This is a genomic window from Phaeobacter sp. NW0010-22, from assembly GCF_040365955.1.
Lineage (GTDB): Bacteria > Pseudomonadota > Alphaproteobacteria > Rhodobacterales > Rhodobacteraceae > OMPR01.
Genome location: NZ_BAABWT010000007.1, coordinates 1 through 230,686, shown reverse-complemented (window position 1 = coordinate 230,686; position 230,686 = coordinate 1). Strand labels below are relative to the sequence as shown.

The 230,686-nt window shown below is 55.4% G+C and carries 200 protein-coding genes, 3 tRNA genes and 1 riboswitch (1 of these 204 cut by a window edge); of the genes, 88 read left to right on the top strand and 115 right to left on the bottom strand.

What is annotated here, in order from left to right; translation table 11 throughout:
• Both ABWV33_RS16405 and ABWV33_RS16400 read right to left on the bottom strand, forming a co-directional pair.
• A protein-coding gene (locus ABWV33_RS16405; RefSeq protein ID WP_353332272.1) for a competence/damage-inducible protein A crosses the window boundary here: on the bottom strand, positions 1 to 606 show its 5' portion. It extends 117 nt beyond the left edge of the window; the window shows 606 of its 723 coding nt (coding positions 1-606); its start codon is at positions 604 to 606; the stop codon falls past the left edge of the window.
• Between the two features lie 72 nt (positions 607 to 678).
• Positions 679 to 1,218, bottom strand: a complete 540-nt coding sequence (locus ABWV33_RS16400) for a TetR/AcrR family transcriptional regulator (protein ID WP_353332270.1) — start codon at positions 1,216 to 1,218, stop codon at positions 679 to 681.
• A gap of 95 nt (positions 1,219 to 1,313) precedes the next feature.
• Here ABWV33_RS16400 and ABWV33_RS16395 point away from each other — a divergent pair, with 95 nt between their 5' ends.
• The 3 genes from ABWV33_RS16395 (at position 1,314) to map (ending at position 3,699) form a co-directional block, all read left to right on the top strand.
• Positions 1,314 to 2,069, top strand: coding sequence for an SDR family NAD(P)-dependent oxidoreductase (locus ABWV33_RS16395; protein ID WP_353332268.1), 756 nt, complete (start codon positions 1,314 to 1,316; stop codon positions 2,067 to 2,069).
• Positions 2,070 to 2,109: 40 nt separating this feature from the next.
• Positions 2,110 to 2,802, top strand: a complete 693-nt coding sequence (gene sfsA, locus ABWV33_RS16390; protein ID WP_113823689.1) for a DNA/RNA nuclease SfsA — start codon at positions 2,110 to 2,112, stop codon at positions 2,800 to 2,802.
• A gap of 81 nt (positions 2,803 to 2,883) precedes the next feature.
• Positions 2,884 to 3,699: a type I methionyl aminopeptidase gene (gene map / locus ABWV33_RS16385; RefSeq protein ID WP_435302690.1), complete on the top strand. Its 816-nt coding sequence runs from the start codon at positions 2,884 to 2,886 to the stop codon at positions 3,697 to 3,699.
• Positions 3,700 to 3,713: 14 nt separating this feature from the next.
• Here the strand turns inward: map and ABWV33_RS16380 are convergent, their stop codons facing one another.
• From ABWV33_RS16380 to ABWV33_RS16370, 3 genes are all read right to left on the bottom strand, one after another.
• Entirely contained in the window at positions 3,714 to 4,349 is a 636-nt protein-coding gene (locus tag ABWV33_RS16380) for an HAD family hydrolase (RefSeq protein ID WP_353332265.1), read from the bottom strand.
• A gap of 89 nt (positions 4,350 to 4,438) precedes the next feature.
• Positions 4,439 to 4,999, bottom strand: a complete 561-nt coding sequence (gene rsmD, locus ABWV33_RS16375) for a 16S rRNA (guanine(966)-N(2))-methyltransferase RsmD (RefSeq protein WP_353332263.1) — start codon at positions 4,997 to 4,999, stop codon at positions 4,439 to 4,441.
• A complete protein-coding gene (locus ABWV33_RS16370; RefSeq protein WP_353332261.1) occupies positions 4,996 to 6,207 on the bottom strand; it encodes an NAD(P)/FAD-dependent oxidoreductase in 1,212 nt (403 codons plus the stop codon). Before ABWV33_RS16370 ends, rsmD begins: the two co-directional genes overlap by 4 nt.
• Before the next feature lie 98 nt (positions 6,208 to 6,305).
• Here ABWV33_RS16370 and ABWV33_RS16365 point away from each other — a divergent pair, with 98 nt between their 5' ends.
• Entirely contained in the window at positions 6,306 to 6,791 is a 486-nt protein-coding gene (locus ABWV33_RS16365) for a peroxiredoxin (protein ID WP_113823684.1), read from the top strand.
• Positions 6,792 to 6,947: 156 nt separating this feature from the next.
• Here the strand turns inward: ABWV33_RS16365 and ABWV33_RS16360 are convergent, their stop codons facing one another.
• From ABWV33_RS16360 to ABWV33_RS16335, 6 genes are all read right to left on the bottom strand, one after another.
• The gene (locus ABWV33_RS16360; protein ID WP_113823683.1) at positions 6,948 to 7,241 is read right to left on the bottom strand and encodes a 4a-hydroxytetrahydrobiopterin dehydratase; all 294 of its coding nucleotides are present in this window, start codon (positions 7,239 to 7,241) and stop codon (positions 6,948 to 6,950) included.
• Positions 7,238 to 8,425, bottom strand: a complete 1,188-nt coding sequence (locus ABWV33_RS16355) for a GNAT family N-acetyltransferase (protein WP_353332259.1) — start codon at positions 8,423 to 8,425, stop codon at positions 7,238 to 7,240. Before ABWV33_RS16355 ends, ABWV33_RS16360 begins: the two co-directional genes overlap by 4 nt.
• A 47-nt stretch (positions 8,426 to 8,472) precedes the next feature.
• Positions 8,473 to 9,243, bottom strand: coding sequence for a glycerophosphodiester phosphodiesterase family protein (locus ABWV33_RS16350; protein ID WP_121996378.1), 771 nt, complete (start codon positions 9,241 to 9,243; stop codon positions 8,473 to 8,475).
• Positions 9,240 to 9,701 carry a RidA family protein gene (locus tag ABWV33_RS16345; protein WP_164618837.1) on the bottom strand — a complete coding sequence of 154 codons (462 nt, stop codon included), beginning with the start codon at positions 9,699 to 9,701 and terminating at the stop codon, positions 9,240 to 9,242. Before ABWV33_RS16345 ends, ABWV33_RS16350 begins: the two co-directional genes overlap by 4 nt.
• Positions 9,702 to 9,772: 71 nt before the next feature.
• Positions 9,773 to 11,074 (bottom strand): HlyD family type I secretion periplasmic adaptor subunit, encoded by a 1,302-nt coding sequence (locus tag ABWV33_RS16340; RefSeq protein WP_121996376.1) that lies wholly within the window; start codon positions 11,072 to 11,074, stop codon positions 9,773 to 9,775.
• On the bottom strand, positions 11,071 to 12,804 hold the full coding sequence (locus ABWV33_RS16335) for a type I secretion system permease/ATPase (protein ID WP_113823678.1): 1,734 nt from the start codon (positions 12,802 to 12,804) through the stop codon (positions 11,071 to 11,073). The genes ABWV33_RS16340 and ABWV33_RS16335 overlap by 4 nt, the downstream gene beginning before the upstream one ends.
• A 188-nt stretch (positions 12,805 to 12,992) precedes the next feature.
• Here ABWV33_RS16335 and ABWV33_RS16330 point away from each other — a divergent pair, with 188 nt between their 5' ends.
• Together ABWV33_RS16330 and ABWV33_RS16325 are read left to right on the top strand one after the other, a co-directional pair.
• The gene (locus tag ABWV33_RS16330) at positions 12,993 to 13,775 is read left to right on the top strand and encodes an MlaA family lipoprotein (protein ID WP_113823677.1); all 783 of its coding nucleotides are present in this window, start codon (positions 12,993 to 12,995) and stop codon (positions 13,773 to 13,775) included.
• Positions 13,765 to 14,373, top strand: a complete 609-nt coding sequence (locus ABWV33_RS16325; RefSeq protein ID WP_164618831.1) for an MlaC/ttg2D family ABC transporter substrate-binding protein — start codon at positions 13,765 to 13,767, stop codon at positions 14,371 to 14,373. Before ABWV33_RS16330 ends, ABWV33_RS16325 begins: the two co-directional genes overlap by 11 nt.
• Positions 14,374 to 14,424: 51 nt before the next feature.
• Here ABWV33_RS16325 and ABWV33_RS16320 read toward each other — a convergent pair whose 3' ends face one another.
• Positions 14,425 to 16,623 carry a transglycosylase domain-containing protein gene (locus ABWV33_RS16320; RefSeq protein WP_353332255.1) on the bottom strand — a complete coding sequence of 733 codons (2,199 nt, stop codon included), beginning with the start codon at positions 16,621 to 16,623 and terminating at the stop codon, positions 14,425 to 14,427.
• 258 nt (positions 16,624 to 16,881) lie between these two features.
• On the opposite strand from ABWV33_RS16320, the gene ABWV33_RS16315 reads away from it, so the two are divergent.
• The 3 genes from ABWV33_RS16315 to ABWV33_RS16305 all read left to right on the top strand — a co-directional run bounded on the left by ABWV33_RS16315 (position 16,882) and on the right by ABWV33_RS16305 (position 20,205).
• On the top strand, positions 16,882 to 17,220 hold the full coding sequence (locus ABWV33_RS16315; RefSeq protein WP_113823675.1) for a P-II family nitrogen regulator: 339 nt from the start codon (positions 16,882 to 16,884) through the stop codon (positions 17,218 to 17,220).
• A 14-nt stretch (positions 17,221 to 17,234) separates the two neighbouring features.
• Positions 17,235 to 18,566, top strand: coding sequence for an ammonium transporter AmtB (locus ABWV33_RS16310; protein ID WP_121996372.1), 1,332 nt, complete (start codon positions 17,235 to 17,237; stop codon positions 18,564 to 18,566).
• A gap of 529 nt (positions 18,567 to 19,095) precedes the next feature.
• Entirely contained in the window at positions 19,096 to 20,205 is a 1,110-nt protein-coding gene (locus tag ABWV33_RS16305; RefSeq protein WP_353332253.1) for a Hint domain-containing protein, read from the top strand.
• Positions 20,206 to 20,319: 114 nt separating this feature from the next.
• Here the strand turns inward: ABWV33_RS16305 and ABWV33_RS16300 are convergent, their stop codons facing one another.
• The 5 genes from ABWV33_RS16300 to smpB form a co-directional block, all read right to left on the bottom strand.
• Positions 20,320 to 21,504, bottom strand: a complete 1,185-nt coding sequence (locus ABWV33_RS16300; protein WP_353332251.1) for an amino acid aminotransferase — start codon at positions 21,502 to 21,504, stop codon at positions 20,320 to 20,322.
• The gene (gene sseA, locus ABWV33_RS16295; RefSeq protein WP_113823672.1) at positions 21,504 to 22,358 is read right to left on the bottom strand and encodes a 3-mercaptopyruvate sulfurtransferase; all 855 of its coding nucleotides are present in this window, start codon (positions 22,356 to 22,358) and stop codon (positions 21,504 to 21,506) included. Before sseA ends, ABWV33_RS16300 begins: the two co-directional genes overlap by 1 nt.
• 146 nt (positions 22,359 to 22,504) lie before the next feature.
• The gene (locus tag ABWV33_RS16290) at positions 22,505 to 23,296 is read right to left on the bottom strand and encodes a hypothetical protein (RefSeq protein WP_353332249.1); all 792 of its coding nucleotides are present in this window, start codon (positions 23,294 to 23,296) and stop codon (positions 22,505 to 22,507) included.
• A complete protein-coding gene (locus ABWV33_RS16285; protein ID WP_353332247.1) occupies positions 23,293 to 24,069 on the bottom strand; it encodes a hypothetical protein in 777 nt (258 codons plus the stop codon). The genes ABWV33_RS16290 and ABWV33_RS16285 overlap by 4 nt, the downstream gene beginning before the upstream one ends.
• A gap of 112 nt (positions 24,070 to 24,181) precedes the next feature.
• The gene (gene smpB / locus ABWV33_RS16280; RefSeq protein WP_113823669.1) at positions 24,182 to 24,658 is read right to left on the bottom strand and encodes an SsrA-binding protein SmpB; all 477 of its coding nucleotides are present in this window, start codon (positions 24,656 to 24,658) and stop codon (positions 24,182 to 24,184) included.
• 111 nt (positions 24,659 to 24,769) lie between these two features.
• Positions 24,770 to 24,972, top strand: a riboswitch (cobalamin riboswitch).
• Between the two features lie 71 nt (positions 24,973 to 25,043).
• Between smpB and ABWV33_RS16275 the strand changes: the two genes are divergently transcribed.
• Positions 25,044 to 25,721 carry an energy-coupling factor ABC transporter permease gene (locus tag ABWV33_RS16275; RefSeq protein ID WP_353332245.1) on the top strand — a complete coding sequence of 226 codons (678 nt, stop codon included), beginning with the start codon at positions 25,044 to 25,046 and terminating at the stop codon, positions 25,719 to 25,721.
• 19 nt (positions 25,722 to 25,740) lie between these two features.
• On the opposite strand, the gene ABWV33_RS16270 is transcribed toward ABWV33_RS16275, so the two are convergent.
• Complete coding sequence (locus tag ABWV33_RS16270; RefSeq protein ID WP_113823667.1) at positions 25,741 to 26,001, bottom strand: CBU_0592 family membrane protein; 261 nt, start codon at positions 25,999 to 26,001, stop codon at positions 25,741 to 25,743.
• A 40-nt stretch (positions 26,002 to 26,041) separates the two neighbouring features.
• The gene (locus ABWV33_RS16265) at positions 26,042 to 26,971 is read right to left on the bottom strand and encodes a LysR family transcriptional regulator (RefSeq protein WP_113823666.1); all 930 of its coding nucleotides are present in this window, start codon (positions 26,969 to 26,971) and stop codon (positions 26,042 to 26,044) included.
• 85 nt (positions 26,972 to 27,056) lie between these two features.
• On the opposite strand from ABWV33_RS16265, the gene ABWV33_RS16260 reads away from it, so the two are divergent.
• Complete coding sequence (locus ABWV33_RS16260; protein ID WP_353332243.1) at positions 27,057 to 27,695, top strand: class I SAM-dependent methyltransferase; 639 nt, start codon at positions 27,057 to 27,059, stop codon at positions 27,693 to 27,695.
• A 27-nt stretch (positions 27,696 to 27,722) separates the two neighbouring features.
• Here the strand turns inward: ABWV33_RS16260 and ABWV33_RS16255 are convergent, their stop codons facing one another.
• Positions 27,723 to 28,484: a lysophospholipid acyltransferase family protein gene (locus ABWV33_RS16255; protein ID WP_353332241.1), complete on the bottom strand. Its 762-nt coding sequence runs from the start codon at positions 28,482 to 28,484 to the stop codon at positions 27,723 to 27,725.
• 91 nt (positions 28,485 to 28,575) lie between these two features.
• A complete protein-coding gene (locus ABWV33_RS16250) occupies positions 28,576 to 29,391 on the bottom strand; it encodes a sulfotransferase family protein (protein ID WP_113823663.1) in 816 nt (271 codons plus the stop codon).
• 145 nt (positions 29,392 to 29,536) lie between these two features.
• Here ABWV33_RS16250 and ABWV33_RS16245 point away from each other — a divergent pair, with 145 nt between their 5' ends.
• The gene (locus ABWV33_RS16245) at positions 29,537 to 31,114 is read left to right on the top strand and encodes a DUF5928 domain-containing protein (protein WP_353332239.1); all 1,578 of its coding nucleotides are present in this window, start codon (positions 29,537 to 29,539) and stop codon (positions 31,112 to 31,114) included.
• A gap of 35 nt (positions 31,115 to 31,149) precedes the next feature.
• Here ABWV33_RS16245 and ABWV33_RS16240 read toward each other — a convergent pair whose 3' ends face one another.
• From ABWV33_RS16240 to ABWV33_RS16190, 11 genes are all read right to left on the bottom strand, one after another.
• A complete protein-coding gene (locus tag ABWV33_RS16240; RefSeq protein ID WP_353332237.1) occupies positions 31,150 to 31,662 on the bottom strand; it encodes a hypothetical protein in 513 nt (170 codons plus the stop codon).
• Between the two features lie 174 nt (positions 31,663 to 31,836).
• Positions 31,837 to 32,478, bottom strand: coding sequence for a DUF1523 family protein (locus ABWV33_RS16235; protein WP_113823660.1), 642 nt, complete (start codon positions 32,476 to 32,478; stop codon positions 31,837 to 31,839).
• A gap of 11 nt (positions 32,479 to 32,489) precedes the next feature.
• Entirely contained in the window at positions 32,490 to 32,756 is a 267-nt protein-coding gene (locus tag ABWV33_RS16230; protein WP_113823659.1) for a hypothetical protein, read from the bottom strand.
• On the bottom strand, positions 32,757 to 34,100 hold the full coding sequence (locus ABWV33_RS16225) for a DUF6638 family protein (protein ID WP_353332235.1): 1,344 nt from the start codon (positions 34,098 to 34,100) through the stop codon (positions 32,757 to 32,759). It lies immediately after the preceding gene.
• A gap of 117 nt (positions 34,101 to 34,217) precedes the next feature.
• Complete coding sequence (locus tag ABWV33_RS16220; RefSeq protein ID WP_353332233.1) at positions 34,218 to 35,075, bottom strand: phage holin family protein; 858 nt, start codon at positions 35,073 to 35,075, stop codon at positions 34,218 to 34,220.
• A 215-nt stretch (positions 35,076 to 35,290) separates the two neighbouring features.
• Positions 35,291 to 35,632, bottom strand: coding sequence for a hypothetical protein (locus ABWV33_RS16215; protein WP_353332231.1), 342 nt, complete (start codon positions 35,630 to 35,632; stop codon positions 35,291 to 35,293).
• A 115-nt stretch (positions 35,633 to 35,747) separates the two neighbouring features.
• Positions 35,748 to 37,691, bottom strand: a complete 1,944-nt coding sequence (locus ABWV33_RS16210; RefSeq protein WP_353332229.1) for an AAA family ATPase — start codon at positions 37,689 to 37,691, stop codon at positions 35,748 to 35,750.
• A gap of 53 nt (positions 37,692 to 37,744) precedes the next feature.
• The gene (locus tag ABWV33_RS16205; RefSeq protein ID WP_353332227.1) at positions 37,745 to 38,863 is read right to left on the bottom strand and encodes a hypothetical protein; all 1,119 of its coding nucleotides are present in this window, start codon (positions 38,861 to 38,863) and stop codon (positions 37,745 to 37,747) included.
• On the bottom strand, positions 38,856 to 39,038 hold the full coding sequence (locus tag ABWV33_RS16200) for a hypothetical protein (RefSeq protein ID WP_353332226.1): 183 nt from the start codon (positions 39,036 to 39,038) through the stop codon (positions 38,856 to 38,858). Before ABWV33_RS16200 ends, ABWV33_RS16205 begins: the two co-directional genes overlap by 8 nt.
• A gap of 12 nt (positions 39,039 to 39,050) precedes the next feature.
• Positions 39,051 to 39,215, bottom strand: a complete 165-nt coding sequence (locus ABWV33_RS16195; protein ID WP_353332224.1) for a hypothetical protein — start codon at positions 39,213 to 39,215, stop codon at positions 39,051 to 39,053.
• A gap of 246 nt (positions 39,216 to 39,461) precedes the next feature.
• Entirely contained in the window at positions 39,462 to 40,541 is a 1,080-nt protein-coding gene (locus ABWV33_RS16190) for a coiled-coil domain-containing protein (RefSeq protein WP_353332222.1), read from the bottom strand.
• Between the two features lie 350 nt (positions 40,542 to 40,891).
• On the opposite strand from ABWV33_RS16190, the gene ABWV33_RS16185 reads away from it, so the two are divergent.
• Both ABWV33_RS16185 and ABWV33_RS16180 read left to right on the top strand, forming a co-directional pair.
• Complete coding sequence (locus ABWV33_RS16185) at positions 40,892 to 41,098, top strand: cold-shock protein (protein WP_113823652.1); 207 nt, start codon at positions 40,892 to 40,894, stop codon at positions 41,096 to 41,098.
• Positions 41,099 to 41,353: 255 nt separating this feature from the next.
• Positions 41,354 to 43,156 (top strand): BCCT family transporter, encoded by a 1,803-nt coding sequence (locus tag ABWV33_RS16180; RefSeq protein WP_121996354.1) that lies wholly within the window; start codon positions 41,354 to 41,356, stop codon positions 43,154 to 43,156.
• A 275-nt stretch (positions 43,157 to 43,431) separates the two neighbouring features.
• On the opposite strand, the gene ABWV33_RS16175 is transcribed toward ABWV33_RS16180, so the two are convergent.
• Entirely contained in the window at positions 43,432 to 44,649 is a 1,218-nt protein-coding gene (locus ABWV33_RS16175; protein ID WP_353332220.1) for an aminopeptidase P family protein, read from the bottom strand.
• Between the two features lie 273 nt (positions 44,650 to 44,922).
• On the opposite strand from ABWV33_RS16175, the gene ABWV33_RS16170 reads away from it, so the two are divergent.
• Entirely contained in the window at positions 44,923 to 46,398 is a 1,476-nt protein-coding gene (locus ABWV33_RS16170; RefSeq protein ID WP_353332218.1) for an NAD-dependent succinate-semialdehyde dehydrogenase, read from the top strand.
• A 1-nt stretch (position 46,399) separates the two neighbouring features.
• On the opposite strand, the gene ABWV33_RS16165 is transcribed toward ABWV33_RS16170, so the two are convergent.
• From ABWV33_RS16165 to ABWV33_RS16135, 7 genes are all read right to left on the bottom strand, one after another.
• A complete protein-coding gene (locus ABWV33_RS16165; RefSeq protein ID WP_353332216.1) occupies positions 46,400 to 46,804 on the bottom strand; it encodes a globin domain-containing protein in 405 nt (134 codons plus the stop codon).
• A gap of 240 nt (positions 46,805 to 47,044) precedes the next feature.
• Complete coding sequence (locus ABWV33_RS16160) at positions 47,045 to 47,512, bottom strand: Hsp20 family protein (RefSeq protein ID WP_113823649.1); 468 nt, start codon at positions 47,510 to 47,512, stop codon at positions 47,045 to 47,047.
• Between the two features lie 127 nt (positions 47,513 to 47,639).
• Positions 47,640 to 48,446, bottom strand: coding sequence for a trypsin-like serine peptidase (locus tag ABWV33_RS16155; RefSeq protein ID WP_353332214.1), 807 nt, complete (start codon positions 48,444 to 48,446; stop codon positions 47,640 to 47,642).
• Positions 48,443 to 49,255 carry a trypsin-like serine peptidase gene (locus ABWV33_RS16150; protein WP_258547074.1) on the bottom strand — a complete coding sequence of 271 codons (813 nt, stop codon included), beginning with the start codon at positions 49,253 to 49,255 and terminating at the stop codon, positions 48,443 to 48,445. Before ABWV33_RS16150 ends, ABWV33_RS16155 begins: the two co-directional genes overlap by 4 nt.
• Before the next feature lie 679 nt (positions 49,256 to 49,934).
• Entirely contained in the window at positions 49,935 to 51,257 is a 1,323-nt protein-coding gene (glcF, locus tag ABWV33_RS16145) for a glycolate oxidase subunit GlcF (RefSeq protein WP_353332212.1), read from the bottom strand.
• 3 nt (positions 51,258 to 51,260) lie between these two features.
• Complete coding sequence (locus ABWV33_RS16140; protein ID WP_353332210.1) at positions 51,261 to 52,361, bottom strand: FAD-binding protein; 1,101 nt, start codon at positions 52,359 to 52,361, stop codon at positions 51,261 to 51,263.
• Between the two features lie 20 nt (positions 52,362 to 52,381).
• On the bottom strand, positions 52,382 to 53,830 hold the full coding sequence (locus ABWV33_RS16135; RefSeq protein WP_353332208.1) for an FAD-linked oxidase C-terminal domain-containing protein: 1,449 nt from the start codon (positions 53,828 to 53,830) through the stop codon (positions 52,382 to 52,384).
• A gap of 80 nt (positions 53,831 to 53,910) precedes the next feature.
• Between ABWV33_RS16135 and ABWV33_RS16130 the strand changes: the two genes are divergently transcribed.
• Entirely contained in the window at positions 53,911 to 54,621 is a 711-nt protein-coding gene (locus ABWV33_RS16130; RefSeq protein WP_113823644.1) for a DUF599 domain-containing protein, read from the top strand.
• 36 nt (positions 54,622 to 54,657) lie between these two features.
• On the top strand, positions 54,658 to 55,005 hold the full coding sequence (locus tag ABWV33_RS16125) for a hypothetical protein (protein ID WP_353332206.1): 348 nt from the start codon (positions 54,658 to 54,660) through the stop codon (positions 55,003 to 55,005).
• A 99-nt stretch (positions 55,006 to 55,104) separates the two neighbouring features.
• On the opposite strand, the gene ABWV33_RS16120 is transcribed toward ABWV33_RS16125, so the two are convergent.
• The 3 genes from ABWV33_RS16120 to rsfS are packed head-to-tail and all read right to left on the bottom strand — an operon-like array spanning position 55,105 to position 56,468.
• Positions 55,105 to 55,590 (bottom strand): flavodoxin family protein, encoded by a 486-nt coding sequence (locus tag ABWV33_RS16120; protein ID WP_353332204.1) that lies wholly within the window; start codon positions 55,588 to 55,590, stop codon positions 55,105 to 55,107.
• Between the two features lies 1 nt (position 55,591).
• Positions 55,592 to 56,062 carry a 23S rRNA (pseudouridine(1915)-N(3))-methyltransferase RlmH gene (gene rlmH / locus ABWV33_RS16115; RefSeq protein WP_113823642.1) on the bottom strand — a complete coding sequence of 157 codons (471 nt, stop codon included), beginning with the start codon at positions 56,060 to 56,062 and terminating at the stop codon, positions 55,592 to 55,594.
• Positions 56,063 to 56,105: 43 nt separating this feature from the next.
• The gene (gene rsfS / locus ABWV33_RS16110; protein ID WP_113823769.1) at positions 56,106 to 56,468 is read right to left on the bottom strand and encodes a ribosome silencing factor; all 363 of its coding nucleotides are present in this window, start codon (positions 56,466 to 56,468) and stop codon (positions 56,106 to 56,108) included.
• Between the two features lie 378 nt (positions 56,469 to 56,846).
• On the opposite strand from rsfS, the gene leuC reads away from it, so the two are divergent.
• The 5 genes from leuC to ABWV33_RS16085 all read left to right on the top strand — a co-directional run bounded on the left by leuC (position 56,847) and on the right by ABWV33_RS16085 (position 61,822).
• Entirely contained in the window at positions 56,847 to 58,253 is a 1,407-nt protein-coding gene (gene leuC / locus ABWV33_RS16105) for a 3-isopropylmalate dehydratase large subunit (RefSeq protein ID WP_113823640.1), read from the top strand.
• A gap of 38 nt (positions 58,254 to 58,291) precedes the next feature.
• Positions 58,292 to 58,828: an HdeD family acid-resistance protein gene (locus ABWV33_RS16100; RefSeq protein WP_113823639.1), complete on the top strand. Its 537-nt coding sequence runs from the start codon at positions 58,292 to 58,294 to the stop codon at positions 58,826 to 58,828.
• A gap of 151 nt (positions 58,829 to 58,979) precedes the next feature.
• Positions 58,980 to 59,585: a 3-isopropylmalate dehydratase small subunit gene (gene leuD, locus ABWV33_RS16095; RefSeq protein WP_113823638.1), complete on the top strand. Its 606-nt coding sequence runs from the start codon at positions 58,980 to 58,982 to the stop codon at positions 59,583 to 59,585.
• Positions 59,586 to 59,918: 333 nt separating this feature from the next.
• Positions 59,919 to 60,752, top strand: a complete 834-nt coding sequence (locus ABWV33_RS16090) for a hypothetical protein (RefSeq protein WP_113823637.1) — start codon at positions 59,919 to 59,921, stop codon at positions 60,750 to 60,752.
• Positions 60,749 to 61,822 carry an endonuclease/exonuclease/phosphatase family protein gene (locus ABWV33_RS16085; protein ID WP_353332201.1) on the top strand — a complete coding sequence of 358 codons (1,074 nt, stop codon included), beginning with the start codon at positions 60,749 to 60,751 and terminating at the stop codon, positions 61,820 to 61,822. The genes ABWV33_RS16090 and ABWV33_RS16085 overlap by 4 nt, the downstream gene beginning before the upstream one ends.
• Here ABWV33_RS16085 and ABWV33_RS16080 read toward each other — a convergent pair.
• On the bottom strand, positions 61,772 to 62,680 hold the full coding sequence (locus ABWV33_RS16080; RefSeq protein WP_353332199.1) for a Rossmann-fold NAD(P)-binding domain-containing protein: 909 nt from the start codon (positions 62,678 to 62,680) through the stop codon (positions 61,772 to 61,774). The genes ABWV33_RS16085 and ABWV33_RS16080 overlap by 51 nt on opposite strands.
• A 91-nt stretch (positions 62,681 to 62,771) precedes the next feature.
• Between ABWV33_RS16080 and ABWV33_RS16075 the strand changes: the two genes are divergently transcribed.
• Positions 62,772 to 63,668: a LysR family transcriptional regulator gene (locus ABWV33_RS16075; protein ID WP_353332197.1), complete on the top strand. Its 897-nt coding sequence runs from the start codon at positions 62,772 to 62,774 to the stop codon at positions 63,666 to 63,668.
• On the opposite strand, the gene ABWV33_RS16070 is transcribed toward ABWV33_RS16075, so the two are convergent.
• Positions 63,665 to 64,198 (bottom strand): redoxin domain-containing protein, encoded by a 534-nt coding sequence (locus tag ABWV33_RS16070; RefSeq protein ID WP_113823633.1) that lies wholly within the window; start codon positions 64,196 to 64,198, stop codon positions 63,665 to 63,667. The two genes, ABWV33_RS16075 and ABWV33_RS16070, sit on opposite strands and share 4 nt — an antisense overlap.
• Before the next feature lie 93 nt (positions 64,199 to 64,291).
• Between ABWV33_RS16070 and leuB the strand changes: the two genes are divergently transcribed.
• On the top strand, positions 64,292 to 65,395 hold the full coding sequence (gene leuB, locus ABWV33_RS16065) for a 3-isopropylmalate dehydrogenase (protein ID WP_121996341.1): 1,104 nt from the start codon (positions 64,292 to 64,294) through the stop codon (positions 65,393 to 65,395).
• 4 nt (positions 65,396 to 65,399) lie between these two features.
• Here the strand turns inward: leuB and ABWV33_RS16060 are convergent, their stop codons facing one another.
• Positions 65,400 to 66,983, bottom strand: coding sequence for a Na/Pi cotransporter family protein (locus tag ABWV33_RS16060; protein WP_353332194.1), 1,584 nt, complete (start codon positions 66,981 to 66,983; stop codon positions 65,400 to 65,402).
• A gap of 122 nt (positions 66,984 to 67,105) precedes the next feature.
• Between ABWV33_RS16060 and ABWV33_RS16055 the strand changes: the two genes are divergently transcribed.
• A tRNA-Pro gene (locus ABWV33_RS16055) sits at positions 67,106 to 67,182 on the top strand.
• Positions 67,183 to 67,413: 231 nt separating this feature from the next.
• Here ABWV33_RS16055 and ABWV33_RS16050 read toward each other — a convergent pair.
• A tRNA-Val gene (locus ABWV33_RS16050) sits at positions 67,414 to 67,489 on the bottom strand.
• A 222-nt stretch (positions 67,490 to 67,711) separates the two neighbouring features.
• On the opposite strand from ABWV33_RS16050, the gene ABWV33_RS16045 reads away from it, so the two are divergent.
• The 4 genes from ABWV33_RS16045 (at position 67,712) to ABWV33_RS16030 (ending at position 71,208) form a co-directional block, all read left to right on the top strand.
• Entirely contained in the window at positions 67,712 to 68,719 is a 1,008-nt protein-coding gene (locus tag ABWV33_RS16045) for a GlxA family transcriptional regulator (protein ID WP_251134352.1), read from the top strand.
• Positions 68,720 to 68,824: 105 nt separating this feature from the next.
• Positions 68,825 to 69,424 carry a helix-turn-helix domain-containing protein gene (locus tag ABWV33_RS16040; protein WP_162930553.1) on the top strand — a complete coding sequence of 200 codons (600 nt, stop codon included), beginning with the start codon at positions 68,825 to 68,827 and terminating at the stop codon, positions 69,422 to 69,424.
• 130 nt (positions 69,425 to 69,554) lie between these two features.
• Positions 69,555 to 70,613, top strand: a complete 1,059-nt coding sequence (locus ABWV33_RS16035; protein WP_353332191.1) for an aromatic ring-hydroxylating dioxygenase subunit alpha — start codon at positions 69,555 to 69,557, stop codon at positions 70,611 to 70,613.
• A 13-nt stretch (positions 70,614 to 70,626) separates the two neighbouring features.
• Positions 70,627 to 71,208, top strand: coding sequence for a carboxymuconolactone decarboxylase family protein (locus ABWV33_RS16030; RefSeq protein ID WP_353332189.1), 582 nt, complete (start codon positions 70,627 to 70,629; stop codon positions 71,206 to 71,208).
• Positions 71,209 to 71,365: 157 nt separating this feature from the next.
• Here ABWV33_RS16030 and ABWV33_RS16025 read toward each other — a convergent pair whose 3' ends face one another.
• Complete coding sequence (locus tag ABWV33_RS16025; RefSeq protein WP_353332187.1) at positions 71,366 to 72,511, bottom strand: zinc ABC transporter substrate-binding protein; 1,146 nt, start codon at positions 72,509 to 72,511, stop codon at positions 71,366 to 71,368.
• A 105-nt stretch (positions 72,512 to 72,616) separates the two neighbouring features.
• Here ABWV33_RS16025 and ABWV33_RS16020 point away from each other — a divergent pair, with 105 nt between their 5' ends.
• Genes ABWV33_RS16020 through ABWV33_RS16010 form a run of 3 tightly spaced genes read left to right on the top strand, consistent with a single transcriptional unit; the run spans position 72,617 to position 74,633 of the window.
• Positions 72,617 to 73,099 (top strand): Fur family transcriptional regulator, encoded by a 483-nt coding sequence (locus ABWV33_RS16020; protein WP_113823627.1) that lies wholly within the window; start codon positions 72,617 to 72,619, stop codon positions 73,097 to 73,099.
• On the top strand, positions 73,096 to 73,827 hold the full coding sequence (gene znuC / locus ABWV33_RS16015; RefSeq protein ID WP_113823626.1) for a zinc ABC transporter ATP-binding protein ZnuC: 732 nt from the start codon (positions 73,096 to 73,098) through the stop codon (positions 73,825 to 73,827). The genes ABWV33_RS16020 and znuC overlap by 4 nt, the downstream gene beginning before the upstream one ends.
• Positions 73,824 to 74,633, top strand: coding sequence for an iron chelate uptake ABC transporter family permease subunit (locus tag ABWV33_RS16010; protein ID WP_113823625.1), 810 nt, complete (start codon positions 73,824 to 73,826; stop codon positions 74,631 to 74,633). Before znuC ends, ABWV33_RS16010 begins: the two co-directional genes overlap by 4 nt.
• Positions 74,634 to 74,675: 42 nt before the next feature.
• Here the strand turns inward: ABWV33_RS16010 and ABWV33_RS16005 are convergent, their stop codons facing one another.
• Positions 74,676 to 75,056, bottom strand: coding sequence for a DUF983 domain-containing protein (locus tag ABWV33_RS16005; protein WP_113823624.1), 381 nt, complete (start codon positions 75,054 to 75,056; stop codon positions 74,676 to 74,678).
• 135 nt (positions 75,057 to 75,191) lie between these two features.
• Between ABWV33_RS16005 and ABWV33_RS16000 the strand changes: the two genes are divergently transcribed.
• On the top strand, positions 75,192 to 76,565 hold the full coding sequence (locus tag ABWV33_RS16000; protein WP_353332184.1) for an aminotransferase-like domain-containing protein: 1,374 nt from the start codon (positions 75,192 to 75,194) through the stop codon (positions 76,563 to 76,565).
• Positions 76,566 to 76,589: 24 nt separating this feature from the next.
• On the opposite strand, the gene ABWV33_RS15995 is transcribed toward ABWV33_RS16000, so the two are convergent.
• Positions 76,590 to 76,766, bottom strand: coding sequence for a zinc-finger domain-containing protein (locus ABWV33_RS15995; protein ID WP_113823622.1), 177 nt, complete (start codon positions 76,764 to 76,766; stop codon positions 76,590 to 76,592).
• 87 nt (positions 76,767 to 76,853) lie between these two features.
• Here ABWV33_RS15995 and ABWV33_RS15990 point away from each other — a divergent pair, with 87 nt between their 5' ends.
• Both ABWV33_RS15990 and polA read left to right on the top strand, forming a co-directional pair.
• Entirely contained in the window at positions 76,854 to 77,786 is a 933-nt protein-coding gene (locus tag ABWV33_RS15990; protein WP_113823621.1) for an ABC transporter ATP-binding protein, read from the top strand.
• A gap of 220 nt (positions 77,787 to 78,006) precedes the next feature.
• Entirely contained in the window at positions 78,007 to 80,811 is a 2,805-nt protein-coding gene (polA, locus tag ABWV33_RS15985; protein WP_353332181.1) for a DNA polymerase I, read from the top strand.
• 22 nt (positions 80,812 to 80,833) lie between these two features.
• Here the strand turns inward: polA and ABWV33_RS15980 are convergent, their stop codons facing one another.
• Positions 80,834 to 81,055, bottom strand: coding sequence for a DUF2798 domain-containing protein (locus tag ABWV33_RS15980; RefSeq protein ID WP_113823619.1), 222 nt, complete (start codon positions 81,053 to 81,055; stop codon positions 80,834 to 80,836).
• Positions 81,056 to 81,127: 72 nt separating this feature from the next.
• Positions 81,128 to 81,880, bottom strand: a complete 753-nt coding sequence (locus ABWV33_RS15975) for a hydroxypyruvate isomerase family protein (protein ID WP_353332179.1) — start codon at positions 81,878 to 81,880, stop codon at positions 81,128 to 81,130.
• A 173-nt stretch (positions 81,881 to 82,053) separates the two neighbouring features.
• Between ABWV33_RS15975 and ABWV33_RS15970 the strand changes: the two genes are divergently transcribed.
• On the top strand, positions 82,054 to 83,019 hold the full coding sequence (locus ABWV33_RS15970; protein WP_251134354.1) for a DMT family transporter: 966 nt from the start codon (positions 82,054 to 82,056) through the stop codon (positions 83,017 to 83,019).
• Here the strand turns inward: ABWV33_RS15970 and ABWV33_RS15965 are convergent.
• On the bottom strand, positions 82,988 to 83,569 hold the full coding sequence (locus tag ABWV33_RS15965) for a DUF1285 domain-containing protein (RefSeq protein WP_353332177.1): 582 nt from the start codon (positions 83,567 to 83,569) through the stop codon (positions 82,988 to 82,990). The genes ABWV33_RS15970 and ABWV33_RS15965 overlap by 32 nt on opposite strands.
• Before the next feature lie 65 nt (positions 83,570 to 83,634).
• Between ABWV33_RS15965 and ABWV33_RS15960 the strand changes: the two genes are divergently transcribed.
• The 4 genes from ABWV33_RS15960 to ABWV33_RS15945 are packed head-to-tail and all read left to right on the top strand — an operon-like array spanning position 83,635 to position 90,303.
• Positions 83,635 to 84,642 (top strand): AAA family ATPase, encoded by a 1,008-nt coding sequence (locus ABWV33_RS15960; RefSeq protein ID WP_353332175.1) that lies wholly within the window; start codon positions 83,635 to 83,637, stop codon positions 84,640 to 84,642.
• A complete protein-coding gene (locus ABWV33_RS15955) occupies positions 84,639 to 85,514 on the top strand; it encodes a DUF58 domain-containing protein (RefSeq protein ID WP_113823616.1) in 876 nt (291 codons plus the stop codon). Before ABWV33_RS15960 ends, ABWV33_RS15955 begins: the two co-directional genes overlap by 4 nt.
• The gene (locus ABWV33_RS15950; RefSeq protein ID WP_353332173.1) at positions 85,511 to 88,264 is read left to right on the top strand and encodes a DUF4159 domain-containing protein; all 2,754 of its coding nucleotides are present in this window, start codon (positions 85,511 to 85,513) and stop codon (positions 88,262 to 88,264) included. The genes ABWV33_RS15955 and ABWV33_RS15950 overlap by 4 nt, the downstream gene beginning before the upstream one ends.
• A complete protein-coding gene (locus ABWV33_RS15945) occupies positions 88,261 to 90,303 on the top strand; it encodes a DUF7408 domain-containing protein (protein ID WP_353332171.1) in 2,043 nt (680 codons plus the stop codon). Before ABWV33_RS15950 ends, ABWV33_RS15945 begins: the two co-directional genes overlap by 4 nt.
• Before the next feature lie 33 nt (positions 90,304 to 90,336).
• On the opposite strand, the gene ABWV33_RS15940 is transcribed toward ABWV33_RS15945, so the two are convergent.
• From ABWV33_RS15940 to ABWV33_RS15930, 3 genes are read right to left on the bottom strand one after another with little or no spacing between them, the layout of a single operon-like run.
• Positions 90,337 to 91,179: a 2-keto-4-pentenoate hydratase gene (locus ABWV33_RS15940; protein ID WP_353332169.1), complete on the bottom strand. Its 843-nt coding sequence runs from the start codon at positions 91,177 to 91,179 to the stop codon at positions 90,337 to 90,339.
• Positions 91,180 to 91,195: 16 nt separating this feature from the next.
• Positions 91,196 to 93,229 (bottom strand): penicillin-binding protein 1C, encoded by a 2,034-nt coding sequence (gene pbpC / locus ABWV33_RS15935; protein ID WP_502930917.1) that lies wholly within the window; start codon positions 93,227 to 93,229, stop codon positions 91,196 to 91,198.
• Positions 93,230 to 93,236: 7 nt separating this feature from the next.
• Positions 93,237 to 98,660, bottom strand: coding sequence for an alpha-2-macroglobulin family protein (locus ABWV33_RS15930; RefSeq protein WP_353332167.1), 5,424 nt, complete (start codon positions 98,658 to 98,660; stop codon positions 93,237 to 93,239).
• A gap of 137 nt (positions 98,661 to 98,797) precedes the next feature.
• Between ABWV33_RS15930 and ABWV33_RS15925 the strand changes: the two genes are divergently transcribed.
• Entirely contained in the window at positions 98,798 to 101,047 is a 2,250-nt protein-coding gene (locus tag ABWV33_RS15925) for a response regulator (RefSeq protein ID WP_353332165.1), read from the top strand.
• 19 nt (positions 101,048 to 101,066) lie between these two features.
• On the opposite strand, the gene yaaA is transcribed toward ABWV33_RS15925, so the two are convergent.
• The 3 genes from yaaA to ABWV33_RS15910 all read right to left on the bottom strand — a co-directional run bounded on the left by yaaA (position 101,067) and on the right by ABWV33_RS15910 (position 104,340).
• The gene (gene yaaA / locus ABWV33_RS15920; RefSeq protein WP_353332163.1) at positions 101,067 to 101,840 is read right to left on the bottom strand and encodes a peroxide stress protein YaaA; all 774 of its coding nucleotides are present in this window, start codon (positions 101,838 to 101,840) and stop codon (positions 101,067 to 101,069) included.
• Positions 101,841 to 101,872: 32 nt separating this feature from the next.
• Positions 101,873 to 103,912 carry a DNA helicase RecQ gene (recQ, locus tag ABWV33_RS15915; RefSeq protein ID WP_353332161.1) on the bottom strand — a complete coding sequence of 680 codons (2,040 nt, stop codon included), beginning with the start codon at positions 103,910 to 103,912 and terminating at the stop codon, positions 101,873 to 101,875.
• A 140-nt stretch (positions 103,913 to 104,052) separates the two neighbouring features.
• Positions 104,053 to 104,340: a YggT family protein gene (locus ABWV33_RS15910; protein ID WP_113823608.1), complete on the bottom strand. Its 288-nt coding sequence runs from the start codon at positions 104,338 to 104,340 to the stop codon at positions 104,053 to 104,055.
• Positions 104,341 to 104,470: 130 nt separating this feature from the next.
• On the opposite strand from ABWV33_RS15910, the gene ABWV33_RS15905 reads away from it, so the two are divergent.
• From ABWV33_RS15905 to ABWV33_RS15855, 11 genes are all read left to right on the top strand, one after another.
• Positions 104,471 to 105,019 carry an acyl-CoA thioesterase gene (locus ABWV33_RS15905; protein WP_113823607.1) on the top strand — a complete coding sequence of 183 codons (549 nt, stop codon included), beginning with the start codon at positions 104,471 to 104,473 and terminating at the stop codon, positions 105,017 to 105,019.
• A gap of 46 nt (positions 105,020 to 105,065) precedes the next feature.
• Positions 105,066 to 106,433 (top strand): MFS transporter, encoded by a 1,368-nt coding sequence (locus tag ABWV33_RS15900; protein WP_164618741.1) that lies wholly within the window; start codon positions 105,066 to 105,068, stop codon positions 106,431 to 106,433.
• 35 nt (positions 106,434 to 106,468) lie between these two features.
• Positions 106,469 to 107,305 (top strand): penicillin-insensitive murein endopeptidase, encoded by an 837-nt coding sequence (mepA, locus tag ABWV33_RS15895; protein WP_404932688.1) that lies wholly within the window; start codon positions 106,469 to 106,471, stop codon positions 107,303 to 107,305.
• Entirely contained in the window at positions 107,278 to 108,162 is an 885-nt protein-coding gene (locus ABWV33_RS15890; RefSeq protein WP_353332158.1) for an esterase-like activity of phytase family protein, read from the top strand. Before mepA ends, ABWV33_RS15890 begins: the two co-directional genes overlap by 28 nt.
• A gap of 94 nt (positions 108,163 to 108,256) precedes the next feature.
• Complete coding sequence (locus ABWV33_RS15885) at positions 108,257 to 108,886, top strand: queuosine precursor transporter (protein ID WP_353332156.1); 630 nt, start codon at positions 108,257 to 108,259, stop codon at positions 108,884 to 108,886.
• A 267-nt stretch (positions 108,887 to 109,153) separates the two neighbouring features.
• Positions 109,154 to 109,573, top strand: coding sequence for an alternative ribosome rescue aminoacyl-tRNA hydrolase ArfB (gene arfB / locus ABWV33_RS15880; RefSeq protein WP_113823602.1), 420 nt, complete (start codon positions 109,154 to 109,156; stop codon positions 109,571 to 109,573).
• A 65-nt stretch (positions 109,574 to 109,638) separates the two neighbouring features.
• A complete protein-coding gene (locus ABWV33_RS15875) occupies positions 109,639 to 110,385 on the top strand; it encodes an SDR family oxidoreductase (protein WP_121996318.1) in 747 nt (248 codons plus the stop codon).
• Positions 110,386 to 110,410: 25 nt separating this feature from the next.
• Entirely contained in the window at positions 110,411 to 111,430 is a 1,020-nt protein-coding gene (locus ABWV33_RS15870; protein WP_353332154.1) for a P1 family peptidase, read from the top strand.
• A 111-nt stretch (positions 111,431 to 111,541) separates the two neighbouring features.
• Positions 111,542 to 111,997, top strand: coding sequence for a c-type cytochrome (locus ABWV33_RS15865; RefSeq protein WP_113823599.1), 456 nt, complete (start codon positions 111,542 to 111,544; stop codon positions 111,995 to 111,997).
• A gap of 207 nt (positions 111,998 to 112,204) precedes the next feature.
• A complete protein-coding gene (locus ABWV33_RS15860) occupies positions 112,205 to 112,747 on the top strand; it encodes an isopentenyl-diphosphate Delta-isomerase (protein WP_113823598.1) in 543 nt (180 codons plus the stop codon).
• Positions 112,748 to 112,802: 55 nt separating this feature from the next.
• Complete coding sequence (locus ABWV33_RS15855; protein WP_353332151.1) at positions 112,803 to 114,059, top strand: flavin-dependent oxidoreductase; 1,257 nt, start codon at positions 112,803 to 112,805, stop codon at positions 114,057 to 114,059.
• Here the strand turns inward: ABWV33_RS15855 and glpK are convergent.
• The 3 genes from glpK to panB all read right to left on the bottom strand — a co-directional run bounded on the left by glpK (position 114,056) and on the right by panB (position 117,289).
• Entirely contained in the window at positions 114,056 to 115,534 is a 1,479-nt protein-coding gene (gene glpK, locus ABWV33_RS15850; RefSeq protein WP_353332149.1) for a glycerol kinase GlpK, read from the bottom strand. The genes ABWV33_RS15855 and glpK overlap by 4 nt on opposite strands.
• Before the next feature lie 67 nt (positions 115,535 to 115,601).
• Positions 115,602 to 116,453: a pantoate--beta-alanine ligase gene (panC, locus tag ABWV33_RS15845; RefSeq protein ID WP_353332147.1), complete on the bottom strand. Its 852-nt coding sequence runs from the start codon at positions 116,451 to 116,453 to the stop codon at positions 115,602 to 115,604.
• On the bottom strand, positions 116,453 to 117,289 hold the full coding sequence (gene panB, locus ABWV33_RS15840) for a 3-methyl-2-oxobutanoate hydroxymethyltransferase (RefSeq protein ID WP_353332145.1): 837 nt from the start codon (positions 117,287 to 117,289) through the stop codon (positions 116,453 to 116,455). The genes panC and panB overlap by 1 nt, the downstream gene beginning before the upstream one ends.
• Positions 117,290 to 117,462: 173 nt before the next feature.
• On the opposite strand from panB, the gene ABWV33_RS15835 reads away from it, so the two are divergent.
• The 7 genes from ABWV33_RS15835 (at position 117,463) to ABWV33_RS15805 (ending at position 125,877) form a co-directional block, all read left to right on the top strand.
• Positions 117,463 to 118,950: an ABC transporter substrate-binding protein gene (locus ABWV33_RS15835; protein ID WP_353332143.1), complete on the top strand. Its 1,488-nt coding sequence runs from the start codon at positions 117,463 to 117,465 to the stop codon at positions 118,948 to 118,950.
• Between the two features lie 63 nt (positions 118,951 to 119,013).
• Positions 119,014 to 120,093 (top strand): ligand-gated ion channel, encoded by a 1,080-nt coding sequence (locus ABWV33_RS15830; protein ID WP_113823592.1) that lies wholly within the window; start codon positions 119,014 to 119,016, stop codon positions 120,091 to 120,093.
• A gap of 42 nt (positions 120,094 to 120,135) precedes the next feature.
• Positions 120,136 to 121,083: an ABC transporter permease gene (locus ABWV33_RS15825; protein WP_353332141.1), complete on the top strand. Its 948-nt coding sequence runs from the start codon at positions 120,136 to 120,138 to the stop codon at positions 121,081 to 121,083.
• Positions 121,080 to 121,895: an ABC transporter permease gene (locus ABWV33_RS15820; RefSeq protein WP_353332139.1), complete on the top strand. Its 816-nt coding sequence runs from the start codon at positions 121,080 to 121,082 to the stop codon at positions 121,893 to 121,895. The genes ABWV33_RS15825 and ABWV33_RS15820 overlap by 4 nt, the downstream gene beginning before the upstream one ends.
• Positions 121,892 to 123,499 carry an ABC transporter ATP-binding protein gene (locus ABWV33_RS15815; RefSeq protein ID WP_353332137.1) on the top strand — a complete coding sequence of 536 codons (1,608 nt, stop codon included), beginning with the start codon at positions 121,892 to 121,894 and terminating at the stop codon, positions 123,497 to 123,499. The genes ABWV33_RS15820 and ABWV33_RS15815 overlap by 4 nt, the downstream gene beginning before the upstream one ends.
• The gene (locus ABWV33_RS15810; protein ID WP_353332135.1) at positions 123,499 to 124,950 is read left to right on the top strand and encodes an aldehyde dehydrogenase family protein; all 1,452 of its coding nucleotides are present in this window, start codon (positions 123,499 to 123,501) and stop codon (positions 124,948 to 124,950) included. The genes ABWV33_RS15815 and ABWV33_RS15810 overlap by 1 nt, the downstream gene beginning before the upstream one ends.
• A gap of 3 nt (positions 124,951 to 124,953) precedes the next feature.
• A complete protein-coding gene (locus ABWV33_RS15805) occupies positions 124,954 to 125,877 on the top strand; it encodes a DMT family transporter (protein WP_353332133.1) in 924 nt (307 codons plus the stop codon).
• Here ABWV33_RS15805 and pncB read toward each other — a convergent pair whose 3' ends face one another.
• The 3 genes from pncB to pncA all read right to left on the bottom strand — a co-directional run bounded on the left by pncB (position 125,878) and on the right by pncA (position 130,119).
• A complete protein-coding gene (gene pncB / locus ABWV33_RS15800) occupies positions 125,878 to 127,167 on the bottom strand; it encodes a nicotinate phosphoribosyltransferase (RefSeq protein ID WP_113823586.1) in 1,290 nt (429 codons plus the stop codon).
• Between the two features lie 58 nt (positions 127,168 to 127,225).
• On the bottom strand, positions 127,226 to 129,331 hold the full coding sequence (locus ABWV33_RS15795) for an ATP-binding protein (protein ID WP_353332131.1): 2,106 nt from the start codon (positions 129,329 to 129,331) through the stop codon (positions 127,226 to 127,228).
• A 194-nt stretch (positions 129,332 to 129,525) separates the two neighbouring features.
• Complete coding sequence (pncA, locus tag ABWV33_RS15790) at positions 129,526 to 130,119, bottom strand: bifunctional nicotinamidase/pyrazinamidase (protein WP_353332129.1); 594 nt, start codon at positions 130,117 to 130,119, stop codon at positions 129,526 to 129,528.
• Positions 130,120 to 130,216: 97 nt separating this feature from the next.
• On the opposite strand from pncA, the gene trhO reads away from it, so the two are divergent.
• Complete coding sequence (gene trhO / locus ABWV33_RS15785) at positions 130,217 to 131,122, top strand: oxygen-dependent tRNA uridine(34) hydroxylase TrhO (RefSeq protein ID WP_353332127.1); 906 nt, start codon at positions 130,217 to 130,219, stop codon at positions 131,120 to 131,122.
• A gap of 90 nt (positions 131,123 to 131,212) precedes the next feature.
• Here trhO and ABWV33_RS15780 read toward each other — a convergent pair whose 3' ends face one another.
• The 7 genes from ABWV33_RS15780 to ABWV33_RS15750 all read right to left on the bottom strand — a co-directional run bounded on the left by ABWV33_RS15780 (position 131,213) and on the right by ABWV33_RS15750 (position 138,062).
• Positions 131,213 to 132,298 (bottom strand): DUF1513 domain-containing protein, encoded by a 1,086-nt coding sequence (locus tag ABWV33_RS15780; protein ID WP_353332125.1) that lies wholly within the window; start codon positions 132,296 to 132,298, stop codon positions 131,213 to 131,215.
• 2 nt (positions 132,299 to 132,300) lie between these two features.
• Positions 132,301 to 133,302 carry an imelysin family protein gene (locus ABWV33_RS15775; RefSeq protein WP_353332123.1) on the bottom strand — a complete coding sequence of 334 codons (1,002 nt, stop codon included), beginning with the start codon at positions 133,300 to 133,302 and terminating at the stop codon, positions 132,301 to 132,303.
• On the bottom strand, positions 133,303 to 134,841 hold the full coding sequence (locus ABWV33_RS15770; protein WP_353332121.1) for a di-heme oxidoreductase family protein: 1,539 nt from the start codon (positions 134,839 to 134,841) through the stop codon (positions 133,303 to 133,305). It abuts the gene before it with no gap.
• On the bottom strand, positions 134,801 to 135,286 hold the full coding sequence (bfr, locus tag ABWV33_RS15765; RefSeq protein WP_113823580.1) for a bacterioferritin: 486 nt from the start codon (positions 135,284 to 135,286) through the stop codon (positions 134,801 to 134,803). Before bfr ends, ABWV33_RS15770 begins: the two co-directional genes overlap by 41 nt.
• Positions 135,234 to 135,527 (bottom strand): (2Fe-2S)-binding protein, encoded by a 294-nt coding sequence (locus ABWV33_RS15760; RefSeq protein ID WP_113823579.1) that lies wholly within the window; start codon positions 135,525 to 135,527, stop codon positions 135,234 to 135,236. Before ABWV33_RS15760 ends, bfr begins: the two co-directional genes overlap by 53 nt.
• Before the next feature lie 195 nt (positions 135,528 to 135,722).
• Complete coding sequence (locus tag ABWV33_RS15755) at positions 135,723 to 136,733, bottom strand: porin (protein ID WP_113823578.1); 1,011 nt, start codon at positions 136,731 to 136,733, stop codon at positions 135,723 to 135,725.
• A 66-nt stretch (positions 136,734 to 136,799) separates the two neighbouring features.
• Positions 136,800 to 138,062, bottom strand: a complete 1,263-nt coding sequence (locus ABWV33_RS15750) for an imelysin family protein (RefSeq protein ID WP_121996299.1) — start codon at positions 138,060 to 138,062, stop codon at positions 136,800 to 136,802.
• Between the two features lie 288 nt (positions 138,063 to 138,350).
• Between ABWV33_RS15750 and ABWV33_RS15745 the strand changes: the two genes are divergently transcribed.
• Entirely contained in the window at positions 138,351 to 139,772 is a 1,422-nt protein-coding gene (locus ABWV33_RS15745; protein WP_353332117.1) for a mannose-1-phosphate guanylyltransferase/mannose-6-phosphate isomerase, read from the top strand.
• Positions 139,773 to 140,154: 382 nt separating this feature from the next.
• Here ABWV33_RS15745 and ABWV33_RS15740 read toward each other — a convergent pair whose 3' ends face one another.
• Positions 140,155 to 140,604, bottom strand: coding sequence for a c-type cytochrome (locus ABWV33_RS15740; protein ID WP_162930551.1), 450 nt, complete (start codon positions 140,602 to 140,604; stop codon positions 140,155 to 140,157).
• 203 nt (positions 140,605 to 140,807) lie between these two features.
• Between ABWV33_RS15740 and ABWV33_RS15735 the strand changes: the two genes are divergently transcribed.
• On the top strand, positions 140,808 to 141,977 hold the full coding sequence (locus ABWV33_RS15735; protein ID WP_353332115.1) for a cation:proton antiporter: 1,170 nt from the start codon (positions 140,808 to 140,810) through the stop codon (positions 141,975 to 141,977).
• A 64-nt stretch (positions 141,978 to 142,041) separates the two neighbouring features.
• On the opposite strand, the gene fliP is transcribed toward ABWV33_RS15735, so the two are convergent.
• The 4 genes from fliP to fliF are packed head-to-tail and all read right to left on the bottom strand — an operon-like array spanning position 142,042 to position 145,265.
• Positions 142,042 to 142,782 carry a flagellar type III secretion system pore protein FliP gene (fliP, locus tag ABWV33_RS15730; protein ID WP_353332113.1) on the bottom strand — a complete coding sequence of 247 codons (741 nt, stop codon included), beginning with the start codon at positions 142,780 to 142,782 and terminating at the stop codon, positions 142,042 to 142,044.
• The gene (locus tag ABWV33_RS15725) at positions 142,779 to 143,066 is read right to left on the bottom strand and encodes a FliM/FliN family flagellar motor switch protein (protein WP_121996294.1); all 288 of its coding nucleotides are present in this window, start codon (positions 143,064 to 143,066) and stop codon (positions 142,779 to 142,781) included. The genes fliP and ABWV33_RS15725 overlap by 4 nt, the downstream gene beginning before the upstream one ends.
• Complete coding sequence (locus tag ABWV33_RS15720) at positions 143,059 to 143,658, bottom strand: FliH/SctL family protein (RefSeq protein ID WP_113823571.1); 600 nt, start codon at positions 143,656 to 143,658, stop codon at positions 143,059 to 143,061. The genes ABWV33_RS15725 and ABWV33_RS15720 overlap by 8 nt, the downstream gene beginning before the upstream one ends.
• Positions 143,658 to 145,265: a flagellar basal-body MS-ring/collar protein FliF gene (gene fliF / locus ABWV33_RS15715; protein WP_353332110.1), complete on the bottom strand. Its 1,608-nt coding sequence runs from the start codon at positions 145,263 to 145,265 to the stop codon at positions 143,658 to 143,660. The genes ABWV33_RS15720 and fliF overlap by 1 nt, the downstream gene beginning before the upstream one ends.
• A 120-nt stretch (positions 145,266 to 145,385) precedes the next feature.
• On the opposite strand from fliF, the gene ABWV33_RS15710 reads away from it, so the two are divergent.
• The 10 genes from ABWV33_RS15710 (at position 145,386) to ABWV33_RS15665 (ending at position 155,201) form a co-directional block, all read left to right on the top strand.
• On the top strand, positions 145,386 to 145,898 hold the full coding sequence (locus tag ABWV33_RS15710; protein WP_113823569.1) for a flagellar basal body-associated FliL family protein: 513 nt from the start codon (positions 145,386 to 145,388) through the stop codon (positions 145,896 to 145,898).
• A 9-nt stretch (positions 145,899 to 145,907) separates the two neighbouring features.
• Entirely contained in the window at positions 145,908 to 146,336 is a 429-nt protein-coding gene (locus ABWV33_RS15705) for a hypothetical protein (RefSeq protein WP_113823568.1), read from the top strand.
• On the top strand, positions 146,336 to 146,941 hold the full coding sequence (locus ABWV33_RS15700) for a MotE family protein (protein WP_353332108.1): 606 nt from the start codon (positions 146,336 to 146,338) through the stop codon (positions 146,939 to 146,941). The genes ABWV33_RS15705 and ABWV33_RS15700 overlap by 1 nt, the downstream gene beginning before the upstream one ends.
• Before the next feature lie 23 nt (positions 146,942 to 146,964).
• Complete coding sequence (gene motA / locus ABWV33_RS15695) at positions 146,965 to 147,834, top strand: flagellar motor stator protein MotA (RefSeq protein WP_113823566.1); 870 nt, start codon at positions 146,965 to 146,967, stop codon at positions 147,832 to 147,834.
• Positions 147,831 to 150,011, top strand: coding sequence for a hypothetical protein (locus ABWV33_RS15690; protein WP_353332106.1), 2,181 nt, complete (start codon positions 147,831 to 147,833; stop codon positions 150,009 to 150,011). Before motA ends, ABWV33_RS15690 begins: the two co-directional genes overlap by 4 nt.
• A 96-nt stretch (positions 150,012 to 150,107) precedes the next feature.
• Entirely contained in the window at positions 150,108 to 150,848 is a 741-nt protein-coding gene (locus tag ABWV33_RS15685) for a transglycosylase SLT domain-containing protein (protein WP_353332104.1), read from the top strand.
• Positions 150,849 to 150,854: 6 nt separating this feature from the next.
• Positions 150,855 to 152,945 (top strand): flagellar biosynthesis protein FlhA, encoded by a 2,091-nt coding sequence (gene flhA / locus ABWV33_RS15680; RefSeq protein ID WP_353332102.1) that lies wholly within the window; start codon positions 150,855 to 150,857, stop codon positions 152,943 to 152,945.
• The gene (locus tag ABWV33_RS15675) at positions 152,942 to 153,715 is read left to right on the top strand and encodes a flagellar biosynthetic protein FliR (RefSeq protein ID WP_353332100.1); all 774 of its coding nucleotides are present in this window, start codon (positions 152,942 to 152,944) and stop codon (positions 153,713 to 153,715) included. Before flhA ends, ABWV33_RS15675 begins: the two co-directional genes overlap by 4 nt.
• A complete protein-coding gene (gene flhB / locus ABWV33_RS15670) occupies positions 153,712 to 154,794 on the top strand; it encodes a flagellar type III secretion system protein FlhB (RefSeq protein ID WP_113823561.1) in 1,083 nt (360 codons plus the stop codon). The genes ABWV33_RS15675 and flhB overlap by 4 nt, the downstream gene beginning before the upstream one ends.
• Positions 154,791 to 155,201, top strand: a complete 411-nt coding sequence (locus ABWV33_RS15665) for a hypothetical protein (RefSeq protein WP_353332098.1) — start codon at positions 154,791 to 154,793, stop codon at positions 155,199 to 155,201. The genes flhB and ABWV33_RS15665 overlap by 4 nt, the downstream gene beginning before the upstream one ends.
• Before the next feature lie 55 nt (positions 155,202 to 155,256).
• On the opposite strand, the gene ABWV33_RS15660 is transcribed toward ABWV33_RS15665, so the two are convergent.
• The 9 genes from ABWV33_RS15660 to ABWV33_RS15620 are packed head-to-tail and all read right to left on the bottom strand — an operon-like array spanning position 155,257 to position 159,818.
• Entirely contained in the window at positions 155,257 to 155,763 is a 507-nt protein-coding gene (locus ABWV33_RS15660; RefSeq protein ID WP_353332096.1) for a flagellar basal body-associated FliL family protein, read from the bottom strand.
• Between the two features lie 10 nt (positions 155,764 to 155,773).
• Complete coding sequence (gene flgH, locus ABWV33_RS15655) at positions 155,774 to 156,508, bottom strand: flagellar basal body L-ring protein FlgH (RefSeq protein ID WP_113823558.1); 735 nt, start codon at positions 156,506 to 156,508, stop codon at positions 155,774 to 155,776.
• Complete coding sequence (gene flgA / locus ABWV33_RS15650) at positions 156,508 to 156,924, bottom strand: flagellar basal body P-ring formation chaperone FlgA (RefSeq protein WP_353332093.1); 417 nt, start codon at positions 156,922 to 156,924, stop codon at positions 156,508 to 156,510. The genes flgH and flgA overlap by 1 nt, the downstream gene beginning before the upstream one ends.
• Complete coding sequence (gene flgG / locus ABWV33_RS15645) at positions 156,924 to 157,709, bottom strand: flagellar basal-body rod protein FlgG (RefSeq protein ID WP_113823556.1); 786 nt, start codon at positions 157,707 to 157,709, stop codon at positions 156,924 to 156,926. The genes flgA and flgG overlap by 1 nt, the downstream gene beginning before the upstream one ends.
• Positions 157,710 to 157,733: 24 nt before the next feature.
• On the bottom strand, positions 157,734 to 158,447 hold the full coding sequence (locus ABWV33_RS15640) for a flagellar hook-basal body complex protein (protein ID WP_353332091.1): 714 nt from the start codon (positions 158,445 to 158,447) through the stop codon (positions 157,734 to 157,736).
• A complete protein-coding gene (locus tag ABWV33_RS15635; protein WP_113823554.1) occupies positions 158,447 to 158,719 on the bottom strand; it encodes a flagellar biosynthetic protein FliQ in 273 nt (90 codons plus the stop codon). Before ABWV33_RS15635 ends, ABWV33_RS15640 begins: the two co-directional genes overlap by 1 nt.
• A gap of 3 nt (positions 158,720 to 158,722) precedes the next feature.
• On the bottom strand, positions 158,723 to 159,013 hold the full coding sequence (gene fliE / locus ABWV33_RS15630) for a flagellar hook-basal body complex protein FliE (RefSeq protein WP_113823553.1): 291 nt from the start codon (positions 159,011 to 159,013) through the stop codon (positions 158,723 to 158,725).
• Positions 159,014 to 159,024: 11 nt separating this feature from the next.
• A complete protein-coding gene (gene flgC / locus ABWV33_RS15625) occupies positions 159,025 to 159,417 on the bottom strand; it encodes a flagellar basal body rod protein FlgC (RefSeq protein ID WP_113823552.1) in 393 nt (130 codons plus the stop codon).
• Positions 159,418 to 159,428: 11 nt separating this feature from the next.
• On the bottom strand, positions 159,429 to 159,818 hold the full coding sequence (locus ABWV33_RS15620; protein WP_113823762.1) for a FlgB family protein: 390 nt from the start codon (positions 159,816 to 159,818) through the stop codon (positions 159,429 to 159,431).
• Positions 159,819 to 159,904: 86 nt separating this feature from the next.
• Between ABWV33_RS15620 and ABWV33_RS15615 the strand changes: the two genes are divergently transcribed.
• A complete protein-coding gene (locus ABWV33_RS15615) occupies positions 159,905 to 161,239 on the top strand; it encodes a FliI/YscN family ATPase (RefSeq protein ID WP_353332088.1) in 1,335 nt (444 codons plus the stop codon).
• A 63-nt stretch (positions 161,240 to 161,302) separates the two neighbouring features.
• Here ABWV33_RS15615 and gltB read toward each other — a convergent pair whose 3' ends face one another.
• The 5 genes from gltB to ABWV33_RS15590 are packed head-to-tail and all read right to left on the bottom strand — an operon-like array spanning position 161,303 to position 168,979.
• Positions 161,303 to 165,835: a glutamate synthase large subunit gene (gene gltB, locus ABWV33_RS15610; protein ID WP_353332086.1), complete on the bottom strand. Its 4,533-nt coding sequence runs from the start codon at positions 165,833 to 165,835 to the stop codon at positions 161,303 to 161,305.
• Positions 165,832 to 166,293 (bottom strand): GFA family protein, encoded by a 462-nt coding sequence (locus ABWV33_RS15605; protein ID WP_353332084.1) that lies wholly within the window; start codon positions 166,291 to 166,293, stop codon positions 165,832 to 165,834. The genes gltB and ABWV33_RS15605 overlap by 4 nt, the downstream gene beginning before the upstream one ends.
• Positions 166,290 to 166,727, bottom strand: coding sequence for a GFA family protein (locus ABWV33_RS15600; protein ID WP_353332082.1), 438 nt, complete (start codon positions 166,725 to 166,727; stop codon positions 166,290 to 166,292). Before ABWV33_RS15600 ends, ABWV33_RS15605 begins: the two co-directional genes overlap by 4 nt.
• 11 nt (positions 166,728 to 166,738) lie before the next feature.
• Positions 166,739 to 167,524, bottom strand: a complete 786-nt coding sequence (locus ABWV33_RS15595; protein ID WP_353332080.1) for a hypothetical protein — start codon at positions 167,522 to 167,524, stop codon at positions 166,739 to 166,741.
• Positions 167,525 to 167,545: 21 nt separating this feature from the next.
• Complete coding sequence (locus ABWV33_RS15590; RefSeq protein ID WP_353332078.1) at positions 167,546 to 168,979, bottom strand: NAD(P)-dependent oxidoreductase; 1,434 nt, start codon at positions 168,977 to 168,979, stop codon at positions 167,546 to 167,548.
• A 228-nt stretch (positions 168,980 to 169,207) separates the two neighbouring features.
• Between ABWV33_RS15590 and ABWV33_RS15585 the strand changes: the two genes are divergently transcribed.
• The gene (locus ABWV33_RS15585) at positions 169,208 to 170,011 is read left to right on the top strand and encodes an undecaprenyl-diphosphate phosphatase (protein ID WP_121996277.1); all 804 of its coding nucleotides are present in this window, start codon (positions 169,208 to 169,210) and stop codon (positions 170,009 to 170,011) included.
• A gap of 18 nt (positions 170,012 to 170,029) precedes the next feature.
• On the opposite strand, the gene ABWV33_RS15580 is transcribed toward ABWV33_RS15585, so the two are convergent.
• The gene (locus ABWV33_RS15580; protein ID WP_353332076.1) at positions 170,030 to 171,013 is read right to left on the bottom strand and encodes a complex I NDUFA9 subunit family protein; all 984 of its coding nucleotides are present in this window, start codon (positions 171,011 to 171,013) and stop codon (positions 170,030 to 170,032) included.
• Between the two features lie 221 nt (positions 171,014 to 171,234).
• On the opposite strand from ABWV33_RS15580, the gene ABWV33_RS15575 reads away from it, so the two are divergent.
• Positions 171,235 to 171,320: transfer RNA gene (locus tag ABWV33_RS15575), tRNA-Leu, on the top strand.
• A gap of 525 nt (positions 171,321 to 171,845) precedes the next feature.
• On the opposite strand, the gene ABWV33_RS15570 is transcribed toward ABWV33_RS15575, so the two are convergent.
• On the bottom strand, positions 171,846 to 175,322 hold the full coding sequence (locus tag ABWV33_RS15570; protein WP_353332074.1) for a calcium-binding protein: 3,477 nt from the start codon (positions 175,320 to 175,322) through the stop codon (positions 171,846 to 171,848).
• A 1,221-nt stretch (positions 175,323 to 176,543) separates the two neighbouring features.
• On the opposite strand from ABWV33_RS15570, the gene ABWV33_RS15565 reads away from it, so the two are divergent.
• Positions 176,544 to 178,232 carry a bacterial transcriptional activator domain-containing protein gene (locus ABWV33_RS15565; protein WP_353332072.1) on the top strand — a complete coding sequence of 563 codons (1,689 nt, stop codon included), beginning with the start codon at positions 176,544 to 176,546 and terminating at the stop codon, positions 178,230 to 178,232.
• On the opposite strand, the gene ABWV33_RS15560 is transcribed toward ABWV33_RS15565, so the two are convergent.
• From ABWV33_RS15560 to ABWV33_RS15550, 3 genes are read right to left on the bottom strand one after another with little or no spacing between them, the layout of a single operon-like run.
• Entirely contained in the window at positions 178,182 to 178,916 is a 735-nt protein-coding gene (locus tag ABWV33_RS15560) for a hypothetical protein (protein ID WP_164622608.1), read from the bottom strand. The two genes, ABWV33_RS15565 and ABWV33_RS15560, sit on opposite strands and share 51 nt — an antisense overlap.
• Positions 178,917 to 178,930: 14 nt before the next feature.
• Complete coding sequence (locus ABWV33_RS15555; RefSeq protein WP_353332070.1) at positions 178,931 to 180,316, bottom strand: peroxidase family protein; 1,386 nt, start codon at positions 180,314 to 180,316, stop codon at positions 178,931 to 178,933.
• A gap of 18 nt (positions 180,317 to 180,334) precedes the next feature.
• Positions 180,335 to 181,243 (bottom strand): YcaO-like family protein, encoded by a 909-nt coding sequence (locus ABWV33_RS15550; protein ID WP_353332068.1) that lies wholly within the window; start codon positions 181,241 to 181,243, stop codon positions 180,335 to 180,337.
• 209 nt (positions 181,244 to 181,452) lie between these two features.
• Here ABWV33_RS15550 and ABWV33_RS15545 point away from each other — a divergent pair, with 209 nt between their 5' ends.
• Together ABWV33_RS15545 and ABWV33_RS15540 are read left to right on the top strand one after the other, a co-directional pair.
• Positions 181,453 to 183,954 (top strand): N-acetylmuramoyl-L-alanine amidase, encoded by a 2,502-nt coding sequence (locus ABWV33_RS15545; protein WP_353332066.1) that lies wholly within the window; start codon positions 181,453 to 181,455, stop codon positions 183,952 to 183,954.
• Between the two features lie 64 nt (positions 183,955 to 184,018).
• Entirely contained in the window at positions 184,019 to 186,697 is a 2,679-nt protein-coding gene (locus ABWV33_RS15540) for a trypsin-like peptidase domain-containing protein (RefSeq protein WP_353332064.1), read from the top strand.
• Between the two features lie 834 nt (positions 186,698 to 187,531).
• On the opposite strand, the gene ABWV33_RS15535 is transcribed toward ABWV33_RS15540, so the two are convergent.
• From ABWV33_RS15535 to ABWV33_RS15515, 5 genes are all read right to left on the bottom strand, one after another.
• The gene (locus ABWV33_RS15535) at positions 187,532 to 188,632 is read right to left on the bottom strand and encodes a flagellar basal body P-ring protein FlgI (RefSeq protein ID WP_113823538.1); all 1,101 of its coding nucleotides are present in this window, start codon (positions 188,630 to 188,632) and stop codon (positions 187,532 to 187,534) included.
• Complete coding sequence (locus ABWV33_RS15530) at positions 188,629 to 189,636, bottom strand: flagellin (RefSeq protein ID WP_353332062.1); 1,008 nt, start codon at positions 189,634 to 189,636, stop codon at positions 188,629 to 188,631. The genes ABWV33_RS15535 and ABWV33_RS15530 overlap by 4 nt, the downstream gene beginning before the upstream one ends.
• A 2-nt stretch (positions 189,637 to 189,638) precedes the next feature.
• Positions 189,639 to 191,090, bottom strand: coding sequence for a flagellar hook-associated protein FlgK (gene flgK, locus ABWV33_RS15525; protein ID WP_353332060.1), 1,452 nt, complete (start codon positions 191,088 to 191,090; stop codon positions 189,639 to 189,641).
• 42 nt (positions 191,091 to 191,132) lie between these two features.
• A complete protein-coding gene (locus ABWV33_RS15520; RefSeq protein ID WP_353332058.1) occupies positions 191,133 to 192,434 on the bottom strand; it encodes a flagellar hook protein FlgE in 1,302 nt (433 codons plus the stop codon).
• A gap of 99 nt (positions 192,435 to 192,533) precedes the next feature.
• A complete protein-coding gene (locus ABWV33_RS15515; RefSeq protein ID WP_353332056.1) occupies positions 192,534 to 193,373 on the bottom strand; it encodes a flagellar motor protein MotB in 840 nt (279 codons plus the stop codon).
• A 615-nt stretch (positions 193,374 to 193,988) separates the two neighbouring features.
• On the opposite strand from ABWV33_RS15515, the gene ABWV33_RS15510 reads away from it, so the two are divergent.
• The 4 genes from ABWV33_RS15510 to ABWV33_RS15495 are packed head-to-tail and all read left to right on the top strand — an operon-like array spanning position 193,989 to position 199,535.
• Complete coding sequence (locus ABWV33_RS15510) at positions 193,989 to 196,091, top strand: hydantoinase/oxoprolinase family protein (protein ID WP_353332054.1); 2,103 nt, start codon at positions 193,989 to 193,991, stop codon at positions 196,089 to 196,091.
• On the top strand, positions 196,088 to 197,737 hold the full coding sequence (locus ABWV33_RS15505) for a hydantoinase B/oxoprolinase family protein (RefSeq protein WP_251134595.1): 1,650 nt from the start codon (positions 196,088 to 196,090) through the stop codon (positions 197,735 to 197,737). The genes ABWV33_RS15510 and ABWV33_RS15505 overlap by 4 nt, the downstream gene beginning before the upstream one ends.
• Complete coding sequence (locus ABWV33_RS15500; protein WP_353332052.1) at positions 197,734 to 198,801, top strand: pyridoxal phosphate-dependent aminotransferase; 1,068 nt, start codon at positions 197,734 to 197,736, stop codon at positions 198,799 to 198,801. Before ABWV33_RS15505 ends, ABWV33_RS15500 begins: the two co-directional genes overlap by 4 nt.
• Positions 198,798 to 199,535, top strand: coding sequence for a maleate cis-trans isomerase family protein (locus ABWV33_RS15495; protein WP_353332050.1), 738 nt, complete (start codon positions 198,798 to 198,800; stop codon positions 199,533 to 199,535). Before ABWV33_RS15500 ends, ABWV33_RS15495 begins: the two co-directional genes overlap by 4 nt.
• Positions 199,536 to 199,591: 56 nt before the next feature.
• Here the strand turns inward: ABWV33_RS15495 and ABWV33_RS15490 are convergent, their stop codons facing one another.
• A complete protein-coding gene (locus ABWV33_RS15490) occupies positions 199,592 to 201,130 on the bottom strand; it encodes a trimethylamine methyltransferase family protein (protein ID WP_353332048.1) in 1,539 nt (512 codons plus the stop codon).
• 6 nt (positions 201,131 to 201,136) lie between these two features.
• Positions 201,137 to 202,489 (bottom strand): MmgE/PrpD family protein, encoded by a 1,353-nt coding sequence (locus ABWV33_RS15485; protein WP_353332046.1) that lies wholly within the window; start codon positions 202,487 to 202,489, stop codon positions 201,137 to 201,139.
• 196 nt (positions 202,490 to 202,685) lie between these two features.
• Here ABWV33_RS15485 and ABWV33_RS15480 point away from each other — a divergent pair, with 196 nt between their 5' ends.
• Positions 202,686 to 203,573 (top strand): LysR substrate-binding domain-containing protein, encoded by an 888-nt coding sequence (locus tag ABWV33_RS15480; RefSeq protein ID WP_113823527.1) that lies wholly within the window; start codon positions 202,686 to 202,688, stop codon positions 203,571 to 203,573.
• A 2-nt stretch (positions 203,574 to 203,575) separates the two neighbouring features.
• Here the strand turns inward: ABWV33_RS15480 and ABWV33_RS15475 are convergent, their stop codons facing one another.
• The 10 genes from ABWV33_RS15475 to ABWV33_RS15430 all read right to left on the bottom strand — a co-directional run bounded on the left by ABWV33_RS15475 (position 203,576) and on the right by ABWV33_RS15430 (position 217,633).
• On the bottom strand, positions 203,576 to 205,993 hold the full coding sequence (locus ABWV33_RS15475) for a GcvT family protein (RefSeq protein ID WP_353332044.1): 2,418 nt from the start codon (positions 205,991 to 205,993) through the stop codon (positions 203,576 to 203,578).
• Between the two features lie 140 nt (positions 205,994 to 206,133).
• Positions 206,134 to 207,384 (bottom strand): aminotransferase class V-fold PLP-dependent enzyme, encoded by a 1,251-nt coding sequence (locus ABWV33_RS15470; RefSeq protein ID WP_353332042.1) that lies wholly within the window; start codon positions 207,382 to 207,384, stop codon positions 206,134 to 206,136.
• 1,498 nt (positions 207,385 to 208,882) lie between these two features.
• Positions 208,883 to 209,509 (bottom strand): ankyrin repeat domain-containing protein, encoded by a 627-nt coding sequence (locus tag ABWV33_RS15465; RefSeq protein ID WP_353332040.1) that lies wholly within the window; start codon positions 209,507 to 209,509, stop codon positions 208,883 to 208,885.
• Positions 209,510 to 209,691: 182 nt separating this feature from the next.
• Positions 209,692 to 210,123, bottom strand: coding sequence for a hypothetical protein (locus ABWV33_RS15460; RefSeq protein ID WP_353332038.1), 432 nt, complete (start codon positions 210,121 to 210,123; stop codon positions 209,692 to 209,694).
• A gap of 347 nt (positions 210,124 to 210,470) precedes the next feature.
• Positions 210,471 to 211,586: a M24 family metallopeptidase gene (locus ABWV33_RS15455; protein ID WP_353332036.1), complete on the bottom strand. Its 1,116-nt coding sequence runs from the start codon at positions 211,584 to 211,586 to the stop codon at positions 210,471 to 210,473.
• A gap of 35 nt (positions 211,587 to 211,621) precedes the next feature.
• Positions 211,622 to 212,224 (bottom strand): helix-turn-helix domain-containing protein, encoded by a 603-nt coding sequence (locus tag ABWV33_RS15450; RefSeq protein ID WP_353332034.1) that lies wholly within the window; start codon positions 212,222 to 212,224, stop codon positions 211,622 to 211,624.
• Positions 212,225 to 212,296: 72 nt separating this feature from the next.
• Complete coding sequence (locus ABWV33_RS15445; protein ID WP_353332032.1) at positions 212,297 to 213,988, bottom strand: dipeptide ABC transporter ATP-binding protein; 1,692 nt, start codon at positions 213,986 to 213,988, stop codon at positions 212,297 to 212,299.
• Positions 213,985 to 214,947, bottom strand: coding sequence for an ABC transporter permease (locus ABWV33_RS15440; RefSeq protein ID WP_174217176.1), 963 nt, complete (start codon positions 214,945 to 214,947; stop codon positions 213,985 to 213,987). Before ABWV33_RS15440 ends, ABWV33_RS15445 begins: the two co-directional genes overlap by 4 nt.
• Positions 214,944 to 215,915, bottom strand: a complete 972-nt coding sequence (locus tag ABWV33_RS15435; RefSeq protein WP_113823518.1) for an ABC transporter permease — start codon at positions 215,913 to 215,915, stop codon at positions 214,944 to 214,946. The genes ABWV33_RS15440 and ABWV33_RS15435 overlap by 4 nt, the downstream gene beginning before the upstream one ends.
• A 137-nt stretch (positions 215,916 to 216,052) precedes the next feature.
• Entirely contained in the window at positions 216,053 to 217,633 is a 1,581-nt protein-coding gene (locus tag ABWV33_RS15430) for an ABC transporter substrate-binding protein (RefSeq protein WP_353332030.1), read from the bottom strand.
• Positions 217,634 to 217,990: 357 nt separating this feature from the next.
• Here ABWV33_RS15430 and ABWV33_RS15425 point away from each other — a divergent pair, with 357 nt between their 5' ends.
• A complete protein-coding gene (locus ABWV33_RS15425; RefSeq protein ID WP_353332028.1) occupies positions 217,991 to 218,155 on the top strand; it encodes a hypothetical protein in 165 nt (54 codons plus the stop codon).
• Between the two features lie 558 nt (positions 218,156 to 218,713).
• On the opposite strand, the gene ABWV33_RS15420 is transcribed toward ABWV33_RS15425, so the two are convergent.
• Entirely contained in the window at positions 218,714 to 220,195 is a 1,482-nt protein-coding gene (locus ABWV33_RS15420) for a putative sodium/potassium/calcium exchanger (protein ID WP_353332026.1), read from the bottom strand.
• A gap of 969 nt (positions 220,196 to 221,164) precedes the next feature.
• Between ABWV33_RS15420 and ABWV33_RS15415 the strand changes: the two genes are divergently transcribed.
• From ABWV33_RS15415 to ABWV33_RS15400, 4 genes are all read left to right on the top strand, one after another.
• Positions 221,165 to 226,339 (top strand): cadherin-like domain-containing protein, encoded by a 5,175-nt coding sequence (locus ABWV33_RS15415; protein WP_353332024.1) that lies wholly within the window; start codon positions 221,165 to 221,167, stop codon positions 226,337 to 226,339.
• A 162-nt stretch (positions 226,340 to 226,501) separates the two neighbouring features.
• The gene (locus ABWV33_RS15410) at positions 226,502 to 226,837 is read left to right on the top strand and encodes a hypothetical protein (protein ID WP_353332022.1); all 336 of its coding nucleotides are present in this window, start codon (positions 226,502 to 226,504) and stop codon (positions 226,835 to 226,837) included.
• Positions 226,838 to 227,411: 574 nt separating this feature from the next.
• Positions 227,412 to 227,690 carry a helix-turn-helix domain-containing protein gene (locus ABWV33_RS15405; RefSeq protein ID WP_353332020.1) on the top strand — a complete coding sequence of 93 codons (279 nt, stop codon included), beginning with the start codon at positions 227,412 to 227,414 and terminating at the stop codon, positions 227,688 to 227,690.
• A 333-nt stretch (positions 227,691 to 228,023) separates the two neighbouring features.
• A complete protein-coding gene (locus ABWV33_RS15400; protein ID WP_353332018.1) occupies positions 228,024 to 228,341 on the top strand; it encodes a hypothetical protein in 318 nt (105 codons plus the stop codon).
• Positions 228,342 to 229,242: 901 nt separating this feature from the next.
• Here the strand turns inward: ABWV33_RS15400 and ABWV33_RS15395 are convergent.
• Entirely contained in the window at positions 229,243 to 229,377 is a 135-nt protein-coding gene (locus ABWV33_RS15395) for a hypothetical protein (RefSeq protein ID WP_353332016.1), read from the bottom strand.
• Positions 229,378 to 230,686 lie beyond the last annotated feature (1,309 nt).

The following is a 230,686-nucleotide window of genomic DNA, read 5'->3' as shown; positions in this document are numbered from 1 at the left end:
AATCGATAGATCTTCAAAAGCCTGCGCCGCTGCTGTCAGCGTTTCGGCAATCTCACCCTCGCCACGGTTAACGCGCAGGGTCTGTGACAATAAAGGCGCACCGCCCGTCAAGGTTGGCAGGACACTTGCCACCATAGCCTGAAAGATGTTCGGCACCCCGGCCATGACATGCACGTTCTCGATTGTGAAACCCGGCGCCGTCGATACAGGATTGTCAATCAAAGAAGCCCCATCCGGGATTCGTGCCATACGCAAACGAGCCTCATTCAGCTCGAGCCCAGTTTTGTCATAATGAGCTTGCAACAACGCCCGCGCATCCGCCCGAACATCTATGTGCACTCCAAAGGCACGCGCGATACAATCTGCCGTGATGTCATCATGGGTCGGGCCAATGCCCCCACTGGTAAAGACCTGATCATGCGCCTTGGCTAACGCCTGCACCGCAGTCACAATCGCAACTGGATCGTCGCTAACCACCCGGACTTCTTTCAGATCAATGCCTTGCTTGGTCAGCTCGCCTGCCAAAAAGTACATATTGGCGTCACGTGTCCTCCCAGACAGGATCTCATCCCCGATCACAAGCATCGCAGCAGTTGGGTTCGACATATCCTGTCTCCTTTTTGGCAGCAGAGCGTGCAAGATATCCTTCCCCGTCGGCCCTGCAAGCCCAGAACGGGATCAAATCCCCGCTTGATCCGTGATCTGATCGAACAAGTCCATGTCCTGCAGAGTGCGTGCAAGGATCATTGCCCCTTCAAGGCGTGCAATCAGCGCCCCCGCGCCAGCCCGCGCTTGCCCTGCTGTTTGGCCCTGTAATACGTGAATTTCCGTGACCCAAACCATATTTCGTTCAAAAAAGGCACGCGTTTTCAGTGCGACAGGTTCCGGCAAATGGCTGATTTCAGCCCCGAACATCCCACACAAACACATCAAACCATCCTCTAGCAGCGCGGCCCGGTATGCGGCGACATAGCGCGCCAACAACTGTTCAGGAGGCGCGCTATCAGGGGCGCCTAGAGCTGTAAGAAAGCGATCTGTGTACCGTTCAGCAATCGCGGCCCCCAAGGTTTCCTTGTTAGGGAAGTGATAATGTACACTGGCGGCCTTGATGCCAATTTCTGCGGCTATTTCGCGAAAGCTAAACGAATTGTAGCCTCCATTTCGGGCCATGCGTTCAGCAATATCGAGGATCTGCGTAACTGTGTCTGACTGAGCCATAGATCCCCCTTTTTTCTACCTACCTATAGATAGGGGTTGAAGCAAAGGCGTCAATTCCCAATATATCTACCTACCGATAGATAGGGAGTAACTTCATGACCACACAAACCACACTCATCATAGGGGGCACCAGCGGTATGGGTCTTGCCACCGCACGTTTAATCGCCGCCAAAGGCGAGCACCTGACACTTGTTGGGTCATCTTCGGAAAAGTTATCAGCTGCCAAAACTGAACTGGGCGATGCGGTTGAGACGCTTCAGGTCAATCTGCGGGATGCGACAGAAACAAACGCCTTCCTCGAAACACTCCACTCAACCCCGGGCCATATCTCCCGATTGGTGAACGCAGCGGGTACCTTTGCGCCCAAACCTTTCCTTGAGCATGACGGCGCGGACTATGACAGCTACATGGATCTGAACCGCGCGATCTTTTTCGCCACTCAAGCCGTTGCGCAAAATATGGTGAAATACGGCGGTGGGGCGATCGTCAATATCGGCTCTATGTGGGCGAAACAGGCTATCAAGGCGACCCCATCATCCGCATATTCAATGGCTAAGGCGGGACTACACTCTTTAACACAACATCTCGCGATGGAACTTGCCGCGCATAATATCCGCGTTAACGCCGTATCTCCTGCTGTTGTTGTCACGCCAATCTATGGCGCATTCATTGCCCCAACCGAAATTGAACAGACTCTGACAGCAGGCTTTGATGCCTTTCACCCAATCGGGCGCGTCGGGCAGGCTGATGACGTAGCCCATACAGTGGTCCATCTGTTGTCAGATCAAACATCCTGGGTCACGGGTGCGGTCTGGGATGTCGATGGCGGGGTGATGGCCGGGGTTGTCTAACCTCTTTTCCAATGGGCGGGGGTGCGATAGGCAGGAAAGTATGCAGTTTCCCACCCCTCTCATCCCCGCTCGCCTGATCCGCCGTTACAAACGCTTTCTGGCAGATTGCACATTAGAAGATGGCCGCGAAGTGACAGCTCATTGCGCCAACCCCGGCTCGATGATGGGGCTGGCGGAACCGGGTATGAAAATCTGGCTGGAACCAAATGATGACCCAAAGAAAAAGCTGAAATTCGGGTGGCGCCTGGTGGATCATGAAAACGGCCATTTCACGGGGGTGGATACCTCGGTTCCCAACAGAGCCCTGCGCGCTTCACTTGAAGCTGGCGAAATCCCCCAGCTCGCAGCTTATAAAACCGTCCGCCCCGAGGTCAAATACGGTGAAAAGAGCCGGATTGATTTCCTGCTCAGCGAACCCGGCCTGCCGGATGCCTATGTCGAAGTCAAAAGCGTCACCCTGTCGCGCCAAACCGGTCTGGCCGAATTCCCAGACAGCGTCACAGCCCGAGGCACCAAACATCTGGGGGAACTTGCGAACATGGTAGATCAAGGCCACCGCGCCATCATGCTCTACCTCGTGCAGCGCACCGATTGCACCCGCTTCGGATTGGCTGACGATATCGATCCTGCCTATGCCGCTGCATATCAAGCTGCCAACGCGAGGGGTGTTGAACGGCTAATCTATGACACCTTGATCACCCCAAACGGCGTCGCAGTGGGGAAATCTCTGTAAAGGTCAGCTGTCGTCCCCCCTCTAGCTCTTTCTGCACAAGCAGCGTAAAGAGAGCTAAGCGCTGAAACGATGGAGACTCCGTTGAAGAAAGACCTACGCGGCCGTGTCACAAAGGACGGCATCCGTATTTACGAACCGTCCGATTTTGCCGGCATGAAAGTCGCGGGCACCCTTGCTGCGCGTATTCTTGATGACATCGGGGCGCATGTGTTCCCCGGCCAAGCCACAAGCGAGATCGACAAGATCATCACGCAAATGGTTGAAGATGCAAACGCAACCTCGGCAACGATCGGCTACAAAGGCTACCAGCACGCCAGCTGTATCTCAGTCAATCACGTGGTCTGCCACGGCATTCCCGGTGATAAAAAGCTCAAGGATGGCGACATCCTGAACATTGATGTCACGGTGATCGTTGATGGTTGGTTTGGCGACACAAGCCGTATGTTTGTGGCCGGGAAACTACCCCGCAAGGCGGAACGGCTTATTCAAATCACCCATGATTCGCTGATGAAGGGGATCGAGATGGTCAAACCGGGCAACACGTTCGGTGACATTGGCCACGCGATACAGTCCTTTGTCGAAGCCCACCGCATGAGCGTCGTGCGCGATTTCTGTGGGCACGGTCTGGGACAGGTTTTCCACGCGCCGCCAAACGTGCTGCACTATGGCCGCCCCGGTACTGGCGCAGTTCTTGAAGAAGGCATGTTCTTTACCATCGAACCGATGGTGAATCTGGGCCGCCCGGAAACCAAGACTTTGGCCGATGACTGGACCGCCGTCACACGCGACAAATCCCTGTCAGCACAGTTTGAACACTCCGTCGGTGTGACCGCCACCGGGGTTGAGATCTTTACTCTCTCACCCGCTGGCACCTTCCACCCGACCTACACAAGCTAATCAGACGGTCCCGGTTATTGCGCCAGCAAAGCCGGGACATCGGCCATATCGTGAAACACTTCGGCCCCAAGCGCGCGTAAATTAGCCCCATCCGAATGTTCCGCATATCCCAAACAACGCATCTCGGCCCGGATCGCAGCGGTTACGCCGCTGGGACTGTCTTCGATAACGACCGGGTTTGACGCCCCGAACTGTTTAGCTGCAGCCAAGAACAAATCCGGCTCTGGTTTTCCAACACCAAAGGAATGCGCCGAAAACATGCACCCCTGAAACCGATCCCAAAGCCCGTTCTGGCCAAGCGTGATCAGCATCTTATCTTCGCTACCGTTTGACGCCACACAGCAGGAAATGCCCTGTTCGTCTAGATATCCCAATAGGGTCGAAATACCAGCCACCAGCGGCACCCCGGCGCGCAAGCCTGCATAGGTTTCGGCATAGATCTCATCGATCCAGTTTTCTGGGAGATCCGCCCCCATGCTTTGCGCCTTTTGCATCACGCCCCGCATTGTCCCGCCGACAAAATGTGCCATGCATTCAGACAGAGTCAGCGACACGCCGTAGCCCGCCAAATTGCCCGCCAAAACTTGGTTCGACACCACTTCGCTGTCGACCAATACGCCGTCACAATCGAAAATTACTAAATCATGCATCAATGCCATCCTTACAGGTCTGTCCCCTGTCTAAGTCGCCTTGCAAAATCTGCCAAACTACCACTCGGCGCATTCCTGCCAGACGTGTTTCAGTTCGAAACATCCCGCCACATCAACGCGATATGCGTGTCACTGTATCTGCGCGTGTCTTGCAACGAGAACCCATCCGGCGCGGCCATCGGCTGGCTTTCTTCCCAGACGATCAGCGCATCATCTGCGATCCACCCACCTTCGACCGCCAGTGCCAACGCCTTTTGGCCCATGCTTTTGCCATACGGCGGGTCCAAAAACACCAGATCATAAGGTGCGGCTGGATTGGGCCCCAAACGCGTGGCATCGCGCCGTGCCAACTCTGTCCGTTCTTTGCTTCGTGTTATGTCGATATTCTTGCGGATCAACCCCTGCGCCACGCGCCCGTCATCCACAAAGGTCACGTGTTCGGCCCCACGCGACAGAGCCTCTAGCCCCAGCGCTCCGGTGCCTGCAAATAGGTCCAGCACACGCGCCCCGGGTATGGCCCCCGTGTGGGTCAGCACATTAAACAAGCTTTCGCGCACACGATCAGTGGTGGGGCGCAAATGTGCGCCCACATCCCCTTTTCCAACCGAGGCCAACGCACGGCCCCGGAAATCTCCGGCTATGATCCTCACGCTGTCAAAAGCGGTTTCAGGTCAGCTTCGGAATCGGCCACAATAGCGCGATCAGCGGTCTTACCCGCATCAATCAAGCGCTTGCCGATCATATAGGCGCGCGGATCATTCATCGCATCCACCGCCAAAAGCTGATCGCCTTTGTAATACCAGAAAGAATTTGTCAGCCCCTCGCCCTTGCGGGTGACAACGTTATCGAACCCTGTGTTCAGACCCGCAATTTGCAGTTTCACATCATACTGATCCGACCAGAACCAAGGTGTCGCAACATAATCCTTGTCCGCACCCATGATATTTTGGGCCACGATTTCGGCCTGATCGATCGCGTTGGGTACGCTTTCCAGACGAATACGGCCGCCTTTGTACGGGAATGACGCACAATCCCCCGCCGCCCAAATCACAGCGTCCGAGGTCCGGCCGTGCGCGTCGGTCTTGATACCATTTTCCAAAGTCACCCCAGCCATTTCGGCCAACTCAACCGAAGGTGCAATGCCAACCCCAACAACCGCGAAATCAATCTCAATCTCACTTCCATCGGTCAATACGGCCCCGGTCACTTTGCCGTCTGTGCCGACCAGGTGATCCAGGCCAACGCCTTCGCGAATGTCCGCACCATGACTGGTGTGCAAATCCCGGAAATAGTCGCTGGTTTCAGTCGCCGCGACACGTTGCAGAATACGATCGGCCATCTCAACCAAAGTCACTTGAACGCCGCGTTTGGCACAGACCGCCGCTGCCTCTAGCCCGATGTACCCGCCGCCAATAATCAAGGCTCGCGCGCCGTCTTTGAACTCTGGCGACATTGCATCCGCATCCGCCAGATCCCGGACCAAAAACACGTTCTTCAAATCGCCACCGATCTTGGCAGGCAACCGGCGTGGGTCTGATCCGGTGGTCAGCGCCAGATGATCATAGGAAATCACCTCATCGCCGACCGTGACCGTCTTGGCTACGGCATCAATCGCAGTCACCCGCTGGCCTAGCTTCACGGTGATGTTCTGATCCTCATAGAAACTGGCTGGGCGCAGAAACAGTCGCTCCAACTCCATATCACCCAACAGATATGCCTTGCTGAGCGGCGGACGCTGATACGGCAGAACCGGCTCGGCTCCGATCAGGGTAATCTCACCGTCAAATCCATCCTTGCGCAATTTTGCGACCAAAGAGGATCCGGCCTGACCTGCTCCAATTACAACAACATGGCTCATGGGTATTCTGCCTCACAGGAATTTTTGTGGTCTCTGGGTTCTGCTCAGCTATATGCGGCATGAAACGAAACCGCAAAAAAAACGTGAGGATATTTCGGATGATTTCGATTGGTGAGCACCTGCCTGAGGCGACTTTGACCCAAATGGGACCCAATGGCCCTGAACAGGTGTCAATTTCAGATAAAACCGCTGGCCGCAAAGTTGTGATCTTTGCTGTTCCCGGCGCTTTCACGCCGACCTGCCATTCGGCCCACGTTCCCAGCTTCATTCGCACCAAGGACCAGTTCACTGAAAAAGGCGTCCAAGAGATCATCTGCCTGTCGGTCAATGACCCCTTTGTCATGGCAGAATGGGGCAAGGTCACAGGTGCCTCTGAGGCAGGATTATCCATGATAGCAGACGCCGAATGCACATTTACCGATGCAATCGGCATGCGCTTTGATGCGCCCCCTGCGGGGCTGATCGCCCGCTCGCTGCGCTACGCAATGTTGGTCGAAGATGGTAAGGTTGTGGCCTTGAACATGGAGACACAGCCCGGCACGTGTGAGCTGACTGCAGGCGAAGGATTGCTCGACGTCATCTGATTTGGGGGGGCTGCAATGCCACAGATCTAACCCAAGACACAGGGTGAACCCTGCCCTGCTCAACCGCTTCTGCGCGGTTGGGCAACATTTTCCCTAAACACCGGTTAGGATGGCTGGTTTCGGCCCTTTGGAGGTCATTTCAGGCGAATCAGAACGCTAAACCATGGCTTCCATCTTGCGGGCTAACTTAGCATCCAGCGCACTCAACCCATCCACTTCGTGCGTGGTCAACACCACGGTGACCGTTTTGTAGACGTTCGACCATTCCGGGTGGTGGTTCCATTTCTCGGCCCAGATCGCCACGCGGGTCATCCAACCAAAAGCGTCAACAAAATTCTCAAAGACAAAGGTCTTGGTAATCGCATCGCGACCTTCGATCATCTGCCAGCCACATTTGAACAGCGGGTCCAGCAAAGGGCCCCGGGTTTCGTCGGATAATCTTTCCGTCATTGCTGTTCCTCCACTTGGGCCCGCTTGAACGGACCATAGTCCGTTAATAGTTCTATCTCCTGATCGACCGCCTCACGCTCGGCCTGCAAATACCTGTCGATGGCATCGGCAAACCCCGAGTCCCCGACCCAATGCAAACTGTGCGTCTGGGTCGGCAGATAGCCCCGGGCCAATTTATGCTCGCCCTGCGCGCCAGCTTCGACTCGCTGTAAACCCTCTGCGATCGCCAGATCAATTGCCCGATAGTAGCACAATTCGAAATGCAGGTACGGATGATGCTCAATACAGCCCCAATATCGGCCAAACAGGGTTTCGCGACCAACAAAGTTCAACGCTCCTGCCACATAATGCCCATCTCGTTCAGCCAGCATCATCACCATGTCGTCAGCCATGACTTCGTGTGCGATGTCAAAAAACGCTCGCGTCAGATAGGGTGACCCCCATTTTCGTGCGCCTGTATCCTGATAAAACGTCCAAAAGGCATCCCAATGCTCTGGCTTCAGGGTGTCCCCGCTAAAGCTCTCGACTGTGCCACCAAAGGCGTTGGCCTGCGCCCGTTCCTTGCGGATATTCTTGCGCTTGCGGGACGACAAAGCCCCCAAAAATCCATCAAAATCCGCATAGCCATCGTTCAGCCAATGAAATTGTTGCGTCGTCCGGGGCATCAACCCCATCTGTGTACCAATATTGGCCTCTTCTTCGGTGCAGAAAGTGATGTGCAGCGAAGACACCTGATTGTCCGCCGCCAGCTGCACCGCCCCTTGGACCAGCGCGGATTGGCCGATGCCTTCGTACCCTGGCCGGACCAGAAACCGCCGCCCCGTCGCAGGCGTAAAAGGCACCGCAACCTGCAATTTAGGATAATAGCGCCCCCCGGCTCGCTCATAGGCATGCGCCCAGTTATGGTCGAAAATATATTCGCCCTGGCTGTTTGACTTGGCATACATCGGCGCAATCCCGATCAGCATCCCGTCCAGATAGGCGGTCAGATACTGCGGTTGCCATCCGGTGCCACGTCCCACTGATCCACTTTGTTCAAGAGCCAGCAGAAAGCGGTGGGTTGTAAACGGGTCAAGCGGACGGCCACCATCTGCAGCCTCAGGGCAGGCACAGGCGTCCCATTCTTTGGCGGCAATCTGTGCCAAAGACCCGATAACCTGAATTTCGATCTGTGCCTGATCCATACTAACCCCATGCCTTCATCGATTATGTGTGGTGCAACACAACACGATCAAGCAGGATGTGCGGCCAGATACTGTTCAAACGTCACGTTTGCGGCAACTTTCCGCGCCTTTGCCTCTGCTTTGGGCGAACAGACCGTCCAACACAGAATCGCAGCCCCTTGGGCTTTGAGCTCGGCAACCCTCGGACGCTCAAGATCTGGCGCTTCGTGGCTGATGAAACTGCACCCCGCGCGTTCATAATCCGGGATTTCGCGCAGGTGATCACACGTGGCCGCCGACAAGGGCCATTCGGCCGGGTCATAGGCGCTGGTCACCAGACCGCGCGCGATATTCGGAGCCAACTCGGCCATCAAAGCGGTGCTGTTTGGATTGAACGACATCACAGCAACGGCGCCAGAATACCCAACCAAGGCCGCAGCGGTTGCCCGCTCCAAAGGGCCGACATTGGGGCCCATGGCCCCGTCTTGATCCTTGAGTTCAATCAACAAGGGCACTTGGCCCGCGACCAGCTCCAAGATTTCGGGCAATGTCGGAATACCTTCGCCGTCCCCCCCCGCCAGCGCCACAGCTTGCGCCTGTTCCGACGCCAGACCTCGGATCGGTCCAGCCTGCCCGGTGAGCCGTTTCATATCATAATCATGGAACACCATGGCCTGATCATCACGAGTCAACTGCAGGTCAATCTCGATACCGTAGCCGGCAGCGATCGCCGCGCGAATAGCCGCGCGGCTATTCTCAGGCCGCCCTCGTTTGACGTCATGCAGAGCGCGATGCGCCAGCGGCGCACCCAAAAAGACCGAGGGCAGCTGAGCTATCATTTGATCTGAAAAATCCCGTCGATTTCAACAGCAACACCCAGCGGCAACGACGGCGCGCTGACTGCAAACCGTGCGTGGCTGCCGATCTCATTCCCCAGTGCTTCGACCAAGAAATCAGAAGCGCCATTGATCACCTGAGGCTGGGCAGTGAAATCAGCGGTCGAATTTACAAACCCGCCCAGTTTCACAACCTTGACCAAACGCTCCAGATCGCCACCACAAGCTGCTTTGACCTGCGACAACAAATTGATGGCACAAACCTTGGCGGCAGCCGCGCCCGCATCCACATCCATATCGTCGCCAACCGTGCCAGTGATCAAACCACTGTCGTCTTTTGAGATCTGTCCAGAGACATAGACCAGATCGCCCACCTGCACATACGGCACATAGTTGGCAGCAGGTGCAGGGCCATCCGGCAATGTCACACCAAGGCTTTCCAGTTTTGCTTCGATACTCATGGCTCCCGCCCTCCCAAAATCGAATTCAGGCGGACGCTAACCGGGAATGCCAAGCACGAAAAGGCAAAACCTCATCCCTCGCGAAACGCTTTGGTGAAATAGTCAGCCAGCGGTTTCAGCAAATACGACAAAGGCGAACGATCCGCGGTGCGGATATAGGCCTCGACTGGCATGCCCGGGATCAAAACAGCACCCTCGGGCAATTTGCTTTGCTCATTTTCATTCAACTCGATCTCAGCCCGATAGTACGAAATACGACTGGCTTCATCCTCGAAGGCATCAGGGGACACCAATTTTACTGTTCCCTCCAGTTCAGGCGTTTCGCGCTGATCAAAGGCTGAAAACCGCAAAGTCACGGTCTGACCAACAAACAGCTTATCGATGTGAATGGTTTCAATCCGTGCTGCGATGACCAACGGGCGGTCTTGCGGTACCAGATACAAAACAGGATCCGCCGGGCGAATAACAGAGCGGGGCGTGTGCACGCTCATCCCGTAAACAATCCCTGAAACCGGGGCGGTGATATCCAGCCGGTCCATTTGTTGCTTCAAGGATCGGCGCTGTTCGGTCAATTCCAATTCTCGGAACTGGAGATCACGCAGAGTTGTGATTGCTTCTTCGCGCCGCCCAGTGTCCAACTTGAGCATCTCAATATCGAGCTCAGTTATTCGCCCTTCGGCGGAGGCCTCGCTGGCGACAAGCTCACCCAAGGTGCCCTCGAGATTAGCAACAGTGCGCAAAAGACTCAGCACGGTGCCTGCCTGCGCCAACCCTTTATCCAACAGCGTTTTTTGGTTGGTTAACTCTTCATGGATCAGCGATAATTGCGTGTCGAGTGAGACTTGCTGCGCCCGAATGCCCTCGATCTGGCTCTGGATTTGGCCACGGCGCTTTTCCAATTGCTCGATCTCACGCGCAGTGGTGTCGCGGCGCGCAAAAAACAATCGCTGCTGACCCTCAATCAGATCGACCACTTCCGGGCGCTCCAAAGCAGCATCCAAAAGCACCCGACTAAATTGGATCTTGTCACTTCCATCACGCTCGGCCTCTAAACGTCCACGTCGCGCAAGGAATTCAAACAGCTGCCCTTCAACAATCAACAACTGAGAGCTCAGCATATTGTCATCTAACTGGATCAGAGGCGCGCCAACTTTAACGCTATCCCCCTCTTCGACTAGGATTTCAGAAACAATCCCCCCATCTAGATGCTGGACAACCTGACGATTGCGATCAACTTCGATCCGACCACTGGCGATAATCGCACCTGCAATTTGCGATTTTACAGCCCAGACCCCAAACCCGCCAACCAGCACAGCCAAACCAAACACCCCAAGCAGGATCGGACGTCGCGCGGACCATTTGTTCTGGCTCATTGCACACCCCCTTGGTTTGTAGAATTCTGAATCGTTTTGTGGTTGGTAACCATCTCGCGGAGCACCTCGTCTTTAGGGCCAAATGCAACACGCGAACCAGAATCCAGCACCAACAACATATCACATTCCTGAATCGCCGCGGGTCGGTGCGCCATGATTAGCACTGATTTTCCATTGGCTTTGAGAGTCTTGATTGCTTGGTTCAAAGCCGTTGACCCTTGGTTATCAAGATTGGAATTGGGTTCATCCAGGATCACAATCACCGGATCATCGAACAGTGCCCGCGCAAGACCAACACGTTGCATCTGACCACCAGATAAGCGTCCGCCACCTGCCGACAAACGAGTATCATATCCATCCGGCAAGCTGACGATCATGTCATGCGCAGCGGCCATCTTTGCTGCCGCAATCACCTTCTCGGGATCTGGGTCCGCACCAAGTCGCGCAATGTTTTCAGCCAACGTCCCCTCAAACAGCTGGACTCGCTGTGGCAGATACCCAATGTGTTTGCCCAAATCATCGGGACCATATTGTTCAATCGAAGCCCCATCCAATCGAATGGTTCCTCCCGCAGGTCGCCAAACCCCGGTCAAAGCCCGCGCAAGGGTCGACTTGCCAGAACCCGACGGCCCAATAACACCCAAAGCCTGACCTGGTTTGACTTCAAAGTTCAACGTTTTCAATTGCGCACGTGTATCCCCGGGCGGGACAACCGTCAGTGCCTGAACCGACAACTTGGCTGCAGGTTTTGGCAAAGCGATCCGTTGTTTTTCAGGTGGCATATTGCCCAATAACTCGGACAGGCTTGTCCACCCTTTCGAAGCACGTTGCGCAACTTGCCATTGGTTAATGAGCATCTCGACAGGAGCCAACGCCCGCCCCATCAAGATGGACGCAGCGATCATCGCTCCGGGCGTGACCTCATTTTGCAACACCAAATACGCACCGAGGCCCAACATGGCAGACTGCAAAAACAACCGCAGCGTTTTGGTAAGCGAGGTAAACGATCCGCTGACATCTGTTGCTGCAATCGTTTCATTCAACGATTCATCGCGGGCAACTTTCCACCGATCGAAGGCGGCGCTTCGCATTCCCATCGCCTGAATCATTTCGGCCTCGACCCGCAATTCCTGTGATGTAATGGCCGCACGGTTTGTCGCCATTGACGCCTTCATGGCCGGAGACTTGGAAAAGAACTGATTCAACAGGGCGATACAGATCAATACAGCACCACCACCGATCGCCAACATTCCCAACCAGGGATGGAACAACGTAATTCCAAACAAGAATATCGGCGTCCACGGAAGGTCAAAAACTGCCGTCAGAACCGGCGAGGAAATAAATCTTTGAATAGACTCCAGATCAGCCAATCCAGTTTGCGCCGAGGGAACCGGCTCGACGGCCGACTGGCGAATCATCGCGTCAAAAACACGTTGATCCATTGCAGACTGAAATCGCGCTCCGGCGCGCGCCATAATTCTACCACGGGTGTGATCCAGCACTCCCATGACACCGTAAAGAAACACAACCAAAAGCGACAAGGCCACCAAGGTTTCTTCAGACCGGCTCCCAAGCACTCGGTCATAAACCTGCAGCATGTAAAGCGGGCCCGTCAGCATCAACAGGTTGGCGAAAGCACTAAAAATTCCAACAAACCAATATAAATGGCGACTTTCACGCCTTGCAGCTCTTAACTCTTCAATGCCATTTTTATCAGTAACAGATCTCATTAAATTGAATTCCACCTTTTGCTATGTGCACCTGCTTAAGGTAAGCAGGTGCAAAGATAAAAGACTGCTGTCTCTAGGCCATGAATTTTTGGTTCCTGTGTCTGTCGTGCACAAGTGATCCACGTGGTTTCATGTTCTAATAGGGTCTGATAGTCAGGCAGCACCTCGTAACTCGGATTTGAAACTGAATGAAAATTCCCTTTGGACCACTTGGCCGCGCAGTTGCGTTGTTCGTTACCATGGGTTTGACGGCTTGCGCGCAACAATCCCCTGAACAAAAGGCCAGCGGCGAGATCTTTGATCCCTACGAAAAAACGAACCGATCCATCCATTCTCTGAATCGAGGCATCGACAAAGCGTTCTTTCGCCCCGCAGCCAAGGGGTATGTGAAAATCATCCCTGACCCCATGGTGACAAGTTTCAATTCCTTTGCGGAAAACCTGTCGTTGCCGGGGCAAACCGTCAACTATCTGCTGCAGGGCAACCTGCGTGAATCCGGGGTTGCCCTGGGCCGGTTCGTGATCAATTCCACTGTTGGATTCGCGGGTCTGGCTGATCCTGCCACCGATTTTGAACTCCCCCCTGTGGACACAAATTTCGGCGAAACCCTGCATGTCTGGGGCGTCGGCGAAGGGGCCTATATTGAACTGCCCCTCTATGGTCCTTCAAACTCCCGGGATGCTGTTGGTGTCGTCGCGGATTTCTTCACCAGTCCTCTCAAATTTGCACCGACCAACCCTGTCGACAACATCGGATTTTATGCTGACGTTGTCCGCCGCATGGGCAATCGTGGTCGATATTCCGATACAGTCGATTCTATTTTGTACGGCAGCGCAGACAGTTACGCCCAAGCGCGCTTGATATACCTCCAGAATCGACGCTTTGAACTGGCAGGCGATGACGAGGATGCCTATCTAGAACTTTACTCGGACCCCTATTCAGACCCGTATGAGGACCCTTATGCCGAATAATGCCTTTTCCCGCCGGGCTTTTATAAGCACGTCACTTGTTGCCGTCTCGACGATTGCCCTGCCGCTCCCGGCATTTGCTCTGTCTGAAAGCAGCGCCAAATCGTTGATTGAATCGGTTGTGACAGACATCAACAAAGTCATCGATTCTGGGAAATCAGAAAACGCCATGCTGCGTGACTTTGAAAAGGTCTTTGTGCGTTATGCGGACGTGCCAATTATGGCCCGCTATGCCCTAGGTGTTGATGCCCGAAGCGCCAGCAAATCAGAGCTCAAAAGCTTCACCAAAGCCTTTCAAGGCTACATTTCACGTAAATACGGCCGCCGGTTCCGCGAATTCATTGGGGGCCAAGTGACCGTCAAAAAAGCGCGCAAGATCAAAGCGGGTTACGAGGTTAAGAGCTCTGTAAAACTCCAAGGCCAAGCGCCGTTCAACGTGACCTTTCTGGTGTCGGGCAAATCTGGCAAAGACAAATTCTACAACATGTATATCGAAGGTGTGAACCTGCTGTTGACCGAACGCACTGAAATCGGCGCGATGCTGGATCGCCGCAAGGGCGACATCAACAAGCTAACCAAGGATCTGTCCAAGGCTGGATAACCCTTCAGTCACCTTAGAAACAAAATCAAAGGCCCCTGTTCAGGGGCCTTTTTAGTTCCCGCCAAATATATCCTTTAGCAATTTGTCGACTGCCTGCCCAAGGTTCTTTTTCTCTTTCTTCGGTTTGGGCTGAGGCTCTGGCGTGCGGGTTGCAGGCTTGGGTGCGCGCATCGGCAGCGGGCTTGGCGTCAAACCTTCGTGCACCCGGATCATGGTCTCATGCCAGATTTCAGCGGGCAAGCCGCCCCCGGTTACCCCTTTAAGCGGGGTATTGTCATCATACCCCATCCAAACCCCGGCGACATAGTCTGCACTAAACCCGATAAACCAAGCATCCCGCGCAGCCTGCGTTGTTCCAGTTTTGCCAGCGATCTGCCAGCCCGGCAACGCCGCCCGGCGCCCTGACCCGTCAGACACAACCTTTTCCATCATCCAGATCAATTGCTGGGCCGCTTCGGCTTGAATGACACGTTCACCGATGCCGCCGCCTGCATCCATCAAAGACGCATCATCGCCCATCAACTTGAGCTCAACCAACCCATAGGGTGTCACCGAAGATCCCCCATTCAGGATACCCGCATAGGCCCCGGTCATTTCGATCAAAGTGCTTTCAGAAGCGCCCAACGCCAAAGCGGGTCCAAGGGCCAGATCACTATCGATGCCAAAATCACTGGCCACCCGGCGCACCAAATCCCGGCCTACAGATTCCGACACCTTCACCGCAGGCACATTCAACGAATCCTTGAGCGCCCGCACCAGCGTCACCTGCCCATAGTATTTGTTGGTGTAATTCTTCGGGCACCACTCACCCGATCCCGGAATGTTCTGACAATACGGCGCATCCATCACCGTATCCAAAGGAGAGTACCCCAGTTCCAAAGCCGTGGCGTAGACAAACGGCTTGAACGCTGATCCAGTTTGACGCATCGCCTGCGTGGCCCGGTTAAAGGCGCCTGTGACCCGCGTTTGACGCCCCCCAACCATGGCCCGCACAGCTCCATCCGCTGACATCACCACAATCGCTGCTTGCGCCTTGGACCCTGTGCGTACCTTTTCCTGAAATACAAACTGCATCGCCTCTTCAGCCGATGTTTGCAGGCGCTGATCCAACGTGGTGCGGATAATCACATCTTCGGTGGTGTTGCGGGTAAAGAATTCAGGCCCGCTCGACATGACCCAATCGGCAAAGTACCCCCCCGCGCGCGCTGCTGCCGCAGCAGACAGTTTGGCCGGATTGTTCCGCGCGCCTTGCGCCTCAGAAGCGGACAGATACCCCTGGTCCTCCATCAAGCCCACGATCACCCGCGCCCGATCTTGCGAGCGTTTCAGGTTGTTGGTCGGCGCATATCGCGTAGGCGCAACCAAAAGACCCGCCAGCATCGCGGCCTCAGCAGGTCCAACCTCGGCGGCCGATTTTCCAAAGTATCGCTGACTGGCCGCTTCAAAGCCGCGCGCGCCCGCGCCCAGAAACGCCCGATTGAAATAGATCGTGAGAATGTCGTCCTTGGAGTATTTGACCTCCATTGCCATCGAATAAATGGCTTCTTTAACTTTGCGCCACAATGAACCTTGGCGACAGTCATCCTCATACGCTTTCTCAGACTCCCAAGCCTCCGGGTCGAATGGCACACCCAGACACAGCAGCTTGGCCGTTTGTTGAGTAATCGTTGAGCCACCATGACCCGATAGCGGGCCACGCCCTTCACTCAAGTTGATGCGCACAGCGCTGGCCACACCGCGCGGACTGATGCCAAAATGGCTGTAAAACCGTCTGTCTTCGGTCGCGACAACAGCATTCTTTAGATAGGGGGACACAGTATCTGTGGTCACAACGCCGCCGAACTGATCCCCGCGCCAGGCAAAAACCTGCCCCTCGCGATCCAACAACGTCACCGACCCGCGCGCGCGCCCATCCAACAAGGCACTCAATTCTGGCAACGTAGAATAAACCAGCCCAACCGCCAGCGCGATCAACAATCCAACGATCAAGCTCAAACGCCAGGTAAAGCCCCAAACCAATCCCCAGATCCACGAAAAGAACCGCCGGATCAGGCCCGACAGACCCCCACCAGTTTTCCGTGGTTTTTTGCTGGCTGGTTTGCGCGTTCCCTTACGCGCGCTCTTTTTGACCGGTGCTTTTTTGGCGGGCGCCTTGGTCGATTTCGGGCTCGCAGCTGATTTTCTACGCCCACCAGAAGGGTAGCGTTTTTCCGCCACCAATGGTGGCTTTCGTCGTTTAGACTCACTCATGCTCAGCCCTGCCCGGTCTTTGCTTTTGCTCCACACTAACGTGATCCTCGACGGGTGTTGAGGTGTTAATGCTGCCCATTTCCCCTTTCTTTTACGCTCAAAAAATACGCAATCTACAATTTTTGTGCAAAAATTGTGCGAATTTTTCACTTTTGAACCATTCTTCCCGTAAGCAACCGTTTCCATGGGGCGGAAGACCGGTCTGAATTGCTGCAACTGCAAACGTCATTGTTGCATACGCAGCACGAAGGGGACCCTATGAAACTCATCATTGCGACCATCAAACCATTCAAGCTGGAGGAAGTCCGCGAAGCCCTGACCGACGCAGGCATCCGTGGCATGATGGTGACAGAAATCAAGGGCTTTGGCTCACAATCGGGCCATACCGAAATCTATCGCGGCGCTGAATACGCGGTGAACTTTGTCCCGAAAATCAAACTTGAGATCGTCGTGCCCGCATCCATGACCGATCAGATCGTCGAAACAATCTCGTCCACGGCCAAGACCGGCAAGATTGGCGACGGCAAAATCTTTGTCCTCGACGTCGATCAGGCCGTCCGCGTGCGGACCGGCGAAACCAACGACGACGCGCTTTGAAGGAAACCGAACCTATGACTTTGATGAAAACCCTTACCCCCGCCGCGCTGCTGATCGCGCTGCCCTCGCTGGGCTGGGCCCAAGACACCGCCGTTGATCCCAACGAGGTCGCCCTGCACACCAAATACATCCTGACCTCGCTGCTGTTCCTGATGGGCGGGTTCCTTGTGTTCTGGATGGCCGCCGGTTTCGCCATGCTCGAAGCAGGCCTCGTGCGGTCCAAAAACGTAACCATGCAGCTGACCAAGAACATGGCGCTCTTTTCGCTGGCTGCCGTGATGTACTGGCTGGTTGGTTTTAACCTGATGTACCCCGGTGATGGCTGGACCGTGACCGGCTTTATCGGTGCGTTCTCACCCACCGTTCTGGAAGCGGTTGGGCTGGAAGCCACGGAAACCGATCTCAGCTATGCCTCGGTTGGCTCTGACTTCTTCTTTCAGTTGATGTTCTGCGCCACCACAGCGTCAATCGTGTCCGGCACCATGGCCGAGCGCGTCAAACTGTGGCCCTTCCTGCTGTTTGTTGTTGTCCTGACAGGCTTTATCTATCCGATCGAAGCATCCTGGCAGTGGGGCGGTGGCTGGCTCAGCGAGCTTGGCTTTAGCGATTTCGCAGGCTCGACCCTTGTCCACGCAGCTGGTGGTTTCGCAGCCCTTGCAGGTGCCATGGTTCTTGGCCCACGTATCGGCAAGTACAAGAAAGACGGCCGCGTTGTTCCCATTCCCGGTTCTAATCTGGCACTTGCAACATTAGGCACATTTATCCTGTGGCTGGGTTGGTTCGGCTTTAACGGCGCCTCGCAGCTGGCAATGGGTACCATCGGTGACGTCGCTGACATCAGCCGCATCTTTGCCAACACCAACATGGCCGCTGCGGCCGGTGCGATCGCCGCGCTGGTCCTGACCCAAGTGATGTTTGGCAAGGCCGACCTGACGATGGTTCTGAACGGCGCGCTGGCTGGTCTGGTGTCCATCACCGCTGAACCGCTTGCACCATCCTTGTTCCAAGCGCTGCTCATTGGTGCTGTTGGTGGCGTGATCGTCGTCTTCGCCGTACCGTTCCTGGACCGGATCAAGATCGACGACGTGGTCGGTGCCATCCCGGTTCACCTGATTGCAGGTCTGTGGGGAACGCTGGTCGTGGTCTGGAGCAATTCCGACGCCTCACTCAGCGCTCAGCTCATCGGTTTCTTCTCGATCGGTCTGTTTGTCTTTGTTGTCAGCTATGTGTTCTTTACCATCATCAAAGCAACTATCGGCCTGCGGGTTAGCGAAGAAGAAGAGATCAACGGTCTCGACATGGCAGAACTGGGCATGGAAGCATACCCTGAGTTCTCTAAGGGCTAACAAACGCACAAAATCCAAACAAAGGCCCGGGCATGTGTCCGGGCCTTTTTACGTCTAAGACCCGGCCTAAAGAATGACGCGGTGCAGCAGATTCGACAGGCCAAAGTCAGGGGTAACAGGGCGTACGCAGGGATAACCGCCGCAGTGCGGCACGTTTCACCCCGCCCGCCCGTCTGAGTCGTTCCCCCGGTTTGGGGAATTTGACTGCTCTTTCGTACGATCCCCCTATGCCGAAACCACTAATTTGGCATCGAGATTTTTCTGTTTGGGGAGTTTCTACGTCTTTTTGTACGATTGCCCCAAATCACGAAGGACGGTGGTTAACGCGTCTGAAATTTAAGCACATTTTGCGAAATATTTTGATGACTTCAGCGTCCCAAAAGTTCCATTCTTTCGCCGCATTCGAAATCTAAATGTTTCTCAAGAGTCGCAGTGCTGGTTTGTTGAATGAGTAAAATGTGCTTTGAGCGCACCGTTCTTTTGGCAGACCGCAGAGATGATGCGCTTTTAGCTACAGGAACGATTTGAAATGCCCGCTTTTAGTATAATCAACGGTAATTCGACGACCTTTACCGATACGACTCCCGGCGGCGGGTTGGTCATTGATTTCGTCGCACTCGACAACAGTGTCAGTGTGACAATCAATGGCGTGGATCTCTTTATTGGTGGCCCTTCGGGAGCCCCGAATGAGCTCCAGTTTCAGGTAAGCGGCACCTCAGGTCAGACAGTTCGATTTGCTGACGGAGACGAATATGAAAGCGACACACCTGCGATCTGGCAACTCGGAAATACCGGATCTGCGCCGGTATTTCGACTGGAAATAGAACCAGACGGTACGATCGCAATGTTTGGCGTGAAAGCCAACAATGGGCCGCTCGAACCGCTAGAGGTTTTTAACGGATTGACGGTCAACACAGCAGCGATTGACGCCGCTTGGAATGACAGCGGTGACAATACGATTGTCATTGATCAGCAAGTCACCGGACCGACAAATGCCAGTGGGGAATTTGTTGACGTTGTCTGTTTTTCATCAGGAACCCTGATTGAGACGTTGCAGGGTCCCATGCGTGTTGAGACCCTGACGACGAGAGATCAGGTTCTGACTTATGACGGTAGCTATGAACCCATTCGTTGGATTGGCTCGCGCCGATTGAGTTCTGCCCAGCTTGAGGCCAATCCAAAACTCAAGCCAATTCAAATACGCGCCGACGCATTGGGTACAGGATTCCCAATGCAGGATTTGAGCGTGTCGCCGCAGCACCGTGTTCTTGTGTCATCACGCATTGCCATGCGGATGTTTGGGTCCAGAGACGTGTTGATCCCTGCACGCAAACTGCTTCCGTTGAGTGGCGTTGATATCGTTGAGAACACGGCAGGTGGCGTAGAATATTGGCATATTCTGTTTGATGATCACCAAGTCATCTGGTCCAACGGAACCCCTTCAGAAAGCCTGTTTACAGGGCCCGAAGCGCTGAAGGCGGTATCGCCCGGCGGGCGTGAAGAGATACAAAAGTTGTTTCCGCAGGTCTGCAAACCGGATTTCAAGCCAAATGCGGCCCGTCACATACCCGAAAAGGGGAAGCGGGTGAGAAAGCTGGTGCAGCGTCATCAGGCGAATAACATACCTTTGTATTGTTAAACCTCCGTCCCCCTGCGTGAATGCAGCCGCCAATTGGCGAAGAGTGCCCACAAAAAAGCCGCCTGTTTCGGGAACAGGCGGCTTTTTCTATTCTAGGAATTTGGGTCTGTTGGATCAGATCCCGGAGTCGATGATCGCTTTGGCCAGAATAGGCACGGATTTTGCGTTCAGACCGGCGATGTTCATCCGGCTGTCGCCAACCATGTAAATCCCGTGATCCGCGCGCAGTTTTTCGACCATCTCGGGCGTGGTGCCCAGACGCGAGAACATGCCCCGGTGTTGTGCAAGGAAACCGAACCGGTCAGAGCCGGACAGGCGCTGCAGTTCGTCCGCCAGTTGCTGGCGCAGGGCCAGCATCGACAGGCGGGTTTCTTCCAGCTCAGCTTTCCAATCCGCGCAGAGTTCGGGATTGTTCAGAATGGTGGTCACAACGCGCGCGCCATGGTCTGGCGGGAACGAGTAGTTCTGGCGGTTCAGGAACGACAGGGTCGCCTGATTCAGCGCTGTCTGGCTGGCATCATTGCTGACGGCCATCAACAGGCCGGTGCGTTCACGGTAGACACCAAAGTTCTTGGAGCAGGACGCTGCGATCAGGCATTCCTTGACAGAGGAGGCCACCAATCGGGTCGCCTGTGCGTCTTCGTCGAGACCATCGCCAAAGCCCTGATAGGCAATGTCGATCATCGCCACGAGGTTCTTTTCGTTGATCAGGTCAATGACCGCCTGCCACTGAACGAGGTTCAGGTTGGCGCCGGTTGGGTTGTGGCAGCAGCCGTGCAACAGCACAACGTCGCCTGCGTTGGCTTGGCCCAGATCCGTCATCATGCCGTCGAAATCAACGCCACGGGTTTCGCTGTCGAAATAGCGATAGGGGGCCACTTCGATGCCCAGATAGTTCAGGATCGAAATGTGATTGGGCCATGTGGGGTTGGACACGAACACGCGCGCTTCGGGGCTGGCCATCTGGATCAGTTCAAACGCCTGACGACACGCGCCGGTGCCACCGGGGGTCGCGGCCGCGCCAACGTTTTCACGCGCAACGGCATCGCCAAGGATCAGTTTGATCATCGCGTCCGAATAGGCCGGATCGCCGGTCAGGCTGACGTAGGCTTTGGATTCCTGTTCTTCCCACACGATCTTTTCGGCGGCTTTCACAGCGCGCATGACGGGCGTCACGCCATCGGCGTTTTTGTAAACGCCCACACCCAGATCGATTTTCGTGTCGCGCGGGTCTTCGCGATACGCTTGCACAAGAGCCAGAATCTTGTCTGCTGGCTGCGCCTTGAGGTTCTCGAACATCAGTTCTCTCCAGTTGCGACGGGCAGGGTTGGGAATGCACCCCATTCAGCCCAGGAGCCGTCATAAAGCGAGTAGTCGGACTTGCCCAAACGATGCAGGGCAAGGGATAGAATCGCGGCGGTCACGCCGGACCCGCAGGATGTGATGGCGGGCTTTTTCAGATCGACACCGGCAGCTTCAAAGATCGCGCGGGTATCATCGACGGATTTCATCGTGCCGTTGCTGTTGAGCAGGTTGCCAAACGGAACGTTCTTTGATCCCGGAATGTGGCCCGAGCGCAGCCCCTCGCGGGGTTCGGCGGCTTTGCCCTGAAAACGGTCGGCGGCGCGGGCATCAATGATCTCATGATCGCCCAGTTTGGCGGCGGCTGAGACCTGTGTCACATCGCGCACCAGATGGTTTTGTACCCGCACTGTCATGTGACGATCCCGAATCACGGGCGGCAGATCTTCGATCTCGCGCCCTTCGGCCTGCCATTTAGGCAAGCCGCCATCCAACACGGCGATGTTTTCCTGTCCCATCAGCTTGAACAGCCACCAGACGCGCGCGGCGGACATCAGCCCAGCGCCGTCATAGACAACAACCTGATGCCCGTCCCCGACGCCCATAGCGCGCAGACGTGACATGAATTTCTCAACCGGGGGAACCATATGCGGCAAATCAGAGCGATGATCGCTGATGTCGTCGATGTCAAAAAAGCGCGCCCCGGGAATGTGCGCGGCGTCATATTCCGCCTTTGCATTCCGGTTCTGTGCCGGCAAATACCACGACCCATCCAAAATCCGCAAATCCGGATCCTTGAGATGAGCGGCCAGCCAGTCGGTGGACACAAGAGTTTTCGGATCGTCCAGCATGAGAGCCCCTCCTATCGCACACTTTGTCCCTACAACCGCGCGGGTGTAGGTTCAAGTTTAGATGCCCCGCCGAGGTCGGTATTCAAAAGATCAAATCAAATCCAGCACGCAATCCGCCGCAATCGGGGGATTTCAGCCCCGAAACGTCACATACGGCGGGGGATCACCCCTTTGGCCTGTAGCGCGTTCAACACATCCAGAATCGTTGCCGCGGACACGTCCACCGAGCCCTTCAATTGCGCCCCAACGCCGCCATCGCCCATTTCACGCGTCCCGCCTGTGAAGTTCTGCGGCGTGAGCGAGGCCAGCTCGGGCGGCAGGGTCAGGCAAATGGGGTGCTGTTCGAGAAAGGCATCACTGGTTTCAATGAACAAATCCTGTGCCTTGGTCATGAATTCGCGTTGATCCGCGACGCCATCCGCCGGATCCTTCAGCGCCAGAGCCAAGTCTTCGACACCGAAATACAGGCACTGCCCCCGCACATTCAACGAGGCCGCTGCCGTCAGGCTGATGACTTCGGAAAACACTTGTTCACCGCGATCAATTGGGCGCAGCTTGTCCCGATCACAGGCATAAAATTCCGCATGGAACTGCCCCTCGACCGACAGGCTGTCACCCTTGGCTGAGACCAGAAGCTTGGGATTTGACAATCTGGCATTGCAGGTGTCGATAAACGGCTCTTGCGGAAAGGCGCTGCGCGCACCCTGTTGCAGCTGCCGCAGGTCCAGCACCACATCAAAGCCAAGCCGGGATGGGGTTTCGTCGGACAGATCCAGATCCACGGTATAAGGCAGTTGGGTATCCTGCACCTGAATCGTTTCTGTCAGGCGATAGCTGACCTGATCAGCCTGTGCGGCTGTTCCCAAAAGGCCAACAGTCATGAGGCCACAGATCACATTCCGGCCCAAACAGCGGGGCCACATCATAGCAAACATCATTGCGTCCCTTCCTGTTTTTTTGCCTGCGCCAGCAACAGCAGATCCACCAATGTGGTCGCGCTGACATCGACCGACCCGTTCAGGTACGCCCCGATACCGCCTTTGCCGATCTCATGCGTGCCACCAGATCGGAAATCAGGCTCTAACATGGCCAATTCGGGTGGCAGTTCAGGGCAGATTGGATGCTTTGCCAGCACCTCGGCGCTTTTCTCTAGGATCAGCGTCTGCGCCTTTTCGGTCAGGTTCAACACATCCGCCACCCCGCCCAGAAACCCGGTCGGGTCCAGCGTCACGTCGACGAGTTTCAGAACAAGACACTGGCCTTTGACTTCGGCACTCGCCTTGGCTTGGAAATTGACGTTTTGCCCCAACAGCAAGGCCCCCCGATAATGGGTCTTGGGATCATCATCGTCGCACAAGAAGAACTTGGCCTGAAACTGTCCGCTGACTGCGACGGCTTTTCCCTCGGCATGGGCTTCGGCAATCGCGACGGCATATTTCGCCTTGCAGGTTTCCTGTAAAACGCCGGAAAACAACCCCGGCACATTGGCCTGCACATGGCGCATGTCCAACACGGCCGCGATCCCCATCCGGGTCTTGCCCGCCTCGCGCAGGCGAATGTGCAACGCATAGGGTATCTGCGCGCCTTTGGCGGCCACTGTACGGGATATCGAAAGGTTAAAGTCGTCCGCATATGCGGTGCTGGCCATCCCCATCACAACAACGGGAAGCACCCGCATCCTGAAGAGCAAAGCAATAATAAATCTGGTCAATTTCCGGGTCAGAATGAAATCAGGCAAAAGCGACCTCGCACAAGAATACGAGTGTGAGCCTAGCAGCGATGGCCTGTACAAGTCATCCCGAAAGGACCAAGCACAGATTTTATCAGCTGTGGTCTTTCATCAGGCGTGATTTCTGGCGCGACCAATCGCGTTTGGCTTCGCTGGCGCGTTTGTCGTGGTTCTGCTTACCCTTGGCGATGCCGATTTTGATCTTGGCCATGCCCTTGTGGTTAAAATACATAACCAGCGGCACCAAGGTCATGCCTTTACGCTGTGTTGCGTTCCACAGATCAGACATCTGTTTGCGCGACACCAACAGTTTGCGCCGGCGCCGTTCTTCGTGTTTGAACACTTTGGCCTGCGCATAGGGCGCGATGTAAGAGTTCACCAACCACAGCTCTCCATCTTCGACGGTGGCATAGCTTTCGGCGATGTTTGTGCCGCCCACGCGCATGGATTTGACCTCGGACCCTTCCAGAATGATTCCGCATTCCAGATCGTCGTTGATCGCATAATCGTAACGCGCACGCCGGTTTTCGGCGATTACCTTGTAATTGGGGTCTGATTTTGTCTGAGCCATAATACCGGCAGACTTAGGCCCCCCTGCGCCCCTGCGCAAGTCGCACCTGCGGCATTTGTATAATCCCGTGTCTTGGATGCTTGACAGAAACGCGCGCACGGGCGACCCCTGCGCCACGGTTTCTGATGGGGTTCGTGCCCCTGACGAATGAAAAAGGGAATCCGGTACGGCCTCGCAAGCCAATTCCGGAGCTGCCCCCGCAACTGTAAGCGGTGTGTCTGCCCAAATTACCACTGACCGAGGACGCCGGTTGGGAAGGTTGGGCCAGACAGGACACCGCAAGCCAGGAGACCTGCCGTATTCACGGGCTTTGCCCATCCTAATCCCCCCGGGTGATCCGGGGCCAAACCAATGCCGTCGGGTGTGACGGTAAGGAGTACAGACTATGCATATCGAACCTGGCGTCGTGACCGGCGCAAAACTGTTGCTCAGCTATGGAACGGCTGCGGGCGCGGGCCTGATGGGCCTGAAAATGACCGCCGACAGCATTCGCGACAGCAGTGCCGTATCCTTGATCGCGCGCAGCGTGCTGACCACCGGATTGGTGTTTACCTTTTTCGAAATCCTGCCGCATTTTCCGGTGGGCGTATCCGAGGTGCATTTCATCCTCGCCTCGACCCTGTTTCTGCTGTTCGGGGCTGCGCCTACCGCGATCGGGTTGGTGGCGGGTCTGTTCATTCAGAGCTTTTTTCTGGCGCCGTTTGACCTGCCGCAGTTTGGCATGAACATGACCACCCTTTTGGTGCCGCTGTTTGCGATGCAGATGCTGGCGAAAAACATCATCGCCCCCAACACCGCCTATGTGGATTTGAAATACACGCAGGCGCTGGCGCTTTCGACGGCGTATCAGGGCGGCGTTGTTGCGTGGGTCGCGTTCTGGGCGTTTTACGGTCAGGGCTTTGGTGCCGAGAACCTTGCCGCTGTGACCGGTTTTGGCGCGGCTTACATGCTGGTTATTCTGATCGAACCACTGGCGGATCTGGCCGTGTTGGCCGGGGCAAAATCCTTGCGTGACATGACCCGTTTTGGATTGTTCACACCGCGTCTACACAGCGCGGAGTAAACCAAATCAGCGTGCCGCGTTATGTTGCACGGCGCGCCTTTAGGGCCTGTATGATCCCGATCAGGCTGATGATGACCCAGAACCCCTCCATCAACACCGAGGGCAGGTTAAAATTGTGGCTGAGCGAATAGAGCAGCAACAGCGCGCCAAGCAGATTGACCACCGGAAACATCAGATCCTCGGAATTCAATATCCGGATCTGCGTTGCAAAATAGGCAAACGCGATAAACAGCGTCCCCACAGTTCCGACCAGATCTGGCCAGCTTAGCGATTGAAACATGTCCGTCCCTCTTTCGCGCGTCTCGTTTTCTGCGCGACATCTAGCGTGGGGGTGCGCCCTTCACAACGCCAGAGGAGGCGACATCCTGCGCTAGAAAATCCGCCAGCAAATCAAACACCAAGCGGATGCGCCGTGCGGTATGCAATTCGCGATGGGTGGTCAGCCAAACGGGGAAACTGACCGGTTGCAGGTCTGACACAACCTGCTCTACCGCCGTGCTGCGGCGGGCCACTTGGTCGGCCATCAGCGACAGGCCCAGCCCCTGTTCCACCATCGCCCAAGCCGCCACCCCCGAGGCCGAGCCCATGCGGAAATTTTCGGGCTGCAACGCCACCCCCTGATCGGCGAAGAACTCCACCATGCGGGGCACCTGCCCGAATGACACAAAGTCATGGGTTTTCAGGTCCTCGACTGAGGTCGGGCGCCCGCGCCGGTTCAAATAACTCGGCGCCCCGTACAGCCCCGCCGTCGCCTCGGCCACCAGCCGGGCAATCAAATCCGGTTGTTCCGGGCGCACGTGGCGAATGGCGATATCCGCCTCGCGTTGTTGCAAATCCCGGACATCATCGGCAGACACCAGATCCACCACCAGCTTTGGCGCGATCTCACGCAGGCGCAACAAGACTGGCGGCAAGACAAAGGCGCAATAGACCTCGGACGCGGTGATGCGCACTGTCCCCTCGATCGCTTGTGACTGACCGCTTGCGACCAAAGACACCCGCATTGCCGCATCCCGCATGGCGCGCGCATGATCCAGCAGCTCAGCCCCCGGCTGTGTCAAGATCAAGGCCCGGCCCGTGCGTTCGAACAGGGTCACGCCCAGCTCTTCCTCTAACGCGGTCACTTGGCGGCCCAAGGTAGGTTGCGTTTGCCCCAACACCCGCGCGGCGGCTGACAGCGACCCTTCTTCGGCCGTGGCCAGAAAGGCGCGGATATGGGACCAATCAAATGAGATGCTCTGCCAATTCATGCATTTGTGTATAGCAACCGTGCAGATTTCAGCAATTCATCATTGATCTTCGCATAGATAAAACCAGCGCAAAGGAGATTTGAACATGACAGAGCCGACAGCATTCTGGGACAGCATCGCGGAAAAATACGCCAAGCGTCCGATCACGGATCTGGAGGCCTATCACTATTCTCTGGATCGGACCCGGTCTTACCTCGCCCCAACCGATCACGTGCTTGAGCTGGGCTGCGGCACCGGCTCAACCGCGCTTTTACTAGCCGACAGTGTGGCCCGCTATACCGCCAGCGATCTGTCGCCCAAAATGATTGAAATCGGCCAAACCAAGGCCAAAACCCAAGGAACAGACAATGTGGAGTTCATTGCGACGGATGTATCTGATGCGCAGCATGCGGGCACGGTTTATGATACAGTGCTGGCCCTGAACCTGCTGCATCTGCTGCAGGATCTGCCCACGCGCCTGTCTGAAATCCACGCCATGATCAAACCCGGTGGTCTGTTGATTTCGAAAACCGTCTGCCTGCCCACCAAAGGCTTGCCGCTGAAGTATCGGCTGATGAAGGGCATCCTGCCTCTGGCGCAGATGTTGGGCAAAGCCCCCTATGTGAACTTTATGACCACAACCAAGTTGGAACAAATCATTACCGCGGCTGGGTTTGAGATCCTTGAAACAGGCAACTATCCGGTGATGTTGCCGGGCCGCTATGTGGTCGCGCGCAAGATTTAGGACAAAGCGCGCTGTGCGGTGTTGGGGTTAACGGCGGTCAAAAACCGCGATCATCTCTTGTCTGAGGCGTGCAACATCTTCGTCCACGGTCGCGGTTAGATCGCACTCAAAGGGCGGCAACACCTCGATCCGGACGGTGCCACTGTGGGGAAAGAACTTGCCGCGCGGCAGCAACCTGTCTGAGTCCAAAATGACAATCGGGCGGATGCTGCGGCCGGTTTCCCGCGCCACTAACACTGCCCCGGCTTTGAATTCGCCAAGTGTTTCGGTGTTTGTCCGGGTGCCTTCGGCGAACAGAACCACAGACCGGCGCTCTGGCATATCGCGCACTGCCTGCGTCAGTGTTTCCAACGCCACCTTGCCGTTGCTGCGGTCGATTTCCACCAAGCCAGCGCCCGTGAACCCGGTGCGCAGCAACGCGGCATCGCACAGCTCTTTCTTGGCGGCGAAGGTGAACCATTTTTTGTCCGGCACGACATCCATCAACGTGAACCCGTCCAGATGGCTGAGGTGATTGATCACGATCAGGCTGCCGGTGTCATCGCCCAACGCGCGTTTATGCGCCTCGGACATTTCGACCCGAATGCTGAGCAACCACAACAAGCGCGAACAGGCCCGTTTGACCAATCGCCAATACCAGCCCCGAAACCCGGCGCGGCGCACGCACAGCAACGGGACAAAGGCAATGAACAGGAAATTGAGCGGCCCAAGGACCAGCAGCACGCCACGTTTGGCTAGGTGAGCGATCTTCAAAGCCCCCGCGCCCTGCGGATTGGATTGATCTGCCATGGCATGCGTTGCTTTCCCCCGTCGGGATAGTCAGGCGATAAAGAGCACGCAATCCGTAAGCCGCGTGTTCAGGTCGGATTCAGCACCTAGACTAGCCCAGCTTGGCGTGCACCTCATCCAGGTCAATTTCAGCGATCGGCATCTTATTTCCGGGGTTCTCAAAATCGTATTTGAACAACTGGAAATCGCGTTTGAAGATCTCGTACACCAGATGCATCGACAAATCGTCAAAATAATCTTCGACCGGGTGTGCCCGTTTTGGGCCGTGACCTTCTGATTCGTTGAACCGGGGGATTTTTTTCAAATCGACCGCATGCGGGGTCTCAATGCTGTTCAACACCCTTTGCATGCCCTCATTAAAGCTTTCGGTCCAGACGATTTCGTCATACCGGCCACCATTGGCGATAAAGGTCGACACATGGCCCGAGACCGCAGACCAGTGAATGTCCGGGTCCATCGGGCGGCGCCAGCGAATGGTATCGCGCGCAAACAACAGAAACCGGCGGAAGCTTTGGATCTGGTCAAACTCTTGTTTGCCATCATCACCGCCAACTTCGATCCCGTATTTGTAGATCAGGGTTGGCACCAGATTGCCGCGATACCGCCGCCCGTTGCGCTGAATGCCGCAAATTTTGTCGAAAAACGAGCTGAGGATGCGCGTGTAGGGATTGCGAACGCAGGTGAACGCATAAGATCTGTGCGCCAGCACGTTGCGCGTGATCGGCCCCTGACTGTCGTCCCGCGCCCATTTGTGCATTCCGTCCTTGGCGTCGTGAATATCGCCGTCGAAAAATTCACCATGGTCGGAATAATACATGATCTGACCAATGGTCGAGCAGGCGCACTTGGGCACCACGCGATAGACCACACTTTCGCTTTCCGTCATCCAGACGCCGGGAAAACCCATCTGCCTTGCCTCCTATCCCTGTTTCGCCGTACCGTGGCCACAGGTGTGCTTACCTTAAAAAAGCAAATAAATGCTGTTTATTCAATCGGTCTTCACCTTTATCAACGTAAACAAAGAACACAAATAGGGATTGATCGTTTCCAATATGGCAAAAATTGCCTACATCCTGCTGTGCCACAAAGATCCGGATGCAATTATCATGCAGGCCGAGCGGCTGACTGTGGCCGGCGATTACATGGCGATCCACTTTGATGCCCGCGCCAAGCCTGAGCATTTCAAGAAGATCAAAGACGCCCTGAGCGACAATCCCAATGTGACCTTTGCCCGCAAACGGATCAAATGCGGCTGGGGGACATGGTCGCTGGTTCAGGCGTCGCTATATGCGGTGCAGGCAGCGGTCGAAAACTTTCCGCGGGCCACGCATTTCTATATGCTGTCGGGCGATTGCATGGCGATCAAAACCGCCGAATACGCCCACAAGTTCCTGGACGAAAATGACAAGGATTTCATCGAAAGCTTTGATTATTTCGAAAGCGACTGGATCAAGACCGGCTGGAAAGAAGAGCGGCTGGTCTATCGGCACTTTTTCAACGAACGCACCCAGAAAAAGCGGTTCTACGCCGCCTATAACCTGCAGCAACGGCTGGGCCTGAAACGCGACATTCCGCATGACATCCAAGTCATGATTGGCAGTCAATGGTGGTGCCTGCGCCGGCGCACCGTGGAATGGATTCTGGATTTCACCCGCCAACGGCGCGACGTCATGCGGTTTTTCCGCACCACCTGGATTCCGGATGAAACCTTTTTCCAGACCCTTGTGCGCCACCTCATCCCCGAAGACGAGATCGAGGCCCGTACCCTCACGTTTCTGATGTTTTCCGATTACGGCATGCCGGTCACCTTCCACAATGACCACTATGATCTGTTGCTGGCTCAGGATTTTCTGTTCGCCCGCAAGATCAGTCCCGAGGCCAAAGAGCTCAAGGCCCGTCTGGGTCGGCTTTATGCGGCCCATGATGTTGGGTTCCAGATCTCAAACGAAGGCACCAGCCTGTACAAGTTCCTGACAGGCCGTGGCCGGATGGGCCGGCGGTTCAGCATGCGGTTCTGGGAAACCGAAAGTTCGCTGGGGCGCGAGCGCGAATTGTTGATCGTCGTGTGTAAGAAATGGCACGTTGCCAAACGCCTGCTGGAGCAAATCCGTCACGTCGCAAATGTTCCGACAATTAATTATCTGTTCAACGAAGAAAGCACCCCCCTGCCCGATCTTGGCGGGATCCAAACCTCGCTGGAAAAACGCACCCGACATCGGCGCGCCCTGATGCGGATGCTGTTTGAATACTACAACACTGACCGGTTGGTGATCTGCATGGATTCCTCCAATCTGGATCTGATGAATGACTTCTATTCGGATCGTTCGGTCAGCCGGCTGTTGGAAATCGATTGCCACTTCAGCGATGAATACCTGACAGGACACGCCCATCGCGTCGGACTGGCCGGGGAGCGCACGCCGAAAGCCACGCTAGAGCGGTTGCTGCCCACGATCCGCAATGACATGAACCATGAATCGGATTTGATTAGGGACGCGGGATTCAGCCGGTATCAACGTATTCGCGAAACCGCCACCGCCGAAGAAAACGCCCCAAAGCTGGCCGAATTCCTGTCGATCAGCTGGGATCAGGGCCTGCGGCTTGCCCAGACGGATCACCTCTTTTCAGACTAAGACCCGAGGGTGGTTTCGCCCCCGGGTCACAGGGCCTATTTGAACGTCGCAACACCGCTATAGCTGGCGATCAGCGGCTGTTCGTAGGGGAATTTGATGACAAACGTGTCGGTCTGAATGTTCTGACCTTTGTATGTCTCAAGTTTGTAGTCTTCGGTCACGCGCCCTGTGACAGTCACCGAGTCGCCGGTTTTCTTGGCGTCCAGAATTTCAAAATCCCGGCCCAGCTCTTCGTAGCCTTTGAAGTATTCGAGATACTCTTCGGGGATTTCCATATCGGCGTATTCTTTGACTTCTTGGGCGGTGAAGTTGAACACGTCATCCGGGATGCCATAGCCGTATTGGGTGGTGTAGACTGCGGTTGCGGCGGGCATGAACATATTGATCATCGGCGGGTAATTTTCCGCGATCAGGTTGGTGTAGAAACTCTCGACCAAACCTTTGGCATCCGAAACCTCATCCGCCGCAGCGGAGTGTGCCGCAACCAACATGGCAAAACCAACACCTGCCGCCGTAGCTTTTCCACCCAGACCTTTAAAGAGGGCCATCATAATTCTCCTGAATCATTATCTGTCTAAAATGACAAATAATAACCCCTCAACGCCGCAACAAGGTGCACAAAACGGATTTCTCAAAAGGATCGGCAGACTAACGCCAACGGCCGCCCAGTTTCCAAGGCGGCCGCGTAATTTCGAATGTGTTTCAATGTATTCCGGTTGGCGTTACTTGCGCCATGTATCCAGCCACCGGCGGAACCGACCGCGTTTTTCATCAATGGCATCGCCCGCCGCATATAGGCTGTCTTCAACGCTTTCGACCATCGGATCAATCCGGGCCTCGCGGAAGCGACGCCAGCGCACATAGATCGCCCACGCCAGCGCCCCGAACACCACCAGGAAGAGGATATTGAACCACGGAATGATCCGCACGTCCGGGCTGTCTACCTGCCAGATCTTCACCGCATTTGGAAAGATCGAGATGAATTCATTGCGCCAGCCATAGTGCCGCATCGCCACCCATTTGGGGGCCTCGGCCGAGGATTTCATATCCGCGGCTTCGGCCTGTAGATTGGACGAGTTCAGCTTGAAATACGGCGGCCAGCTCCAGCCTGTGTCTTCGTTGCGATAGACCATGACGTTGCCATTGGCCAACCGCGTCTGAATGAAAAACACATCCCGGTTGGGCGTGGTTGCATCGCTGCCCACGTCTTGCGCGGCCCAAAACAGGCTGTTCTCACCCGGATCAATCCGCTTTTCATAGGTGTCGGTGACGCGGACGATATCATGATGCGGCAGCGTATAGTGCAGCGCCGCTACAATCGTCCCCCAAAACAGAATGATGAACGCCCATTTGATGTAAGCCATAGTTCAGGCCCTCACATGAAATTCGAAAAATATACAAGGAACGCAATCAGCGCCAAAGGCACCACATACACCCCCAAGATCAACTTGCGCCGGAACGAGGCATCGTATTTCTTTAGCCCCCGCGCAACAAAGGCCTCGCGATCGCCGGTCACACCTTTTTTGTCCCAATACGCCTCTAACTTGTTGCGGCGCACGCGGCGGGAATACAGCGACACCCCAATATAGATCACCGTCAAGACCACCAACAAGGGGACAAGCAAGCGCAGCATTACAAACATTTACGGCCTCCTTACAGCGCCCCATGGGCCAACACGGGCGATCAAATCTTCGGTTGGTGCGGACACCTCGCCCTGCATGTCCGGTTCATGGCCAAACAGCGCCTCGCGCGCACCTTCTTTATCCACCTGATACTCCCGTGCAAGGAAATCAGCAACATAGGCCTTTTTCGCCTCGGGCCAGCCCGCATAGGTGCGATAGAACAGTTCTTTGTGGCAAATGAACAGCTGACGCACATCCAAGGGGCACAGTTCCGCCAACAACATATTGACCAGATCGCGGTGTTCCGTGTCCGCCGCGCGCAGGGTGTAGAAATACGCCGGATGGTCGGAACTGATCCGCGGCCACCGCCCGCCCGAGCGCGCCCAGCTCTGGACTTGGGCCAGCGCGTGATATTCGTCGGGCAGTTGTTCCACATGGCGGCGCGCCAGTCGGCGCATGTCGCTGCGGTCCAGTTTGCTGAGATCGATGCCCGCGTTGGCCGCCGTGTCGATGGTGATGAAATCCATCTTTTGTTGCAGGATCTGGGCGGCATCCACGCCGCGCGCTTTGACAATCGGTTCAACCAGATCGTTATAGTCAAAGAATTTGGCAATTCTGTTGCGCTGGCTCAGGTCAAACACGTATTTGATCGGCAGGTCTTCGTCGGGTTTTTCACCGCTTGCGATGACCGCCGGATGTTCCAGATCGGGGAACAGATACAGCCCGCCATAATGCGCGGTCCAGAATGCACCCTGTTCAAACAGGGTTTGGCTCAGATGCACCGGGTTGCGGGTCACATCACCGGTTTGTTTCGCCGCGCCGATCATATCCGCGATCAGCACGTCATCGAACCACGCGTCGTCTTCGGTCTTGAAGCGGTCGACCATATTGCCCAGCTGTGTGGCGGTTTTCAGGGTGCCGCCAACGGTGTCGGCCTCGACCTCGACCTTTTTGAGATCAAAAAGGCGCCGGGGCGAGGTCACTTTGAAGACCGAATTGACCAGCTCTCCGGCGACCGCATCCGTTGCGGTCAGAGCAAACAGCTGGCTTTCATTGTCTTCGATAAACTGGCGCAGGATGTCCCGCGAGGTGGAGAATTTTACATTGAGCAGCGGCGCGCGTTTCTGTTCAGTCGTCAGCAGAATGAACTGCCGGTTGACCCCATTGGGGTTGAGATAGAGCGGATCGCCCAGTTCATCCCCCACCTCGGGGGAATAGCCCGAGATATCGACGTGAAAGTCGGTCAGCGCGGTGGTCTTACCGCTGAGGTGCCGGAGCGCGCGGTTATAGCGTTCGATCAGGGCGGGGCTGGAGATGTGGACGAGGTTGCCGAACATCAGGCCCTTTTCAATCAGTCTCTTCACGACATCTCCTTTCTTGTAAAACGGTAGCGACGCGTCCGGCCCGAGGGAGGGTGCGGAACGCGCCCGCCCTGTGGGGCGGGTCGGACGCGTCGCGGCTGCGCCGCGGAAATGGATGGCTCATACCTCACCACTTTCAACCCAAATATCCATCTCTAACAACTCCCTCAAATTGTCTCTGAGTTGATCCAGACCCATAGAGTCAAATCGCATTTTTTGACCGGGACTTAGCTGCTCGTAAGGCCTCATAACTTCATGAACAAAACTCAGACATTGCAAGTATGCGTCTCTTATGTCGGACTTTGAGATATCTGTTTTCTTGTGAAAATATTCCTTCAAACCCCTCAGACAAACGAGAGACCCAGAAACCCCTTGTTTGACAGCATCATCAGCACTTGTGGCTTTTCTGATTTCAAAAACAGGGAGGCCAATAATCATACCTGATGAATTAAGGTTCCTAGGTCTCCAGCGTGAGCCCCATCTTTCTTCATTCTGCATCAGTTCCGACAGGAGACCCAGCATTTGATCAAACTGATCTTTTGCACGCATTTCGAGTCTGTCTGCTTGCTCAATCTCAAAAATCACGGCCTGCTTCTCTAATATCGAAACTTGTTTTTGGTGCGCCTCTCTTGTGAGCTTCAGCTCCTCTCTAGTGGCTTTCAACTCCTTATGCTGCGCCGCCAATTCCTTACTTTGCAGCCAAACTGTCACGATGATCCAAAGAAAGGCCAAAACACCTGCAATCCCGGCAAAGGTGTCCCCAATTTCATTCGCAGGTGACAGAGCAAACGATACGATCCGTAATTCCCAACCGTCCTCATTGGTATACTGTGGCCCAATCGCCAAAATGAGCACCACAAGCAAAAACACCTTTGTCAACGCCTGGCCAACTTTCATTGGCTGTTTGCTTTTGACACCACTCTTGATCGTGTTTGCTTGGTTTTTCACCCAATCAAGTTTCTTTTCCCAGTCAATCATAGGTAAACCTTCCAATCACCACCCAAGCCCCCTCCCCATGGGGGGGAGGGAGGGGGCTGCGCGGCAGGGCCGCGCTGGTTTGAGATAGCGGGGGATGAGTGTTCAATATCCCGATGGGCGCAAAGAGGTGTTTCATCGCTTTGACCTGCCAATCGCTTTGCCAAGCAATAAGGCCATCAACCAAAGAAATAGCACCCCAGCGAAGATAGCACTCATCATAACTCATCCCTTTGCCGCCCTAGCAACAACCCCATGGTCACTGCCGGAGCAAGAAAAACAGACATGCAGATTGCCTGAAATTTGATGTAGCCCATAAATTGCTCTGGTGACGACTCACCATCCAGCGTGTCAGCAAGATCTGCGAACATCACCGCCAAAATTATGCTGACAAACAACACTAAACTGCCTGTTCCCGCCACATATTTCAGAAAAGTGGGGAGCCAATGCTTACCACGTCTTTTGGCAGCATGAGCTGCACGTTCGGCCCTGAAACCAATTGGGAAAGCCAGCCCGATACCGAGAAAGAGTGGGAGGGCTAGAGCTATCAATCCAATCATGCCAATTCACTCCCATTCGGTTCCCACCCGCTGCCCCAAGCCCCCTCCCCTTGGGGGGAAGGGAGGGGGCTGCGCGGCAGGGCCGCGCTGGTTTGGGGTAGCGGATGTTGTGCGCTCAACCTTTGCCCTCCAGATACCGTTTCTTCGCGGCTTCCTGCCGACCGAAATCGCGGACCAGTGCGTCGATGGCGACCTCGTCGGATTTGTCGGCATAGCGGAATTCGCTGTCGGCGTAGCGGTTGATTTCCTGCACCACCATATCCACCGTGATCGGCACCCGCAGGTCGGCGATCATCGCATGTTTGGTGTCGTAGTCCTGAAACAGGAACAGGTCGGGGTTTTCCATCCATTCGTCCGGCAGCTCAAAATCCATCGCGCGGACTTTGACCGCGTCGGTGATGTTCTTGATGGCGCGGCCGGTAAAGCGTTCATCCGCCTGTTGGATCGCCTTGAGGTAGGTGCCCAGTTTGGCAATTGTATTCAGCGCGCCGATCTGGCCCTCGACCTGCTCATAGACTTGCAGCAATCCGTCTTCGTGTGGGCGGGCGTGACCCTCGAAACTGGCGGCGACGGCGCGTTTGATTTCCTGCGCGGCAAAGGCGGTGTGATCGCCCAGCGGAATGTCGTGGTTCTTGCCCATCAGCAGGTTCAGGATGTCGATGTAGTCCTCGCGGGTTTGGGGACCATCGACCAGAAACCGTGCCCCGGCGCGTTGGCGCAGGGCGTCATCGACGTTTTCAGGATAGTTCGAGAACATGCCAAAGGTGCAGTTGCCGCGCACAACGGTGTTGGCGCCTGCAAAGCTCTCCATCAAGACAGCGGTGATTTCTAGTTGCCCGGCACTGGACTGACGATCGCCGCGTTTGCCCGCCAGTTGGTCGATGTCATCGATGGTGCCAAATCCAATGACCGAGGGGTCCAGAATGGTGTTGATGAATGCCTTGGCGTTTTGGCCCGATTTGCCCTGATAGCTGTCGATGTTGTCGGTGCTGAGGTTCTGATAGCGGAACGGATAGCCCGCGTTCAGGCAATAGTCGTTCAGCAGCCCGGCCATCATCTGGATCAGCGTCGTCTTGCCGGTGCCCGGTTTGCCATCGCCCATAAAGGTAAAGATGAAGCCGCCCAGATCGGCAAAGGGGTTCAAACGGCGATCAAAGTCATAGGCCATCAGCATCTTGGCCAGTTTCATCGCCTGATATTTGGCGATGTGGTTGCCGACGACCTCGTTCGGTTTCTTGAACGTCATCGTCAGGGTGGTGGATTTCGCTTTTGAGGCGGGTTCAAACCCGCGCAGGGTCAGGTCATCTGCCTCCACATGCCATGCGGACCCGGCAAAACCTGCCAGTTGTGGCGCGCCCTGTACCCGTTGGGCGGCCTTTTCCATCAACTGCTCGGCAAAGCCGCTGGCCGTTGCGATCAGATGCGCATCATCGGGGGCTTTGGTGGCCAGAACCTGATCCAATTCCCACAGGGCCCCGTGCAGGGCAAGTTGGCCATTGTCGGTCAGCAATTCATCAACCTCACCGACCTCGACTGTGACCTCGGACAGGTGCGAAGACAGGAGATAGGCCAGCGCATTGCCCAAGGTGTGGGCGGTAATCAGCGCCTCGCCGGTCAACAGGTCAGAGAATTCGGACTTGCGTGCAGGGGGCAGGTCGCCCGCCAGATTGGCGCGTTTCAGATCGCCCAGCGCGGTTTGATCGGCGTAGATCTCGCCCATCGCGAGGGCAATCGCCACGGCCCGGCGCAGGGCATGCTGCACCGTCGCCTGCAGCGGAGAAGTCAAGGCATCGCCATCATCCGCCGCCTCGATCCGGTCGATCAGATGCACCCCATCGGTGCGCGCCGTGCGCCGTGTTACCAACCCCGGTGTGGTCGAACGAAACCGCCGCCGCGTGCCAACGCCCGGGCTGCGTTCAGCCGGAGCGTTTGTGGAGGACGCAACCGCCGTCGCAATCCGGGGGGCATGTTCGAACCCTTCGAGCAACACGGTTGCGGCCGGGTAATGTTTGAGAATGTCCGCTTCGGGCAATTCCATCTGGTCAGAATTCAAGCTCATGTCACGCAACCTCTTTTAACAATCTTCAAATACGGCAATTCCGGGCGCGGCAGTCAGTACCGCAAAACCTGCCCGGTGGCGCTGACCACAAATTTGCGCACGTCGCCAAACCCCGGTGGATTCTGTTCCGCAAGCACCTGAAACGGGCGCTGTGGCAGGATGATGGAGCGCTGCATCCGGGTGGTGCCCGTCTCGGCGCCCTGCCCGCCAAAGGGATCTAGGGCAAAGACCTCGCGCTCAACGGTCGAAAACCAACCGGCACGCTCTTCGATCACCTGTTCGCTTTCCAGCTCTTCGGTGGTCCAGGCCAGCGCCCAATCTTGGCCCTCGGGCGCCTCGGCCTCGGCCAGAACCCGGCGCAGGGGGCCGGATTGTTCGGTATAGGCGGACGAGTACATCGGCCCCACGTGGATGCGCTTCAGCGACTTGGGGTGCAGATCGTCAAAGTCCTGATCGAAGCCCTTGGCAATCGTCAGCAGCTTTAGCCCCGCCATCGATTGCGCCATCAGATGGGCCTGCACCTCAGGCCAGCGGCGCTGATCCTTGGGCAGGGTTGTTTTGCCGCTGTCCTCAAGCTCCATCAGGTAAATGACCGGCAGGTTGATCTGACTGTCATAGACGGCCCAGTGCAGCATAAACCGCCGCCGGTCGCCATCATTTCCGATCCAGAGACATTCCGGGTCATTGCGCGCCCAGAACAACTCGCCTTTGAGCAGTTCCTCGTAATACTGCCGCTGGGACAGGGCGAATTGCAGCTTGGTCGGCACCTGTTGTTGACCGATGATGGTGCGGACCATGTCATCCTTGAGCTCGGCTTCGGACGGCATGTTGGCCAGATGCCGCTGCGCCTGTTGTGCGTCATTGGCCATGGTCAACAATTCAGCCGCCACCGGAAACCCGCTGTCGCGCTTGTCCATGTTGAGCGAGCCAAAGAACCTACCCGTGTCGCGCCCGACCAGCAGGTACTTCATGCTGAGCGCGCGGAATGTATAGAGCAGCCCCGAGAGATAGCGCGAGATGATCTTGACCTCTTCTTTAGAGACCGCGCCATCAGCTTCCATATTCGCGGCGACGCGCAACAGATGTACGGTGATCCCCTCAAACTTGCGGAAATACCGCCGCGAGGCAAAGGTGTCGGTCAGCCCAACGTGGTCATTGGCGGGGTCAGTCATGCGTATCCTTTATTTCTGCTTGCAGGCGATTCATCACGCCAACCGTTATTCCGGCCACACCCCCAGCAACAGCTGTGTGCACCCAGAATGCGACGTCAAAAGCCCATCGCACCAAAAGCCCCGTCAAAACACCGAGCACAATGGCAACCGCATAGGATTTCAAAGTCGTCTTCATGATTGGCTCACCTCACGCCCATCTACGGGTCAAAGCACCCATCGTGATAAAACCCACGACCACAGCTGCGGCTGTTTGAACAACGATGCCCCGGTCAAAGGCCCGATTTACCAACACACTGACCAAAGCGCCGACACCAACGCCGACGCCGATCGCCAAGTTCTTTTTCGTATTCAAACTCTGCCCCCTTCATACGGGTGACTACCTCTTGTCTCCGCACTCATTCCTTTAACCTCATACGGCTTACCAGCTTAACTGCGCCCACAATTGAGGTAATAAAAACCATTGATCCGACGCCCCATATCGCAGGGGAAGGCCAGAGCTTGGCCCAAACTAAGAGAAGCACACCAGCAAAACCCAACTGAGCCAACCAAACGGTCCACGAAGAAGGCGTGTTCGACCAAAAAGACCGATCTAGCACCCTTATCCCCCGTACAAGTTCTTGTCGTGCTTCTCGACGATCGAAGCGAACCGGCGCGCGAACCGCTCATCGGCTTTGGCTTTCTTCTCTAACACGTCGCGGGCGAACACCATGTGGTCCTCGTGGGCATCCAGCATGTCGGCCATTTTCTGGTTGGTTGCGGTGCCGATGGCGGCCATGGCGGTTTGCGCCTCTTGGTCGGTTTTGACGCCGATTTCGTTGATGCGGTGCGCGACGTCCTGCTGTTGGGCCGTTTTCAGCGAGCTGGTCAGCGCATCATAGAGCACGACCCGCTGCGCCGTGTCTGTTTGCAGCTTGTTGATCAGCACCATCTGTGTCGCCGCTTGGTTCTGCAGGGAATCGACCCAGGTCTTGCCCTTTTCGATATAGCGTTCCAGCGTCTGGCTTTTGGCCAGCTTGACCTGCTCGTCCTGCACCAGAGCATTATAGCTCTTGTTCATTTCGGCCAGTTCGGTTTCCAGCTTGGTGCGCGCCGCCGCATCCTGTTCCACCGCGATTTTGTTTTCCAAGGCGATGATCGCCGGGTCCATGCCCAGAATGTCAGCGCGGACGTTTTCCAGCTCTTGCACCGTGAATTCCCGGTCATCCAGCGTCGAGGTCAGATTTACCTCGACCTTTTCGCGCTGCTCTTCCAACACCGCCAACTGCCCTTCGAGCAGCTGAACGATCACGTCCGACTTGGCGATCAGGTCTTGCAGCTTGTCATCAATGTTCGCAGACCGGATGCGTTCCTGACGCATGGAATCCGACTTGGCCCCGGCAAAAATGCCGACAAAACTTTCCCACCCGGTTTTCGAACGCATCTCGTCGAAATCTTTGGAAAACGCGCTGGTCACATCATCCAAGCCCATAATCAGCTCGGCAATATTAGCGTTCATCACGTCCGTATGGGCATGCACATCCTCTAGCGTGGCATTTTCGATATCAATGTCAGCTTCGCCCGCATCAATTTTGGACCGCGCGCTTTCAATTCGCCCGGTCAGACCCTCAATCTTGGCCTGACTTTCTTTTACCTTCTGCTGCGTTTCCCGAATGATTGCATCAAATTCTGAGTCAGACACGGCTCAAATCCCCTTTTGTTACTGTAATACTCACTAGTTAGGTAATGTAACGACGATTTACATCCCCCCAACACACTCTTTCCGCGAAAGTTTTGCAAACCTGCCTCAGAAAGAAAACCTATATCTTTGACGACACAGAGATGTGGCAGGCGTGCACGTAGATCCGCTTATAAAGGACTTTTTTCAATTTGCCCCTTGAACGAATCTCTTTCCCGTTCCATATCAAGTCCGCTTACGTTATTCCTATTCGACCACTGTCTCCCGTTTACCGGCACTCAGTCTTTCGATCCAGGCCGACTATGCAGGGCTACCGCACTCAAGCAGGTAGCAACATTATGGAGACTACGGATATGGCCACTGGCACCGTAAAATGGTTCAACTCTACTAAAGGCTTCGGCTTTATCGCACCCGATGGCGGCAGCAAAGACGTGTTTGTACACATTTCTGCTGTTGAGCGTTCCGGCCTGACAGGTCTGGCCGACAACCAGAAAGTTACTTTCGACATCGAGCCCGGCCGTGACGGTCGTGAGGCAGCGGTAAACCTCGCACTGGCATAAGCCTTTTTCGAGACCGAAATTTTGAAACGCGGCCCCTCTCTGAGCGGGCCGCGTTTCGCATTTTAGGACCAAACTGTCGGATGCGCCCCATTTTGGCGAACGTAGTGTATACAAAGGTATCCTGAATTCTGTCGTGAATTGTTAACATTGTTAGCGCAAAAGGTCGCATAATAGCAGATTTAGACCGTATACATACCTTCTCAATCCCCTCACATGCCGCCAATTGGGAAAATCACGACAGAGGAGGTCGCGCGCATGTCCGTCAAACAACCATTCACCGAGCTGGAGATATCCAAGGCTAAATCAGGGTTCTACGAAGGGCACAGCGTGGAAATCGCCCTGCTCAGCAAAGGAATTATGGTCGCTCTTGTTCTCTGGGCTCTTATCTGGCCCGCAAACGCCCAAGGCGTTCTAGGCAGCCTGAACTGGCGCCTGCTCGAAGATTTTAACGCATTCTACATCGTCATCGTTGGTTTCTTTGCCTTCTTCCTACTGGTGATCGCGCTTTTGCCCCAAACTGGCAAACGCATCATGGGTACCCCGGGTGAAGCCCCCGAGTTTTCAAACTTCTCATGGTTCTCGATGATGTTTGGCGCCGGTCTGGGTGTCGGCCTGATGGTTTTCGCCACCGCCGAGCCACTGGGTCTGTGGGGATCCAACCCCGTTGTTGTTGGCCAAGAGGTTGCTGGCAACTCAAAAGAGGCAATCCAATCCGGATTCCGTTACACGTTCCTGCACTATGGGTTCCACGCTTGGGCGATTTACGTCGTAACCGGCCTATCGCTGGCCTATTACGCTTATACACGCGACATGCCACTGACCATCCGCACCGCTCTGACGCCGCTGTTTGGCAAACTGATGAACGGTTTCCTTGGTCACATCGTTGACGTTCTGGGCGTTGTTGCAACTATCCTTGGTGTATCTGTAACCATCGGCTTTGGTGTTTCGCAATTCGTTGACGGCGTGTACGCCATCACAGGTGCGGAATGGATGATGGATATGTCTGGCGATGCACCTGCACCCGGCACTGTTGGTCTGATCTCTGGTCTGGTCATGATCATGGGCCTGTCGATCCTGTCGGCTGTATCCGGTGTTGGCCGTGGCGTTAAGTATCTCTCCAACCTCAATCTGGTTCTGTCGCTGATCCTGCTGCTGACCTTTGTTGTCTTTGGCTCGTTCCTGTTTGCCATGACCACCTATGCAACAGCCTTTGTTGACTACATCCTGAACTTTGCCGCGCTCAGCTTTGGCCCTTACACGCCGCTGTCCGCCGCGGACTTTGCCTCTGCTCTGCCTGCCGAAGCAACAGCACATGCTGATGCCCTGCGTGGTGGTGCAACCAATGCATGGGGTTCGTTCTCTGGCTTCAAATCCGGCCTCGAAGGCGATGCAGCTGCTCTGTCTGATGATGTTCTGCAGGCTGCCTATGCAGCTGGTGAGCAGGGCCGTCAGTTCGGTTGGCAAGCGGGTTGGACAACCTTCTACTGGGCTTGGTGGATCGCATTCTCGCCCTTCGTAGGCTTGTTCCTTGCGCGCATCTCGCGTGGTCGTACCGTACGTGAATTCATCGTCGGCTGTGTATTTGCACCAGCGATGGTCTGCTTTGCATGGATGACCATTCTGGGCGGCACCGCGATTGATCTGGAACTGAGCGGCAACGCCGAGGGCGCCATCATTGGTGCATCCAACACGGCCAAACTGTTTGTCACTCTCAGCCAGATGATTTCAGGCGGGTTCCTGACCGGTATCACCATCATGTGTGTTGTTCTGATCATGACCTTCCTGGTCACTTCGGCTGACTCGGGCATTCTGGTGATGAACACCATCATGTCTGGCGGCGAACAGCACACCGGCATCAAACATCGCATCGTTTGGGGTCTGATCCTGACAGCGGTCATCGCCACCCTGCTGGTCGCGGGTAAGGCAAATGATGCAGGCGATCCGATGGAAGCGCTCAAAAGCGCCATGATCATCGGCGCGCTTCCCTTCACTATGGTGATGGGTCTGATGTGTATCTCGCTGACCAAAGCCCTGTATCGGGATGGCAAGCGCGGCTAACCCTCGCCTTGCTAATATCAGCCTTTGAATTTGCGCCGGGCCTGAGAGATCAGGCCCGGCGTTTTTGTGTTCGGATCAAACACAAGCCACGCCCATACCAAAGCACCCCCGGGACCATAGCCCAAAGGTTTTGCGTTACTCATGTCTTTATTGGGGATGCCCGTCATCTCGGCCAGTGCGGTGCACCAGCGGTGTACGGAAAGTGCACAAGGGGTGCACAGATGGCACCCCCCGGCTGTTGGGGTCGCTAAACCCCTGTTACGCAGCGCGCGGCCTTAGCCGACAACGTTGAATTCCGGCCCGTATGGGTAGCCAGTGATGTTCTCATTGCCATCGTCGTTGATCACCAAGATGTCGTGCTCGCGATAGCCACCGGCCCCTGGCTCGCCATTTGCAATTGTCAGCATTGGCTCCATCGAGATCACCATGCCCGGCTCAAGAACTGTGTCGATGTCTTCGCGCAGTTCCAGACCCGCTTCGCGACCGTAGAAGTGCGACAGAACCCCAAACGAGTGGCCATAGCCAAATGTGCGGTACTGCAGCAGATCCCGTTCTTCAAAGAATTCGTTGATCTTGTGGGTCACTTCAGAACAGCTCACACCCGGCTTGAGCAACGACATGCCGTATTCATGCGCGGCGACGTTGGCTTCCCAAACCTTCAACGAGGCCGGGTCGACTTCCTGCACAAACATGGTGCGTTCCAGCGCGGTGTAATAGGCTGAAATCATAGGGAACGTATTGAGCGACAGAATATCGCCACGCTCCAGAACACGGCCCGTAACCGGGTTGTGGGCACCATCGGTGTTGATGCCCGACTGGAACCACACCCATGTATCGCGGTATTCCGCATCCGGGAACCGCTTGGCGATTTCAGCTTCCATCGCATCACGGCCGGCCATCGCCACGTCGATTTCGCGCACGCCAGCTTTGACCGCATCGCGGATCGCATAGCCACCCACGTCAGCTACATTGGCACCGTGCCGGATCAGGGCGATCTCGGCCTCGGATTTGTGCATCCGCTGGCGCATGGTTGTCTCGAACAGGTCAACCATTGTGGCAGGTTTGAGGAAGTCTTCCATCTTGTCGCGCTGCATCAGCGTCAGGTGGTCGCCTTCGTATCCGATGACTTTGCCCGGACCCGTCACCGACAGAATCGCACGCCAGTAGTTGTCGCGCTGCCAATCCGTATAGGTGATGTTGTCGGCAAAGCTGCGGCGCCACGGCTGCCCGGCATCAATCCCGGCACTAATTGTGACACACTCGGTTTCGGTCACAACCAGACCGTAGGGACGGCCAAACGAGCAATACAAAAAGCCCGAATAATACGCGATGTTGTGCATCGAGGTGAAGACAGCGGCAGTCGCGCCAGCAGCGTCCATACGCTCGCGCAGCTCAGTCAGGCGCGCTTCGTATTCAGCTTCGGCAAACGGCAACGGGGCCTTTACACCATTGTGATAACGGTAAAAATCCGGACGCGGTGTGGTAGTGGTCATGGGTTGACCCTCCTCTTCAGAAAGGTCCTGGCGTTCAGGACAGAACTTGGGCGCATCCCCTGCGGCATGCGGCGACGCCATCGCCTGAGCCCGCGCGCAATTTGCCTGTGTTCGACGAGTCGCGCAAGCCCTTCATTTCAGTGCCTCACGCGGACCTTAGTGAACGCTCACCTTTACGTGGACCTAAATGAACAGTACTAGGTGGACCTAGACAAACACCGCGCCACCTGTTTTGTCGGTACGCGAACAATTTTTTCTGCCGGAGACACCTACATGCTCGATGCTACCACCGATCTCAAATCGCTCTTGAAAGACCCAGAGCTGCTGGCGACCAAAGCCTATATCGGCGGCCAGTGGGTCGACGGAGACAATGGCACCTTTGATGTCACCAACCCAGCCCGTGGCGATGTGATCGCTCAGGTGGCCGATCTTAGCCGGGCACAGGTTGCCGGTGCCATCGCACAGGCCGAAGCCGCCCAAAAAGAATGGGCTGCCATGACCGGCAAAGAGCGCGCGGTTATCCTGCGCCGCTGGTTCGACCTGATGGTTGAAAACGCCGACGATCTGGGTGCGATCTTAACCGCAGAACAAGGCAAACCTCTTGCGGAAGCCATTGGCGAAATCGGTTATGGCGCCTCGTTCATCGAGTTCTTCGGCGAAGAAGCCAAACGCATCTATGGCGAAACCATTCCGGGTCACCAGCGCGACAAACGGATCACCGTTCTGAAACAGCCCATCGGTGTGGCCGCGTCGATCACGCCATGGAACTTTCCCAACGCGATGATCACCCGTAAAGCAGCGCCCGCGCTGGCCGCTGGCTGTGCCTTTGTCGCCCGCCCAGCCAAAGAAACCCCGCTGTCTGCGATTGTGATGGGTGTTCTGGCTGAACGTGCTGGCATCCCAGCCGGTGTGTTCAACGTTGTGCCATCCTCCAGCGCATCGCAGATCGGCAAAGAGTTCTGCGAAAACCCCGGCATCCGCAAACTGACCTTCACCGGCTCGACCGAAGTGGGTCGTATCCTGATGAAGCAGGCCGCGGATCAGGTTATGAAATGCTCGATGGAACTGGGCGGCAACGCACCGTTCATCGTGTTTGATGACGCCGATCTGGACGCCGCGGTCGAAGGCGCAATGATGTGCAAGTTCCGCAACAATGGTCAGACCTGTGTCTGTGCCAACCGGATCTATGTGCAGGCTGGCGTTTACGATGAATTCTCGGCCAAACTAAAGGTCGCGGTCGAGGCGCTGAACATCGGCGACGGTTTGACTGCTGGCACCACCACCGGCCCGCTAATCAACGCCGAAGCCATCGAAAAAGTACAAGAACACATCGACGATGTGCTCAGCAACGGCGGCGCGGTTCTGACCGGCGGCGCAGCACACGATCTGGGCGGTACCTTTTTCCAACCGACTGTTGTCACCGGCGTGACGCAGGACATGAAGGTCGCACAGGAAGAGACATTCGGACCCCTCGCGCCGCTGTTCAAATTCGAAGACGAAGACGAAGTCATCGCGATGGCGAATGACACCATCTTTGGCCTGGCGTCCTACTTTTACGCCAAAGACCTGAGCCGCGTTTACAAAGTTGCCGAAGCTCTGGAATATGGCATCGTCGGCGTCAACACTGGCATCATTTCCACCGAAGTCGCCCCGTTCGGCGGCATCAAGCAGTCCGGCCTGGGCCGCGAAGGCAGCCACCACGGCATCGAAGACTACCTCGAAATGAAATACATCTGCATGTCCGTCTAAATCAGACCTCGGGCGGGGCCATCATTCCGGTTAAACGGGTGATGGCCTCGTTCCACGCATCGTCTTCTTCTGGCGATAGCTTCGCCCCCATCACATCCCGCAATGCCGCCATCAAAGAAGAGGCCGCGCCATCCAACTGACGGGATGTCAGGTTGCACCGGGCATGGCTTAGGGCCAACGATTCACCAAACCGCTGAAAACTATCCCCATCAACCAATCCGCGCACTGTGCTCGCCAGCATGGTCGCGAACATCTCTTTCTGCTTTGCAAAATCCTTGTGGAACAGCTCTTCCACCTCGGGAAGTGTTAGAAACAGATGATGATAAAATCGCTCGGTCAGCTCGCCTTTGCGGGAAAAAACGCCGGCGAACCCATTTTGAATGAGTTTGATTTGATGGGTGTTCATCGCGCTATAGCCTTTGATTGCGCAGCTGCGCATCTGGCGGCGCGGCTTAGGCCAGCAATTTACATCCCCTCTGTTAACGAGAGGTTTCAGAGGCTCCACCGCTGCTGAAAATCTTTGCCCTAAAAAGTGAAAACCGCCCTGCACCAAACAGGTACAGAGCGGCGCGATACCGAGGGAGGGAATGATATCGCCTTGGGAACCGTGCGTTCAATAGTCCGCAATAAACGCACGGCCGAGGTTTCAATTTACGGATTTAGCTTCGACCAGATCCGTTTCAACAGGAGTGCCGTTCGAAATTTCGATCCGGCGGGATTTCAATGCTTCGGGCACTTCGCGCTGCAAGTCGATATGCAGCATACCGTCCGCATGGCTGGCCCCGGTCACACGCACATGATCTGCCAGCGTAAAGCGGCGTTCAAAGGCGCGAGTGGCGATGCCACGGTGCAGATAGGTGCGCTCGGTTTCTTCGGCTGCTTTCTTAGCCGCAACCACAAGCGCGTTTTCTTTCACTTCGACCGTCAGGTCGGCATCCGAGAAGCCAGCAACCGCAATCGATATCCGATAGGCATCAGCGGCCGTTTTCTCAATATTATAGGGCGGGTAGCTCGGCTGAGTTACGTCACTGTTCAGGGTCCGGTCCATCAGATCAGCGATCTGGTCAAACCCAATACTGGCGCGGTGTAGCGGAGCAAAATCAAAAGTACGCATAGGTCGTTTATCCTCATCCTTGAGCGATGTACGAAGGTGCCCTCCAGTCTGGACGGGCGGTGTGTCGTCATCAAATCCCGTTAGCGGCGATCCGATGATACTGAGATGGGGCGCCCCTGAACGGGTTTCAAGACCCCCCGGGGCGAACAAATTTCGCACCCGATTCAGACAGGCCCGACCCGACGCGCAACCGTCGAATGGTGGCCTTGGGCGCTTGGGCATCGCGGCGCAATTGTTGCTTTAACTGGGCGACAACGTTGGGCAGGGCCATGCCATACCCCACATCACGCCCATCAACCGTGCCCACCGCGGATACCACCGCCAGAATGCGACCCCGGTCCCCAACCCGCGCCATCAACGCAGACCCCGATGATCCAAAAGTCACATCGCAATCAAAGGCAAACAGCTCAGCGTCCTGCCACAGGATCTGACATGAGCGTTCCCGTGAAATCGCCTCGCTTCGACCGCGCCCAAACGAGGAGACGCTGACCTCAGCGTTGCTGATATCCCCAGAATGCAGTGCAAAGGGATTGGCTTGCGCCACTGAAATCGGCTCTGCCAATCGCATCAGCGCCACATCAACCCGGATGCGGCCGCGTGAAACCGCCCCTTTGGGTTCGAATTCTGGCGGGACAGCAACCTGTGCCACACCCCGGTCTGCAATCGAAACCCCATCCCGCAACCCGGCGCGAAACATGATTCTATCACTCGGATAGGGTCGCCCGGTTGTTGAATCAAAGGCGCAATGGGCCGCGGTCAAAACCAAATCCGGCGCGATCAATGTCCCGGTGCAATACCCGGCCCCTTGGATATCCAGACGGCCAACCGCTTCCCATCCTAACAAATCGCCGCTATCTGAGAGCCGTCGCACCCCGTCTGCCTGTACCGCAAAGGCGCAAAGTACGCTCCATAGAATTGCGGCCAATCGGATCATGGGCGCACGAATTTTGCACCGGTTTCATTGCGCTTACCGCCAACGGTGATCCGACTCACACCGGGAGGGGGGTCTTGATGAAACCCATGCCCCGCCGCCAACTCTGCCCTCAACAACACCAGGGACTCCTCGAGCGTGGTGCCCAGCGCCACGCGATCGCCCTGTACTTCGGCTTTGGCTGACACCACCGAAACGATTTGCGGGCGTCCTTGAGAAAAAGAAAAGATTGGCGCGCCTGACGATCCAAAATCAACGTCACAGGACATCACCAACACCCCTTGCTGGCGTGCCATGACCGAACAGACTTTTTGCAACGACGGAGCTTCGGCGCGATCCTGCGCATAAGACACGACCCCAACATCTTCGCCCTTTTGCGGGCGTGATCCGGTTTCAAACGGGATCACTGTTGTGTTTCGGATCGGTTGTTCCAGCTCTAACAAGGCGACATCATTGCGCACCCGTTCTGTCGACACCACGCCGTCATACACATAATCCGGATGCACCACGGCCCGGCGAATATTGCGATAGGCCGAGGCCCGGCCCCGCCGCCAACCGGCAAGAAACTCCATCTGGGCAGGGTCATACCGCTGCTTGGTTGATTTATCGAACATGCAATGGGCCGCCGTCAAAACAAGGTTCGGCGCAATCAATGCACCGGTGCAAAACCCGGCGCCATTGACGTCCAATCGTCCCACCGCCATCCACTCGCGTCCCGCATCGCTGGTATCGAGACTTTTCAGCCCCGTATCCTGCGCAGCCGCTGTAAACGGGAACACCATCAGCACCATCGCTTTGATCAAATTGCGCACGTGTCTCTCCGTTCATCATGTTGTTTAGGTTTGATACGAACGGCGTTGGGCGAAAATAGGGCGCAGGCGGGGCATCTCTTGATCACGCTGTTATCCCGGAGGCCTTGCCTCTGAAACGCTCTTTGGTCAGGGGACAACGGCGTGCGCGCGCGGGAAGGGAAAACTTGGCCCAAGAATAGATTGCCCTATGCCCGAACACACAATTTGCGACGCCGCATTTGAGTGATTGTGAAATGTTAAAATTGAATATGGTTTGGGATGAGCAGGCGAAGAGAATTCTTATGGCTCAAGGAAACGGCTTCGGACAGGGTAGCTTGTCTATGGATTTGTGCACGCGGTGGCGGCCAACACCCCCTTTTCTACAAATTGAGTTTCGACTGAACACTGTTTCTGCCGACAACATTCCCGCAGCGCTAATCATCACACCGTTTCTGATGGCCACTGCCTTAATCTACACAGATTTATACTTGAGATAGCGGACACATCTAAAGGCTGAGCGTCTTTCTCACTCACTTTTCCAGGTTTTCCATCCCTCTATCCCGCTCGCGCGGCCAGAATGAGAAGCTCCTACAGATGCGACTCTGGATCCCACACCCCGCGCGCTGACATTTGCTCCAAGTTCAAAAACCCCACTCTATCTGAGCGGGGGCTTTGTACTTGGTCATTCGGCAGGCCGATCTCAGCGCAGGATCGGCACCTCGGGCACGCGTTTTCCCTCAATGGTCAGGGCGGGCGGTTGCGGTCCCCCGGTCGCCCAATCCAACAGCTCAACCGTGTGCACAATTGGCAGTTCGGTCCCCGTTCCGATCTGCATCATACAGCCGATGTTTCCTGCCGCGATCAAGTCAGGCTTCTTGGCCTCTAACGTGCGGATCTTACGCGCCTTGAGCTGTCCCGAAATCTCGGGCTGCATCAGGTTATAGGTTCCTGCGCTACCACAACACAGATGTGAATCCGCAGGTTCCACCACTTTGAACCCCGCCCGTTTTAGCAAGGTCTTGGGATGTGTCTTGATCTGCTGCCCATGTTGCAAGGAACATGCCGCGTGATAGGCGACTGTCAGATCCTTGTCGGCCCCCTCGGGCAGGTCAAGCGTCATCAACAACTCACTGATATCCATGGCCAGCCCCGACACCCGTGCCGCATCCGCTGCAAGCTTGTCATTGCGGAACATGTGGCCGTAATCCTTGACGGTCGTACCGCAGCCCGAGGTGTTGATGACAATCGCGTCCAACCCTTGTCCATCCATCTCAGCCGTCCATGCCCGGATGTTCTTGGCAGCGGTTTTGTGGCTTTCGTCAGACTTGCCCATGTGATGGGTCAACGCGCCACAACACCCGGCCCCCTCGGCCACTACAACTTCGCAGCCCAACCGGGTCAGCAATCGGATCGTTGCGTCGTTGATATCGGTGTTGAGCGCTTTTTGCGCGCATCCTGTCATCAACGCCACCCGTTTGACCTGTTGCCCTTTGGGGGCAAAGCTTTGCGGATCGTCATTGCGGCTGACCGGCGGGATCGTCTTGGGTGCCATCTCTAGCATCGCCTTGAGCCGCGCATCCGGCATCAGGAACTTGAACGGGCGTCCTATTTTGGCCCCCAGCAACGCAAGGCGGAAGCGCTTGGGATACGGCAAGATCTGCGCCAGGATCCAACGCAAGGCCCGATCCGCAAAGGGACGCTGGTAATTCTGTTCAATGTATTCGCGCGCGTGATCCACCAGATGCATGTAGTGCACCCCCGATGGGCAGGTGCTCATACAGGCCAAGCAGCTTAGACACCGGTCCACATGTTTCACTGTGGTGTCATCCGGGATCCGCTCGTTTTCCAGCATATCCTTGATCAGATAAATCCGCCCCCGCGGACTGTCCAATTCATCCCCCAACACCTGATAGGTGGGGCAGGTCGCGGTGCAAAACCCGCAATGCACGCAGCTGCGCAAAATCTCGTTCGAGCGCTGGATGGCCGGGTCCAGCAACTGTTCTGCCGTAAATGTCGTCTGCATGATTTACCCCATCAATCCGGGATTGAAGAGCCCGCGCGGATCAAACCGCGTCCTCAGACCCTGTGTAATCGCCGCCAGCGGCGCCGGTTCGGGGTGGAACATCGGTTGCACATACCGCGTGGCCTGATCAGCACGCACCAGTGTTGCATGCCCCCTAAGCGACCCGACCCGAGACCGAAGGTCCGTGCCCGCAGGCACACGCGCCCAGATCAAACCGCCGCCCCAGTCAAACACCAGCCCATCAGCCTGCAACGCTTCGGCCACCTCGGGCGCGTCCGTTGGTTTGACTGAAATGCGCCAGACGTCTCCTTCGACCCCATGAAAGGCTGCAACATCGCGCACCCCAGCCCACATCGCCTCGGCAGCGCCGATCCGGGTCACTACGCCAAAGCCGGCCACCACATGTATCATCTGCGCAGCGCGATATTGCACTGACTCGGTAAAGCCTTCGATCCGCAACATCACATGCCCCTCGGCCGGATCATACGCCGCCCCCGACACCTCAAAGGGGGAACTCAGCGCTGCCGACATTGCCTGCACCGCTTGGGTCACGTCAGGAACGGCCACCATCAGCGTCTCGGTCACTTCGGGCTGGGGCAGAACCTTGAACGACACCTCGCTCAGAACCCCCAACGTGCCCCACGACCCCGCCATCAGCTTGACCAGATCATAGCCGGTCACGTTTTTCATCACGCGACCGCCGTTCTTGATCACCTGCCCCGTGCCATCGACATAGCGCACCCCCAACAGGAAATCGCGACAGGCTCCGGCTTGCACCCGGCGTGGGCCGGACACATTCGCCGCCACAACCCCGCCAATTGTCGGTTCACCCGTGGTGCCCAACAACCCGCGATGATCCATTGGCTCAAACGCGAGCCTCTGCCCCTCAGCCGCAAGTGCAGTTTCGATATCTGACACCGGTGTCCCAGCCTTGGCCACCAAGGTCAACGCGCCCGGTTCATACAGCTCTATCCCCTGCAACCCGGAGACGTGCAGCTCGGTCTCTGGCCCCGGCACACCCCGCGTGCCACCGCCAACGATACGCACAGGTGCTGCCAACCCGGCCACGATCTCGGCCAATTCGGTTTCAGTTTCGGGTCTCATGTCACTCATCTTTTCAAAACTCACTGCGCCGCCACCTGCGCCACACGTCGGTCTTGCGACACCGACAAAGGAAACACCTTGGCTGGGTTCAACAGCCATGCCGGATCAAACACATCCTTGATCGCCATCTGCGCTTCCAGATCCTCGGCGGTATACTGATGCAGCATCAGATCGCGCTTTTCGACGCCCACCCCATGTTCGCCCGTCAGACAGCCGCCAACATCCACGCACAGCTTCAGGATTTCCGCGCCGAATTCCTCGCACAGTTCCAGATCACCCGGCATATTGGCGTCAAACAGGATCAGCGGATGCATGTTGCCGTCCCCGGCATGGAACACATTGCCCACCGGCAGGCCGTATTGCTCGCTCAACTCATTGATCCGGCGCAACACCAACGGCAGCGCGGACACGGGGATGGTGCCGTCCAAACACATATAGTCATTCATCTGTCCCATTGCCCCAAACGCCGACTTGCGCCCCAACCAGATCTTGGCGCTTTCCTCGGCAGATTGACTTTCGCGCAGCTCGACCGGGTTGTGCCGTTTTGCAATCTCGATGATCTTGGCCAACTGGCTGTCGATCTCGGCCTCTGATCCTTCGACCTCAACAATCAACAGGGCATTGCAATCGGGATACCCCGCATGGGCAAAATTCTCACAGGCCTTGATGCACAGCGTATCCATGAATTCGATCGCAACCGGCAGAATGCCCGATTTGATAATGTCGCTGACGCAATGGCCCGCGACCTCATTGTCGTCAAAGGCGATTAGAACAGGGCGCGCGCCCTCGGGCTTGCGCAGAATGCGCAGGGTCGCCTCGGTCACGACCCCCAACTGCCCCTCGCTGCCGCAGATCACACCCAACAGATCCAAACCACCTGCATCCAGATGCGCACCACCGATTTCAACCACTGTGCCGTCCATCATGACCATGGTCACACCCAGCAGGTTGTTGGTGGTCACTCCGTATTTCAGACAATGCGCGCCGCCCGAATTCATCGCGATATTGCCTGCAATCGCACAAGCCAACTGCGACGAGGGATCAGGTGCGTAAAAGAAATCTTCTTCTTCGACTGCGCCTGTGACGCTGAGATTGGTGCGCCCCGATTGAACCCGAATGATCCGGTTCTCATAATCGGTGTCCAACACATCATTCATCCGCGCCACGCCCAGAATGGCGCAATCCGCTGTGGGCAACGCGCCCCCGGCTAGGGATGTGCCCGAACCGCGCGGCACCACTGGTACGCCCTCTTCGTGGCAGATGCGCAGCACATCAGACACTTCCTGCGTGGTGGAGGGCAACACCGCCAACATCGGAGGGCACTTGTACGCGGTCAGCGCATCACATTCATACGCGCGCGTCTCTGCCTCTTCATGAATCACCGCGTCTTTTGGCAACACGCTTAACAAGCGGTCCACAACCCGCGCCTTGCGGGCAAGAACCGCTGGGTTTGGTATCGGCATTTCCATCAGGCATCCTCCGTTTGGTAAAGTAATATTACCAATTAGGCGGTCTGGCAAGTCCAACTGGTAAAGCGTACTGTTTGCCCATGACTTGGATTGATCGCACCCTGCTGTTTTCACCGCTGGATTACGCAGCTGTTTTCTGCCTTTTGACCGCTTGGCTCTGGATTGGCTGGCGCATTGAACATCCAGCCACCAACAAACCTTCGGTCACTATCTTGATGGCGGATTTTCGGCGTGACTGGATGAAACAGATGGTCACCCGGCAACCACGCATGTTTGATGCGCAACTGATCGGAAACATGCGTCAAGCCACCACGTTTTTTGCGTCGACCTCCATGATTGCAATTGGGGCGGGGTTGGCCCTGATCGGCAACACCGAACGTCTTGCCGGTGTGGCCGCTGATCTTGCGATTGGCAGCGCGCCCGCCATGGTGTGGGAAATCAAGATCCTGATTGCACTACTTCTTTTGTCCAACGCCTTTTTGAAATTCGTCTGGGCCCATCGCTTGTTCGGCTATTGCGCCGTCTTGATGGCTGCAGTCCCGAATGAGCCCGAATCAGAGCTGGCCTATCCCCGTGCATCCCAAGCAGCCGAGATTTCGATCACAGCCGCGCGCAGCTTTAACAAAGCACTTAGAACCATCTATTTCGCGCTCGCCTCTGCCGCATGGATGCTTGGCCCGATCGCTTTGGTCGCGGCGACGGTGGTCACGCTGGCGATCCTCTATCGGCGTGAATTCGCCTCGCACTCCCGCAGTGTTTTGCTCCAGACCCCACCAGACACGCAGACGTGAATGGTACTGCCAGAAACCATGACTAAAATCGCACCCATGAAACATCTCATCCCCATCTTGTTCCTCGCCGCACCCGCCTTTGCAGATGCGCCAGTGATTGAAAATGTAACCGCGCGCGAGTCTGGATCAGGGTGGCGATTCGATGTCACGCTGAGCCATCCAGATACGGGATGGGATCATTACGCCGATGGTTGGCGAGTGCTGGACATGCAGGGAAACGAGCTGGGCTTGCGGGTTCTGGCGCACCCACACGAGCATGAACAGCCCTTTACCCGTTCGCTCAGCGGTGTGACCCTGCCCGCCGGAACAACACAGGTTCAAATCCAAAGCCGGTGTATTGTCGATGGCTGGAGCGATGAGACCGTAACGGTTACCTTGAACTAAAGAAGCCACTTTTAGCCTGTCACGCCAGTGACAGGCACGCGTCCGCCCGGGCGAACGCTCAGCGCCTCACCGAACCGTCACCGCGACGCGGACCGCCACTCAGAACAAACCCATACTTAGCCCAGCGGCCAGACCCATCCCCAGATCGCGGCACAGGTTCAACTGATCCTCTGGGATCACCTTTTCCGCCAATATCTGTTCTTCTGTCTGTGCATGGGTGCAGACAATGATCGGTTCCTGCACCGCCTTCAATCGCCAACCCGTGGCGATCCGGGCCATCTGCCGCACCGCGTTCGCGCCATCAGATCCGGCACACACCATCTGCGCATAAGGGCGCCCCTCGATCCGGCCCAGCACAGGGTAATAGCAGCGATCAAAGAAATCTTTCATGACGCCGGACACCGCCGCCAGATTTTCCGGCGCGCAAAACAGATAGCCATCGGCGCGCAACAGATCGTCCGGCCCGGCTTGATCTGCTGACAACAAGGTCACCGTCGCCTCGCCTTCGGCCCCCGCAGCGGCGGCCTGGGCCATCTGCCGACTGCCACCGGTGCGCGAGTGATAGACGATCAGCAGCTCTGCCATGTCACACCCGGTGATATGGCCCGCCCGACAGAATCGTCGACGCGCGGTACAATTGCTCGGCCAGCATCACCCGCACCATCATGTGCGGCCACACCATCTTGCCGAAAGATATGGAAAAATCGGCCTCGGCGCGCAGACTGGGATCGATCCCATCTGCCCCGCCAATCACCAGCGCCAGATCCTGACGCCCAGCATCGCGCCACTTGCCCAGCCGATCCGCAAACTCGGGCGAGGACAACACCTTGCCCCGCTCATCCAGCGTACAGATCACCGCGCCCTTGGGCAGCGCCTTACGCAGCAAAGCGGCCTCGGCCCCCATCCCTGCGTTCTTCTTATCCTCGACCTCAATCATCTTCGCAGGGCCAAGGCCCAAGGCCCGCCCTGTCCGGTCAAACCGGGTCAGATAATCGTCGATCAGGGTTTTCTCCGGTCCGGCCCGTAAGCGACCGACCGCGCAGAGACTTACGCGCATCTCACTCCGCCTCCGGCCCGCTCATACGGGCCAGGTAGGCGCCTCAGTTCACCGAGGCGCTGCTTCCCTGTGGCATCCACATCTTTTCCAGCTGATAGAATTCGCGCACTTCCGGACGGAAGATATGCACGACCACATCGCCAGTGTCGATCAGGACCCAGTCGCCGGAATCTTTGCCTTCGACCTTTGAGGTAAAGCCAAATTCCTGCTTCAGGCGATCCGTCAGCTTTGAAGCCATCGAAGATACCTGACGAGTCGATCGACCGGTGGCAATTACCATGTAATCGCCAATCTCCGTTTTGCCGCGCAGATCAATCTGCACCACATCTTCGGCTTTGTCGTCGTTTAATGAGGAAAGGATACGCGCAAGTACGGTATCACTGGTACGTTTGGTTTGGGCCATCATTGCGGCCCGACCATCGACGGGCACAGCCGTCTCGATATGCGTTGACAGGACATTGTCCTCCTTTGAATACGCCGACAGACCCCCGGCGCTGGGGTGCCTTTAAGGTAACAACGCAGCGGTGACAATTCAATGAATCTGCATAGCAGCCACTCACACCTGTGCCGTTACGGCACCGTTTCGGGGCGCAAGACCTTGATAGACTCACTTTCCGCCTGTATCTGGTGCCCTATGAGACCCGTTTATGCCCCCTGCATTGCACTGCAAGATCGCGCGCGCCTGCGCGAACGGTTCTATGGGGCTGCCCGCACGGTACTGGCGCGCCTATAAACGCGCCCAGCCAATCGCCAGCTATTTTTCCTACATACGGGGAGTGGACCTATGTCCCCCAAGACGCTTTACGACAAAATCTGGGATGCGCATCTTGCGCACGAAGCCGAAGACGGCACCAGCCTGCTTTATATCGACCGCCATCTGGTGCACGAAGTCACCAGCCCTCAGGCTTTTGAAGGCCTGCGCATGACAGGGCGCAAAGTCCGCGCACCAGAAAAAACCATTGCTGTTCCTGATCACAACGTTCCCACCACCGAGGGCCGTGAAGATCCTGCACAGATGACCGAAGAATCACGCATTCAGGTCGCAGCGCTGGACACCAACGCCAAAGAATTCGGCGTGCACTATTACCCTGTGTCTGACGTCCGTCAGGGCATCGTGCACATCGTTGGACCAGAACAGGGCTGGACCCTGCCCGGCATGACCGTTGTCTGCGGCGACAGCCACACCGCGACCCATGGCGCATTCGGCGCTTTGGCGCACGGCATCGGCACCTCCGAGGTCGAGCACGTTCTGGCCACACAGACGCTGATCCAGAAAAAGTCCAAAAACATGAAGGTGGAAATCACCGGCAAACTGATGCCCGGTGTGACCGCCAAGGACATCACACTGGCCGTGATTGGTGAAACCGGCACCGGCGGCGGCACCGGCTATGTCATCGAATATTGTGGTGAAGCGATTCGCGACCTGTCGATGGAAGGGCGCATGACCGTCTGTAACATGGCCATCGAAGGCGGCGCGCGCGCTGGCCTGATCGCGCCAGACCAGACCACATACGACTACGTCAACGGTCGCCCGCACGCCCCCAAAGGTGCCCAGTGGGAAGCCGCTCTGACGTGGTGGAAAACGCTCTTCACCGACGAAGGCGCGCATTTCGACAAAGTTGTCACGCTGAAAGGCGAAGACATTCAGCCCGTCGTCACATGGGGCACCTCGCCCGAGGACGTTCTGCCCATCACCGGTGTTGTGCCCAACCCCGAAGATTTTGAGGGCGGTAAAGTCGAAGCGGCCCGTCGCTCGATCGAATACATGGGCCTGACCCCGGGTCAGAAATTGACCGACATCGAAATCGACACTGTGTTCATCGGTTCCTGCACCAATGGCCGTATCGAAGATTTCCGCGCCGTGGCCGAAGTGGTCAAAGGCAAGAAAATCAAAGACGGTATGCGCGCCATGATCGTTCCGGGTTCGGGCCTTGTTCGTCTGCAAGCCGAAGAAGAAGGGCTGGCCGATATCTTCCGCGAGGCTGGTTTCGAATGGCGTCTGGCAGGGTGTTCGATGTGTCTGGCGATGAACCCCGACCAGTTGTCCGAAGGCGAGCGTTGCGCCGCAACTTCGAACCGCAACTTTGAAGGTCGTCAGGGCTACAAAGGCCGCACGCATCTGGTCAGCCCTGCAATGGCTGCCGCAGCGGCACTTACAGGAAAGCTGACAGACATCCGTGAAATGATGTAAGCTCCTCTAAGAGTTGAATTCTTGAGAGGGATTAAGAAATGAGTGACTGGCTAAAACTGCTCCTACTGGGGCTTCTGTCCATTGTATTCGGTGTGTTCGTACTGGGCGCACCGGTCGTGGCCTCGATTGCGATCACCGCAACCGTCGGCATTCTGCTGCTGATCAGCGGTGGTTTGCAGGTCGTCGGCGGGTTCTCCGTCGAAGGCACAGGCAACAAGATCCTGTCCATTCTGATGGGCGCAATCATGTTGTTCCTGGGCTGGTCCTTCATTGCTCATCCGCTTCAGGGCACGATCTCGCTCGCCATGCTGGTGTTGATCCTGTTCCTGGCCGGCGGCATCGCACGGGTCTTTTTGTCGTTCCAGATGCGCGGCACTGCGTATTTCTGGCCGACACTGATCTCGGGCGTTCTGTCGATCCTTTTGGCCGGATATCTCTGGTCCAACGCAACTGCGGAACTCGCCGCCAGCTTCTTGGGTCTGCTCTTGGGCATCGAGATGCTGTTCAACGGCTTTGGTCTGGTCTTCACGTCGCTGTTTTTCCGCAGCGCAGACAAAGGTAACGCAGCGGCCTAAGGTTCGGGCCGGACGTCTAGTCCGACCCGCGGGGCCGCTGAAACGTCATCGGGGAGTGCACAGGTGGTGCACGCCCGGTGCACGGATATCACCCCCCGCCCTGATGCGGGGTACCCCCCACATCTAGTGGGTCGAAATTAGGAGTCTGGAAATGGACAAATTCGAAAAACTCACCGGCATCGCCGCCCCGATGCCGCTGGTCAACATCGACACAGACATGATCATCCCCAAGGTGTTTCTGAAATCCATTCAGCGCACTGGCTTTGGTGTGAACCTGTTTGATGAAATGCGCTATACGCGTGATGGCGCTGAAATCGCTGACTTTGTGCTCAACAAACCACAGTATCGCAGCACCGAAATTCTGGTCGCGGGCGACAACTTCGGCTGTGGTTCGTCGCGTGAGCACGCGCCGTGGGCGATTGCAGATTTCGGCATCAAATGCGTGATCTCTACCAGCTTTGCCGACATCTTCTTTAACAACTGCTTCAAGAACGGCATCCTGCCCATCGTCCTGCCCCAAGAACAGGTCGACGTCTTGATGGCTGACGCGGAAAAGGGGGAAAACGCCCGCATGACCGTGGATCTGGAAGCACAGGAAATCACCACCTCGGACGGTGAAGTCATTTCCTTTGAGGTCGATTCATTCAAAAAGCACTGCCTTCTCGAAGGGTTGGACGATATCGGCCTGACGATGGAGAAAGCTGCAGCGATCGATACCTTCGAAGCAGCCGCTGCTCAGGCGCGTCCTTGGGTCTGATCCCGATCTATACAAAATAACGATTCTAACCGTTGGGGCCTCGCAATCGCGGGGCCCCAATAGGTTTTAGATATCTCACCTAACTCTACCACAAGATGTGGTTATCCCTCACACGCCCGCCCCAAACATGCGCCCAAATTGATGCAATCCCGCACCACTCCCGCCACATTCTCGCCTAAAATCAGGTATTTCGTGGGTCCGCGACTTGAGTGAGTGACGAAACAGCGGCACAAATGGGGCCAAAATGAGGCACTCCAGCCAGAATTGGTTGGGATCAAGTTGGAACAAAGGCTCGGCAAAGCATCGGCCTGTCCAGTTTGAAGGGATCGGACAGTGATTGCACGCATCACAGGCGCGGCATTGCGCGGATTTTTAGTGGCCATGATGGTCGCGACTCCGGCGCTTTACTTACCGCGGATCACAACTGAGTCGACAGAAATCGTAGCTTTGCTTGCGATCTTGGGGTTTGTCCTAACCTTTGCGGAATACAATTCTACCTTTCCAAGCTTCATCGAATTTCGGGATGCCCCCCCTCTGAACAGGTTGCGGTTTTTGGCTCTGCTGACAATGGTCACTTTGCTAACCTTGATCTGTAAACATAAGTTTGAACCATCGAACGTCACTGCCTTGTTTGCGGGGCTCGGCACGCTGTTTGCGCATATCATGGACATCCCCTATTCGCCGGTCCGTCTTGTCGTATTAATGCTCCCGGATCAGGCAACCTTAGAAACGATCAACGGTGTACGTATGGCTGCCAGCATTTCTTATGTTGTCGCGCTCTGCACTGTCGCCGCCTTTTTCTTTGCTGTGCGTGTACAAGGGTGGCCAACCGGGAATGGCGCCTTCAACGTCTGGATCAACCTGCCTTTGTTTGACCCAACAACAGGCGGGGACGTGGTGACCCGCCTGCAACGGGATGGGCGCATCAACGTGGCTTTGGGTTTCCTTTTGCCCTTTGTGATCCCGGCGCTGGTCAAAGCCACATCCGAGTTGATCAATCCAATCAGCCTGGACGACCCACAGACGCTGATTTGGACCATGAGCGCGTGGGCCTTTTTGCCGGCAAGCATGATCATGCGCGGTATGGCGATGTTACGCATAGCTGAGCTGATCGAAGAAAAGCGCCGCCGCGCCTATGCCAACGCCGAGGCAATGCAAACCGCATGATGCGATGGCTCATCCTGCTTCTGCTGCCTTGTGTAGCGGCAGCCGGACCTGACACTTTGCGTGTCGCGACCTTTAACACGGAATTGCAAAGAGACGGTCCCGGCTTGATGCTGCGGGATATCCGACGCGACAAAGACCCACAAATTGCTGCGGTGGTGGAGGTCATTCGCCAAACTGCCCCTGACGTACTGGCCCTGCAGGGGATCGATTGGGATTATGAAAACCAAGGGCTGAATGCCTTGGTTGAGCGGATTGAAAACACTGGCTTGATCTTTCCCTACCGCCTGTCGCTGCGCACCAACAGTGGCTTGGCCAGCAAGCTCGACCTTGATGGCGATGGACGGCTTGGCGGCCCCGGAGATTCCCAAGGGTACGGGTCTTTTACCGGCCAAGGGGGGTTGGCGGTGCTGTCACGCTATCCGATCAATACGGACGCGGTGCGCGATCTGTCCCCGCTTTTATGGCAGGAGTTGCCGGGCGCAGTTTTACCGACCCATCGTGGGGCTCCCTTTCCATCAGCCCAGGCACAGGCCGCACAAAGGTTATCGTCGACCGCGCATTGGATTGTTCCGATCGACCTGCCATCTGGCCCGATGCAGTTAATGACATTTCAAGCTGCACCCCCCGTTTTTGACGGCCCCGAAGACCGAAACGGTCTGCGCAACCGTGACGAAATTCGGCTGTGGCGTGTTTTGATGGATGGGAAATTGGGGGCAGCCCCCAGCAAACGTTTCGTCATCGCGGGTGGGGCCAATTTGGACCCATGGGACAGCGATGGACGATCAGAGACAATTCGGTCCCTGCTTGCTGACCCGAGATTGCAGGATCCAGCCCCGCACAGCAAAGGCGCCGCGCAGGCAGCTGACCAAGGGCACAAAACCCCAAATGCACGCGATACAGTGGATTGGGAACGCGCAGGGCGGCTGCGCGTTGACTACATCCTGCCCTCGTCAGATTGGGCGGTCATGGACAGTGGGGTGTTTTGGCCCGCTTCAAACGACCCAAACCACGCCGTGGCCCTACAAGCGAGCCGGCACCGTTTGGTTTGGGTGGATCTGCGTCTGGATTAGGTCAGCAGGAAGTGCCGCCGCCAGCGCCACCTCTAAAGGTGTTGCATGGAAATTCGGCAAGAGATCTGCCATCATCGTTCCATCCAGAGAATGAGGCGTATCCCAGAGATATCGCATTTCTAACAGACACCTTGCCAACGGCCAGAATGGGCGCGCCACTTGCAGCGGTAACCAGTTCATCGTCTTTACCCGTATTTCCTGCCCCAACACCCCAGATAGTGCTTGGGCCATCTCCGCACCGCTCAGCGTGAAGCCTGCAAAAGGGATATCCGTATATCGCGGCAATTCATGTCGCATTTCCGCCAGCTCAACTGCCGCGCGGCACAGGTCAGGCAGATAGGCCCAGGCATGTGGAATGTGCACATTTCCGGGGTAGGTAAATTGCCCCTTGGACAGGTTTTTGGTCATTATCTGGTCAAACCAGTTTCCTGACGCTTGGGTGTCGATAAAATCCCCGGCGCGCAGCACGATGGTGCGCACGGTTGAGGCCTTGTACGCCTCCTCCATATCTATTCGGATTTGCGCCAGTGGATTGGTTGCCAGATGCGGCGTTGACCCCGACCAAGGCAGCGGGGCTTGCGGTCCAAAGACATAGACATTGCCGGGGACAATCACCGTCGCGTTGCTCAGCTCTGCCGCTTCGATCACTTGCGCATGTAACTTGGGCACCTGTTTCGCCCAATCTGGGTAAAGTGGGTTCCACGCGTTGACGATCACATCAGCGCCCTGTGCGGCGGTGTTCAATTGATCCCGTGCCCGGTCAAATGTCCGCACATGCCAACCCGCTGCGCGAAACTGCTGGGCGGCATTGCGCCCGAAACGGCCAGTGGCCCCAAGGATAAGAACGGTCTGTGTCATGGGTAAAGCTCCTGTTCTGATGCCCTCAACTTATCCATTCAAGTTTGATATATAAATTGCACGATACCGCAGATCGTGTATTCAATTATGAATGGATAAATCGCTTACTCTATCTGACTGGTCCCTGATCCAAAGTTTTCTGGCTGTTGCTGATACCGGGTCGCTCAGCGCTGCCGGGCGGCAACTGCAGCGCAGCCAACCCACCCTTGGGCGACAGATCCAAGCCCTTGAGGATACGCTTGGCGTTTCCTTGTTTGATCGCCACGCCAGAGGGTTCCAACTGAGCGACACCGGCGCACGCCTATTGCCAATGGCGCGACAAATGCGGGACGCGATGAGCGCACTTACGTTGACCGCCGCCGGGCAGTCCCAACAATTGGATGGGACCGTGCGATTGACGGCATCGGTTTTTGCATCTCACCACGTTCTGCCACCCATCCTTGCCCAAATTCGGACCGCTGAGCCAACCATTCAATTGGAATTGGTGCCAACGGATTCATCAGAAAATCTGCTGTTCCGCGAGGCTGATATTGCGGTTCGCATGTATCGCCCCTCGCAGGTCGACATCGTTGCCCGACATGTGGGCACGATTGAACTGGGCGCTTATGCGGCACGGTCCTATCTGGATCGCGCAGGCACGCCAAAAAAGATGGAGGATATTTTTGAACATGACATCGTGGGCTATGACAAAAGCGATCTGATCATCACCACAATGCGCGACATGGGCTGGCCCGCCAGCCGCGAGAACTTTCCGGTTCGATGCGACAACCAAACCGCCTATTGGCAACTCGTTCGGGCGGGATGTGGCATTGGTTTTTGTCAAAAAGCAGTGGCCCGCGCAGATCCACTGGTTCAGGCTTTGGAATTTGACTTTCAAATCCCATCGCTCGAGGTCTGGCTGGCGGCGCCCCAAGCGATGCGACAGACCCCACGCATTCGCAGGGTCTGGGATTTGCTGGCCGACGGGTTAATCCAAGCCGATCTTTAGTCCGGCAGATCACCGGTATACGTCCCGCGGGGGGGATAGTTGTTCGCAAGCGCCCACTTGATGCCCCCCAACATGTCAGCACACGACGGGCGCGCAAACGGTGTGGTCTGCAACCAGCCAAAGTACAGCGTACCGTCAGGCGCGATATAGAAATGCCCCGGTTCAGCAAATAGATCCGCCTCGGCCGATCCTTCACGCTTGGATGAGATATAGAGCCCCCAATCGTCGCGCGCGCGTTTCAAGGACAGGCTATGGCCAACGCGCAATCGAGACGTTCCCGATTTCTCAACCGTTTCAGCCGCGCGTGCCTCTGTATCAGTGCTCAGCATGATGACTTCGATGCCCTGTTCCGCAAAGTCATCTAGTGCCGCTTCGACCTCGCCCATTTGTCGGATACAGATCGGGCAGTGCAGCCCGCGATAGACGATCACCAGTGTGCCGTTTTCCCCATGATCCCGGCTGAGATCAAAGCGCCCATGCCCCAAAGTGTCGAGTGTTAGCGCAGGAACTGGGTTTCCTGGTATCAGCATTGTCATTTCCCTTGTGTTTGGCGGGATCGTCTCATTGACCCCTCAGGCCGCACACGCTAGGCCGATTGCGACAAAACGCAAGGAGAGCCCCCGATGTCCAACCCTTCGCTCCTCATCCTTCCCGGTGACGGAATTGGCCCTGAAGTTATGGCCGAAGTGCGCAAAATCATTACTTGGTTTGGCGATAACCGCGGCCTTCACTTTGACGTGAGCGAGGACCTGGTCGGCGGCGCAGCCTACGACAAGCACGGTGTTCCGCTGGCGGACGAAACTATGGCCAAAGCGCAAGAGGTCGATGCCGTCCTGTTGGGCGCTGTTGGTGGCCCTGCTTATGACGATCTGGATTTCAGCGTCAAACCCGAACGCGGCCTGCTGCGCCTGCGCAAGGAAATGGATCTGTTTTCCAACCTGCGCCCCGCGCAGTGCTTTGACGCACTGGCAGATTTCTCGTCGCTGAAGAAAGATATCGTTGCCGGTCTGGATATCATGATCGTGCGCGAACTGACCTCGGGCGTCTATTTTGGCGAACCCCGCGGCATCTTTGAGGAAGGCAACGAGCGCGTCGGCATCAACACCCAGCGCTATACCGAGTCCGAAATCGAACGCGCGGCCCGCTCGGCGTTTGAACTGGCGATGCGCCGTGGCAAAAAGGTCTGCTCGATGGAGAAGGCCAACGTGATGGAATCCGGTATCCTCTGGCGCGAAGTGGCCACCCGTGTCGGCAAAGAATACCCTGAGGTCGAGCTGAGCCACATGTATGCCGACAACGGCGCCATGCAACTGGTCCGCGCGCCCAAGCAGTTTGACGTCATCCTGACCGACAACCTGTTTGGCGACATCCTGTCCGACTGTGCCGCCATGTTGACTGGATCGCTGGGCATGCTGCCGTCTGCAAGCCTAGGTGCCCCAATGGCGAACGGTCGCCCAAAGGCAATGTACGAACCCGTACACGGTTCGGCCCCAGACATTACAGGTCAAGGCAAAGCCAACCCAATCGCGTGTATCCTGAGCTTTGCGATGGCGCTGCGCTATTCGTTTGATCAGGGCGATGAAGCGGCCCGTTTGGAAGCTGCGATTGAACAGGTTCTAAGCAACGGTGCCCGCACCGCTGACCTGCTGGGTGAAGAGGGTGCAACGCCCCTGTCGACCTCAGAAATGGGCGATACCATCATCGCGGCCCTCGACAAGAGCCTGTAAAGACCTAGGCCCGCTGCAGTTTTGCTGTGGCGGGCGCACCTTGTTCTACCCGAGCTTGATATTCCTTGGTCCGCGCAGCGTGATACAGGCTGCGATCGAGCCAACGCATCGCATCAGCATGATGGAACACATCTTCGAGCGAATAGATCCCGGCGTGCTCTCCCAGCATGAGCGACCGCCGATGACGTTTGTAGCGATTTCCAACCAGGCGCGATAAGCGCTCTAGCCGTTCGGTATCTCCACCAGCTTTTGCAGCTTCTCGCAACGCAGCACCTACGGCGATCGCTGGGCGCTGTAAAACACGATCATGCAGAAGGGTATCAATGTTTTCGCGCTGCTGACATCGCTCGTACAGCCGTAACATATGATCCGTTTGATGCACCAAAGCCGCAAAGGCCTCTTCCTGCTCATTGTTATCAGCTGCCAGCCGGATATCAGCCAAATACTCTTTGAGCTCCGCAATCGCCCCCGTACACACTCCGAGAGCTGCCAAACCGCGTAAATCCGGCCGTATCTGCAAACCAGACCCCAATGCACCAAACAAGCGCTGTGCAATTGCGTTGGCAGCCACTTGTGCAGCCAGCAAGGCCGACCCCGGATCCGTTAACAGGTTGCGATCCAACGAGATGAGAGAGGCCGGCTTGCGTTCCGGCATCACCCGCTGCACCAGTCGTGCAAATTGTGGCGTAAAGGGAAGGAAGATCAGCGTTCCAACCAGATTGAACCCTGTATGAAACACCAGCAGCGCGGTCATATCCCCAGCTGTTTCAGCGATATGGGTCAGGAAAGTCCGGCCAACCACAAGCAATGGAAAAGCCAGAATAGAGGTAATGATATTGAACCCCAGATTGGCAACAGCGGTCTGTCGCATAGGCTGAGAGCCACTGAGCGCGGCAAGCAACGCCGTGAAGGTGGTCCCGATATTCATCCCCAGCACGATCATCGCCGCCTGCACCAACGAGATGGCCCCGCCCTCAAGCAAAACAAGGGCCAGCGCCATGGCCGCGCTCGAAGATTGCATCAGCGCGGTCAGCAATATCCCAATCCCGACCAACGCAAACAACCCAACAATGTTTGACCCAGGGAGCAGGTCCGGCGTTAAAACATCGGTGAGATCCTTCATCCCGAACTGCATAAGCTCCAAGCCAATCAAGAGCAGACACAACCCCGAGAATATCCGACCGATCCGTGCCCACATCCCACGCCCCAGTAGATCCGCGAGCGCGGCTGGAAATAGCAAAGCCATGGCCAAATTGCCCAGCTGCAGCTTGAACCCCAACAACGAAACCATCCATCCCGTTGCGGTCGTGCCAATATTGGCCCCGTAAAGAATGCCCAACGCTTGCGGCATGGTCATCAATCCCGCGCCAACAAACCCAACGGTCATGACTGTTGTTGCGCTCGAAGATTGAATCACCGCCGTTGTGACCGCCCCGGTTGCGACCCCGCGCAAAGGCGTAGTGGTAAAGCGTGCCAACAAATTTCGAAGATTTTCACCAGCTGCATCTCGTAAAGCAGCCGTCATGATCTCCATTCCGACAAGGAACATTCCAACGCCACCGATCAGGAAATAAAGCTCTTCTGCCATGACATGCCTCCACCCTTCCAAACACTTCACCCAGCGACCAAGTGCAAGTCAAAATGGTAGCCCAAAAAAGGCGCTTAACCTATTGCAACCCATCAAGCCCAAGTATAGTCCCCGCGTACGGTCGGAGTGTAGCTCAGTCTGGTAGAGCACTGCCTTTGGGAGGCAGGGGCCGTGAGTTCGAATCTCTCCTCTCCGACCAAATTAGATCATACACTTACGAGAAACCTAGAGGTCATTTATGCCGGGACGCATACGGGGTATCTGAAGTCTTTCCGGACTCTTATCCAGCTCGCATTTTGGCTCTGAGAGTACACCTAAAGAGTACCGAATTCAGGGTGAAAAAGCTGCGATTTCATCGGACACGACCAGATACAAAAACTGGGTTCAGCAAGGCTGCATTCAAGGTCGGCAATTATGTTGGTGGGGTATATGGTGGGTGATGAGAGGCTCGAACTCCCGACATCTTCGGTGTAAACGAAGCGCTCTACCAACTGAGCTAATCACCCGTTGAGCCGGAATTACCCAAGCCCGCTGGTGGACACAAGAGGAGAATGGCATTTTTTTCATCTTTCTCGAAAAAAACCGATCACGCCAATAGAGCCACCCGCGAACAGCACATAGCCAAACAACCCGAACGCTGAGAATTATGGGTTTCGAACGGGCAGATTTGGCGACCTGCAAAGTTTCTTCTTCTACGGAAAGAGCATCTGATCTAAGACTTCTACCCCATGACCCAAGCAAAAACTCAGCACTTTGGCTTTCTTCTAATGCCTAACTTTCCGATGGCCTGCTTGACGTCAGCCATCGAACCCATTCGGGCGGCAAATGAGATCTGCGGGTTTGATGCCTTCAAATGGACACTGATCTCGGAAACCGGCGACAAGGTTACAGCCAGCGCCCAAGTGCAGTTCCAACCGGATCAAACATTGGATCAGGTCGAAGGGCTGGATCGTCTGTTCATTCTTGCGAGCCCAACCAGCCAATTCCAAGACCCGAAGCGCAGCAATGGCACCCTGAGAAAACTGGCACGACATGGCATGTCCATCGGCGCCGTCAGTGGTGGGGTTTTTCCGTTGGCGCGTTCTGGCTTGCTGGACAACCAGTCGGAAACATCTGTTCACTGGTGTTACAAAGCTGCGTTTGTCAACGAATTCCCCCAGATCAAAACCAACGATGATGTATTGGTGTTAAACCCCCGTTGTATGACCGTCTCGGGGGCCGCCGCCGCATTTGACCTGATGTTGCATTTGATTGCTGAACAACTGGGTAAAATGGTGATGACCGAGGTTGCCTGTTGGTTTCAGCACCCCTTGGTGCGCTCCGAGGGGGTTAACCAAGCGCTTCCGTCATTCACAACCGAAAGCACCGCTGATGGCCTCCCCAATATCGTCTCTGAGGCCATTCAAATTTTCACGACTCACATCGAAGATCCGCTTTCTATAGCTGATGTGGCGGATCTGATCGGCGTTTCTGCAAGACAATTAGAGCGGACGTTCAAAACCTCGACACAACAAAGTCCGGGCCAGTACTATCGAGATCTCCGTATGCGGGCCGCGCGCCAGTTGCTGATCTACTCACGCGAGTCGCTCAATTCGATTGCGAATTCAGTGGGCTACGCCAAAACTTCCGCACTGACCCGCCACTATCAAGAAAGTTTTGGGATCACCCCGCAAGAAGAACGCAATCGCATCAACGTCTTCCGAGTAACGGATAATCGCCCCATTCCGTCGTCCTGATCTGGCCTATTCACGCGTACGAGAAACAGCATTTGCTCCACTCAGCCCTAGCATGACTTTCTATTGGTCAAAAATCTGGATAGCCTGCTTAGCATGACAAAACCCATGGATCCTCTCGAACAGCACCGCCCCCTTGATCAAGTCGTCGGTTCAGCAGTGAAGAACGACCGAACCATGGCGGGCCTGACCCTATCGGAATTGTCAAAACGCTCGTCTGTTTCAACAGCCATGATTTCCAAAATCGAGCGCGGCCAAGTTTCGGCATCCTTGTCTACGCTGGACGCATTGGCGCAGGCGATTGGGGTTCCCTTGGTGAACTTCTTTGCTGGCACCACGGGCAAAACAGATGTGTCTTTTGTTCCTGCAGGCGAAGGCATCCATGTGCAACGCCAAGGCAGCGCTTTTGGGCATTTCTATCGCATGATTGGGCGCGCAGCAGCCAACCATGTCAGCTATGAAAGTTTTGTAGTCACGTTGGAACAGCCTTTGGCCGTCCGCCCGTTTTATCGTCACCGCGGGGTGGAATTCATTCATGTCTTATCCGGTGAAATGGTCTTTCGATGTGGCGATGGGTCATTCGATATGGCCCCTGGCGACAGCTTGTCTTTTGATTCCTGCGCAGCCCATGGTCCGACTGAGCTTAAGACCGAAACGGTGACGTTTCTGACCGTCATCAGCAAAGCGGACGGGCTTGAAATGGGGTAACGGCGCAGCCCGCCCACAATTGTTCTTGATATGAAATTTTTTTCTTGGTAGTAAAATTCTGTCGGAATGCCCGACGGGATGCCTTCCGACACCCTGTTTCCAGAAGTTTCCAGATATCCGGGGGTGCGGAATGCAAAAAGATCTTATTGGTGGCCCTGCTTTTGTGCGCGAGAGTTGGTATGTCGCGGGACGAAGCGGCGACTTTGACCAAACACTAACGGCCACAACACTCCTCAGCGAAGAGATCGTGATTTTTCGCGGTGAGTCTGGCGCACCAATCGCGCTGGAAGATGCCTGCCCCCACCGTAAATTACCGCTGTCACGTGGCCAGATCCAAGGCGATACCGTGGTGTGCGGCTATCACGGACTCACGTTTGATTGCACAGGGTCCTGTGTTTCTGCCCCTACACAGGAAAACGCCATTCCAAAGCGTGCTGTTGTGCGCAGTTACCCGGTTGAGGACCGTTATGGATTTCTCTGGGTCTGGATGGGCGACGCAGACAAGGCAGACCCCGCTGATATCATCGACATCCCGAATTTCGACAATCCATCATGGGGTAAAACCCAATGCGGCGCGATGGCGATGGCCTGCAACTACCTTTATATCACAGACAATCTGCTCGACCCCAGCCATGTGGCCTGGGTACACGTGACCTCTTTTGGGGGTGCTGGCACAGACAATCGCCCGCTTGAGCTGGAAGAAACTGACGACGCCGTTGTCATCTATCGGTGGATCGCCTCGGAACCCGCCCCTCCCTATTATGCTGCTATGCTGCCATTCGGGGATAATTGCGATCGAAAGCAGCACTATGAATGCCGGGTTCCTTCCACGGCCGTTAATATGTCTGTCTACACCCCGCCGGGGTTAGGGGGCGCTGACAAACCCCTGTCGGATGAGGCGTTCGTCAATATTTCGTACAATTTCATTACGCCAGTGGACGAAGAAAACGCGCTCTATTTCTGGTTCCAACACCGCAACATGCACCCAGACGACACCGCCCTGAACCAACGTATGTTCGAAGGCGCGATCATGGCCTTTAACGAGGACAAAGAGATCCTCGAAGAGGTCCAGCGCGGTATGGCCAAACGTAAAACACCCTATCTGAATCTTGGCCTAGACGCTGGCGCGATGCGCTTTCGGCAAAAAGTCGACCGCCGCCTCATCGCTGAAGCAGACACTCAATCCTGAAAGGACCCTCCCCATGACCGCATGGATTGAAATGATTGACGACGAGACCGCTGACGGCCGATTGAAAGAGCTGCTCGACAAAGCACGCACCCCACATGGCACTGTTGATACCGTTATGCGCGTCCATTCCCTACGCCCTGAAACGATGAACGGTCACGTAACCCTTTATCGGTCGGTTCTACACAGCAAGGACAATACCCTGCCCTTTTGGTTCCTTGAGGTCATCGCCAGCTACACCTCAATCATCAATGACTGCACGTATTCGCTGACCCATCACTTCATGAACGTGCGCAATCTGATCAAGGACCAACCCCGCTCAGACCGCATTTTTCTCGCTCTCAAAGCCCATCGGCCCGAAGATGAATTCGAAGGCAAAGAACTGGAATTGCTGCGATATGCGGGGAAATTGACCGCAAATGTAGGGAAAATGATAAAATCCGATTTCGAAGCCCTTAAGATCGCTGGCTGTTCGGATGGCGAGATTTTGGAAGTGAACCAAGTCTGCGCATACTTCAATTATTCCAACCGCCTGTTGAATGGGTTGGGCGCCACGACGGATGGTGATATCATAGGGTTTTACACAGGCGACGAATAACACCCACCCCAGGCGATGGACCACTCACAGCCATCGCCCGTCCGGTTGCGGTGCCAAGGTATTTTCCACGCCTCCAGATATTTACTCACCAATCTGGAGGTGGCGTCAGGGTTTCTCTGACAGGTTGGCCGAGGCGCCGCGACCGACGTTAAGATTTTTAGCAGCCCGCGATTTGGCTGGATAAACTGCGTAGCAAATTCACATAGAACCCCTGTCCCGTTTCAATGCCGACCCCGAGTGGATCCAACACGGCAGAATTCGCCTGACTGTTTTCTATAACTGTCGCAACAATCTCGACATTGAACTGCGGCTCGGAAAACACGCAAGTCACGTCCAATTCACGGACATTTTTCTGAACCGACTGTACCCGCGCCGGGCTTGGGTCGCTTGCGTCACTTAGTGAAATTGCTCCGATTGCGTGAATACCAAACCGCTCTTCAAAGTACTGATAGGCATCATGCAACACAACAAAACGGGTTGAAGTGGTCGATGCCAGCTCGGTTGAAATGTCGCGCATCGCGTTATCAATGTGCGCTTTTCCTTTGGTTGCGTTTTCTTGGTACCGCGCCGCGTTTTCTGGGTCGAGGCGTGCCAGCTCAGCTGAAATCACATCCAGCCAGTGCTTACCGTTCTCTGGGTCAAGCCAGGCATGTGGGTCTATTCCGTCGTGATCATGCCCATGTTCATCGTGCGAAGCATGGTCGGCGTGCTCTTCATCCCCATGATCATCGTGACCGTCATGACCTGCGTCATCCGCGTGATCATCGTGATCGTCATGGCCCGCATCATCTGCGTGATCATCGTGATCGTCATGGCCCGCATCATCTGCGTGATCATCGTGATCGTCATGGCCCGCATCATCTGCGTGATCATCGTGATCGTCATGGCCTGCGTCATCCGCATGATCGTCGTGATCGTCGTGATCGTCGTGATCGTCGTGATCAAATATGGGCCCTTCTCTGAATTGCAAACGAACAGTCCCGTCTGCATCCAACAAAGACACAACCGTCGCATCTTGCGCCAGACGCTCTATCGACCGATCCAACCAAGGCGTCAGCTCATCGCCAATCCAGAACACAACATCTGCCTGATCCAATGCCCCTGCTTCCGACGGACGCAACGCATACTCATGCGGCGAAGCCCCCGGGCGCACGATCAAATCCGGGGATCCAACCCCGGCCATAACTTGCGCAACAAGCGAGTGAACTGGCGCGATGTCCGCTACGACTCGTGGCACCTCAGCCTGTGCCACGACGCCCACCCCCATGCCGACACTCAAGGCAATTGGAAAAATTCTACGCATGTCGCGCTCCATGTAACTTTATAACACATCTAGGGAGGGGTTGTTAAGCGTCATAGTATAACATATCAAGCCCCAAATGAGGGCTGACACAAAAGGAGCACAATCATGGCCGCGATAGGGTTCACCCATCACGATCACAGCTGTTGCATTCAAAACACCGTCGATGTCGCCGATAAACACTGCAAGCAGGCCGGACTACAACTCACCCCGATCCGCAAACGTGTTCTTGAAATCCTGTTGGAAGAGCATCGCGCGCTCGGGGCCTATGAAATTCTCGACCGACTGCGCCAAGAAAACCTGGGCTCACAGCCCCCGGTGGCTTATCGCGCTTTGGATTTTCTGGTCAAAAATGGTTTCGCTCACAAAATTGAACGTATGAATGCCTTTGTCGCCTGCACCCAGCCGGGTGAAGTCCACACCCCTGTGTTTATGATCTGCCGGGAATGCGACACAGTGGCCGAGTCCGCCTCAGAACTCAGTAAGAGCCAACTCGGACGCACCGCGAAGGATCTAGGGTTCACGATCGAACGGATCGTGATCGAAGCCGAGGGCCTATGCCCAAATTGTCAGGATGCCACCGCATCATGAGTCTCGTTGATTTGCAGGGGCTATCGGTCCGTTTTGGCGGCAGAACTGTCTTAAGTCACGTAAACCTGACCCTGAATGCCGGAGAAATCGTTACCGTTGTTGGCCCAAATGGGTCGGGTAAATCCACCTTGTTGCGGTCCATCATCGGCGCCGTGCGCCCCAATGGCGGCAAGGTGTCAAAACAGGCCGGTCTACGCATTGGTTATGTCCCGCAAAAACTGCACATTGACCCAACTCTACCGCTCACCGTTCGACGGTTCCTAAGCCTGCCAAACCGGGTCAGCGACGCAGATGCCGAGGCTGCTCTGGCCCAAGCGGGTGCTGGCAATCTGATGGGGTCGCAAATGTCCGCGCTTTCCGGTGGGCAGTTTCAACGCGCGTTGCTTGCACGAGCCCTGCTGATGCGCCCCCAACTGCTTATTCTTGATGAAGCCACCCAAGGATTGGATCAACCCGGCTCTGCCGCTTTCTATCGTCAAATCGAAGACGTTCGCAAAACGATTGGATGCGCCGTCTTGATGGTCAGTCACGAATTACATGTCGTTATGGCCGCCTCTGATCGGGTGATCTGCCTAAACGGCCACATCTGCTGCGAAGGTGCGCCCGAGCATGTCGCCTCGGCCCCGGAATACCGCGCTCTGTTTGGGACCGGCACCCAAGGCGCGCTGGCATTGTATCGCCATGAACACAATCACCACCACGATCACACGCACGAGACTTCAGCATGAGCGTTTTCCTCGACAGTTTTTTGATGCGCGCCGCACTCGCCGGTCTTGGCGTTGCGTTGGCCGCAGCCCCTTTAGGGTGTTTCGTGGTTTGGCGGCGGATGGCCTATTTTGGGGACGCCACCGCCCATGCGTCGATCATGGGAGTTGCGCTCGCGCTCAGCTTTTCAATGTCTATTTTTGTGGGCGTCCTCGCTGTGTGCTTGATTATGGCGACGACAATCTCAACACTCAGCGGACGCGGATATGCGATGGACACCCTGTTGGGGGTGATCGCCCATTCCTCCCTTGCGATTGGCCTGATCGCCGTATCGCTTATCCAAGATGTGCGCGTTGATCTGATGTCCTATTTGTTTGGCGATATCCTTGCCGTAAACAAAACAGATCTGATGGTGATCTGGGGCGGAGCACTGCTAGTGCTTGTCCTGATTTGGTGGCGTTGGTCTGGCTTGTTGCTATCAACACTGAACCCTGACCTTGCACGCGCGTCCGGCATTGACCCCAAGCGAGAGCAACTGATTTTGACGCTGGCTTTGTCAGTGGTTGTTGCGGTCGCAATCAAAGTGGTGGGCGTGCTGTTGATTGCCGCGATGCTGATCATCCCGGCCGCGTCTGCCCGACCCTTTGCCAACACGCCCGAACGGATGGTTTTGATCGCCGCCTGTCTTGGAGGCCTTGCCGCACTGGGCGGGCTTCAGGCGTCATACCACTTTGACACCCCCACAGGCCCATCCATCGTATGTCTTGCCGCAATTTTCTTTACAGCGTCGGGAATGACCCATTGGATAAAAACAAGGCTGCACGCATAACTGCGGGCAGCCCCATAACAACCAAATAGGTCGAATGGACGATCAGAAACCGTGCATCCGTTTGGCCCACTGATACCCCACGATCAGACCCTTCATCCGAGGCAACAGGGCCAGCGCGCTCCCCACTGCAAGCACTGACATTACCAGCGCAAGCTCAAGCGGCTCTGGGCGCCATTGGGTGAACGCGATGTGCAATGCAAAGCCCAAAATGTGACCCACGATTAGAATGGTCAGGTAAGCCGGACCATCATCCGCCCGCTGGGGCGTCAGGTCCAAACCGCAATTAGAGCAGCTATCGTTCACTTTGACATAGCTATGCAGCAATTTGCCCTTACCACAGCGCGGACACTTAAGCCGCAATCCATTCAGGATCGCCGGCTTCACTTCGCGTGTTTCTATTTCCTGCGCGGGTGCATCCGTCATCGCATTCTCTCCTTGAGTCGCCGGATACATAGATTGAACCCAAATTGATTGCAATCATTATTGAGTACAATGTGGTTGCAATGTATGCACGCCCCCCTTAATGATCGTGCAGCCATGAAAAATGAGGCCCCCTCCATGACTCTCTGGAGCCCTGTACTAAGCGACACCGGCAATCCCCGGTACATTGAAATTGCCGAAGCCATTCGCTCTGACATAGACAAGGGAACCCTGTCTCCGGGTGACCGGCTTCCCGCACAACGCGCGGTCGCCCAAGTTTTGGGTCTGGATTTTTCGACAGTTTCGCGGGGCTATGCCGAAGCAGTCCGACGTGGCTACATCGAAAGCTTTGTCGGGCGCGGCACCTTTGTCCGCACCATCGAAGCAGAAACAGAACACCCCGATCCCAGACGTTCATCGGAAGAAGACCCGATGATGAACATGCCGCCAGAACCGGATGATCCAGACTTGATCGCCCGCATGCAGCAAGGGCTTTCGCATGTGTCAGCAAACCTTGTACCGCTGTTGCGATACCAATCCGTCACCGGCAGCCCCCATGATCGCGACATCGCAATTGATTGGATGCAACAACATGGGCTGGCCCACACCCCGGACCAACTGACCATCACACCTGGCGCACACGCCAGCCTGTTTGCAATTCTGACACTCCTCAGCGAACCCGGCATGACCGTGCTGTGCGAGGACCTGACCTATCCCGGCATCCGATCGATTGCATCCCGCCTTGGCATCCAGCTTGAAGGGGTCGCCAGTGATGAACACGGCATTCTTCCCGATGCCTTGGAAGAGCGGATTACGACGCTTTGGCCGTCGGCCCTGTATCTAAACCCCACATTGCAGAACCCGACCACCACCACCATCCCGCCAGATCGCCGTAAAGACATCGCCGCCGTCTTGCGCAAGCATGATATCCCTCTGATCGAAGATGACGCCTATTGCTTTGTGACGCCCGAGGCACCGGTTCCGATCTCTCATCTAATTCCGGATTTAGGGTGGCATATTGCCGGTCTGTCCAAAGCGTTTGGTGCGGGGCTGCGACTGGCCTACACGACGGTTCCAAGACAGGATCTTATGGGACAATTCTCCCAAATTCTGCGCAGCATGAGCGTGATGACCTCACCGCTGACGCTGGCCTTGATGGGACGATGGATCGAAGACGGCACAGCTGCCGAGCTTCAGACGTTTATTCGAAAAGCCGCAAAAGAACGCCAAGATCTGGCCGCATCAATCCTGAAAAACTGTTCGTTTCGCAGTGACCCATACGCATTCAACCTCTGGCTCACGCTGCCACCTGGCACCAGCCGCGCCGAATTGATGGGTCGGATGGCAACTCGTCAAATTGGCCTGATGCCAAGCGATGCCTTCGCGGTCACATCTCTACCATTGCCGGAATCCGTGCGGGTGTGCCTTGGTGGGCCAACCCCAATCCGCCAACTCAAAGAAGACCTGATCGCCCTCAACGATGCCGTCGTTCGCAAAGATTGGCTCGGCTAAGACACCACGCCCATCACCGCGTGATCAGCCGTCTTCGTGCCCTTTAAGAATGTAAAGGCAATCGCAATACGGACATTCAACGCGACCGGTATCCTCGGGGATTTGCAACCAAACGCGGGGATGCCCCAAAGCACCTTCGCTGCCATCACAGGCAACACGGGCATTTTCAACAATTTTGGTTTCCGGCGCTTCAATTGTCATCGCTGGCTGTCCTTCTGGTTGTCGGCTTCGCAGGCATGGATTAGATGCGTTTATGAGCGATGGAATGCACAGGGGCAAGAGCCGCAGATGACACAGGACGCGATCCGGATCCAGGGGTTGACCAAAACCTACAGTGGCGGGCGCAACCAACCCGAAAAACATGCGCTCAAGGGTATCGACCTTTCCGTCCCAAGAGGATCTGTTTTCGGGCTGCTTGGGCCAAATGGGGCCGGGAAATCCACTCTGATCAATATCCTTGCAGGTCTTGTCGTCAAATCCAGTGGCTCGGTAACGATCTGGGGGTTTGATCAGGATGCCAACCCACGCCAATCCCGCGCCTCGATTGGAGTGATGCCACAAGAGCTGAACCTTGATCCGTTTTTCACCCCACGCGGCGCGCTAGAGGTACAGGCGGGACTGTATGGCGTCCCTAAGGCACAGCGCCGTAGCGATGAAATCCTTGAGATGATTGGCCTGACAGACAAAGCCGAGGCCTATGCCAGAACTCTGTCCGGCGGTATGCGCCGTCGTTTGTTGCTGGGCAAAGCGCTGGTTCATCGCCCCCATATTCTGGTACTTGATGAGCCGACTGCTGGGGTCGATATTGGACTGCGCCAAATGCTGTGGGCCAATGTTCGCAAGCTGAATGAGCAGGGGATGACGATTATCCTGACCACGCACTACCTCGAAGAAGCGCAGGAAATGTGTGACGAGATTGCGATCATCAATCAGGGTCAACTGGTGGTACAAGATAGCACCGCCAACCTGTTGGGGCGCCTCGATAGGCGCACCATGGTGATTGTCCCCGACGAACCCGCCACGACATTGCCACAGGCCGAGGGGATTGATGCATCGTTCGGATCCGATGGCACTATTGCGTTGCACTATCACAGCCAACAGCTGAGCGCGGAACAGGTGCTAGAGGCGGTGCGGGCCGCAAACATCCGGATCCGCGACGTCAAAACGCAAGAAGCCGATCTGGAAGATGTGTTTCTTGCCCTGACGTCGGGCGCAGCCTGAACACAGCGTTCGCATTGGCCCCTCTGACCTGCTGGGGCCCTTGGCCATGGTGCCTTAATCAGGCGGCACACCTCCTTCTGCATCCAATGCCTCTCAAAGCTTTTGGCAAAATCCTGTTCAAATTCGGGGGTCACTGCGCCCTGTACGATTGCGGATCGCACTCGGATAACGGATAGAATGCACAGACACCGATGAAACTGAGCGGATAGGGCAGCACACCATGAGCAAAACAGAATTTGGCAAAGGCTGCCATTTGCACTTGATCGATGGCTCGGCCTTCATTTTCCGTGCCTATCACGCGCTGCCGCCGCTGACGCGAAAATCCGACGGCCTGCCGATTGGCGCCGTGTCCGGGTTCTGCAACATGTTGCAACGCTATGTCGAAGGCAACCACGGCCCGGATGCCCCGACGCATGTCGCCGTCATCTTTGACAAGGGCTCCCATACCTTCCGCAACGACATGTATGACCTCTACAAAGCCAATCGCGAGGCAATGCCCGAGGATCTGCGCCCACAGATGCCCCTGACGCGGGAAGCGACCCACGCCTTCAACATCGCCTGCGAGGAAAAGGAAGGGTACGAGGCCGACGACATCATCGCGACCCTAGCTGTACAGGCGCGCGCGGCCGGTGGCCGTTGTACCATCATCAGTTCGGACAAAGATTTGATGCAATTGGTCGGTGACGGTGTCGAAATGTACGACGCCATGAAAAACAGGCGCATCGACCGCGACGGCGTCTTTGAAAAGTTCGGCGTGTTTCCTGAACGCGTGGTCGATGTGCAGGCGCTGGCCGGCGACAGCGTGGACAACGTGCCCGGTGCGCCCGGCATCGGCATCAAAACCGCCGCGCTGCTGATCAATGAATACGGTGATTTGGAAAGCCTGCTGGATCGCGCCGAAGAGATCAAACAACCCAAACGCCGCCAGACTTTGGTCGACAAACGCGATCAGATCGAACTGTCCAAGCGGCTGGTTCAACTTGACGAAAAGACCCCGCTCGATTTCACGCTCGAGGATCTAGAAGTCCGTGACCCCGACCCAGACAAGTTGCTGGCCTTTCTGGCCGAGATGGAATTCCGCACCTTGACCAAGCGGATCGCGGATCAACTGGGCGCCGAAGCCCCCACCATCACCGACAAAGTTGCCCCCGAAGCCGAAGAAATCTCGGTCGCGGACATTCCGTTTGATGCCACAAAATACGAATGCGTGCGCGACGCCGCTGCGCTGCAGAAATGGGTGGATCAGATCCGCGAACATGGGTGGGTCGCCGTAGATACCGAAACCACCGGCCTAAATGAAATGATCGTCGATCTGGTCGGCATTTCACTTTGTGTTCGGGCCGGCACCGCCTGTTACATCCCGCTGACCCATCGCGATGGATCAGCGGACGATCTATTTGGCTCGGATGAGCTGGCCGAGGGGCAGATGCCGCTGAACGAGGCGCTGGATATCTTGAAACCCGTGCTTGAGGATCCCGCGATCCTGAAGATCGGGCAGAACATGAAATACGACTCCAAAATCTTCAAACGGTACGGCGTGTCCATTGCCCCGATTGACGATACAATGCTGATGTCGTCGGCCATGCACGCCGGGGAACACGGCCATGGTATGGATACCCTGTCAGACAGATACCTGAACCACACGCCAATCCCAATCAAACCCCTGTTGGGCAGCGGTAAATCCGCGATCACCTTTGACAAGGTGCCAATTGACGAGGCCACCGCTTACGCCGCCGAAGATGCCGATATCACCCTGCGTCTTTGGCAGCATTTCAAGCCTCAACTGCACCGCGCGCAGGTCACCACCGTCTATGAGACGCTGGAACGGCCACTGGTACCTGTGTTGGCTGAAATGGAAATGCACGGTATCAAAGTCGACCGCGAGGTGCTCAGCCGTATGTCCAACGCGTTTGCCCAGAAGATGGCAGGGCTTGAGGCCGAGATACACGAACTGTCGGGTGAAACATTCAATGTCGGCTCGCCCGCGCAATTGGGCGAAATTCTGTTTGAAAAGATGGGGCTTGAGGGCGGCAAAAAGGGCAAGACGGGCAAGTATTCGACCGGTGCGGACATTCTGGAAGATCTGGCAACCGAACACGAATTGCCCCGCCGGGTGTTGGATTGGCGTCAGCTGAGCAAGCTGAAATCAACCTATACCGACGCGCTGCAAACACACATCAACCCCGATACGGGCCGGGTTCACACGTCGTATTCGATCACCGGTGCGACCACCGGGCGGCTGGCCTCGACCGACCCGAACCTACAGAATATTCCCGTGCGCACCGAAGAAGGGCGCCGCATCCGCGAGGCATTTATTCCTGAACCGGGCAATGTCTTGCTGTCGCTCGATTACAGCCAGATCGAATTGCGCATCCTTGCCCACATCGCTGGCATTGATGCCTTGAAACAAGCCTTTGCGGATGGTTTGGATATTCACGCCATGACCGCGTCAGAGATGTTCGACGTGCCGCTGGACGAGATGACATCCGACATTCGCCGTCAGGCCAAAGCCATCAATTTTGGTGTGATCTATGGCATTTCCGGGTTTGGACTGGCTCGCAACCTGCGCATTCCGCGTAGCGAGGCGCAAGGATTCATTGACCGCTATTTTGAACGCTTTCCCGGCATTCGGACCTATATGGATGACACGGTCGCCTTTGCCAAAGAGCACGGATATGTTCAGACGCTGTTCGGGCGCAAGATCCACACGCCTGAGATGTCCTCAAAGGGTCCGCGCGCTGGCTTTGCCAAACGTGCCGCCATCAATGCCCCCATTCAAGGCACCGCCGCGGATGTTATCCGCCGCGCCATGATCCAGATGCCTGCTGCCATCGCGCATTTGCCTGCGCGGATGCTGTTGCAAGTGCACGATGAACTGCTGTTCGAAGTGCCGGCTGACCATGTCGATGAAACCATTGATGTGGCCCGTCGCGTGATGGAAGGCGCATCAGATCCCGCTGTCAAACTGGACGTTAAGCTCACAGTGGATGCCGGTCAGGGGGCAAACTGGGCCGAGGCGCATTAAGCGCCTGGTCCAAAGGTAGGGTTCAGGCGGTCAACTTTGCTACGAATTTGCGTGTCGCCGGACCCACAACCAAAATAACGGCAAAAGCAATCGGCCAGCTAAAGGTCCACGCCTCGATCCAGGTTCCTAAAACCTGATCTGAAAACCCCAAGGTTTTGAGGGTGGCAACACAGGTTACGATACAAGACATCAGGCCTGAGATCAAAAATGCAAACAAGACTGGCGCAAAACGAGCTGGAAACATGGTGGATCATCCCTTCTTACCGCCATCACAAGCAGCTTGATGGATGTGATGTCCAGTGCATTTGCGCACAGGTTATCTCATCCAATGCAGGGATTGCACCGTACGCGGCGTGCTGGGATCATACTCAGCACTGACCCACCCCCGATACCCACACCCGTCCATCGCCGCAAAAAGTGACGGAAAATCAATCGGTCCCGGCGCAGGTTCGCTGCGGTCTGGCGCTGCCCCAATTTGAGCATGAGTGACTAAAGGATGAAACCGCTCCCAGATACCTGCGGCATCACCGTGGATCACCTGTGCGTGATAGCTGTCAAATTGCAGACCTACATTGACCCGGTCGACCGCCGTCAGGATGTCAGCAGCCAGATCATAATCGTTTAAAAAGTACCCGGGCTGAGCGCCAGCATTCAAAGGTTCGATGGTAAACTTCTGATTGGGATGCTGATCTGCTGCCCATTGCAAATTCCGCACAAAACTAGCCTGCGCGCCGGGGCCCTGTTCATAGCCAGCCATGATATGAATATGCTCGGGTTTAAGCTGCTCGGCGTACCGCATCACCCGACGAATATCGCGCTGGAACCTGTCCTCACCCCCCGGAATGGCTGCATACCCCGGCGTGCCCCCGGTGTAATTGGGCGGCGGCGCATTGATCAGCACCAACTCCAATCCATTCGCAAGCAGGGCACGGCGGGTGTTCTTTGCTGCAATGTCATATGGGAACAAAATCTCCACCGCTTCAAACCCGGCATTTTCGGCGGCAGGAAAGCGATCGAGAAAAGGTAACTCGGCAAACAACAACGAAATATTGGCGGCAAATCGGGGCATCGGAGCTCTCATTTGTTTCGTCCACAGGAATAACTTGTAAAACAGTTCACCGCCAAGGGACTGAAAACGACACATTGTCGAAAACCGGCCAGACTTGGACACGCATTCCGGGTGACTTGGCCTCACCGCATTGAATCTGATGCGATTCACATATCATATAGAAAGACGTCGGGATGGCCTACAGCCCTGATCCCGCACAGGCGCTTGCGTCCAACGCAATGTCCGAGCGGCGAACATTGATTTCCGGAAATGCGCTTGGCACGTCCGCTATGCTGTTTTGGGCCGCAGGTTTCCCCGCCGCAGAAGTCCTGCTGCAAAACTGGTCTCCGCTTGTCGTGATCGTGGCCCGTCTGGCATTAGCTATGGCTGTCATGATCCCACTTTGGATTTGGCTCGAAGGCCCGACAAAAGTACGCAATGCGCCTTGGGGCAAAGCCATGTTTGTGGGCGGATTTGGATTTGGGTTCGGAACCTACTTTCTTTTGGTTGCACAAGACCTGACTGACCCCGTGACGGTTGCCTTGGTTGCATCCTGTGGGCCCCTTGTTGGTGCCTTGCTAGAGGTACACGCCCGCACCCGGCGACTCACCTGGAGCTTTTGTCTGGGTATCGGCATTTCGATCCTTGGCGGCATCATCGCGACCAATGCTTTGGCCCCTGCCCAGTTGGGGTTGGGGGCGGCCTTTGCTGTTGCTGCAACCGTTCTGTTCACTTGGGCCAGTATGGCAACCGTGCGCGAATTCCCCAAATTGGGTAAGATCGGCCAGACAACCATCACCATGACCGGCGCATTGGTGATGAACTCTGCCCTATTAGTGGGGTCGATTTCGTTGGGTTATGTTCCATCCCTTGCAACCCTGCCGTTTAACTTTGAGTTGGGCGGAATGCTTGTGATTTATGCGGTGATTTCGCTGTGTATCAGCCAAGCGATGTACATCGGGTCAATTGGCAAATTGGGCGTCGCCGTAGCTTCTGTTCATATGAACATCGCCCCATTCTATGTGATGGTGATCATGATGGTTCTTGGCGCCGCCTGGAACTGGTCCCAAGCCGCCGGCGCCGTCATTGTGGCCTTGGGCGTGGTGCTGTCGCAGTACAAACGCGCGTCTACAACCCGTCCAGCGCCTCTGACGGAATGATGCGAAAGAACGTACCCGACGACCAGATCCCAAACCACCCATCGTGATCTTCGCCCAAATCGACAAGCCGATAGAACGTCTTGCGGTCAATCAAAGCCTCTAGCCCGGCACGGATCATGACATAGGGCGCGGGTTCCTCGGTCTCAGGATCTCGCACAACACGTATAGAATGCTCCGGTCCGGCGATTGCCGTGTCATCAACATGGGTTGTGAATTCCAGCACCTGATCTTGACCCGCCCCCGTTACTTCAACATCTGTCGCCACAAAGGGGGCATCGTCGACCGTGATGCCCACCTTTTCAACAGGTGTCACCAACACGTATTTGTCATCTTCGAGCTTTAGAATAGACGAAAACAACCGCACCAGCTGAGGTCGGGTGATCGGTGATCCCTGATAGTACCACGTGCCATCCCGCGCGATCCGCATATCCAAATCCCCACAAAACGGAGGAGTCCACAGATGTACAGGCGGTAATCCGCGTGATTTAGAGGCGCGAACCGCCTCTGCAATGCCATCTGCCGAGGGAGTCACAGCTTTTTGTCCACTCATTGTTTTTGCCATTTCCTCTCAACGCGATACACTTAGTATTATATACGTCCACGGAAAGGAAAACCATGTCCGAACCTGCCGATCTGGTCGCTGAGATTGAAGCCCTTGAAGATAAATTGAGATTGGCGAAAGAGTCGATTACACATCGCTTTATCGGCCAGGAACGCGTGGTTGATCTGACCCTGACTGCTTTGTTGTGCGGTGGACATGGCTTGCTGATTGGCCTGCCGGGATTGGGAAAAACCCTTTTGGTTGAAACACTTTCAACTGTCATGGGCCTGAATGGCAGCCGCATTCAATTCACCCCCGACCTGATGCCCGCTGATATTCTGGGCTCCGAGGTTCTGGATACGGCTGATGATGGCAGCCGCCAATTCCGATTTGTGCCCGGGCCGGTGTTCTGTCAGCTGTTGATGGCAGACGAAATCAACCGCGCCAGCCCCCGGACGCAATCCGCCTTGCTGCAAGCGATGCAGGAAAAGACAGTGACCGTAGCGGGGGAAAATCGCCCCCTCGGTGCCCCGTTCCACGTGCTTGCGACCCAAAACCCGATTGAACAAGAAGGCACGTATCCGTTGCCCGAGGCACAGTTGGACCGCTTTTTGGTTCAAATCGATGTGCCCTATCCAACGCGTCAAACTGAACGCGATATTTTGACGGCCACGACAGGGATAGAAGACGCAAGTGCCACACAGATCTTCACCCAGACTGAATTGCTCGACGCTCAAACTTTGTTGCGACGCATGCCGATTGGGGATTCGGTTGTTGAGATGATATTGGATCTGGTGCGTGCCTTTCGACCCGAGGAACCCGGTGCTTCAGATCGTGTCCGTGAAACCGTGGCTTGGGGGCCAGGCCCCCGTGCGGCGCAGGCGCTGATGATGACAGTACGCGCCCGCGCTCTGTTGCAGGGTCGCCTTGCCCCAAATGCCGAGGATGTCATTGATATGGCGCGCCCTGTGCTTAGCCATCGTATGGCATTGAACTTTGCGGCCCGCGCCCGTGGTGACAGTCTGGCAGAACTCATCGAAAGCACCGCTGCTGGCCTGACACGATCCGAGGTCGCGGCGTGACACCTGCCCTCACCCTTCGTGAACGATCCGAGGCCGAAGCCGCCCGATTGCCCCCCCTGTTGGCGCGTGCGGAACAACTGGCGGGCACTGTCCTTCTGGGGGATCACGGGCGTCGACGCGCGGGATTGGGAGATGATTTCTGGCAATACCGACCTGCGCAGTTGGGCGATAGCAAGCGAATGATCGATCACCGCAGATCAGCGCGCGGGGACCAGCAATTCGTTCGTGAAAGGGAATGGCAAATCGCGCAATCCGTCATGTTCTGGATCGATCAGGGCGCCTCGATGCAATTTGCGTCCGACAAAGATACGCCCACCAAAATTGACCGCGCCCGACTGCTGGGGCTGTCAACCGCGATCCTGCTTGCCCGAGCAGGGGAACGCGTTGGTTTGACAGGGACCACTCTGCCACCTCGGCGCGGCAATGCGCAGGTCATTCGTTTGGCTGAATCTTGGTCCGTCGATGATCAAACCGACTATGCCCCGCCGGAACACAAAGCCCTTATTCCCCATGCGCGGGCCGTGTTTATTTCTGATTTTCTGGGGGATCTGACCGAAGTTGAAACAGCCCTGACCAAAGCCGCAGATCGTGGCATACGCGGGGTGATTATGCAGGTGCTGGACCCCAGCGAAGAAGCGTTTCCCTTTCAAGGTCGGACTGTCTTTGAAAGCGTCGGTGGAACATTGCGTCACGAAACCCTTAAGGCGGGTGACCTACGGACCCGGTATTTGGAGCGACTGGCAGAGCGCCGCGACCATCTGCAACGCATTTGCAACGCCACAGGTTGGATGTTTGGCCGTCACGACACCGGGCATTCGGCGCAAACTGCACTTGTCTGGTTGTATCAGGCACTCGAAAGAGGGGCGCGATGAATCTGCTGTCTGGCATCGCTTTTACCACGCCTTGGCTATTGCTGGGGCTCGTTCTGCTTCCCATTCTCTGGTTCATCCTGCGGGCCGTGCCTCCCGCTCCGACGCTCCGTCGCTTTCCTGCGGTCAGCCTACTCTTGGGGTTAAAGGACGACGAAAGCATTTCAAATCGCACACCGTGGTGGCTTTTGGCCTTGCGATTGCTTGCACTGGCGGCTGTGAATATTGGTCTTGCCGGTCCGGTCTTAAACCCATCCCGTGATCAGGCAGGGTCAGGTCCGTTGGTGGTCGTTTTGGATGCCAGTTGGGCCGGGGCCACGCATTGGCCAGACAGCACCCGCCAGTTGGATGCCGAGCTGACCAAAGCAGGCCGATTGGGACGCACGGTCGCCGTGTTGCAGCTCACAGATCCGCAGCCTTTGGTGTTTCAGTCAGCTGAGGCATGGCGCAGCCGATTGCCCGGATTGACCCCAATGCCTTGGGCCCCATCCCCGGATCAGGTTCAAACCGCACTTGCCGATATGCAAACGATCCCTGACTCCTTTGACACGCTCTGGTTCAGCGACAGCCTCAGCTTTGAAGGGCAAAGCGATCTCTTATCCGCGTTTGAAACACGCGGCACGGTCAAGGTCTTTGAATCCGGCCAACCCGTTGTCGGCATAAAGCCAGCCACCTTTGAAGACAGTGCGATGCAGATTTCGGCCCACCGTTCAGCCGCAGCATCAGATCAGAATATCACCATATTGGCACAGGGTCGCGACCCTGCGGGAACGCAGCGCACGTTGGCTTCGGTCGATCTTTCCTTTTCGGCCACCGAAACTGACGCCCAAACTGCGCTGTCATTGCCAACAGAATTGCGCGCCCGGATCACGCATTTTGAAATTCAGGGCCAAGCATCTGCGGGTGCAACAGCGCTCACGGATGATAGCCTGCGCCGACGCGAAATCGCTTTGATCGCAGGCCGGGAAAACCGCGAAGGGCTCGAACTGCTGTCGCCTTTGCATTACCTCACCAAAGTCGTCACCCCAAGCGCGGACATCATTGACGGCTCTCTGCTCGAAGTTCTGCCTGCCAATCCAGATGTGATCGCCTTGGCAGATGTCACAAACCTAACCGCCCTTGAAACAGCCGAAACTATTGCTTGGGTCGAAAATGGCGGCCTGCTCTTGCGGTTTGCAGGGCCGCGCACCGCCAACAGTGACCTTGGCCGCGAGACCGAAGATCCCCTCCTCCCCGTTCGATTGCGCGGTGGTGGCCGGTCAGTCGGTGGCGCCATGAGTTGGGGAGAGCCGAAATCATTGGCCCCTTTCCCCGATACATCGCCCTTTTATGGCCTGACCATCCCCGACGACGTCCGCGTCACCACACAGGTTCTGGCGCAACCCGATCCCAACCTCGCCGATCGTGTGATCGCCTCTCTCAGTGACGGCACCCCGCTGGTAACGCGCAAATCGCTGGGCCTGGGCCAAGTTGTGTTGTTCCACATCACGTCGGATGCGGAATCCTCCACGCTGCCGCTGTCCGGCCTGTTTGTTGAGATGATGGACCGGTTGACCGTGTCCTCTGGCACCAAATCCACACCCGCGAGCGTCGAAGGCACAGTCTGGAGCCCAATGCAGGTCATGGACGGCTTTGGCACTTTGATGAACGCCGACACCCTGCCCGGCGTAGACGGCCCAGAGCTGTTGTCTGGCCGCATTGGCCCCAATCTGCGCCCCGGTCTATATGGCAATGAAAAAAGAGTGTTGGCCCGAAACGTGATGACGAAAGACACGATCTTAGAACAGGCGACGTGGCCCGCGACCATACAAGTGCAACGCCCCAGCGCGCAACAGGAACAGCCCCTCGGGGGGGCCTTGCTCAGTCTTTCACTGATCTTGCTCTGCTTGGATGTGATCGCGTCTTTGCTATTATCCGGGCGCCTGCGCAACGCACGGGTGGTGGCCCCGGTGATTGCCTTGTTACTGTTCACGCCGCAACTTAAAGCTCAAGACGCCTCTGATTTTGCTCTAGAGGCCGCGCATGAATTGGTTCTGGCCCACGTGCTAACGGGTGACCAGACTGTGGACGAGATCGCATTGGCCGGATTGCGGGGACTCTCAGACACCCTGTACTTTCGAACCTCAATCGAACCGGCTGCACCGATTGGCGTGGACATCGAACGGGACGAGCTTGCCTTTTTCCCCCTCCTATATTGGCCCGTCACACCATCGCAACCCGCACCATCCGAGGCTGCGAATGCAAAACTGAACGCCTATCTCAGGTCTGGTGGCATGATCCTGTTTGACACACAGGATGCACATTATGCTCGCTTTGGCGGCACCAGCCCGAATGGCCAGAAATTAAGACAACTTGCCGCGCCGCTTAACATCCCCCCGCTGGAACCAGTGCCCAAGGATCACGTGCTGACACGCACCTTCTACTTGCTGCAGGATTTCCCCGGCCGCCACATCAGCCCGGATGTCTGGGTCGAGGCCGCACCTGCCGATGTGGAACAAATTGAGGGCATGCCGTTTCGCAATCTCAATGACGGGGTGACGCCAGTGGTGATCGGGGGCAATGATTGGGCAGGCGCCTGGGCAGTGGCCCGCAACGGCACTGACATGCTGCCGGTGGGGCGTGGCTATGCTGGTGAGCGTCAGCGCGAATTGGCCCATCGGTTTGGGGTCAACCTGATCATGCACGTACTCACCGGGAATTATAAATCTGATCAGGTCCATGTGCCTGCATTGCTGGACAGGTTGGGCCAATGACCGGAGAACTCATTTTCGACCCCCTGATCCCGCTGCCTGTGCTGATCGCGCTGGCCCTGCTGTCCTTGGCTGGCGTTGGGTTGGCCTTGTGGCGTGGGATGTCGGGTTGGGCGCTGCGCGGTCTCGGGATGGCGCTTCTCTTAGCCGCTTTGGCCGGACCCGTGTATCAAATCGAAGACCGCAGTCCCCTTACCGATATCGTCGTGATGCTCGAGGATGAAAGCGCAAGCCAGTCCCTATCAAACCGACGCACACAAACCAATGCCGCGGCCGAAACACTGGCTGAACAGATTGAAAACCGCCCCAATACCGACCTGCGGCGCATCCCGGTTGGGGATGGCAAAGGCGATACTGGCACCCAACTGATGACAGCCCTGTCCGAGGTGCTTGCCGAGGAACCCAATGCCCGGATCGCGGGCATTATCGCCCTGTCTGACGGGCTGGTACACGATATGGAACGCGCCCCGGCGTTGCCTGCGCCAATGCACCTGCTGTTGACCGGCGAGTCCCAAGATTGGGACCGTCGTTTGATCGTCGCCAACGCCCCAGCGTTTGCCATCATCGGTGAGCCCGTGACATTGACCCTGCGGATCGAAGACAGCGGAGCCGTGCCGTCTGTTGGACCGTTGGCAAGGCTCGAGATCTCGGTCGATGGCGCCCGCCCGGAACAGTTCGATGTGCCGACCGGACGAGATATCGAATTGCCCGTCACGCTGACACATGGCGGGCGGAATGTGATCCAGTTTTCAGTCCCCGAAGCGGAGGGGGAGCTGACGGACCGCAACAACACAGCCCTTGTTCAGATGAATGGCGTTCGGGATCGCCTGCGCGTGCTTTTGGTCAGTGGCGAACCCCATGCCGGTGGCCGCACATGGCGCAACCTTCTTAAATCAGACAGCTCTGTTGATCTGGTCCACTTCACCATTCTGCGCCCACCTGAAAAGCAAGACGGCGTTCCAGTGGATGAACTGTCCCTGATCGCCTTTCCAACGCGTGAGCTGTTTCTGGAAAAAATCGACGATTTCGACCTGATCATTTTCGACCGTTACAAACGACGCGGGATCTTGCCTGCGATCTATCTGGATAACGTCTCAAACTATGTCTCCAAAGGCGGGGCGGTGTTGGTTGCTGCAGGTCCTGACTTTGCGACTGCGGATAGCATCTATCGCTCGCCCCTTGCCCCGATCTTGCCGGCGGAACCAACAGCACGTGTTATCGAAGAGCGATATCTGCCCAAAGTTACCGACCTTGGGCAACGCCATCCCGTGACATCCGACCTGTCCCAAGCCGATGAATGGGGGGCTTGGCTCCGCCAGATCGAAGTGGAAGCACGGTCCGGCAATACAGTGATGACGGGCACCGATGATCGCCCCCTTCTGATCCTTGATCGCGTCGGAGAGGGGCGCGTTGCCTTGCTTGCCTCGGATCATGCTTGGCTGTGGAGCCGAGGGTACGAAGGCGGTGGGCCGCAACTCGAATTGCTGCGTCGCCTTGCCCATTGGATGATGAAAGAACCCGAGCTTGAGGAAGAGGCGCTATGGGCCGAGGCCAATGGCCAGACAATGCGCATCATCCGGCGCACTCTGGACACCGAAATTGGATCCGTTACCGTGACTCCACCAACAGGTGACCCGGTCACCGTGGATTTGACCGAGGTTACTCCGGGCCGGTTTGAAGCAACATATGTGGGTCCTGCGATTGGGCTCTATCGCCTGTCCGAAGGCGCGCAAGACGCCGTGATCGGACTGGGCCCCTCTGCCCCTCGCGAATTTGAAAAAACCATTGCGACAGGGGACAGACTCGATCCTTTGATCACGGGATTGCGCGGCGGAATCCTACGCTTGCAAGAGGGCCTGCCCAATTTGCGCAATGTGCGCGAGGGGCGACCCGCTGCTGGACGTGGATGGATCGGCCTAACCCCGCGCAATGCGTATGAAACCCGCGATGTGACCCAAACACCGCTATTGCCCGTTTGGTTGGTTTTGCTTTTGGCCTCTGGGTTTATTCTAGCCGGATGGCTGCGCGAGGGGCGGCGTTAGCGCCCTTCGCGACCCTGTTCAGTTGGGCTGGTTCTATTTGAAAACCGCCGACACAGACGGGTTCCCCGGCAATCCCGTGTACGTGACGGACGCGCCGCCCTTGCCTTTGACCGGCGGGAACAGCGGGCCAAACGAGCCAACCGACACCATGTCACCCGGTTTCAGCTCAATCCCTTTGGACATCAGCCACAGCACCGAATTCACAGGATGACCCATCACCGCTTTGCCCGGAACCTCGACCAAAACTTCGCCGTCCGCAGCGCGCAGGGTAACTTGCATATCCGCCAACGCCTGCCCCATCTCGACGGGGTTCGTCACAGGGATTCCCGCGCCTAAGACGCCAAGACGTGGACCCACACCCATAGCTGTCAAAGTAACGCCTGTAATTGGTTCCCCTTTGGCCAGTGTCAGGTCAGGCAATTCCATAAACGGATGCACTGTAGAAATATGCGCCATGGCTTCGGTGACGGTTGTAGCTTGGTTGATGGCTGCGTCCCCTACAACCAAAATCAAATCCGATTCAAAAACAGGTCGAGTGCCCCACCCAGCGGGCAATTCAGCACCATTTTCCAGCATCATGTCACGATAGAGAACACCTTGAACAGGTTCGCTGACCTTGAACCGATCCTGGGCTGGTTTGCTCGTCAGCCCTGCTTTGTAGCCCACAACAGGACCCATATGCGGCTCTAACGCTTTGGCGAGCTTGGCTTGGGTGCACAGCGCGTCATCCATGCTGCCGCCCGCGTTCAGTGCTTTCGCGGGTTGCTTCTGTACATAATCGCCCACAAATCGTACGATTTCATCATCCGATGCGCATTGCGCCCCAACCGATGTTCCCGACAGTGCAAAAGCACAAACCAATAAAGATCGAAACATGTGACCCTCCTAAAATCTAGTCTTCCAAACGGACCGCAACACGGTCAGAACGCCCTGCAGTATCCACAACAACAAACGTCGAAAATCCGGCCCCGGGGTTTGGGACTTCGAATTCCCGTTGATACAACCCGGTCGCAACCGCAGCCCCATCGGTCAACACCATAAACGGGGCCACTCCGCCGCGTACTTTCAAAGTGACGGGATCATTCCCCAGCGCCAATCGAGCCCCATCGGGGGGGAACAACAGTTGCGGCGCATCCTGCGCAGCTTCGAACGCCGCCGAGCGCGGGCGAAAACGGCGCAACGGCAAAGGCAGCTCAGCAGCGCCTAGGATCAGTGTTGCAGCAGGGGGGGCAGGCAATGGATCAAAATCTGGTTTCAAACGGCCAAAAGCTTCGAACAGAACCGGGGCCGCCAGATCCCCACCAAACGCCCCCGGAACTGGCGTACCATCGGCGCGACCCAACCAGACGCCGATCACATGACGCCCATCATAGCCAATCGCCCAAGCGTCACGGTGCCCATAAGACGTTCCGGTTTTATAGGCCAAAACATGCGGTTGCGCACCGGAAGGGGGAGCGAGACCCCGCAAAATATCGCTTACATGCCAGGCCGCAACATCCGAGATCATACGCCCTACCGGTACAGACGATTGCCCCGCCCGATGGTGCAATTTCAAACCCTGCCCCGCGTTGGCCAAACCTGCGTAAAGCTGCACAAGATCCTGTAGATTTAGCCCCACCCCGCCCAACGCTATGGCCAAACCGGGCACACCACTTGGCAGTTTTGGGTTGGCTCCGCCTTGCTTTAGTGTCGCGACCAACCGCGCCGCACCCAGTTCGTTCGTCAATCGCACAACCGGGATATTGAGCGACATTTGCAAGGCATCCCGGATCCTGACATCGCCGCGAAATTCGCCGTCGAAATTGCGTGGCGCATAGCGGCCAAACATGACGGGGCCATCATGGATCAACGTCTCAGGGTGTATCATGCCCTGATCGAACCCCAAGCCATAGATCAGCGGTTTCAACGTCGATCCCGGCGAGCGCACGGCCTGTGTCATATCCACGAACCCTTGTCGCGCAGATTGATAGGCAGGTGATCCGACCGAGGCCAAGATTTCACCAGTTTGGTGATTTGCCACAATCAAAGCACCTGAAACCTGAGGGCCGGCTGCAGCAGCGGCGCGCGCGACCAAACCCTCGACCTTGTGTTGTAGATCAGCGTCCAATGTCAAAACATGTGTAACTTTTTCTGGCTGTTCCAGCCGCACCCGATCCGCAAGATGTGGTGCCAATTGCGGGAATGGTCGTTGTGCATCCGGGATTGGTTCGCTCAAAGCGACGCGCGCTTCGGCCCCGTCCAGAACGTTGTGCTTTTGCATCCGGTGCAACACGCGATCCCGTGCTGCTAGCGCTTGATCGGGATATCGATCTGGTCGTCGTCCTTCGGGCCGTTGAGGCAGGGCAACCAACAAAGCAGATTGCGCAGGCGTCAGTCGATGCGGCTCTTTTCCGAACCATGCCACCGTCGCTGCGCGCACGCCTTCTAAATTGCCCCCATACGGCGCGTGCGTCAAGTAAAGCCGCAGAATATCGTCTTTGCTGAGGCGACGCTCCAAAGCCCAAGCCACGCGCATCTGCCTGAGCTTACCTGCCCAGCGCCCGGTTGTGCCATCTTCCAACAGACGCGCGACCTGCATCGTCAAGGTTGACCCCCCAGACACCGGACGCCCATTCCAGATGGCTTGCCGCACGGCGCGCAGCAAAGCCCAGCCATCGACACCGGAATGAGAGTAGAACCGTTTGTCTTCGTACCGGATCAACATCGCTGTGAAACCAGCATCAACCTTTCCCGGAGCCAAACGCCAGATGCCTGTGCCCACTGGATAGGCCCGGAGCAAAGCACCGTTTCGATCCCGAACTTCGGTGGATGTTTCGGTCAGGATCAGTGGCAGGTCGGTGTCAGAAATCCACTGGTCCCCTGCATCCCTGAGCGCCCCTGCGAGAAACAGGAGCATCCCCAGAAACAGGAACCCAAATCGTTTCATCTGATCATCAATCCTGAACAGTCACGCGCGATGTGTCTGTGCGCGCACGAAACCGGGGGCGATACATATCTTCGACAGATGCTGCAGGGTGATGGAACTGACCGGCGGACACAGCCCGGACCACATAGGCCAGCGTCACCGGATCGCGGCCACCGATATCCACAGCCGCAAGAAAGCTATCCGCTCTGAATTCGCTATGGGTGGCGTCAGACAGGTTTAACCATTCAAGCGCGCGCACATCGCCTGACCGTAACAGGCTAGGATTGTCGATCTCAAATCCAGCGGGTAGCGGGTCACGCACCATCAACCGAGCGCCAGAGTCTTCGAACGGTTGAACCGTGACCACGGCGACAAAGCGATCACCAACGACAAAGGAGGGTCCATTGATCTCTTCCCCATCCATAGAAAAATATTGCCGCTGAATACTGTAGCCTGTGCCCCCGGCGGGGGGGGCGACCTCGGGGATACCGAGTGTGGTCAGAGTAATGTCCTGATCCCCGCTGCCTGTCGTGGTTATATTCATCGCCTCCTGCGTCGCATTAGACAGTATTTGTACAAACGGCCCTTCGACCGGCGCACCGTTGACCCTCAACCCTGAGGTTTCTGGTGACTTCACCAATGCCTGTGCCGCGAGAAGGGTCCAGGCGGATTCTTGTGTCGACATGGTTTCGGTTTCTTGGCTGATCTGGGTGATCAGACGGTTACGGTCCACCACTGCGCTGCCCGCTTCGACGGCCAAGGCAAGAACCCCGGCTGAATCGCGGACAGATGTTCCGTAATCCGCCCGCCAAAATGGCCCCTCGTGCCCTTGTTGACGGTCGATCAGTTGAGCCGCGCGAGAGAACATCCGGTCCGCGCGGGTTTGATCCCCGTAGGATGCGAGGGCTGCTCCCAGTTGGGCGGCGGCAAGCGGCGTTGCAAACCCATCCCCTTTGACATCCGCATAGTATCGCAGGTCGCCCATGGCGGCGGCCCCTTCGCGAGCGAGCACCATCAGGGCATAGGCAATGTCTTCACCGCCGATATCAAAATCCGGCGCGTAATTGATACGGTTGCGCAGATTATCCATCGCTTGGGTAAAGGCCCGGTCGGGGACCACGTGCCCCTCGGTGCGGGCCCGGCTCAGGAAATCGCTGGCATAGGCATCCAGCCAGAAATCGCCGCTTTCAGCGCGCCATAGGCCAAAGGCCCCGTTCGACGCTTGCCGTGTCAATACCCGCGTGATCGAGGCATCAATACGCGCACGGACCGCTGGACCGTCCCCAAGCCCCGCAGCCTGAGCAACAGACGAAAGGTACAGCAAAGGCATCGCTTGGGAGGTCACCTGTTCCGTACATCCGTACGGATATCGATCCAGCGCCGTCAGCAAACCCGGCGCATCAAAACGCGCCAAAGCGCCCGCAGACAAGATTGCCTGTGCAGATCCTGTGCGCAGCCCGGTAAAGACATCCTTGCTAAACAGGAAACTGTCCCCCGCGCCCAGTGTGAACCGCCGCGTTTGCGCGACAACCGGATCATTCGACTGAACAGGTAAGCGCAATGTTTGACGCAAGACACGATCATCTGGTGTGGTCAGAACAACATCGATGTTCCCCATCCCAGATTGCACAGCCTTGACCGGCACCCGGAACGTGGCTTTACTGCCTGTCTCGAGCGTGAAGCCGCCTGGCTGTGTGGCCAGTTGCAGGGTGCTGTCACCAGTCAAGGTCATTGTCATGTCACCAGCAGGGCCATCCGCATGCACAATCTCAAGCAAGATCTGGCTGTCATCACCCGGCGCCAAAAAGCGCGGCAAACTTGCGGTTACAACCACAGGATCGCGCACAATCATGTCCCGCTCGGCCTGACCAACTGCTGTTTTGCTCCATGCTACGGCCATCAATCGCACGGTGCCATTAAACGCGGGCAGGTCGATGTCGACAGTGGCCGTGCCATCTGCGCCCACCTCAACCGGGCCACTAAAGCGCGCCATCAAGTCTTGGGTTGGCGGCGGGGATTGCGAGCGTATGCCTGCGTTGGCATCCCCGCCGGATCGCACAGAGCCAACAGCGCCGTTCAACCCATCAATCAAACGTCCATAAACGTCGCGCAGCTCAACGCCCAACCGACGTTGGCCAAAGTAGTGCCCATCGGGGTCCGGGCTTTCAAAGCCCGTCAGGTTGAGAATGCCAACATCCACTGCCGCCAACGTCATCCAGACCTGTTCACCGGCAGCGGCCCCTGAAACAACGACTTTCGCCTGCTGGGTTTGGCGGGGTTGCGCCACGTCTGGCACCTCGACCGAGACCGTCAGCCGTTTGCCGATGGGATCCACCGTCGCATGCGCAAGCCCAAGTGCGCGGGCCGGGTTTTGGCCAGCCGAGACATCCATCGGGCGGATCACTGATGCCGTGACATAGGCGCCTGTGCCCCAATCCTCGGTCACCTCAAGGGGGATCACACTTGCGCCGGCTGGCACCTCTACCGCCTGGCGATGAATGACCTTGTTGGACATCACTGTGATCAGGGCCGTGCCGGCGGCCCGCGGGACGATGCGCAAGTTGGCCGTATCCCCGGGTTGATAGCTGTCTTGATCCAACGAAAGCTCTAACCGGTCCGGTGTAGCGGACGCATCTGCCGCCTGATACCACCCTGCGTAGAAATCCGCTGACGCGGCGACATAGCCGCCATCAATACGTTCAACCACCAGCTCGTACGTGCCCCAATCTACAGGATGGGAAACAGACAATGGTTGTCCCTGTAGCGTGGCGTCACCTGTCGCGATCCGGGTGCGTCGGGTCACCGGTTCCCAGTTCCAATTGCCATACAGCTGATACCACTGATACCGGGTTTCGACCCGATTTAGGGTCCAGCGCACCTGCATTGTGGTGGGTGTTAGGTCTGGAGTTAAGCCAATGATCTCGAACCCGGCCTCTGTGCCTTCGGTCACCACATCGTCGAACAGGGGCTTAATCCCCAGAACAGGCGTATCCGGCAACACCGGCGCAACCAATCGCCGTTCGACCGGGCGCGATGATCCATCTGCAACGCGCACGATCACGGTCGCTGCGAGCGGTTTGCCCGCCGAGCTGAGACGCGGAATTTCGACCGGAACAAAAGCCTGCCCTTTGTCATCCGTTTTCTGATCTCCGAAATAGCTGCTCTGCGCCGATGCGCTCTCAGCATGGCGACCGAACTGATAACCGGGCCACTCTGCCAATTGTGAGGCCGCGCGCAGCACAACCTGACCGTCAATTTTCAGATCAGACCCCGGCGCACCAAAAAGATACTTTGCCTGAACCTGTAACGGGGGGCTTTCGCCCGGGCGCAACGGTGCATTCGGCAATGAAAGCGTAAAGTCGATCCGTTCTGGCAGGAAATCTTCGACCAAGACCGTTTGGGTTGCGACGCTTTTCCCTTTGGGGTCGGTCTTGATATCCAACCGCCACGCCCCGCGTGGAACGCTTGGTCCCACGGGAAACGAGAACACGTGCCCCCCAACATTGCCACCGCCGGAAACAAGGCGGCGATACTCCACTCCATCAGGACGGCTGAGGACCGCCGTCAACGGCACCCCTTCGAGGGCCGTAACCGCATCATCGCGCGTCAGAACCGTTGCATGGATCACTTCACCTGCCCGATAAGCGCCGCGATCCGTGGTCAAAAAGACATCGACCGGCCCTGCAGGTGCACGCCCTTCAACGCCGCGATCCGACAAATCAAAGGCCGGATCTGTCAGTGAGAGAAACCCAAGGTCCATGTCATCAAGTGTTGCCAAAACCATTGCAGGCGCTGCTGATCCATCCCCACGCGCCAAGCCCGGTTCAAAGCGGGCATACCCACCTGTATCCGTAGTCAGTTTCCCCAGCACCGCATTGGCCCGAGACACCAGTGTCACCTCGACCCCGGCTTTGGGTAACGCATCCCCCAAGCCACGGACTGTGACGTGCAACCCATCTGTACCCGACATCGTGCTGATCCCCAGATCGCTGAGAACAAACCACTGTGTGGCACCCGGATCGTCATACGGATCTGCCCCCGGAACTCGTGCAGTCAGCGCATAAATTCCAGCTGGTTGCCCGGCAATCGCCTCGCCCATAGGTAATCGGGTTACCATGTCTTGGTTCAACTCATTCTGAACCTCACCCGTACCGACCCACACATCCTGTGCAATTTCACTTGCAAAGTTCTGATCCTGCCAGTGGTTCAGTGGGCGGCCAAAATACCCATCCTGAACAGCGCGCAGCAAATTCCGATCACTCACCCGACGCAATTTCAACTCTAGCCCGGTCAAATTGACCGTTTGAACGGGCAAGGCCGCATCAGCGGATTTGGGCAACACATAGGATCGCCCCGGAAATTTCACCGACGGGGCACGATCACGTACGTAATGCGTCAGCTCAACATCTTTGTGCAGAACCTCACCCGATGCGGCGGGCAATCCTTTGCGCAGCAGAATGCGATATCTGCTGCCATGCGCGACCCCATCAACGCACAACTGTGAGTCATCAATCTGTACCACCAAAGAAGACGATGGCAGATTGACGAAGGGTTCATAATCCACCCCCGCTTTGACCAAAGGTTCTGAAAATTGCGCACAAATTCGCGGCGCTGTGGAATCGCTTTCCACTGTGCTGTCGACGACCCGGAAGCCGTATTTCAAAATCGCGGCTTCCAATGCGCGGGCAATGTCATCCCGGGGTTGCAGCGTATTGGCCAAACGTAAGGCAGCCAGCATATCCCGACCACGCCCGGATTTCTCTAAACCCTCTGAAAGCACCTGCAGTGCAGAAACTTGCGCGCCTGTATTCTGCGCCCGAAGATATCCGTTCACTGCCGCAGATAGCGACCGTGCATTATTCTCTTTTTTGCGATTGCTGTTGCTGACATCGATTGCAAGCAAGGCGTTGGCATATTCTGTCCACAGATCCCCCCGGTCACTGAGTGAAACAGCAACCCCGATCCACTGCATATACCGATTGGCATCGCGAGAGGCCGCCCGCGCGGCATCCAACACAAACTCCAAATTCTGACCGCCCGCTGCATGACGCAATCCCAGGTTTTGGCTCATCACCCGAGCTGAGTTCAGATCCTCAGCTTTAAGAAACCCAAGGTCCTCTGCCCGCGTTTGCGCCAGGTTTTTTACGTCTGCTGTAGTCGCCACTTTGAGCGCCGATACCGCGCCTTCGTATGGGGTTTGCTCACTTACACCTTGTTTGGGAAAGCAGGCGTTGGACCGAGCGTTAAACGTAAACGCCTGACAAGACGATTGCGCTGAACACGCCTGCACGCAGGCAGACAGATCTGTATCAAACAGAGAATCCAGATCTGAGCCATAAAAATCCATATCTCTTGAAACAACATACCGGAAATCGGACAGGGCCTGTTGTGCCACCGCGCCTTGGGCAATCGAAAAAAACATAGCAAATAAAATAAAACAAAGACGTGGCATGCGGCCCTCCAATCTAGTCAGAGCGTGACATGAGTCCCATCGCAATGGCAACGATTTCCCGCAACAGCCAAGGGTTTAAACACTTATTCACCGATTCATCCGATGGTGAGCGCCACGAACCGCTAAGGACCACCGGAATGAGCCTTGTCAACAAACTGGCCGAGGAACGGCGCGCACGTCTATCTGCCGAACGTTTGCTTGAGCTCAAGCAGGCTGAGCTGTCGGCTGCAAACCGAAAATTGGGCCGTCACGCACTTGCTTTGACGAAACAGATTGATGCCAAGCAAGCCGAGGTTGCAACCGTTCGCGACGAAAACGAAAAGGTGAAATCTGACCTGACCGTGGCCCATGCCAAGGTTGAAATTGCAGAACGGCGGTTGTGGCATTCCATCCAAACGATTCAGGATGGGTTTGCCTTTTTTGATTCTGATAGCACGTTGATTGGCGCCAATGCAGCCTATCTTAATGCGTTTGATGGGCTTGAAGAGGTGACGCCGGGGATTTCATACGCTCGGATTCTACAGCTGTTCACCGACGAAGGCGTTGTAAACACAGAACAACTTAGCCCCGAAGAGTGGCGTGATATGATGACCGAGCGTTGGGTTTCGCCGAACCCGGAACCCTTTGTCATGCGGATGTGGAATGACCAATACATCAAGCTCGTGGATCAACGCGGCCACGGTGGTGATGTGGTCAGTCTGGCGCTGAACATTACCTCAACAGTCCGATACGAAGCCGAATTGCGTGCTGCACGAGAACGCGCTGAAAGTGCAAACCGCGCAAAATCCGCATTTTTGGCAAACATGAGCCATGAAATCCGTACGCCCATGAACGGGGTCGTGGGCATGGCAGAACTGTTAACCGACACGACGTTGAGCGAGGAACAAAGGCTCTACGCCAACACGATCAAGAACTCTGGCGAAGCCTTGTTGGTCATCATCAACGATGTTCTGGATTATTCCAAAATCGAAGCAGATAAACTTGTGCTTCATCCAGAACCATTTGATCTGGAACACTGCATTCACGAGGTTGCGATGCTGTTGCAGCCTTCGGTGCGCGACAAAGATCTTACCCTTTTGGTGGATTACGACCTGTTCCTCCCGACAATATTCTCGGGCGATCCCGGGCGCGTGCGTCAAGTTCTGACAAACCTTGTGGGGAATGCTGTCAAATTTACCAAAGCTGGGCACGTCCTTGTTCGCGTAACCGGTGTGCCAGATCCCGTTTCGCAAAGCTGCGCGATTCATGTTGCGATCGAAGATACCGGGATCGGAATTCCGGCCAGCAAAATCAATCATATTTTCGGCGAATTCAATCAAGTTGAAGATGAACGAAATCGCCAATTCGAAGGGACCGGGCTTGGCCTGGCTATTTCTCAGCGGCTCATTGAATTGATGGGTGGGTCTGTTTGGGTTGAAAGCGAAGAAGGCAAAGGATCATGTTTTGGCTTTCGGGTGCCGATGCCGATGGCCGAAGGCCCACAACCCGCACCACCGCAACTGGTCCATAACATGCGCCACGTGATGGTGGTTGAAAACCTATGCGTCAATCGTGCAATCCTTGAGAAACAGATGTCTCAAATCGGCGCTAAGGTGACCTCTTGCGCGACAGCCGATGAAGCGCTGGAACTCTTGGATGATACAGTTGATATCATTCTAAGCGATCAAAACATCCCTGACCTGAATGGCCTGGAGCTTGCGAAGAAAGTCAGGGCCAAAGGGTGGAGTGACATTCCGTTTGTGTTGCTCAGCTCCAATCAACGAGAGGCACAGGCAGACCCTGCCAGCAAACACCTTCAGTGCATTTTGCAAAAACCCGTTCCACGCGCTGAATTGTTTTCACGTCTGGCGTCACTCACGCCCCCGTCTGGAGAAAAATCCAAACTCAGCGAAACCATCGGCAATGCAGAAGTTATGGAACCCAAACCAGAGCCTAGCGTTCCAGTCACGACAGATGCTCCTGACGCGCCGCAAACCGAGAAACGATTGATGCGGATCTTAGCTGCTGAGGACAATCGTACCAATCAACTTGTTTTCCGCAAAATGGTTCAAAAGCTCAACATAGAGCTCAAGTTCGCGAACAACGGTCTGGAGGCTGTCGAGGGCTTTACCGCGTTCAAACCTGATCTGATCTTTATGGATATTTCGATGCCCAAGATGGACGGCAAAGAAGCCACGATTGAAATTCGGAAACTAGAAGCCGGAACCGGACAACACGTCCCGATTGTGGCATTGACCGCCCATGCGATGACGGGCGATTCAGATGGAATTTTGGCTGCTGGTTTAGACCACTACCTAACCAAGCCACTGCGCAAGGCGTTGATTCATGAACGCATATTTGCGTCAGCGCCGAAAGATGCAGATCCTGTGCAGCCCCCGGACGCGTGAACCAAAAAAGCGCCGTGGCTCATTTATCTTGATAGGGGCGCACAAAGACAGGTTTGTTCTGCTCTGACAGATCAGCCCGGAATTCGTATCCGCCTATATCAAAGTCTTTGAGCGCCTCTGCATCCGTCAGCCTGTTCTGAACAATATACCGGGCCATCGCACCGCGCGCCTTTTTGGCAAAGAAGCTGACAATTTTGGGGGCCGCGCCTTTGTCTTCCATGAAGACCGGCGTCACGACGCGTAATTTCAGCGCTTTGGGGGCAACCGCGCCAAAGTATTCCTGACTCGCACAGTTGACCAAGACATCGGTCCCGATTTCCGCCGCCTGCGCATTTAAGCCTTTACTCAAGTCATCGCGCCAATAGTCGTACAAAGACTTGCCCCGCCGGGTTTTAAGCTTGCTGCCCATCTCCAAACGATAGGCCTGAATGAGGTCCAGAGGGCGCAACAAACCATAGAGACCTGACAAAATTCGCAAATGATCTTGTGCCCAGGCCATCTCATCGGCATCCAGTGATGCGGCCTCTAGACCTTGATAGGTATCGCCAGCAAATGCCAATGCGGCAGGGCGGGTTACATCGGTTGTTGGCTCGGGCTCAAAGGATTTGAAACGATCCCGGTTCAAGCGCGCCAAATCAGGGCTGATATCCATCAGCTTTTGTAGATCGCCAAGGGTCAAATTCCGCGCGGTTTTCACCAGACGGATCGCATCCTCTTGATAGTCGGGTTCGGTCGCAAGCACGTCACGCTCTGCCCAATCCAGCCGTTTGGCCGGAGAAATCACCACCAACATTTCAGTCCCCTAATTTCATCACTCAAGTTGATCTAGCTTGCCGCACGCAACACGTCCAGAAATGCAGCTGCAAAACGTTCTGCCCGACGTTCACCCAAGACGCGTACCACCCCTTGTGAGTCATCCGGGCGCATCTGTGCGACTTTGGCCAATTGCGAGGCAGAACAGCTAAGCGGCTTGTCTACCCCATCCATGCCGCGTGACAATTCCGCCTGTACTTCAAGCAATTGATCATACACCTCTGCGGTGCCGCGCCCTGCCAATTTGCGACGCGCCGGATGAAGCTCTTCGATCGCCCCGGTGATCACTTCGAGAAAAAGCGCGCCATAACGTTCAAGTTTTTTTGCCCCCACGCCCGCAACGCGCGCCATTTGATCCAGCGTTCCCGGGCGCGTTTCCGCCATTTCGATCAGCGTCCGATCCGGGAAAATCACATATGCTGGAACTTTGGCGGCTTCGGCCAAGAACCGGCGCTTCGCCTTAAGCGCAGACAGCAGTGGTGCATCCTCGTCTGAAACCATGGCTTTGACCGCGGGTCGCCGCGTTGCCTTGCGGATCGAGTCACGACGCAACTCGATACCCGCCTCACCCCGTAAGATCGGTTTCGCGGCCTCTGTCATGCGCAGCGCCCCATGGCGTTCACGATCAGGCCGCACCAGATCATGCCCCATCATCTGACGAAAAATCGCCTGCCACTGCGGTCGTGTATATTCTTTGCCAACACCGAACGTTTGGATCTGATCGTGTCGCCGTGCCAAAACTTTGTCGGTCTCATTGCCCAACAAGATGTCGATCAAATGACCGGAGCCAAACCACTCTTCGGTGCGTAGAATTGCGGACAGGGCTTTGCGCGCCGCCATTGTGCCATCGAACACATCGGCTGGGGTATCACACAAATCGCAATGCCCGCATTTTTCGGCGGTTTCCCCGAAATACCCCAGCAGTGTTTTACGACGACATTCCAACGCCTCGGCCAGCCCGAGCAGCGCATTCAACCGCCCATGATCGGCGTCGCGTCGGTCAGCGGGGGCCAAACCTTCGTCGATCTGCGTGCGGCGCAGGCGAATATCATCAGGGCCGAATAGCGTCAGGGTTTCGGCGGGGCCACCGTCCCGTCCGGCCCGTCCGATTTCCTGATAATAAGCCTCGATCGATTTGGGCAAGTCCGCATGGGCCACCCAGCGTATGTCAGGTTTGTCGATCCCCATCCCAAACGCCACGGTGGCTACCACAATCAGACCATCCTCACGGGCAAACCGGGTTTCAACGGTACGGCGATCTTCGGCCTCCATCCCGCCGTGGTAATAACAGGCTGTATGGCCGGCTTCGCGCAACCCCTGTGACAGGGTTTCCGTTTTGTTACGCGTGCCACAATAGACAATGCCAGATTGCCCTTTGCGGGCCGCAGCAAATTCAAGGATCTGGCGGCGCGGGCCATCTTTGGCCGTGAACGCAAGATGGATATTCGGACGATCAAATCCACGCAAAAAGGCGCGTGGTGGGGACCCATCGAATAGTTTTTGAACGATCTCTTCTTGGGTTTCCGCATCAGCCGTGGCTGTGAATGCCGCAAGAGGCACATCCAGCGCGCGCCGCAATTCGCCGATCCGCAGATAGTCCGGGCGAAAATCATGGCCCCACTGGCTGACACAGTGGGCCTCGTCCACGGCGATCATACTGACACCGATACGACGTAACATGCCCATGGCGGATCCGGCAGCCAAGCGTTCGGGCGCCATATAGAGCAGTTTCAGGCGTCCGGCTTCCAAAGCGTCCCAGACGGCTTCGGTTTCTTCGGGAGTATTGCCCGAGGTCAACGCCCCGGCGGCGACGCCTGCTTCTTGCAGGGCGCGCACCTGATCCCTCATCAAGGCGATCAGGGGGGAAATTACCACCGTCACACCCTCGCGCATCAGGGCAGGCAGCTGAAAACACAACGATTTACCCCCGCCCGTTGGCATGATTGCCAACACGTTTTCACCCGCTGTTACGGCTTGAACGATCTCTTCCTGCCCATCGCGGAAAGCGTCGAATCCAAAGACATCTCGCAACAGGGTCGCAGAGTCGGGCATTATTGGCAGGCCTCGTATGTGATTTTGTCTATCTGCTCTTGGAAGGCACAATCACATACTAAGAATCAGGGAACAAGAGGGTGCGCGCCCTCTTGTTCTTTCTGAACGTTTGGGGGGATTCCGACCGTCAGATCGTCGGGTCAGTAGAAAAACGCAATATTATTCGTCAGGATAATGCGGGCTGCAAAAACCCCCAGCAGAACGATCAATGGCGCCAGATCCAAACCAGACATCGGCGGCAGCATCCGGCGGATCGGACCATAAAGCGGCTCTAACACGCGATTCAACCCGTACCAGACCTGCGAAACAAGTTGCTGGTTCAGGTTAAGCACCTGAAAATTGATCAGCCAGCTCATGATCACATGAGCGATAATGAAGAACCAGACGACGTCCAGGATCAGCATCAGGATTTGGAACAGAGATTGCATAGAAGCTCGCCTTTATTTGAACCGCCTCAGACCTAAGCAGCCAAGACAAAAAGGGCAAGGGTTTCGCAAGGTTGTGGTTGACGTCACGCCGCATTGCGGCATGAGAGGCGCAAAGAAAGGTCCCATTCCCATGTTTCCGATTGTTCGCCTGATCAAAGATCTGATGGTTGCCCGCCGCATGCCACCTTTGAACCTGACTGAAACCCACGTGTCATCCCACATCTGTTGGCCCTGGGATTTGGATATCTGGCTCGAGCTGAACAATGGCCGCGCTATGACTCTCTATGATTTGGGGCGCAGCATGAATGCACAGCGCGTCGGGTTGATCAGCGTTATCACCAAAAAGCGCTGGGGCATGACAATGGCAGGCAGCACGGTGCGCTTTCGCCGTCGTATTCGGGGGTTCGAACGGTTCGAAATGCGCAGCCGGGCCGTGTGCTGGGACGACAAGTTTATCTATCTGGAACAATCCATGTGGAAAAAGAACGGCGAATGCGCCAGCCACGTTTTGTTCCGAGCCGCAGTCACCAATTCCAAAGGCATAGTAGCGCCAAGCAGGGTGTTGGCCGAAATGGGGCAGGTGGACAGTACATCACCAGACATGCCCGAATGGATTGCTGCGTGGTGCGCGGCTGACGTGCAACGGCCTTGGCCGCCCATGCAAGAGAGGCTTGCTTAAAGAGCGTAGAACTCGTCATATCAAGCCAACTCTGTCGGGGATGCGCATGACAACGATTTCAACACGCAAGCGGATTTGGGGTTGGTGGTTCTTTGACTGGGCCAGCCAACCGTTTCACACGCTGCTGGTCACCTTTATTTTCGGCCCCTTTTTTGCCGGGGTCGCTGCTGGTTATTTCATCGAAGCCGGCCTTGATAATCAAGCCGCCGCCGCCAAAGCCCAAAGCGTCTGGTCGCTGTGCCTGACAATCACCGGATTGCTGATCGGTTTTGGGGCCCCGTTGATCGGGGCCTTGGCCGATGTAACGGGACGCAGAATTCCTTGGATCTTTGGGTTTTCGGTGATGTACGTCGTGGGATCGGCGATGTTGTGGTACACCGCGCCTGACGGATCAAACATGTGGCTGATGCTGTCCGCCTTTGGATTGGGATTTGTTGGTGCAGAATACGCCCTGATTTTTATCAACTCTCAACTTCCAGAACTCGGAGACCCGAGCGAAGTTGGTGAAATCTCTGGTTCAGGGTTTGCCTTTGGGTATTTCGGTGGACTGGTCTCGCTTGCCATCATGCTGTTGATGTTTGTCGAACAGCCAAATGGGAAAACACTGATCGGATTGGATCCCTTTTTCGGGTTTGATGCCTCTCAGAAAGAAGGGACGCGCTTTGTCGGGCCGATGACGGCTGCTTGGTACGTGATCTTCATGATCCCGTATTTCCTATGGGTTCGGGATGCCAAGGCAACCGGAAAACGCGGTTCCTTTTCACAGGCGCTTGGCGTTCTAGGGAAATCTATTTCCAACCTCAAAACCCGTGTCAGCCTGCGCAGTTATCTTGGATCGTCGATGTTCTATCGGGACGCCCTGAACGGGCTTTACGGGTTTGGCGGGGTCTATGCCAAGCTGGTGTTGGAATGGGACATCGTCAAAATCGGCGTTTTCGGGATCATCAGCGTTTTAGCCGCCTCTATCTTTGCATGGATTGGCGGCAAGATGGACAAACGTTTTGGTCCCAAGCCGGTCATCATCGTTGCGATATGGGTTCTCATTTTTGTCTGCACAACGATCATCAGCATGGACCGAACACAGGTATTTGGCATTCAACTAGCGCCCGGATCAAACCTGCCGGATCTGCTGTTTTTCGGCTGCGGAATCCTGATCGGCGGCATGGGGGGCATTCTGCAAGCCTCGAGCCGCAGCCTTATGGTTCGCCATTCTGATCCCGAAACACCGACCGAAAGCTTTGGTTTATATGGTCTTTCGGGCCGTGCGACGGCGTTTATGGCCCCCATGTTGATCGGCATCGCCACAACAATGACAGGCAGCGCGCGATTGGGGGTTTCCCCAGTCATAGGGTTGTTTATCATCGGCCTTATCTTGTTACATTGGGTTAAACCCGAAGGAGATGGTTCCGAGTGAGAGTTCCCCGTTTTGTATTGTTTTCTTGTTTCCTGCTGGCTCTGACAACGCCCGCTTTTGCTGAACCTCTGGCAAAATCTCTGTTCGGTGCGAAAACCACCGGATCACAGCAAGCTGCAGCGCCTTTTGGCAGCTATGCCAAGGGGTGCGTTGCCGGAGCTGTTCAGTTGCCAGAATCCGGGCCGACGTGGCAAGCGATGCGTCTGTCGAGAAATCGAAACTGGGGCCATCCGGAAACCATCGACTATATCAAAAAGCTCAGCACCTTTGCGCGTAATCAACGCGGGTGGAGCGGGTTGTATATCGGCGACATCAGCCAACCCCGTGGCGGGCCAATGTTGTCAGGACATCGCAGTCACCAAATTGGGTTGGACATCGATATCTGGATGTTGCCAGCCAACAATCTGAACTTATCGCGTAAACATCGCGAAAACATCTCGTCGATTTCTATGCGCCGGTCCAAAGGGGCCTTTGTGAACAGCAACTGGACCCCACAACATCACGCGATCCTGCGCGCCGCTGCCAAAGACAAAAGAACAGCGCGGATTTTCGTATTTCCCGGGGCCAAGGTCCAGATGTGCAAGGATGAGAAAGGCAATCGGAAGTGGTTGCGTAAAATTCGCCCTTGGTATGGCCACCACTATCATTTTCATGTTCGGCTCAAATGCCCCCGTGGCATGAAAGGCTGTGTAAACCAAGCTGCTCCGCCCAAAGGGGATGGATGTGCCGATGCCCAGAAGTGGGTGAACGACATTCTCAGCCCTCCTCCGCCAAAACCGCGGGATCCGAACGCGCCTAAGCCTAAGCCTCGTCGTGAATACGTTCTGTCTGATTTGCCAAAACAATGTCGTTCCGTCTTGCAGTCGCAGTAGTCCTTGCGGTTCTGCTTAGCAGTTCAGCAATAGCGGTCAGCACACCAAAGGCGGTTCTGCTTGGCAGTTTCCCTTGGCAGGGGAAACAAGCATGGTTTGGCGGTTTTTCGGCCCTTGAAATGGCACCTGATGGGGGGTCGATGACCGTCCTCAGCGACCGGTCCACAATTGCGACCGCCCGCATTCAGAGAGACGGTGATCAAATCACATCCGTACAGTTCACGGCCAGCAACAAATTGAGATCCAGTAAGAACAAGATCCTGTCTGGGGGCGCCGGAGATTCAGAAGGATTGGTTGTCACGGGAAACGGGGATCTTTTCATTTCGTTTGAGGGTGTGCATCGGGTCGCTAAATACGACACCCTGTCCGGCATTTCCCATGTTCTGCCCCGTCCCAAGGCATTTCGCTCGCTCTCCAGAAACGGCTCGTTTGAATCGTTGGCTATGGATGCGCAGGGGCGGCTTTATACCATGCCCGAAGCCAATCGCGACATTAATGGCAATATCCCGGTCTATCGATGGGATGGCCGCCGCTGGTCTACTCCATTCAGCCTGCCAGCAACCCATGGCTTTCTACCGGTGGGGGCTGATTTTGATGCCCAAGGGCGGCTGTATGTCTTGGAGCGTGGAACCTCTGTGCTTGGGTTTCGCAGCCAACTGAGACGCTGGAAGGTGACCAACGCTGGTCTGTCTCAGCCAGAAACACTGTTGAAAACCGGGTCAGGGGTCCATGATAATCTAGAAGGTGTTTCAATCTGGCGAGATGATCGCAACCGATTGCGTGCGACCATGATATCGGACGACAATTTTATGTTTTTCCAACGCACAGAGCTAGTAGAATACGTCTTGCCCAACTGACTTGCGAAAATAGACCAAGACGTTTATGTGAGACGCTTGCCCGGGTCTATGACCGGGCCAAGTCGCCGCTACCTTGCAAAAACGGGCATACAAAATGACACGCGCACATCTCCCTGGCATTCTTGCCATGGCCATCATCGTGGTGGCCTCGAATATTCTGGTACAGTTCCTGTTCGGCCAATGGCTGACATGGGGTGCCTTTACTTATCCCCTCGCCTTTCTGGTCACTGACCTGATGAACCGCGTTTATGGCGCGGGTCCTGCCCGCAAAGTTGTCGTAATCGGCTTTGTCGTGGGTTTGATCTGCTCTTTGATTGGCACACAAATCATAGGTGAATTTGGCCCACTGGTCACGCTTCGCATCGCTCTGGGGTCTAGCCTTGCCTTCCTGACGGCCCAATTGGTTGACGTCAGCGTCTTTGCCGCCCTGCGCAAGGGCGCATGGTGGCGGGCGCCTCTGGCCTCCACGCTTGTGGGGTCAACACTGGACACGGCGTTGTTCTTTTCCATCGCGTTTTCAGCACAGCTGATGTGGCTGGAACCGGGCAACGACGTCAGCTGGGCAAACGAAGCCCTGCCTATTTTGGGCATGGGTCCGGTTGCTCCGCTTTGGGTGTCACTGGCAACGGCTGACTGGATGGTCAAGCTATCGCTGGCCCTGTTGGCGCTGATCCCATTCCGGATGATCGTCGCCTATCTGGATCCGGCCAAACGCACCGCCTAAAATTACCGCTTGGTGATTTTCCAATCCCGTGGCAAGCTCACCTTGAGTTCAACAAATGAAAAGGAGGTGATCCAGTGTCAAGAAAGGTATTGGAGAGAGGCGTCGGAACAATTCAGGAGAGCTCCCGTTAGGGCAACCCCTGGCGCAGCGCGCCACCTGAATTGATCTGAGATCAGGTCTAACCGACCCGACCTCCTGAAAACTTTCGAAGGGCCACCTGTACGGGTGGCCCTTTTTGATTGCAGCACAACAGTCTATGGTCGCCCTATGTTGCGGATAACAGACACCATACTCATCCAAGATTGGGAACTCAGCGAAAGCTTTATGCGGGCTTCGGGCCCCGGCGGGCAGAACGTGAACAAAGTCTCGTCCGCTGTCGAGTTGCGGTTCGAGGCTGAACGGTCGCCTGCCCTGCCCATCCCGGTCAAAAACCGGCTGCGTCGCCTTGCTGGACGACGGTGGACCAAGGATGGCGCAATTATCTTGCAATGCGACGAAACTCGTTCGCAGACACGCAATCGCGAGATTATTCGCGAACGGTTGGTCGACCTCATTACCCAAGCACTGGTCGCCCCCAAACGCCGCATCGCAACCAAACCCACCAAGGGATCCCAACGTCGCCGCATCGCATCGAAAAAGGCACGCGGCGAGATCAAAGCCCTGCGTGGCAAAGTCGGGGACGAATAGGCTGGCGTCTCAGTCTGGGACTGCTAGGGTCATCCCCGAGTCGCACTTTAGGGGAGGTGAAGCGTATGAGACTGCACGGAAAAACAGCGATCGTAACAGGTGGAGCATCTGGTTTCGGCGCCGGTATTGTCGCTAAATTTGTGTCTGAGGGCGCGCATGTGATGATCGCTGATATCAATGGTGAGGCCGCCGAAAAAGTGGCCGCTCAGATGGATGGTGATGCCTTCGCTCATCAGGTTGATGTTGGCAACGGAACCTCGGTCGAGCACATGGCTGAAACCGCCATTCGCACCATGGGGCACGTCGATATCTTGGTGAACAACGCAGGCATCACACATATGCCCACCCCGCTTGAAGACGTCAGCGAAAGTGATTTTGACCGCGTCTTTAACGTGAACATGAAATCCGTGTATTTCACCGCTCGCGCCTTGGTTCCGCATATGAAAGAGCGCGGCAAAGGCGCGATCCTGAACGTTGCATCGACTGCTGGCGTGTCCCCGCGTCCCAACCTGAATTGGTACAATGCGTCTAAGGGCTGGATGATCACGGCGACCCGCACGATGGCGGTGGAACTGGCCCCCTCTGGCGTGCGCGTGAATGCGTTAAACCCCGTGGCTGGGGAAACCCCGCTGCTCAAGTCATTCATGGGCGAAGATACCCCGGAAATGCGTGCCAAATTCCTGTCCACTATCCCGTTGGGCCGGTTTTCAACGCCCGAAGATATGGGCAATGCCGCCTGCTATCTTTGTTCTGACGAAGCCGGAATGATTACAGGCGTCGCGATGGAAGTTGACGGCGGTCGTTGCATCTAATCCAAAGTATTAAAGGACGCTCTTTATGATCCCCGGCCCTCGCAATTTGATCACTGACGTTCCCGGCCTTTTGGTGGGTAATGCGCAGAATGATGCCCTTAAATCTGGCGCAACCGTTTTGACGGCTGCGGAGCCGTTTGTGACCTCGGTGCATGTGATGGGCGGGGCGCCGGGCTCGCGGGAGACGGATCTGTTGGCCCCGGACAAATCAGTGGCCAAAATTGATGCACTGACCCTGGCCGGGGGATCGGCCTATGGGTTGGATGCCTGTTCGGGTGTTTCGGATGCGTTGCGGGCCCAAGGGCGCGGGTACAAGGTTGCCGAGGCAATCATTCCCATCGTTCCCGGGGCGATCATTTTTGACCTCTTGAACGGGGGCAACAAAAATTGGCAGGATAATCCATACCGGGCTTTGGGGCGTGCTGCATTTGAAGCGGCTGGACCCGATTTCGCCCTTGGAACGGCTGGGGCCGGAACCGGCGCCCTGACTGCGATGTTAAAGGGCGGACTGGGGTCTGCCTCTCTGGTTCTGGACAGCGGAATAACCGTGGCTGCCTTGGTCGCGGCCAACCCCATGGGCAGTGTCACCACCCCCGGAGATCGCCATTTTTGGGCGGCTCCGTTTGAGGTTGATGGCGAATTTGGGGGCATTGGACCCGACCCTGCCACCGGTTTGGGGCGCGTGCTGGAAAGCCGAAAGATGAAGACCATGCTGGGGCAGGCACAAGATCGGGCAAACACCACGATTGCCATCGTCGCCACCGATGCCATTTTGTCAAAGGCGCAATGCCAACGCGTCGCAGTGGCCGCCCATGATGGCATTGCACGTGCCGTTGTACCGGCCCATTCGCCGGGGGACGGCGATCTGGTATTTGCACTCAGCACCAGCGCCCAAGAGATGGCCCTGCCAGAGCGGGACCTGACGCATATCGGACATGCAGCATCAATCTGCCTCAGTCGCGCGATTGCACGGGGCATCCATCTGGCCACACCCGCAGCCGGAGACCCCTTGTTGTGTTGGTCACAAGCAAATTCCAGCGCCTGACACTAAGACCAAAGTGGCTGCGACACAGTGCCTGCACGTGGCAATCTGCCGGTTGACTCTTGGTCTACTTGCGCTCTTTTTTGCCACAGCTATTTTGTTAGGAGACTAGCCATGAACCGTATCGTTGCGACCGTGATCGTGGGACTATTGGCGTTCCCGGCGTTGGCCGAAGGTGACGCTGAAAAAGGTAAAAAAGCATTCAACAAATGCAAAGCCTGTCACACCATCGTATCCGATGAAGGCGAAACCATCATCAAGGGCGGCAAAACGGGCCCGAACCTGTACGGCGTTGTTGGCCGCGCGGCTGGCTCTGTCGAAGGGTTCAAGTATGGCAAAAGCCTTGCTGCAGCCGGCGAAAAGGGTCTTGTTTGGGACGAGGAAACATTTGTGGCCTATTCCAAAAACCCCAAGGACTTTCTCAAAGCATACTTGGATGACAGCAAAGCCAAATCGAAAATGTCGTTCAAGCTGAAAAAGGGTGGCGAAGACGTCTTTGCCTACCTCAGCAGCGTCGCACCTGCCCCTGCCGCCGCTGAAGAAGCGGATGCAGAACAGCCTGCTGACTAAGCCAATACCCAGTGAATTCCGAAAGGCCGCACCCCCTGCGGCCTTTCGTGCGCTTGATTGGTGGCCAGATCATTGCCACGTTAGAAAAAACGCAGGGTCAACTTAGATCTCTTGCACCCCAATCACCGCAGCGATCACAATGACACACTTTCAACATTCAGCCTGCTACAGCCCCTGTTTTCGCACTGCGGCCTCAGGAGCATCGACATGGGCATCTTGATCCCCGCCTGGGTTGATGGAGAACTCGCCCCTGTTGACAAACTGGAAGCCCACGAAAAGGGCCTGAAACACAAGGCCGTTTCGGTTTTCGTGGTCCGCGGCATGGATATTCTGATCCAGCAACGCGCCATGGGGAAATATCACACACCCGGATTATGGGCGAACACATGTTGCACACACCCCGATTGGGATGAACCCTCTTCAACCTGCGCTGTACGACGGTTGGACGAGGAACTGGGCATTAGGGGTATTTACCCTGAATTCCGCCATCGGTTGGAATACCATGCAGATGTGGGCAACGGCATGGTGGAAAACGAAGTTGTGGATGTGTTTCTGGCCCATGCACGCGGAAATTTACCGTTCACACCGAACCCCGAAGAGATCATGAATACGCGCTGGATCGACTATCATGATCTTCTGGCCGAAGTGCGCCGCCATCCCGAACGGTTCACGCCTTGGCTCAAAATTTATCTACATAACCATGCAGATACGATCTTTGGACCTGATCTGATCATTTCTGCCAAAGCCTAGGACTTGCCGCCCGCCCTATTCGCTGGTTGTGTGTTGGCAACGTGGGAGAGAGACAATGACCGTATTGATCGCCGGTGGCGGAATCGCTGGCCTGAGCCTTGGGTTAACCCTACACGAAATCGGTGTCCCGTTTCGTATCTTTGAAGCCGTCGATACGGTCAAACCGCTTGGGGTCGGGATTAATCTGCAACCCAATGCGGTGCGTGAACTTATTAACCTGAATCTTGAAACAGAATTATCCGCCATTGGCGTGCGGACCCGTCAGTACGGGTTTTATTCAAAGCTGGGCAAAACCATCTGGGAAGAGCCGCGCGGAACTTCAGCCGGATATGCCTGGCCGCAATACTCGGTTCATCGGGGGGAATTGCAGGTGATGTTGTATCAGGCCCTCATCGCGCGCGCTGGTTCCACGTGCCTTGAAACCGGTGCTCGGGCGGTTGGGTTCGAAAATACCGCAGATGGGGCAACGCTATTGCTAGAAGATGGTCGGCGAGAAACGGGCGCATTGCTTGTTGCGGCGGACGGTATCCATTCCGCCCTGCGCGCCCAGATGTACCCGTCCGAGGGCGCTCCGATCTGGAACGGCCGGGTTTTATGGCGCGCAACAACCAATGCGGACGCCTTTTTTGGTGGCGGGGCGATGGTGATGATTGGTCACAACGATTTGCGTCTTGTCGCCTATCCGATCTCGAACACCGACAGGCACGGTCAGGCAACCATCAACTGGATTGCTGAAAAGCGGTTTCCTCTCAATGCGTCGTGGAAAAAAGAAGACTGGAACCGGGCGGCTGACATCGGGGACTTTTTGCCGGACTTTGAGGAATGGGGCTTTGACTGGATTGATGTTCCAGCCCTGATCACAGGCGCTGATGTGGTCTATGAGTATCCTATGGTGGATCGCGACCCCCTACCCAACTGGACCGAGGGCAATGTAACGTTGATGGGCGACGCGGCGCACCCGACCTATCCCGTTGGATCAAATGGGGCGAGTCAGGCCATTCTGGATGCACGCCTCATCGGGGCGCAAATATTGGAACACGGTGTAACGACGCAGGCCCTGACCGCGTTCGAGGCCCAAGTCCGACCAATCACAACCGGCGTGGGTCTGGCCAATCGCGCAGGGGGCGGCCCGGATGGTGTTTTGCAGCAAGTTGAGGATCTGTGCGGCGGTGACTTTGACGTCATTGACGACGTGATCCCGATTGCAAAGCTGGCTGAGCACGCGGAAAAATACAAAACCCTCGCGGGCTTTTCCATTGCCGAGCTGAACTCACGCCCCCGGACAATCCCCGAGGGCGCAAAGCTAACTTAATACGTCATTGCTGCCTGCACTGCGCGCTGCCAGCGCGCATAGGCGGCATCGCGATCTTCGGATGGCATTTCAGGGCTGAACCGCTGATCCAATGCCCATGTCTGGGAAAAACCATCCTGATCGGGGTATACACCCGCCTGCATGCCCGCCAACCAAGCGGCCCCCAAAGCTGTGGTTTCCTGCATCACCGGGCGATCCACTGGCGCGCCCAGCAGATCTGCCAAGCCTTGCATCGCCCAATCCGACGCGCTCATCCCGCCATCAACCCGCAGGATCATATCGGCATCCGCACCCCAATCGCTCTGCATGGCCTGCCACAAATCTCGGGTTTGATAGGCAATGCTTTCCAGCGTCGCTTTGCACAACTCAGCCGGGCCTGTGTTGCGCGTCATGCCAAAGATCGCCCCACGACAGTCCGGTTTCCAATAGGGTGCCCCCAACCCGGTAAAGGCAGGAACAAGGACGACCGATTGCGCGGGGTCTGCATGTTGCGCCAGTTCACCGCTTTGGGCTGCGGTTTCGATAATGCCCAAACCGTCGCGGAGCCACTGCACCGCAGCGCCCGCGATAAAGATCGATCCTTCCAATGCATAAGTGCGTTGACCACTCAATTGATAAGCGACCGTCGTCAACATCCGGTTTTTCGACGTAACAGGCTCGGACCCTGTGTTAAGCAAAGCAAAACACCCGGTTCCGTAGGTTGATTTCATCATCCCCGGCGCAAAACAGGCCTGCCCTATTGTGGCGGCCTGTTGATCGCCAGCAACGCCCAAAATCGGGATCGCACCGCCCAACAAAGTGGTCAGCCCAAAGTCTGCGGCGCAATCCTGTACCTCGGGCAGCATCGCCATCGGCACGTCTAGCAAATCGCAGATCTCCGCGCTCCACTGACCCGTGTGGATGTCAAACAAAAGGGTTCGCGCCGCATTGGTAGCGTCGGTGACATGTCTCTGCCCCTCGGTCAGGCGCCAGATCAGAAAAGAGTCGATGGTCCCGAACAACAATTCCCCAGCCATTGCACGGTCACGCGCGCCGGGGACCGTATCCAGAATCCATTTCACCTTGGTGCCCGAAAAATAAGGATCCAGTAGCAACCCGGTTTGCGCTGTAATGTCATCCTCGCACCCGGCTTGGCGCAAGCGTTCGCAGGTTTGTGCGGTGCGCCGGTCTTGCCAGACAATTGCATTGTGGATCGGTTTGCCTGTGGTGCGATCCCAAACAACCGTGGTTTCGCGTTGATTGGTAATCCCGATTCCAGCGATTTGTTCAGGCCCAACACCCTGTGCCGTCATTACTTCGCGGCAAACGCTCAGTGTGGTTTCCCAAATCTCTTCGGGATCATGCTCCACCCATCCGGCTTGGGGGAAATGCTGGGTAAATTCCTGTTGGCGGGTCCCCACCCGTGCCATCTTGTCATCAAACAGAATGGCCCGGGACGATGTCGTCCCCTGATCGATTGCCAGAATATAGCTCATGCCTGCTCCTCATCGCATTTTGAGCGAGACTAGCCCGAGGGCAGGCATCCAATCCAGTGCCGAAATATCAGAGTGCGGGAACCGCGATATTATCAATCAAACGCACGCCGTCCATCCACGCAGCTGCCAGCAATCGCGCCGGGCGTGTGGGCGTATCCAACGCGGCAAGCGAAGTGGCACAGCGCAGATCGAAATATTCGACATCCTTGAAACCCGCATCGACCAACTGTGCTTTGGCTTGTTCTCCAAGTACGGCAAACGTGCCGCCTTTGGCCAGTTCATCCGCGACATGTTGCATGATCGGGTTCAAACGAGCGGCCCGCGTCAATCCATCGTTGGACAGGCGCAGGTTGCGCGATGACATCGCGAGCCCAGAAGGTTCGCGCACCGTTGGGCAACCGACCACCTCAATCGGGATGTCGAGATCCCGTGCCATACGAGTTACCAACATCAACTGTTGATAATCCTTTTGCCCGAAATAGGCACGATCTGCGGCGGTTTGCAGGAACAGCTTGGCAACCACTGTCGAAACACCATCAAAATGTCCCGGGCGAAACTCGCCTTCCATCACATCGGTCAAGCCAGTGACTGAAACGTTGGTTGCGAACCCATCTGGATAGATTTGATCGGGACCCGGCACATAGATGACATCCACCCCAACCGGGGCCAACTTGGCCGCATCATCAAATTCCGTGCGGGGATAATTTGCCAGATCTTCGGGATTATTGAATTGTTTTGGGTTGACGAAAATCGTCACGATGACCCGATCACAGCCAGCGCGCGCAGCCTCGGCCAACGACAAGTGCCCTGCGTGCAGTGCGCCCATGGTTGGAACCACACCGATGCTCTGACCCGCGCGGGACCATTGCGTGGTTTTAGCGCGCAACTCATCCAAGTTACGCAAAATTGGGGCTGTCATCAGGTATTTCCTTTGGCCGGAACGGTATCGGCAAAAACATGTTCAGCAGCCGGAAAACTGCGGTCTCTGACTTCTGCTGCGTATTGGGCAATCGCGGAATCCGCTTGCGCCCCAAGATCAGCATAGCGTTTGACGAACTTCGGCTTAAAGGCCGTGAAAAAGCCCAGCATGTCATCGACAACCAAAATTTGCCCATCACATCCCGCAGACGCGCCAATCCCGATGGTTGGAATGGCCACTTCGGCTGTGATCTGATCTGCGAGCACCTGCGGCACCTTTTCCAACACCACCGAGAACGCCCCGGCATCGCTCACCGCATGGGCATCTGCCAATACGGCGTCAGCCTGCGCATCCCGGCCCTGAACCTTGTAGCCCCCCAAGGTATTGATGGATTGCGGTGTCAGGCCGATATGCGCCATCACTGGAATGCCGCGTTTGGTCAGAAAACGAATGGTTTCGGCCATCTCGACCCCGCCTTCCAATTTGACCGCGCCAGCGCCGGTTTCCGCCATCAGCCGCGCCGCGTTGCGGAAAGCTTGGGTCGGTCCCTCTTCGTACGAGGCGAACGGCATGTCGATCACCATCATCGCGCCGTTCAATCCCCGCGCGACAGCTTGGCCGTGAAGGATCATCATCTCCATCGTCACGCCAAGGGTCGAAGTCAGCCCATGCAGCACCATTCCAACGCTATCACCCACCAAAACAAAGTCACAATGCGGATCCATGACCTGTGCCATTGGCGTCGTATAGGCGGTCAAACTCACCAAAGGTTGCCCCCCTTTTCTGGCACGAATATCTTCTGCGTTCGGGGCTTTTTTGCGGGCGGTGGCGCTCATCGTCAGTCCTGCTGGCGGTTTATGTTGCAGTGCAGCATAACATTTACTTTGCGCTCAACAAAGACCGATTGCGCCAACATTTCCTTGATTGCCCCTAAGTTTACGGGAACAGTGAACAAAGATACGCCGGATTCTGCGATTCAGGCGGTAATTCATTTCGTGGGGAGACGATTATGAGACCAAATTTGAAACGGAGCCTGGTATCGGGCTTGGCGCTTGGCGCGACCCTGCTGGCCTCACAGGTCTGGGCCAAAGATGACATCACTGTCGCCATGCAACTCGAGCCGCCGCACCTGGACCCAACCAGCGCCGCAGCTCAGGCGATCGACTCTGTTGTGTATTCCAACATCTTCGAAGGGCTGACCCGTTTCATGGGGGACGGCGCCATTGTTCCGGGCCTCGCCGAAAGCTGGGAAATCTCAGAAGACGGCAAAACATACACCTTCAAGCTGCATGATGGGGTGACTTTTCATGACGGCACTACAATGGACGGCGAAGACGTCAAGTTCAGTCTGGATCGCGCCCGTGGAGAAGACAGTGCAAACGCCCAAAAGGCTCTGTTCGCAGGCATAGCCGATGTGACTGTGGTTGACCCCTTGACTGTTCAGGTCACCTTGTCCGAGCCCAACGGCAACTTCCTATTCAATTTGGCTTGGGGTGACGCCGTGATCGTTGCGCCAGAAAGCATCGAAAACATCAAAACCGCCCCCGTCGGCACCGGGGCCTTCAAGTTCAGCAACTGGGTGCAGGGCGATCGCATTGATCTGGAACGCAACGCTGAGTATTGGGGCACACAACCCGCACTGGCCAAGGCAACCATCAAGTTCATTTCAGACCCCACCGCCGCCTTTGCTGCCGTGATGGCCGAAGATGTCGACGTGTTCTCGGGGTTCCCGGCGCCAGAAAACCTGCCGCAGTTCGATGCAGACCCGCGGTTTCAGGTGCTGGTCGGGTCCACCGAAGGTGAGACGATCCTGTCCACCAACAACAAGCAGCCTCCGTTCGACAACGTAAAAGTGCGCCAAGCACTGGCCCATGCCATTGATCGTCAGGCAATCATCGATGGTGCCATGTTTGGCTACGGCACGCCTATTGGCACGCATTTCGCACCCCACAATCCGGCCTATGTCGATCTGACCGGAAATTCAGCCCACGATCCCGAAAAAGCCAAGGCGTTGCTGGCCGAAGCGGGCTTTCCCGATGGATTTGAAACAACGCTGCACCTGCCGCCCCCATCGTATGCCCGTCGCGGTGGCGAAATTATTGCCGCGCAATTGGCCGCTGTTGGTATCAAGGCCGAGATCACCAATGTTGAATGGGCCCAGTGGCTTGAAACCGTATTCCGAGGCAAGAACTTTGGTCTGACCATTGTCAGCCACACCGAGCCAATGGATATCGGCATCTATGCCCGTCCCGAGTACTATTTTCAGTACGACAACAAAGCGTTTCAGGACTTGATGGCTTCGCTCAATGAAACCACCGATCCCGCAATGCGGACTGAAATGCTGCAAAAAGCCCAGACCGTGATTTCCGAGGATTATGTCAACGGTTACCTGTTTCAGCTCGCCAATCTGGGCGTCGCCAAAGCCGATGTTCAAGGGCTCTGGGTCAATGCACCAACGGCTGCGATCGATTTGACCGGCGTCAGCTGGGCCAACTAAATCAGCCTTACGGGGCCCCGCATGCCGGGGCCTCGGCCTTTTCTTACACACTCAAGATAGCTCATGCTCCGCCATATATTTTTCCGGCTATGCCTGCTCATCGGGCTTGTGGCCCTCATAGGTCTTTCGCTCAGCCCGAATACAGCCCAGGCACAAGGGCTGTTGCGCTCGGATATGGGAGTAGCAGTCGGCACCCCTGAAAAGCCGCTGGAAGTCGCGATCGGAATACAGATCGACCAAATTTCATTTGTTGATCAGAAATCAGAAAACTATGGGGCTGTCGCAACCATTCGCGTCAAATGGACTGACCCGGCGCTTGCATTTGATCCCGAGGACATTGGGCGCGAAACCCGGATCATAAAACCCGAAGCCTTTGTGGATTATGCGACCAAGCTGCCAACAATAGTCCCTGCTTTTGTAATCGAGAACCAACAAAGCAACCGGTGGATCCATCAATCGATCGTGGCGGTGCATTACTCCGGTGAAGTGACCTATCTGGAAAAATCATCGCTGACTCTGCAAGCTCCTTATTTCAACTTTCGGAAATATCCGTTTGATCAACAACAGTTCTATTTCGAAATCGTTTCGGTCTATCCATCAGACATCGTTCATTACACGGTTTTAGAGGAGCAATCCGGCCTTGGTCCTTTGTTGGGCGAAGAAGAATGGGTGTTGGAAAACGCCGTAATGGAGCAATCCACAGTCATTGGCATGTCTGGTCTGGAAAGCGAAAAAGTAGCGCTGGCGTTTCAAGGCCACCGGCATATTATGTACTATGCGATCCGGATATTCATGCCGATGATGGTGCTGATTACAGTTAGTTGGGCGTTGTTTTTCCTAGACGAATATCGCAAGCGGATAGAAATCGCCGGAGCAAACCTATTGGTCTTTGTCGCCTTCAATTGGGTGATCTCTGATGACTTACCCAAATTGGGTTATCTGACCTTCCTTGATTTCATGTTGCAATGGATGTTCGTCGTCACAGGAGCAATCATTGTTTTCAATGTCCTACTCAGGCGAATGAAGGTTGCCGGACGCGAAGCAGCAGCCCGCAAGTGGGACAACTATGTAATCAAGTGGATTTACCCGCTAGGCTACCTTGCCATCGTGGGCTTTGCCGTAACGAACTTCCTGATCGTTTAATAGAGACTGGACCACAGAGAAACACGCGCCTAACGTGCCAGAATGATACGTTATTCGTTGAAGCGATTGCTCTCTTTGGTCCTCAGCCTCGCCATCGCGTCGGTGGTCATTTTCGCTGTGATCGAGGTGGCACCAGGTGATCCCGCGTCCTTTATGCTGGGTGTGAACGCACAAGAGGACACGCTTGCCGCCTTGCGCGCTGAATTGGGCTTGGATGTGTCCAAGGCACATCGATACCTCGCTTGGGTCACCGGGATGCTGTCGGGTGATTTTGGCACATCTTATACCTACCGAACCCCCGTCGCTGAAATGATTTCTGATCGCTTGTGGGTCTCGCTACCGCTCGCGCTATTTGCACTCGCGCTTTCAACTCTCATCGCGTTCCCCGCTGGCATTTACGCCGCCGCCCGCCGGGGCAAGGCGGGGGACATGGCCGTTATGGGCGCCACCCAATTGGGCGTGGCAATCCCAAATTTCTGGTTTGCGATGATGCTGGTTCTGATTTTTGCCATCAATTTACGCTGGTTTGGCGCTGGCGGGTTTGCCGGATGGGAAGATGGGCTATGGGTTGGACTGCATTCCCTGACCTTGCCCGCAATTGCACTGGCGTTGCCGCAGGCCGCAATATTGGCAAGGGTCATGCGATCCGCCTTGCTGGATATATTGGGCGAGGACTTCATGCGCACCGCCCGCGCCAAGGGACTAAGCCGGCGCCAAGCGTTGTGGCGTCATGGTGTGCGCAACGCCATGATTCCGGTTCTGACCATCATTGGGCTGCAGTTTTCATTCCTGCTTGCCGGGTCCATCATCATCGAACAGGTGTTCTACCTGCCCGGCCTTGGACGATTGGTATTTCAGGCAATTTCCTCGCGCGATTTGATCGTCGTTGAATCCGTTGTCATGTTGCTGGTTTTTGCCGTCATCACCGTGAATTTCCTTGTCGACCTGGCTTATGCATTGGTTGACCCCCGCCTAAGGAGCCGAACATGAGCCGCAATCTGGTTCTGGGTGGCATGCTGTCCTCGCTCGTGGTTTTGGCGGCGTTGGTGTCGTTTGTCTGGACCCCGTTCGATTACGCCGCCATCGACATTCCCAACAAGCTCAAGACGCCGACTGGCGAGCATTGGCTGGGAACGGATCATTTTGGCCGCGATATGATGTCGATGGTCATGGTTGGTGCACGCACCTCTCTTGCCGTGGCGTTGGTCGCGGTGGGAATTGGCATGGGTTTGGGCGTGCCATTGGGGCTGACTGCTGCTGCACGCAAAGGGTCCTGGCTTGATGAGGTGATCATGCGGGGCAACGATCTGGTGTTTGCGTTTCCCTCGCTGGTCATCGCGATCTTGATCACTGCCGTGTTTGGGGCCGGTGCGGTCAATGCCATCATCGCCATCGGGATTTTCAACATTCCGGTGTTTGCCCGTATCACGCGCGGTGCCGCGCTCAGCCTCTGGGAACGTGAATTTATCCTCGCGGCCCGCGTGGCCGGAAAATCAAGCGCTCGCATTTCTGCCGAACATATCCTGCCCAATGTCATGAACCTGTTGATTGTACAGGGCACCATCCAATTCTCACTGGGTATTCTGGCCGAGGCGGGTCTATCCTATGTTGGGTTGGGCGCGCAGCCCCCCACCCCCAGTTGGGGCAGGATGCTGGCCGACGCGCAAACAATGGTCAGCTTTGCACCACACCTTGCGCTGATCCCCGGTTTTGCAATCATCCTTACGGTTCTGGGTCTGAACTTGATGGGGGATGGGTTGCGCGACTGGCTTGATCCCAGGCTGCGGGTGGCCCGCACATGAGCCTGCTACAAATCCACAATCTGTCGCTGTCCATCCACGCTTTTGACGTGTTGAAAGGTGTATCGCTGACTATCGCCCCCGGTGAAATCGTTGCGGTCACGGGCGAAAGCGGGTCCGGCAAATCGATGACCGCGTTGGCCGTTATGCAACTGTTGCCAGAGTCCACCCGGATCACTGGATCTATCACACTTGACGGTGTCGATCTTTTGACCCAGTCCGAGGCCCAGATGTGCGCCGTTCGGGGTGCGGCCGTGGGGATGATATTTCAGGAACCCATGACCGCGCTAAATCCGGTCAAAACCATTGGCGATCAGGTGATGGAGACGATCCTGATCCACAAGGCCCTGCCCAAAGATCAAGCTCTGGCCCGGACTATCGAAGTTCTGGATCGTGTCGGTTTGCCCACAGACCGGTTCCCCCTGTCCCGATTTCCGCACGAACTGTCCGGGGGGCAACGCCAGCGTGTCGTCATTGCGATGGCCATTGCGCTGCGACCAAAACTGTTGATCGCGGATGAACCCACAACCGCCCTGGATGTCACCACACAAGCCCAGATCCTCGACCTGCTGAAAGGTTTGGCAAAAGAATACGGCATGGGGTTGCTGATGATCACCCATGATCTGGCGGTTGTTGCGGATATGGCAGACCAGATCACCGTCATGCGCCACGGCGAGGTGATTGAAACAGGCGCCACGCAACGCCTGCTGAGGGACATGCAGCACCCCTATACCCGGATGCTTTTCGAGGCGTCGAACCATCAGGTCACCCTGCCGACCGTACAAGACCAAACACCTCTGTTGACCGTACAGAATGTGGTGCGTGATTACCGCCTGCCCCGCACCAAACTGTTTGCCACGCCGGGCCACCACCGCGCCGTCGACCATGTCAGCTTTACCCTGAACCAAGGGGAACGCTTGGGTCTGGTTGGCGAGTCCGGGTGTGGAAAATCGACCCTAACACGGGCTATTCTGGGCCTTGAGCCGGTTCAAAGCGGACAAATCCAGATGCAGGGGCAATCCGTCTTTACCGGCCATTCCCCCAATCTGGCGGTCCGGCGCGACATGCAGGTTGTGTTTCAAGACCCCTTCGGCAGCTTTAACCCGCGCCATCGCGTCGACCGCCTGATCACAGAACCTTTTCACCTGCTCGATACCCCGCCCAAGGGGCAAGAGCGTTCTGACCTGATTGCCGAAACGCTGCTGGCCGTGGGTCTGTCCGCCAGTGACGCCACCAAGTATATTCACGAATTTTCCGGGGGTCAGCGACAGCGCATTGCTATCGCGCGCGCGCTGATCATCCGTCCGCAATTGATCCTGTTCGACGAAGCGGTCAGCGCGCTGGACGTCTCGGTTCGGGCCCAAATTCTGGATCTGCTCGTCGAATTATGCGAGGCCTACAACCTGACTTACCTGTTCATCAGTCATGACCTGAGCGTGGTGCGCACCGTGACGGATCGTGTGCTGGTGATGAAGTCCGGTCAGATCGTCGAACAGGGTGAAACAGAGCAGGTCTTTAGCAATCCCCAACACCCCTATACTGCGTCCCTGATCGCGGCGGCTCCGCAACTGCCCGACCTACACGCCCTGCAATCGGAGCATTCCTGATGACCACACCTATCTGGTTCGACCCCTCCTTGTGTTTGATTGATGGCGCGTGGGTGCCCAGCGCCTCGGGCCAAACGCTTGCCCTGGTCAACCCATCTGATGGCTCTGAAATCTGCCACATCGCGCGCGGGGGCAAAGAGGATATTGATCGCGCCGTCACAGCCGCCCATGCAGCCCTTGACGGACCTTGGGGCAAGATGAGTGCGCTGGAACGCGGCCGCATCCTAACCCGGATCGGACAGTTGGTCTTGGAGCGTGTCGATGACCTTGCCGCGATTGAGGCTATGGATGTTGGCAAGCCCCTGACACAAGCCCGCGCGGATGCCGTGGCACTGGCCAGATATATGGAGTTTTATGGTGGGGCCGCTGACAAGGTACACGGTGAAACCATCCCCTATTTGGATGGCTATACTGTTTACACCCTGCGTGAACCCCACGGTGTGACCGGCCATATAGTTCCATGGAACTATCCAATGCAGATTATCGGCCGCTCAGTGGGCGCGGCCTTGACCATGGGCAATGCAACCGTCCTGAAACCCGCAGAAGAGGCGTGTTTGACCGCCCTCGCCTTTGCTCAGATCGCGCAAGAGGCCGGTTTGCCCGCTGGTGCGTTGAATGTCGTGCCCGGTTTGGGTGGCGAAGCAGGCGCGGCACTTTCTGCCCACCCGGGCATCCACCACATCAGCTTTACCGGGTCCGTCGCAACGGGTGCGCTGGTGCAGCAGGCCGCAGGCCGCAATGTGGTTCCCGTCACCTTGGAATTGGGCGGCAAATCCCCCCAACTGGTGTTCAACGATGCTGACTTGGATGCCGCCCTGCCCTTTTTGGTCAACGCGGGCATTCAAAACGCCGGTCAAACCTGCTCCGCGTCCTCTCGGATTTTGGTGCAACGGGATGTGTATGAGACCGTCAAAACCCGCATGGCACAGGCCTACGGGGCGCTGACGGTTGGCCCAGCCACCGAAGATCTGCGTCTGGGACCGCTGATTTCAGATCGTCAAAAGGACATCGTGACCGGTTTTTTGAACAAAGGCGCGGATCTGCCCATTGCCGGACAAGGTGTTATCGTGGACCACGCCCCAAAATCCGGGGCCTATGTCCGGCCCACGCTGTTTGCGGATGTTCCCCCTGATCACCCGTTGGCTCAACAGGAAATCTTTGGTCCTGTTCAGGTTCTGATCCCATTTGACACCGAAGCAGATGCCGTTCGAATTGCAAACAGCACCGAATTCGGCCTCGTGGCCAGCATTTGGACCCGCGACGGTGCCCGTCAGATGCGTCTGGCAAAACAACTGCGCTCGGGTCAGGTGTTTATCAACAATTACGGCGCTGGGGGTGGGGTTGAATTGCCCTTTGGTGGCGTTGGGAAATCCGGACATGGCCGCGAAAAAGGGTTCGAAGCCCTTTATGGGTTTTCGCAACTCAAAACCGTGGCTGCCCATCATGGGTAAATCATGACGCATTCCAAAGACAACGTCACCTTAGCGATCATCTTGTCGCTTGTGGCGTTGTTGCTGTTTGATGTCATGGGATTGATTATCAAATACCTGCTGCCCCGGTATTCTGCGGCCGAACTGTCTGCCTATCGCAATTTCTTTGGTATTTTTCCCAGCCTGATTGCGCTCTGGTCGTCTTCTGGATGGCACGCGGGTGGGCGGGTTCTAAGGATTCGCCAGTGGAAACTGGGTCTTGCACGCGGGTTTATCGTCACTTTCGCGCAATTTCTGTTCTATTTTTCACTCGGCACGATGGCCTTTGCCACGGCCACGACAATCACCTATGCCAACGCCATCTTTATGACCGCACTGGCCATTCCCCTGTTGGGAGAGCGTGTGGGCCTGATCCGCTGGTCTGCTGTTTTGATTGGATTTGTTGGGGTTATGATGGTCATGAACCCAACTTCGGACAGCTTTTCCACTGCTGCTTTTGCCCCATTGGGAGCCGCCTTTTTATACGCACTGGCCGGTGTCACGGCGCGCCGCATGGATCCTGATGTTCCCAGCCCACTGATCAACCTCTATTCCGTTGCCGCCGCGCTGATTGGGTCGCTCAGCCTTGCGATTTATGCCGGAGGGTTTTCAACGCTAGCGTCGATGTCCGATCTGTTCTGGATCATTGCCATGGGATCATGCGGTGGAACCGCTGTGCTCTTGCTTGTCGTCTCATATCGCATGACCGAACAAAGCAACCTCGCGCCGTTTAACTATTTTGGCATCCCAATTGCCTTTGCGGCGGGGTGGCTGGTCTATGGCGAAACCCCGTTCGAAGATCTGTTCCCCGGCGCCTTTTTGATCATTGGTGGGGGGCTGTTGGTGATCTGGCGCGAACGCCAGGTCAAACGGTCCATTTTGCGGGGGGTGCAGCCACCCCCCAATTGATCACACGACGACTTTGATCGCCTCTTGTTGACCGACCCCAAACACCCGCTTGTAACGGTCGATTTCGCTTTGCGGACCCATCGCCTTTTCCGGGTTGTCAGATAGCTTGACGGTCGGTTTCCCATTCGCCGTAACAGCCTTACATACCAGAGAAAATGCCGCCAGCCCGTCGTCTTTGACCAGACCGCGAAAATCGTTGGTCAGCAAGGTACCCCAGCCAAAGGACACATTCACCTGCCCGGCAAACTGTTTGTGCAGCTCTTTGATTTTGTCCACATCCAAACCGTCCGAGAAAATGACCCGCTTTTGGGTAGGGTCTTCGCCACGAGCTTTCCACCAGGCAATAGCCGTTTCCGCCCCTGTCGCGGGATCACCACTGTCGATGCGGATCCCGGTCCATCCGGCCAACCAATCCGGCGCACTGTCAAGAAACCCCTGCGTGCCATAGGTGTCTGGCAGGATAATGCGCAGATTGCCTTCGTGTTCGTCATGCCAGTCGGACAACACCTCATATGGAGCGCGCGCCAGAGCGGCGTCCCCTTCGGCCAAGGCAGAATACACCATCGGCAACTCGTGGGCGTTTGTCCCGATCGCCTCGACCTCGCGACGCATCGCGATCAGACAATTCGACGTTCCGGTAAATTTGGGGCCAAGCCCCTCGAGCATCGCCTGAACACACCAATCCTGCCACATAAAACTATGACGACGACGCGTCCCGAAATCAGCGATCCCCAATCCTTCGATCTCGCGCAAGCTTTCGATCTTGGACCACACACGCGTCATCGCCTGCGCATACAGCACTTGCAATTCAAACCGGCGCATATCATGCAAAACGGCCCGTGATCGGAGCTCCATCAGAATCGCAAGCGCGGGAATTTCCCACAGCATGACTTCATGCCATTTGCCTTCAAAGGTCAGTTCATACTGATCCCCTTTGCGTTCCAGGTGATAGGGTGGCAGTCGCAGGTTCTCGAACCATTCCATGAAGTCCGGGCGGAACATCTGTCGTTTGCCGTAGAAGGTGTTGCCGCGCAGCCATGTGCTTTCGCCGCGGCTCAAACTCAGGGACCGAACATGATCCAGCTGTTCGCGCAGTTCCCCTTCGTCGATCAAGTCCGCCAACGGGATATGCGTCGACCGGTTGATCAGTGAAAACGTCACATCCGTATCCGGCTTGTTGCGGAAAACAGACTGACACATCAACAGCTTATAAAAATCAGTGTCGATCAGAGAGCGGACGATCGGGTCGATCTTCCACTTGTGGTTATAAACACGTGTTGCGATGTCCAAAGCGCGCCTCGTCAGTTAGGTCAGGCATGGATACGCCAGACAAACCGGCAAAGCAATTTCATTGCTTGGTACACCCTTCACGCCGGGGGGCATGCACCAGCAATCGCGATATGAGATCCGCACGACGCAACGGTTTGCTCATGAAATCATTCATACCTGCTTGGCGACAGGCTGTCTTGTCACTGCCAAACGTATTGGCCGTCAGCGCAATGATGATCGGTTGCTCCATGGGAGAATCGCGAATGACACGCGTTGCCTCCAGCCCGCCCATAACGGGCATGGACATATCCATAAATATCAAGTCCGGTTTGAATTCAGAAGCCATTTTCACCGTTTGTTGACCATCATGAGAAAACTGCAAATCCACGGGCAAGGCCGCAAGGAACTTCTTAATCACCAAGCGGTTGACTTTGTTGTCCTCGGCCACCAGAATTTTCATACCCTTTAGCGCACACAGGTTGGTTGACCCCAGTTTTAACAGGTTTTCACGCCACTCTGGCTGATCTTCCTCGGCATGATCCACCGGCAGGGTTACGGTAAAGCGCGAGCCCTTGCCCGGAACCGATTGAACGGCAATCTCTCCCCCCATCATCCGCACCAATTCCAACGAAATCGTCAGCCCCAACCCTGTCCCGCCGTAGTGCCGGGTTGTCGCAGCATCCGCTTGAGAAAATCGGTCAAACACATGATCCAGATTTTCCTTTGCGATGCCGATCCCAGTGTCCGCAACAACCAGCGTCAGAATATACCCATTTTCCCAACGATCAGTGGACAGGGTGACGGTTATTTCACCTTCATGGGTAAATTTGATCGCATTTCCAATCAGGTTTAGCAAAACCTGTCGTAAGCGCCCATCATCCCCCCGTATCTGAGAGGGAATTGAGGGGATCGGATTAAAGGTAAGGACCAAACCTTTGGATTTCGCCTCTGGCCACATCAACCGGACCGTATCTTCACAACACTGCCGAAGATCAAACTCCACCGGGTCCAATGCCATTTGGTGGGCGTCAAGTTTGGAAAGATCCAAAACGTCATTGATGATCGTTAGCAACGCCTTGGCGGAACTCTTTATTGTATCCGCATAAACACGCTGGTCTTTATCTAAGTCAGTTTCCAGCAACAGATCCGTCATTCCAACAACCCCATTCATCGGGGTGCGAATTTCATGGCTCATAATTGCCAGAAACTCTGCCTTTGTACGCGCTCCATCCTCGGCCGCATCACGGGCCGCCTTTAGATCCCGTGCATAATTTCTTGCCTCAGTGACATCCCGTTCCACGGCCACAGACATTTCCACATTTCCAGCCTCATCCAGAATTGGAACAAGATTGGTTTCCACCCAGATGTTAGCCCCGGATTTGGTGACGTTTTGAACCTCGCCCCGAAAGGGCTGCCCGTTTTGAATTGCGCTTTGAATGGACGCAATCGTGGCGGGATCTGTCTGCGGTCCATTGAGCAATTCACCCGGGCTGTGGCCCTGTGCCTCGCTAAGGGTGTACCCTGTTATGCGAGTGAACGCTTCGTTAACCCAAGCAATGGTTCCGTCGCCATTAGAGACAATGACACTGTCATGCGCGTTGCGGGCTACAAGCGAGAGCTGATGAGCCTCTTTCTGATGCCGCACCAACGCCAGGCTTTGCTTCGTTAGAGCAAGTGTCGTATTCCGATTATCGCGAAACCCCCAATTGACGAATTGAAGAAACAAGGCAACCATATACGCCAACAACGCTGTCCCCACAGCGTCGAGAAGCCATGTATTCAGAACGGTTTCCGGGCCAAAAAAATCAATCGCATAGAGCCCAACAGCCGTCAGGGAATAAACGGCCAATCGCACCACAGCTGCGAGTTTGTGAAAGGGCATAACCAGCCCCGCATTGATTGCAGCACCAGCCAGAAATGCCGTGGCAAACAGCGGGGACACGCCGCTTTCTGATCCAAACCAGGCAAGAAAAACACAAGCAGAGATTGTACAAGCCTGAAGGAAAGCCGTTAGCGTACTGACCGCCCTTGCCCACTTACAGGAGCGCCCGGCAGCCAGCCGCTTCAAGATCCAAAACAAGCACAAGCAATCCAGCACCTCGCCCAACAAGGCAATCCCGACCGCAAGCAGCCCGATTTCCAATCCATTGGTCGCGCCAACGACAACACCACCGGTGAGTGTCAAAATCTGGCGGCCAGAAAAATGTCTGACCCGGCCTCGCGCGTATCTCTTCAACAGTCCCTCAGGACTGAAATGTCGTTCATAGTCAGCGAGCCGGTCGACGGTCGGCGAAGGGGTATCCCGCATTATCGACCTTTGGGATTAGTTTCGATCCCAACACCCTAGGCGCGAGCTAGTTAACAAATTGCAACCAAATCTCAGATCAAGACCACTCCTGCATCGCACATCGCCTGCTTAGCAGCCGCCATAGACCCATCCATATCAATGGCCCGACACGCCCGCGTATCCACCGTAACCTGATACCCAAGCTTCGCCGCATCCAAGGCTGAAAACTGCACGCAAAAGTCCGTCGCCAGACCCACCATTGTCACCTGGTCGACACCCCGTGTACGCAAATACCCATCAAGTCCGGTGGGGGTGGTTTGATCGTTTTCAAAAAACCCTGAATAGCTGTCGATGTGCGATCGAAACCCTTTGCGCAGAATCAAATCCCCATCTGTGCGCAAATCCGTGTGAAACGCCGCACCCTCGGTGCCCTGTTGGCAGTGATCCGGCCACAAAACCTGTGGTCCATATGGCATATCAATCATTTCGAACGGGGCTTTTCCCGCATGTGTGCTGGCGAAAGAGGAATGCCCCGCCGGATGCCAATCCTGCGTCAGGATCACGGCGTCGAAGCGCTCCATCATTCCATTGATCAGCGGTACGATTTCATCCCCACCGGGCACAGCCAAGGCACCTCCGGGGCAAAAATCATTCTGAACGTCGATGACTAGCAATGCATGGGTCATGCTCTTTCTCCTCTGGTATCATATGCCTAGGCAGACCACTGCCCCGCGTCAATCCGGGCTCTTGCACAGGCCCGGACACAGGATTAAACCGCCGCTCATGTTTACTATCGCTGCGCTCTATCATTTCACCCAGTTCCCAGACCCCGCTGCAATTCAGCCGGCTCTGCTTGAACTGTGTCAGGCTCAATCCGTGCGGGGCACGTTATTGCTGGCCAAAGAAGGCATCAACGGCACCATCGCGGGCCCGCGTGCGGGCATCGATACGGTGCTCGCGCATATACGTGCATTGCCCGGTTGCGCCGATCTGGACTGGAAAGAAGCCACCGCCAAAGACGCCCCATTTGGCAAGATGAAAGTCCGTCTCAAGAAAGAGATCGTGACCATGGGCCAGCCCGACATCGACCCCAAGGCACGTGTCGGCAATTATGTTGAGCCCGAAGAATGGAATGAGTTGATCCGGTCAGACGATGTGGTCGTGATCGACACCCGTAATGATTACGAAGTTGCAATTGGCACATTCGAGGGTGCAATTGATCCCGAAACCGCGACTTTCCGCGAATTCCCCGCCTGGTGGGAAGACAACAAAGACCGGTTTCACAACAAACGTGTTGCGATGTTCTGCACTGGGGGTATCCGGTGCGAGAAATCCACCAATTTCTTACTGGGTCAGGGTGTTGATGACGTCTACCATCTCAAGGGTGGGATTTTGCGTTATCTCGAAGAAATGCCTGCAAATGACAGCACCTGGGAAGGTGAGTGTTTTGTTTTCGACAACCGTGTCTCTGTTGGACATGGCTTGGTCGAAGGCCCACACGAGTTGTGCCATGGCTGCCGCCGCCCGATCCTGCCTGCAGACAAAGAGCGCACTGAATTTGAGCACGGCGTCTCGTGTCACCAGTGCATCAAAGAGAGCTCGGAACAGGACAAAATGCGGTTCCGTGAGCGTCAGAAGCAAATCGTGCTCGCCCGCGCCCGTGGTGAGGAGCATTTTCGTATTTCCTGATCTGCCTCAGATCAAACCGAAACCCAAGACACCAACCCGGCGCTTCACGTCGAGTTGTTTTGGTTTCAAGGAATGGTCGCACAGAGCCTCCTATGCGCCGCGATTGACTGCGACCAAATGATTGTCCCACGCAACGCCAGACTGCCACAAACGGGTGGCCTGCTGGCGGACTTGGAACACTTCTCCGGTTCCAGCTGAGGCGATCAGCGCGTCGCTCAAAACGCCCAAGCCACAGACGTCTTCCAGCTCCAGCTTGCCATCCACGTGCCGACCCGCCACATCAAACAGCTGCACACGGTTCCCGCGCGGCGAAGACACGGCCAAACGCCGCCCTTTCCCCCAAAACACTACGCTGCCTCCATACCCTTTCATCGTCAGGGCCTCGGCATGGGTCATTGACACCAGCTCAGGCCCCTGTCCGCGTTGATGCACCCCCAAAACAGGCCGCGCTGCACTCAGATCGCCCTGCCATTGCATCGCAAACGCCACCAACCCATCCGAACGCACATCCAAATGGCGGATCGAATTCAATCGCTCGTCGGCTGATAGGGTAACTTGCTCCTGAACCTCTCCTTGCAGAGACAAATACGTCAGGTTCGGCAGCATGGTCGGAAGGTTCAACTTAGCGCGCCCACTTTCGGGGTGCGTTTCTATACCCCCATTGGCAACCACCAACGTCTGACCATCGGGCATCAGTCGCACGTCATGTGGGCCAACACCGCCCGAACTGAACTCACCGACGCGGGCATATCCGTTTGTGACGTCCCAAACGCCCAAGCACCCTTGCCCGGCCTCATAGTCGTTTTCCGTGGTGAACAAGGTATCGCCTTGCTTGGAAAACGCTCCATGCCCATAGAAATGCCGCCCCTCAGGGGCCTCCAATCGGGCCACCTCACGTCCGGTGACACAATCCAACACAATCACAAACCGCCCCGGGCGGCGTGCGAAGGCCACCGCCTGCGGACGATGCGGATGCGCCGCTGCCGCGTGCCCGCGTGCGGGTAGAGGGATCTCAAATATGGGTTGCCCGTCACGACCCAAACCAAACACTGCATAGTGCCCATTGGGCGCGCGGCCTGCCGATAAAAACGCTGGCGACCCGGCGTCCGCCCAGCTCAGCCGCGGGCACGCCCCGGCTGCAACAAGTCCTGCCATAAACCCGCGGCGTGATGTCATGCTCAATCGCCATCCAAGGAATTGAAGCCGCCTGAAACCCCCAACAGAGGCCCAAGATATCCTGTCGAAACGGCGCGAATATCATTAACCGTCCGTTGCAACACCTCAACCCGGAACCGGCCACTGGGGTCTGACACCCTGGCAAAGCGCGGGTCATCCAACCCTTTGGCTTCGGTCAGGGCGGTGGCAAAGCTGTGTCCCAACCGCGCCTCGATCTCTGGATCAGTATTCGCCAATTGCATCGCAAGACGCTCCAACGCTTCCAACGATAGGGTCACATTGCGCAGCGACCGGTCTGATCGCCAAGCTTCGGCGCGCTTTGGTCGCGGTGCATCATACGTCCCCAATGGACGCCCCAACCGCATATCTGCGGTGATCTGCAACCCTGTGTTCAACGCCTTGAAAAACTCCTGCGCCACCTCAGCCTCGGATTGGTACACACCGCCCTCAGTTGGGTTGCGCATCAGCTCTGCATACCGTGTGTGCCAATCTGCGGCCAACTCTTGCGCCGTCACCGAAATGTCGGCAGCCACGGCCTGCGTCAGGGCGCAATGATATTCCGAATTGCCCGCTGTGCTGATCGTTGCATCATACAACAAAAATTCCATCGCATAGAGCCCGCGCGCCGCGATAGAGACTGTTGCAAAGCTCTCAGCGGTGTCAACAACTGGGTCTTGGGACGCTATCAAACCATTCAACGCGCGCGGGGTTTTGCCCCGGCTGTCTGGCCAGAACGCAAGCGCAAAGCCACGGTTTTCTACCTCTGTCGGACCAAAGCGAAAGTGACTAACAGCCGTCCAGGCATCCAATGTTTCACCAAAGGCTGCGCGCAACGGTTCGGACTCGGCCCGGCAGTCAGTTTGCGCCGCAGCATCCAACGCCTGACCGCTAATCGCGAGTTGGTCAAATCCCGGCAACACGATGTCATCCAGAATGGTGTCCGCAAGATCCGCATGTGCGACCGAGGTGGTCAGCGCCAAAACCAAAGCTGAAATTCGCAACATTCAAAGACTCTCCAAAAATCGAAAAAGGGCCGTACGGTCCGCATTTGACATATTCACCACAGCGTCCCGTTGATCCGCCGCCTCGCCGCCATGCCACAATACCGCCTCGAGCAACGAACGGGCGCGACCATCATGTAGGAATTGCGTATGACCACTGACTTGTTCAGTCAGCCCGATACCCCACAGCGGTGGCGTGCGCCATTCCCGACCCGTTGCGCGGGCTTCAGGGCGATTATCCGCCAACCCCTCGCCCATATCGTGCAACAGCATATCGCTATAGGGCCAAATCAGCTGAAAACTCTGTTCAAGCTGATCCACCAAACGATGGGTGACAAACTTAGGCGTGTGACAGCTGATACATCCCGTTTGGTAAAAGATCTGCTTGCCCTGCAAGACTTCTGGGTCCTCAACATCGCGGCGTGCCGGAACCGCGAGATTGCGGCTGTAAAATGTCACCAACTGCATCCCCACCGCATCCACTTCTTGGCCGCGCGAATCGCCGTCACCGTGTGGGGCGGCTTGACAGTCCTCCTGCGCCTCGGTGCAGTCCCCCCATGCCAAGGGATACAGCGGGGTCGAAATCCCGATGTCGCCGTTGAACGCCGCCGAAGATTGATCATTCACCGTGGGCGATCCGGCTTTTAGGCCAAACCGGCCCAACATCGGTTTGTCAAACTCACGAGACCAGACAATATTTGCCCGCCCTGATATGCCATCCCCATCCTCATCATTTGGGTCCGCGCCTTTCAGAATGTCAGCCGCAGGAATGGCCTCCAGCAATCCAAGACCAATCATCTGCGGTGCGACGCGAGGGCTTAGCATTGCGTCGGCTTGCATCGGGCCATAGCCCAGATCCAGCGCGCGATACGTGGGTTGCCGCAGCGATACGGTTTCCCCATCACCAAGCGTTACGGCGATCTCTTCGTATTGGATATCCAATCGGTATTCTGCCGCATGACCGGGCAGCGAGAAATCCTGAAGCTGCCCGCCATACGTAGGCTCTGTCTGCGTCGCCAGATAGTCTTTGATCTCGGTAATTGCCTCCCCGCCGGGCACAGACACACGTAGGAACATAGAGACCGAACTATCATCCGGGCCATTTGGCGGATGACCCCGCCCATCTTTGATGTGGCACCTCTGGCAGGATCGCGCATTGTATAGCGGTCCCAACCCATCCGACGCCAGAGTCGACGAAGGCGAAGACACCCAAAGCTTTTTGAACAACCCGTTGCCCAGCTTGAAATCCAGCTCGCGCTCGAACTCCATGTTGCCCGAGGGTTGCGAAAACGCATCTGCATTTGACCGCACGCGTACTGTTGCAGCCCCGGCTGGTTTTTCCTCAAACACTTCGGCTTGGGTGAAATCAACGGCCGGCGCCGTGACATTACGGATCCGCGCGATTTCTGCTTGGGTTCTCGGTAAGGTATCAAGATGCGGGTCACTCAGATCCCCCGCAAGAGCGGTGGTCGCTGTGCTTACAGCAACCACCCAAGCCAGTTTATTCGGCTTCGTCCATTTTGACCGCATTGAGATGCGCATAGTTTTCAGGTCCAACCCGATCATGTAGTTCCAGCTGCGTTTCAAGAAAATCGATGTGACCCTCTTCGTCCGCAATCAGTGTTTCAAACAGTTTCATCGTGACGTAATCGCCAACTGTGCTGCAATGTTCCCGCGCTTCAATATAGAGCGCGCGCGCATCTTGCTCTGCGGCCAAATCACATTCCAGCGTTTCCTTGGGTGTCTGCCCAATTCTCAGTGAATCCAATTTCTGCAGGTTAGGGTGGCCCTCAAGGAAAATGATCCGTTCGATCAATTTGTCCGCATGTTCCATTTCCTCAATGGATTCTTCGCGGCTTTTCTTGGCCATATGAATCAGGCCCCAATCCTCCTGCAACCGGTAATGCAACCAATACTGGCTGACCGCAGTCAGCTCATGGCGCAGCGACTTGTTGAGGTATTCGATTACCTTGGGATCGCCCTTCATGTCTTCTCTCCTGTGTTGCTCCGACTCGCAAAGAGCGGAGGTGCATTGGGACTTCGAGACTATCACTCGCGCGCATCGTGTCTAGAAACAGCGGCATGCATCCGCCACAATCAGCCGACTTGCCCAGCGCGTGATAGATTTTTCCAGGTGTGATGATCGTTTCCGGATCTGACGCGCGCATCCAATCGATGGCGGCGCGGATCTCGTGATCCGTGATATTTGTGCAATGGCAAACGATCATCTGGGCGTATCCTGGAGTTCGTCACATATTCCTGACTATATTGATCGGATATTTAGCAGGTTTGGTTGCAGAGTCCAGCTTGGATTTATCTTTTCCAATAAAAACTGTCGGATTTAAAAAGGGCCGCAAAACTGCGGCCCAAGTCCAAGACGCGTCGATCAAGAAAAGACGCAACCAAGGGAAGTCTGACTGGGTTTAGCTACCCAGCGCGATTTCAAAGTTCACACCCAGAACCTGATCTGTAACAGCACCTTCTTTGACCTGTGCCAATGCAGCACCGATCAAATAGCGCTCGCCAAATTCATATTCCGCACCGATCGACAGGACCTCTGTCTTTTCACGATTGGTAATATCCCGCAGCGCATAGGTGCCCGACAATGTGACCTCACCAATTGCGTAGGCCGCATTCAAGGTCGCATAGGTTGCCTTGTCTGCTGTGCCTTCAAAGCCTTCAAACTGTGCAAATTCAGCAAAGGCATCCAACGGCAGATTGGCAAAGGAATGCTGCACACTGGCCACAACGCCGGTCTCATCTTTGACGTCGCCAATACCGGCGCTCAGACGCCGCACACCCAGACGGACTTCGGTATCATTAAACCCTTTGACCCAGGTGACGCTGCCGTTGTTCAGCTTGCCAGTGTTTCCGGCCCCACCTGCGGCTGTCGTGTTTTGCGGACGGCGGAAACCAACGGATTTGCTCAGTGCGGTATCATCGGCAAAGAACAGACCGAAATGCAACGCGCCCGCATCGCCCAGTTCTACTTCGGCCAAACCACCTAGCTGTTCAGTCAGCTCATAGTCTTCGGCCAGATCCGAAGCAAAATAGCCCGCTGTCGCATCCCAAGCGATACCAAAGACCGGCGAAACCTTACCAACAGCAAAAGTGGCGTGCTGTGTTGAAATGGTGAATCCCAACTCTTTGACGTACAAACCCCAGTCGGTGAAATGCTTGTCCGCAGGTGTGGCGTCGTTCAGGTTTTCACCAGTCAAAGCCCCAAAAACACCAAAAGTCTCATTGAACTGATAGGCGGCACTCAAGTCCAAAGTAGCGCCCGTTGCGCCGAACTCTTTTGTCGGGTCATCCGACTTGAATGTGTTGTCGTGGGTGAATTCCAGGGATCCTTCCCATGTGAATTCCTGTGCTTGCGCGGCGGTCGCAACAAATGGCGCAGCGCATACCAGCGCCGCGATCAGCTTCGTGTTCATTTTTCTACTTTCTTAGAGGAAACGTTTGGCTGACCGAGGTACTGGCTGAACGTTATAACATAACGCTTACTGGAATACGGCGCTTGGGTTGTCAAGGGAATCTGACCCTTCAAACTCAACGCTATCCAATTTCAAAGAGGCGACGATCCGTTGGATGGTGCGCGTCTGATCCGTCAGGCCATTCACACCGCCCATGATCAACTGCTCGCCACCGGCATTTCCACGTTCCAACATCTGGTCATAGGCAAATCCAGCTTCGGCTGCGGTTTTGATCCGCGCCAGCGCCATCATGGTGGTCGACAGCTTGGTTTTCATTTCCGTGTCCAACCCGCTGTCGGTGTCCACGACCAAATCAGACAATGACGCACCTGACACTAGTTCACCGGTCACGCGGACGTATTGACCCAGGTAAACGTTCTGCACACCCAGACCATCAAAGTAGTGGCTGTTGTGTGTGTTGTCGGAAAAACAATCATGCTCTTCTTCGGGGTCGTTCAGCATCAGGCCAAGACGCATGCGCTCACCTGCTTGCTCGCCATAAGACAGGCTGCCCATGCCTGTCAGCATTGCCACGATACCGGCGTTTTCGTCCTGCATCACGCTCTGACGCGCTTCGCCGCCTGTGGCCCATTGTTCGCTCATCCAAGCCAGATCGTTCACCAACAAGTCAGTTGACGCCTTCAAATACTCACCTCGGCGATCACAGTTGCCGTTGGTGCAATTCTCACCCGCAGCATAGTCTGTCCACGACCGGTTGCCCGCGCCTGCATTGGTCCCATTCAGATCCTGACCCCAAAGCAGGAATTCAATCGCGTGATAGCCAGTCGCAACGTTTGACTCGACACCCTCTGCCTCGTGCAATGTGTCAGACAACAGCGCCGGTGTGATATCGGACGCATCCACCGCTTTACCGGACAGTTCAAAGTTGGGGGTCGCCACAACATTCAAAACCGCATTCGCGTTTTCATCAGTTGCGCCGCCATAGCTGGCGTCGACATAATCGATCAAACCTTCGTCCAATGGCCAGGCATTCACTTTGCCTTCCCAGTCATCCACGATCGCATTGCCAAACCGGAACACTTCGGTTTGCTGATACGGAACACGCGCAGCAAGCCATGCAGCTTTGGCGGCTTGCAACGTTTCGGCAGACGGCGTCGCGATCAGAGCATCAACAGCGGCTTGCAATGTTTTGGCAGTGCTCAGGCTGTCTTCGTACCCGGCCTGCGCGATATTGGCATATGTTTCCAGAACAGCGGCCTTGTCGTTAGCCAAAGCTGGAACAGCAAAGGAAAGCGTCAGCGCCGTGGCCGCGAGTAATCTGCATGTCATTTCGTTTTGTCCTCAATATCAAGTTCAAAAATCTAGCAGCCAGTGTGCGGCTCAGATCAGGATTGCGCCTTACCTGATTAAAATGATCAGGCTTGTCAATCCTGAGTTAAACTATCGCCTTTACTTTTTTCCAACCGTGAACCCCCTCAAAATGGCCCCCTTGCCTTTAGTTTACGGTTCGGGTCGTGCACTATGGGAAAGAAAACCAATTCAAGCCGATACGACACTTGATGAGCCATCACTTTGAACGCACCATCCCGTCATTGGCGTAAAGGGAACAGGACCCAAATGATTCATCCCATTCTTCTATGTGGCGGCTCGGGCACCCGGTTGTGGCCCTTGTCGAGAAAAAGCTACCCCAAGCAGTTTGTCCCTCTGGTTGGGACGGACACCTTGTTTCAAGCCTCGGCCAAGCGACTGTCCGGCCCAGATTACGCCGCCCCTATGGTGCTCACGAATTCCGCATTCAGGTTCATCGTGACCGAACAACTGGCCGAGATTGGGATCGATCCCGGCCCAGTTTTGATTGAACCTTCGGGGCGCAATACAGCGCCTGCAATTCTGGCAGCAGCCCTTTGGCTGGCAAAATCCGATCCAGACGCGCTGATGCTGGTGGCCCCGTCGGATCACGTTGTTCCTGACAGCGCAGCCTTTCGTGACGCTGTAAACGCTGGCCTCAAAGAAGCCAAAGAGGGCCAGTTGGTTACATTTGGCATTACACCAACGCGACACGAAACCGGGTACGGGTACCTCGAGCTAACTGCGGCACCTGAAAGCTGCGCAAACACGTCAATTGCACTAAAGCGATTTGTCGAAAAACCGGATGCCGAGACAGTTGAACAGATGGTCGCCTCAGATCACTTTTTGTGGAACGCTGGGATCTTTCTGTTTTCTGCGCGCGCCTTACTCGAAGCCGTCACTGCTTTTGCACCGCAATTGATCGACCCTGTTGAACGCGCAGTGACAGAGGCAAAACCTGATCTCGGATTTCTACGACTAGATCCAGAAGCTTGGGATCAAGTTGATGATATTTCAATCGACTATGCTGTCATGGAACACGCAACAAACCTGACGGTTGTACCGTTTTCCGCGGGCTGGTCTGACTTAGGGGATTGGGATTCTGTCTTGCGCGAATCCAACCCCGACGAAAGAGGCGTGGCTATTTCCGGGCCAGCCACTGCCATTGATTGCGACAACACACTCCTTCGGTCCGAGGATGACTCTCTCGAGGTTGTCGGGATCGGGTTAGAGAATATCGTTGCCGTTGCCATGCCCGATGCGGTTCTGATCGCAGACAAATCCCGCTCACAAGACGTCAAACAAGCTGTAAACGCCTTGAAAGCCAAACAGGCCAAACAAGCCGAGTCCTTTCCAAAAGATCACCGTCCTTGGGGGTGGTTCGAAAGCCTCGTAGTCGGAGAGCGATTTCAGGTCAAACGCATCATGGTACATCCGGGGGCCGCGCTTAGTCTGCAAAGCCACCACCACCGGTCCGAACATTGGATCGTCGTCAAAGGCACAGCCAAAGTGACAGTCGATGACGAGGTTAGACTGATCAGCGAAAATCAATCCGTATACATTCCGCTTGGGGCCGTACACCGCATGGAAAACCCCGGCAAAGTGCCGATGGTTCTGATCGAAGTTCAAACCGGTGCCTACCTGGGCGAAGATGACATCATCCGATACGAGGACATGTATTCGCGCGGATAAAGATGACGGCGGGTGCTCTCGGGCGCCCGCTTAGCCATTCTGATAGGCCCAAACGTACGTTTGCCCCTCATTTTCGTACAAAGTAGAACTATAAAGGTGTGTGCCTTTCTCGGTTCCTATCCGTTAAGCTAAACACCTGGGGCTTTCACTCTGCCAACTTTCAGGGCTGTACCGCGTTCCAAAACGCCCCCTCTTTCCAATCTCTAAAATCGAAACCGGAGCCTTCCGAAAGGGTAGGAAAAATAAGGAAGATACCCCCGACGGAGCCATTAACTTATGACCGCGCAACAGGCGTCACCTGACTTTTCCCACTCACAAATTTGCGTCGCTAATTACCGATAGATGCAAACATGCGTTGCTTCTGATAACGCAACCCATCACATCAATCCTGCAATGTTTCCAGGTATTGCGCCAACGTGATTAACGCCGAGGGTGTCGGAATCTCCCGACCATCGGCTGCCGTCCAAATGACTTGTGGACTGTCCAACACAGGGCCAAACTCTGGCATCAAAGCATCCAGATCTTTGCCACGATATCCGTAGATTTCTATCATCACTTGCTCGGTCGGAAACACGCCACCATTCGCCTCGGCCAACAGCCTCAGATTAGCGGGCGCAATCGGCAGGTCACCAGCATTCGGTCCGTCTCCTGCCCCTGTACGCCCATGACAAACCTGACAGTTCTCCCGATACAGCGTCGCCCCTGATTGAGGGGCCTGAACCGAACACGCCGTCAACCCAATCATCGCAGCAAGAGTAAGACTTAGAAAGTTCAACACTTTCAAAATGCTAAAGACCTTGGCTTGCCCATCTGCGCCCATCTCGAAATACACTCACCCACCTCCAATTTCATGATGTTGAGTGTATCGCTCTATCCCGGCAGGGTCATCGGGGCCTTTGAATTAATTCAGGGACTGTTATGTGGTACCCACAATAGTCACAGGCACCTGCTTCAAACTGGCAAACTCCATAATGCACCCCTTTTGCCTATGATAAAGATCACAACAGTTTCTTATTCCAAAGGAATACCCTGACCTTGGATCTTGCCGGTTTCCTTATCACGCTCGGCGTTCTGTTTCTGGCCGGATTGGCCGCTGACGAATTTGGGCGCGTCACTCGCTTTCCGCGGGTGACTTTGCTTCTTCTTCTTGGTTTGGCTGCGGGAAATGCAGGGCTTGGATTGATCCCAGAAGGGGTCGCAGCCTGGTTTGATGCGCTCTCAATCATCGCGCTGACAATGGTGTCCTTCCTGCTGGGTGGATCAATTTCACACGGGAACCTCATGCGCCACGGGCGCGCGATTCTCGCGATCTCTTTGGCGATCGTGGCCTTTACGATCCTGTTGGTAACGGCCGGCCTGACGGCTGTTGGTATGGATCCGGGGTTGGCGCTGTTGCTGGGTGCCGTTGCCACCGCAACCGCCCCAGCCGCGATGACCGATGTGATCCGGCAGTCCGGCGTCGAAAACGGATTCACCGATACACTCAAAGCCATCGTAGCCATCGACGACGCGTGGGGATTGATCGTTTTCAGCGTCGCACTTGTTCTTGCTGGCCACAGCGACGGATGGATGGGCGTTCTGTCCGGGACGTTTCACGAATTGGGGGGGGCCGTCGCCCTCGGCATCGGGATTGGCATCCCGGCGGCTTTTCTCACCGGGCGTCTCAAACCCGGCGAACCCATGCAGGCCGAAGCTATCGGCATTGTGTTTCTGACGGCGGGCATCGCGCTCTGGTCCGAGGTTTCATTTCTCATCGCTGGCATGACCGCAGGCGCCATAATCGCCAATTTCGCACGCCATCATGACCGCGCTTTCCACGAAATCGAACACATCCAATGGCCTTTCATGATCTTGTTCTTCTTGCTGGCTGGCGCATCGCTCGAATTTGACGCGCTCAGAATGCTGGGACTGACCGGCGCAATGTTCGTGGTCTTGCGCATTCTTGGACGTCTTGCAGGTGGCATTGTTGGGGCCCGTCTTGGCGGGACACCATGCAAGGAGGTGCTTTGGTATGGTCCCGCACTGCTGCCCCAAGCCGGGGTGGCCGTTGGCATGGCGCTGGTCGCTGGCGAGCGGTTTCCGCAATGGGAGACGGCGATCATGGCCTATACCATCACCAGCACCGTCATATTTGAAATCCTGGGGCCTCCGGTCACGCTCCTCGCGATACGCCGCGTGTCCCGAAAGCCATCAGATCATCCATGAAAAGCGCCGTGTCTGAAACGCCGAATATCCTGCTCTGATCAGCGAACCCGTTGAGGTTTATAAGTTACGAGGCATAGCTGCGCACAAGCGCGCTCGCGATCAGCGACCAGCCATCCGCCACCACAAAGAACGCCAACTTGAACGGCAGCGAGACCGTCGCCGGAGGCACCATCATCATCCCCATCGACATCAACACCGCAGCCACAACAAGGTCGATAACCAGAAACGGTAAAAAAACCAGAAACCCGATCTGAAAGGCTCGCGAAACCTCCGACAGCATAAAGGATGGCATCAAGATAGACAGGTTCGCATCCGGGCCTAGATCCTGAACCTCAGTCCCGGGCCGCAAAGCCGCCATCGCTTGAAACGTGTCGGGATCTATCCGCGCGGCCATAAAGGCCTTAAATGGTTGAACCGCCCGGACCATGGCCGGTTCAACGGCCATGGTTTCATCCATCATTGGTCGAATACCCTGTTCCCACGCATCCATGAACACTGGCTCCATCACAAAATAGGTCAGGAACATCGCCAGACTGACGATCAACATGTTTGGCGGTGATTGCTGCAACCCGATGCCTTGCCGCAGGATCGAAAGAACCGTCACCAGAAACGGAAAACACGTGATCATGATCGCAAGACCCGGTGCTATCGACAGCACCGTGATCAACAAAATCAGCTGGATGGAGCGGGCGGAAATGGACCCCCCCTCTCCCAATGACAAGGAGAGCTCCTGTGCCGAAGCGGCACCAGTCCAGACCAGCGTCACCAAACAACAGCTGAACAGACAGAGTAGTGTCCGTTTCATCCCAGTCCGTTCTGCAAATCCGAAATTTCAGTGAGCCGGACCGCCAGTTGCCCGGCTTGATCGCCACTCATTTCTTCCAGCTGCCCACGCGCAACCAGTTGGTCCCCAACATAGAGCTCAACCGGATCTTCGACGCGCTTGTCCAACGGCAGAACGGCGTTTTCACCCAGACCAACCAATTCGCGGATCAAAGGCCGTGCGCGGCCCACCGAAACGGTGATTTCGATTGGAACCGAGGTAAACGGAGAGGCCGCGCCTGTTTGTGAATTTGATGCATTATCCATGTTTTGAATCCTCTTTGGCCTGATAAACAAAGGCGCTCATTGCTGTGGAAATTGTCTCTAACAGCTCGGAACAATTGACTTCTCGTTCTGCAGTTCCGACCCGCAGGCTGGCTTGCCCCGGTGGCAAAGTTGCCTCTTCCACCAGTTGTATGGGGAAAGAAAAATCGCGATCAAGAACAGGCTTAAGTGCCCGGCTCACGCCTTTGGGGACAATCAGAAGGGCCGGTTGGGCCACCTGTTCGGTCGCCATTTCGGTCAGTTGTTCAACAATATGCTGGCCAAAGCCCTGTGCCATCGTGTCCGGCAATACCTGCTGCACCAGGGAATCAAACATTGGCTCCAACGATGTAGCCATCTGTGACAGAGCTTCGTTATAGGTAAACGAAAGATCCTCCAGATTGTTGGACAAGGCGGCCACCAATTGGGCTTGGGATTCCCCCTGCGCAGAAACCGCATCATCCCAACCAGCTGAATACCCCTGTTCGAAGGAGGCCAGCCTTTCATCTTCCAACAGCTCCTGGCTGATCAATTGCATCCTGCCAGCCGTGGTCATGCTTACTTCAAAATCTTCCAATAAGTGGGCAATAGACATCAGACCTTCTCCTCACCTTCTTCGAGCCAGCTGCGTAGAATTTCGACTGTTTCTTCCTGACGCTCCCCGATCATCGATCGCAAGCGGTCAACCGCATCATCGGTTCCGCCCCTATTCGGAAGCGTCCCGGGCGCACCATCCAGTGACAGAGGAACTGGCGTGGGAAACCCTCCGGTGCCGTCTTGAATTTCACCTGTCAGATATGATGTGGAGCTATCAGTTGCTGGGGCGAACTCAGGCAACGCACCCACAGCAGGTGCTGGCAGTTGCGCTGCGTTGGACAGGATGGGGCGGATCACAAAAAGCCCCAAAACCATAGTCACAACAGCAAGTGTCGCCATTTGGATCAAGTTCATAACGTCCAGATGGATGTTTTGTAGAAACGACGACCCAACCAAGGTCCCTTGAGGCGCCAGCGATGGCAGCTCCATAGATTTAAGCGTGATAACATCGCCCCGCTCTGCATTGAAGCCAACCGCTGATGACACCAGATCCCGGAGTGCTTCCAATTCGGCGTCTGGCCGCGGTTCAAAGGTTGCAGTTCCGGTATCATCAACGACCTGTGATCCGTTCACCAAAACCGCCACGGAAAGCCGCTTGACCGCGCCGGGAACGCGCAAAATTTCCAGCTCCGTTTCCGACACTTCGTAATTCACACGCTCACGGGTTTCGCTTGTGTTGGTGTTCGATTCGTCCCCCGCAGCCCCATCGCCATCAGGCAAGTTCGAGGCCACCGTGACGTCCGCAGACTGGCTTTTCGACGCATCAGAGCGTTCTTCGACGTCTGTACTGATGGCCACACGTCCATTGGGATCAAAACGGCGCTCGCGGATGGATTCGGTTTCGGTCACAGTATCGACGCTGATCTCGACAACCGCGTTGCCTTGACCCACGCGGGCCTCGACCAACCGCAACACACGTTCTCGCATATTCTGGGCGCGGTCATCGGCGGTGCTGGCCGCAGCGGTTGTTTCAGGCGACCCAATCACCGTGCCGTTGGTATCAATCACCGCTACATTATCCGCTGAAAGCCCCGTAATCGCCGACGCAACCAGAAAGCGAATCGCATTCGCCTGCGACGGCGTGATTTGCCCCCCTGACGGGACCACGGCAACAGAGGCTGTTGGCTCGACCGTTTTTTGAAACGGATTTGCTGTGCTGTTTGCAATGTGGACCCTAGCTTGCGTGACATGTCGGCTGCCAACAATTGTTCGCGCCAGCTCACCCTCTTTTGCGCGCCAATACGCGGCATCAAACATTTGCGACGTAGTTGAAAACCCGCTGAGGGAATCAAGTAATTCATAGCCCTGCCCACCATTGGCAGGCAGCCCTTCACTTGCCAATGTCATACGAAGCTCGTCGCGCTGACCACCGGGAACATAAATGGAACCGCCTCGCACTTCATAAGGAACGCCACGCTGTTCCAGCGAGCGGACAACATCGCCAGCCGCCCCATTCTCCAAACCCGCATAAAGCAAGGTCATCGACGGCGACGTTGCTATTCTCGACAACACACCAACGCTTAGAACCAACGCAAAAAATGAAGCAATAACAATTGCTTGATTGCGTTTTCCTAGATTCGTCCAGATCGTTCTAATCTGCTGCACATCTACCTCCGATTCACCGACATTCTGCTCGGCTCATCTCTGGTTTTGAGCGATCTGGCTTAATAATTAGTTAGTCCCTGCGGTGTTAGGAATGATGCATGACGTTTGAAGAGGCGCAGAATGACCGATGCCACAATAGAAGACGAATTAGAGCCCCAGAAATCCAGTAAAACTGGTCTTTTCTTGGGTCTGGGCTTGGCGTTGGCGGGCGCTGGCGGCGGCTATTATGCCACCATTTCCGGGTTGATTCCTTTAGGGGAAAGTCACGCCACGAAGGCAGACAATAAAGACCCAGATTCGCATGGCTCAGCCATGGCGACGACAGCGGCTCAGGACATCGCGTTTGTCGACCTCCCTCCCATCATGATCTCACTCACAGGGGGCGGTGACCTTCGTCATCTGCGATTTCACGCTCAACTTGAAGTTGCTTCATCCGCGGCTTCCAACGTGGAAAAAATCACCCCACGGATCATAGATGTGTTGAATGGATATCTGCGCGCGCTTGAGTTGTCAGATCTACGGGACCCAAAATCACTTGCCCGCCTGCGGGGGCAAATGTTGCGCCGAGTCAGCCTCGTGGCAGGAGAAGGCAATGTCCGTGACCTTTTGGTCATGGAATTTGTCTTGAACTAGGAGAAAACTATGGAACTTATTGCAGATATTCTTCTGGTCGCGGGTGCACTAGGTGCCGGCATGTATTGCTTTGTGCTGGCACAGCGGCTGAAGCGATTCAATGATCTTGAAAAGGGCGTCGGTGGGGCCGTTGCGGTGTTGTCAGCGCAAGTTGATGATCTGACAAAAACACTGGCTGCGGCACGGGACTCGTCAACAACCTCGAATACAGCCCTGAGCGAATTGACGGACAAGGCTGAATCGGTGGCGCAGCGCCTAGAGCTGATGATGGCATCAATGCACGATGTGCCAGAAACGGTGCCCCCCACACCACCCTCTGCTCCAGCAGTTGAACCCGAAAAAGAAATCCCGGTCGAAGCTGGAATACCGTCACCACCACCTAAGCAATCAGGTGTTATGTTTGTTCGCCACGACCGGTCCCAGGCTGGGGCCGCATAATGAGCACAACCAAGACACCCAAGCGGCGACTGCAACCGCGAAGCAGCACGCTGTTGCTGATTGCCGGGCTAATGCTGACGTCTGCGGTCATCCGCATCTCGCTTGAGGCGGGACCCGCATTTGCGAAAGGAACCAGCGATGAAGCGATGCAGGCTGAAACGCAGCCCGAAAACACGCCAGGGACCCGGACCTCTTCTGCCGAATTTCAGCATCTTTTAACCCTGTTTCAAGAGCGTGAACGTGCCCTTGAAATGCGAGAGAAAGAGTTTGAAGACAGACGAATAGCCTTGGAAATTGCAGATGAAGCTTTGGAAAGAAAACTCGCGGCATTAACCGAAGCTGAACAGAAACTGCGTAAGACTTTGGCCTTGGCAGACGTCGCTGCCGAAGACGATTTAACCCGTCTGACCAAAGTTTACGAAAAGATGAAACCAAAGGAATCCGCCGCTTTGTTCGAAGAAATGGATTCAAGATTCGCAGCCGGATTTTTGGCGCGTATGCGACCCGAGGCAGCAGCCCAGATCATGGCCGGTCTCAGCCCCACTGTCGCCTATACAATCAGTGTGGTTTTGGCCGGTCGAAACGCATCAGTCCCCAAGAATTGACCATGAGAAATCGGAGATAGAAGATGATAGGAATTGTCGGAATCGTAGTGATCTTCGTCATGGTTTTCGGTGGGTATCTTGCTGCCGGTGGCAAGATGGCGATTATTTTCAAAACCCTTCCGTTTGAAATGATGATGATCGGAGGCGCCGCCGTTGGGGCCTTTTTGATCAGCAATGACATGGGTGGAATCAAACACACCACCAAAGACCTTGGCAAAGTTTTCAAAGGCTCAAAATGGAAGCCTGCGGATTACCAAGATCTGTTATGTTTGTTGTTTGCGCTGATCCGAATTGCGCGCGCAAATCCAATCGAGATTGAACAACACATAGAAGATCCAGATGGTTCCAGCCTGTTCTCAAAATACCCCAAGATTCTAAAGGACCGGGAAGCGGTCGAGTTAATTTGCGACACGATGCGATCGGCTTCGATGAACTATGACGACCCCCATCAGGTCGAGGAGGTTCTGGAAAAACGGATGGATGCCAATTTGCACCATGCCCTGCACTCCAGCCACGCACTGCAAACAGTCGCAGATGGCCTGCCTGCTCTGGGCATTGTTGCCGCGGTTTTGGGCGTGATCAAAACCATGGGCTCAATCGATCAACCCCCCGAAGTTTTGGGAAGGCTGATTGGCGGTGCCTTGGTTGGTACGTTTTTGGGTGTTTTCCTCGCCTATGGCTTGGTTGGCCCCTTTGCATCCAAGGTCAAATCGGTTGTTGAAGAGGATAGCCATTTCTATCATTTGATCCGCGAAGTTCTGGTCGCAAACCTGCATCAGCATTCGGCCTCAATCTGTATCGAAGTTGGTCGTCAAAACACACCGGCCCACATTCGTCCTAGCTTCGCTGATCTCGAAGAAGCCTTGAAAACTGTGAAACAGGATGTCGCATGAAGTGGCTGGCTGGATTTTCTCTGCTCTTTGGGGTCTGGGCGGCGACCCTGCCCGCTCAGACGCTCAACGTGCGATCAGGAGAGCACGACACATTTACACGATTGGTCATCAAAATCCCGGTTGGTACAGAGTATACCCTTGAAAACGCTAAAAATACAGCGCAACTGAAACTGGCCAATCCCAAGCTTAAATTCGATGTCAGTAAGGTGTTTTCCCGCATTGGGAACAACCGGCTCGCCGGCATTCAAGACGAGGGTGACAACGGCCTGAACATGACGTTTTCCTGTGATTGCGAGGCAGCGGCGTTTGTTGATGCGCGGAATCTTTTGGTTGTGGATATCAAGTCCAGGCCGGAAAATGCCATCGCGCAAGTTGCAGAACCTCTGTCCTTGATCAGCGAAAGAGCCGGCCGGATCAGCCGCATTCAAACCCGAGAGGTGCAAGATGATCCAACCCTTCGTCTGCCCACCCCCGGAACCGTGCCTGCGGCCCCCCTTCAGCACAATTCCCTGACTGAAGAACGCTTACTGTCAGAACTTGGCCGCGCTGTGCAGCAAGAACTATTGGTCAGTGACATTCCAAGTGACCCGCGTTTGGCACAGTTGGTTCTGGACCAAGCCCCCACACCCTCTGCAACTGCGCTCACACCCAAAAACTATGCGGTGACCACAGTGATAGATCGTGATCTTGGGTCTGCTTTGTCCTTGTCGCAAGGGAGCACAGAACCCACGGACTGTCATCCATCTGATGAGTTGGATATCGGCAACTGGGGCAGTGATCAGGCGCTGTCCGAACACATCAGTACCTTGAGGTCCAAGTTATTCCGGGAATTCGATACCGTTGATCAGGCCACCGCTCTGCAACTGGCCAAATTCTATCTGCATTTTGGCTTTGGTGCAGAGGCAATTGTCATCTTGCAATTGGATCCGGGTTTAGCTGCTGATTACCCCTCTTTAGTAGCCTTAGGGCACATTCTGGACAATGGTTCTATTGGCTCCGTAAATCCGTTTGGCGGTCAGCAACATTGCACCCAAGACGTGGCATTGTGGGCGCTTTTATCTGAGCCCGATGTGGATTCAAAACTGGCGACAAAGGCCTTGCAACAAGCCTTTTCCCGGCTCCCGTCCCATTTGCGCACATACCTCGGCCCGCGGATCAGTGAAAGATTGGCAGACGCTGGCCATAAAGCCTCGGCCAAAGCTATTTTAAGGGCGATCACCCGAAGCGGAAAAACCGAGGCTCCTGCGGTGAAAATGGTCGAAGCCAAACTCGCCAATTTGGACGGTGACGCGGTCTCCTATGATGCAAAACTCAAAGAGGTCATATATGCCCCGTCAGACTCTGAGCAGGCTCCCAAAGCTCTCATAGCGGTCATTGAAAAGGCGTGGGAAACCCAGACCAGCGTATCGGCAAAAGAATCAGAACTGGCGGCTGCTTTTTCACTAGAATACCGAAAAGCCGACATTGGTCCGGCTCTGCGCAATGCACATCTGTTGGCCCTCGGCCTGGCCGGGGATTTTGACAAAGCGTTCGATCCCGACACGACGGATGAACCCGCCACAATGAGCCCCGAGGGGATCCAAACCCTTAATCGATTACTGCAATTGCTGTCTGACCGCGCCGACGATGTAACGTTCCTGCGGCATGCACTGCACGAAACCGATGTCAGGTCCAAACATGTCACGATTGAAAGCCGCAGCATGGTGGCGGAACGGTTGATTGAACTGGGGTTCGCAGAATCTGCTCTGGAGGTACTCGATAGATTGAATTCCCGCCACATCGGGAAACAACAACGCCTGTTGCGTGCCAAAGCTTCCCTACAGATACGCCGCCCCCATCGCGCCTTACTGGAATTGCTGGATATCACTGGTCCTGAGGCCGCACAGCTCCGCGCTCGTGCCTTAGAATTGAATGGAAATCTCCAAAAAGCAGGCGAGGAACTGTTGGCCGCAGGAGATCCGGATCAGGCTGCCCGAAATTTCTGGTTGTCCAACACCTGGGACCAAATACCGGAAGAAACCCAGTCAGAATATCCGATCTTGGCCACCGTCGCCACAAAACTGAAATCCGAAGACGATTGGGGCGGGCTGGCACCGTTAGAACAGGCGCGCGCCCTGCTCAAAGACAGTGAAAATACCCGGGGGAATGTCTCTGATCTGCTGGCGGTTCTTGAATAAAATATTGTTTACGCATGGTTCAGAGCAATTGCTTACCAAATGTCAATAAAGCGCACTTAGTCGTTGCTTTATAAATACTTACACCGGAGTCGCAGAATGCACTACTGGCCGATCGGTAAACTTGATCCCCCTGAGAATCAAGGCAAGCACTCAAGCCGCATTGTGACCCTCACAGTGGCACTTGCTGTGCTGTCTCTGGTCCCGAATGTTGCACGGTCAGCAAACAGGATATGCGATTCTGCCGCCACCAAAGCCGCGCAACAATTCGACATTCCCACAGATGTGATGCTCGCGATCACAAGAGTTGAAACCGGACGCTCAACCGACACCGGATTGGAGCCTTGGCCTTGGACCGTAAACATGGAGGGCAAGGGCCTTTGGTTTAAGTCCAAAGACACGGCGATGTCCTATGTTTTCAAAGCCTTCAAAGAAGGCAAGCGCAGCTTCGATGTGGGCTGTTTCCAGGTCAATTATCGTTGGCACGCCAAAGAATTTTCATCAATTGACGACATGTTCGACCCCACATTGAACAGTGAATACGCGGCGAAATTCCTGAATAAGCTGTTCCGCGAACATGGCAGCTGGACCAAAGCAGTTGGGGCCTATCATTCGCGCACGGAATCCCTGTCTGACATCTACCTGAGCAAATACGAACAGGTGCGCCAACAGCTCAACACCTCCCCTGCGCAGCCCCAAAGCGATATGCGGGTGGCCCAAGGCGGTTCAATTCTGTTGCACAGCACAGCCCCGCTGATTGGGGCGGGTCAAAGCACGCACGCCTCTCTTGTTCCCCTGACCCAGACAAAGGGTCGACCTTCCCTGTTCCGGATGAAGTAGCCCCAAATGCCCAGAATTTCGGCCCAATCTCTGTTCAACCCAACAATCCTGCTGGCTTTGGCGCTGATGGCGGTCATTGTCATGATGATCCTGCCGGTGCCTGCGTGGATTTTAGATGTTGGCCTTGCCGCCTCTTTTGCCCTCGCGGTCCTGATTTTCACAGTGACCCTGTTTATCGAACGCCCCTTGGATTTTTCCGCGTTCCCAACAATCTTGCTCGCCTCGCTCATGTTGCGCCTGTCGCTCAACGTGTCCTCAACCAAGTTGATCATCGGCCAAGGCCACACTGGTCCAAATGCAGCCGGCAACGTGATCGAAGGATTCGCACAATTCGTCATGGGCGGCAGCGTTTTCCTAGGGCTCGTAGTTTTTGGCGTCCTGCTGATCGTCAATTTCATGGTGATAAACAAAGGCGCGACCCGAATGGCCGAGGTCGGCGCACGCTTTGCCCTGGACGCAATGCCGGGCAAACAGATGGCCATCGATGCAGATATGTCTGCGGGCGCAATTGATCACAACCAAGCACGGGACCGCCGCGAGACTGAACAACAAGAAACAACCTTTTTCGGCTCGCTTGATGGCGCATCAAAATTTGTAAAAGGCGACGCCATTGCCGGCCTGTTGATCACATTGTTGAACCTCGTGATGGGCTTGATCATGGGTATCGTTGTCCATCAAATGCCAATCGGCGCGGCGTTCGAAACCTATGCTATTCTCACGGTCGGGGATGGATTGGTCTCGCAAATCCCAGCTGTGATCATTTCCATTGCCTCTGCGCTGCTCCTGGCGCGCGGGGGGACACACGGCGCAACGGACACCGCCATTTTCGATCAACTTGGTCGCCACCCTGCCGCACTTGGCACCGTTGCCATTCTGATGGCGTTGTTTGCCTTGGTTCCCGGGTTGCCCTTTATTCCCTTTATTATTGGCGCGATCACATTGGGCGGGGCCTCCTACTACGTCCATATGCGGGCGTTGGAACGCGCCGCTCAAGAAGAGATGCCCGACGACGCTCCCTCCGATCATCCCAGTTCGCGCGCCTTGGGCGATATCCTCGACCTTGATGATGTGCACCTTGAATTTGCACCAGACCTCGTTGGCATGGTTCTGGATCCCGGCACTGGACTGGATGCCCGCATTGCTAATATGCGGACCCACGTGGCCTCGGCCTTTGGGTTGATCCTGCCCGATATTCGACTCACCGATCAGGCCGAATTGCCCACCGGGACCTATCTGATCCGGGTCCAGGGCGTGGAACAGGTCCGGGGCGTTTTACACCCCGATCTGATCCTAGCACTGATGCCAGACGGACCCGATATCCTGCCTTCAGGAACCGATGTAACCGAACCAGTTTACGGCGCACCTGCGCGCTGGATTACCCCCAAAGACCAAGAAGATGCCGCCCTGTCAGGGGCGACATTGGTGTCCCCTCCGGAAATCCTCGCCACTCACCTGCTCGAAGTAATCAAACAAAACTTTGGCCGCTTGTTGACGCTAAAATCCCTGCGCCGATTGCTGTCTGAACTCACACAGCTCAGCGACCCTGCGCGTGCCGAGGCAAACCGAAAGCTGTTGGACGAGCTGATCCCTGACAAGGTTCCGATCGACACCCTACACTCGGTCTTACGCCTACTCTTGGATGAACGGGTTTCGATCCGAAACATGCCCCTGATCCTGGAAACCATCGCCGAGGCCCGTCTGACTGTCACCAATCCCGAAGCCATTTGTGAACAAGTCCGGCAACGATTGGGGTTCCAACTGGTTGCAGAGATGAAGCGTGAAGATGGCAGCATTCCTTTGGTCCAGCTCGCACCTGAATGGGAGGAAACCTTCCTCAGCTACCAAATCGATGGGGTGCAGGGCGGTCTTGATATCGCACTGCCTCCGGATGTGTTCAATCGGTTGACCAATGGCATCTCTGATCGATTGTCACTGACTGCGGAACAGGGCTTGTTCCCGGCCCTTGTCACCTCAAGCAGGCGCCGACGCTTCCTGCGCACGATCATGCGCGCCCGTGGGATTTCCAACCCTGTCCTCTCGTTCGAAGAAATCGGCATCGAAGCACATCCCGCATTGGTCGGGATGGTTGCTGCATGATCCAACTGCCGCCCGGATTGATTGAAACGCTGTCCGCCGAAGTCATCGGCGTCTTTTTGGTGTTTCTCCGGGTGTCGGCGATGTCCTCGTTGCTGCCCGCCTTTGGCGAACGCACCCTGCCCGTACGGGTGAAGCTTGCTGTAGCGAGCGCCTTTACGCTGATCATTTCCCCTGCCGTCCAACCGGCATCAACGTCTCCCGATCTTACCCAATTTGCAGGGCTCGTGTTGACCGAGATCCTGATCGGCCTCGCCTTTGGAATTGGGGTACGGCTGTTCATCCTTGCCTTACAAACCGCGGGATCTGTTGCTGCGCAATCGACCTCGCTTTCGCAAATTCTGGGCGGTGCTGCGGTCGAACCAATTCCCGCGATGGGGTATGTTCTCGTTATGGCAGCCCTAGCACTCGCCGTTGCCGCAGGCTTGCACGTGCGGGTCGCTGAATTCCTGATCCTCAGCTATCAACTGCTTCCAATGGGAACAGTGCCTGCCGCCCCTGATTTGTCCTATTGGGGCGTGCGCCGCATTGCCGATGCCTTTGGGTTTGCAGTCGGATTGGCCGCTCCCTTCTTGATCATCTCGCTGATCTACAACTTGACACTTGGCGTCATCAACAGGGCCATGCCGCAATTGATGGTCAGCTTTGTGGGTGCGCCGGCCATTACCATGGGCGGCATGCTCATGCTTCTGGTCTCCTTTCCGGTCATGCTGTCTGTCTGGGCAGACGCCCTGTTTGGATTTTTCCAGGATCCTCTTGGGTTAATTCCATGAGCAATGACGACGATACCGATAAGTCATTTGACCCAACGCCAGAGAAACTCCGAAAAGCCCGCGAAAAAGGCGAAATTGCCAAATCGGCTGACCTGTCGGTGGTTGCAGGATATGCCGGCCTTGTTCTGGGCCTCATCATTGCGGGCCAATCGGGGATTTTCGATTTTGGCACTGCGCTGATGATACTGATTGATCAATCCGATCAGATCTCTGATCTGGTTTTCGATGGATCCCCCAGCGCGCCTTTTGGAGGGTTTTTTGCCCAAATCGCGCTGTCCTTATCCCCGATCTTTGTCCTCCCCGCCTTTGCGGTCATTATAACGATCATAGCGCAACGGGCCTTCGTTGTGGCCCCCACGAAACTGAAACCCAAGCTGTCGCGGCTGTCCATTATATCAAATGCAAAGAACAAATTCGGACGCTCCGGTTTGTTCGAATTCGCCAAAAGCTTTTCAAAGCTCCTGATTTATTCGTTTTGTCTCGGCCTGTTTCTGCGGGCAAATCTGCCAGACATCGTGGCGTCCAGCAGTGTTGATTTGCGACTGTCCGCCACGCTGATGATGACCTTGTTGATCCGGTTTCTGTTCATCGTGGTGGCAATTTCGCTTGTCATCGGGGGTATCGATTACCTGTGGCAATATCACGAGCATCAGCGCAAAAACCGGATGTCTCGCAAAGAAATTCAAGATGAAACCAAAGATTCCGAAGGCGATCCGCATATGAAAAATCAGCGGCGTCAGCGCGGGCAGCAAATCGCAATGAATCAAATGATGGCGGATGTCCCGGATGCAGATGTGATTATTGTTAATCCGACCCACTATGCCGTCGCGCTCAAATGGGCCCGCACACCGGGCACCGCACCGGTCTGTGTCGCCAAGGGTGTTGATGAAATTGCCGCCGCCATTCGAAAATCAGCACAAGAGGCCGGCGTGCCGATCCATTCCGATCCCCCCACCGCTCGGGCGTTGCATGCCAGTGTCGAGATCGGTGAGGAAATCCTCGAAGACCAGTTCCGCGCTGTAGCCGCCGCGATCCGGTTTGCCGAAGCAATGCGGCTCAAGGCAAAGTCCCAGATATGAAACAGGCAAACGCACTCTTTCAACTGAACCAGATCGCCGAAGCGCAATATCTGCGTGAATTTCAGAAAATCCAGGCCGCGCTCGAAGCCGAGGCGCAGGCGCAACGCCGTCTCCAGCAGCTGGATGACCAAACAGTACAGGCAAATCAAACCTTGGAAACCGGCCATGCCCTAGCGAATATCGGGGCGGACGTGGCCTGGCAAAAATGGGCCGCGCAAACCCGCGAGCAACTGATGCACAAATTGGCGCATGCGCGCGCGCGACGGTTGCAGGAAATGGACAAGGTTCGCGTGGCTTTTGGCCGCAAAGAGGCGCTCCAATCGTTAGACAAATCCGCCCGACAGGCCGCCGCTGTACGCCGCCGCCGTAAGATGCAAGAAACCCTTCTGAGTAGTGCCCTGAAATAACAAAAGGACGCGCCCCTCAGGGCACGTCCTTTTGTTGGCTCTCATAATCGGCGGATCAGTGCGTATCTTGTCGCGCGATGTCTGAAATGAGCACACCGTGGATTTCATCCCCCATTTCCCGCTTTGCCACTTCGGACAAAGCCCCACGCAACACCTCTAGGTTTTCCGGGCGCGTGAATGCACCGTTGAAACCCCCCATATTTGCGTGATCAAAAAGCACCTGCAGAAAAGCATCCCGCAGCTTTGGCTCCTTGGCATAGAACGCATCACTGTTGCCCGGCGTTGCCTCCAAACTCAGAGACACCGTGACCAAACCCTCCACTCGATCCTGCGCCACAAGCGGCACCACGAACTGTTTGGTCAATCTCAGGTAATCATTCTCTGTCACATCTTCATGAGATGCTTCAGCCTTTGTCTCGTGCTCCGCCGCGTCGAGTTCGGCGTCCTCATGGCTTTGGTCTCCTTCGGGCACCTCGGGCGGCTTGCCGCCCATCATGACACCCGCCCCGACGCCTGCACTAAGGCCAACTAAAAGGAAAACAATTGGGAGTAACTTTTTCATGCCTTTGTCCTTAGAACGGCAGAATGGTGTCTAGCACCTGCTGGCCATAACGGGGTTGCTGAACGTCGGTGATCTGACCACGTCCACCATAAGACACACGCGCCGACGCGATCTTGTCATAGGTGATTTCGTTCTGACGCGAGATATCTTCGGGGCGCACAAATCCGGACACCAACAGCTCTCGCAATTCGAAATTCACCCGCAGCTCTTGTGAACCCGAAATCGACAAAACCCCATTGGGCAGAACATCCACCACCGTCGCAGCCACCCGCAGCGTCAGCTTTTCCTTGCGTTTCACCGACCCTTTGCCCGCGGTTTTGCTAGTTGAATCAATCTCTACCGCATCGGCCATACTGGCCCCGGCAGGCAGGCTTTCGTCGATCCGCTGAGGAACCCCAAACAGGTTGGGCACACCCAAACTCTCGGATCCGACACGCGAGCGGGCAGTGTCATTTGAAATCTCGGCCTTTTCGTCGATTTCAATCACCACGGTCATGATGTCACCCTTCTTAATTGCGCGCCGATCGCCCAACAGAGACCCCTGACCGGCGCTCCACAACGATGCCTGATCCACGGATCGCTGCGGCTGGCTGTGCAACGGCAGACCGGGCCACAACATGGCAACCTGCTCGGGCGATTCTGTTGTTGGGGTAAAGCTTGGCGGCTTGCCTAGATGATCCAACCGTCCACATGCACTTATGGCAAACAAGGTGATCAGAAGGGTTTGGGAATAAGCAATTTTCATCAATGCACCTCAATTGCGCCATCTGACCGGATACGGCCTGTGACTGTTGAACGAGAAGTCAGGTTCATCGCGCGGATTACATCCCCCTCAGATCCACGCCCCAAGGCGCGTCCTTCGGTTGAAATGCTCAAGCCGCCGCGATCGAAAATAAGGGTCACCAGATCGTTCCTGCCGATGATGGCCGGAGGACCGACATCGCCGAATCGAATGGGGCGCCCGGGGTACAGCGCAACACGGGCCTCTTGCCCGACCACATCGGCCAGATCCGCAATCGCGCCATCGACGGTCGCCGTTTTTAGCACAACATCTTCGGCCGAGATGATTTGTTTGGCCCGGATCGTCCGCGCAGGCACCAGTATTTCGGCCCAAGCAGGCACCGCAAGACACAACAGTAAGGAAAGAAACACCCGTTTCATCAGCGGACCTGCGTGGTGGCGCTCATCATCTGGTCCACTGCTGAAATCACCTTCGCATTCATTTCATAGCCACGTTGCGCCTCGATCAACTCGGTCACTTCGCGCACCGCGTCCACCGAACTGTCTTCCAGATACCCCTGTCGCAAGGTGCCCAAACCGTCCTCGCCCGGGGTTGCCACCACAGGGGCGCCCGATGCTTCGGTTTCCTTGAACATATTGCTGCCAATTGCCTCTAACCCTTTGGCATTGGAAAAACTGGCCAGCGTGAATTGCCCCAACAATTGCCCTTCGGAATTGTCATCAAAATAGGCATAGACCTCACCCGCAGGGTTGATCGAGATCTGTCGCGCATCACTGGGAATGGTGATTTCAGGGGCCACCGTGAACCCGTCTGACGTAACCACCAGCCCCTCGGCAGACCGCTTCAGGCTGCCATCGCGGGAATAGGCCGACTGCCCAGACGGCAAGGTGACCTCCAGATAGCCGCGTCCTTCGATGGCAACGTCCAGATCGCTGCCGGTTTCAGACATCGCCCCCTGCGCCAAATGCATCGAAATGGCCGCCGGACGCACCCCAAGCCCCAACTGCACACCGGTCGGCAACACCGTGCCATCCGCCGCATTCACCGTCCCGGCGCGGGACATCTGTTGATAATGCAAATCGGCAAATTCAGCCCGCCGGGCATTGTACCCAGTGGTGTTCATATTCGCGAGGTTGTTCGAAATCGTTTCGACCCGCAGCTGTTGGGCCGTCATGCCGGTGGCGGCAATTTTCAGAGCACGCATATGGTGCCTCCTTCTCTCTGTGGGTTAACGCATCAAGTTCTTGACCGCATTTCGGATGCGCTCATCTTCGGTTTTCAGGAAACTCTGCCCCAGCTCATAGGCCCGCTGGATTTCGACCAAACGCGACACCTGCTCGATGGCATTCACGTTCGACCCTTCTAAAAACCCTTGCATCACTTTGGCCTCAGCGGTCGCTTCAACCCCATCCTCGGCGCGAAACATAACGCCACCTTCGCGGATCATGCCGCCGGGATTGTTGGGCCTGAACACCCCAACCTGCCCGATCAACCGTCCATCAGCGCTGATGGTTCCGTCACTGGCGATATGAATTGTCCGTGCATCGGGTGGCACAAAGATCGCCGCTCCATTGCTGTCCATCACACGATAGCCTGACAGGTTGACCAGATTGCCAGCAGCATCAGGTGTGAAACTGCCCGCGCGGGTCAATCGATCGCCCGAATCCGTATCCAGCATAAAGAAACCTTCGCCCTCGATCGCCAAATCGAACTTGGCATTGGTCTGGTTCAGAACGCCTTGCTGCAAGTTGGTATTGCGCACCTCGGCCCTCGCCATCGACAAAGACGGTTGGTTGCGCGCCTCTTGGATGTACTCGGAAAAAACCAACCCCTCTTGGCGATACCCTGTAGTACTTGCGTTGGCGATATTGTTGGCCACCACCCGGATTTCATTCATCAATCCGGACTGGCGTGAAAGGGTCGCATAACTCGCTGATTCCATTAGAAACCTCCGGAAATTATAGGAATGATTGTGGTTTGAAAGAACGACACGAGGGTCTGCGTCATGAACCCCATCGACACCCAGAACACGATGATGATCGCGGCCAATTTGGGCACAAACGTCAGCGTCATTTCCTGAATCGATGTCAGGGCCTGAAACAAACCGACCGTCAGACCCGTGACCAGTGCAACCGTCAGAATCGGGATTGAGATGATGACCGCAATCCACAACGCCTGACGCAGAGTGTCATAAAACAGACCTTCGCTCAGCATGGATCAGACCGGCATCCGCAGGATTTCTTGGTAGGCCTCGACCACCTTATTCCGCACAGTGACGGCGGTCTCGACCGCCAGTTCTGTCTGCGCCAACGCTTGCACCAAAGCATGTGGATCGGCCTTGCCCACCATTGCGGCCTGCGCGGCTTGTTCACCCTGTTGTAGGGTCGTCGCGAAATCATGAAACGTGTTGCGCAGACCTGCTGTCACCCCTTCGTGGGTGGGGTCAACTTGGGTGGCCGAGCGGGCCGAAGTATAGCTTTGTGCAGCTGAGAGAGAGCGGATATCCATTCTGGTTTCCTTTATTTACGTAGAAGATCCATCAGGGACGACGACATTTGCCGTGCCTGATCGAACATTTTGAGATTGGCCTCGTAGCTTCGCTGCGCTTCGCGCGCGTCCGCGATCTCGATCATCAGATCCACATTGGATCCCTCGAAATGACCACTGGCATCGGCCATCGGATGTGCCGGGTCATAAATGCGTGTCAGGTCGCTGCGGTCCAAATTGACCTTGCCGGTCTGCACTGTGGTGGTGCCATTCATCCCCTCGCGCACAGCCTCAAACGGAACCGTTTTCCGGCGGTATCCGGGCGTGTCCGCATTCGACAGGTTTTCCGAGACGTGGCGCAGACGCGTGGCTTGAGCCCGCAGTGCACTCGCTGAAACGTTTAGTGAATTTCCAAAATCGCTCATCAGGCTGCTCCTCAGGACGCGTTGATGCTGGCGCGCAGCAGTTTCATTGATGATTTGTAGATCGCCAACGCGCGGTCATGCTGACGCTTGACCTCGACACCTTTTAGCATCTCCTCTTCGACCGAGACGCTGTTGTTGTTGGGATCGCTGGGCAAGTTGGGCGTGTATTCGGCCCACTGCATCTGCCCACTTTGCAGACCATTCAGATGCCCGGCACGGGTGGACTGCATTCCGGCACGCGGACGCTCTTGCAAATAGGTGCTGGCAAACGGCTCGATCTCGCGAGCCTGATATCCAGGCGTATCGGCATTCGCCATGTTTTGGGAAACGACGGATTGCCGTTTTCCTGCATGTGTTGCCATGGCGTACGCCATCTTAAAGACGTTCAAGTCAGAGAACATCGGGGCTTCTCCCTCGATTGATTTCAACCAAGGCTTAACCCCGATTCCTTTAAAAACTGTTTTCAAGAAATTTGTGGAGAATCCCGATGTCTGCCCTCAATCCTCTGTCCCTTAAGGCCGAACTCGACGCCGCAAGCCTTGTGCGCCACATCGGTCGCGTGGTCGGTGTTAAAAACGGAATGATCCAAATTCAGGGCCTCGCCCAGCAAGCAAAAATTGGCGATCAGCTTGAATTGCATAGAAATTTTGGCCCGCCCCTGATTGGCGAAACCCTTCAGGTCGATCAGGACCTTGTGAATATGTTGCCTGATTCTGCACCCGAAGGCGTGTCCGTCGGCAGCCGGGTCATTTTGCGACAGGCACCGGGATTCGCGCCGGGTAGCCATTGGTTGGGCCGAGTCGTTGATCCCTTTGGTCGCCCATTGGATGGCAGGCCACTTTTGCGCGGCAACTTGCCCCGCGACCTGATGCAATCGCCACCGCCTGCCGTCACACGCAAACCTTTGGGCGAACGGATGGAGACCGGGTTGGCCGTGCTGAACACCATGCTCCCCATCGTGCAGGGCCAGCGCGTAGGGCTGTTTGCCGGGTCCGGCGTTGGGAAATCCAGCCTGATGGCGGGGTTGGCGAAAACCATGCAAGCCGATGCTGTGGTTGTGGCCCTGATTGGGGAACGCGGGCGCGAGGTGAACGAATTCGTCGAAAAAACACTGGGGCCCAACGGGATGGAACGCGCCATCGTTGTTGCCGCCACCTCGGATCAATCGGCTTTGGTGCGCCGCCGCTGCGCCTGGGCTGCCATGGCGGCTGCCGAAACGCTGCGTGATGAGGGGATGAATGTCCTGTTTTTGGCCGACTCGATCACCCGCTTTGCCGAGGCACACCGCGAAATTTCCGTCGCCATGGGCGAAGCCCCAGCCCTGCGAGGGTATCCACCGTCAGTCACACCGCTGATCACCGGCCTATGCGAACGCGCCGGTCCCGGGACCGAGGATCAAGGCGACATCACCGCCGTGTTCAGCGTTCTGGTCGCCGGTTCAGACATGGATGAACCCGTCGCAGACATCCTCCGCGGCGTTTTGGACGGTCACATCGTGTTGGATCGCGACATTGCCGAACGCGGTCGCTACCCCGCCATTGACGTCAGCCGCTCTGTCTCGCGCAGCCTGCCCGCTGCGGCCACTGATACCGAAAACCAGATGATCTCAAACGCTCGACGTCTGCTCGGGGCCTATGAACAATCCGAAGTGATGATCAAGGCGGGTCTCTATGCCGAAGGGTCTGACCCGTCGGTGGATCAGGCCATTCGCGCCCATGGCGAGCTGGATCAATTCTTTGCCCGCATCGAAACCAACGGTGCCAAAGGCAGCTTTGATCAGCTCAACCTCATCTTGCGCCGCGCCGGGGTGCAATTGCACTAACCCAAGAAAAAGGCCCCGCTCGATCAACGCGAACGGGGCCTTTTAAATGTCTAAAACTGTACCTTATTCAGCAGGAACCGCAGTCTCTTCCACACTCAGCGGCGCTTTCAGATGGACCAGCATTTCCTTGGGGCAGATCTGCAGGAAATGACCCTTTTCCAGATCCCAATGCTGCAGGATATCCGCGGCTTTACGGCTGCCGGTTTCGTCCAGATGCCGCTCGATCAGACCTTTAAGCTGGTCTTCCCAATGGGCCACAGTCACGGGGCACGTCACCAAGGTTTCCATGTTCATCAGCATCTCGGCCTTGCCCTCCGGGTCATAGATATAAGCCATGCCGCCGGTCATGCCCGCGCCAAAGTTGGCCCCAATCTCACCCAAGATCACCGCGATCCCGCCGGTCATGTATTCACATCCCGACGCGCCACAGCCCTCGATCACCACTTTGGCTCCCGAATTCCGCACCGCAAACCGCTCACCCGCGCGACCAGCTGCGAACAGATAGCCATCGGTCGCCCCATACAGGACCGTGTTGCCGATGATGGTGTTGTTGGCCGCAACCAACGGGCTGACCTGCGCAGGACGTACCACAATGGTACCGCCTGACAGACCCTTCCCGACATAATCATTGGCATCGCCCGACACTTCGAGCTTGAGCCCCGGAGCCGCAAATGCGCCCAATGACTGACCCGCAGAGCCTTGCAATTTCACCGTCAGATGATCCTCTTGCAGCGAGTTGCGCATGCCGAAATTGCGCACGATGTGGCTAGAAGTGCGCGTGCCCACGGTCCGGTCAGTATTCTGAACCGCATACGACAGCTGCATCTTTTCGCCATCTTCCAAGAACCGCGCCGCATCGCGCACGATTTCCGCGTCCAACGTATCAGGCACAACATTGCGCGCCTTGGTGCGGTCATAAACGATGTCCGCAGACCCATCGACGGTAATCAACAGCGGATTCAGATCCAGATCATCCAGATGCGCGGAACCCCGTGAAACCTGCGCCAACAGATCCGCACGCCCGATCACATCATCTAAGCTACGTGCCCCGATTGAGGCCAGCAATTCGCGCACTTCTTGCGCGTAGAAGGTGATCAAATTCACAACCTTATCCGCGTTGCCAGTAAACTTACCGCGCAGCGCTTCGTCTTGTGTACACACACCAACCGGACAGGTGTTGGACTGACACTGACGGACCATGATACAGCCCATCGCGATCAACGCAGCCGTACCGATACCGTATTCTTCGGCCCCCAGCATCGCAGCAATCACAATGTCCCGACCGGTGCGCAAACCACCATCAGTCCGCAGCGTGACACGTTCCCGCAGGTTGTTCATAGCCAGAACCTGATGCGCCTCGGTCAGGCCCATCTCCCACGGCAGACCTGCGTATTTGATCGAGGTTGCAGGCGATGCGCCCGTACCGCCATTGTGACCCGAAATCAGGATCACGTCCGCCTTGGCCTTGGCCACACCGGCAGCAATCGTGCCAACACCGCTGGACGCAACCAGTTTCACGGTCACCTTACAGCGCGGGTTGATCTGTTTCAGGTCATAGATCAACTGCGCCAGATCCTCGATCGAGTAAATATCGTGGTGTGGTGGCGGCGAGATCAGGGTCACACCTTTGGTCGAATGACGCAGGCGCGCAATCAGGTCGGTGACCTTCATGCCGGGCAGCTGGCCACCTTCGCCGGGCTTGGCGCCCTGCGCGACTTTGATCTCCAGCTCTTCGCACTGGTTCAGGTATTCGGCAGTAACGCCAAACCGACCCGATGCGACCTGCTTGATCTTGGCGGATGGGTTGTCGCCATTGGGCTCAGGGTGGAAATGCGCCGGATCTTCGCCGCCTTCACCACTGTCTGATTTCGCACCAATCCGGTTCATCGCGACGTTCAGGGTCTTGTGCGCCTCAGGCGACAATGCCCCCAACGACATGCCCGGAGTCACAAACCGTTTCCGGATCGAGGTGATGCTTTCCACCTCTTCGATGTTCACGGACTGACCCAGCGGTTTGATGTCCAGCAAATCACGCAAATGGATCGGCGGATTGCTCTGCATCTTGGCCGAATACTGCTTCCACATCTCGTAAGAGGCACGGTTACAGGCCATCTGCATCATGTGCATGGATGTGGCTTCCCACGCGTGGGTTTCGCCAGATTTGCGTGCTTTGTAAAAACCACCAATTGGCAACACGTCCAGACCATCAACCCAAGCCTTGGCGTGTACTTCTTCGGCTTTGGTCTGAATGCCGGTCACACCGATCCCGGAAATACGGCTGGTCATCCCGGGGAAGAATTCCGCACACATCGCGCGCGACAGGCCCACGGCCTCAAAGTTCAGACCACCACGATAGGACGAGATCACCGAAATCCCCATCTTGGCCATGATCTTAAGCAGACCCTGATTGATCGCCTCACGATAGCGCGCGATGTTTTCAGTCAACGTGCCATCCAGCAGGCCGCGCTCAATACGATCCGCAATCGAATCTTCGGCCAAATAGGCGTTTACCACGGTCGCACCACAGCCGATCAGCACGGCAAAGTAATGCGGATCAATGCATTCCGCCGCCCGCACGTTCAACGAACAGAAGGTCCGCAACCCTTTGCGTGTCAGATGCGAGTGCACCGCGCTGGTCGCCAAGATCATCGGCATCGCCACACGACCTTCGCCCGAATACTGATCCGTCAGCACCAGATGACCGGCGCCCGAGCGCACGGCATCCTCTGCCTCAGAGCGAATCCGCGCCAAGGCCACGCCCAGCGCACCGGGGCCGGGTTCAAAACTACAGTCGATTTCAGCTAGCGTGGCGTTGAAATTCTCTGCCAGCTTTTCCCACTGCGCATTGCCAACAAAGGGGCTTTCCAGCACCAAGATCTCGGTCTGACTGCTGTCTTCGTCCAACACGTTTTTCAGGTTCCCAAACCGTGTCTTCAACGACATCACCCGGTATTCACGCAACGAATCGATCGGCGGGTTTGTGACCTGGCTAAAGTTCTGGCGGAAGAAGTGGCTCAGCGGGCGGTACATCTTGGACAGAACCGCCGACGGGGTGTCATCCCCCATCGAAGCCAGGCTTTCCTTCCCATCTTCGGCCATGGGCGACAGGATCTGTTCCAGCTCTTCGATGGTATATCCGGCCGCAATCTGACGCTTGCGCAGCGCCTCGCCGCTGAACAGCGCGGTTTCCGTGACCTGATTCAATGCCTCATCCAAGGTGTTGATCTTGCCGACCCACTCGCCAAACGGACGCGACGCTGCCAATTGATCCTTGATCTCAGTGTCGTGGAACAATTTGCCTTCGGCCATATCCACGGCAATCATCTGCCCCGGACCCAGCGCGCCTTTTTCCACCACGGTGGCTTCGTCAATTGGCACCATGCCCGCCTCAGAGCCCGCGATCAGCAGACCGTCACCAGTCACAACATAGCGCATCGGGCGCAGACCATTCCGGTCCAGACCAGCACAGACCCAGCGACCATCAGTCATCGCCAAGGCAGCCGGGCCGTCCCACGGTTCCATCACCGAGTTACAGTACGAATACATGTCGATCCACGGCTGTGGCAGGTCCACCGCCTGCTTGGACCACGATTCGGGCACCATCATGGTTTTCGCCATCGGCGCATTCCGCCCCGCACGCACCATCACTTCGAACACTGCGTCCAACGCCGCCGAATCCGATGATCCGCCTGCAACGATGGGTTTGATATCATCAGCCATATCGCCAAAAAACGCCGACGCCATGCGGATCTCGTGGCTTTTCATCCAGTTCAGGTTGCCCTTCAGCGTGTTGATCTCGCCGTTGTGGGCCAACATGCGGAATGGCTGCGCCAACCACCACTGTGGGAAAGTATTTGTCGAATACCGCTGGTGATACAGAGCAAACCCGCTTTCAAACCGCTCGTCCATCAGGTCGGGATAGAAAACCGCAACCTGTTCGGCCAGCATCATACCCTTGTAGATGATCGACCGGCACGACAGCGACGCGATATACAAACCATTCACATGCGCCGCATTGGCCGCCTTTTCGATCCGACGACGGATCACATACAACTCACGCTCAAACGTGTCTTCGTCCACGCCTTTGGAGTTCGAAATCAGGATCTGCTCGATCTCAGGACGGGTCGCGTTGGCTTTGTCACCCAGACAGGTCACATCGACTGGCACATGACGCCAGCCGTAGATGTAATAGCCCATCCGCAACACTTCGGTCTCAACAATGGTCCGGCAAGTTTCCTGCGCACCAAAATCGGTCCGGGGCAGGAAGACCTGACCCACCGCCATCAACTGATCCTGACGCGGCTCGTGGCCAGTGCGCTTGATCTGGTCGTAAAAGAACGACACCGGGATCTGCACGTGAATACCCGCGCCATCGCCGGTTTTGCCATCCGCATCAACAGCACCGCGGTGCCAGATTGCTTTCAGCGCGTCGATACCGGCCTCAACCACTTTGCGGCTCTTCTTGCCGTCAACCGACACGACCAGACCCACACCACAGGACGAATGCTCTTCTTCCTCAGCATAGAGACCGTTTTCGGCCATAAACGTGCGCTTGGCTTCTTCGGCCTTTACCCATTCTGCATCATACTTGGTCATTGCTTATCTCCTTGGTCGTGCGAGGCGTCCTCAGGCGCAAACAGCGCCAGAGTTTCTGCTTCGGTAAACTGTTTTCGGTCTTTGGGCAGATCGTTCGCTGATGTTTTGCGATCCACAAAAAATTCGTATCCCAACGTCATGTCGCTGGTGTCATCAAACAGGCCAAGGGCCAGATTGGTCGTTCCCGTTGTGGGGCCTTCTGCAGTGATCCGATACCATAGCGGTGACCCGCATTCGGCACAGATCGCGCGTTCAGCCCAATCAGAGGTTTGGATCCGCTTGATGTGACCCTCTCCACTCAGCTGCAAATCTTCGGACGGTACCGGAACACCATTGAACACATTGCCAGACCAGCGTTTGCACATGTCACAATGACAGGCCCCGAATGTTTCGGGCACGTTGCGCGCAACAAAGCTCACACAGCTGCACATACAATGGCCGGTCTTTGTCTGGCTCATTGCGCGTCCTCATTCGGGGTTGGCGCATATGCAGCAACAACGTCTGCCTCTGTCATTTGCCGCCGCTCCCCGTCGAACGCATAGCCTTCGGGCTTTTTGTCGATAAACAATTCCAGTCTCAGGGTGTTACCACCCGCATTCTCAAATAGGCCCGCCGACATCTGCGTGTGCCCGTGCATCTCTCCCGGTGTGGTCATCCGATACCACAAGGCCGATCCGCACTCTTCGCAGAATGCGCGCTCGGCCCAATCCGATGATTTGTGCGTCTTGACCGGTCCCAAGGCCGCATACCCCGGCTCCGCTGCAAAGGTCATCAACATCGAACTGGTCCAACGGCGGCACTGATCACAGTGACAGGCGCCGATAGAACCGTTTGATGAGGTCGCCGTGACGCTGACCGCGCCGCACATGCATTGTCCGTTCAGTACTGTCATCACAGCTCTCCTTACCCGTCACAGCCGAATTCAGATATCGACGCAAGAAACCCTGTGTCGGCCTCAAATCGGATGGATTGTGGCTCTTGGGAAATTTCAAAATCATCCCGACCCTCTGCTTTGTTCACAACGGATCCTTCGATGAACAAATCCAACTCTTCTGACACCAGAATATCGAATTCAAATCCCAACCAGCTACTAGCAATGCCTTCGCGCCCCATTTCACGGCTCAACGTGCCCTTGCGAAACACATGTCCGTCCAGATCAACGGTTTCGCCGGTCAGGTCATACGACCCGCGCAACAGGAACTCTCGGTTCTTAACCACGCGTGTTGAAAACAACATGATGCCGTCTTCGCTGTCCGCACCGTCCTTGATCAGATCCGCCAATACAAAGGTTTCCCCAAAGCCGGGCTTCAAATCAAACCGGGTTTCGGCGTTGGCCTGATACAAGAAGCCCTGCAACCCCCAGTTGGCATCAAACAGATGAACCTGATCCAGGTTGCCCTTTTTGTAAGACAAAGCCTGACGTTGATCATCACCACAGGTCAACAATGTGGTCACGTTGCAGGCCGTTTGATGAACCGTCGCCAAAGGTGTGCACCCTTGTGGGATCACAATCGTTTCCTGTGCCCATGCCAGTGAACCCATTAAACTGGCGATCAGAGCAAGCATCACTCGTGCAATCATCGAACTGTCCTTTGGCTGGTGGGTCATTGATTGTGACCCTTTGGCTGCGATGCGGCGCCAATGTTGCGCTGCGGCGGTGTACGGGGGGTGCACAGGGGCTGCACGCATGGTGCCCCCCGGTGTCTTGGCTTATTCTGCTGCGATTGCAGCCTTGGCATTTATCTTGTCCAGGATTGCTTCAGCACAGTCGCGCCCATCCTTGATGGCCCAAACCACAAGCGACGCACCGCGCACGATATCCCCAACTGCATAAACGCCTTCCATCTCGGTTTCCCCGGTCAAGAATTCCGCCTTAACAGTGCCCCAACGGGTCACAGGCAAATCAGCCTGACCGAACATTGTTGGCAGGTCCTCAGGCTCAAAACCCAGCGCTTTGATGACCAGATCCGCCTCTTCGACGTAATCCGCGCCCTCAATCACCTCGGGGGCCTGACGACCGGATGCGTCGGGCTGACCCAACCGCATTTTCTGCACCATCACACCGGTGACATTGCCGTCGCCTACAAAGCCTTTGGGGGCGCTCAGCCATTCAAAGATTACACCTTCTTCTTCGGCGTTCTGTGTTTCGCGCAACGACCCCGGCATGTTGGCCCGGTCCCGACGATACAGACACTTTACAGAGGTCGCGCCCTGCCGGATCGAGGTCCGAACGCAGTCCATGGCAGTATCACCGCCGCCAATGACAACAACCTTTTTGCCATCAGCATTCAGACGGCCATTGTCGAAATCCGCAACCTCGTCACCAAAGCTCTTTTTGTTCGACGCAGTCAGGAAATCGATCGCCTTTTCAATGCCCTTGGCTCCGCTGCCCGGCATCTCCAGATCCCGCGATTTATAGACACCAGTGGCAATGATGATCGCATCATGCGCGGCACGGATTTCGGCAAACTTGGCCGGATCCACATCACAGTTTTGAACGAACTTTACGCCACCTTCAGCCAGCAGATCATTGCGGCGCTGAACCACGTCTTTTTCCAGCTTAAAGCCTGGAATGCCGTACATCAGCAGACCACCAGCGCGGTCGTGACGGTCGTATACCGTGACTTGAATGCCGGCTTGGCGCAGCATGTCCGCCGCCGCCAACCCACCGGGTCCACCGCCGATGATGCCAACGCTTTCGGCACGTTCCTGGGCTGGCGACACAGGTTTTACCCAGCCTTTGTCCCACGCCGTATCTGTGATGTATTTCTCGACCGAACCGATGGTTACTGTGCCGTGGCCCGACTGTTCAATCACACAGTTGCCTTCGCACAAACGGTCCTGCGGGCAAATGCGACCACAGATTTCGGGGAATGTGTTGGTGGCTTGGCTCACCTTATACGCTTCTTCCAACCGGCCTGTTGCAGTTAGGTGCAACCAGTCGGGGATGTTGTTGTGCAGCGGGCAGTGGCTCTGACAATAGGGAACACCACATTGGCTGCACCGGCTTGCCTGCTCTTCTGCCTTGGCGGTTGCGTACTCAGCATATATTTCGTTGAAATCTTCTCGGCGTACAGTGGCATCACGCTTCTGGGGCATGTCGCGATCGATCTGTACGAATTTGAGCATCGGTTGCTTGGCCACGGGGCAGACTCCATGAATTGGCTATATCGCGACTGTGTACTAGACGCTGTTTCGGATTAAAAGTCAGTCATACTGACCTTTTATTGAGTTCTAAGGCTCTCACTACGAGACACTTGGTGCTTTTGCAAGAATTTTAAGCATCGAACCGGACCTAAATCATAGCTTTCTTTTTGTGACAATGACTTATACCCAGAGATCATCGTCCAAATTTGATCTGAGGCCCGATGAATGCCCCTGTTCCAATTGATCCTTGTGGCCTTGATACAAGGTATTACCGAATTTCTGCCAGTCTCTTCCTCTGGCCACCTGATTCTATTGCCCGCGCTGACCGGGCTGCAGGATCAAGGTCAGATCATTGACGTCGCTGTGCATATCGGAACCCTTGGCGCGGTGGTCCTCTACTTCTGGCGCGATGTCCGAGTCGGCCTCGCAGGGCTACCGCGCGCCTTGACAGGTCGAACAGACACCCCCGGGTCACAGTTGGCGTTTGGCCTGATCATCGCAACGGTTCCCACGGTCATCGCCGGGGCTATCCTGCACTTCACCGGCCTCAGTGACATGATACGCTCTGTCGCTGTGATTGGCTGGACCATGTTGATTTTCGGCCTCGTTCTTTATTGGGCCGATCAATCCGGCGCGACCACAAAAGACAGCTCAGACTGGGGACCTAAGGACGCGCTCAAGATGGGCCTGTGGCAGGCCATCGCTTTGATACCGGGCACATCACGGTCCGGCATCACGATCACAGGCGCACGGCGTCTGGGCTACAATCGCGAAGATGGGGCCAAAATCGCGATGCTGATGTCGATTCCGACCATCATCGCCTCCGGTGTCCTGCTGGGAACAAAAGTGGCTATCGACGCCAATGCAGACATTGCAAGAGACGGCGCAATTGCCGCCGTCTTTGCCTTTGTCTCTGCCCTTATCGCACTGACGCTGATGATGCGTCTGCTGCGCAGTGTCAGTTTCACCCCATATGTGATTTACAGGGTGATCCTTGGTGTTGTTTTGCTTGTCTACGCTTACACTTAAAACGGCCCAAAGGTGCCTTTAGGCGCGCAGATTCTTCGCCGAGTCTTTGATCTCGTCATACTGACCAGAAGGGCGGAATTTCCACAGATACTCTGGCAGAACTGATGCCATCGTAACGGGTTCAATCCCTAAAGCGTCAAATCCCTTGGCCCCATCTGACACCACATTGTCGATCTGCAGGCATTTGACCTGATCCCGGGTCAGCAGATTATTCGGAAACAACCCAAAGCTGGCGAACTTTGCAAAATCAAAAACAGACGCCATAAGACGCGCTGCAAATCCCGGCATACCGAGAATAATCCGACGACGGTGAATGATCGTCAGCATCATCTGCAACAGCGACCGCAAGCTCGCCACATCAGGTCCGCCCAACTCATAGACATCCGGCTCAGCCTCGCCCATCACACCCTTCGCAGCAGCCTGCGCAACATCATCAACAAACACCGGCTGGAACCTGGTCTCAGCCCCCGGTGCCGCCAGAATAGGGCCCAACCGGGTCATCCCGGCAAACCGGTTAAAGAACTGATCTTCGGGACCAAAAATCACCGACGGACGCAAGATCATGGCTTGCGGCATGTGCTTCAGAACCGCCGCTTCGCCCTCAGCCTTGGACCGCAAATAGTCACTGTCTGATTCCGCATCTGCGCCAATCGCCGACAAATGAACCATGCGCAAAACGCCTGCCTTGGCAGCCGCGCGCGCGATACGTTCCGCGCCATCTACCTGAACGGAATCAAATCCATTTTTCCCACGCTCGTTCAGAATGCCAACGCAATTCACCACAGCATCTGCACCCTTGAGAGCAGCCGCCACCGAAGCGTCATCCCGAACGTTGCACAGCACAGGCTCCACCTGCCCAACCACACCATAAGGCTTGACATGCATGGCTTCATTTGGCCGACGCACGGCTACACGGACCCGCCATCCTTCGCTCGCCATGCGGCGTGCGATATAGCGACCGACAAAGCCTGACCCGCCATAAATCGTGACCAGTTTGGACATTCTGTGGCTCCTGCAAACAATTTGTTATCCCGATGTACCGCTGTAAAGCCTTTCAAACAAGGCGCAATAACGCCGCGATTGCCCTGATATGGAAAGGGCTCCAACACCGAAAGAAACCGGATGTGACGGACAATCAGAGGGGTGTAGAAAAAATATCCAAAAATCTTCAAATTCTGGTTGACCCTCCCCAGCCACATGCTTAAACGGCCCCTACGACACCTGCCCAGGTGGCGGAATGGTAGACGCGCTAGCTTCAGGTGCTAGTGTCTGTATGGACGTGGAGGTTCGAGTCCTCTCCTGGGCACCAGTCGTTTCCCTTAGTACCTAGAATTCAGGTGGATTTTCAAATTGTTGGCCCTTTGGGATCCACAATGAAATGACGAGAAACCCCGTATTCAAGCACATCAGCTAAGATAAGCATGCGACTCGTAAATACAGAAGGCCCGTCGAAACAAAGATAAGTTGCCGGACACTATTAGGTCATTCGCTGAATATGAGGGGCTTCGAAAGGCCGCTTGATAAGACTCAAACCCGCGTCACGTCCTCATCTGCCAAACAGAACTAGGCATACCTGTCACTGAGCAAATCGGCTGAATTCATCTGGAGCCAGCGAAAAGACATCCTTTAGATGATATGTGCAACACAGCCGGGACAATAGGCGGCTTTGCATCTGTGGCCGTCCCCCCAGATCTTCTTGTAAATACTCAAAAGCCAACACACCCGACGGCGCCTGACACGAGAAAACATCAAGCAGCTATGATCGCTGCACTCATGTACCCAACTCTAAGCTACAAGTATTACCCCAACCCTTTAGGTTTAAGTGCCGAACGGATCAAACGAACCTAAAGTTACCGGCTTGGCTGATTTCCTGCACCGAAAACGCTCCGGTCAGGCGAATTGTCCCTTGACCTTGAATCCGAATATCAACCGCCCCAGCCGATTGGTTTCTGGAAAAATTCAAATCGCTTATCGACGAAACACCAGGAATATTGAGCTGTATGATATCTTGTCCGATACAGAAATCTGAAATTGTTTCGCCCGGTGAAATTTCGCCTCTGTCGTATAAGAAAGTATCATAGCCAGCCCAACCTCTAAGGGAATCTGCGCCCTCTCCACCGCGCAGGACATCGTTGCCAATGCCGCCCATCAAGTCGTCATCCCCACTGCCTCCTCGTAGTGTGTCATTCCCTTGGTTCCCATTTAAGACATCATCACCCTGATTACCGTCCAACCGGTCGTTGCCAGAGCCGCCTCGCTGAGTATCGTCGCCCCCCCACCCCTCAAGAGTGTCTGCCCCTTCATCGCCCCAGATTTCATCATCACCTGGACGCCCAAAGACTTTGTCATTCCCTGCTTTGCCGGCGATACGATCATCCCGCGAAGTACCCCGCAGAGTGTTATCCCCTGCGTCTCCGCGAATTGGTTGCGTTGTTTCTTCTGGGGGTGGAGGGCTAAAAACAGGTGGAGCAAGAATGGGAGCGGAATGAACAAAGGTTACCTCGACAACTTCAAAAGGCAACAATTCAACAGATAAGTCAGCACTTTCATAGGTATAGTCCGTCAATGACGCACGAACGTCGTGTTCATTGTAATAATACCGGTCCCCGTCAATCATCACATGATCAGCTTCTACCCGGCCGACACCTGCTTCATAATGAACACCATCTGAGCTTCGCGGTCCTTGATCAATACCGATTTTCACACCGCTTGCAGATTCAATTTCCGGAACAAGCGACGATAAATCCAAATCCAAAAGAGTGGAATCCAATGACCGAGACGCAATATAAACCACTGTTTTTGTTTCTGATTGAAAGGCGTTGATCTCAACACCACCATCATCATTTGAAAATGTTGTCTCAATCAGTTCTGTTCCCACGAGACTCGAAGACATGAGGTCGAAGGTTGCTCCACGAATACTATTTGTCACGCGACCCGCATCGTCTAGCATGGGTTGTTCGCGCGGCGGGCCGACAAGATCGGTTGCAGTATTGTGCTGCACGGCCCAGATGTGCGCCACATCAACACCCATCTCAAGCATATTTTCGACTTGCTCATTCAAGACTGACGCAGACACCATTCCGTTCTGAGAAAGATTGTTGATCCGCACGTTCCATTCCGTCAAATGCAGATCCAGCTCTTTGTCAAAATTATCCTCCCACACGTTAAAGTCCTGAGGGATAAAGTCCTTTTCCGCCGATCTATCTGAGAATGTCACGCCTCTGCTGTCGTAGTAATAGTGTTCAACAACTCCATCGATTGCGCTGCGTGCTTCACTCCCTAAACCATCAATAATGGCCTGATTGGAATCCGCATTGCGTGCGATAAATCCGCGATCATCGACCGAAGAATGGTATTCCGATCCGGAAAAGGGTGAGCCCATCTGTACGATAATACTGGGCTGGTCGGCTTCAGAAATACCCGCGGACTCCAAACCATTTTCGATAGAAACAGCGGCAATGTTAGCCTTTGCGGAGTAAGAAGTTTCACCCATCCGCCAATATTCGTTGCCGATTTCGAAGGCCTCAATAGCATCCGGGTATTCTGTCACGACACGATCAACGAAGTCCTCAATATCAGGCCCAAAGCCAACGTACTCTTCTGCACTCAGATGCTTGGTCGGGATGACCAGGGTAACTTTTGTTTGGTTTCCTGCCGCGTTTTGTTCGTTGACCCAATCGAGCATATTGCGAACTTCTGGACGCAGATCTAGCTCACCATTGGCATTGTTCTCTAATTTGACGACGTTCAGCCATTCTGCGCCGTCTTCTTTTCTTGCTAAATCGTCGCCCTGCCCGGCAGGAAACCGCAAGTGCTCAACGCCTAAGGTATCAACAGAGCTTGTATAATTCGCCAACGGAGTCCCAGATTCAGTGTTAATATTAAACACTGTGTTCGCCCCAAAAAGACTTTGAGTAACAACATTTCCGGTCGAGGCGTGGCTCTCAAGATCCATCGTGACAATATTTCCCGATTGCACAGGAGGCGGCGAGGGTGGCGCTGGTGCGGGATCGCCTTCGCCAAGATCGGTAGAAAAATTTGCGATCCAGCTGGTTTGATCACCCCAAAGGCTAACGTCTACACCACGAATAATCGCAAACTGCTGATCTCTATATGCCAAAATTGAATCGCCAGACTCTTCATCAACGGAAATCGTCAGATTTTCTTCAATGTCCTCAGGACCAAGAGGCGAGCCATCGCCATCCACAATCTGGAGCAGTTCGGTATCTTCGGCGGTATTGTTTTGTCCAATATCCAACAGAATAACTGGCAGATCTGACTCCGCATCAGGGATCGCAACTTCGAATAGATCTAAGCCCTCTGCGCCAAAGAAGAAATCGCCATCATCACCGGTTAACGTGTCATTTCCTTCTCCGCCAATCAAAACATCCGGAGTGCCTGCAGAGCTTGGACCATCGATAGCAGAAATATAGTCGTCGCCCTCATCTCCTCGCAGATAGTCCTGACCGTTGTTACCGTAAAGGACATCATCACCTGGACCACCGAAGAAGTCATCGTCTGACCCTTCTGGGGATTCTTGACCTGCCAGGAAATCGTTATCTTCCAGGTAACTGGTTTCGTGAGGCGTGAAGTTCCCGATCCAATTTGATTGATGGTTCAATTCTTCAGCGGTGTGATCCTCTACCAACGCAACGACCTGACCTTCGAAGATCAACTGAGCGCCGTTTCCATCTGGATCATCTTGAATACTCAATGCAGATCCAAGCAACTCATTGCGCGGTACTAACTGGCCTTCCGGATTAACAAAATTGATCCGTTCAATGCCTTCGCCTTCTTCGCCCGGAAAGAAAATAAAGTCTTTGATTACAACCGGCTCGCTATCGTCAAGACCAACAGCTACGTCAAACACGTCAATTCCCTGACCGCCGGTCATTTGATCGCCGTCATCACCCAATAACTGATCATTCCCATCACCACCGAAGAGTTCATCGGCAGTACCTAGACCCTCTGGACCATCAAGGGCTGAAAGGATGTCATCACCCTCTTCCCCTTGCAATGTGTCTGTGCCGGCACCCGCTGATATGAGATCGTTACCACTCCCGCCAAGGACGGAATCGTCGCCACTGCCCGCTTCAAGCAGATCGTTTCCTCCACGACCGTCTATAAAATCAGCCTCAGACGTTCCAACTATATCTTCGCCGGTGTCTTCTCCGAGGAACGTCGCTCGATCTTCGGGATCTGCTCCAGCCTCAGCATCCAATTCATCATCTTCAGAAAGAGTTGTTGTATCACTATCGTCGTACCAAAGCGCAACGGTGAAAACCGTAAAGATAGCTGCCAACGCCAGCATTGAAAAACCCCCACCTAATCATAAAAAAGGTAGCTCACTCTATGTGGTTAACCATAGTAAACAAACTGTTTCGGGGGCAATTTCCTGTTTTGGGGTCACTTAGTGGCGCGAAACTCCGTTTAGCTCGCCGTTACTCATCGGTTTTCCGAGCTTTTCCGAATTTGAACGCCATTTACTTGCAAGTATTCACCGCAACCCATTTGTATGATTCAGGCTAGGCGTAACTCATAGATTTTACAGTCATCCGTTGGGACATCAGAATTCAAGGCCTTCAGATCAAACGAAAGAACATGATTGATGTGCAGAAAAAGCGTTGGCTTGAAGCTTGAAATAAACAACAGAAATGACAACCGTCTAGCCCCATTGCCAATGACGTTCTCTTCAATAACATGTTTCCGCTGAGTTTCAGTGAGATCGATTCCTCGACATCTCAATTTTTCATGGATCAAAAGTTTGACTAGGTTACCAAGAAACGCGCGAAAATTGACTAGATGCGGCGCCCCAACTCACCGCATAAAAAAATCAACCAAGTGAGCCGAACTCTCTCTCAGTTCCGGCCCCCATTGGTTCTAAAAAACCTGACAACGGACAATCTGACCCAAATACCGCGCTGTCTGATCGTCAGAAACGGTTGGGGGGCTCAATCGGTTCTTCGAAAACGCTAATCGAATGAAGGAAAATACTCGGCAAGAACTCTTAGGAGTAGCCTACCACAAGCCGACTGGCTGCTTGGCACCTTTTTGGTTCATCTGATACATAGCCTAGCCGGGCAATAGATCGTGGCTATAGTGGCGATGGGTTCCGTGGAGCCTGTGTCATTGTGAAAGCAACGCCTTTCTTCACCGCACTAAAGTCACACGGCAGGGCTTTACAAATGACAAACATCGCGACCGTCATAGTCTGGCTATGAGGTCAGAGACTAAATTCGTGTACATTGCATGCTCGAATTTCTAGTGACATAGTGATTTTATGTTTGTTGCGCCTGATAAATTTGTTGAGTTCCTGTCTGCGCTAAAACTCAAGAAGGCCAGAGCGTTAGCTCTCTACCTTGCCATAGAACCGGGCCGGGAAAGGCGCAGCGAGCTTGTCATAGACCTTTTGTGGCAGGCATCTGAAACGGACAAAGCAAGAGCATCCCTGCGTCAAACAATAAGACACTTGCGCACTACCTCTGACGGTCTGTTGAGTTTTCCGTTGCGGGCCAACAATGGACTCCTTTTTTTGGAGTATCCTCGAGAATGGGCGCTATTCAGAGATCTGGCGCAGGCTTTTTCAACCCCTGACACCTTCCAAGCTGCTCGTCGAACTTCACTGGATTTGCTGGATATTTTCGAGCAACTGTTAGGAATTTCCTCCAATTTCGACAGCTGGTTAGCGATTTCCAAGAACCACGCCCTGTCCGGAATCAGCACCGCACTCGAGACGCTGATCAATTGTCCAGACGAAACGCTAGCGCGAGACGCCGCAACATTCCTACTGTATCTAGACTCTTGCCACGAGGCGGCAACCCGCCACTTAATGTTGCACTACTGGAACAGCGGCGCTGCACACAAGGCGATAGAGCTGTACAATCTTTTGTACCAAGCTCTTGATGAGATGTTCGACCAAGATCCGGAAAGTGCGACGATCGAACTATTGGCTGCAATCAAGTTGAACCCAGATGGTGGCACGGGCAAAACCCGCACCAAGCGACCGCGTTCAAACCGCGTTACCTTAGTGGTCGAAGATCCCGAACCGGGATTGCTGGACAATCGAGACAGCAGCTTTCAAACGGTTCTGGCGACAGACCTGCGAGGCCGTTTGGGGCGCTTTCGCGAGTGGCAAGTCATTGCGTCACAACCCAAAGACAGTGATTTTCTTTTGATTCGACCGCGGCTGTTTCGGTTGGACGAGCAATGCAGATTTCTGGTTGAGATCGTACATCCGCAGAACCGGGAGCTGATCTGGTCCGAGATGATAGAGGATCCGCACAACGACTGGGTCGGCAAGGTTCGTGTTATATTGTTGAACATCGGCAACGCGCTACGGGTTGTAGTCGCGGATCGGCAGGGCAAAGATGACCGGGCAGAGCTCTATGATCGCTGGCTGCAATCGCTTGCGCTAAAAGGCACTTGGACACACGAAGACGAAGCCCGCGCTGTGGCTTTGTTGCGTTGCATCACACAAGAAGCGCCGGATTTCGGTCCTGCTCATGCCGAGCTGGCAGGGATCTACAACATTCGGCACATACTGCGCCCCGGCACCCAGCAGGACCCTAAACTGCGAGACAAGGCACTAACGCATGCGCTGGATGCGGTCGCTGCGGACGCGATGGACACGCGCGCGCATCGGGTGCTCGCCTGGTGCTATTGCCACAAAGGCGAGTTCGACTTAGCCGAGTTCCATTTCGAGCAATCTCTACAGCTTAACGCACAGAACACCCAGACCCTCGCGTCAAGTGTGCTGGGTTTTGTGTTTTGCGACAACGCACCCCGGGCGCGGTCTATGTTATCAGAGCTAGAGCGGCTGCCGGAGACCTTACAACCATTTCATGATATCTATCTCGCGGCGGCCAGCTACCTACTAGGGGACTTCGCTGCGGCTGCAAAACACTGCGTGGGCGGGGACGGTCTGATGTCTACAACCGGCGGCTGGCACAGCGCCGCTCTGGCAAAGCTAGGTCAATCACAAATAGCGCGCCAGCGGCTAGAGCAATACCATCAGGAAATCAGCGCCCTTTGGCATGGACCCAAAGAGCCAGGGCTGCACGATGTGATTGACTGGTACGTCGCATGTTTCCCGTTGCGCAGCGAGACGGTTCGAGAGGACCTGCGCCGTACTCTCTATGATGTTGCGGCGCAGCCTTTAAGAACGGGCACCCTAGTCGCACATATTGGTGATGTAGATACCCACAGCGCGGTGGAAAGCTGACACGGGCGACGTAAGGATGCGCGCCATGGATTTGCGGGTTGGGTCCTCCTCTTCATCTTCGGAACCGAGGTCTTGGAAGATGCTCGTCTTCTGGCTCCACAGAGCGTTGACCCGTGTTTTGATCGCTTGTTTGGTAGCGTCAGGCAGGTCTGTACCCGTCGTTTGTGCTTCATTCATAGCTTCGTCTAGGATTCCGTCAAAAAAGTGCTTTATCATCAATTGATCAAGCGTGTAGGTCAGAGGTGGTTCAAAGCCCGGCTGATTAATCTGCGTGCTAAAGTAATCCTCTCGCTCGGCCAGTGTGTCCTGTACAGGGACCACCAGGGTTCGAGTGTTTGCGTCGTCTTCATCAGTGTTTTTAACGCGTTGATCCCAAACCAGTTTGACCTGAATGTTGTCATGGATCCGCTCAATTTCAGGGTCATTCAAGTCATGCGTAGGGTCCATCGGCAGAACCGCCATGGCCTGACGCAAAACTTCGGCTGCCTTTTGATATTCGGGACTATTTTCATCAAGCGGCCCTCCGCGCGATAGTTCAACTACAGTTTTCCCAATGAATTCGACATCCAGCGCTCGGCCAGCTGCGCCGGCCTTGGCAGGGTCGGTGGTGACGGATCCATCGTGATGCAGAAATTTCGTCCCGCCGCCATCGACCTTTCGACCAACGATAATGTACTTGTCCATCTTGTCCCTCCTCCTCAGGAATTCACTTCATTAATTATCTGGATAAAGCGGTTGGGCCGGGGCAGATCCGGCGCGACAGCACTGGGGTCGACCATCCGCACATTGGCAATCGCGTCTTCAATCTTGCGGTACAAAAGCAAACTGCCCAGCGGACCAAAACGCCCATTTTTGCCGTAAAGTTGGGCCTCGATCATCAAGATCAAATGGATATGACAGCGTTGTACTTCGGCTTCCGTCAATTCAAGCCCCATAGGTGCAGCCACTTGGCTGGTGAATTCCTGAGCCAATGAACCGGGTTCCAGACGGCTAGACCATTCGGACGGCATTTGTGCCAAAACCGCCTTGATATCAGGACCATCCAATCCTTGAGGCCCAAGGTCTCGGGCCGTACGCGCATCAAGCTGGTCGATCGTCACCCCGCCTCGGGGTCGAAAGGCTGGCGAGAAACTGGCCGAAATGCCCGTCTTTGTACCACCCTCGTCAGGGGTGAAAAACAATGCCCAATCCAATGGCCAACGACTGAGCTTGTGTTCATTGTCCTGTGGCGAACGCAGCACCAACGCGCCAAGATCCCGCTGTTCAGGGAATTTATAACTCTTGCGCGGCATTGCATGAAACGCGCGCATCAGGCCATGCTGCATGGTGACCGCGTCTATGACGGGGTATTGCCTAAGCCCATCCATCGACAGTGCTGCAATCTGAGCATCCAGAACCTGCGGTAGAAAATCCTTGCGTATAATGACATGCCAGCTGTGTAGGACATGGTTGCGGGCCATACAGAATGCCAACATCCGGCGATCCGCGAGGTTCGCGGGAAGCGCTGCAAAAAATCGCTCGGCAATGCGATTATGATATCGCATCATGATCGCAGTTATTCGGTGCAAGATATGCACGTCCCGATTGCGGGCGTCGGCTATGGCGCGAACGCTGGGATCGTCGCCCCTATGGGCCAGAGTGATTATACTCTTTCGGCCAATTCGAAATAGCAGCGTCTCTTGATCAAAAAGGTGGGGCAAGACGCGAGGACCTGCTCCATAAAGCGTTTCCAGCGTCAACGGGTTCTCAATGGCGTTATGGCGTCTCGGTGGGCTGCTGACCGGGTCGCCGGACCGAATTGCATAGGGCACCTGATTGATCGGAACGGCGTGGCCCATGTCGTGACCAATCAACTGGCCCAGATAGGTGTAACCCGCAGGAATACATTTTTTGTCGACGATGCAGGCCTCCCTCCAACTATGTGCGGCAAAGTCGATTTTTGGCTGCCTTGAAGGTGATGCATCGTGACAAATCGCACCTGCAATTGGACACCCGGTACCACTGACCCAGCTCTGATCCTTGCGGTGGCCAACTTCGCCCTCAAAGGCAGCAATAGTCTCGTCGGCGGTTGCAGTAATTTTCATTCGTTGTCCCCCCCAAAGTTACATGAACGGCGAGTTTTCGCCCCCTGATCCGTAGTTCTGGCTGTTGGGCAAATGACATCTCCAAACGCGGCGCAGCTGACCGGCTGGCGTTATGTCTTGCAACATGAGCCCCTCTTCAGTGACCTGATCGACTGCGGTCTGTGAATCCCGAGGCTCGATCAGACTATCCTCTCCAAGCAAGGTTGGGCATCGCTCGGCGTAGTTGGCGATCTTTTCTTCGATCAAACGCGTTTCTTGCACACTGTACCCACTACGCGAAGCAAGCACTTCGCCTAGGTTAATCTCCATCAGCAGCGTTTCGCGCAGCGCTTTGCGCACGGCCTGTGCCGGTTCTGAATCAGCGCCAAAACCCAAGATCGGGTCCTGTGCAACGGTCCCTTGCGATCGACCCACCGCGACCGTTACCGGGCCGGGGTAGTCAAGCAACCAGACATCTGTGTGCCGACGCAACATGCTCCCCCGGCGCGCCCGTTTCAGCCATTGGGTTATTCCCTGCTTGTGCAACCAATCCGCAGTCACCTTTTGGGCAGCCAATTGCCCCAACCACCACGCCCATACGGCTGTGCGTTCATGAGCTTCGAATATGGCCAGCCGCAGTGCTTTTTGGTTTGTCGAGTGCGCAGCAACGCCCGAATATGCCCCGGCAATCGCGGCCTGACCCGCATTACGCAATGTAGCAAGGGCCACAATCTCGGCGGTTTCACCCAAGCAACATGCCAGGGCATCTTCGCGAGTCTCGCCCGCACCGCTCGCCGTTGCACCGTCCAAAGTAAGAGCTTGGATGACGCACAAATTGGGAGCCGTCAGAACCTCACGCCAATCATGGCGGCTCCAATGCGCAATTAACTGGTTGGCTTCTGTGGCTGCCGCCTTCGAATACGTGGGTTTAGTTCTGGTTGAATCCATGCTGCTGATACCCTCCGCTTATTTTTCCTACCAGTCACGCCCCATTGGCTCTGAGGTCTAAAACAGCGCTGTGATTTTTCTGTGACCCAGCGTGTCACACATAAATCACGCAGCAATCACAGGCCCGGTCTACACCCCTCGTCAATTGTTGGTTCGGCGTTTCATCGATTTCAACCGAACTCTTTCAGATCATTACGAGGAGGCGAAAAATGAATAAGATCAACGAAGAGCTTTCAAGGGTCATTGCTCAGGCGGATACCGCCGTAGATCAGGATAGCCTGACTGACGCAATCGAGCGTTTAGACGCGATGCTCAAAGATGGGTTCGTCCAAGCCGAAGCCTCGGCGCTGCCTTATGCGCCCGCGCTCGAGATGACGACAGAGTTTGAAACCACCTATGCACAGGCGCCTGAGGGGGGCGCGGAAGTCAAGTTTGGCCGCTTCATCGGCAGCATGGCCCTGGACTCAGCCAACGCTATTGCACGGGCGAAACGCCGGGCAGAGTATCGACTCAAGACGTTGTTCGGCTTTGACGGGCTGCGCATCGTCGAAGACGGCGACAGCTGGACACAATACCCAGTCCTGCTTGAGGATATTGGTGATCAATTGCAGGCTAAGGACGATTTCGCGGTCTTTTCCGTGGGGGGCGCGGGCGATTTGGTGTCCGACATGGCCAACGAAAAAGAATATCTGAGCGCTTTGCAGATCACTGACGCTGCGGTGTTGCTGGTGTCGGGTGGTGGCAATGACATGTTCGGCCACCTTCAGGACATTTTAGTCGACTACACAGACGGTGCCGGCCCTGCAGATCTGATTAATCACGGAGCTTTTGGTCCAATCCTGCGAACAGTGACTGAGAACTACGAGACAATCCTGACCGACGTTGCCACGTCCTTTCCCGACGTATGCATATTCACCCACGGCTATGATCTGCCGTTTCCGTTGGACGACGGTAAATGGATCGGACCCGCACTGACAGCGCGCAGCATTCCTTTCGACATCGGACGCGGGGTGCTGAACGTGATCCTCGACATGTTCAATGCCGAGATGGTGACGCTGGAAGCGCGTCATTCCAACATGGTGTTTTGCGATCTCCGGGGCGAGGTCGATCGCGGACTGAATTCTTGGTTCGATGAGTTGCACCCCAAAAATGCTGGCTACGCCCGCGCCGCCACCGCCATCGAGAGAGTGATCCGCGATCGCATGCTGGGCGGGTTGGAAACCACGCCCGGGCACTTGACTGCCAAGGCTAATCCCGAGCGAAGCAAAGCGGCCGGAACTGTGGTTCTGGATCCCGGTCACGGTGGAACCACAAAGGTTGGCGGTTCCAGTGCCAACAACGCCATCGGGCCTCACGGCACCTTGGAGAAAGACCTGACACTCGATGTGGCGCTGCGCACAAAAACAGTTTTGGAGCACCGGGGGTACAACGTCCTTCTGACGCGCAGCAGCGATGTCAATCTTGGTCTTTCTGCGCGCGCTGCGGTCGCTCGGTCGGTGGGGGCTGCGGCATTTGTCTCGATCCATTTCAACGGGTCGACCAATCACAACGCCCAAGGGACTGAGACCTTCGTGCATAAATCTCTGCCAAATGGTGCGCATCCTTCCAAAGCTCTATGCCGCGCGGTGCAATCGGAAATGGTGGCCGCCTTGGGTTTGCGCGACCGCAATAAGGGTTTTCCATTGGGTGCCAAGTCCGGCGGCTTTGGTGTGCTAAACCCGCACCATCATGCCCAGCAAACCGCAGCTGTCCTGCACGAAGTCAGCTTTTTGGATCGAGCCGATGAAGAAGAGCGGCTTTCAAAGGTGTCTTACAAGCGCAAGATTGCCATCGCCTTGGCAGACGGGATCGAGGCCTACCTGACAGGAATAGCACCGGCCGAAAACTTTAGTGCCGCCGAAATCGAGCTGGGAGATGCCGTGGAACTGGCCAAAGTTGAAAGCGATTTTTCCGCTGCAGCTGAACATTTGTTCGAATGGCGAGATACCTCAGACGACACTGACGAGTGTGGTTTCGAAACGCATGACGTATCCAATGGTCATCTGCTGGGTATGGATTCGGTTGCTCAGGGCAATTTAGGGTTCTTGCACGCACTGGCCGAAATCGAAGCCCGCTTTTCCAAAGGTCAAGGCCACGTCATCGACGGTCCGGATGAAGGCCACGAAACCTCGGAACGGGATCCTGCCATTGAACGCGCTTTCGGCTCTCATTCCTTTGATGTCGGGGCCAATGTGACGGTATTGGCGGACGTGTTTGGCAGAGTGGAAAGCACGAGCTTTTCCCACAGCGACTTCGAAGCCTTCATCCGCAGCCTGGGCTTGCGCTATTTCAGCCCGTCCGAGTTTCTGGTTCTGGGAGGGCAGAATAAATCTGGCAAATGTGCGGGTAAGAACACCCTGCCCCCGCAATCGTTGTGGGGAAATATCGCGAACACGGCGTTGCTGGTGGACAGGATCCGCGACCGCCTAAACGCGCCTGTCTTTATCACCTCTGCCTACCGTTCGCCTCCATACAACGCCTGTATCGGCGGCGCCAGCGCATCCCAGCACATGCGGTTCAACGCATTGGATTGGTACTGCACCGCGCATGATCGCGCTCATTGGCGTCAGGTCGCCGAACAGTTGCAGGCGTCCGATCCCAGTCGGTTCGCAGGCTTCATCAAAGATTATGCTGGCGGTAACTTCGTCCATATCGATACCCGCTACACCTGAATTTTCTAAATTTGAACGTTGGGGATCGGCCTAGCCGAACCCGGGCAAGCAAAGGGAAAAGACAATGTCCAATTCATCGCCCAACAGTGCCCCCCAAATCGATTTTAAAGCAGACTGGAACAATCTGGACCCCTTCAACGATCTCGGCGCAGTTGCCAAGGTCGACAACCCGCGGCGGATGCTGGATCAGTTTTCTAACGGCCTGCGCGGCGGCGCGGAAAAGACCGTGGGCCGCAAGGAAATGATTGATGCCCGATTGATTTCCCTCCTAGCCAAGCACAGTCGTGCAGTGTGCCGAGTGAGTGTGCCGGCAGGCGAGGTTGATTTCAGAGGGCAAATGGCAACGGGTGGCTGGCATGGCACCGGCTTTCTGGTGGCGCCGAATATCTTGCTGACCAACCACCACGTTCTGAATGACGAAACGGTTGCGTCCAAAGCCGTAGCCGAATTCGATTATCGCACCTCGGAGGCGGATCTGCTGGGCGGGCCACCCAATTCCTCCCCTTCCGCCGTACACTTCAGAATGACGCCCGAGCGGCTTTTCATCACCAGTTCATTCGAAGATTTCGACTATACATTTGTCTGGATCGAAAGCGCGGCGGCCGAGCAGTTCGGCACGATCCAGATGACGCGCGGATCGTTTCTGATCCGCCAGACCGAACCGACCTTTATCCTGCATCACCCCAACGGACATCCGCAAAAAGCGTCGGTGGACGACACCGAATTGCTGTCGGTAAATTCCAGTTTTCTGCTTTACGCAGCGGATACCGAAGGGGGATCGTCGGGGGCACCTGTGTTCAACAAGCATGGGCAACTGGCAGGCTTACACCACGCTTGGTGGCCCATTCAAAGCCTCCGGGCGAAATTTCCAAACCTTACCGGACGGCTGAACGATGGCAATATCACCGGCCATGCCAACGAAGGAATCAAGTTGGCGGCCATGGCCATCGATCTGGAACGCCGTATTGCCATGGGTGACACAAAGGCACGTGATGCGGCGACCGTTCTGCAAGCTTTTGACGGATCGGACACTCTGACCGGAATGTTTGGCAGCTTGGGTCGCCACAGCGGCGAAACAACGGCGCCGGCCTATGAAAAGGTTGTCACTGTCTATCAGGGCCGAGAGCAGGATATCGACGTTGGTGCCTGGAACATCGAATGGCTAAACCGAGACTATGATAACGCAGACCGGCTGCATCGAGTCGCCACCGTCATTTCTGACCTGAACCTTGATATCTGGGCGCTGTCCGAGGTCTCCGTCCCCGCTGTTGACGGTTTGATCAAGGTCCTGCGCGACACGTTCAAGCAGGAGTTCGAGGCCGCCTATTCCGAACCCGGTTCCAGCACCGGCAAGCAGTCGACAGTCATCATCTGGCGCCCTAACGTGGTCGAATGCACGCGCGAAGACTGGCCAGAGGACCTGGATGCTCTGTTCCGTTCTCACAGCAAAGACGATGATCTGCCTTTCGAAGCGGTGCATGGAAAAATCTTCAACCGCTACCCCGGTCTTTTCCGGATCAACCTGAAGAGCGAAGAGAAGGACTTTGATTTTTACCTCGTGCCGCTGCACCTGAAGGCAAAAAAGGAAGGCAGTCTACGCCGCGAGATGGCGTCAAAAGCTCTGTCTTATGCGGTCGATCAGATGATCCAGATTCACGGTAAGGACAGCGACTGGATTATTTTGGGCGACGTGAACGCCTCATTGAAAAGCGGCGATTTCGACGCACTGGAAGAAGGCGGCTTCACCGCGCTTGGCGCTGTAGACGAGAATAATGGTGCTTTCACTTATCTCAAGGCGCCTTACAAAAGCCTGATCGACAATATCTTTGTCTCGGACTCCATGTCGCGCGTAGCCAATGCGGATGATTTTTACATCATCGAAACTGATCGCACGGTCAGCCGGTTCGTCAAGGAGACCTCGGATCATCGCCCCATCGCGTTGCGCCTATCGCTTGCCGATCTGCCGAATACGCCTGCTAGGAATGGAGAGCGACTTTCGTTTGACGAAGCATTTCACCAGATGCTGGCGCGGGCAGGGCTGTCTCCCAACTCCCTCCGTGAAACCTTGCCCGTGCCCAGTTACAGCAGCGCGGACCCAACGTCAGACTGGCTGGTTGGACGGCGCAACAAAACCCAGTTCTTTCAGGACAATCGCACCCGCTTCATCGACGAGATCACCCAGGCTAATGCACAGATGAGCAATCTCGTCGGCGCTAGGTTGCAACCGCTAACTCTGACTGATGTCGCCGTGGTCTATATGGCCGAGGCGGGGCTAAAGGGCGGAATCGTAGACCCGGATTTCGTGCATTCAAACGGAGAGATCGGGCTGTTCCCACTGCCCAGTAGAACTTCATTCTGGGTTGGCCCTCATGCTCCTGCCCATAACCAGCCGATGCCGCTGGACGTGAACATCAGAACCTATCTGACCTATCTTTGCGCGCTGAGAAATAAAGTGGTTAAGACCGTTTCAAACACCCCGCTTTACCCGGGGCTGTTTCGCGAAGACGGCATAGCAGGCCATCCCGACCGTGAGGCCAAACTGCTGGCTGGGATCGTGCATGGCTATTTCTGGAGCGGCAACTATGCCAGCAGGAAAGTGCCCTTTGGTCACATCTTGGCGGGCTACGCCGATGACAAGCCGCTCGATCAGATCATTGCCTCCACTGACTATGTCCACGCTGGAAAACCTCTGATGACAAACCGTCAAAGCAACATCAACGAAGCGTTATTCGTCCTTGTCTGAACGCATGTAATCTACTGCGAGATAAACATGTCAATATTGACATCCATTAGCACTTGAGGATTCACAGCCTTTGCGCACCCGCACAGGCTGATGATGTATAAAATTGGTGATCCCGGTCAGATACTTAGGTCCCGCAGTGCGCGCGCGCCTCACGCGAACGCGGGCACTGGTTACCTCCAGTTTTCTGAGCGATGAGTGCCATTGGGGGTATTTAACGAAGCCAAAAGAGACAACGAAGCAATCCAGATTACTGCCCCTATGATTTTGATGAGTTGACCTCGATAGACGCAATTACAAAGCCCAGATTGCCGATTGGTTCCCGGGCGGTTTTCCACAGGACTCTCGGCTGATAACAGCATTGGTACTCCAAGCCATAATGGAATCGAAGCATGCATGTATCATGAGCAGCGACATCATTAGCCGAGCGAATTGCAAAGTAATCTTACAAGAGGGGACGATGATCCTGATATGGCCCTCAAAGAGATACAAAAACCGCCGAACCCAAACCGGCCAGCTCCAACAGAGATAGTCTCCAAGCCCAGTTTATCAGAAAGCTTGATTCAGAGGCGCATTCGCTGATGCATTCTGAAGTCGTGACAACCCAAACTATCCAACACGTTGCCGATTTGGCCAATCAATAGATCGGTCGAGAACCAGGTTCCCGTTGGGCACCATTGTCGACTGCGAGTGATTGGTGCTGAATGCCTTTGGTATCCAGTAGCACATGGCAGCCAGCTAACGTTGGCTTTCACGAAAAACCCAACCCATCTGAATAGTATAACAAACAGTGTCCGACGAAACTCTCTGAATGTGTCAAATTACAAAGTAGAACCCTCATCGAACAACAAATTCTGCATGCAATGCACCAGCGGCTTTTATAGTTTTTAAGATATCAATCATATCTCTCGGCGAAACGCCCAGCGCATTCAAGCCCGCAACAACTTCGGCCAAAGACGTGCTTTCTGGAACTTCGGCCAATTTAATACCCTCCCCTTCTTCGATCGCAACATTGGTTCGCGGAACCACAACGGTCTCACCATCAGAGAACGGATTGGGCTGCACTGCCAAGGGTGTCTCTTCAACACGTAAAGTCAGACTCCCTTGCGAGACTGCGACCCGGGAGATCCGCACATCATCCCCCATAACAATGGTTCCTGATCGCTGATCCACCACAACCCGCGCCTTACGCTGTGGTTCTACCCTTATATTTTCGATGCGGCCAATGGCATGCGCCGTTGACGCGACATTCGTGGCAGAAACGTCCAACTCAATCGTGCCTGAATCGCGCATGATTGCCACCCGGCGATTGAATTCACGATTGATGGCGTTTTCTATGCGACCCGCTGTGGTAAAATCCGGCTCTCGAAGAGCCAACCTGAGCTGGGTCAACGTGGCGAGGTCAAAATCAATTTCACGCTCCACACGCGCTCCGGATGGAATAACCCCTGACGTAGGAACCCCGCGTGTGACTGACCCTGCTTCGCCCTCGGCCGAGGCCCCCCCGGCAAGGACAGTTCCCTGCGCAACTGCATAAATTTGACCGTCAGCGGCATTCAAAGGTGTCATGATCAACGTACCACCCAACAAGCCCTTTGAGTCCCCAATGGCAGACACGGTGACGTCAATCTGCCCTCCGACACGGGAAAAGGGTGGAAGTTCGGCCGTTACAAACACCGCAGCCACATTTTTAGGTCGAAATTGTTCGCCTGTTATGTTTACACCCAAACGCTCAAGAATGTTGGACATGATTTCTTCGGTAAAGGGTGAATTTCGCAATCCATCACCGGTGCCATTCAGCCCGACTACAAGACCATACCCAACAAGATCATTGCTGCGCACACCATCGAAGTTCACCAAATCCTTAAGACGGATCGTACCCGCCTGTAACGCCGTAGGCAGCAACAGACACAGGGCCAATATGCGAAAAATACTCATCTCAGGAAATTCACAAGGGACAGCTGAGATGTGCGAACCGTAACAACATATAGGCTTTCGAGCTGAAACTGGACAGCCTTGAGGCGCGTTGCGGTTTCAAACGGATCTGCTTCCAACAGTTCTCGTCTGGCGTATTCCAGGCTTGTCTTACTGGCTGCATTCCGGGTTTCAACCTGCTCGACTCGAGCTTCAGAGAACCCTACATCCGCACGCACGCCCACCAAAGCATCCCGACTGGTCGCCAGCTGACCTCCAAGTTGTTTCAGCAACTCTGCCTGTTCCTGGGGACTCAGACCCACCGCTGAGTCAGTCGCCAAAGACGCCAGAGCTGTAGATTTTAACATATCCCGAAACGCCGGATCATCCGCCTTGAGCTTTAAGGATACCTCTTCCCCCTCGGCGATTTCAAAAGCAGCAAGCGTTTGGTCCGATCCCCGATACATGCTTGATCTAAAGCCGGCTGGATCGTTGAACCAACTTTCAGCCGCCTGCAACACATCGGCCGCAGTCGTTTGCCCTATGATAGCGGTTTTCAGATCCGCCAATAATGTATCGCCAGAGTTCAAAGCAATTGTATCTGTTGCAACGCCAGCAAAAAGACTGCGCCCCCCGACTGCCCCGTTCAAAGATGCCACCATTGTGATCAGATCACCCTGCGCCTGTTTGCTAACCTGTTCACGGTTTACTGTCTGACCGAAAGAGCCGACAGCCGTTAGCGCATTTGCCAATTCGTCCGTTCGGGTATGCAGGATTTCAAGGTGATTTTGCGCAGTCGTAAACAACAAACCTGTTTCCGCAGTTGTTACAGAAAATCCCTCAATCCGACTGAGGTTGCGATCAATATCTGACAGATGCGAGTAATCCCCTGCCAGGCGTTGCGTGATATTCGACGTTTCACCCGTCGACATTTCCTGCGTTAACGTCTCGATCTCATTCTTGATCAGAACGCTCCGAGCGCGCAGGGTGAGGCTTTGTGCCAAATCTCCGATAGAATTCATACTCATCCTTACAACCTCAGCAATGTGTCCATCAGCCCGTTGACCGTCTCAATCACGCGGGCATTTGCGGCATAGGCTCTTTCAACAAGCATCAATGACTGGAGTTCCGCATCGGTATCCACGCCTGTTTCCAGCTCAAGGCGCTCCATTTCTGTTTTGTTCGCTGCAGAAAACGTCAAGGTTTGCGCTGCCGAATTACTATTTTGAGCCACCCGGGATAGAAGCCCCGCGCTGACCTCTCCTGCTGTCAAGGCGCCGGTCCCAAAACGATCCGTTGACATGGCGCGCGCATCGGTCAGCGCCTTATCAAAAGCTTTGAGAAGCGTAGCATCCCCGGGGGCACCTGGATCTGTCGCCTCCAGCCCAGCGCGCAATTTCCAGCTTTGCCCACCTTGAGACGGATCCACCGCTGCGTTCAAAGCCAACCGTCCCGCAAGGCCGGAGGCTGTCGGTGATCCCAGTGCTGCGCCCGCATCTGTGAAAAGTCCCGGCTGGCCTGGGGTATGTGTCGGATCGACACCTGCTGCTTCAAACCGTTCGATAAGATCTTGCGCCACCGCGTCTAGATCTTGTTGCGCTTCAGTCGACAGCACATCACGAATTTCAAATTGCGCTGCCAAGGTCCCACCGCGGATCGCAGTATTATCCCCGCTCGTTTGAACCGGAATATCGTTAATTTTAAGGCCTGACAGCAGCCCGTTGCCAACTGTCATATGAGGCTTGGTCGCATTAACTGGTGTAAACGAAAGCTGGGCGGCACTCCCATCCACAAGGATTGCACCGCCTTCAGAATACAGGGCAACTTTGCCATTTTCGCGATTGATCACGTTGACCGGGATCATTTCATTGATTTCATCAATCAACAATTGGCGCTGATCAAGCAACGTTGCCGTATTTCCTTGTTGGGTCCCAACAGATTGAATCCGCGCATTCAGATCCTGAACCGTTTGCAACACGTCATTGAGACGATTTACCTGAGTATTGATACTCTTATCAGCACGTGTCCGAGAGGCTTGTAACCCATCAGATGCCTTGTTGAGACTAAGCGCTAAATCTTTTGCAGCTGCTGATGCGCCATCCAATCGAGTGGCCGAATCTGGCATACTTGCAGCTGTGAGTAACTTGTTCTCAAACGTTGAGAGACGCGTCGAGATCGAATTGACGGACCCTGAACGCCCTATCAAGTTTTCCAGATTGGAGTGAAAATCAGAAAGCGTACTGGCGGACCCATGTGCTGAATCCGCCGCTCTCCGATTGGCCACAAGTACAGGATCCGAGTGACGTGTAACCCCTACGACCTGAACACCCCTGCCCGTTACCAAATTTGACGACAATTCAAGCGAACGCCGCGCATACCCAGGTGTCAGAGCGTTTGCGATGTTTTCAGAAACAAGTCCCGAAGCACGGCTTGCAGCAGTAAGTCCACTCATGGCGCTATTGAAGGCAGCAGAGATGGTCATAAGGACCCTCCTTTAGGGGAAACGATCAGATTACCCGTTAGATTAGCGTTTGATATTGGTGGTTTCCTGCAACATCTCATCGACCGTTTGGATGACCTTGGCGCTTGATGAATACGCACGCTGTGTCTGGATCATTGCGGTCAACTCTGTGGCAATGTCCGTGGCGGACTCCTCTCGAGCGAACGACACCAGATCACCGGTTGGGCCATCACCCGCATCCCACAAGAAGACAGACCCGCTTTCGCGAGACGCCGCATAGGTCTGTTTGTCCATCGCAATCATGCCATTTGGATTGGGCAAATCAACCAACGGAATTTGATAGATCCGGCGGCTGGCACCAGAATCAAAGAAGGCGTGAACAAAGCCATTCTCATCGACTTCGACCCGTGTCATGCTGCCGACCGCTGATCCATCTTTACTGATCGAAACTGGGGCAAAGCGGTCGCTCAACTGTGTGATACCGCTGGTATCCCCGGGTTTTCCGATTTTGATTTCAATTGGGCCACCCGCCGTGGCAACAACCAATGCCCCCGATGCAGCATCATAGGTTCCACCAGACACGGTAGTTACACTGTCTAAGGTGCCCCCATTGGTCCGACTGTCTGTAAAGGTCATCGTATATTCGCCAACCACTGCGTTCCCAGAGGCCGTGTCCCGCAACGTCATCGTCCATTCGTTCGATGACCCTGTTGCCGGGACTGTGGGCACAAATTCAATCTGAATGCTTTCAGATTTGCCAAGGTTGCCAAAATACTCAACCGAAAGATCCTGTGCCCCGACAGTCGATCCCGCATCCGTTGAAGTTGCCGGCAAATTGATTCCAAGTGACATGCGTGTTGTCGGGGATCCAGACAACTGATTTACGCTCAACTTCACAGGCTCCAACCCATCAGAGGTATCTCTTGGAAAGGTTGGAATGCTGCCATCGGCTCGCGCGGGCCACCCCAACAAAGTCAACCCCGACTCAGTCACCAATCGCCCGTTCGAATCCGTTCGAAATGACCCTGTTGTCGTCAGCAACATGTTGGCAGACCCGTTGCCGCCTTCCAACTCGGCAACGCGTGTCACAGGCAGCATGCCACGGCCCCGGACAGCCAAATCCGTTGCATTTGCAGTTGTAACCAATGAGCCACGCGAATCGACCATACGCTGCGTGCTGGTTCGCACACCACCCGCTGTATATGTCCCCCCCGTGCTGGAATTAACCATCGAATGGAAATCGGTTTCCACCCGTTTGTACCCAAAGGTAGAAGAATTCGCGATATTGTCGGAAATCGTTGCCAAGCGGTTGGCATTCGCTCTCAACGCCGCGACCCCGGCATTAAGCGAAGAGGAAATAGTCATGGATACGCCTTTCTGCTGCATCAAAACTCGTCTGATGCAACAGGTAGCGTGCGACCACTTAACAGGCGGCTAACAATTAAAAAGCTCGGTAATTCTGAATCACAGGTTCCGCAGGAACACGACTTCGATGCGATTGTTGCGAACAGCCATCGGATTCTTGTCGGTTAGCTTTCGGTCTGCATGACCCGTCACACGTTGTACGCGTTCCGCCTGCAATCCAAGTCCTTCGAACAACGTGCGCGTACTGGCAGCGCGTGCTGTCGACAACTCCCACACTGGGCTAGCGGCCAAAACCACGGGATGGGCCCGAATGTGTCCACCAATCGCGACACCATTGTTCACCAGGTCAGACGCACGCACGATCACTTGGGCCAACTCCTTCATCAGCGGCGTTGGCTTGTCCGTATTTGCAACAAACAAAGGGGCCCCTTCAGTCGCAAACAATTCGATTATCAGCCCTTCGTCCGTCACCTTGGTCACGATGTGTTTTAGGGCTTTGCTTGAAACCAGGCTTTCACCACCGCGTCCTTGCAACGCTGCCTCGAGGGTTTTGAACTCATCATGTTTCTTCTGTTCGTCCCCCCGAGTATCCACTCCTGTAGCACCGCGAGACCGTCGGGCATTGGATGGGGCACGGCTAACCGCCCCAGATCCATCCATGACCATTGTGCTCTCTGAGAACATGTTCTGGCCACCAAAGGCACCGCTTCCGCCACCAGACACGGGATTAATCGGAATTGTTGGCGAAAAGTAATCCGCCAACCCTTTTCTTTGTTTTTCAGTCGTCGCATTCAGCAGCCACATCAACATAAAAAAGGCCATCATCGCCGTCACGAAGTCCGCATAAGCGACCTTCCAGGCTCCGCCATGGTGGCCATCGCCACCTACTACCTTTTTACGTTTGATGATGACCGGCGCGACATTAGTCTGCGCACTCATCTCCACCACCTTATTTTAATCACCCATAACCGGGATATCAGGCGAGGTGTTAAGAGAGCTCTAACAGGTAAAACTGTAAAAAAATTCACCCACAGCGCATCGTTTTAAGACAATTCTTACGGTCACAATAAGGCTGCCAACGACCATTTAGCATCGTATTACTGATATAAGCCCCAGCCGGTGCCCCTTTGCAAACGCCCTGATACAAGGCCTTCGTTACCAAATGGCCACTGAGTTGTTTAAGGCCCACTATCAGGCCCCACCAATGTCGCTAAATACACATTCCCTACAGATCATCGCGTCGGGTGACATGATCACCCCAAGGCGGTTGCCGATGTCATTCTCTAATTGAACCATTTTCCGCTTCAGATCGTTTTTCACCCAATCTTTTTTGGGCAAGTTCACGATCGAGTATCCGCTGATGTCGCTTGCGCTCTGTTAAGTCGCATTTGGCACAGACCAGCCCGATCAGTTGCGGCCAGAATCCATAGCATGACAGGAATCACTCCAAAACGCACAGATCGACGCGCCACAGGCTGCGACCTCGTTACGATGTAAGCCCCCTGTTGGGGACTGACATCACGACTCGATAATCTTTGATTTTTGGACGGACCTATGACGGCTAACGATATGCTGCGACTCGCCATCGATATTGGCGGAACTTTCACTGACACGGTACTGGTACGCGGCGACGAAGAGATCCTCGCCTCAACCAAGACGTTGACAACCCATGCCAATCCAGCTGACGGCGCCATGGAAGGAGCCGCACGCGTTATGGCGCAGTCAGGTCGGTCCTTGGATGAGATCAGCGGGTTCATCCATGGCACAACCCTGGCGACAAACGCCTTGATCGAACGGCGCGGCGCAGTCGTTGCGACAATCACGACCGAAGGGTTTCGCGATATTCTCGAAATCGCCTATGAGCGGCGGTATTCGCAGTACGATATAAATCTGGAAAAACCCGATCTTCTGGTGCCGAGAGAGCGCGCTCTGACCATACGCGAGCGCATGTCTGCTGAAGGGAACGTCCTAATTGCTTTGGACGACAGTGCAATCAACGCCTTGTTGGCAGATATTGATGCCAGCGGTGCAGACGCAGTCGCGGTCTGCCTTATCCACTCATACGCCAACCCAGAACACGAACGCCGCCTACGCGATGTTCTGAGCGCCAAGCGCCCCGATCTAACCATCTCCATATCCTCGGATGTCAGCCCCGAAGCCCGCGAGTTTGATCGGCTGTGCACAACAATCGCCAACGCCTATATCCAGCCGTTGATGGAAAGCTATCTGGATCGGTTCGCCGCACGATTTGCCGCCGAAGGCGTGACCTGCCCAATCCTGATGATGACCGCAGGCGGTGGTATGTGCACGATCCAAACCGCCGTTAGATTCCCAATCCGTCTGGTTGAAAGCGGCCCAGCCGGTGGGGCAATCCTTGCCGCCCGGATTGCTGCACGGTCTGGTTTAGAGTCTGTTTTGTCGTTTGATGTTGGCGGCACCACCGCCAAATTGTGCCTGATCGACAATGCCCGTCCGCAAACCTCGCGCCAGTTTGAAATTGCCCGCGCCGCGCGATTCATCAAGGGATCCGGCATGCCTGTCCGCATCCCAGTCATTGAGATGATCGAAATCGGCGCCGGAGGGGGATCTATCGCAGGGGTCGATCGTTTGGGGCGACTAACAGTTGGGCCCAGATCCGCCGGGTCAGAACCCGGACCGGTCGCCTTTAATCGTGGTGGCTCGGAACCCACTGTGACCGACAGCGATATAACGCTGGGCTACATTGTTCCTGAAACTTTTGCCGAAGGCCATATCAGCATAGATCCTACTGCCGCAAAACAGGCTCTAACAAGGGTAATTGGTACCCCCTTAGACGTTGATGGCACCGGGGCCGCGGATGGCGTCAGCCGCATCGTTGATGAGAGCATGGCCAGTGCCGGACGTATGCATGCGGTGGAGTCTGGCAAGGATCTGGGCAGTCGCACCATGATCGCATTTGGTGGCAATGGCCCCTTGCACGCCACCCGGGTGGCTCGTTCAGCAGGCGTATCCCGTATTGTCATTCCACCGAATCCCGGGGTCGGATCCGCAGTGGGATTTCTATATGCGCCTGTGTCGTTCGAGATTGTACGCAGCCGTTTTTCGATGCTCGATTCCCTCGACTTGAACGGAATAAACACTCTGTTCGATGACATGATTTCCGAGGCCAAAGACGTGGTCACCCAAGGGGCCGGAGATCGCACCATGCAAACCCGACGCAGCGCCTTTATGCGCTACAATGGACAAGGCCATGAGATCGAAATTCCCCTGCCTAATCGCCCGCTAGCGAGTGGTGATATTCAGCCTCTAACAATGGCTTTTGAAGCCGAATATGGAAAACAGTTCTCGCGCCCAGTGCCGGGAATGCAGATCGAAATATTGAATTGGTCCGTTCAAGTCGCCACCCCCAATGGTGAGATCCCCAAAGTACCAGAAACACCCAAGCTAAGCACACTCACACCAGCAGAAACGCGGCTGATCCTTTGTGATGTAGATGGAACGAAAAAAGAGGCCGCGTTTATCGCGCGTGACAGGCTACATCCCGGCCAAAGGATCGCAGGCCCTGCCCTGATTACGGAACCGCAAACAACGACACTCGTGTCTGCCGACTTCTCGGCGCATGTCGATTCCATTGGAAACCTTGTCCTGATCCAAGATCAAAAAGGAGGTGCAGCATGACTGTGATGTCCCCCGCCCGCTTGCAAGTGATGTGGAACCGTCTCCTCGCCGTTGTCGAAGAACAGGGACAAACGTTGATCCGGGCGGCTTTCAGCCCGATCGTGCGCGAATGCGGTGATATTTCCGCCGGGATTTTTGATGTGCACGGGCGCATGTTAGCCCAAGCCGTGACCGGCACCCCCGGCCATATCAACACCATGGCCGAGGCAGTTTTGCATTTGCGCGAACGTTTCCCTATTCAGACCATGAAACCCGGCGATATATACATGACCAATGACCCCTGGCTTGCCTCGGGACATTTGAATGATTTCTTGCTGATGATGCCCGCCTTCAAAGACGGAAAAGTGGTTGGTTTCACATCCTGCACCTCTCATCTAGTGGATCTCGGTGGCCTTGGTATGGGGCCAGAAGGGTCTGATATCTATGATGAAGGGCTGTTGATCCCCCCTTGTAAATTGGTCGATCAGGGCGAATTGAATGCGCTTTTGATGGATATCGTGCGCGCGAATTCACGCGAACCCATCGCCAACGAAGGCGACATTTACGCGCTGGTGGCCTGTTGCGAAGCAGGCGTCACACGGTTGGTCGGGATGATGGACGAATTCGGGATCGACGATCTCGAAGAGCTGGCAACTTATATCATCGACACCTCACGCCGGGGCACCTTGGACGCAATCGCAGAGGTGCCAGAGGGCGTGTATTCAAACATGCTCAAGATGGACGGGTACGAAGCCGAACTTGAGCTTCACGCCACGCTGACCGTAAGCAAAACAGACCTGCATGTTGATTTTACGGGAACGTCAGGGTGTTCCAAAAAGGGTATCAATGTCCCGCTCAACTATGCGACGGCCTATACTGTTTTTGCCATGCGCTGCATCGTAGGGTCAGACATCCCCAACAACGCAGGATCGCTGGAACCTTTCACCGTTGATGGACCCAAAGGATGCATTTTGAACGCCCAGCGCCCGGTGCCCGTCGCGATGCGCCACACCTTGGGACAGGTTACACCCGATCTGGTGCTTGGGTGCCTCCATCAAGCCCTGCCAGATCAAGTCCCGGCTGAGGGGGCCTCGTGTATGTTTGACCTGCCAATGCGCCATGCGCCTGAGGTGGCGGCGAACGGCGGGCGGGAATTTGCAATCGAACCCGTGCACAATGGCGGCACCGGCGCGCGCCCTCATTCCGATGGCTTGTCGGCGACCGCTTATCCGTCCGGCGTGTTTGGCTCACAGGTTGAAATCACTGAATCTGTTGCCCCAGTGGTGATGTGGAAACGCGAATTACGTCCCGACTCAGGTGGTGCAGGACAGTACCGAGGTGGATTAGGCCAACGTATTGAAATGAGTGCTGCGAACGATGCGCCCTTCATCGTCTTCTTGTCAGTGGAGCGTTTGAAATTCCCGGCCTTGGGGCGCATGGGCGGACAACCGGGCGCGCCGGGTCGCATCCGCATCAAAGGACAAGCCCAAGATATTCCCGGCAAAGGTGAATTACGAGTCGAAGGGGATGACTACCTGATCTTTGAAACACCCGGCGGGGGTGGCTTTGGGCGACCTACAGATCGCGCACAAGATGCATTGGCCTTAGACCTCATGCGAGGTTTGGTGACGGCGGATGGCGCCAAAAGTTATGGGGGCGAGAAATGATAAAACCGGTCGCACATGTCGAGGCGATGGGCGCCTATGCTCTGGCTGATCTGGGTGGGGCAAACACCGTCTCATTGGCCCAAAACGAGAGCGCCTTTGCAGCGAGCCCCGCAGCGGTTGCAGCAGGAAAAGCCGTCATGGATCAGATACCATTGTATCCTGATCCAGAATGGTCGCAATTGCGCACAGAAATCGCAAATATCCACAAGTTAGAGCCAGAAATGATCCTGTGTGGCGCAGGCTCGATGGAGCTGATTGGCTGCCTGATCCGGGCCTATGCTGGCTTAGGTGATCACGTGTTGGGAACGGATTATGGCTATGCATTTGTGGCATCAGCCTCGGCGCAGGTTCAGGCAAAATATGTCAAAGCGCACGAGATCAATCTGACGGTTTCAGTTGACGATATTCTTGCCGCCGTGGATATCCAGACCCGGATCGTCTTTTTGTGCAACCCCGGCAACCCAACGGGCACCGTTATCCCGAACTCTGAAATTCTACGCCTTCGCCATGAGCTGCCCAAAGATGTTTTGTTGGTCGTGGACCAAGCCTATGCTGAATTTTCTGATCTAACGCATGATCCAGCAGACATCTTTGCCTTGTTAGGTCGAGGCGACACAGTCGTCGTGCGCACATTCTCCAAGGCTTACGGTCTGGCCGGTACCCGCGTTGGGTGGGGTTACTTTCCACCAGATGTTGCGAAACAAGTGCGCAAGTTGCTCAACCCTAACAACATCTCTATCCCATCTCAAGCAATGGCCACTGCGGCTATACGTAATCAAACACATATGCGAGACGTGGTCACAAAGACGGCGAAAATTCGGGATCAGTTTGCCTCTCAGTGTCGTGATCTTGGCCTGATTGTCCCTACAAGCCAAACCAACTTCGTACTCTTGCGGTTCGCCTCACCAGAGCAGGCGCAACAGGCAGATAAAGCCCTACGCGCCAACAATTTATTGATGCGCGGCATGGGCGGTTACGCGTTGCCTGACTGTCTACGCGCCACAATCTGCGGATCAGACATCATGGATCGCGCCCTAACCGTTCTAAAAGGAATTCTGACATGACCGAAACCAGAACTGCGGCCAAGATTGGCGTTCTTGTCCCCTTCACAAATACCAATTTAGAGCCTGATTTCGAGCTGATGCGCCCACCGAATACCACCATACATTTCCAGCGCATGGGTGGGTATGATGTGGATGAAATTCCCGGTTCTGACCAAATGGCAGGATTGGGTGCTTCGGACATCAGTTATGATTTGCGGATGATCTCTGGCGTTCGACCAGATGTGGTTTTGTACGGCTGCACGTCGGCCACCTTGACACACGGTCCATCATTTGATTCCGACCTCTCAGACAAAATCAAGGCTGGGTCTGGTGCGGTTTCCCTAACGGCGGCCGGATCCCTTATCGCCGGTCTAAAAGCGCTTGGCGCCACCAGCATTGGTTTTTCATCCCCCTATCTGGGCGAAATCAATGAACAAGCAATGGCCTTTTTGAAATCAAACGGCATCGACACCGTTAACTGCACAGATGTGGGACGCGAATTGGGCAATTATGGGCAAGGCGAACTGACACCCGATGACGTGTTTGAACTGGCCTGCCAAGCGGATCATCCAGATGCTCAGGCGATCGTTCTCAGCTGTACCGATATGCGATCGGTAGAAGCAGTCGAGCGGGTCGAGGCAACACTTAACAAACCGGTTGTTACCTCTAACCAGGCAATGATGTTTTGCCTGATGCAGGCGCTGGATTTACCTCGCCATGATAGATTACCGGGAAAGCTGTTTGATCATTTATAAAGCTTAAGCTTTGACTAGCGTGCCCACCCATTTTTGTGAGTGGACACATAGTACACCTAGGGTTCACCTGCGCCGATCTCTTCTTTGCGCTTTGCAACATAGGCGTCCAACTCTTCGCGAATGGCGGGGTCCATCACCGGTTCTTCGTAATCGCGTAACGCCTGTTGCCAGATCTCGGTTGCGCGCTCCAACGCGTCTTTGGCGCCTGCGGCCTCCCAATTCTCATAGTTCTGCCAATCCGACAGCATCGGGCGGTAAAACGCAGTTTCGTATCGGGCCATTGTATGGTCCGAGCCAAAGAAATGCCCACCGGTTGGCACCGAATTGATCGCATCAAAGCCCAACTCATCCTCGTCAAACTTCATCGGTTTAAGAAACTCGATCATGTTCTGGATGATTTCCACGTCCATGATGAATTTCTCGTAACTGGCGGTCAGCCCCCCTTCAAGCCAGCCCGCCGCGTGATAGACGATGTTTGCTCCGCCCAACACAGCACCCCAAGTGGCCATCATCGTTTCATACGCCGCCTGCAGATCCACTGCGTTTGACGCATTGGCATTCGAGGTCCGATAGGGAATGCCGTACCGGCGCGCCAGTTGTCCGCCGACGATATTGGCCTTGGCGTTTTCGGGCGTCCCGAATGCAGGTGCGCCAGAACGCATGTCTACGTTTGACGTGAAAGAACCGTACATCACCGGCGTACCGGGCTGTACCAACTGGGTCAGAACCACTCCAAACAACGCCTCTGCGTTTTGTTGCGCAAGTGCTGCTGGCAAAGTTACAGGCGTCATCGCGCCCATCAAGGTGAACGGAGTCACCGTCACCGGCTGGCCGTATTCAGCCATCGCGATCAACCCATCGCCCATGGCATCGTCAAACAAACGCGGTGAGTTGACTGAGATTATTGTGATAACACCGGGGTCATCGCGCATATCTTCAGGCTTTTGCCCACGCGTGATAGCCATCATGTTGATCCCGTCCAACGCCCGACCGCGCCCGATTGCCGTGCAGTGGAACGACAGGTCAGAATAGGCAAGGTTGGCCAGATAAGTATCCAGATGGCGGTTGTTGGCCGGCATTTCGATCGGGGCCATCACCTGATTTCCGATCAGGTTCACCGCATTGAAATGGTGCGCCAGCTTGATGAAATTACAGTAATCCGTGTAATTACCCTGTCGTCGCCCGTTGATCCGGTCATGCACATTTGGCGGCCCTGCAACCAGGCCAAAATTCATATGCGTACCGCCCAAGGTGATCCGCTTGGCAGGGTTGCGCGCCGTCAGCGTGAATTCGGCCGGAACCATTTTCAACGCCTCAGTGACAAGACTCTCGTCTATCCGGATCGTTTTGGTGTCACGGTCAACAATCGCCCCGGCCCGTTCAAAGATATCCAGAACATTGTCGCCCATGACGCGAATGCCCGCCTCAGACAATATCCGCATCGACGTGGCATGCAGCTGATCCAGCTGATCAGGGTTCAACAGTTGGTACGGCGGATAGGTGTTATGTACCTGTTGCCAAGGCAATTGGTCGATACTGCCACCTGTGCGGTCTGATTTGCCGCGGCGACCACCGCTGCGTCGATCTCGTGCCATATTGGGTTATGCCTCCGGGGCGTCAAAGAGATGTTGTGTCAAATCCGAGAGCTGGCTGTCAGGCCGCACAAGGCCCAGCGTCGCATCCCGTATCGCCGCAGCGCGGGTAACCCCCAAAGACGGCGTGGCAAATTCCATAAACTTTTCGATCACTTCATCCCGGCTCATCGGAGCTTCTGGGCCACCGCGGGCGTGGGTGTCGCCTGAATCCAGCACTCGGCCATCCGTGGTGGTGATCTGGACATCCGCACAACGCCCCACCGGAAACCGTTTGCTGTGGTGTTCGGCTTCTGTGACAGAAATACGCGTCATCACATCCGCAACAGTGGGGTCTTTTAACCCCGCGCCCGATATATGTTCGACCCCGATCCGTCCATGCACAATCTGAATAGCCACCGCAAAAGGCAGCGAATACTGCGCCTTAGAGGTGTTATCTGGCAGGTCCTGAAACAAGCAAGCCGCCTCATGAAAGCTGTTTACCTGCACATGCTTTATATCCCCATGACTCAGCCCATGCTCTTTCATGATTGCGCGTGCACCATCAATCGCCGCATGCGCCCAACGACAGATCGGATAGGGTTTCACATACTGATGTTCCATCTGCCAGAACGTCCCCAAATCCTGCCAATGGTTTTTCGCCTCGTCCGCCTCGATGGTGATTGCAGGCGCCCCGGTGAAGCCCCGTTCGGCCAACACAACCGAAGACACCCCTACCATCGCTCCCCAGCCAGACCCATCATGCAACATTGTTGGGTTTGCGATTTCCCGCATCATCTGGCTGCGCGGACCGTGATATTCAGCAATGCCAAGTGCTTGTCGCATCTGATCGTGGGTCATACCCCGCAAACGCGCTGCCATGGCAACCACACCCAATGCATTCCAAGCCCCTGATGTATGATAATCGCTGACCGTATCATGCAACGCCAAACCAGCGCGGCCTGCGATTTCATACCCAATGGTCACCGCTGTCAGCGCCTCGGGCCCCGAGATATCATCTGACACCTCTGCCAACGCCGCCAACGTGGGGACAACAACAACGCCGATATGGCCCTTGGTTGGATTGTAACCATCATGACCGTCTAAGTTGTCAGTCTGTGTCGCCGCGGCATAGGCAGATCCCGCGACACTGACATTGCGTCCGTCAAACATCATCCGGGCCGTAAAATTCGGATCTGACGAGCCGTATAGCAACGCGGCGGTATCACGTGCGATTACGCCCGCCTCCATCGGCCCAGCACCAATCGTGATGCCTAATGTATCCAGCACCATCAACGCTGCCGCCTCTCGCGTAGAGGCTGGTATTTGATCAGGCGTTAAATCCAGCGCAAAATCAGCAATACTATCAAAGGTTGCGTTCATGGGATCTCCTCCGGGCACGGTGAACCTGCTGCTTAAAAAGTTAGAGCTTTCCCACCAAACCCACACGCAAAGAAGACTGGCCCTATGCCCCGGATAATTTCGCACGTTAATATCGGCGCTTCGTCGTGATTTTGCGACATCTGACGGCGGGGACGGAACAGTCGCACTCCGCAGATATGCGCGATAGGGTGGCAGTATGAAAAACCTGCCCCACCTGACCTTCTTGCGCTCGTTCGAAGCCGCCGCCCGTCACCTGAGCTTTACCAGCGCATCGGATGAACTGAACTGCACCCAATCTGCCGTCAGTAATCACGTACGATCGCTTGAGGAATTCATCGGCCGCCCCTTGTTTGTGCGCTTGCCGCGATCCCTATCACTAACCGAGGTAGGTGAGGCCTATTTGCCATCGGTCCGCCACGCGCTGCAGGAAATCGATATCGCGACATCCTCGATCCTGACACAAAACCGAAAACGCGAAGTGGTCGTATCTAGCCCAACCAGTTTGGCGGGACTCTGGCTTGCCAAAGTCTTACGTGAATTTCACGCGGTGCATCCCGGGGTGCAGGTGACGGTGCACGGAACGGTCTGGAACGATGTCGAAGGGGATATTTCTGATGTCTCAATCACCATCAATCATCAGGACGAAATCCCCGATGGGACGATACCGTTGTGGCGCGAGAAACTGGCAATCATTTGTGCGCCCGGATACCAAGTAAACGGTGCTGACCTGATTGACCCAGCGCAATTGGCGCAGGCCGATCTGCTCTGTATTCTGGGGCGGTTGGCCTATTGGGAAAAAGTCGCGGCTTACTTTGATCTTCCACCCTTGGATTTGTCTGGTGGGTTTCAAACGGATGTATCCACACTCACCATTGAATTGGCGGTTCAGGGGCTTGGCTGCGCGGTTGTTCCACGCTCGCTCGTTGGACCGTATGTCGAGCGTGGGATGGTCGTGGAACCCTTTGAGACTGATATCGACAGCCCGTGGGTTTATTGTGTGCGGTTTAAAACCCGCTCGCCAACCCCATCAGTCAAAGTGTTCAAAACCTGGCTGATGGAGGCAGCGGCACAGATGCAGCCGTAGGCTCACGCCCGCAGGCGTTGCCCCGCTGCATCAAAAGGTGGCTCTACCAACAGGGTCGCCTTGTGCGGCTTACCCAAGATGAAAACCTCAACCGTATCACCGGGCTTGGCAACCGCAGGGTTGGCAAAACCGATCGCCAGCGATTTCCCCACGGAATATCCATAAGCCCCTGAGGTCACGCGCCCAACTGGTGTGCCATCCGCTAGGAAGATCGGTTCACCGCCACTAGCATCTGCGTCGTTGTCTGCCTCAATGGCAAAGACCGACAAAACCTCGCGCGGTGTGTTGTCTTTCACCGCCAGATAGGCGTCTTTGTTCAGGAAATCTTTGTCCAGCTTGATCAGGCGCTCCAGAGCCACCTCTTGCGGCCAATATTCTGGGCTATATTCACGACCCCAAGAGCCATAGCCTTTTTCGATCCGCAAAGATCCCAGCGCACGCCCGCCAACCGGTCCGCCATCAAAATCTTTGGCCGCCGCAATCAGCGCGGTGTACAGGCGCACCTGGTTCTCCTCGGCACAGTGCAGCTCCCACCCCAGATCTCCGGTGAAGGAAACCCGGATCGCCAAACAGCTCACACCCGCCACCTCAATTGTCGCAGACCGCATAAACCTGAAGGCTTCGTTGCTAAGATCCGCATTGGTCATCCGCTGCAGCATGTCGCGCGCTTTCGGTCCCGCCACGTTGAAGCCCGCGATACGATTGGTCGCCACTTCGAGCGTGGTGCCTTCGGGCAGGTCGATCATGTTAAAGAACCGCTGGTGATAGCGTTCCGCCATGCCCGACCCGACCATCATGTACTCATCATCCGCAACCTTGGTGATGGTGAAGTCCCCCGCGATACCACCACGCACCCCGATCAATGGTGTCAGACAGGACCGCCCGATTTCTGACGGCACCCGGTTGGCGACCAGCTGATCCAGCCAGGTCTGCGCTCCTGGCCCTTTGATCACGTAATTGGCAAAATTCGAGATATCGATGACGCCCACGTTTTCACGCAGCATCTTGACCTCTTCGCCCACCGGCGCCCACCAATTCTGGCGGGTAAAGCTGTTGGTATCGACGACACCAGGTTTGCCGGCAAACCACAGGGGATGTTCCCAACCGCAGTTCATGCCAAATACACCACCCATTTCTTTCTGCATTTCGTACGCTGGGCGCACACGGGCCGGACGACCAGCGCTACGTTCTTCGTTCGGGAAGTGGATCGCAAAGCGGTGGGTGTACTGATCCTCGACCCGTGCTTTCGTGAACTGCTTATCCGCCCAATCGCCAAAGCGCGCGAGATCCCAGGCGAACATGTCGTACTGGGGCTCACCCTCGATCATCCATTGCGCCGCCAACAGGCCCAGACCACCGGATTGCGAGAAGCCAGGGATAATGCCGCCACACATGAAATAGTTCTTTAGTTCAGGCACCGGCCCCCACAGGGCATTAGAATCTGGTGACCAGATCATCGGGCCATTGATCACACGTTTCACACCAGCGGTTGCCGCCGCTGGCACACGTTCAGTTGCGCGGATCACGTTTTCCATGATCCGGTCCAAATCATCAGGGAACAGCTCGTGCGCAAAATCCAGCGGGGTTCCGTTTTCTGCCCAGAACCGCATGTCTTTCTCATAGGCCCCAATAAGCAGCCCGTTGCCTTCCTGACGGAAGTAGTATTCGCCATCCCGGTCCGCGATTGAAGGTAAACGGCGCCCCATGTTGGCGACTTCGTCAATGCTCTCAGTCACAAAGTACTGGTGTTCGGTGGGCTGCAACGGGAATTCCAATCCCGCCAGCGCCGCAACTTCGCGCCCCCAGAGGCCAGAGGCGTTCACCACCCACTGCGTATGGATATCACCCTTTTCTGTACGTACAATCCACGATCCATCCTGTTGCTGCTCAGTCCCGATCACAGGACAGAACCGCTCAATCGTTGCGCCCATCTTACGCGCCCCAGCGGCATAAGCCATGGTCACACCCGAGGGATCGACATTGCCGCCATCGGGTTCATACATGATGCAACGGATGTCATCGAATTGCGCCAGCGGGTGCAACTCCTTGGCCTGCTCACGGCTGACTTCGTGGAAGTTCAAACCATAAAACCGGGCCTTTGCCTCTTGCAGGCGTAGCTGATGTTCCCGCTCTTCGGTCTGTGCCAGATAGAGCGAACCGGGTTGAAAGACGCCACAGCCCTGACCGGTTTCTGTTTCCAGCTCCTTATACAGGTTCATCGTATAATGCTGAATGCGGGTGATGTTGTTGTTGTCATGCAAGCCATGAATGTTGGCCGCAGCATGCCACGTGGACCCTGATGTCAATTCATCCCGTTCCAACAAGACTGAATCTGTCCAGCCGAGTTTGGCCAGATGATAAAGGATGGAACAACCGGCAAGGCCGCCCCCGATAACAACGGCCTGAGCGTGGGTTTTCATGGCGTGGCTTCTCCCTGATGCACTAAGCGAGAAGCTAGCCCGGACTGTGGCCCAACACCCGACAAATAATCAGGGAGTGAGCCACCGGATTTTTTGCTCAACTTCTCTGCAACCGACACTTTGCGTCGCAAACAGAGAGATCAGGCAGAGATATCCTTCATCGCGGTCAAAAACTGTGCCACTTCATGCGCGCTGTTGTAGTGGCACATAGAAACACGCACACAGCTATCCAACCCTAAGGGATCTAAGATGTTGCCGGAATAATGATCCGCTTTGCGCAGATGTGTCCGAATGCCATGCGCGTTAAGCGCCTTGACGACATCAACCGATGGCACACCCGAAACGGTCAGAGACACCAACCCTTCACGGGCCGGGTTATCCACCCCGCCCAGAATCTGCACGTTCTCCATATCTTTGAGACCTGCCAGATTTCCGGTTCCATGTATCATGGCATCAGTCAGCACCTTTTCCTGCGCATGGATCGCTTCGCCCGCAGCAATGAACTTTTCACGCCGGTCTGTCGTGTCGCTGACTTGTTCCCCCAACCATTCGAAATACGAAACCACATCGGACAAGGTGGCATAAGATCCAGTATCCCGCGTACCCATTTCCCAATTGTCCTCAGGGCCGTCGATCAATGAATTGTGCGGCAGCTTGGTCAAACGGTCTGAAATCCAAGCAACACCATAGCCGTGGCGTGAAAACACCTTGTAGGGCGACACAACGTAGCCATCGATATCATAAGCTGTAAGATCCATGCGCCCATGCGCAGCATGTTGAATGCCGTCAACGATAATGTAGCAATCCGGGGCAACCGCACGGATCGCAGCAGACACCGCTGCCACATCGACGCCCATGCCCGTGACAGGGGACGTGTGTACGATCGTCGCAACCTTTGTGTCTGGTGTGACTTTGCTGGCATAGGCCTCGGCTGTAACAGTTCCCGTTGCATCGTCATGAGGGACCAGTACATGCGTCTGTCCAGCGACCCCCGCCCAACGAGCGCAGGCGCTACGGGTTGCAGGGTGTTCAAGCGAACTTCCAAGCACCCGTCCCGGTCCGGCGCCAAGACAGGCATTCATGATCAACCGGAACAACAACTCAGTCCCACTTTCACCAACAAAGAACTGCCCGGATGTCGCGTTCATGAAAACGCGCATGGCCTCTTTGGCTTTGTTGATGACCCGTACCAATTCGTGACTGCCAACATTGTCTCGACCTTGGTTATCAGGGATCGCCGCATAGGTCTGAGACGTCTCGACAACCGATTTCAAGGTCAAAGCCCCCCCCGCATTTTCAAAGAAAATCCGAGGGCCTTGCTGGGGGCAATGATCGATCTGGGCAAACCGGTTTCTTATTTCAGACAAAAGCTTAGGAGAGATGTTCGACATGAGGATTCCGTGTTCTTGGCGAGAAATTTAGCCATAGGTTAGGGGTGATTTTCAAAGAGGACACGCAAAACTTTACGTGACCTGCCCCTCGTTTTGTTCGCAGCTAATTCGCTTTGCTTGTCACAACTCAAGATCTGCTTTGGACTGTGATCGGTATTTTGTTGGTTCTTGCACAACTGTCGGGCTTAAGCGTTTTCATGCCAGTTGTTCAGACTGTAGTGTATTCCAAGCTCAGCACAGCGCGACTTGGCTCCGTTTGCTTCCACAGTGCTTCCAGTGTTGAAGGCTGAACGCGAACGGCCCCGCCGAAGCGAGTTTTAAGGTATTGATATTGTGTTTCTACTTTTGTTTCGGAAGCTCGACACCAACGATACTTACCTAGTCTTCTTCACACTCTTGCCTAAAGTCGCATCGACCCGACAATTACGAATTTTGCCGTCCAGTTCTTGGATGGCATTAGACTTAGCCCCATCACGAATGATAACTTATTACTATCGTTAAACTAGTTTCATAGGGGGTCTTGGACGGCCCCTGATCCTGCTGACGAACATGGGTCAGCTGATCGGATGAATGGTTGCCCGCGACTTTGCAAAGCTAACTTCCTGCGCAATACGGCCATGGCAGTACCTTGTGATAGCGTGAATGCAAGAGTCAGGGCGGGTTGCAGGCCGACATCAGGATCGGATCTAGATGCGTGCGAACAAGGCGGCCCTTGGAGCAATTCGCTGGGCACGCACGCCAACCCAAGAGGCGGGCACGCCCCTCAGGAAGTGACGCGTGGCGGAAGCAATCCGGACCTGCGTTGGCCGGCCAATTCAGGGAAAAGGGTCTGATGCCTACAGACCTCAGCTGCCTTCGTTCTCCTCATTGCCTCCGTTGGCCAGTACAGGAGCAAAGCTTACCCCGGCGTGAACGGAGGGCTGAGACTGAAACAGAGCGACAACAAGATCGGCTTGATCATTTGAGTCCAAGTCGAAGGAAAGAGCATGTGCGTGCATCAAAATGATCCCGAATCTAATCCCGCCTGGGGTCTGAGAGAATGCAAAACAGCTGTTTTGGCGACAAAAGTCGCGGCTTCCCGCCGCATGAAAAAGAAGCTGCCCAATAGCGGGATTTTGGCGGCGCACTCGTTGATAACTACGCCGACATATCCCACTTGCCTTGATAATATGTTGAGCTTGGCGTTTCTTATCGGTGTTTTCAAGCTTGACCGTTAGGACGTGTCCCAAAACGGCTTTACTGCCTATGGCTGATGCGCTGCTACTTAATTTTGCCCGCTTTAGGTGTATTCAAGCTAGTCATAGAAAGACTTTTGTCGGCTTTGCGTTGGGTTCCAAGGCGACGCCCGCTGTGTCTGGCACGGATGACCGGAGCCAGCCCAAAGCAAACATTGGCTGGCCAAGTTCGCGCCGTAGTGCAACTTACGCATTCTTGTCGTTCAAGTACCGTGCTGTAGCTCGGGATTGAGATGATTGTCAGACTGAGAGAATGCGCTCATTTACTGGCCATCTTCTAGCATCTTAAGTGCCTCGGTGCCTGTCAGTTTTTTGTTGTTAGCGCTCAGTCCGAATGCACTTTCGCCCATTTCGGTTCTGGCAGCAACATCTGCACCAGCTTCGAGCAAAGCTATGATATTCTCTGGCGAACCAAATTTCGCGGCGCCATGTATTGGCGTCCAATCATTTGCTGTTTTCGCATCCACATTTGCCCCTGCATCGAGAAGCAACCTGACATTTTCAGTTGTTCCGGTTGCTGCCACGAAATGAAGCGGCGTTCGATCCCATTGATCCTTTGCGTTTACATCTGCACCTGCAGCAAGCAATGCAGCGATTACTTCTGGTTTTGCTCCCGCAACCCAGTGCAAGGCAGATTTTCCGATTTCATCCCTTGCATTCACATTGACACCTTGGTCGATCAATTGTTGAACATCTGCGGTTGTCGCTGACAAGTAGAATTCAGCGCCGCATAGATCGGTGCATTCGTCCGCTGCAAGCACTGGATTTGCAGCGAAAACCAGCAGCGACGCCATAGCAAAATAAACGTGTTTCATTGTAATACCCTGTTTGAACATGGCCCATAATAACACAAGTACTCGCAAGCCTCTCCTTACGACAAATCGACCCAAAGCGATGGTCCGCTCAAGACCAATGCAGGCATCACTACGATGACTTCAGTGATAGCGAGTTCGCTCCAATCCGCCATTGATGTCAAAATGACATGTCAACTTTGGGCTGGGGAGCGCCCTTCGCGTCAGGTTTCAACGAACGTTGGTGTTGCGGGACGAAACTGCCAGAGAAGAATCTTACTTCAGCGGCTGACGCGGTATCCTGTGTAGATCCAAATGCATAGAAGAACTACTGCTGCAAAAACTGGGTCAATAAACCCAAGGCTCACCTCGCCCGGCATCTTTTCTTCTAACCAGTCCGATACAAAATTGTCGGCGCGTAAGACAATCCCGATAATGGCAAATCCGCCTAAGAACAGTGTTGCGCCCGCTGCTTCGCCAATTGCTTTGTGTTGGTATTGAGTTAGTGATTTTGGCAACAACCTAATAAAATCATTCAGTATTTTTCCGATGAACCAAATAGAGACAAAAAACAAAAATAAACCAAACCCGGCGTATGGGTTCTTGAGCGCCATTAGGCCGGAGATCACCAACGGGATGACAAGCCGCAACTTGTACTTCTCCGTGAAGCGATCAATCTTCTTATCCAATTGATCTGATTTCGTATCAGACAATGTCAGCTTCCTTTACGTTGGTCTGGCGAGAAGTTGGCTTATGGCAAGCGTCAAGTCAAACCAGCAGTTTGGGCTCGAATCGGCCTACCGCAACTCGCCCAACGAACCAAAATGCGGCCTTGCGCGTGAATGGCAACAATTGTGGTCTGTTAGAATGTCGAACCTTGGCGCGGTCGGCGAATGGTATGGCTAGACCTACCAAAGACCTCCACGGATGCAGTGGGTATATTCACTTAGGACACCCTTGGGCAGAAAGGTATCAATGCCTGACCTGTTAAAGACACCAATTGGACGAGATCATCTGTCTGGGATCGCGTTTAGGCCAAATCCTGCGTGTTGTATGGGTCTCAGTCTTTTACCGGCAGTAGGCGCACAGTGCGCGGCAATTCGGAAAGGATTTCGACGCCGCCTGAATGCAGGAAGGCCACGTCTTCCAGCCGGATACCAAACTCCTCTTTCAGGTAGATGCCGGGTTCAACGGAAAACACGTTTCCGACCCTCAAGGGTTCGGGGTAGTTGGCGGCGATATATGGAGGTTCGTGCACGTCAACGCCCAGTCCATGACCTGTCCGGTGCAGGAACTCCGGGCCAAAGCCAGCGTCCTGAATCACCGTACGGGCGGCCTTATCAACGTCACTGCACAGGGTACCGGGCAGGGCGGCCGATTGCGCAGACTCGACAGCTTGTTCAACGATGCCAGCCACTTCATAGAACCGGGCATTCGGCGTGTCCCCATACCAGGCACAGCGTGTCATGTCTGAAGGGTAGCCTCGTAAGCGGCATCCCGCGTCGATTAGCACGGCCATATTAGGCTGCAGAGTATCTGTGGTCGTGTGATGGTGCGGATAGGCGCTGTTCTTTCCAAAAGCAACGATGCAAAAAGCGGGTTCTGCCCCATTTCCCATATAATGATCGTTGATGATATCGCGCACTTCGATTTCGGTCATACCGGTATGCAAGGCCTCGAACGCCCGCTCAAAGGCAGCATCGTTCAAAAGTGCACAGTCTTTCAAGAGTTGTCGTTCCTCAGCATCTTTTTCAGCGCGCAGAAGGCCAACCGTATCCAGCGTGAAGCGATGTGTCGGGGTGTCCAACTGATCTAAGAGCAGGAACGAAAAATCAGTGCGCATCATCTCGTCCAACACGATGCGGAGGCCGGGGCGTTTGGCGTTTGCCTCGGTCAAAAGCTGCGTAAGGGCGCCCAGCGGACCGTCAGCATCGCTCCATTCAAAAAAAGGCACGTTGGCACATTGGGCGCGGGACGCCTCGGCGTTCAGGAGGGGCATGAGCACGCCAACTTGATTGTCGGTGACAATCGCCATAACCGGGCGCTCATCGCCATGTGGGTTCAGTCCCAAGAGCCATTGCATGTGGCTGCCCGGCCCGATGGCGACCAGATCTGTGTTGGTTTCCACCATTCGCTGACGCAACCGCGCCAACCTGTTTTCCACAATATCAGACAAAGAGCCTCTCCTCAGTGGCAATACGTTGGGTGGGGTCAGCCGCGATGCCCGGGCAGACGGCCTTTCTGAGCGTCCTGCAAGACAACCAAAGTGCCGGTCCACAGCATACGCGCGGGGGTGTCGCCCACGGTTTTCCACCCATGGGGCGTTATTCCATTGTAATGCAAGCTATCGCCCTCACGCAGTGTAAAGGTTTCACCATCCAAGCTTTTTTCGATCGAGCCACTGAGGACGTATATGAATTCCTCGCCCTCATGTTGAAAAGTTTCGGACTGAAATCCCGGGGGACAATTCACGATGAAGGCTGACAATTCGTGACCTGGGAACTCGGTGCTGAGCGCTTCATAAGTTACGCCGGTGTCCGAGATCGAGAATTTGCGCCGCTTGTCGGCATAGGAGACAGCATCCCCCGGTTTGGGCGTGATCACAAAGTAATCAAGGCCCAAGTCAAGTGCACGGGCAATCTGTGCCAAGGTTCCAAGCGAGGGCGTAGCATTGCCCCTTTCGACCTGCGACAGGTAGCCGACGGACACACCTGCCTTGTCGCAGAGCTCTTTAAGGGTCAACTTGCGCTTCTGTCGGCACTTGCGAATCAAGTTGCCAAGCTTTGCCGGTTCGATCTTTTCGGATGCTATCATGTCACACACCTCCGGATTGCAGGTGTAAGGCCCACGCAGGAGGCAGGTGATATGAAAAAAGGACGCATTCCGTCAGCCTGACAACTGCGCCAATCGGGGCATCAGATCAAGCAAATGGGCGGTATACTCCTGCTTTGGGTTGGCGAACAGCGTTTCAGTGTCCTGCACCTCGATCAACTGGCCCTGTTTCATCACACCAACGCGGTCACACATCTGACGCACCACCGGCAGGTCATGGCTGATGAACAACATGGTAAGGCCTAAGTATTCCTGCAAATCTTTGAGAATGTTTAGTATTTGCGCCTGAATGGACACATCCAACGCACTGGTGGGTTCGTCGCAGATTAGGAACCGTGGCTGCGTTGCCAGGGCACGGGCAATCGAGATTCGCTGCCGCTGGCCACCTGAGAACTCATGCGGGTACTTCGCCGCTGCTGCACGGGTCAGACCGACACGATCCAGCAATTCGTGCACCCGCCCGCTGATCTGATCCGGCGGCAAGAGTTTGTGGTGTATCAACGGCTCGGCCACGATGTTTTCCACTTTCATGCGCGGATTCAGGCTTGAGAACGGATCTTGGAAAATCATCTGGATCTGTTTGCGATAGTTCGCCATGTCGACCGTGGACATGGCTGTGACGTCATCTCCGTCAAAGTTGATCTTGCCACCGTCAACCGGCAGGAGCGTGCCGATCATGCGCGCAACTGTGGATTTCCCCGATCCGCTTTCTCCGACAAGGCCAAAAACCTCACCATCCTTGATGTCGAACGACACGTCATCTACGGCGGTGAAGTAGGTGCGCCGGGACGGTAGGATAGCGGATTTTTCCAAGAACTTCTTGGTGATCCCCTCGACTTCGAGCAGTGCGCCGGATTTGGACAGGGCCGGTTTTTCCCAGTTGCGGGCGAGGTCTTCGATCTTGAAGGTGGTTTCACGACCGCCATAACTGACCTGCTGGAAGCGGTGCAACTTGACCTGCGGGCGCGGCACGGCAGAGATCAGCGACTTGGTATATTCATGTTCCGGGGTGCTCAGAACCTTGTCGGTTGGTCCGTTCTCGACAACCTCGCCAGAGTACATGACGGTGACCTGGTCGGTGGTGTCGGCGATCACACCCATGTCGTGCGTAACAAGGATCACGCCCACCTGCGTTTCCGAGGCCAGTTCCTTGATAAGGTCCAGCACCTGCGCCTGAATGGACACGTCCAGCGCGGTTGTCGGCTCATCCGCAACGATGACTGAAGGATTGGAGCACAAAGCAAGCGCGATAACGACACGCTGACGCATACCGCCCGAGAATTGATGCGGATACTGGTTGAACCGCGCGGTTGGGTTCGGGATCGATACCCGGTCCAGCAGGGCGAGCGCGCGTTCCTTTGCCTCGGCGGCAGAGACTTTCAGGTGCAGTTGGATCGTTTCGACCAGTTGTTCACCAATGGTGAACAACGGATTGAGCGAGGTCAGGGGATCCTGAAAGATCATGCCGATCTCGCGACCGCGAATGGCGCGCTTTTCCTCCGCACTGAGGTTGTCGATGCGGCGTCCCTTAAGCCAGATTTCTCCGGAAGCAATACGGGCAGGGTCGTCCAGGAGCCCGATGATGGCGTTGCCCGTCATCGACTTGCCCGCGCCACTTTCGCCGACAACACCGCGGATTTCTCCGGGGTAGATGTCATAGCTGACATTCTGTACAGGTTTGAACAGCCCGTGGCGCGTGGGAATTTCGACCGTTAGTTCACGGATGGACAATACGGGTTCGGTCATTTCAGCCTCGGGTTCAATACGTCGCGCAGCCAGTCACCCAGCATGTTCACACTGAGCGCCAGCGCCAGCAAGGTGCAGGCAGGGAAGAAAAGGATCCACCATTCACCGGAGAACAGGTAACCCTGTCCGATGCGGATCAGCGTACCCAGAGATGGTTGCGTGGGGGGGGCACCCACTCCGAGGAAGCTGAGCGTGGCTTCGGCGATGATAGCCAGCGCCAGCGAGATGGTGGCAATCACCAGCACGGGTGACAGAATGTTGGGCAGAATATGACGCAGCATGATGGTCGAAGGGCGCCGTCCGATCAACCTGGCCGCCGACACGTAGTCCTTGTTCTTTTCCACCAACGTCGCGCCGCGCACAACGCGAGCGAACTGTACCCAGTCGCTAAGACCAATGGCGAGGATCAGTACCCAAATTGCCATTTGGTCGCGGTGTTCGATAGGAGTGATGCCTTTGGCAATACCAAAGATCAGCATCGCAACAAGGATGGACGGGAAGGTCAACTGCACGTCGGCGGCGCGCATGATGAAACTGTCGGTCCAGCCCCCGAAATACCCGGCCAAAAGGCCGAGAAAGATGCCAAGAACCACTGCGAACAAAACGGCGGCAAAGCCCACGAATAACGAAATCCGCATGCCGTAAAGGATGGTCGAAAACACGTCCCGCCCCTGATCGTCGGTGCCCATCAGGAAGGTCTCGCCGGTAAAGGCATTCGGCGTCATCGGCGGTGTGAAACCGTTCATCAAGTTCAACGATGTGGGGTCGAACGGGTTGGTTGTCGCAATCAAAGGGGCGAATATGGCCGACAGGATCAACAGCATCGCCACGGCGGCCGACACCATCGCGACGGGCGAGTGGCGGAAAGCGTAATAGAGGTCACTGTCCAGCGCGCGGCGTAGCCTGGATGGGCGCGCCGATTGCGTTTCTTTTTGCGCAGAAATGGGTTGGTCGGTCACTTGGCACTCACCCTTAAACGTGGATCGATGAAGGCATAGAGGATATCAACCAGGAGGTTGATGACGACGAACATCACCGAAATCATCATCAGATATGCGGCCATGACCGGGATATCGACAAACTGGATTGCGTTGATGAACAAAAGCCCGAGGCCGGGCCACTGAAAGACAGTTTCGGTGATGATCGCAAAGGCGATGATTGCCCCCAATTGCAAACCGATCACAGTAATAACCGGGACCATTGTGTTCTTGAGCGCGTGGCGGAAGTTGATCACTCGGTCGCTCAGCCCGCGCGCGCGGGCAAAGCGGATATAGTCTTGGCGCAGCACTTCGAGCATCTCCGAACGCACAAGCCGCATTATGAGGGTCATTTGGTAAAGTCCTAGGGTGATCGCTGGCAGGATAAGCGCCTTGAGACCGGATTCAGTCAGTAAACCGGTGGTCCAGCCGCCAATCTTGACCACCTCACCGCGGCCAAAACTAGGCAGCCATCCGAGTTCAACTGAAAACAAGTAGATCAGCAGAATACCGATCAGGAAGGTCGGCAGGGACACCCCAATCAGGGAGGCAGACATGATGAAATGGGCGGCGAACCCGTCGCGGCGAATGGCGGTAAACACACCCAGCGCAATGCCCATCACAACGGCAAAGATCGCCGATAGAGCGGCCAGTTCCAGCGTGGCCGGAGCGCGCTCCTTAATAATCTCAGAGACTTCGCGACCCTGACGGTAGCTGATGCCAAAATTGCCTTGGGCCGCTTCGTTGAGGAATTTGAAGTACTGTACAGGAAGCGGTTTATCGAGGCCCAACTGCGCGCGCAGACGCTCAACGTCGTCCATCGTGCGTTCTTGGCCAAGCATGTTGTCAATCGGGTCACCCACAAAGGTGAACATGGAAAACGCAATAGCGCCGGTAACGACCAGAACCAGCATAGATTGGAACACACGCTTTAGGATGAATGGCAACATCGCAGAGGCTTTCTTGTGCCAATACACGTGGGGTCACGCGTTGAATTGGCAGGTCACGGAAGGGGGCCGGGGCGAGGAATTCCCACGACGCCCGTCAGAAACGGGCCGCCCGCAATAGGCAAGCGGCCCAGATTGATTTACTTCATGGTGAAGTATTTGACGCGGGGCTGATCTTCGGGATCAACCTCGATGCCGACACTGTCACTCATGCCCCAGTTCAGCACTTGGTGGTGAATTGGGATATAGAGCTGCTCGTCCTGAACAACCCGCCAAATGGCGGCGATATCCGCGTTCCGGGCGTCCAGATCGGTGTTGGAAGCCAGCGATTTGATCTTGGTGTTCACGTCACTGTTGTCAAAGCCGGTTCCGTTCCAGGTTCCGATATCGCTTCCACGACCATGCACCAGAAAGTTGAAGATATATTCCGAATCGTATGTCGGAACACCCCAACCCAGCATGTAGAAGTCGGTCTTGCCGTCCGTGATTTTGGGGAAGTGCTGTGCCTTAGGGATGGCGTCCAGGTTCACTTTGATGCCGATCTGACCCAGCATGCCGACTGCGGCTTGACAGATCGCTTCGTCGTTGATGTAGCGATCATTCGGGCAGTCCAGACGGATCGAGAAGCCTTCGCCGTAGCCGGCTTCGGCCATAAGTGCTTTAGCGCCTTCCATATCAGTGGAGCTTTCACCGTCCATCGCCGCGGTCCAGCCATTCACGAAAGGTGGTGCGATCATACCGGCAGGCTGAGACTGGCCACGCATCACGACCTGACGGATGGCATCGCGATTGATCGCCATGGACATCGCCTTGCGCACGCGTACGTCTGCCAGTGGGTTCTTACCATCGACGTTGTCGGCCTCAAGGTCAGCCGCGCCCTGGTTCATCCCAAAGAAGATCACACGGTTTTGTGGGGCCTGTTTGACAGTCAAACCATCTGCACTGTCCACGCGGGCCAAATCCTGTACCGGCATATCCTGAAGGAAGTTCACCTCACCCGACAGAAGTGCCGCAACACGCGTGGCGGCGTTCTGGATCGGGGTATAGACGATTTCGCTGACTTCCAATGGGAAGTCGTTGCGGCCCCAGTACTCTTCGTTGCGCACCATGACGGTTTTCACGTCAGGCTCGCGGCTGACCAGTTTGTAAGCGCCGGTGCCGTTCACATTGGTGGTCGCAAAGGTAATTTCGCCACCTTCAAAGTCTTGCACGTCGACTGTGTTGTTCGCCTCGGTCCAACCCTTGTCCATCATGAACAGGTTAGTCAGATTCGACGGAAGGATCGGGTTTGGACCGTCGGTTTCGATCTCAACAGTATGGTCGCCAACTGCGCGCACTGCGGTGATCGAGCCGATGAGCTCTTTCATGTCCGAGTTCGGCTGTTTCGCACGCTCAAAGCTGAACACCACGTCCTCGGCGGTGAAATCTGCGCCATCGTGAAATTTCACACCTTGGCGCAGGTTGAACACCCAGACGTTCGGATTGTCAGCACTGGGGGCCCAGTCAGTCGCCAGAGTCGGAACGAACGCGCCGCTGGTGTCGCGGATAATCAGCGGCTCATACATCTGGTGACGCATGGTGTGGCTGGGGCCTTCGTTTTGCGAGTGCGGATCCAATGTCAGGGCGTCACCCGCGCGAGCCCATTTAAGGGTTTCGGCGTTGACCACGGCAGTTGACGACATTAGTGCCGCAACCGTCAGGAGTGTTAGTGTCTTTTTCATGATGACCTCGCTGTTAGTAAGTGTTTTCCGCAAGCAGTTATATTTGTTTTTTCTGATCAGATTGTTCGGCAAAGAAGCACTCATTGATCTCCCGGGTCGCTTGTATTTTTGGAACAAGAAACGCCCCATCTCGGTGATTGCCGATTAAAGTTCAGGCTTGCAGATATCGCCACGCCACAATGTGGTGTTACGCAGTCAGGACCCTAAAAAAATTATTTGGGGTATACAATAATAATTTTTCTCAACCTCAGAGCACGTTTTTTTGTTGGAAGTGACGATGGGCAAGGAGGCATGTCGCTGGTGTCATGAACCACTCCAGCTTTTTAAGTGGCTCCAAATCGAAGAAGGAGTGGAGCCATGGCAAGAGACACCAGAGCAAACTGCCATTGGCCCGAGACTCGCGTGAGAGAGGGCGCTCACTGTTGGCAGATCGCCAAACCAAGCGAGGAATCCGACCTGCGATTTGTTGGCCTGAAATTTGATATCGACCTGAGCATCGAAGCGGACCTGCGCGTATGTTAATCGGCCTGGAGGGGGCATTCTTTTTCGGGGCGAGATCGCTGCGGAGCACATCACAATTTCAGGCCAGGACTTCATAGCACGCACGACATCCAAATGGCTTGCACGTTGTACCTTTGCCGAGGCCACCCAGAATGCTCTCGCTGACCAAACGTGGGAAGCCCGCACTTGCAACTTTACAAATTGACAAGGCTTCGCAAAAGCGGACATGGAACGAACGGTAGCTTTGTCCGCATTCCGATCATTCAAACAGACTAAGTGGCGGACCTACGGCGAACGTCCGCTTCGGCTGGCTGCGGATCAGTATCTTGCAAATCGCGCCAACGGCCCAAAGTGGTCATTCGTAACTCCAGCAGCAACCCTCCGCCTGGAGCTCGTTTTCCCAGGTGCAACAGATCACGGCCTGAAGGCTGCGCACTTTGGAAACTAGGTGCGCAGCAAAAAAATGAGTAAGATAAAGGCGTGTTTTCAAAGTTTTGTTTGGCAGTAGAGATTAGATAGTTCTCCACGCAATTCTATGAGGCAAACAATGCCATCGGATGGAAACAACTTGCCCTGCAGTTAGATACTTTCGTCACCCTCATCATCTTCATCACCCTCATTTCCTTCATCCAGCTCGTCTCCCTCGTCATTCTCGTCGCCTTCGTCATGTTCGTCGCCTTCGTCATGCTCGTCGCCCTCGTCGCCGTCGTCCAGAATGTTCAGGCTTTCGTCTTCCTCGTTATCCTCGTTGCCTGAGTCCGGCAAATTGTCGTCTTCGTCGCCCTCGTTGCCGTCGTCCTCTTCGTTACCTTCGTCGCCTTCGTTGCCCTCGTTGTCTTCGTCGTCTTCGTTACCTTCGTTGTCCTCGTTCCCCTCATCGTCTTCGTCGTCTTCGTTGCCCTCATTGCCCCGGTCACTTTCGTCTTCGTCCCACTCGTTGCCCTCGTCGTCTTCATTGCCCTCGTTGTCTTCGTGACCCTCGTTACCCTCGTTACCCTCGCGTCCTTCGTCGCGCTCGTCACCTTCGTTGTCTTCGTTGCCTTCGTCGCCTTCGTTTTCCTCGTCGCCTTCGTCGTTTTCGGTGCCTTCGTTGTTTTCGTCGCCCTCGTCGCCTTCGTTGTCTAGGCCGCCTTCATTTCCTTCGTTGCCTTCGTGGCCTTCATTTCCCTCGTTGCCCTCGTTGTCTTCATCGGCTTCGTTGCCTTCGTTGTCCTCGTCGGCTTCGTTGCCTTCGTTGCCTTCGTTACCCTCGTCATCTTCGTGGCCTTCGTTGTCCTCGTCACCCTCATTGCCCTCGTTGCGTTCATTGCCTTCGTTGCCTTCGTTACCCTCGTTTTTTTCGTCGGCTTCGTTGTCCTCATCGCCTTCGTCGCCCTCGTTGTAGGTCACCCAATCGTCGTCGTCCTCGTCGCCTTCGTTGCCTTCATCGCGGTCGTTCAGCTCGTCGCCTTCATCGCCTTCGTCGCCCTCATCGCCATCGTAATATATACCTTCGTTGCCTTCGTTGCCCTCGTTGTCTTCGTCGTTTTCGATCCCTTCGTTGTTTTCGTCGCCCTCGTCGCCTTCGTCGTCTAGGCCGCCTTCATTTCCCTCATTACCTTCGTTGCCTTCGTTACCTTCGTCGGCTTCATCGCCTTCGTTGTGTTCGTCGCCTTCATTGTCTTCATTGCCTTCGTCGCCGTCGTACGGAACGTCAGTCTCATCGCCATCGTCGCCCTCGTTGCCTTCATTCCCCTCGTTACCCTCATCGCCACCGACGTCTGCGTTACCTTCGTTGCCTTCATTGCCTTCATCACCCTCATCGCCTTCGTCGTCTTCTTGTCCTGCTAAGCCTTCATTGCCCTCATTACCCTCGTTGCCTTCGTTGTGGTCATCATCAAAGGCAAGGGCAGAGATTTCATTGCCTTCATTGCCCTCGTCATTCTCATCGCCTTCATTGTCCTCATTACCCTCGTTGCCTTCGTCGCCTTCATTGGCAAAGCTCAAAGGGCTAAACAGGTCGACGTTTTGAAGCATCGCTTCCAGAATAATTTCAAATTTGCTTTCAGATAGATTGGGCATAACCGCCTCCGAAATAAGTTGACTCTCAATGGGCCGATTGTCCGAAAATTCTACTGAAAAGCCAATGGAAAAAACAATTAGCTCAAGCCCGACATGACCGGAAACGAACAATCCCAGGCCAAGTTGAAGGTAATCATATCCCAAAATTCATGTCCTAAGGGACCGGCTTACTTTGCGTTCAGAATGCTTTCCTCACCCAGTTCGCCTGAATTCGAGCTATAGCGATGACAGGCTACTGCGCAGCTAGACGATTGATTACAGAAAATTTGCAAAGGTCGCTAACTGCGCCTCAGCTTCCGAGCTTTTCAGTAATTGGTTGAGCGAGGGGGCGGTATTTCATTTTCGATCCACGTGTCGATCTCAGAACTTTACAACCAGTCGGCCAACTCCGCTTCGCTCGTCGTCAGAGACCACTCGAGCCGTTTGAACCAGTTGCTAAGTCGGGGCGATTATAAGCGACGCACTTAAATCAAGCTTACTGTACCAAGCCGAGCATACCCCCAATTTGACGCGTCCTTTGCCCCAGTAAAAGTTGGTAATTGCCGCCTCGTTTAGATGGGCGAATCGTATAGATTTGCATCAGTGGGCTTCCAGACCAAATCAGGTTCGCATCGCACTAAAGTGTTTAGCACTTTGCGTTTTTACCTAAATCACACCTGGGAAACGCAGAATTTCCAAATGCGCAGCAATCAAGAAATGATCGCATTAACAGTTAATTTAGCAAGTTTTTTGCCTTTGCAATTGTGCCCAGGTAAAGGTGCGGGTCATCTCAAAACAAGAAAACAGGAGAAAACGCTTCAAATCCTTGTAAGGTGAGCCTCTTTTGGGGGTGGCGTGAAATTTCACGGAGCCCCCGTTTGTATAAAAGGGTGGCGCGTGAAACTTCTATTCCCAGCTGGAAAAACTGTACTTTCTTATCATGCGCAATGGCCCCACCTCTTCGCGTCATGGGGTGAGCCCTCATATAGAATGGACTTCAATTTTTCTTTCGGAAGATTTGGCTCCGACCTCTTGATTGGCGGAATAGGCCGAGACTTTATTTTTGGCGATTTCGGAAATGATAGAATTCGTGCAGGAGCAGAGGCTGACTGGGTCTTTGGTGGCACAGGAAACGATCGCATTTGGGGCAACAGCGGCAACGACAAGCTTTTTGGCAATAGCGGACACGACCGGATATGGGGCGGCTCCGGGTCAGATTATGTGCGCGGCGGGTCGGGGAACGATCGGTTGTGGGGCAACAGCGGCAACGACAAACTTTATGGCGATAGCGGGCACGACCGGATTTGGGCTGGTTCCGGATCGGACTACGTGCGTGGTGGATCGGGCAACGACCGAATTTGGGGCAACAAGGGCAACGACATTCTTCACGGCGACCAAGGGCGCGATCGGCTTTATGGTGGGCGCGATGATGACGTCCTGAACGGTGGCTCCGGAAACGATTTCCTACACGGTGGGACCGGGTATGACGTTGCGGTGTTCACAGGGGCAATCGAGAATTATACAATCACCCAACGAACAGAATTTGAATGGTTGGTTGTAGGGCGGGACGGTCGAGACGTTGTGCGTCACGTCGAAATGCTGAAGTTTGACGACGCTCAGTTGTCGCTCGTTTCTGCAAACAGAGACCCTGTCATTCTGCCGCAAACAGCAAATACCGATGAAGATACACCGCTACAAATCGACACTTTGTTGGCTGGGGCTACAGACCCTGATGGTGACACGCTGGAGATTACCAGCGTATCGGCAAGTGCTTCGGGGGCTTTGGTTTCGCTTACCGCTGATGGCAACGTAATATACAATCCTAACGGTGCATTTGAGGCCTTAGCCGCAGGTGAAACTGCGCTGGATACGTTCGTCTTTACGGTGTCTGATGGTAATGGTGGCACGGATACCGAAACGGTTTCGGTCACCATCACCGGTACCAACGATCTACCGACTGCACAGAACGATTTTATCAATGGCCTTGCCAGCGACACCCTGACCTTCAACCTGACTGGCAACGACAGCGATCCGGACACAACGGACGATCTTGCTATTGCTGCGCTCGACACCACAGGCACACTTGGCATTGTGATGTTGGGGGCAGACGGACACTCGGTAATTTATGATCCAAACGGCGGTTTTTCTGCGCTGCGAACAGGCGAAACCACTGTGGACACCTTCTCATACACCGTGACTGACGGAAACGGTGGTTTCGACACGGCCACCGCCAGTGTAACGATCACCGGTACAAATGACGGCCCCTTTCCTGTCGATGGATTGGCAAGCGCACAGAACATGGCGGTCGGATACACCGACTTGCAGGGCGACCAGATTGACGGCACCGATGGCAATGACGACACGATCTTTGGCAACGGTGGTGACGATACGATCTACAGTGGGCTTGGCAACGACACCGTGGATGGCGGCGCCGGTGATGATCTTTTTCAAATTCGTCTTGCTGGACCGGGCATTGATACCGATGTCATCATTGGCGGCGAAACCGATGAAGACGGCGGTGGCGACATCCTTGATGCGCACAGCGTGTTTCGCAATCTGACCCTGACACTGACCGCGGCCGAGGCTGGTACGCTTCAAGAAGGTGCACAGACAACCACATTCTCTGAAATCGAAAGGTTCATTTTTGGAGATGGGGATGACACATTTTCTGGCGCGGCCTTTGACAGTGCGGTTTACGTTGACGGCTATGATGGAGCCGACAGCATTGTAACGGGCAATGGCGACGACACCCTGATGGGTGGCTTTGGGGTCGACACGATCCAAGCGGGCGACGGCAGTAACCTCATAGATGGCGGGGATCAGAGCGACAACATCACCAGCGGAGATGGCAATGATACTGTCGATGGGGGTGGCAACAACGACACCATAGATAGTGGCGCTGGCGACGACAGCGTCCTTGGTGGGTCTGGCGACGACAACATTACCACTGGCGCAGGCAGTGACACGGTGGATGGCGGCACCGGCAACAATACAATCAATACAGCCAGCGGCGTAGAGACAGCAGACCCCGATGATGATCGGGATCTGGTGAATACTACCTCTGGCTACAACAGGATCACCACCGGCGAAGGCGCAGACACGATCAACTCTGGCGATGGCGAAGACACCATCGATGCTGGGTCCGGCGACGATGTTATCAACGCCGGGGGGGACGACGACAGCGTGCAGGGCGGTACGGGCAATGACAGCATTCTGGGAGGGGATGGTCAGAACACCATTTATGGCGGCGACGGCAACGATACGCTTGAAGGTGGAGCGGACACAGATGTTCTACGTGGTGGCGCGAACGATGATCTGATATTCGGGCGCGGCGGCGGGGATCGCATCGTGGACGACGCCGGAGACGACACGATTCATGGCAATGAAGGCAACGACTCGCTCTGGGGTGGCGTCGGTACCGACAGCCTGCTTGGCGGCGATGACCGTGACCAGATTGTTTATGGCGTGTCCACAGATGCATATGGCGACACGGTTGACGGCGGTACTGGTGGTGACGATGTCGACACGCTGGATCTTTCGCGCTTTCAACAGCTGTTTCGGATCGTCGGTCAATTTCTGGACGCCGACGGCGATTCAACCTCGGGTACTGTTGAGTTCCTTGATGGTGACGAGGTGTCCGGCCTGCTGGAATTCTCAGAAATTGAGCATATCCTGACACCTGCACCGGTTGCCGTCGATGACTCCGCGTCCGTCGGCGAAAACGACACCGTTGCCACCGAAATCAATCTGACAGACAACGATTACGAGCCGGATTTTGGCGACACCCTCAACATTGCGTCTGTCGACACAACCGGTACGAACGGATCGGTCACGATAAACATTGACGGTCAAACGGTAGACTATGATCCAAACGGCGCATTCGAGTGGCTGGGCGCTGGCGAATCCGTAATCGACACGTTCACCTACACGGTGCAAGACTTTGAAGGCTTTACAGACACCGCTACGGTTTCTGTGACCGTCACTGGGTCAAATGACCTGCCAACCGCCCTCGCAGATAGCGCAACAGTGGGCGAGGACGATACCTCACCCACCGATATCAACCTCACTGGGAATGATATCGACCCTGACGCGTCGGATGTGCTTGCCATCCAGTCGGTCGACACCACCGGCACGCTGGGCACGGTATCAACAAACGTGGACGGCGTTTCCGTAGCCTATAACCCCAACGGGCTATTTGACTATCTGGCCTTGGGTGAAACTGCTATAGACACGTTCACCTACACCGTGTCAGACGGCAACGGGGGCACAGACACAGAAACGGTCAGGGTCACAATTCACGGGGAAAACGACGCGCCAGTCGCTTACGATTACCCAACATCAGTGAATCTGAGTGAGGGCGACGTAACGATAATGTCGATGTCTTACAACGACATCGACCCCGACACATCGGATGTTGTTGAGATCCTGTCCATCGATACAACCGGCGTATTGGGCAGTGTGACGATAAACCCTGACAGACGAGGGGCCACCTATGATGCCAATGGGGCGTTCGATTACCTGGGTGAAGGTGAAATAAGTAGTGAGACTTTCACCTATGTCGCAACGGACAATAATGGCGGAACGGACACCGCCAATGTTTACATCACAATCTTCGGTACCAATGATGGTCCAACCGCGGTGGATGACACCGGTTCGGGCAACGAGACAGGTGCCATCAACATTGACCTCACCGGCAATGACACCGATCCCGAGGTGGCAGATGATCTTGAGATCCTTTCCATCAATACAACCGGCACACTGGGGTCGGTCACAATAAATGCGGACAATGACTCTGTCACCTATGACCCAGATTCTGCCTTTATTGACCTGTTAGCTGGTGAAACAGCGGTCGATACCTTCACATATACGATCTCAGACGGGAACGGCGGTACAGACACCGCAACCGTAAGCGTGACATTGCATGGTGTTGATCCCGATCCTGTCGACGGGTTGGAGACCGGTGAACTCATGGAGGTGGGTTATACCGATCTGCAGGGCGACCAGATAGACGGGCCTGATGGTCTGAACGACATTATCTTTGGCCATGGGGGCGACGATACAATTGCAAGCGGTATGGGCCGTGATACCGTTTATGGGGGCGCAGGGGATGATCGTTTCCTGATCGTGCCAGATGGAACGGGCATCGACGCGGACCACATCATCGGCGGTGAAACCGATGAGGACGGCGGCGGCGACACGCTGGATGCAAGCGCTGATTCCCGCAATATCAGAATCACTCTGACAGGATCAGAACAGGGCACGCTGACGGCTGGTGCCCAAGTGACAACCTTTGAAGAGATAGAGCGATTTGTCATGGGTGTAGGAGATGATGATTTCAACGCGCAGACCTCCTTGGATAGCCTCTACATCGATGCAGGCGATGGCGATAACGACATTTCTACCGGCTTTGGCAATGACACGATCATCGCCGGCGATGGCAACGGCATTGGCGAAAGCGACTTCCGCTCTGAGGGCGGCAACAACTTCATTCAGACTGGTTCAGGCGACTCTACTGTGGACACCGGTGATGGAAACGACACCGTTATAACGGCCTCTGGAGAGGATCGCATCAACACAGGTGGTGGTGACGACAGCATTGTGGGTCTCGCCGGGTTTGACGTCCTCCGATCCGGCGACGGAAATGACACCATCAACGGCGGAAATGAGGGAGGTTACATTTTTTCCTCTAACGACTTCGCGTTTTCTGCAGATGACAAGGACTTGATCACTGCAGGCCGCGGCGACGATACAATCTTTAGCGGTTGGGATAATGACACGATCACGGCCGGAAGGGGCGATGACTATATCGAGGCAGGCGAAGGCAATGACTCGGTTAATGCCGAATTTGGCGACGACACAGTCCTTGGTGGAGATGGCAATGATACCATCTCAGGGGGGGGTGATCGGGACATTCTGGATGGTGGCGATGGCAACGACACGTTCCTGTTCACACTTCAAGAGGCCGCCGGTGACACCGTCGAAGGGGGGAATGACTACGACATTCTGCACCTGACTGGTTTCGGTCCGTATCGCATTGTCGACGAGGTTATTGATCCGAGCGATCCGGGTTCGATGTCGGGCACCGTTGAACTCCTCCAAAGTGACGGCACAACTTACAGAGCCGCAATTTATTTCAGTTCAATCGAAGAGTTTGTCTTCGTGTGAACCAATCGAAGGCCGCCCCGATCTACCCTGTGATCCTTGTCGAGGGCACTGAGCAGGCTGTTGGTCCGCTATCTGCGCATTGCAGCCATTGGCACCTCTTGTGGTAGTTTGTCCGGCGCTCACTGGAGTTAGCATTGGAGTCTGAAGGTCGGCTTTCCCTAGATGCTTGCGGTAGCCGGTGATTTCCGAGATAAATTCCTGTCTTCTTACCTCTTGAACTGCTCTCATGAGCACGCACTTGTGCCTGTAAGACAACGTGAAGAGAGCGGTCATCTGGCCGCCACCAACCCGGTTTCTGCTGGGTGGTTTCGTCGAAAGACGCACCTGGCAATCACTGCAATCAAGGAGATACTCATGCAGAATTCGGGAGCAAAAAGGATAGTTTTTGAGCTTATTGCAGCCGAACTTGAGGTTCCGGTCGAAAAACGAGACTACTTCGTAGAAGAAGCTCTCGTCGTCGATGAATTGTTTAAAAAATGCCCGTTTGACGGTCAATAACCCCAGAGAGAGCCGCCGCGAACTTCTGCAAGCGCGAAAGGAAACTTTTAAGAGCCTGCAGAAGCTTGAACGAGAGATTGAAGAGTTCAAACGGGACACCGGCGGGCCAAACCCAAAACGCGTTAGGGAATACTCTTTTAAGCAACTATTAGCGTTACAAGACAAGGTTTTCGACAAGTTCGCCACATAGACACAAACCGGCAAGTTTTGCACGAATTGCTATCTTCTTTTCGAGAGTTTTGATGAAGACACCATTGGCTTGGACGAAGCCATCAATCGCCTTTTAAGGAAAGAACGCACGAACCCCTCTTGATCCCCCCATAGTCATAACCTTTACAATTTTCCGCGCGGGTCGCGACTATGGGCCATACATTTCCGTGCTCTAAGAAGTGTCCATGACAGACAGTTCGAGCCATTTTCAGCAACGGCATGACAAGGGCGCCTCAGCTTCTTTGACGACCTTGGTGCGCGCAATCGCTCGCACTTCGGCACGGCAATGTGTGCCTAACATGGAGCATGAAACAGGCGAGAGCGATGGCGGTGGTCAAAACTCCGCCAAAACGGAGGAACTATAATGCCCCCTATACAAGCGCCGATGATGACAGTTGAGGCTGTCGCAGAGCATATGAACGTTTCAGACCGCGCTGCTTTTCGCTGGATAGCGTCAGGCCACTTGAAGGCCTTTCGGACCGGGCATGTGCTTCGAATTTCTGGCGCAGAACTGGACGTTTTCATCGACAATAAATCGGCAACCTGGGTCACCGCGTACCGCCAATCTCGGCGATTTATATCATGTAAAATCAATGCCAAAACCGCAGTAGTGCATACTATACCTTCATGGTTTTCAGTTTGATAAAAGGATAGATATCACTAGTTTAAATGCCGGACATCTGGAGTACACAAGATGCACGACCTGTCACCTTCTGTTAGATCAGCCGCCACACTTGGCAACGTGGTTGGCAGGCTCGATACTATCAATGACTTGAGCAAGCACGAAGCCCAGGAGATGGCTTCGGCAGGTCGCAAAGTCGCAAGTTTCGTTTATCTGCCTCCATCTGGTGTTATTGTGGAAATAGGAAAGCTGCGGCAGACTCTTGAAACTCTGCAACCACGCAGGTTCAATATCTCCGGGCGTAGACTGCGAAACATCCGCTCTTTGTTTGTTTGAGCTTTGGATGAGACTGTTATGGAGGTGGAACCCTTGCGCCTGAATGCGCAACTCGCCCCAGCGTTGGAGAAGCTAAAGGCAGGTCTATCCACGCAGAACGACAAACAAGCGCTTGCTCGGTTTTCTCAATGGTGTTCCCTACGTGAGATAGTGCCAGGCGAAGTGGACGAAAACACGATCACAAAGTACCGTGAAGCCTTGCTCCAACGAAGCTTCGTCAAGAACGGCGAAAAGCATGTTCAGAATCTCATCCGTAGCTGGAATGCATGTGCTGCCATGGTTGAAGGGCGGCAAGACACCAAGATAACGCCGTTTCCCGTCGAGAAGTCTTCCTGATTCAGGAAGCAACCTTCCCGCAGTGCTTTGCGACGATTTGAACAGCTGGTGCGAGCGTATTTCAGGCGCAGACCTTTTGGACAAACAACGTTATACCTCTGAGACCCGTAAGCGTCAAATGGCGACGCGACCACATTTTACGCTGCACATAGACTTTGGTGCACGAAGATGAAAGCCCTGCGCAGATAGTGGATCTGTCTGTTTTAATCGACCCAGGGCGCACTAAAAGAATTTTGAGATGGTTTCTCGCACGCAACAGCGGCATGCCATCACAACAATTCCACCATGTTAGCGGTGTGTTGATGGCCATCGCTTGAAGTAAAGAATGATTGAGCGATCGAGTTGTCGTAGGCTGCTGAGACAATCCGCCTGCTAGGCTCCTACTTTACGAAGGCCCTGCCTGTTCTCGCAACTCCAGGATGCCGAGACCTCTTCGCCGGTAATAGTGTGGCAAAGTGTTCAAAAGTTGGGCATGGCATTCGCCAAAGCCATGGAGCGAGCGCTTGATGTTCGCGTCACCCTCACCAGTTTCGCCATATCGCTGGCTATCTTTTTCTAAGCAATGCCCAAGAGACTATGCGACCGTGAGGATACTGTTGGGCCATAAGTCACTGCAGACCACGATCCAATTCTACGCCGGAATGGAGATTTCCACCGCGGCAAATCGGTTTGACGCAGTGGTGCTCGCGCCGAGACGCAAATGAAGGAGATTGCGCCCGTGACAACCAAACACAGACCCCCACGCTGCGTGCCCGTTGTTGAATAGACAGAGAAGGATCACGAGGCTGGGACAAAAGCCCCTCACCCCAAAGGTATTTTTGATGACACGGGAGCCGCATCTCACCTACGTGCGCCCTCGATACGGTGTATTGCGCAAGCCGTTGGGCGTTTCTTGGGTTGGCTAAATGATGTGAAGGGCCGCATGGCTGTCGATGCTGCACATGTCGCCACTATTTGCACGCTGCGCAACAATGTAGGCCGGCTCGATGGAAGAGTCGCCCCATTTGCCGTCTTGGACCACATCAGAGATCTTCATGGGTATCTCCGCTATGCTTGGCGGCCCTTTGATCTCGCCCACGTAAAGCGCGCTGGGCGTTCACTGGCTTGGAAAGCCAAACCAACAAAGGACAAACGATGCCGCCTGCGTTCAAGCGAAGACTTAGTCGCGTTGGGTAAAGACCTGATGGCGCGCTCAGCAAATCTCAAAGGGGGCGATCCCAGATTACCTTTGGCCCAATATCGAGAAGGATTGGCCATCGCGCTATTGGCTTTACGTCCAGTACACATTCGTGCTTTTGTCTCCATTCATCTGCAAGATCACCTCCTGCAAGTTGGCGATGTCTGGAAGACGTGTGTCCACCATTGATGAAGCTCAAAGGTCGTTGGTACAGTGATCCTCGACGAGCGCTTAGGATTTCGATCGACGGCACTGCAATGATGCCCAAGGCCTTTGGCAAAGCGATCTCCCCACACCTTTTTTCAAGTCCGCACCGAAACTACACTTACATAGGTCAGCCCGGAGAACGTGGGACTGGCAACTCCCCTACTTGGCCACGCATCTGCTAAGAAACACTACGATCAGGCCCTTCAAATCAAAGAAAGGAGCAAACTTAACTTTGCAATGTCCAGGTTGCAACGGTGCCTTAGATAAAGCTAGAAGAGCGGATTTCAAATTCATGGTGTGGAGGCTTGCTGCTACCCGCAATTAAAAAAGGAGCAACTTGATGAACACCCTCTTAATCCGCGTAGCGCTCTAAGCCTGCTACAGCTTCGACATCCTGCGTGACGACTCAATTGAAAATCAGGTGCGCCTTTGCCGTGAACATGCAGGAGCTGAGACATGGTGGATAGCTACAGTGACAGGTCCATTTTCGCTGCCAGTCTGATCAGGTCCGGTATCCAAGCTCTACTGGCTGACGCCCAAAACGGTTGGTTCGAAATCGTTCTCGCGGATTCGCTGGGTCGCCTTTCCCGGGACTAGGAAAATGTTGCCAGCGTTTACAAACGCTTTGCCTTTGCTGGCGTTCAAGCGTCATTAGAGTCACAGAAAGCCAAATTTGAGCATGACTTAAAGTCAGCGCCAACACCTCAGCCTGTTGTGCATCCCAATATGTCAAATCTCTACCGCGCAAGAGTCAGCAACTTGGCAGGGGCTCTTAATGCACCCAATGCCCACACTGAGGCCAGCGAGGCGTTACGCGGACTTATCGAGAGCGTAGTCCTTACGCATTCAGAAGAAGACTACAGTATCCATTTGCGGGGAGATTTGGCTGGAATACTAGTATTAGCACCTGATAAACAAGCAAAAACCGCCGTGGTTTGTGGGCCATCGGCGGTTTCGCAAA

Coding starts and splice junctions, on each gene's coding strand:
- ABWV33_RS15970 (WP_251134354.1), top strand. CDS start 82,054: ATGGCCTACAGCCCTGATCCCGCACAGGCGCTTGCGTCCAACGCAATG.
- ABWV33_RS16230 (WP_113823659.1), bottom strand. CDS start 32,756: ATGTTTGTAATGCTGCGCTTGCTTGTCCCCTTGTTGGTGGTCTTGACG.
- ABWV33_RS15700 (WP_353332108.1), top strand. CDS start 146,336: ATGAGCACAACCAAGACACCCAAGCGGCGACTGCAACCGCGAAGCAGC.
- ABWV33_RS16205 (WP_353332227.1), bottom strand. CDS start 38,863: ATGACTGACCCCGCCAATGACCACGTTGGGCTGACCGACACCTTTGCC.
- ABWV33_RS15510 (WP_353332054.1), top strand. CDS start 193,989: ATGACGGCTAACGATATGCTGCGACTCGCCATCGATATTGGCGGAACT.
- ABWV33_RS15710 (WP_113823569.1), top strand. CDS start 145,386: ATGACCGATGCCACAATAGAAGACGAATTAGAGCCCCAGAAATCCAGT.
- ABWV33_RS15475 (WP_353332044.1), bottom strand. CDS start 205,993: ATGAAAACCCACGCTCAGGCCGTTGTTATCGGGGGCGGCCTTGCCGGT.
- ABWV33_RS16030 (WP_353332189.1), top strand. CDS start 70,627: ATGACCGCATGGATTGAAATGATTGACGACGAGACCGCTGACGGCCGA.
- ABWV33_RS16220 (WP_353332233.1), bottom strand. CDS start 35,075: ATGATTGACTGGGAAAAGAAACTTGATTGGGTGAAAAACCAAGCAAAC.
- ABWV33_RS15690 (WP_353332106.1), top strand. CDS start 147,831: ATGAAGTGGCTGGCTGGATTTTCTCTGCTCTTTGGGGTCTGGGCGGCG.
- ABWV33_RS15535 (WP_113823538.1), bottom strand. CDS start 188,632: ATGAGTATTTTTCGCATATTGGCCCTGTGTCTGTTGCTGCCTACGGCG.
- ABWV33_RS15720 (WP_113823571.1), bottom strand. CDS start 143,658: ATGTCTATTGCCCACTTATTGGAAGATTTTGAAGTAAGCATGACCACG.
- ABWV33_RS15685 (WP_353332104.1), top strand. CDS start 150,108: ATGCACTACTGGCCGATCGGTAAACTTGATCCCCCTGAGAATCAAGGC.
- panB (WP_353332145.1), bottom strand. CDS start 117,289: ATGAGCGCCACCGCCCGCAAAAAAGCCCCGAACGCAGAAGATATTCGT.
- glcF (WP_353332212.1), bottom strand. CDS start 51,257: ATGCAGACGACATTTACGGCAGAACAGTTGCTGGACCCGGCCATCCAG.
- sseA (WP_113823672.1), bottom strand. CDS start 22,358: ATGCTGGACGATCCGAAAACTCTTGTGTCCACCGACTGGCTGGCCGCT.
- flgG (WP_113823556.1), bottom strand. CDS start 157,709: ATGCGTGCTCTGAAAATTGCCGCCACCGGCATGACGGCCCAACAGCTG.
- ABWV33_RS15435 (WP_113823518.1), bottom strand. CDS start 215,915: ATGTTGCCATTCATCCTAAAGCGTGTGTTCCAATCTATGCTGGTTCTG.
- ABWV33_RS16160 (WP_113823649.1), bottom strand. CDS start 47,512: ATGCGTACTTTTGATTTTGCTCCGCTACACCGCGCCAGTATTGGGTTT.
- ABWV33_RS16240 (WP_353332237.1), bottom strand. CDS start 31,662: ATGGCCCTCTTTAAAGGTCTGGGTGGAAAAGCTACGGCGGCAGGTGTT.
- ABWV33_RS15750 (WP_121996299.1), bottom strand. CDS start 138,062: ATGACATGCAGATTACTCGCGGCCACGGCGCTGACGCTTTCCTTTGCT.
- ABWV33_RS15635 (WP_113823554.1), bottom strand. CDS start 158,719: ATGCTGAGCGAAGGTCTGTTTTATGACACTCTGCGTCAGGCGTTGTGG.
- ABWV33_RS15960 (WP_353332175.1), top strand. CDS start 83,635: ATGTCCGAACCTGCCGATCTGGTCGCTGAGATTGAAGCCCTTGAAGAT.
- flhA (WP_353332102.1), top strand. CDS start 150,855: ATGCCCAGAATTTCGGCCCAATCTCTGTTCAACCCAACAATCCTGCTG.
- gltB (WP_353332086.1), bottom strand. CDS start 165,835: ATGACCAAGTATGATGCAGAATGGGTAAAGGCCGAAGAAGCCAAGCGC.
- glpK (WP_353332149.1), bottom strand. CDS start 115,534: ATGAGCTATATTCTGGCAATCGATCAGGGGACGACATCGTCCCGGGCC.
- yaaA (WP_353332163.1), bottom strand. CDS start 101,840: ATGTTGGTGGTGATTTCTCCGGCCAAACGGCTGGATTGGGCAGAGCGT.
- ABWV33_RS16165 (WP_353332216.1), bottom strand. CDS start 46,804: ATGAACACCCATCAAATCAAACTCATTCAAAATGGGTTCGCCGGCGTT.
- ABWV33_RS15865 (WP_113823599.1), top strand. CDS start 111,542: ATGAACCGTATCGTTGCGACCGTGATCGTGGGACTATTGGCGTTCCCG.
- ABWV33_RS15585 (WP_121996277.1), top strand. CDS start 169,208: ATGCCCCTGTTCCAATTGATCCTTGTGGCCTTGATACAAGGTATTACC.
- ABWV33_RS16250 (WP_113823663.1), bottom strand. CDS start 29,391: ATGGGTTTTCCCGGCGTCTGGATGACGGAAAGCGAAAGTGTGGTCTAT.
- ABWV33_RS16170 (WP_353332218.1), top strand. CDS start 44,923: ATGCTCGATGCTACCACCGATCTCAAATCGCTCTTGAAAGACCCAGAG.
- ABWV33_RS16070 (WP_113823633.1), bottom strand. CDS start 64,198: ATGCTGATACCAGGAAACCCAGTTCCTGCGCTAACACTCGACACTTTG.
- ABWV33_RS16005 (WP_113823624.1), bottom strand. CDS start 75,056: ATGACGGATGCACCCGCGCAGGAAATAGAAACACGCGAAGTGAAGCCG.
- ABWV33_RS15660 (WP_353332096.1), bottom strand. CDS start 155,763: ATGAAAAAGTTACTCCCAATTGTTTTCCTTTTAGTTGGCCTTAGTGCA.
- ABWV33_RS16135 (WP_353332208.1), bottom strand. CDS start 53,830: ATGGAAATGCCGATACCAAACCCAGCGGTTCTTGCCCGCAAGGCGCGG.
- ABWV33_RS16200 (WP_353332226.1), bottom strand. CDS start 39,038: ATGAAGACGACTTTGAAATCCTATGCGGTTGCCATTGTGCTCGGTGTT.
- ABWV33_RS15705 (WP_113823568.1), top strand. CDS start 145,908: ATGGAACTTATTGCAGATATTCTTCTGGTCGCGGGTGCACTAGGTGCC.
- ABWV33_RS15445 (WP_353332032.1), bottom strand. CDS start 213,988: ATGACCGAACCCGTATTGTCCATCCGTGAACTAACGGTCGAAATTCCC.
- ABWV33_RS15430 (WP_353332030.1), bottom strand. CDS start 217,633: ATGAAAAAGACACTAACACTCCTGACGGTTGCGGCACTAATGTCGTCA.
- ABWV33_RS16215 (WP_353332231.1), bottom strand. CDS start 35,632: ATGATTGGATTGATAGCTCTAGCCCTCCCACTCTTTCTCGGTATCGGG.
- ABWV33_RS16400 (WP_353332270.1), bottom strand. CDS start 1,218: ATGGCTCAGTCAGACACAGTTACGCAGATCCTCGATATTGCTGAACGC.
- fliP (WP_353332113.1), bottom strand. CDS start 142,782: ATGAAACGGACACTACTCTGTCTGTTCAGCTGTTGTTTGGTGACGCTG.
- flgK (WP_353332060.1), bottom strand. CDS start 191,090: ATGACCATCTCTGCTGCCTTCAATAGCGCCATGAGTGGACTTACTGCT.
- ABWV33_RS15940 (WP_353332169.1), bottom strand. CDS start 91,179: ATGTTTCGATCTTTATTGGTTTGTGCTTTTGCACTGTCGGGAACATCG.
- ABWV33_RS15825 (WP_353332141.1), top strand. CDS start 120,136: ATGATACGTTATTCGTTGAAGCGATTGCTCTCTTTGGTCCTCAGCCTC.
- arfB (WP_113823602.1), top strand. CDS start 109,154: ATGTTGCGGATAACAGACACCATACTCATCCAAGATTGGGAACTCAGC.
- ABWV33_RS16320 (WP_353332255.1), bottom strand. CDS start 16,623: ATGAGTGAGTCTAAACGACGAAAGCCACCATTGGTGGCGGAAAAACGC.
- ABWV33_RS15780 (WP_353332125.1), bottom strand. CDS start 132,298: ATGACATCACGCCGCGGGTTTATGGCAGGACTTGTTGCAGCCGGGGCG.
- ABWV33_RS16380 (WP_353332265.1), bottom strand. CDS start 4,349: ATGCATGATTTAGTAATTTTCGATTGTGACGGCGTATTGGTCGACAGC.
- leuB (WP_121996341.1), top strand. CDS start 64,292: ATGTCCAACCCTTCGCTCCTCATCCTTCCCGGTGACGGAATTGGCCCT.
- ABWV33_RS16275 (WP_353332245.1), top strand. CDS start 25,044: ATGCATATCGAACCTGGCGTCGTGACCGGCGCAAAACTGTTGCTCAGC.
- ABWV33_RS15995 (WP_113823622.1), bottom strand. CDS start 76,766: ATGACAATTGAAGCGCCGGAAACCAAAATTGTTGAAAATGCCCGTGTT.
- ABWV33_RS15415 (WP_353332024.1), top strand. CDS start 221,165: ATGGACTTCAATTTTTCTTTCGGAAGATTTGGCTCCGACCTCTTGATT.
- ABWV33_RS15760 (WP_113823579.1), bottom strand. CDS start 135,527: ATGATCGTTTGCCATTGCACAAATATCACGGATCACGAGATCCGCGCC.
- rlmH (WP_113823642.1), bottom strand. CDS start 56,062: ATGCGCGTAAGTCTCTGCGCGGTCGGTCGCTTACGGGCCGGACCGGAG.
- ABWV33_RS15620 (WP_113823762.1), bottom strand. CDS start 159,818: ATGTTCTCTGACTTGAACGTCTTTAAGATGGCGTACGCCATGGCAACA.
- ABWV33_RS15725 (WP_121996294.1), bottom strand. CDS start 143,066: ATGGATAATGCATCAAATTCACAAACAGGCGCGGCCTCTCCGTTTACC.
- ABWV33_RS15605 (WP_353332084.1), bottom strand. CDS start 166,293: ATGAGCCAGACAAAGACCGGCCATTGTATGTGCAGCTGTGTGAGCTTT.
- ABWV33_RS15500 (WP_353332052.1), top strand. CDS start 197,734: ATGATAAAACCGGTCGCACATGTCGAGGCGATGGGCGCCTATGCTCTG.
- ABWV33_RS16210 (WP_353332229.1), bottom strand. CDS start 37,691: ATGAGCTTGAATTCTGACCAGATGGAATTGCCCGAAGCGGACATTCTC.
- ABWV33_RS15905 (WP_113823607.1), top strand. CDS start 104,471: ATGTTTCCGATTGTTCGCCTGATCAAAGATCTGATGGTTGCCCGCCGC.
- ABWV33_RS16045 (WP_251134352.1), top strand. CDS start 67,712: ATGACCCAAGCAAAAACTCAGCACTTTGGCTTTCTTCTAATGCCTAAC.
- ABWV33_RS15745 (WP_353332117.1), top strand. CDS start 138,351: ATGATTCATCCCATTCTTCTATGTGGCGGCTCGGGCACCCGGTTGTGG.
- ABWV33_RS15640 (WP_353332091.1), bottom strand. CDS start 158,447: ATGGAATCAGCGAGTTATGCGACCCTTTCACGCCAGTCCGGATTGATG.
- ABWV33_RS15580 (WP_353332076.1), bottom strand. CDS start 171,013: ATGTCCAAACTGGTCACGATTTATGGCGGGTCAGGCTTTGTCGGTCGC.
- ABWV33_RS15520 (WP_353332058.1), bottom strand. CDS start 192,434: ATGACTATTTCCTCTTCGCTTAATGCCGGGGTCGCGGCGTTGAGAGCG.
- ABWV33_RS15560 (WP_164622608.1), bottom strand. CDS start 178,916: ATGGACAAGTACATTATCGTTGGTCGAAAGGTCGATGGCGGCGGGACG.
- leuD (WP_113823638.1), top strand. CDS start 58,980: ATGGACAAATTCGAAAAACTCACCGGCATCGCCGCCCCGATGCCGCTG.
- ABWV33_RS16245 (WP_353332239.1), top strand. CDS start 29,537: ATGGCAAAAATTGCCTACATCCTGCTGTGCCACAAAGATCCGGATGCA.
- ABWV33_RS16185 (WP_113823652.1), top strand. CDS start 40,892: ATGGCCACTGGCACCGTAAAATGGTTCAACTCTACTAAAGGCTTCGGC.
- ABWV33_RS15405 (WP_353332020.1), top strand. CDS start 227,412: ATGCCCCCTATACAAGCGCCGATGATGACAGTTGAGGCTGTCGCAGAG.
- ABWV33_RS15875 (WP_121996318.1), top strand. CDS start 109,639: ATGAGACTGCACGGAAAAACAGCGATCGTAACAGGTGGAGCATCTGGT.
- ABWV33_RS16010 (WP_113823625.1), top strand. CDS start 73,824: ATGAGCGTTTTCCTCGACAGTTTTTTGATGCGCGCCGCACTCGCCGGT.
- flhB (WP_113823561.1), top strand. CDS start 153,712: ATGAGCAATGACGACGATACCGATAAGTCATTTGACCCAACGCCAGAG.
- ABWV33_RS15770 (WP_353332121.1), bottom strand. CDS start 134,841: ATGCGCATCTCAATGCGGTCAAAATGGACGAAGCCGAATAAACTGGCT.
- ABWV33_RS16175 (WP_353332220.1), bottom strand. CDS start 44,649: ATGACCACTACCACACCGCGTCCGGATTTTTACCGTTATCACAATGGT.
- motA (WP_113823566.1), top strand. CDS start 146,965: ATGATAGGAATTGTCGGAATCGTAGTGATCTTCGTCATGGTTTTCGGT.
- ABWV33_RS16020 (WP_113823627.1), top strand. CDS start 72,617: ATGGCCGCGATAGGGTTCACCCATCACGATCACAGCTGTTGCATTCAA.
- ABWV33_RS16365 (WP_113823684.1), top strand. CDS start 6,306: ATGATTTCGATTGGTGAGCACCTGCCTGAGGCGACTTTGACCCAAATG.
- ABWV33_RS15775 (WP_353332123.1), bottom strand. CDS start 133,302: ATGTTGCGAATTTCAGCTTTGGTTTTGGCGCTGACCACCTCGGTCGCA.
- ABWV33_RS16235 (WP_113823660.1), bottom strand. CDS start 32,478: ATGGCTTACATCAAATGGGCGTTCATCATTCTGTTTTGGGGGACGATT.
- ABWV33_RS16000 (WP_353332184.1), top strand. CDS start 75,192: ATGACTCTCTGGAGCCCTGTACTAAGCGACACCGGCAATCCCCGGTAC.
- ABWV33_RS15675 (WP_353332100.1), top strand. CDS start 152,942: ATGATCCAACTGCCGCCCGGATTGATTGAAACGCTGTCCGCCGAAGTC.
- ABWV33_RS15570 (WP_353332074.1), bottom strand. CDS start 175,322: ATGCTGGCGTTGGCAGCTATCTTTACGGTTTTCACCGTTGCGCTTTGG.
- ABWV33_RS15925 (WP_353332165.1), top strand. CDS start 98,798: ATGAGCCTTGTCAACAAACTGGCCGAGGAACGGCGCGCACGTCTATCT.
- ABWV33_RS15965 (WP_353332177.1), bottom strand. CDS start 83,569: ATGAGTGGACAAAAAGCTGTGACTCCCTCGGCAGATGGCATTGCAGAG.
- ABWV33_RS16300 (WP_353332251.1), bottom strand. CDS start 21,504: ATGTTCGAGAACCTCAAGGCGCAGCCAGCAGACAAGATTCTGGCTCTT.
- ABWV33_RS16265 (WP_113823666.1), bottom strand. CDS start 26,971: ATGAATTGGCAGAGCATCTCATTTGATTGGTCCCATATCCGCGCCTTT.
- ABWV33_RS16395 (WP_353332268.1), top strand. CDS start 1,314: ATGACCACACAAACCACACTCATCATAGGGGGCACCAGCGGTATGGGT.
- ABWV33_RS16255 (WP_353332241.1), bottom strand. CDS start 28,484: ATGGCAGATCAATCCAATCCGCAGGGCGCGGGGGCTTTGAAGATCGCT.
- ABWV33_RS15505 (WP_251134595.1), top strand. CDS start 196,088: ATGACTGTGATGTCCCCCGCCCGCTTGCAAGTGATGTGGAACCGTCTC.
- ABWV33_RS16155 (WP_353332214.1), bottom strand. CDS start 48,446: ATGATCCGATTGGCCGCAATTCTATGGAGCGTACTTTGCGCCTTTGCG.
- ABWV33_RS16315 (WP_113823675.1), top strand. CDS start 16,882: ATGAAACTCATCATTGCGACCATCAAACCATTCAAGCTGGAGGAAGTC.
- ABWV33_RS16260 (WP_353332243.1), top strand. CDS start 27,057: ATGACAGAGCCGACAGCATTCTGGGACAGCATCGCGGAAAAATACGCC.
- trhO (WP_353332127.1), top strand. CDS start 130,217: ATGTTTACTATCGCTGCGCTCTATCATTTCACCCAGTTCCCAGACCCC.
- ABWV33_RS16075 (WP_353332197.1), top strand. CDS start 62,772: ATGGATAAATCGCTTACTCTATCTGACTGGTCCCTGATCCAAAGTTTT.
- ABWV33_RS15395 (WP_353332016.1), bottom strand. CDS start 229,377: ATGAAGATCTCTGATGTGGTCCAAGACGGCAAATGGGGCGACTCTTCC.
- ABWV33_RS15450 (WP_353332034.1), bottom strand. CDS start 212,224: ATGATAGCATCCGAAAAGATCGAACCGGCAAAGCTTGGCAACTTGATT.
- ABWV33_RS15820 (WP_353332139.1), top strand. CDS start 121,080: ATGAGCCGCAATCTGGTTCTGGGTGGCATGCTGTCCTCGCTCGTGGTT.
- ABWV33_RS16360 (WP_113823683.1), bottom strand. CDS start 7,241: ATGACGGAAAGATTATCCGACGAAACCCGGGGCCCTTTGCTGGACCCG.
- ABWV33_RS15420 (WP_353332026.1), bottom strand. CDS start 220,195: ATGCCCAATCTATCTGAAAGCAAATTTGAAATTATTCTGGAAGCGATG.
- ABWV33_RS15485 (WP_353332046.1), bottom strand. CDS start 202,489: ATGAACGCAACCTTTGATAGTATTGCTGATTTTGCGCTGGATTTAACG.
- ABWV33_RS15515 (WP_353332056.1), bottom strand. CDS start 193,373: ATGAGTGCGCAGACTAATGTCGCGCCGGTCATCATCAAACGTAAAAAG.
- ABWV33_RS16060 (WP_353332194.1), bottom strand. CDS start 66,983: ATGGCAGAAGAGCTTTATTTCCTGATCGGTGGCGTTGGAATGTTCCTT.
- ABWV33_RS15885 (WP_353332156.1), top strand. CDS start 108,257: ATGACACGCGCACATCTCCCTGGCATTCTTGCCATGGCCATCATCGTG.
- ABWV33_RS16290 (WP_353332249.1), bottom strand. CDS start 23,296: ATGATGTTTGCTATGATGTGGCCCCGCTGTTTGGGCCGGAATGTGATC.
- ABWV33_RS15490 (WP_353332048.1), bottom strand. CDS start 201,130: ATGGCACGAGATCGACGCAGCGGTGGTCGCCGCGGCAAATCAGACCGC.
- ABWV33_RS16130 (WP_113823644.1), top strand. CDS start 53,911: ATGACTTGGATTGATCGCACCCTGCTGTTTTCACCGCTGGATTACGCA.
- ABWV33_RS15480 (WP_113823527.1), top strand. CDS start 202,686: ATGAAAAACCTGCCCCACCTGACCTTCTTGCGCTCGTTCGAAGCCGCC.
- ABWV33_RS15835 (WP_353332143.1), top strand. CDS start 117,463: ATGAGACCAAATTTGAAACGGAGCCTGGTATCGGGCTTGGCGCTTGGC.
- znuC (WP_113823626.1), top strand. CDS start 73,096: ATGAGTCTCGTTGATTTGCAGGGGCTATCGGTCCGTTTTGGCGGCAGA.
- ABWV33_RS16035 (WP_353332191.1), top strand. CDS start 69,555: ATGCAAAAAGATCTTATTGGTGGCCCTGCTTTTGTGCGCGAGAGTTGG.
- ABWV33_RS15910 (WP_113823608.1), bottom strand. CDS start 104,340: ATGCAATCTCTGTTCCAAATCCTGATGCTGATCCTGGACGTCGTCTGG.
- leuC (WP_113823640.1), top strand. CDS start 56,847: ATGTCCCCCAAGACGCTTTACGACAAAATCTGGGATGCGCATCTTGCG.
- rsfS (WP_113823769.1), bottom strand. CDS start 56,468: ATGATGGCCCAAACCAAACGTACCAGTGATACCGTACTTGCGCGTATC.
- ABWV33_RS15980 (WP_113823619.1), bottom strand. CDS start 81,055: ATGTTTCCAGCTCGTTTTGCGCCAGTCTTGTTTGCATTTTTGATCTCA.
- ABWV33_RS16335 (WP_113823678.1), bottom strand. CDS start 12,804: ATGAGATCTGTTACTGATAAAAATGGCATTGAAGAGTTAAGAGCTGCA.
- ABWV33_RS15600 (WP_353332082.1), bottom strand. CDS start 166,727: ATGACAGTACTGAACGGACAATGCATGTGCGGCGCGGTCAGCGTCACG.
- ABWV33_RS15975 (WP_353332179.1), bottom strand. CDS start 81,880: ATGCCCCGATTTGCCGCCAATATTTCGTTGTTGTTTGCCGAGTTACCT.
- panC (WP_353332147.1), bottom strand. CDS start 116,453: ATGACAGCCCCAATTTTGCGTAACTTGGATGAGTTGCGCGCTAAAACC.
- ABWV33_RS15830 (WP_113823592.1), top strand. CDS start 119,014: ATGCTCCGCCATATATTTTTCCGGCTATGCCTGCTCATCGGGCTTGTG.
- bfr (WP_113823580.1), bottom strand. CDS start 135,286: ATGAAGGGCGATCCCAAGGTAATCGAATACCTCAACAAGTCGCTGCGC.
- sfsA (WP_113823689.1), top strand. CDS start 2,110: ATGCAGTTTCCCACCCCTCTCATCCCCGCTCGCCTGATCCGCCGTTAC.
- ABWV33_RS15540 (WP_353332064.1), top strand. CDS start 184,019: ATGTCCAATTCATCGCCCAACAGTGCCCCCCAAATCGATTTTAAAGCA.
- flgC (WP_113823552.1), bottom strand. CDS start 159,417: ATGAGCGATTTTGGAAATTCACTAAACGTTTCAGCGAGTGCACTGCGG.
- ABWV33_RS15950 (WP_353332173.1), top strand. CDS start 85,511: ATGAATCTGCTGTCTGGCATCGCTTTTACCACGCCTTGGCTATTGCTG.
- ABWV33_RS16120 (WP_353332204.1), bottom strand. CDS start 55,590: ATGGCAGAGCTGCTGATCGTCTATCACTCGCGCACCGGTGGCAGTCGG.
- ABWV33_RS16350 (WP_121996378.1), bottom strand. CDS start 9,243: ATGATAGCTCAGCTGCCCTCGGTCTTTTTGGGTGCGCCGCTGGCGCAT.
- ABWV33_RS15755 (WP_113823578.1), bottom strand. CDS start 136,733: ATGAACACGAAGCTGATCGCGGCGCTGGTATGCGCTGCGCCATTTGTT.
- ABWV33_RS15855 (WP_353332151.1), top strand. CDS start 112,803: ATGACCGTATTGATCGCCGGTGGCGGAATCGCTGGCCTGAGCCTTGGG.
- ABWV33_RS15400 (WP_353332018.1), top strand. CDS start 228,024: ATGGAGGTGGAACCCTTGCGCCTGAATGCGCAACTCGCCCCAGCGTTG.
- ABWV33_RS15470 (WP_353332042.1), bottom strand. CDS start 207,384: ATGTCGAACATCTCTCCTAAGCTTTTGTCTGAAATAAGAAACCGGTTT.
- ABWV33_RS16305 (WP_353332253.1), top strand. CDS start 19,096: ATGCCCGCTTTTAGTATAATCAACGGTAATTCGACGACCTTTACCGAT.
- ABWV33_RS15890 (WP_353332158.1), top strand. CDS start 107,278: ATGTCGTTCCGTCTTGCAGTCGCAGTAGTCCTTGCGGTTCTGCTTAGC.
- ABWV33_RS15805 (WP_353332133.1), top strand. CDS start 124,954: ATGACGCATTCCAAAGACAACGTCACCTTAGCGATCATCTTGTCGCTT.
- ABWV33_RS16310 (WP_121996372.1), top strand. CDS start 17,235: ATGACTTTGATGAAAACCCTTACCCCCGCCGCGCTGCTGATCGCGCTG.
- ABWV33_RS15810 (WP_353332135.1), top strand. CDS start 123,499: ATGACCACACCTATCTGGTTCGACCCCTCCTTGTGTTTGATTGATGGC.
- ABWV33_RS15550 (WP_353332068.1), bottom strand. CDS start 181,243: ATGGATTCAACCAGAACTAAACCCACGTATTCGAAGGCGGCAGCCACA.
- ABWV33_RS15410 (WP_353332022.1), top strand. CDS start 226,502: ATGCTTGCGGTAGCCGGTGATTTCCGAGATAAATTCCTGTCTTCTTAC.
- ABWV33_RS16355 (WP_353332259.1), bottom strand. CDS start 8,425: ATGGATCAGGCACAGATCGAAATTCAGGTTATCGGGTCTTTGGCACAG.
- ABWV33_RS15545 (WP_353332066.1), top strand. CDS start 181,453: ATGAATAAGATCAACGAAGAGCTTTCAAGGGTCATTGCTCAGGCGGAT.
- ABWV33_RS16270 (WP_113823667.1), bottom strand. CDS start 26,001: ATGTTTCAATCGCTAAGCTGGCCAGATCTGGTCGGAACTGTGGGGACG.
- ABWV33_RS16345 (WP_164618837.1), bottom strand. CDS start 9,701: ATGAGTATCGAAGCAAAACTGGAAAGCCTTGGTGTGACATTGCCGGAT.
- flgH (WP_113823558.1), bottom strand. CDS start 156,508: ATGAAAATTGCTTATTCCCAAACCCTTCTGATCACCTTGTTTGCCATA.
- ABWV33_RS16040 (WP_162930553.1), top strand. CDS start 68,825: ATGGATCCTCTCGAACAGCACCGCCCCCTTGATCAAGTCGTCGGTTCA.
- ABWV33_RS16340 (WP_121996376.1), bottom strand. CDS start 11,074: ATGAGCCAGAACAAATGGTCCGCGCGACGTCCGATCCTGCTTGGGGTG.
- ABWV33_RS15990 (WP_113823621.1), top strand. CDS start 76,854: ATGACACAGGACGCGATCCGGATCCAGGGGTTGACCAAAACCTACAGT.
- ABWV33_RS15930 (WP_353332167.1), bottom strand. CDS start 98,660: ATGCCACGTCTTTGTTTTATTTTATTTGCTATGTTTTTTTCGATTGCC.
- ABWV33_RS16140 (WP_353332210.1), bottom strand. CDS start 52,361: ATGAGACCCGAAACTGAAACCGAATTGGCCGAGATCGTGGCCGGGTTG.
- ABWV33_RS15495 (WP_353332050.1), top strand. CDS start 198,798: ATGACCGAAACCAGAACTGCGGCCAAGATTGGCGTTCTTGTCCCCTTC.
- ABWV33_RS16180 (WP_121996354.1), top strand. CDS start 41,354: ATGTCCGTCAAACAACCATTCACCGAGCTGGAGATATCCAAGGCTAAA.
- ABWV33_RS15900 (WP_164618741.1), top strand. CDS start 105,066: ATGACAACGATTTCAACACGCAAGCGGATTTGGGGTTGGTGGTTCTTT.
- pbpC (WP_502930917.1), bottom strand. CDS start 93,229: ATGAAACGATTTGGGTTCCTGTTTCTGGGGATGCTCCTGTTTCTCGCA.
- ABWV33_RS15860 (WP_113823598.1), top strand. CDS start 112,205: ATGGGCATCTTGATCCCCGCCTGGGTTGATGGAGAACTCGCCCCTGTT.
- ABWV33_RS16325 (WP_164618831.1), top strand. CDS start 13,765: ATGCCGAATAATGCCTTTTCCCGCCGGGCTTTTATAAGCACGTCACTT.
- ABWV33_RS15555 (WP_353332070.1), bottom strand. CDS start 180,316: ATGAAAATTACTGCAACCGCCGACGAGACTATTGCTGCCTTTGAGGGC.
- smpB (WP_113823669.1), bottom strand. CDS start 24,658: ATGGCTCAGACAAAATCAGACCCCAATTACAAGGTAATCGCCGAAAAC.
- ABWV33_RS16025 (WP_353332187.1), bottom strand. CDS start 72,511: ATGCGTAGAATTTTTCCAATTGCCTTGAGTGTCGGCATGGGGGTGGGC.
- ABWV33_RS16330 (WP_113823677.1), top strand. CDS start 12,993: ATGAAAATTCCCTTTGGACCACTTGGCCGCGCAGTTGCGTTGTTCGTT.
- ABWV33_RS15615 (WP_353332088.1), top strand. CDS start 159,905: ATGTCTGCCCTCAATCCTCTGTCCCTTAAGGCCGAACTCGACGCCGCA.
- pncA (WP_353332129.1), bottom strand. CDS start 130,119: ATGACCCATGCATTGCTAGTCATCGACGTTCAGAATGATTTTTGCCCC.
- ABWV33_RS16125 (WP_353332206.1), top strand. CDS start 54,658: ATGAAACATCTCATCCCCATCTTGTTCCTCGCCGCACCCGCCTTTGCA.
- ABWV33_RS15595 (WP_353332080.1), bottom strand. CDS start 167,524: ATGCGTGCAGCCCCTGTGCACCCCCCGTACACCGCCGCAGCGCAACAT.
- ABWV33_RS15425 (WP_353332028.1), top strand. CDS start 217,991: ATGGCAAGAGACACCAGAGCAAACTGCCATTGGCCCGAGACTCGCGTG.
- ABWV33_RS16100 (WP_113823639.1), top strand. CDS start 58,292: ATGAGTGACTGGCTAAAACTGCTCCTACTGGGGCTTCTGTCCATTGTA.
- ABWV33_RS16085 (WP_353332201.1), top strand. CDS start 60,749: ATGATGCGATGGCTCATCCTGCTTCTGCTGCCTTGTGTAGCGGCAGCC.
- ABWV33_RS15870 (WP_353332154.1), top strand. CDS start 110,411: ATGATCCCCGGCCCTCGCAATTTGATCACTGACGTTCCCGGCCTTTTG.
- ABWV33_RS15815 (WP_353332137.1), top strand. CDS start 121,892: ATGAGCCTGCTACAAATCCACAATCTGTCGCTGTCCATCCACGCTTTT.
- ABWV33_RS16370 (WP_353332261.1), bottom strand. CDS start 6,207: ATGAGCCATGTTGTTGTAATTGGAGCAGGTCAGGCCGGATCCTCTTTG.
- ABWV33_RS16080 (WP_353332199.1), bottom strand. CDS start 62,680: ATGACACAGACCGTTCTTATCCTTGGGGCCACTGGCCGTTTCGGGCGC.
- ABWV33_RS15530 (WP_353332062.1), bottom strand. CDS start 189,636: ATGAGTATGAATTCTATCGGAGATTTGGCACAAAGCCTCACCCTGCGC.
- fliE (WP_113823553.1), bottom strand. CDS start 159,013: ATGGATATCCGCTCTCTCTCAGCTGCACAAAGCTATACTTCGGCCCGC.
- ABWV33_RS15945 (WP_353332171.1), top strand. CDS start 88,261: ATGACCGGAGAACTCATTTTCGACCCCCTGATCCCGCTGCCTGTGCTG.
- flgA (WP_353332093.1), bottom strand. CDS start 156,924: ATGAAACGGGTGTTTCTTTCCTTACTGTTGTGTCTTGCGGTGCCTGCT.
- ABWV33_RS15665 (WP_353332098.1), top strand. CDS start 154,791: ATGAAACAGGCAAACGCACTCTTTCAACTGAACCAGATCGCCGAAGCG.
- recQ (WP_353332161.1), bottom strand. CDS start 103,912: ATGCCCGACTCTGCGACCCTGTTGCGAGATGTCTTTGGATTCGACGCT.
- polA (WP_353332181.1), top strand. CDS start 78,007: ATGAGCAAAACAGAATTTGGCAAAGGCTGCCATTTGCACTTGATCGAT.